The sequence below is a fragment of the Streptomyces sp. AM8-1-1 genome, from assembly GCF_032229325.1.
In the GTDB taxonomy this organism is placed as follows: Bacteria; Actinomycetota; Actinomycetes; order Streptomycetales; family Streptomycetaceae; genus Streptomyces; species Streptomyces achmelvichensis.
This window is the reverse complement of the sequence record NZ_CP135086.1, coordinates 7,916,487-8,147,172: the sequence shown is the minus strand read 5'-3', so window position 1 is coordinate 8,147,172 and position 230,686 is coordinate 7,916,487. Positions and strand designations below refer to the sequence as shown.

Below are 230,686 nucleotides of genomic sequence, written 5' to 3'. Positions count from 1 at the left end.
CAGTCCGGACACCGATCTCTCGCGTCCTTGATGGTCGCCCCTCATCCGCACGTCCTTGGGGACGATGCGCGCGCACCGCCGCGGCGATCACAGCCGCGCCACTGCTCGCCATCGCCGCCTGCAGCGAGTCCACAAGCGATGGAGCAGCCAACGCGCCCCGAGGGACACGGGCTTACCCTGGCCGGCGCAGCGACAGTCCATGGAGAGACGACACCGCCACGTCCGAGCAATCGACGCAAGGTGTGGATTGTTGACGTTCCGCGTGTCAGGGCAGGTGGGACAGCAGCAGCTTGGTGAGACGTTCGGGTGTCCGGAGCGGCAGGTAGTGGTCGGCGTCCGAAATCGTCTCGCCACAGGCGCGGGGGATATCGGCGACGAGTCGCTCGGCGATCACCGCAATCTCCGGGTGATCGTGTTCGCCGTGGACGACCAGCGTCGGCGCGGCGATGTCTGCGAGGTGTGGTTCGGCATCACGGCCTGTGGAGAGGACGCAGTGCTCTTCGCTCACGACTCGCTGCTCGGCGTTCGAGGCGACCATCGTCTCGATGAGCTCTCCTCCGGGAGCCGTACGGCCCATGGCTGCCCAGATCGCCAGTTCCAGTTCGGCCAGGGTGGCCGTCGCGCGCTCGCGCCGGGCCGTGGCGTAGGCCGACAACTCGGGACTCTGTGGCCAGACATGACCGCTGACCGAGGCACCGATCAGAGCCAGTGCGGTGACGCGCTCCGGGTGCGCGAGGGTGAAGTCCAGCGCGGTCTCCCCGCCCATGCTCAGCCCGACGAGCGCGGCGCGACGAAGGCCGAAGTGGTCGAGGACAGCGCGCAGATCTTCGACGTCGCTGAACGGCTTGTCCGGAGGCGTGGAGCGTCCCAGCCCGCGGGCGTCGTAGCGGATCACGTCGTGGTGGCGGGCCAGTTCCGGAACGATGGCATTCCACAGGCGGGAGTCCATGCCGGCGCCGTGCAGCAGCACGACCGGGCTTCCGGTGCCGTTGCGCCCCACCCAGAGCCGACCGCCGTCAGGAGCAGGAATGCGGACTTCACGCGGAGGCACGTCAGATCGTTCGCGGGAGTTGGTTGTCACGCTGCGATCATTTCAGAGCATTCATCCAGGCGGCCACGTTCGAAGCGGACGTTCGAAGCGGACGTTCGAAGCGGACTCCGGCCTGGACGAGCGGGGACCAGGTGTGAGCCGTTGACGGCTCCCCAGCGGGCCTTGGCGGACTCAACGCGCCTGACACCATGGCCGGCCTCGCAGCTCGTGAGCCGGCGCCCTTGGTGACCTTCGTGCGCAGCCGTACGGCGGCAAAGGCCGACTCCACGGGGTTGGTCATCCGAGGAGTTGGTCGTCCGAAGGCGGATCCAGTGGTCGGCCGGATAGTCGAAGAACTCCACCAGCACATCCTGACAGTCGGTGCTCTTCGCGAGGGCCTACCTGGCTCCAGTGCTTTTCTCGACTGCGTCCAGGTACTCATCCACAGTGAGCACGGAGTGGGCGAACAACGGGTACCGCCCGACCATGCTGTCGTACTCCTGCTTACCGCCGTCAGATGCTGTGGCGTCCTTCAGCATCGTTACGTGGTATCCGCGTTCCATTGCGCCACGACCCGTCGATTCAACACACATGGAGCCGATCATGCCGGCAATGGCAAGGTATTCCACGCCTCGCCGTTTCAGCTGCGTGTCCAGGTCCGTTGTCATGAAGACATCGATGTTCTTGTGCGGCGCAAGTGCCACTTCGCCGGGGCCGGGCGTGAAATCGGGGTGAAACTGCACCGCCCATGTCCCCTGCTCGAAAAGCCTGTTCTCGAACATTGCCTGATGTATGCCCGACTTGTGTCGCCAGTTTCTGTACTCATCGTCACTGTAGGACATGCCGGAAAAGAAGATGTGCAGACCGTGCCTTCGCGCCCCCGCCAGAAGGCTTTTCAGATTCTCCACCACCCCGATTCTCTCAAATTCTTCCTTGTACTGCGGGTATCCTTTCCCGTTTTCTGCGAAGACTTCATTGACCGTGTCAATGAGAAGTAGCCCGGTGCATTCAGGGGGGTATTCGTTTTCCTGCATGATCTCCGCCTTACTGCCAGGGTTGCACGAGGAATCGCCAATCGCCCTACCCTCGACCACCCGGACCGGAACGTGCACAGCTATCCGCCCCAGATAAATTCTGTGTCCTGCGCATGCGGGTCGCAAATCGGGGGTGATTCGCTCTCGGTAAATGTGGAGGTCACGCGTGCCTGAAGGTCCACAGCCCGGAATGGCAGCACCCGTCGCTCCGTGCGGGTCCCGCGTTTCAGGGCGAGTTGCATCAGGGGGCGAGACTCTTGGACGGACCAGGGCCGGGGCTCAGCGCACGGGAAAGCCGAAAGAGTAGCCCTGCTCCTTGAGTCGGGGAAGGAGCCGGCGCAGGGCCTCGACCGTCTGCGTGCGGTCACCGCCCGCGTCGTGGAAGAGAAGTGTCGGTCCGCCCGGCAGCTCCCGCTCGACGGTGGCGACGATGACGTCCGTACCCGGACGCTCGAAGTCCTTGGTGTCCACGTTCCAGCCCAGCGGGCGCATGCCCCGGGAAGCGGCGAGCTTGCGGCTGTAAGGCGTGAAAGCCCCACCGGGCGCCCGGTAGTACATCGGCCGTACGCCCCCGGACGCCTTGGTGATCATGCGTTCGGCGTCGAGGATCTGCTGCGACTGGTAGGTCTGGGAATCCTTGTCCATGGCGGTGTTGTGCGACACCGAGTGGTCGCACAGCCGGTGTCCGGCCGCGACCACCTTCTTCACGAGGTCCGGGTGCGCCTGCGCCTGCGTCCCCACCATGCAGAACGTGGCCTTCACTCCGTACTCCCCCAGCACGTCCAGCACTTGAGGGGTCCACACGGGGTCGGGGCCGTCGTCGATGGTGATGTTGACGCCCCGCGCGCCCGCTTCCGAGGCGTGCGCGATGGTCGCTGCGACCTGCTTGATGTCGCTGCCCGGCGCGGCCGGCGCGGCCGTTCTCGATGACGAGTCCACGGCACCGGCCTGCGCGGTCCAGACCGAGGCACCGGTGGCGAGCAGTGTCACCCCGAGCGCCGCCCCCATCGCCTTGCCGTACCAGCCCCGCCCGCCGCCGTGCTGCGCCATGTCCGCCCCTTCGCCGAGTCCTCGCCGATCCCCGGTCACTTTGCGACCGCCCTGCAGGACGAGACAGGCAGGCCCATGGATGCGTCCGTTACCAAGCACGGACAATTCCGGGAGAGACCGCAGACAATCCGCGCACAGGCCGATTGGCCAGGGGCCGGGCAGACGGCTTGCAGGCACGCCACGGGAGGCAAGCGTCATGAGCGAGCCACTCCCCCGCCTGCCGTCGCCCGTCGCTTGTAGCGGTGTTCGATGAGGGCGAGTTCGCTCCCATGTGGGCACAGGTGATGGACGATCCGGTGCGTGAGCGGCTTTCGGCGTCCAATGGCAGACCGCCTCGTCCGGCCGCCGGACACCGAGCCAGGTCGAACCGCCGCCGCATCAGCTCCTGACCGCGCTGGTTCGGTCAGCACCGAATGACGTCAGCCCGTTCCGCCGCATCGGCTTCGAGGGCGGGCGCCCAGAAGGGGCCGACTCTCGCGCGGTACATCGATGTCCACATCGCGGAGACTCGGCGCGCTTCGTTCGCAACCTGTCGCCCAAGCCCAGCCCACCCCAGGGGCAGCGACAGCGACAAGGGCAGCTCGCTGGCTGACGGTAGATCAGGAAGGCGCCAAACCGGCCTGAGGGCGCTCGCCATTCAACCGTGTGGGCCGAGTCACACATTCAGTCCGCGCCTACGTTGTCTACATCACAGCGCAAATGTCCGTTTAGCCCCATGCTCGGAACAGACACGGACGCCCGAAGTGCAGCCCATCTCCACGCTCTTGGGCTCGAAGGACGAAATCGGCCCACGGCACAGCACGTGTGTGTCCATCCCTGCCCCCCTCTCTGTTCCCCCGTTTTCCCTTGGAAGGTGCTCCAGCATGGCCGCATACCTCTGCCCTCCTGCCGTGATACACGGCGAGCACGCCGTCAAGACCAGCCAAATAGTGGCGGAGGTCAGCGACCGGCACGCGCATGCGGCGTGGGCGCCGCGGATCGACGGCATCGCGGCCAGTACGGGCATCGAGACTCGCGGGTGGATGCTGCCCCTGGAGACCACCGTCGCGCCCGGCAACGGCAGCGGCCTGCGGACCATCGGCGTCGAACCGGCCCAACAGGCGCTGACACGCGACGGGTTCACCCAGCAGGACGTGGACCGCGTGGTCGCCGCCCTCGAGACCGTTCCCGCGCCGCAGACCGTCCAGGAGCGCACGGCGCCGGCCTGGGAGGCTGTGCAGTCCTATGGGGAGCGTGCAGCGCGGGGAGCGCTGCAGTCAGCCGGGCTGGATGCCTCGGACGTCGACTGTCTGATCACCAGTCACTCCACCACCCCGGCGCTGCCCGGACTGGACATAGCCCTGGGCAACAAGCTACCGCTCCGCAACGATGTGATGTTGCTGCCGGCCACTCAGTGGGCCTGTATCGCGGGGACCCGCTCCCTGGCGCTCGCGGCGGACCTCGTGGCCGCCGACCCCGATCGGGTCGTCCTGGTCGTCATCGCGGAGGCGCTGAGCACGACCTACCAGCCCGCGGACGACACTCTTGAGTCCCTGATAGTCCGGTTGCTGTTCGCGGACACGGCGGTCGCCGCGGTGGTCACCGGCCGCCCGAGGCTCGAATCGATATTGCGGCTCGACGCCGCCTGGCACCACACCCTGCCCGGCACCCAGGACCTGCACCGCCTGGAGACACGGGCGGACGGCACCCACTTCGTGATGGACCGGCGCGGGCCGCGCGCCGTGCAGGAGACCGTCACGGCAATGTGGGACTGGCTGCGCATCCGTCACCAGGACTCCCCCGGCTCCTGGCACCCTGACGTGCTTCTCGCCCACCCCGGGGGGACCAGGGTCCTGGAGTACATGGAGCAGACGATGCCCGAAACGTGGCCTGCGGGGCTGCTCGACTACAGCCGGGACAGCTACACCAGCGGCAACCGCGGAGGCGCCGCCGTGTTCGACATCCTGCGGCGGGCGCATGACGCCGGGCAGCAGAAGCCCGGCAATCGCGCCGTTCTGTACGCGGCGGCACCGGGCCTGACGGCCACCGCCCTGGAAGGAGAGTGGCTGTAGTACGAGGCTGCGCCACCCACACGGAAAGAAGCCGAAGAAGCCACTCCGCGCTCCCGTACGCCGGCGGCGTCCCCGACGCAGAGCAGCGTCACCTCGCGACTTCCGCCCAGACGACCTTCCCGGTGTCCGTCCACCGCACCCCCCACCGGGTCGTGAGCCTGTGCACGACGCTCAGGCCACGACCGCTGTCGTCGAGAAGGTCGCCCCGCTTCAGGCGTGGCCTGCCGTTGCCGGTGTCGCCCACCTCGCACAGCAGACCGTTGCCGGCCCTGATCAGCCGCACCGTGATGGGACCGGCAGCGAAGCGGACCGCGTTCGTGACCAGCTCGCTGACCAGCAGCACCATCTCGTCCCGGGTGTCGTTCCTGGTGCGCCATTGCCTCAGCAGCGCGAGGACCTGCGCTCGGGCGCGAGCGGGGGCGTCCAGGCGGGCGGGCAGCCGCCAGGTCGCCGTGTCCCCCTCGCGATAGCCGATCATCCGAGCGAGCAGGAGGGTCACATCATCGCGTTGGCGCGCGGGAGCCAGCGTGGAGACGACGTGCCGTGCGGCCTGCTGCAGGGCATCCCAGGGGTGCACCGTGGACACGACGTCCGCCAGCCTGTCGATGCCTTCGTCGATCGACAGGGCGGGATCCTCGACCAGGCCGTCGGTGTAGAGAGCGAGCAGAGAGCCCGGAGGGGCGACGAAGGTGTGCACGTCGAACGGTTCCCGCAGCGCGAACTCTGCGCCCAGGCCGGGGTGAGGGCGTAGCGCGAGCGGTCCCGCGTGCCCGTCCGGCGTGACCAGGACCGGGGGCAGGTGGCCGGCACTGGCCAGCGCCACGTGGTGGCTGACCGGGTCGTAGAGGGCGATGCAGCAGGTCGAGCCGAGGGCGCTGTACCCGGCCGCCAGTCCGGACTCCGCGTCGTCCAGCAGCGTCACCGTCTCGTCCAGGTGCTCCAGTACCTCGTCGGGTGCGAGCCCCGCGGACAGCAGCGCGCGGGCCTCCATACTCAGCTGGCCCATGGTTGCCGCAGCTCCCAGGCCGTGACCGACGACGTCACCGACCACCAGCGCGGTACGGCCGTCCGGCAGCGGAAAGCTGTTCACCCAGTCGCCGCCGACGCCCGCGCTGTCGGGAGTGGCGGGCTGGTAGACGCTGGCGATCGCGATGGTGTCGCCGCCGGTCCGTGGCAGGAGTCGGCGCTGCAGTGCCAGGACCTGCGTGTGCTCTCGCTGGTGCTGACGAGCCAGGTCGACGTGATGGGCGGTCCTGGCCACCAGTTCCTGCAGGTCGAGCAGCTCGCTGTCGCGGAAGGGATTGTCCGCCCGCCGCCAGACCTCCGCCACGCCCAGTACGACGGGCGGCGCACCGTCCAGAACCAGCGGTATGCAGGCCACACCCGCCGACCGGTCGACGGGCACGAGGGCACGCACCACTCGTGGGCTCTGGAGCACCCGCTCGACCGCTTCGCGGTCGGGTATGACGATGGTCTGCGGAGCATCGTTCCGAAGCACCGCCTGCGCCAGCAGGCGACTCGCGTCGCCGGGGAGGTCGTCGCCCGGTGTCACGTAGCCCTCGGGCCATGCCCGGTCCGGCACCAGGGCTGCCCGCCGCAGTCGGATGCGCCTGCGCACCTGGCCGGTGACGCCCTCACCCGTCCACACGGCGAAGTCGAGGTCAACGGCGGCCACGTCTCCCCAGGCCAATAGGGACTCCGCCAGCGACTGGGCGGTCTCGCCGATGTCCAGCGACGTGCCGATCGCGGTCTCGGCGGCGTACAGGTGCAGCCTCTTGGCCATAGCGATGATGGAGACGGTCAGGCCCTCCTCGGGCGCCGCGGCAGGCAGGATGCTCAGCGAGACCACCAGCTCCGACCCGTCGCGGCGGCGCAGGCGCTGGATTCGGGCGACATGCGGCTGACCGGTCTCCACGACCTGCCGCAGCCGCCGTGTGACCGTCGGTACGTCCCAGGGAGGCAGGAGATCGACGAATGGTTTCCCGGCCGCGGCGTCCAGACCCGCGAACACGGGGGCGTCCAGATTGCAGCGGGTGATCATCAAATCCCGGTTCAGGTTGACCGCGCCGAGAATCTGCTCCTGATGGCCGGCTGCCAGGCTGTCGGGTGCGGGATGGCGCGCGGCGCGGTCCCCCTGCGCGTCGGCGGGATCGGCGGCCGGTCCACCGCGCGGGTTGTAGCGTCCCAGGGCTCGGCTGACCTGGTCGAACGCCGACGAGGACGAAGGGAGATGTGTGGAGTCCATACGACTCTCTCAGCAATCCCCGGCGCAGCACCGGGGCTGTAGTCGGACCCGTGCGAGGGGCCCCGAGATCCCTGACGGCACACCTCATTGAACAACAGCAGGCGCCGCTTCGCCCACACCAGCGCATGCGCGGTGACAGTGGACGGTGACGGCGTGCCGCGGCCCTTGGGGGCTGTGCTCACCCTTGCCGGGGCCGCCAAGATGCGACGACGGGCGCGGGAGCACTGGTTGCTGGAGGCAAGCGCCCGGCGGTACTGCTCCGGCCTGCAGCAGCCGGCTCAGGGTCCGCTCATCGGCCCACTTCTCATCTTCTGCTGGCGCTGCGGGCGCGCGCAGACGTCGACTCCTCGAACAGGCTCAAAGAAACCGACCGTCTCGTCTACTTTCCCGCCGGTCGGAAACAGCGGCCTTCCCCGACACGGAGCCGTGCTGGGCTGCCGGTCATCGCGATGCGGAGCGACAGTACGGACCAAGGTGCGGAAGGGTCGACTGCGGACCCCGACTCCGGAGCCGGATCCTGCTCGTAGCGGCTTACTGGCGTACGAACTTGACGCTGCGGCAGCTCGCGCCACTGCTCGGGGTGTCGAAGTCGGTCGCCCATCGCACCGTCGGCCACCTCCTCATGACTGCCGTCTGAAAGGCGACGGCGTTCACACCGCCACCCCAGGCATCGCCCGGCTGCACACCTCGCCCTCACGGGCAGCTCCCGCCCCGTACGAGACCAGAGAGGCCCAGGGAGGAGGCTCCCCGCCTCCCTGGCCTCGGAGAAAGCTCAGTCGATACAGAATTCGTTGCCCTCGATGTCCAGCATCGGAATGCAGGACTCGTTTTCCTCATCGGCATACAGCGTTTGCACGTGGGTGGCGCCGAGCGCGACCAATCGTGCGCACTCGGCTTCGAGCGCGGCGAGGCGCTCGTCCCCCACAAGCCCGGTGCCGACCCGGACGTCGAGATGCACCCGATTCTTGACGACCTTGCCTTCGGGGACGCGCTGGAAGTACAGCCGCGGGCCCACACCCGAGGGATCTGTGCACGCGAACCACGAATCCCGCTGCTCAGGTGGCTGCGAAAGGTTGAAGTCATCCCAAGTGGCAAACCCCTCCGGCGGCGGCGGTGCGACGTACCCCAACACCTCGCACCAGAAGCGAGCGAGTCGCTCAGGTTCTGCGCTGTCAAAGGTGACTTGGAACTTCTTGATCGCTGACATCGGCGCACCATAGCAGGCGGGCTCTGCCGCTCGTTTCCCAGTCGGATCGGCCAGCAGGCTGTGCTCGGAACACACCCGGATCGGCCCGGAACCCGTGACAGGGCGCGGCTTGGGCGGATCGTCGCGGAGGACGCCGTCGGGCATGCCACGCCGCCCGGCACGGGGACCGTAGGGCTGCCTTTGATCTTCCTTCGACCGTGCAGGTTGGTTGGCGATCAGCAGGGTGATACCGGCACCGCACCCGCGTTGGATTCAGGGACCGGCGGAGACAGCAGCACGGTTGCGCAACCATGCTGCCTCTGTGGCTGTCAGATTCGGGTCGGCCAGTTTGATGTTGAGCGCCTGCTGGAGTCGCGATGCGGGGTCAGTTCCGCAACTGCCCTGGACAGCTCGCAGAAGCAAGCCCCGCCCCAGACGTGCGACGACGCCGGGGACATCAGCGCTGCCGACGGTCACGATGGTCATCGCCACATCGGCAGCGGGATCACCAGCGCGCGCGTTGCTCCAGTCGATCACCACAGGGCCGTGGGCTGTCAGAACGACGTTGCCCGGATGCAGGTCCAAGTGCAGCACTCGGTCATTGCCTGCGGTGCCGAACCGTTTGGGCAGCCAGGCCGGTGCCGACAACGCATGGAGCCGATGGTGGAGGCGGCCCAACGCGCGGCCAAGGGAACGTACTTGCCACGGGCGTTGGGCCAATGCCTCCAGCATCGTCGGGCCGGTCAGCCGCTCAAGAACCATGTCGGTATCGGTGACCTCGTACACCTTCGGCACCGGATACCCATTCGCCGCCAGATGAGTCATCAAGCGCGACTCGAGGCAGGTCGACCGCCCCTCGTGCCGGTACCGGCGCAGCACCCTGGACTCATCCAGGGCGAACACGTCAGCGTCCCGCCCCGCGCGATCAACTCCATGCCGGGCATTCTGTCTGAGCGATACATCGCCTGCCAACAGGGCGAATGCTGCCTGATGCGGCACCAGTTACCAGATGCCGTCGATGACTTCTTCGAATGCCGGCCGCCAAGGTGACCAGCGCTGGACATTGCCCTCCAGGGCAGCCCCGGGCTGATGTCCAAGAGAGAGCCGGGCGGACCCACCTCTGTGCATGCGCGCTCTGGTTGACCCGACTGGTCAACCAGAGCGGCGAGAAGACGGTGCAGGCGGCACATTCGCCCTCGGGCGGGTTGCCCCCCGGCGTCAGGTCAGCGGGCGGCGAGGAACTCGAGCGTGTCGATCACGCGGTTCGAGAAGCCCCACTCGTTGTCGTACCACGCGACCACCTTGACGTGGCGGCCGTCGACACGGGTGAGCTCCGAGTCGAAGATCGACGAGGCGGGATTGCCCACGATGTCGGAGGAAACGAGCGCGTCGTCCGAGTACTCGAGGACGCCGGCGAGCGGCCCCTCCGCTGCGGCGCGGTACGCCGCCAGCACGTCGTCGCGCGTCACGTCGCGGGCGACGGTCGTGTTGAGTTCGACGATCGAGCCCACCGGAACCGGTACGCGGATCGAGTCGCCCGACAGCTTGCCCTCGAGGTTCGGCAGCACCAGGCCGATCGCCTTGGCGGCGCCGGTCGTGGTCGGCACGATGTTGACGCCCGCGGCCCGGGCGCGGCGGGGGTCGCGGTGCGGACCGTCCTGCAGGTTCTGCTCCTGCGTGTACGCGTGAACCGTGGTCATGAACCCGTGCTCGATCCCGGCCAGGTCGTCGAGCACCTTGGCCAGCGGGGCGAGCGCGTTGGTGGTGCAGGAGGCGTTGGAGACGATCGTGTGCACGTCGGGGTCGTAGGCGTCGGTGTTGACCCCGAACGCGAGCGTGACGTCGGCGCCGTCCGACGGTGCGCCGACGAGTACCTTCTTCGCGCCCGCGTCGAGGTGGGCGCGGGCGGCCTTGGCCGAAGTGAAGCGGCCGGTGGCTTCCAGGACGATGTCGACGCCGAGTTCGGCCCACGGCAGCTGCGCCGGCTCGCGCTCGGCCAGCACCCTGATCCGGCGGCCGTCGACGACGAGGACGTCCCCGTCGACGGTCACCGGGCGCCCGAGCCGGCCGGCGGTGCTGTCGTAGGCGAGCAGCCGGGCGAGAGCGGCCGGCTCCGTCAGGTCATTGACGGCGACGATCTCGAGGGCGCTGTCGCGCTCCAGCAGGGCGCGGAGCACATTGCGTCCGATGCGGCCGAATCCATTGATGGCGATGCGAGTCATGAGTGATGTCCCTTCCCTTCGCCACCAGGGTCGCCCTCGGCTCGCCCCGCTGACAGTGGCGGGATCGCCATGGTTCAAAAGGATCCCGCCAGGCAGTGCCGGGCGGGTCACTCACCCCGTGTGAAGGTGCTCCGGTACTCGCTCGGCGTGGTGCCGAGGATGCGCTGGAAGTGCAGGCGCAGGTTCGCACCGGTGCCCAGCCCGACGTCGGCGGCGATCTGTTCGACGCTGCGCTGCGAACGCTCGAGCAGTTCGCGGGCCAGGTCGACGCGGGCACGCATCACCCACTGCATCGGCGTGTAGCCGGTCTCCTCGACGAAGCGCCGGGAGAACGTGCGCGGCGAGACCTCGGCCTGCCGGGCCAGTGTGTCGAGGGTGAGGGGGTCACCGAGCCGGTGCAGCGCCCACTCGCGGGTGGCGGCGAACCGCTCACCGAGTGGCTCGGGGACGCTGCGCGGCACGTACTGGGCCTGGCCGCCGCTGCGGTAGGGAGCGGCGACCAGACGCCGGGCCGCATGATTGGACGCGGCCACTCCGAGGTCGCCGCGCAGGATGTGCAGGCACAGGTCGATACCGGAGGCGGCGCCGGCCGAGGTGAGTACGCTGCCCTCGTCGACGAACAGCACGTTCTCGTCGACCTGCACGAGCGGATGCCTGGCCGCGAGTGCTCGTGTGTAGTGCCAGTGCGTCGTGGCACGCCTGCCGTCGAGCAGGCCCGTGGCGGCGAGCGCGAAGGCTCCCGTCGAAATGGCGGCAAGCCGCGCGCCCCGGTCGTGGGCGGCGATCAGTGCGTCGACGACGGCCTGCGGCGGGTCGTCGCGGTCGGGGAACCGGTAGCCGGGGACGAAGACGATGTCGGCCCACGCGAGCGCGTCGAGGCCGTGGGCGACGTGGTACGCGAGGCCGTCGCCACCGGTGACGAGACCGGGTGTCGCCCCGCACACGCGCACCTCGTACGGCATGCTCGCGCGGGTCGTGAAGACCTGCGCGGGAATTCCGACATCGAGCGGCTTCGCACCCTCGAGCACAAGGACGGCGACGCGACGCAGGCGGGAGGCTGGCACAGGATGAGGTTACGTGGGGCGCGACGTCGATACGCCCACCACGCGCACGGGCAGACAACACAACGGCGCGCCGCCTTCCACCGCGCGGACGACGATATCGGCCCTCGGACCGCCCCGTATCGTCAAGGCCGGCCTCCTCAACACCCCCGGCCACCTCCACGCGCCGCCGCCGAACAGCGGGCCCTCGCCACGACTCGACCCAGCAAGGAGCGCGGGCATGGGTTTGCGGGCCATCGTGACGTTCGACGCCGCGACCGGCGGCGGGGCCGGGAACGGACTCGTCTCCTGGTACGACGCGGCTCTGACGGGTCCCCTGAAAGACCTCGTGGAGCAGGAGCCTCGGGGAGGTGCCTACTCGGCAGCGGAGACCCACTCCGATGAGCGCGCGGCGCGGATGGACTTCGGCCTTGTCTCGACAGGGTGGCATGCAATGCGTCAGGAGCTGTTGCGCGAGCCCGAGAGCGCATTCGTGACGCTGTGGAGTGAGTCTCTGGACACGCCCGCCGCCCATGTCAGAAGTTCCAGCATCAACGTGCGCCGCCCGAATATGGGGGGACAACTGACCCTCGGTGATGCGCTGGGCAGTCCGGGCGACCCCGCGTACTGCGACAGCGCTGTGGCGTTCCTCGTCGCCGCGCTGGACGCCGTGAACCCGGCCTTCGCCTGGCTTGGGGACGACGGTCCGGCCACCGACGACACCCATCTCGACTGTGTGCTGGGCCGCAGGGTGCGCGACTCCGTCCGCGAGACCAGAACGATCCTCCGGGGCTACTCCTGGACCACGGTGTTCCCCGAGGAACTCTCGCAGAGGCTGGGCGGCCCCGAGGCCCTGGCAGCGACCGGGGCGTTTCACCGGATCGTCCCGCTCACCGCCGGCGGTGTCGTACTACAGGCGACCAGAACGGTGGCGGACTACACGGACGACGCCGCGCGCCGGGTGTTCGACGCCCTAAGGCCCGTCCTGCCGCCCGGGATAGCGCAGTTCGACCCCTCCCACCGTTTGCGCCCACGGTCTGAGCCCGCGTGGCACACGCCACGTCAAGCCCAGGGGCCCAGGATCGCCTAGCGGCGCGCCAGCAGCACTCCGCCGAGCGTGCGCGCGGCCGACGTGAGCGTGGGGTGGGTCTCGACAATGAAGCCGGCCTCGTCGAGCCAGGCGGCCACTTGACTCGGCCGGCGACGACGGACGTAGGACTCCGGCCAGCTCTCGCCGTCCTCGCGCGGCTTCGGCGGTGACGCGTCGCCGACATGGAAACCGAGCAGCAGCAGACCGCCGGGCCGCAGCACCCGACGGAAGCCGGCCAGGACCGCGCCGATCGCGTCGTCGGGGACGTGGATGATCGAGTACCAGGCGACCAGGGCGGCCAACGTGCCGTCCGCTAGGTCGAGTTGAGTCATCGACCCCACCTCGAATCGCAGACCGGGATGCTCACGCCGCGCCACCTCGATCATCCGGGGCGACAGATCGATACCGAAGGCGTCCACGCCCAGATTCCTCAGGTGGGCGGTGATTCTCCCGGGCCCGCAGCCCACGTCCGCGACGGGCCCGCCGCCGCGCGCCAGCACCCACTCGGCGAACAGCGCCATGGCCTCCCGCTCGGCAGGCAGTTCGGCAAGGAGGTTGCGCACCTCGTCCGCGTAGCTGGTGGCGTCGGCATCGTAGGACGCCCGGGTGTCCGCCAACCACCTCTCGGACTCTGGTCCTTCATGTCCGGTGCTCACACCCGCAGGTTAGCCCAGGAGCCGGTCGCCACATCGAGTTCCCGTAGCTACTGAGGCGAGCCTCGACCGATAGCTGCCCTGACCGCCAAGCACCCTGCGCGGCCCGGTCATGGTGCCCGCTTCTTCATCCACGAGATGTCCTCGCCGCTGTGTCCCAAGGACCCGGTTTGCCAGGCGTCCGCATCGCGGCGGGCATCCCGCACGTCGCGTCCCATCGCCGTTCCGCTGCGCATACGGCTCCTGCGCCCTCGGGCTCTCCAGTCGACCCATGATGCGAGCGCGATGAGCGTGAGGAGAGGCACCAGGAAGAACCACATGATCCGGATGATGCCGTGGTCCGGCAACACCACGCCAGATGCCGAACATCAGAAGGGGTGGGCAACTCGACTGCCCAGACGCGGTCTTGGCACGCCGACGGCGGCCGGCACGGCACCTTCGCCGGTAGCCCGTCCGGTCTTCCGTCGCCAGCTGAAGCACGGCCACCGCGACCGCGATCCGCTCGATCTGCGACGCAGCCCTCCGCTGCTCCACGCCTTGGGCGACCGTGGCAACCACGGTCAGGGCGGGAGCTGCGGCGGCCGCGGCCGCCACCCGGTCCCCGGCAGCCGGCAGGGCTGCCCCGCCGATGCGGCCGGGCAGCCCATGTGATCCGGTTCCTAGGCGGGGTCGCCACCTCGGTTGAGGTACGCGTCGACCGAGCCGTCGCTCCCGACGGCCAAGTAGTCGTCGCGACCGTCACCGTCCACGTCGCCGAATCGGACGTTCTTGGAGCTGGTGACGCCCGAGGCGGTCCGTCCGCGCGGCGCCCAGCCGGGTGTGCCGTCCGGCTTGTCGCCGCCCTTGTTGATCCAGACGTCGACCGCGCCGTTGTCCTGCAGCGCCCAGTAGTCGTCCTTGCCGTCGCAGTCGTGGTTCTGCAGCCGGAACTGGTTGCCGAAGTCGCGGGTCACGCCCTGGGCGATCTTCCCTCGCGGCACCCAGCCCGCCGCGTCACCCCGGTCACCGCCGGTGTTCTCCCAGGCGAACATGACACCCTTGAGGGGGCTGAAGTTGACCACCACGTAGTCGTCCTTGTCGCTACCGGCCACATTGCCGAAGATCACAACGCCGCGAGCAGCCTCGGCCGTGCCCTTGGCGAAGCCCTTGCGCACCGACCATCCCGGGGTGCCGTCCGGCCGGTCGCCGCCCTCGTTGATGTAGGCGTCCACCGCCCCGGTGGCTTTGTCGACTACCAGATAGTCATCCCTGCCGTCACCGGCCACGTCGCCGAACTCGAGTCTCTGCTTGTACGGGTCCAGGCCGACGCCCTTGGCGATCCGTCCGCCGGGCTGCCATCCCGGCTTACCGTCCTTGTCGCCGCCCCGGTTGTACCAGACATCGACCGAACCGCCTTCACCGATCGACAGGTAGTCGTCGCGGCCGTCACCGTCCATGTCGGCGAACCAGACGTTGCGCTCGGGCCGACCGACACCGGCCGCGAACTTCTGCCGCACCTCCCACCGGTCCTGGCCGCCGGTGCAGGACGCCGGAGCGCTGCCGGCCGGGGCGGTGATCAGGTCCTGAAGCAGTGCTGTGGCGATGCCGCCGACGAACGCTTTGCCGATCTTGGCGTAGCCGGCATCGTTGGGATGCAGGTCGTCGTACATGTCGCTCGCCTCCAGGAAGCCGTCCATGTCGGCCAGGACGACCTTCTTGCCGGAGCTTCGCTTCGACTCCACCAGGGAACGGACCCGGTTGTTGTAGTCGTCTATCCGAGCCTGGTCGCCGGCGTCCGACTTCACGCGGACCGCCGTCGCCACCACGACCGTCACGCCCGGTACGTCGCCCAGGATCTGGTCGACCAGAGCACTCAGCCTGGGAGCGGCCACCTCACCCGGCTCGTTGTCGCGCGCCACGTTGTTGGTCCCTGCCATGAGCGTCACGACGTTCGGCCGGAGCCGAGGCAGCGACGTTGCCAGCCGCTCGGCGACCTGCTCGATCCGGTTACCGCTCACGGCCTCGTGCTCAGGGTCGGGCATGTTTCCGTTGCGCCGCGACCCCACCATGTCCAGTGACCGCTTGGGGAAGGAGATCGGCCACCAGGCCGCACTGATCATGTCCAGCAGACCGCGGTGGAGATCGTCCCGAAACCCGTTTCCGTCAAGGCTCCGGAACCCTTCGCTGATGGAGTCGCCGGCCACCGCCAGTTCGAACCCCGGCAGTTTCGCAATATCCGCCGACCCACGGATCGCGCCCATCCACGTCGCATCGTGGTCCGACTGAGTCCGGGGAATGGGTATGCGTGTGACGGCGGGGTTCTGCACCACCGACGACGAGACGAAGTAGTCGTACTCCCGCCGACTCGGCCATCGAGTGGGGAGCCCGGGATGGTACAGGTGGGCGCCGTTCGGGAAGGCCGCCTCATTCGTCAGGTTCGCTGGAATGCGGTTGAAGTCGGCCCCCACGGTAAAGCTGTGCTGACTGTTTCCGCCGGCGTCCACCCCTCCCCAGGTGCGCACGGAGTCACGGATCTGAGTGATCATCGCCGACGAATCATTGGAACTGCCGCCGCGCGAACTTGCGTGCCACGTGAAGTACCAATGGTCGCCGAACCGGACACCGAGCGCAGCCCGCCCGCCCTGGCCCGGAACAACCCGCAGCTCGTCAGGCGTCCCGTTCGTCACGATCAGCGAGTTGACCCGGCCCGCATTCGTCGGGTTCTGATCGGTCTGCAGATAGTAGACGTCGTACGGCCCCTCGGGCCGACTGCTGGTTCCGGGGTTCCATGTTCCCTGGGTGATCCGGTCACCGTCTGCCGTCACATAAGCCGCTTGTGAAATGGCGCTGCCAGGTGGTGTCGATCCCGCTTCCTGAAGAAGCGCGATCTGGGCGCCGCCGTTCATGAACTGCCTGAGCGAAGCCCACTTGCTGCCGTCCCCCTGCCCGTCCATGTTCCAGGTGACGATCGGCGTGGTCGTCAGTGGACGGTCGTCGGCACGGGCGGTGGCAGGTGACACCAGCGACAGGAGACCTGCCGTGATCGCCAGCACGGCGATCAGAGATATCTGTCGGGCATGTCTCAATACATTCAAAACCAATCCCCCTTGCTTCATCCCTGCGTGACGTCACATAAGGCGCCCGATGCTCGGCCTCACCGGCGACGGTGCCTTCGTCACGTGCGGGTCGTGACATCGGTGACGCTGCTCACCGGGACCCGGACCGAGATGCAGGCGATCAGTACGACGCCCGCGCCAACATCTCTGGCACAGACGCGACTTCGCAGGTTGCCCCACCGAGGCGGTGGCGCTGTCCACAGCTTGCGGGGACCGGGTGATCACAGGCCAGCCGCCCGGGACAATAGGGAAGGTGGAACGCTGGAACGTGCTGTGAGCTGGGCAGATGGTCCCTCCCCGGAACGCTCGCCTGGAACGGCGGAGCGAACGGGCGGATCCGAGAAGCGGCAGGAACGGCAAGGCCGACGGGAGTCTGCGCCTGCTCATTTCCAGGTGGTCGCGGTACCGGAGGCCATGCAGCGCTCGCGTCCGCCGGCCGCGAAGCTCAGATCATGCGTCGCAGCGCGGTCTCGACGGCATCGATCAACGGATCGCCTTCGGATCGTGGGTGCCGTGCGAGGCCGAGCTCGACGTCCGGCAGGGTGGGCAGGGCGTCCGTGTCGTGGCATGCCATGGCCGGCTCGAGGTTCGTGGGCATGAGCGCCGCGACGCCGAGCCCTGCCCGCACCGCGGCGAGCACACCGACCAGGCTGTTGCTTTCGAACGTCACTCGCCAGGGCCGATCGCCACGTTCCAGGGTTTCCAGCACGGACGTACGCCACGAGCACGTGTTGGAGAACAGCACCACAGGCAGCGGATCGGCAGTCACGTCCACGCCCTGACCGATCGCCCAGACCAAAGGGCGGCGTACCGTCCAGCGCGGCGGTCCGGGAACGGCCGGCACCTCGTTGAGCACGAGTTGGACGCGGCCTGTGTCATAGGCCTCCCGCATCGCGGCGTTGGACATGCTGAGCACCTCCAGGGTCGCGCCGGGGTGCAGCCGGGCAAGATCGGCGAGGGCCTGCGGAAGCTGGGACGCGGCCAGGTCTTCGAGCAACCCGACACCACAGCGGCCGGTGAGCGTGCGCCCGGTTTCGGCAAGTGCCTGCGCGGAGAGCGAGAGGATGCGTTCGGCGTACGGCAGGAGCTCCTCGCCCGCCCGGGTCAGCGACACACCGGACGGTGATCGGTGAAGCAGTGGACGGCCGATGGCCCTCTCGAGCTTGCGCACCTGCTGGCTGAGCGCGGGCTGAGTATGTCCGAGCGTGGTCGCGGCACGGCTGATGCTGCCTGCCCGCACGATGGCGACGAAGGACCGCAGCAAGGAGATTTCAAGATCCCTGGCCATAACAATTCATTATGTCAGCGCCAGCAAATGAACCACTACCTATGACCTGAGGGAGAATCTAGCGTCAGGCGAGTGACCGGATACCGACAGCTACTCGCTGTGCCTGGGCTGGCATCGCTGTTGGGCGTTTCCTTTGTCGCCCGCACGGCGATCACGGCTGCCGTGATGGCACTGACGATGCATGTCGTCCTGGGCCTGAACATGAGCTACGTGGCAGCCGGCGGTGTCGCGGCGGCTCTGACCACCGGGCTGGCGCTGGGCGGGCCGCTGCTCGGCCGCATGATCGATCGGCGTGGCCTGCGTACGGTGGTGCTGACAACTGTCGTTGCGCAGGCCGTGTTCTGGCTGGGCGTGCCAATCCTGCCGTACGAGGCTCTCCTGGGTGCCGCATTCACGGCGGGGCTGCTGATGGTGCCGGCGCCGCCCGTGACCAGGCAGGCGATCGCCGCGATGACCATGGCGGAACAGCGCCGTGCCGCGTTCGCGCTGGAATCGGTACAGGGCGAACTGTCGTACATGGTGGGCCCGGCGATCGTGATCCTGTGCGCCGCCAAGGTGTCCCCCGGCGTGGTGGTATGGGGGCTCGGCGTCGCGATCGTGGCCGGCGGAACCGGTATCGCCGTGCTCAACCCGCCGCTGCGATCCGGGGACGAGGCGGGTTCCGGCGCGGCCGAACGTCCTCGGCGACGGGAGTGGCTGGGCGTCGGCATGGTCGCCGTACTGACGATGGCGTTCGGTACGACGACGCTGCTCAGCGGCGTCGACCTCGCCATCGTCGCCACGCTCGATGAAGCACGCCAGGTGTCCTGGGCCGCCGCGGTCGTTGCTGTACTCGGCCTGACCTCTGTCGTCGGCGGGCTGATCTACGGCGCGCTGTCCCGGTCGCTGCCCACATGGCTACTGCTCGGTCTGCTCGGGCTCGTGACGATTCCCGCAGGGCTTGCCCACGACTGGCGCTGGTTGTGCGTGGCCGTTGTCGGCACCGGATTTCTCGCGGCACCGACGCTTTCCGCTGTGGCCGACGCGGTGAGCCGACTGGCGCCGGCCGGCGTGCGGGGTGAGGCGACAGGTCTGCAATCCTCCGCGCAGAGTGCGGGTTTCGCGCTCGGATCCCCGATCGTCGGCGTGGCGATCGACGTCTCCGCACCGGCGGGCGGCTTCGCGGCGGCCGGGCTGGCCGGCCTCGCCGCCGCGCTGACTGGATTCCTCCTGTCCCGCCGCTGTCCGTCACCTCGGCCGCCCACCTCGGCTCGTCACGAGTCGAGCGTCTCGACGCACGGCACGTCCCCTAGGTCCCCCTGAGGCAGCGCGCCGTGGGCCACCACGCAGTCGGGCGGAACTCCAACTGACGTGGCCCTCCGGCTGAACCGTGCCTCGAAGCGCCCGGAACCGTTGAACTCATCGGGCACCGACCGGTGTTCACCGCCCGACCGAGCGCAGCAACCCGCCTCCGGAGCAACCGTGAAGAAGTCGTACGTCGCGCTCGCCGCGACCACCCTCCTGGTCTCGGGTTGCGGCACCGCCGCCCCGCAGCCGCAACGCGCCGACCGTGCCGACTGGGGCGAGCCATACGGCGTCATTGCACACATGGACGACCGCCACGGCGGCCCTCACATCACCATCGTGAACACCGCCGGGCAGGCGGTCGAGTTCCTGGCACGCCCGGACGACTACACCCGCTGCTCCGTCGATGAGCGCTACCCCGAATGCGCCGGCCGGACCCCCGGCCCGTAGGCGACTCGCCGGCACCCCTGTCGCTGTCCGGACCGGAAGGCGATCCAGCCGTCCGTCCTTCTTCCGGGCAATTGGCCCCGGGGAGCATGACGTCGGGCCTGGCATGGGCCGGTGTCGCACGATCGCGAGACCGGGTGTGCTGACGACCCGCAAGATCGAGGACGTACGAGAAGGACCTCACAGCGCTGCCCACGTGGCACATCACGTACTTCTTCACCCGGAAGGGCCTGCGCAAGCGCGACGTCGCACTCGCCGCGCTCGGCGGGACCCTGAGCGACATCGCCGGCGGGCACGCCGCGGGCTGGTCCCTGATCGGTCTTGGTGCGGCACGGGAGCAGGCACGTCAGGCGGCATGATGACGGTGTGACAGAGGACCAGGGGTGGGACACGCTGTTCGAGGACGGGCCGCAGCTGCCGTGGCGGGTGCGCGGAGGCTGGCTCGAAGGGCTGAGCCTCAACCGCGGCGCGCCGGACGACGTAGTGATCCGGCTGTTCGACCACGGCGTGGATGCATCCCTGGCGCGCGGGCAGTCGGAGGCGGTCGTTCTGGCGGCCATCGAGCATCCGGACCGGCAGGTGCGCGCATACCTCGCCGAGTGGCAGCCGGGCATGAGTGCCGCGCAGTGGACGGCGCTGATCCTCGCCGAGCCCTCGGCGCCACACCGCGCCGTGCTCGTGCGGCGGGCCGGGCGTCGCGCTGCCGGACTCACCGCGCAGGGGTACGCGCGGCTGGCCGCCGATCCCGCGCCGGATGTCCGCGCCGCGGCCGTCGACCTGCCCGGGCTGCCGGCGGCGCTGCTGACCGCACTCGCCGCCGATCCGGAAGGCGTGGTGCGGGCGGCGGCATGCGGGCCCGCCTGGGCCACCTTGTCGGAGGCCGAACGTGACACGTTGCTGGTCGACGCCCATACCTCTGTCCGCAACGCCGCGCTGCTCCGACACCACCGAGACCTGCCCTTGCCCCGGCCGGTGTTCGAAACGCTGGACCAGAAGGCCGCCGCCGAGAGCTGCCGACTCGACCGCGCGCTCGCCGAGGAGCTGACCCGGCACGAGGACCTGGGGGTGCGGCTTGCCGTCGCAGGCAATCCGCACATGGACGCCGACCTCGTGCTGTCCCTCGCGGCGGACCCTGAATACCGTGTGCGCCTGCGAGCCTCGGTCCACCCTGGTCTGAACGAAAAGCAGCGCGCGGCCGTGATCCCCTCGGACCTCGACCCCACTCACCTGCGATACGACGTACCGTGGGTCCTGGCCCGCCACGAGGACCCCGAGGAGATGCGCCGGCTGGCGTCGTCCGTCCATCCGGCGCTGCGCAGCAGCGTCGCTCGCGCACAGCGGCTGCCGCCGGACGTGGTGGAACGGCTCGCGCGGGACGAGGACCGGGTCGTACGGCTCTTCCTCGCCGAGTCATGCGACGACGCGCCGGGCTGGATGCTGCTGGAGGTCTGGCACTGGTGGACCGGCAGCTTTTCGAAACCCGACAGGCCCCGTGGTCACCCCAACTTCCCGCGCGCCGGGCTGCTCCGGTTCGCGAAGGACCCGAACCCACGGCGGCGCCAACTCGCCCTCGACGATCCGCGATCCACGGCCGAACTGGTCGAGCGGTTCGCGCTCGACCCCGATGACGAGGTGCGGCGCAGGGCGGTGCAGGATCTGCGGCTCTCTCCCCGGTCCGTGGCACAGCTGCTGGACGACGCGAACGACGGGATCCGTCACTGCGCGGCCATGCACCCCGTCTTGCCCGTTCCTGCGCTGATCCGGCTGCTGCGCACACCCGGAGCACCGCCGTTCGGGATGTCTGCGGCTCTGAATCCCGCCATCCCAGGCCCGATCATGCACCGCATGATCGACCTGGCCGCCGCCGGTCCGTGATGGTCACGCACAGCCGGCCGCGACGGTCACGCACAGCCGGCGCGACGGCGCGATCCCACGCTCCGAGCGGCAGTTGTGCCCTGATCTGGCGTCGTGACGGTTGCTGAACGACATGGGCACACCGGGAACCCGACCTCCTCAGGGGGAATGCACGTCTCCTGGGTCTCGCAGGGCCCGCCGGCCGGCTCGGGCCAAGTCACCGTGACAGGTAGCGCGATGACGTCCGTAGTGTCAGGGTCGGAAAGGTACGCTCCCTCGAGTGACGAGCGTCAGCGCATGTGAATCCCGGCTGAACCGGCTGTGGGGAGCCGTTTGCGCCTTCGCCGGAATCTTCTTCCTCCTGTGGGCGCTTTCCTGGCTCCATGCGAGCGTGCTCAATGAGGACCTCCAGAATCACTGCGCCGACGTGCACACCTCCCGCTTCCCGTTCGAGAAGTCGTGCACGCATGAGGACGGCACCGTTGAGGGAGCGAACAGCGTGACCTTCGACGGGATCTTCTTCGGCTCGATGTCTGCCGGAATCGCGTGCCTGGTAGCCGCGTTCATGACCGAGGCGGTCAGGAGGAGGTAGGTCCTTCGAGTAGGTCCATGAACAGCTCAGGGCCAGGGGTGAGTCACTGGAGTCACTGATCACCCATCACGCCCTGTACTGCCGCGTCGCGGGTCTTGGGCGATGCCCCTGGCGGGGATGTCGGTCGGTGCGGAGGCTGCCAAGGTCTGCGAACGGCGCGGGTGTTAGCTTCATCCCCGTGGTGGAACACCAGGATGGGACCAGGGCGGCTTACGACGGGGTCGTCGAACTCTATGCGTCGCTGTTCGCTGATCGGCTGGAAACGCGGCCGTTCACCCGGGCCATGATCGGCACCTTCGCCGAGCTGGTGCGCGGTACGGGCAACCTGCGGACCGCCGACGTCGGGTGCGGGCCGGGACATCTGACGGCGATGCTGCGCGACCTGGGTCTGGACGCCTTCGGCCTCGACCTCTCCCCGGCCATGATCGAGCATGCCCGGCGGGCTCACCCGTCGCTACGGTTCGACGAGGCGCCGATGGAGGCCCTGCCGGTCGAAGACGGCACGCTCGGCGGCGTACTGGCCCACTACTCCATGATCCACACTCCGCCTGAGGAACTGCCCGCGCTGCTCGACGAGCAGGTTCGAGCCCTGGCACCGGGAGGGCTGCTCCTGGTCTCGTTCTTCGCCACCGACGGACCGGAGCCGGTCCGCTTCGACCACAAGGTGACACCCGCCTACAGCTGGCCGGTGGACCGATTCGCCGAGTTGCTGGCCGGGGCCGGGCTCGTCACGTTCGCCCGGCTGCTCCACGACCCGGCCACCGAGCGGGGCTTCCTCGACGCCCACCTGCTGGCCCGCCTCCACTAGGCCTGTATGACGTTGTGGTCGATCACCGTCCCTTGTTGGCCCAGGTGGTCAACGACGATGCGCTGACCTGTCCGGACTGTGCCGGCCGACCGAGGTCATGCGTCGGGTGAACTGACGACCCGCTGGTTGCTGGACTCCCCACCCGAAGGCCGGTACGAGACGGAGTTCACGCTGGTCGACGGCGAACCACAGAGCGGATCGCGGCGGCTCACGCACGGTACTCGGCTCACCGTCGACATCCTGTTGAGGCGTGAGAAACCGGGTCGCCCCGGCCGGCCTCCCGCCGGACCCGAAACCGCGCGTGGACGGCTGCCGACCCAGGTGGAACCGATGGGAGCGCTACGGCCGAGGCGGGCGCGGAGTCGAGCCGGCCTCCGAGCGTGGGCATGACCGGCTGCTCCCCCATGTCCGCCTGGATCAGGCTGCCGTCCTTGATGAAGCGGGCCAAGTCGAGGTCAGGGCACTTCGGGGAGGAGGTGCCCCCGCCCCCACGCCGCGTCGCCGATACGCCCACGTCTCTCCGCAACCATGGAACATCGGCGCCTGACGGCGAACCGGGTGCCATCGCTAAGAACGCCGGGCGCCGCCGGGGAAGAAGGGCACGCTCGGGGCAACATCAGAGACGGTGCGCAGGACGGTCGTGCCGGCGAGCACCAGCATGGACAACGGCGAACCGGCCCACCGCGTCAGGCCCTTCTGCAGGTCCGGGTCGACTTCGATCGTCACGCTGACGTATCTGGTGTGCAGCGTGGTGACCTTCGCGGGCCGCGCAGCGCTGTCCCTTCCGCGCTCCAGTGCCGCGCGGTATCTGTCCTTGCGCTCCGTCATGAAGCTTCCTGACGTTTGATGAGTTCTTCGGCGAGGTCCATGTACGCCGAGCCTTTCGCTCGGACCGGGCTTCCAAATGACTGGGCGTACAGGTCGAGCCGCGCGATCTGGGTGTTCAACACCACGAAGCCCCATTCGGTGAGCGCCTCACGAGCGTCGGAGTCGGGGCCGGTACGTGTGGCATCGGGACGATTGGTGCGATTCAGCACGACCACGGCCCGGGCCGGCTCGGCGCGCAGCGACTGCACCTCTTCCATCTCGGACCGGATAGGTGCCATCCGGTCCAGTTCGATGGGCGCGGGAGTCACCGGAATGATCCACTCGCTCGCATACCTCATGATGCTGCGGGCGATACGAGGGTGGTCCTCCAATTGCGGCGCATCGAGCACCACCGCCTGCCTGTTGCCCAGGAAGTCGTTCACGCGACGGTGCACGTCTCCCACCGGTAGCGCGATGACGGGAAACGGAAAGCCGTCCGCCAGTTCACTCCAGCGCAGCGCGGAGGAGGCTGGGTCGCCGTCGACCAGAAGCGGCGAATAGCCCGACTCGTGAAGGGCGTGCGCCAGCCATACAGCGCTGGTCGTCTTGCCGACTCCGGGCTTGAGGTTCACAAAAGCGCAGCTCAGGGGCACGGGCACACCGTAGCCGTCTGATCCCCGCTTGGGTCCGACGGAGGGTGCGACACTCTGCCGTTCACCCGCACGCCCCGGCACCGACGTGCTGGGGATGGTCGGCTCCACCTTCGACTCGTGGCGAGCCCACTGGCACCTGGCCCGCCTTTCGACATCACCCCAGCGCCTCGGCGATCCGTCACCGACATGCTCCCGCCCTCTGCCGACCGCGGACCGCCCACGCGCGTCCGGCGACTGTGTGGTCGCGCGGCCCACCCCCGGCCGGCGGGACTCGGCTCGGGGGTGGGCCGTCGGCTCAGACCGACGCCGGGAATTGCTCCCGGAGCTGATGCCGCCCGAGGAGCTGGACAATCTGTGCCAAGGCCTCCGTGCCGTCACCGTGAGGCCACACCTGGCGCGTCCCCTCGGCAGAGGTCTTCGACCTCGTGCTCCAGCAGTGCGCTGAACGCTGCGCCGCCCAGTGGGTTGCGGCCGCGCTGCAGTGAGGGATCACGTTGCGCTTGGGCGGGGGGCCTGCTCCGTGCGGCCCATCATCACTGCGCATCAAGCCAGTTGTGAGGTGAGAGACGGGTGCTGCCCTTCGGGCGGCAGGTTTCGGCCGCTCGTGAGAATGGCCTGTTCCGCCGGCGTTGCGGCACGTTGCCATTCTGGGGCGAGTGCGGCGTACGTGGTGACGTCGTGCCAGTAGCCCTGGGTGCGAAACAGTTCCCTCAGGGTCGCTTCGGGGCGAAGTCCAGCGGCGAGCATGACATCGCGCATGCGCGAGTGGTCAGCCCGGTGGCCGGCCCAGATGCGATGCAGCCCGAGCGGACCGAAACCATAGGCCATCAGGAGGCGTCCGGCTTCGTGACCATGGCCGCGCACGGGCGCGTCGGGCAGCAGGACGAGCCCCGTCAGCATGCCGTTGCTTCCGTAGTCCTCGACGAGGAGGCCCATCAGGCCCACCATGGTGTCCGTGCCCGGCGCACACACGGCGAGGGTGTGCCTGCGGCGGGGGTGAGCGACGGGCTGGGCGAGACACTGGGCGAACGCGTCCTGCGCCTGGCGCGCGTCCATGCGGTCCGTTCCGAGGTAGCGCGTGAGGACGCGGTGGGTGTGGATGCGCTCGAAAGGCTCGAGGTCGGTGGCCCGCAGTTCACGCAACCACAGATGCTCACCGTGCAGCTCGGGTACCCGTTTCATGAAGCGGCTCCGACAGCAACTGCGGCCTGCCCGGCGGCGATGAGTGCTTCGAGATCGACGTAGTGGCGTCCCGAGGGCACAGGAGCGCCCAGCAGAATACGCCGGGCCGTGTCGGTGACCAGGGCCCCGCCGAGCGTGACGCCGCTCGCCAGTTGCGGCCAGCTCGACAAGGTGCGACCGATCCGGCCCAGCGCGTCGGTCATGGCCGGGCTGAGGCGGCTCTCGTCCACGATCCGCAGCATCAGGTCGAGGGCACCGGCGGCGTCGAGGCCGCGGACATCACGCGCAGTGGTTGTGCCGATCCGCCCGTGGAAGAGGGGGCGGTCCGGATCCTGGTCGAAGCGTTCCACATCGAGCAGCCCACGATCGTTGGTGTCCATCAGCACCGGGATACGCCGATCGCGGGCGTACTCGCGCGCGGCGACCTTCACCCACGGGGTATCGCATTCCTCGATGAGCAGGTCGAGGCCTAGGTCCGGAGTGCCGCCGAAGAAGTCCTCGATGGTCTCCTCCGTCACTCCCGCCGGGAAGATCTCGATGTCGAGGTAGGGGTCGATCTCGTACATCTGACGGGCGCACAGCACAGCCTTGTCCACGCCGAGGTCATGGATTCCGGCGCGGAGCCGATTGAGGTTGGACAGGCCCAACCGGTCGAAATCCGCCAGACGGAACGATCCGCCGACTCCTTCCATGGCACAGGTGAGCGCCGCGGAGTTCCCCACCGACAAACCGATCACGCCGATGCGAGAGCGGAGCAGTGTCCGCTGCTCCTGGCGGGTGATCTTGTCGCGGTTGCGGTCGGTGCGGACCAGACGGAATTCCTCCGCGGGCAGGACGTGAGCCAACCGCCCTGACCACGGGTACCAGACCCAAGCGCCGTAGTTCCGGCGTGGAACGCCGGCGCACATCTCGTCGACGCCGGCAGTCAGCCTCGCTGCATCCAGGGGTTCTCCTGGACGCCTACAGCGCAGCAGCTCCTCCAACTGGTCGTCGATGCGGTCGTGAACCTCTCGTACGGCGCCCGACTCCCGCAGCGCGGTGAGGGCTGCTTGCCCATCGGGGTCCGCGGGGTACATGACCACGGGCCGATGACTGTCTTCCCGTAATGTGCCTGGCTCGAGAAGAGGCTCTGGGTGCCCGTTGGCTGAAGCATCTGAATGAATCACGAGTCGGGAAGCTAGCAGCCGAACGATCTTGGAAAGCCCTTGTCACACGGGGGCGCACGCTCGAATTCATGCGCGACTCCTGTGCCGGCTTGCACGCCCCTCTCGCCCTCCACACACCCCAACTTCTACTCGGCGACGGCTTGTTCCAGGGCGGCGACGGGGGCGCCGATGAAGGCGGCGTGTACCCCGTCGGTCGCACCGGCGCGTTCACCTCGCCAACCGGCCGCAGCGGCCCCCTCCCTCCCGCCCTCCATCGAGAAGGAGCCAGGAGGAGCAGCTGCCCTCCGAAACTCCAACCGGTCCTCTCCTCGGACACCTGCCGCTTCGCCCACAGCAGTACACCGGCTACGTCGCCGTCGGCGAAGTCCCGGTGACCACACTTGGGATGGTTGCGAACCTCCCGTGCGGATGCCCTGGAATGCCTGTATTTCACATGGCATCTACGGTCCGACGCTATCTGCCCGGATTCGCACCACTTGCCCATCATCCCCCTTGCCGCATCGGACCGTTGCCGACCCCGCGAGCCGGGAGTGACGAGGGTTGGTCTCGGACTCGCAGCCAGAGATGAAACGGAGGAAATGGTTCCGTGACATCCGCCACAGCCATTCCGGCACAAAGGGGGCCGCTGGCAGCGGTCCCGCCTGGTGACATAAGGATATTTGTCCATCTCGGTGCGATCGCGCCTCTTCCCGCGTCGGGCGGCTTTCGGACCTCGTCGCATATGCAACTGCCTGTCGGGCGCACAGGCTCTTTTGATGGGGCGTCAAAGGGCGTGGGGCGTTCCGCATACACGCCCGCACGCTCTTGGCAAGGGCGATCCGAACCTACGATCGTGTGCCGTAGTCGCTGCTCGTTGCCCTCCGCGTTCAGCGGTCCTAACAATGGCTGCCCGCAAAGGCGCCACCACAGGTCACCCACATAACGGACCGGGCCAACCGCTTTCGGTGGCGCTCCGCGATGCCGAGTGAGGTCACACATGAGCAAGCACCGCAGGACGAAGCACTACCGGAAGATCACCATCGCGGCCGTCGCCATGGCGGCCGTGGGTGTGCCCTCTGTCGCCATGGCTTGTATGGATCCTGACGGGACCCAGGACAGCCGGTCCCACGACCGTTGGAAGAATGCACACGCCGAGCAGCGGTGGCAGGGGGACGAGCCCGACCAGCGGTGGGACAGGGACACGTGGGACCGGAAGCCGACCCGCCCCGACGCGCAGACGCCCTCGACGACGCCCGGCACCCCGAAGCCGGCCGCGCCGAAGCCCGCGGCACCCAAGCCCGCAGCGCCGAAGCCGACGGCACCCAAGCCTTCCGCACCTAAGCCTTCCGCACCCAAGCCCGCAGCGCCGAAGCCCGCGGCACCCAAGCCCGCAGCGCCTGTGTCCGGCGACGTCGCCCGCGTCGTGGCCCTCGTCAATAGTGAGCGCAGCAAGGCGGGATGCTCGCCGGTGAAGTCGAACGCGAAGCTGGCCAAGGCCGCGCAGGATCACAGCAAGGACATGGCGGCCCACCGGAACATGTCCCACACGGGCTCCGACGGTTCGGATCCGGGTCAGCGGATCACGCGTGCCGGCTACCAGTGGAGCACCTACGGCGAGAACGTCGCCTATGGCTACAACACCCCCGAGAGCGTCATGGCGGGCTGGATGTCCAGCCCCGGCCACAAGCGCAACATCCTCAACTGCGCATTCAAGGAGATCGGTGTCGGCCATGCGCAGCCCGACGACTACTGGACGCAGGACTTCGGCACCGCGCGCTAGGCAGCACCGCGGAAGGCCGGCGAGGCAGCACCAATACGGACGGATCCGCCCACATCATCACCGGGCTGTCCACCGTCGCTCACCTCGCCGGAAGCCCTGCCCACCACCGCAACGCCGGAGAGACGGCGATCATCTTCGAGGGACGGCGGCCGCCGGACAGCGGCCGCCGTCCGGGGCGAACAGCATGGCGCGTCGGCTGCCGTACCCGCGGAGCACCGCCTGCCTGAACGCGCGATGCGGTGCAGCGACGCGGCGCGGATACCGGCGCAGAAACATACGGACGCAGGGACATACGGACACAGCAGCTGTCCGTGCCGGTCATCTGCGGCGTCGACCCCGCTCCTCGTTGCCCATCGCCGCTTGATCCACATCCGGGACCGAAGGCTGCCGGAGAGAACCACCTGGCCTGCGCACTCCTCCCCCACGCCTGCCCGGCCAGTCCCCGAGAACCTCGCTGTGCGGGTCTCCCCGTCACAAGTCCTCGGTGTCGAACAGGTCGAGCAGTGCCTCGCCGTCCCCGTTCGGCCCCGGCATGGCCTGCTGAGCCCAGATGATCTTTCCCTCGGCTGTGTAACGGGTGCCCCAGCGTTCGGCCATTTTGGCCACGAGGAACAGCCCGCGGCCTCCCTCGTCCATCGTCGCGGCGTACCTCAGATGCGGCGACGTGCTGCTTCCGTCGGCCACCTCGCAGGTCAGACCGTGATCGTTCACCAGCCTGACCCGGATCGCCCCGGAGCCGTAACGGATGGCGTTGGTGACCAGCTCGCTGAGGATGAGCTCGGTGCTGAACGCCAGCTCGGACAGCCCCCACTCGTCCAGCTGCGCTGTGGCCGCCGCCCGCGTCTCCGCCACCGCGCTCGGGTCGCGCGGCACATCCCACTCGGCGACCTGGTCGGGCCCGAACACGCGCGCACGGGCAATCAGGAGCGCCACATCGTCCTTGGGGCGGGCGGGCAGCAGCGCACTCAGCACCGCCTGGCAGCTCTCCTCCGGTGGCCGCCCGGGATGCGCCAGGGCGCGACGCAGTTCCTCGATACCGACGTCGATGTCACGGCCGCGCTCCTCGATCAGCCCGTCCGTGTAGAGAACGAGCTGGGTCCCCTCGGCCAGCTCCAACTCCGCGGCCTCGAAGGGCATACCGCCGAGTCCCAGCGGCGGCCCGGCCGGAAGGTCAGCGAACTCGACGGTGCCGTCCGGGCGTACCAGGGCGGGTGGCAGGTGTCCGGCACGGGCCATGGTGCAGCGCCGTGAGACCGGGTCGTAGATCGCGTAGAGACAGGTCGCACCTGTCATCTCCTGGCCACCATCGCAGTCCGACTCGTCCTGGTCGATGCCTCCGACGAGATCGTCGAGATGGCCGAGGATCTCCTCGGGCGGCAGGTCGAGCGTGGAGAAGTTGTGCACCGCGGTGCGCAGTCGTCCCATCGTCGCTGCGGCGTGCAGACCATGGCCGACGACATCGCCGACCACCAGTGCGACCCGGCTCCCGGGCAGCGGGATGACGTCGAACCAGTCGCCGCCCACCCCTGACTGCGCCGGCAGATAGCGGTGCGCGACCTGCATGGCGCTCTGCTCCGGCAGGGTGCGGGGAAGCAGACTGCGCTGGAGCGTCACGGCCAGTGCGTGCTCGCGCGTGTAGCGGCGCGCATTGTCCACGGACACCGCGGCGCGGGCGACCAGTTCCTCGGCCAGGGAGAGGTCCTCCTCCTCGAAGGCGCCCGGCTTCTGCGAGCGCCAGAAGTTGGCCACGCCGAGGACCACGCCCCGGGCCTGGAGTGGCACCGTGATGAGCGAATGGATGCCGTACTCGACGATCTCCTGCGCCCGCTCCGGGTCCTGGGCCTGCCAGCCCGGCGCCTGGGACAGATCGGTCACCACCTCCGCCCGCCCACTGCCCAGCCCCCGGGCCTGCGGCGTCGAGGGCACGAACATGATCAGTCGGTCCCGGGGATAGAGGGGATGATCGTCACGGATGCCGCTCACGCCGGTGCGGCGCATGGTGCCACTGCCGTTCGGCTCCTCGCCGTGCAGTACGGGGTCGGCGATATCGACGGTGACGAAGTCGGCGAAACGGGGGACCGCGACGTCGGCCAGCTCCTGGGCGGTACGCCGGACGTCGAGTGTGCTGCCGATGCCGACGCCGGCGTCGTACAGCAGCTTGAGCCGTGTGCGGGCGACCTCCGCGCGGCCCGTCAGCGCCTGGAGCTCGGTGGAGTCACGAATCGTGGCCACGGCACCCGTCGGGCCGGCCGAGCCGTGCGTCGGGCGCTGGTTGACGACCAGCAGCCTGTCCGCGGCCGCTTGGACTTCGTCCGTGGCCGCACGTCCGGAGGCCAGCAGATCGGCCGTCGCGGCATCGAGACCGGGCAGATCGGCGACGCGCTGTCCCTCACAGTCGGGATGCAGCTCCAGCAGCCGTCTGGCCTCGTCGTTGGCCAGTACGAGCCGTCCGTCGGCGCCGATGATCACGACACCTTCACGCACGGCGTGCAGCACCGCATCGTGGTGCTCGTACATCCGGGCCAGCTCGGCCGGGCCGAGCAGATGGGTCTGCCGTTTCAGCCGTCTCGCCGCCAGTGCCGTGCCGCCCATCGCCAGCGCGAGGGCCGCGGCGCCCGCGCCGAGGATGACCGGCAGCTGCTCGTACACCGCGCCGGTGACGCTCGCGACGGTCAGACCCGCGGAGACCAGGCCCACGACGGAGCCGTCGGGCGCCCTGACGGGGACGACGGCCTGCACCTCCTGGCCGAGGGGACCGTCGACGCTCTCGACGGTGACCTTTCCCGCCAGCGAGGGCTCGATCGTGCCCACGAAACGCCGCCCGATCCGCTCCGGCTGGGGATGGGTGTAGCGGATCCCCTTGGTGTCCATGACGACGATGAAGTCGACGCCCGCGGCTTTCCGGGTCTCCTCGGTGATCGGCTGGAGTACCCGGGCCGGATCGGGCGACTGCAGAGCAGCCAGCAGACCCGGCGTCTGCGCGAACGTTTCCGCCACGGCGATCGATCGCGTCCTGGCCTCCCGGTTGCCGTCGTACCGGGACTGAAGAAGCAGCGCCACGACCGCCACGAGAACGAGCAGGACCACGACCACGACCTGCAGGAGGAACACCTGCCCGGCGACGCTCCTGGGGCGTTTGTCGATCCGTGGTTGAACCGACACACCACGGAATCGGTCAAAACGCCTGATCACGCCTCCTTTCTAGCATCACTGGAGGTAATCGGGCTATACCTGTCCGGTAGTCGCCGGCCAGGCATCCGCCGGCTCACGGTGCCGTACGTCGCCCGGGATGGCCGGCGACCACGGCCGGGGGCGCGAGAACCGTGCCGAACCGGGAAGGGGAAACCCGCCCTGGCTTTCCCCATCAGGGTCGCAAGCCGGCCTGCCGGAGTGCGACCTCCGACAGGTCGGCGATGACGTGCTGGTCCCCGCGGCGCCAGGCGTCAGCCAGACCGCCGGGAGGGGCTTGCAGCCGGGCAAGATCGCCAGGCGGGCCGGTGAGGGCGCGCAGTGCGAGCAGATCGGCGCCTCCCGGTGCGTCGAGGAGTCGTCGAAGATCGCCGCTGCGCCGCATCCAGCGCAGGCGCGGCGGGAGCCACAGCAACAGGACGAAGACGACGGGAATGACGATCAGAGCCGTTGTCGTCAGAGTGGCGATCTGGCCGACCGTGTCCTGGGCCGACTGTCCGGCGTCGGCGAACCCGGTACTGGCATCGGCTGCCGACTGGAGCGGCTTCTTCAGCAGGTCGCCGACGAGTGGCACGTCAGAGGCCGCGTCGCCGGCGTTGTCGAGTTCGGTGGCGAGGTTGTCGCCCGAACTCTCGACCTTCCGCCCCGGCTCGACCAACAGCATGATCGCTTCGCGGACGACGAGGGCGAACTTCACCGCGGCAGCCATCAGGACCAGGGCGATCAGGTCTCCGAGCACCTGGCGGTTCCGACGAGCTGGGGTCTGGGCGTAGAGGCGCATCGGCGGGCTCCCGTTCGGTCACGGCATCGAGGAGAACCGGCCCCCGCCGGGAGAGGCTCAGCCGGTCGGTCGACCGTACGTCGGACTGGACCTTTCCATCGGTCTCCGTGGGCAAACGTCCGGGACGCGACGCCTGGTCGGCGTACGGCGCGCGGCGCGGTAGGCCGCCGACGGTCAGGAGCGGATCGCCTTTCGTGGGCCGTCGGCGCGGCCTTCGCAGCGTCGGCCGGCGCAGGGCGGTCCCCGCCAGGGATACCGGCGCGGACCGCGCCCGACACAGACCACGAGCCTTCGTCCTCGCCTGGCACCTCGTCACCTTGCCGCGCGCCTGCCCCTACCTGCACGCGGTGGAGCCCGCCGACATGGGGCGAAGCAGGACAACATCGCCCCACAAAGAAGAGTGTGACGGCCGTCACAGTCGCCTAGCGCTTGGAACACGGCCTGCCGAGCACTCGGCTCCCAAGCAGCCGCGGCGCCAAAGCCACGCCTGGCGCGGCGGGTGTCGGTCCGGCTGTGCGACGCGTCATCAGGGGGAACCATGAGGAACCGCGATGTGCAACGACAGGCAGATGTGCAACGACAGGCAGTCGAGTACAAGAGGCGCCTCGCTGTGGTCTGGGCAGCGTTGTTCCTGTGCTGCGGCCTGTCCGTCGCCGTCTCCCTGGCGGCCACGGAAACACTCCTGCGTCCCGATCCACGCTGGTGGCTTTCCGTGTGGTTCGCAGCGTGGGCCGTCACCACTGTCGCACTCTCCTGCTGGGTGGTTCTGCACACGCGCAAGAGGACTGACGCACGGTCGCCTCGGGGCGCCCGCTCCAAGGCCTCGCGCCGAGCGGTCTCATCTTCACTGTGACCCGGCCGGAACGTGGCGTACGTAGAACACGGCAACCTGCCTTGGCTGTGTAAGTGCCCTGCCGGAGGCCTGTATTGCCGACTTCGGATGGCGATTCGCGGGTCGGGAGTCGTGAATGTCGTTGAGATTAGGGTTCTGGCACAGATCTTGAGGAGCCGTCACGGAGCGTCTTCCCGGCGTTCGATTGCGAGGGTCTCATGAGACCGCCGCGTGTCCTGTCCGTCTCCCCGGTACCCGTCCACGAGCCGGGGAGCCAGCGAGAGGCGGCCGGGTCCGGCAGTAATCGATCTTGACGTGCCCGAAGTGTGTGGTGTCGAGTTGACGGTGAGAGTGGCTCCAGCGCATAGGGGATCGACATGTTCATAGCAGAAGAGGGCGTTTTCGATCCTGCGGAGATGCTCAACCTCTACGACTCGGTCGGCTGGGAGGGCTACACCAGTGACGTAGACAAGCTCGGTCGCGGTCTTGTGAACTCTCACCTCGTCATTACGGCACGAGATGGATCGGGATCGCTCCTCGGACTGGCCCGGACCGTCTCCGACGACGAGCACATCTGTTACGTCCAGGACGTCGTGGTCAATCCGGCGAACCACAGACAGGGGGTTGGCCGGGCGTTGGTCGAGCACCTGATGCGGCGCTACTCCCACTGCCGGTTCTTCCTCCTGTCCACGGACCACGAGTCGTCACCAGAGGGCAAGCGCAACCACGCGTTCTACCGGAGCCTGGGATTCCTGTCCTACGAGGAAAAGGAGATGGCAGGCTTCGGACTGCCAAGGAACCGCCCCGACCTGCGCGATACGGCTCCATAGGCAAAAGATCTTGAGGAGTTGCGGAGTGTTACTGGAGCAGGATCATCTTGCGGAGTAGTTCGAATCCGGCTCGGCCGTAGAGTTGCCGCTTGATCTTCTTGATGCGGTTGACGGCGCCCTCGATGCTGCCGGAGCTCCAGTCGAGAGTGAGCCCGGCTGTCACGGCGTCGAGGTCTCGGAGCAGGTGCAGTGCGAAGCCGGTGAGGCCCGGTAGCTGGCTGGCGTCGACTGCGTCGATCCAGGTGGGGAGTGTGCAACCGAGGCGGTCGGTGAGTATCTCGCCGAAGTCGCGGACGTGTGTCCCGCGGCCTTGTCCAGTTCGGGGCAGCGGGCCAAGACCTCCTTCAGGCCGGCCCGGTCTTCCTCGGTCAGGGTTGTGGGGTGCCGTGTGAACCAGCCGGTCACCTGCCGCACCGTCGGCTGCCGTCCCGGCGCGCCAGCCGGAGCCCCGCGCAGGGTGGCGATGTGGGCTCGTCCGGAGGGCCCAGCCGTCGCCTGCAAGCGGGGTCTGCGACGCCACCGCGGGTGAGGCGAAGCCGCGGGTGACCCCAAGTGCGGTTCAAACTCAGGTCAGTTCGTGGTGAGGCGAGTGGCCGGATCGGTATCCACGCACGCTCCGCCACACAGAGAACAGCTCATGCCGCCCGCTCCCGGGCCTCTCCGGTCCTGACGGCGCCGGGCACCGGTCATCAGGCCGGACTGCAACCACCCATACGCCCGCCACCGCCCGCGTCCCGTTCCGTGGGTCACCCCGTCTGCATGCCTCCCGCTCACACGCCGTGAAAAATCTTGGATGTGACCGGATCTCGTCGGTCGTCGGGCAAACGTCGTGCACCGCATTGCCACTGCATCGAAGTAATCCCGACGGCTTTCCAGGTCAGACGGGGTGCAACGGCCACTACGGTTTACCGGGATCCGGACCGAATCCGCATATTCACTGTCTTTTCCCCTTCACCGGCAATGCACAGGCATGCCGGTCGCCGCCCTGACGAAGGAGCCCTCGTCCGATGACCGTTGAGACCAGCCCGGAAGCCGAACTGGAGCCGCCCCCGCAGTCCAGTCTCAGCACGGCGGCCGCCCGCAACCTCGCCACCACGACCAAGTCCGCCCCGCAGATGCAGGAGATCACCTCCCGCTGGCTGCTGCGGATGCTCCCCTGGGTGGAGACCAAGGGTGGTACCTACCGGGTGATCCGCCGGCTCAGCTATACCGTCGGCGACGGCCGTGTCGAATTCGTACAGGACGGCGCACACGTCCGGGTGATCCCGCGCGAGCTGAGGGAACTGGCCCTGCTGCGCGGCTTCGAGGACGACGAGGTTCTCACCGCGCTCGCCGGGCGGTGCGTCCAGCGCGACTTCCGCGCCGGTGAGGTGCTTGCCGAGCGCGGGGCTCCTGCCGACCAGATCCACCTCATCGCCCACGGCAGGATCAGGCAGACCTCCGTGGGCAAGTACGGCGACGACATCGCCGTCGCCGTGCTCGCCGACGGCGACCGGTTCGGTGACCACGCCCTCCTGGCCCCTGAAGCCACATGGGACTTCACCGCCACTGCCGAGACCGCGGGGACCCTGCTCACCCTGTCCCGCGCCGAGTTCAGCGCCGTGCTGTCCGCGGCACCCGGCCTCCAGGCCCACGTACGCGAATTCAGCGCCCTTCCGCAGCAGCGGCAGAACCGGCACGGCGAGGCTGAAATCGCCATGTCGGCCGGCCACACCGGCGAACCCGAACTGCCCGGCACCTACGTCGACTACGAGCCCCACCCGCGCGAGTACGAACTCTCCATCGCGCAAACGGTGCTGCGGGTCCACACCAGGGTCGCCGACCTCTACAACGAGCCGATGAACCAGACCGAGGAGCAGCTGCGGCTCACCATCGAAGCGCTGCGCGAGCGGCAGGAATTCGAGCTCATCAACAACCGCGAGTTCGGTCTGCTCCACAACGCCTCCTTCAAGCAGCGCATCCAGACCCATTCAGGGCCGCCCACTCCGGACGACCTCGACGAGCTGTTGTGCCGCCGCCGGGGCTCCAAGTTCTTCCTCGCCCACCCTCGGACGATTGCCGCCATGGGGCGCGAGTTCAACGCACGCGGGCTCTATCCGGACCACGTCGATCTCGGCGGACAGCAGGTCCCGGCCTGGCGCGGAGTTCCGATTCTGCCGTGCGGCAAGATCCCCATCACCAAGGAGAGCACCAGCTCCATCCTCTGCATGCGAACCGGCGAGGAGAACCAGGGGGTCATCGGCCTCCGCCAGACCGGTCTGCCGGAGGAGTACGAGCCCGGTCTGTCGGTGCGCTTCATGGGCCTCGACGAACGGTCGATCATCTCCTACCTGGTCACCACCTACTACTCCGCCGCCGTCCTGGTGCCTGACGCGCTCGGCGTGCTGGAGAACGTGCAGATCGCCCGTCGGCGCGCCTAGGCCCGGTCCGGACCCCCGGTCGACCGGGCCCACCCGGAACCGGAGACAGTCACCCGCCTCATCAAGGAGCATTGGATGTCCGATCCCGGGCCTTCCACCGTGCAGTCGAGCCTGCCTGCCGCTGCGGCCCGCTTCGGGGCCCCCGTCGTCGACATCGCACGGGCCTCTGCCGCCGAAGTCGCCTGCTCTCCCGTCCCGGCCATCCCACCTGACCCACCCGCGGCGCCTGACCCGTCCGCCCCGTCCGCCCTGGCAAGGGTTCTGCGCGGTCCCAGTGGCCTGGGCACGGCAGGCCTGTATCTGACCCCGCGTGAGGGTCAGCCGAAATCCCCCGAGCCCGACGCGCCTGTGGTGGGCCACCCGATCCCCGGCCTCTACCACCACCCCGTCCCGGAACCCGACCCGGCACGGGTGGAGGAAGTCAGCGCACGGATCAAGGCCTGGGCGCTGGAGGAAGTCGACCTGTACCCGGATGAGTGGGAGGACCAGTTCGACGGCTTCTCGGTAGGCCGCTACATGGTGGCCTGCCATCCGGACGCACCGACCGTCGACCACCTGATGATCGCCACCCGGCTGATGGTCGCCGAGAACGCGGTGGACGACTGCTACTGCGAGGACCACGGTGGTTCGCCCATCGGCCTCGGCGGACGGCTCCTCCTGGCGCACACCGCCCTCGACCACCTCCACACCACGGAGGAGTACGAGCCACAGTGGGCTCAGTCCCTCCACTCGGACGCCCCGCGCCGTGCATACCGCTCGGCCATGGAGTACTTCGTCCAGCAGTCCACCCCCTCCCAGGCCGACCGCTACCGGCACGACATGGCACGCCTGCATCTCGGGTACCTCGCCGAGGCGGCCTGGAGCCAGACCGACCACGTGCCCGAGGTGTGGGAGTACCTGGCGATGCGGCAGTTCAACAACTTCCGCCCCTGCCCCACCATCACGGACACGGTCGGCGGCTACGAGCTGCCGGCGGACCTCCACGCGCAGCCCGCCATGCAGCGCGTGATCGCGCTCGCCGGGAACGCCACCACCATCGTCAACGACCTGTACTCCTACACCAAGGAACTCGCCGCCCCCGGAAAGCACTTGAACCTGCCGGTGGTGATCGCCGAACGCGAAGGCGCGTCGGAACAGGACGCGTACCTCAAGGCGGTGGAGGTCCACAACGACCTGATGCACGCCTTCGAGGACGAGGCCGCCGCTCTCTCCGCGGCCTGCCCCGTCCCAGGTGTCCAGCGCTTCCTGCGGGGAGTCGCCGCATGGGTCGACGGCAACCACTACTGGCACCAGACCAACACCTACCGCTACAGCCTGCCCGACTTCTGGTAAGGATGGATTGACATGACGAACGCCGAACTCACCACCACCGAGGCCCCCACCGGACCCTCCGCGTTCATCCCGGCCCCGACGACTCCCTACCAGGGAGACATCGCCCGCTACTGGGACCATGAGGCCAGGCCGGTGAACCTGCGCCTCGGCGATGTCGACGGTCTCTACCACCACCACTACGGCATCGGTGACGTCGACCACGGTGCCCTCGGCGACGCCGATGACAGTGCGTACGAGAAGAGGCTGATCGCGGAGCTCCACCGGCTGGAATCGGCGCAGGCCGAACTCCTCCTCGACCACCTCGGCGCCATCGGGCGCGACGACACCCTCATGGACGCCGGCTGCGGCCGCGGCGGCTCGATGGTCATGGCCCACCAGCGCTTCGGATGCAAGGTCGAAGGCGTCACCCTGTCCGCGAAGCAGGCTGAATTCGCCAACCGGCGCGCACGAGAACTCGGCATCGAAGACCATGTCCACGCCCGTGTCTGCAACATGCTCAACACGCCGTTCGAGACCGGCCGGGCCGCTGCCTCCTGGAACAACGAGTCCAGCATGTACGTCGACCTGCACGACCTCTTCGCCGAACACTCCCGCGTCCTGGAGGTGGGCGGCCGCTACGTGACCATCACCGGCTGCTGGAACCCCCGATACGGCCAGCCCTCCAAGTGGGTGTCCCAGATCAACGCGCACTTCGAGTGCAACATCCACTCCCGCCGGGAGTACCTGCGCGCGATGGCGGACAACCGCCTCGTACCGCAGGCCGTCATCGATCTGACCCCAGCGACCCTGCCCTACTGGGAACTGCGGGCCACGTCGCGGCTGGTCACCGGCATCGAAGAGGCGTTCATCAACTCCTACAAGGACGGCTCCTTCCAGTACCTCTTGATCGCGGCCGACCGCATCTGACCGAGCGCATCTGACCGAGCGCCGCCGACCGGCGCGGCGCACACCGCGGCTCCGGAGGTAGCGGACCCGTCTGCCGGCGGGCCCGCCCCCTCGGGGTACGCCACCACACATCCAGCGCCGGCTCGGCCGCGTCGGAAGGCTCGCCCCGAACTCGTCATGACCGACAGGAACCGACGTCTCCCCGGCGGGCCCTCCGGGACGCCCCACTCCACGATGTCGGGTGCCTGAGGCCACTGGCCCATGCGCGGCCGCTGCCCTCCCCCACCCTGCTGAGCCAGGCCCGCCTGCGGGTTTCCGCCTCTCACCCACTTGGCGACGCCCGAGTGCAATGGTCCGCTGCCGTGGCGAGTATGGAACGGGCGCTGGTGTGTCCTCGGAGGTCGACGGTGACATCGCGCCCCCTCCGAGGCATCCGAGGCCATCGGATGAAGGAGCGGAGCATGGCCATACGGAGTCGCAGGAGAGCGCTGCACCGGCAAGCCCGGGTGGGCGCGGCAGTGGTGTGCCTCGGTGTGCTCGCGATTGTCCTACCGGGATGCGTCGCCATGGGCAGCGCAAGCGGCAGTCCGTCCGCCGGCCCGTCGCTCGCCCCCGAGCCGCCGAAGCAGCCGCCGCCCCAGTTGACGCAGGCGCAGGTGGAGGCCGCGGTGAGCCGACTCGACGGCCTGGTGGAGAACGCGATGCGGCAGACCGGGGTGCCGGGGGTCGCCGTAGGGGTCGTCTACCGGGACAAGGTCGTGTACGCGAAGGGCTTCGGGGTCCGTCAGCTGGGCAAAAGCGCCACGGTCAATCCCAAGACGGTGTTTCAGTTGGCTTCGTTGTCCAAGCCCCTGTCGTCCACCGTCGTCGCCGGCACCGTGGGGCGAAAAGTCGTCGGCTGGGACGACCCGGTGGTCTCCCATGATCCGGGCTTCGCCCTCAAGAACCCGTACGTGAGCGCGAACGTGACAATCGCGGACCTGTTCTCGCACCGCAGCGGACTGCCCGACCATGCCGGCGACCTGCTGGAAGATCTTGGCTACCAGCGCGACTACATCCTGCGGCATCTGCGGCTGGAGCCGCTGACCCCGTTCCGCGCGAGCTACGCCTACACCAACTACGGCCTGACCGAGGCAGGGGAAGCGGTGGCCGCCGCAGCGAAGACCAGCTGGCCGCAGCTGGCAGCCGATGCGCTGTTCGAGCCCTTGGGGATGGAGAACTCCAGCTACCAGCGTGCCGACTACGACAAGGCCGCCGACAAGGCATCGGCACACGTCGTGGTGAACGGCCGCTGGAAGCCCTCCACCACGGAGAACGCCGACCGACAGGCGCCTGCGGGCGGCGCAAGTTCGACCGTCGACGACCTTGCCAAGTGGATGCGCCTGCAACTGGCCAACGGTCAGTTCGACGGGAAGCGACTGGTCGACTCGGCGGCCCTGGATCAGACCCGTATCCCGCACTCCGTCTCCATGGCCCCGCTTGCCCCGGCAGGTGCACCAGGCCTCTACGGGCTGGGCTGGAATGTCGGCTACGAAGGTGCCGGAGGGCTGCGACTGAGTCATTCCGGCGCCTTCGACCTGGGCGCAGCCACTGAGGTCACCCTGCTGCCCAGCGAACGGCTCGGCATCGTGGTACTGACGAACGGGCAACCCATCGGCGTACCAGAGGCGGTAGCCGCAGCGTTCCTCGACATCGCACGCAATGGGCGGCAGACCGTCGACTGGCTCCCCTTCTACAGGAAAGTGGTGCAGGCCGCCGCCTACACAGGCGCCTCCCCCACGAATTACGCCAAGCCGCCTGCCAACGCCACACCGGCCAAAGCCGAGGACGCCTACACAGGCACCTATGCGAACGACTACTACGGGCCGGCCACCGTCACCGGGGACAACAGCGGCAACCTGACCATGACACTGGGCCCGCAAGAGATGTCGTTCAAGCTGCGGCACTACACGGGTGACACCTTCAGCTACCAGACGCAGGGCGAGAACGCCGTCGGACTGTCCGGCGTCACTTTCCATCTGCGCTCCGGCAAGGCAGAGAGTGTCACCATCGAGCATCTCGACGCCAACGGACTGGGAACCTTCAGCCGCTGACGCCTGGTCACCGGCCCGCGAGCCGCCGGCCCCACTCCGCAGCACTGGTGGCGGTACCTCATGGCCAGCCCGCTACGAGGAGGCAGAACAGCAGACACCGGTACGTGCTCGCAGCGGTTCTACGATCGACCTCATTGCTTGAGCCTCGACATCAGGTCACGCATGTCGCCGATCAAGGCCGACCGGTACTGCGACACATCGGGGACGCCCGGCCCCTCACCGACGACCTCATTGTCGTCATCGGCACTCTGGTACTGCGTGGAGGCAGAGAGGCGCAGCGAGAGGATCGCTCCTCCCTCCATCACCCTCAGCTCTGAACTTCCGGCATCCGGAGTCACCAGATACGCCTTGTCGCCGAGGTCCGGAACTGTCTCCACCAGTTCTTCAGGAACAACGCCCACATCAGTGACTCGTCGCCGCGCTTCGAATTCAACGGCAGGGTCAGCCTTCTTGTGCAGCGCCACTTCGAGTCCGACGGTGTGGCCGATGGACCACCCATCTCCACCCTTTTCCCCGTTCGTCGGCGATCCAAGAGAAATGAGGCACTGGATCTGGTCGAGTGCCGGATCCTTCAACAGGCCCGAGTCGGCCAGGGGCGTGGGCTCTCTCGGAGCGATCGCCCCGCCGATCGCCCGCAGTTGCAGGGAGCGACAGAGGTCTCCATCCAGCTCGTACCCCCGCATGTCCGGCTTCCGGTCAGGTACCCCGAGCAGGGGCAACGCCATCGCCCACAGGACCGATGCCACGACCATCCCTCCCAGCCCCCACACCCACGGCGTCCGCGGTCCACGTCTTCCGATCGCCTCATGGTCGACATCGCCGATCACCTCAGGGGGCTCGGCCCCACCGAAGTCCCCGGCCACCTCCGGCTCAGAAATCATCCCGTTCCCCCTCGCGGCAACGTCTTCCATGGCGGTCAGTATCTACGGGGCGGCACATGGCCGGAGCGGACGTCAGGACGCGAAAGTGGCTCATCCCATCGCCTCGGAAGTGGCCCACCCGGATGGAGTCACTGAAGCATACGGTCGAGATCGCAACACACCACGTGCCCGGCCGACCCGAGCGGGCATCTGTGTGCATGATCGCCGCTGCTCGCTCTTCAGAGGACCTATGCAAGCCATCACCGTCCGCGACCGTGAAGCCGGTGCCCGTGGACTCGCCCTGACGGAACTGCCCTATCCCCACGCTGCCGAGAACGACGTCATCGTGCGCGTGCACGCCGCCGGCTTCACCCGCGGGGAACTCACCTGGCCGGGGACCTGGACCGACCGCGCCGGCCGCGACCGGACTCCGAGTGTGCCCGGTCACGAGCTCTCGGGAGTGGTGGCCGAACTGGGGTACGGCACCACCGGTCTCACTGTCGGCCAGCGCGTCTTCGGACTGGCCGACTGGACCCGTGACGGATCGCTGGCCGAGTACACCGCGGTGGAGGCTCGCAACCTGGCCCCGCTTCCCTCGGACATCGACCACACCGTGGCCGCGGCGCTGCCGATCCCGGGGTTGACCGCATGGCAAGGTCTGTTCGACCACGGGCGTCTCACGGCGGGGCAGACGGTCCTGATCCACGGTGCCGCCGGCAGCGTCGGGTCGATCGCGGTCCAACTCGCACGCGAGGTGGGAGCGCGGGTCATCGCCACCGGACGGTCCGCCGACCGGGACGTCGCTCTCGGTCTGGGCGCCGACGTCTTCGTGGACCTCCAGGCGGACCGGCTGGAGGACACCGGAAAAGTCGACGTTCTCTTCGACGTCATCGGCGGTGAGATCCTCGACCGCTCGGCCGCCCTCGTGCGGGCCGGTGGCACCCTCGTCACCGTTGCCGCCCCGCCCACCGTCAAGCCCGAGGACGGACGGGCCGTCTTCTTCGTCGTCGAACCCGACCGGGCTCGGCTCACCGATCTCGCGCAGCGGCTGCGGGACGGGCGACTCACGCCGATTGTTGGGGAGGTACGTTCGCTCGCCGAGACACCCTCGGCTTTCGAGCCCGGGCGCGGCAGGGCCGGCAGGACCATCATCCGTATCGTGTCGGACAGTTCGACGGAGGCAGGCTCACAGTGACCCGTATGTCGCTCGACACTCTCCCCCTGCCCGACAGCGTGACGGCAGCCGCTGCCCTGGAGGTGGCGGCCGCCTACCACTCCCCCGCACTGCTCAACCACTCACTGCGTGCCTACGTGTGGGCGGCCGCTCGCGGCGCGGCGGAGGACATTGCCTTCGACCCCGAACTCCTCTACGTAGCGGCGCTCTTCCACGACATCGGACTGGTGCCGGCATTCGACAGCCACACCGTCGCGTTCGAGGAGGCAGGCGGCCACGTCGCCCAGGTCTTCGCGGCCGGCGCCGGATGGCCGGCCCAGCGCCGCGAGCACCTGGCGGACGTCATCGGCCGCCATATGTGGCCGCAGGTGGAGGTGTCCACGGACCCCGAGGGACACCTGCTGGCCCGCGCCACCGCCACCGAGGTCGTCGGCAGGGAGGCGGACGACTACCCGGCCGCCTTCCGGGCCGAGGTGCTGGAGCGCTACCCGAGGCTGGACCTCTCGGAGCAGTTCCTGTCGTGCTTCCAGGACCAGGCCGCACGCAAACCCGACAGCTCCGCAGCGGGAGCCGTGCGATCGGGACTCGCCGAGAGAATGGCCGCCAACCCGCTCGACTCCCCCGTCTAGGGTCCATGGCAACAGTGCCGGTCACGGCTGCTCGTTGAGGGCTGTGACCAGCACTGTCGTTTCATGGCCGGCGGCGAGTTCGTCGTCGCCGATGGCAACGGCCTCATGGCGTCGGAGTGGTTGATGCGGCGACGTCCCGCAGTACAGCAGGTCGGGTGGGACTCCGTACAACTGCGTGCCGATGCCGCGCCTTTCGCCGGCACCTTGGACGCGTACACCGTCACCCACCGTCAAGCCGACAGCAGCCATGTCCGCGGCTACGTCGCGCTGCCTCACTCGCTGAGATCTGCGTATTCTCCTGGAGACCTCTCGGCGCGGTGACAGGAAGGACACGGGGATGAGTGGAAGCGGGGGCGGGGCAGGGGCGCCGTGGAATCCCTACGGAGGAGGGCGACCGACGCAACCAGGGCCGCCCGTGCCACCGGCGGGTCCGCTGCCGCCGTTGCCGGCGCGCCGGCTGACCTTCGGGCGTCTCTTCAATCCGATCGCTGTGGGGCGTGCGGTGTTCACGCCGTCCCGGCCGGACCGCGTGCACGACCCGGCGGTGAAGAGGGTGCAGGTCCTGCGGACGATCATCGGTCTGGTCGCCGTCACGTGGATGCTCCTGTCCTACGGGCTGGCGTCGGACGCCGATGCCGTGGTGGACGACCGCTTCGGCCAGATCCGTACGACCCTCATCGTTCTGGCGGTGACCTTCCCGGTCGCCGTCGCCGTCTTCATCGCTGCGGCCCGCCCACCCAACCGGGGCCTATTTCTGCGCCGCGTTGCCAAGCCCGCCGGGGCGCTGCTCGCGCTGTTCGTCACGCTCGCCGTGCCGAGACTCATCACCGGGCTGGGCTACGTGAACGAGGAGACGAACTGGACGGCGTCGGCAGGGCGCGTAGTACTGCTGTTGGCCCTGGGCGCGTTCATGCTGTGGCTCGCCCCTTTCGGTCTCTACGGCATCGCGCAGTCGCTCGTGCACGTCTTTCGGACAGCAGACCTCCACGAGACGGTTCCGCCGCTGCTCGCGACGCTGCTCGTGTGGGAAGTCTCCCTCTTCGACGCATTTCGGGGCGCGTACGACGGTGTGCCGTTCGGAGTGTGGTTGGCCTTCATCCTGGGAGCTCCGCTGTCCGTCACCGCCGTGGCGATGTGGGAGTTGCGGCGGCTGCGCACACGGCACGGCATCACGCTGCGTGGAGCGTTGCTTCGCTGAGCCGTCGCGGCCGAGCGGGGCACCTGGACGTGCGGCTCTTGGCCGTACGTCCGACCCGCTGGTGCACCTGAACCCCCACTCCGAGACCGGGGGTTCAGGGCCGGGGGTGTCAACAACCGGGATCGCCGTCGGTGAATTCGGTGCCGACCGAACCGGCGCGGTCGCGCGGGTCCGATGCCGGCAGAGGCAGAGGAGTCGTTGTGGGTTGGAGTCCGGTGATCTACAAGTTCGTTGGCGGCGGGGAGGCGCCCGTGCCACTGGATATGGCGTTGGTACGGTCGGTTCTGGAGCCGCACGATGTCGGGGATCCGCAGTTCACGGAGGGCGAGAACGGGGCCCTCGCATTCTGGATCCGCGCTTCGGACGGCAGTGAAGCCGAGATTTTCGCCGATGAGCACTGCCTCGCGGTGGAACGCCCGCATGCCGGCGCCGTGTTCGGCATCGTCGCGGAGCTGACCTCCCGGCTGGGTGCGGTCGTCCTCGACCCGAGTACGGCTGAAGTCGTGTGCCGGGCCGAAGAGTACGCCCACCTTCCGGCAGGCATGCGAGACGATGCCATCGTGATCGAGATGACGGGCGAGGCACTCGAGGCGGCACTCACCGGGCCGCGCCGGCCCTGACGAGCAACCCCCACAGACGTGTGAACGCCGTTGCACACGCTCACCCGAGGCGGCCGTCGGCGCGGCCTCGGTGTGCTGAACAGTCCGGAACAGCAGACGGTCGGACAAACGCGGCAGTGCCGGTGCGCTCGGGGCCACGAAGAAACCCCGCCTGACCGCAACCGGGAGGACACACCCCTTCGCACTCGCGAAAGCCGACCCCCCGGCCCCGCGCTTCTCGCACTCCGTCAGGACGAGCTGCGGACGACGAGTTCGGTGGGAAGCATGATCTGCTGACGGGGCGCGTCGGCGTCGGCGATCTCGGCGAGCAGGATGCGGGCGATGGTGGACCCGATCTCCTCGACCGGCTGGCGCACGCTCGTCAGCGGAGGATCGGTGTGGCGGGCGATGAAGGAGTCGTCGAAGCCGACCACGGCCACGTCGTCCGGGATGCGTCGCCCCTGGCTGTGCAGTTCCAGCATCGCCCCCGCAGCCATCACGTCCGAGGCGACGAAGACGGCGTCGAGTTCGGGTGCCCGTTCAAGAAGCGAACGCATGGCCCAACGTCCGCCCTCTTCGGTGAAGTCGGCTGTGGCGACCAGGCGTTCGTCCGCGCCGCGGCCGACTTCCGCCAGGGCCTCTCGCCAGCCCTGGAGCCGCGCGCGGCCGACGTCCATGTCCAGCGGCCCCGCGATGGTCGCGATCGCGGCCCGGCCGCGGGCCAGCAGGTGCCGGACCGCCACCGCGGCGCCGCCGAGGTTGTCGGAGTAGGCGTGGCTCAGGGACTCGGCAGCGGAGCGCCGACCGGCGAGGACGGTGGGCAGCCCGAGGGCTTCGAGGAGGCTCGGCAGCGGGTCGTGCTCGTGCACCGAGACGAGCAGCACTCCGTCCACGCGCCGCTCCGCGACGGAGTCGGTGAGCTGGTCTCGCTCGCCTTTGTCGCGTACGAGCACCAGTTGGAGCTGGGTCCGTGTGTCGGCGAGGCCGGTGCTCACCCCCCGGATGACGGCGGCGAAGTACGGCTCCGAGCCGAGCCGGCTCTCCGACTCGGGAATCACCAGCGCGATGGAGTTGGTCCTGCTGGTCACCAGGCCACGTGCCACCGAGTTGGGTACGTAGCCGAGTTCGGCGATGGCGTCCAGAACGGCGGCCTTGGCCTCGTCGCTGACGAGGGACGAGCCGTTGATGACCCGCGAGACGGTGGTGCGTCCGACCCCGGCACGTGCGGCCACGGTTTTGATGGTCGGTCGCCGCTTTTCCCCCATGGCCCCTCCTCGTGGGTCGGCATCGGCACGCCGTTCACCAGCGCATTGTGCCAGAAGGATCAGCGGCCCCGACGTTTCCACGAAGAGTGGGCCGCGACACCTGCCGGCAACAGAGTCGATTCAAGTTCTTGACACAGCGACCGCAGGGCGGTCAGGCTTCGCGCAACCCGGTGGGAACGTTCCCACCGACCATTGGGAACGTTCCCACTCGATGATCGAGCCGCACAGGCAGGACCGACACGCTGGTGCTCCGACGTCGGTGCCGCCGCTGGGAGGGCGAAATGAGCAGGGCTCAGAAACTGCTGCGTACAAGAGGCGTAGCCGCTGTCGCGGCCGTGGCCGCACTCGGACTGGTCGCTGCCTGCGGAGGCAGCGACACGGGCGGAACCGGCGGAGGCGTCAAGGACGGCAAGGTCACCATCACCATGGGCCTGTTCGGCGTCATGGGCTACAAGGAGACGGGGCTACTCGACCGGTACATGAAGGAGCACCCGAACGTCACCATCAAGGCCGAGGTGGCCGGCGACGAGCAGACGTACTACACCGCCCTACAGACCCATCTCGCGGCGGGCAGCGGCCTCAAAGACATCCAGGGCATAGAGATCGGCCGGGCCAAGGAGCTCGTCGACACCCAGGCCGCCAAGTTCGTCGACCTGGGGGACGTCGCCGGTGTCGACCACTTCCTGCCCTGGAAGCTGAGCCAGGTCACCACCAAGGACGACAAGGTCATCGGGCTCGGCACGGACATCGGCCCGATGGCCGTCTGCTACCGCAAGGACCTGTTCCAGCAGGCGGGCCTGCCCACCGACCGCGAGAAGGTCGCCGAGCTGTGGGAGGGCGACTGGTCGAAGTACGTGGCGGCCGGAAAGACCTTCAAGGCCGGATTCAAGGGCGGCAAGGTCGCCTTCATGGACAGCTCCAGCGGCCTGTTCAACGCCATGATCTACGGCAACTCCCAGCAGTTCTACGACAAGGACGGCAAGCTCGTCTACCAGGACAACCCCGCCGTCACCGATGCGTGGACACTGGCCTCGCAGGCGGCCACCTCGGGACTCACCGCCAAGCTCCGGCAGTTCCAGCCCGGTTGGGATCCGGCCCTCGCCAACAGCACCTTCGCCACCACCGTGTGCCCCGCCTGGATGCTCGGCCACATCAGCGAGAAGGCGGGCCCGAAGAACAAGGGCAAGTGGGACGTCGCGAAAGCCCCGAAGGGCGCCAACTGGGGCGGCTCGTTCCTCGGCGTCATGGACAAGAGCCCGGTGAAGGAAGAGGCGAAGAAGCTGGTCGCCTGGCTCACGGCACCGGAACAGCAGGCCCATGTCTTCGAGAAGATCGGCAACTTCCCCTCCTCGCAACAGGCGCTGTCCGCACCCCAGGTCGCGAACGCGACGTCCGAGTACTTCAGCGAAGCGCCGATCGGCAAGATCTTCGGCGCCGCCGCCGAGGAGATCCCCGACGAGCAGATCCTCGGCCGTAAGGACGGCACTATCAAGGACATCTTCTCGCAGGGCCTGACGCTGATCGAGGCGCAGAACCAGAGCCCCGACAAGGCGTGGAAGACCACCGACGAGCGCATCAAGAAGGCCGCCGGATGACCTGACCCCGCCCCGGCGGCCACACCCCCTGTGGTCGCCGGGCCCCGGTCCGTCCCGTCCCACGTAAGGATCCCCGGTGGCCACTTCCACCCCGACCGCGCCGGCCGACGAGCCCGCCCCCAGCCCTCAGAGTTCGAACAGCATCTCCCCCGACCCTCGAATCCGTCACGATCGCGACCGGCCGCGCCGCAGCATGCTGCTGCACCGGCTCGACCTGCGGGGCGCGCCCTACGCCTTCATCGCACCCTTCTTCGCCGTGTTCGCGGCCTTCAGCTTCTACCCCCTCGTCTACACGGGCTGGATCTCCCTCCACCGGGTCGAACTGGCCTCATTGGACCTGATGGAGTGGGTGGCGTTCGACAACTACGTCGCTCTGTGGGAGGACGAGCGCTTCTGGAACGCGCTGTTCAACACCTTCACCATCGGCGTCATCTCCACGGTGCCCCAGCTCCTGATGGCCCTGGGCCTGGCGCATCTGCTCAACTACCGGCTGCGTGGCTCCACGTTCTTCCGTGTGGCGGCCCTGACGCCCTACGCCACCTCGGTGGGCGCCGCAGCGCTTGTCTTCACCATGCTCTTCGAACGCGACTTCGGCATGATCAACTGGCTGCTGAGCGTGGTGGGGATCGACAACATCGACTGGGAGAACAACAAGTGGGCCGCCCAGACGGCCATCTCCACCATCGTGATCTGGCGCTGGACGGGCTACAACGCACTCCTGTATCTCGCGGCGATGCAGGCCGTGCCGCGCGAGCGTTACGAGGCGGCGGCCATCGACGGCGCCTCCCGCTGGCAGCAGTTCCTCAAGGTGACCATTCCCGGGATCCGCTCCACCGTCATCTTCACCATCGTGCTCTCCACCATCGGCGCCACCCAGCTCTTCGGTGAGCCGCTCATCTTCGGCCAGGGCCCGAACGGCATCACCGGCGGAGCCGACAACCAGTACCAGACCCTCGGCCTGCTCCTCTACGAGGAGGGCTGGAAGAACTACCAGATGGGGCGTGCGGCGACCGTCGCCTGGGCGATGTTCCTGGTGCTGACCCTCATCTTCGTCATCCAGCGCGTCGTCAAGCGCATCGCGTCCCGCAGGGCCTGACCAGGAGCACCCAGCCATGACCACCCAGAGCTTCCGGGCCCACCCGGACGTACGCCCGCACCCCCTCCCCGCCGCTTCACGACCGCGACGGCGCCTGCTCGCACCCAAGGCCGGACGCCAGCACCACGCGGGGCCTGTCACCTACCTCCTGCTCGGCATCGCCGCCCTCGTATCGCTCTTTCCTCTCTACTGGACGATGGTGGCGGCTTCGAGCGACAACACCCGGGTCACCCAGTCCCCGCCGCCGTTCCTGCCAGGACCGCACCTCCTGGAGAACCTCGGCAAGGCGTGGCAGGACGCCGCGCTCGGCAAAGCCATGCTGAACAGCTTCATCGTCGCGGGCGTCATCGCCCTGTCGACAGTCCTGTTCGCGACTCTGGCCGGCTTCGCCTTCGCCAAACTGCGTTTCAAGGGGCGCAACATCCTGCTCATGCTCGTCATCGGGACGATGATGGTGCCGCCCCAACTCGGCGTCGTGCCCCTGTTCATGATGATGAGCGATCTCGGCTGGGGGCAGCGGCTGCCCGCGGTCATCTTCCCCACGCTCGTCAGCGCCGTCGGCGTGTTCTTCATGCGCCAGTACCTCGCCGAAGCACTGCCGGACGAACTCGTCGAGGCGGGCCGGGTGGACGGCGCGCACTCACTCCGGATCTTCTGGAGCATCGTTCTGCCGGTTGCCAGGCCGGCGATGGCGGTGCTCTTCATGATCACGTTCGTGCACGCGTGGAACGACTTCTTCTGGCCGTTCATCGTGCTCGACATGAGCAATCCGACGGTTCCCGTCGCGCTCACCCAGCTCAGCGCGGGTTACGTCCGCGACCAGTCACTCATCATGGCCGGCGCCCTGCTCGGCACGCTCCCCCTGCTGGCGATGTTCATCGTCTTCGGTCGCCAGATCGTCGGCGGCATCATGCAGGGAGCGGTCAAGGGCTGAGTGCGCCCGCCCCTTTCACCGATCCCGCGCACCTGAACGACCGCTCTCCTGGAAGGACCCTTGTGGACACCGCTGCCCGACACCTCTCGCCCACTTCCCGAAGCGACGAGGACCGCATCTTCCCCCAGGGATTCACCTGGGGAACGGCGACCGCCGCGTACCAGATCGAAGGCGCCGCCGGCCTGGACGGCCGCACCCCCTCCATCTGGGACACCTACTCCCGCACCCCTGGCAAGGTCCGCAACGGTGACACCGGCGACATCGCCACCGACCACTACCACCGCTGGCGTGAGGACGTCGCGATCATGGCCGATCTCGGTGTGAACGCCTACCGGTTCTCGCTGGCTTGGCCCCGCATCCAGCCCACCGGACGGGGCCCCGCCGTCCAGAAGGGTCTGGACTTCTACCGACGGCTCACGGACGAACTGCTGAACCATGGCATCGAACCCCTCGCCACCCTCTACCACTGGGATCTGCCCCAGGAACTCGAGGACGCCGGAGGCTGGCCGGAACGCGCCACGGCCGAGCGGTTCGCCGAGTACGCGGCTCTCGCCGCCGAGGCTCTCGGTGACAAGGTGCGTACCTGGACCACCCTCAACGAGCCCTGGTGCAGCGCCTTCCTCGGGTACGCCTCGGGGGTGCACGCCCCCGGCCGCACCGATCCCGTCGCCGCGCTGCGAGCGGCCCATCACCTCAACCTCGGCCACGGCAGGGCCGTCCAGGCGCTGCGCGCGAACCTCCCCGGAGATGCGCGCATCGCCGTCACCCTCAACCTCCACCATGTACGCCCTCTCACCGAGGGTGCCGAGGACGTCGATGCCGCCCGCCGCATCGACACATTGGCCAACGGCGTGTTCACCGGCCCCATGCTCGACGGCAGTTACCCCGCCGAGCTGTTCCGGGACACGGCCCGGCTCACCGACTGGTCCTTCGTACGCGAGGGCGATACGGCGGAGATCCACCAGCCGCTCGACTTCCTGGGCGTCAACTACTACACGCCCACGCTGGTTTCCGGCGGCGCCGCCGACGGGAGCCATCGCTCCGACGGGCACGGCAAGAGCGCGCACAGCCCCTGGCCCGGGGCCGATGATGTGTCCTTCCATCTCCCACCCGGTCCCACCACCGCCATGGGGTGGGCGGTCGACCCGAGTGGCCTGACCGATCTGCTGCTTCGCGTCGGAGCGGAGTTCCCGAGGCTTCCCCTGGTGATCACCGAGAACGGCGCGGCCTTCGACGACTATGTCGACCCCGCCGGAGAGGTCCTCGACCCTGACCGGATCGCCTACCTGCACGGGCACTTGGCCGCCGTGCACAGCGCGATCGAGTCGGGCGTGGACGTCCGCGGCTACTTCCTGTGGTCGCTGCTCGACAACTTCGAGTGGGGCTACGGCTACAGCAAGCGCTTCGGCGCGGTCTACGTCGACTACGCGACGGGCAAGCGCATTCCGAAGGCAAGCGCCCGGTGGTACGCCGATGTCGCCAGGACCGGGACGCTCCCGGGTAGGACGACGGACGAGTGAGGCGCGGCCGGTCCGGTGGCCCTTCCGGCTCGCCGTGCCGGCCGGTAGGTCATCGGACGGTCGGGTGACGACGTTCCTGTCGCGTCGGCTTCTTGGGTGACACGCCCCGCCCGACGGCGGTCGGGCGGGGTCGTGACGGGCGTTGCGAGCCGAAGCAGCGAGTCGGCTCAACCGGAAGGCGTGGCCGGGGACCACACGCCCAACCACTGCTCGGCGCCGTACTCCTCGAACCGCTCGACCTCGGTGAACCCCAGCTTCGCCGCGAGGCGCATCGAACGGTCGTTGACGGTCTGGGTGCAGAGCACCACCGGCTCGCCGGGGAGTACGTCGGCGACCCAGTCGAGCACCGCTGCGCACGCCTCGGCGGCATACCCGCATCCCCACGTCTCCGGCAGGAACATGTACTCGAGCTCGGCCTCCGCGGTGGCCGACCGGATCCTCCTGGCCGCCATGGACGGGCACCGCCCCGAGGGCGACTGGAAGCAGCGCATCACGGCCCTGGCCCTGCGCGTGAGAGAGGCCTTCGGTCAGCAGCCCCAGCTCGCCGCGGTCTGGGGTCGCTACGCGTCGAGCGGCACCGGTTCCCGGCTGGTCATGGAAGAAGTACTGCAGGCCCTGCGAGCATCCGGACTGCCCGACGAGGAAATTCCAGCCCGCTACCACCGGATCGCCGTCCTCATCGCCGCGTTGATCGCCTCCGAGGCCGGGGTCAGCACGATCACCCCGGAGGAGTACGAACAGGGCCAGGAGCTGTTCCGCGTCGCCGTACTCGGCGCCGACCCCGAACGCTTCCCCGCTCTCGCCCACTTCGCCCGCGACGTCCGCCCCCTCGGGGCAGACCGCCAGGCCGCCTTCGAAGAGATCCTCGCCGCCCAACTCGCCCACATCGAGGCAGCAATCCCCCCGAGCCGGCCGTCCGGCTCGGGGAGTGGACGCGATTGACCGTCACCGCGAACTGGTGGACGTACAGGGCGAGAGCCCGCTCCACCGGCACGCGGCGCCCGGCAACGTCAGCACGACAGCCGGCCACTGCGGTTCGGCCGCGATCCGCGCAGCATCCCTGCCGCCGGCGCGGGCCCCACGCACTCCTTGCGCCCGGGAGCGCCGCGGCAGAAATTCACCGTTTCGCAGACGAGGCGGACCCCAAGCCGGGGAGCGTTCCTCGGCTAGCCGTTCCCTGCGCTGGTCAGAATCGCGCCCGCGACGACATCGAAGAGTCGATCAGCACGCGGCTTGAGCGAGGGTTGATCGCCGAGCCAAGCGAGCATGGCCACCAGGGCGAACACGTCCGTGCCATCGATATCGCTCCGCGCCGAGCCCGCAGCCTGGGCGCGGGTGAGGAGCCGCGCACCGGCTGCGCGCAGGGTGACGCACGAAGCGTGGAGCGCGGATTCGGTGTCCTCGATGGCGGCTGCCATCAGCACGGTCACACCCCGGTACTCGGTTGTCCACGCGACGCAGTCGCGCAGCCACGTAACGAGAGCGTCTTCGGGCGAGGCCGACGTCTCGAGCGCACCCGCCTTCGCCGTCAGTTCGTCGAAGCTCGAGCGGAGCAGGGCGTCGAGCAGCGCCTCTCGCGTCGGGAAGTGACGCAGCAGCGTCGCGAGCCCGACATCGGCCCTGCGCGCGATGTCGCGCATGGCCACGTCGACGCCCTGCTCGGTAATGGCGGTACCCGCTACCGCGAGCAGGTGGTCGCGGTTCTTCCTCGCATCGGCCCGCATCTGCCCCCCTTGACTTCCGGATCAGTGGTCCATATATTCGGATCAGTGATCCGGAAAAACGGACCATTGATTCATTTAGTTTACCCCGTGAGAGAAACAGGAGAGCGACCGGTGCCCAAGCGGACCATGAAAGCAATCCGGCTGCACGGGTTCGGCGGCCCTGAGGTGCTGCGTCTCGAGGAGGTGCCGGTTCCCGAGCCGGGTCCGGGTGAGGTGCTCGTGCGCGTGCACGCGGTAGGCCTCAACCCTCCTGACTGGTACGCGCGTGAGGGAATGCCCGACATCCCTCCCGAGCTCAGGCCCTCGTTCCAGCTCCCTCTGATTCCCGGGACCGACGTCTCAGGCGTCGTGGAAGCCGTCGCCGCCGACGTCAGCGGCTTCGCGGTCGGTGACGAGGTGATCGGCCTCCTGCGCTTCCCCACCGTTCTCCAGAGCGGTGCGTACGCCGAGTACGTCACCGCGCCGGCGTCCGACCTCGCCCTCAAGCCGGCCGGAATCGACCACGTGCACGCCGCTGCCCTGGCGATGTCGGGGTTGACCGCGTGGCAGTTCCTGATCGAGCTCGGGCACGATTATCCCTCCCCGTTCCAGGAGGCCCAGCACCGCCCGATGGCACTCGACAGTGGGACCACCGTGCTCGTCAACGGCGCAGCCGGTGGCGTGGGACACCTCGCCCTCCAGCTGGCCAAGTGGCAGGGCGCCCGCGTCATCGCCGTGGCCTCCGGCGCCCACGAGACGTTCCTGCGCGACCTCGGCGCCGACGAGTTCATCGATTACACCAAGGAGCGGCCCGAAAGGTCGTCCGCGACATCGACCTGGTCCTGGACGCCGTCGGCGGCCCCCACAGCCGGCGCTTCCTGCGCACCCTCAAACGCGGCGGGTCCCTCTACCCCGTGTACTTCGGCCAGTTCGACGACGAGGAGAACGCGAAGCTGGGTGTCACCGTCACGGCCGTGACGGTCCGCTCGAGCGGCGCGCAGCTCACCGAACTGGTCAACCTGGTCGACGCGGGAAGGATCCGCGTCGCGATCGACAGCACGTTCCCGCTCGCGGAAGCCCGAGCGGCGCACGAGCGAGCCGCCCAGGGGCATCTCCAGGGCAAGATCGTGCTCACGGTCGCTTAGGCACCGGAGACGCCGACCGCCCTACACGGGTTTCCCGTCGGGGTGGTCAGCGAAGCCGCCTGCGTCAGCTGGTGAGCGAGCAGTTCACGGGCCGCGAGCGTAGGCTGGAGATCACGTTCCGCGAGCATGGCGCCGAGGCTTGCACTCGCGTCCGGGTAGCCGAAGGAACGGGCGCCGCCAGGCGTGATCAACTACCTGCGCATCTCCTGATACTGACAATGCTCCGCCAGTTGCGGGCCTTCAGCGGCCATGCTCCAGCCGGAAGACGGCACAGGAGGTCGTTATGGGCACCGCACAGCAGGACGGTGCAGCGAAAGTCGATGAAGAGCCCACCATGGCCATGAACATCGAGGCCGTCGTGATGCCGGTGGCTGATGTCGATCGTGCCCTGAACTTCTACCAGGGCTTGGGGTGGAGGCTCGATGCGGACTTCGAGGCGGGCCCGGAATTCCGGATCGTACAGCTGACTCCTCCGGGGTCGGGATGCTCGATCCAGTTCGGCCGCGGAGTCACTTCTGTGGCAGCAGGCTCCTCCCAGGGCACATACCTCGTCGTCAAAGACCTCGACCGGGCCCGCGCCCGGCTGATCAGCCAGGGTGCCAACGTCAGCGAGGTCTTCCACCGTGTCTACGAGACCGGCGCCCAGGAACAGGTGAACGGCCCACATCCTCATGGCCTCAGCTACCAGTCGTACGCGACGTTCAGCGACCCGGACGGCAATGGGTGGCTGCTTCAAGAGGTCCGAGAGCGACAGCCGGGACGATGACGGCCGCGACCGAAAAGGTCATGGCTCGGCGATCACCCGCGTGAGATCTGCCGGCGACCGAGGCGGGACGGTTTCACGCTTCATCCCCAGCGGTCGTACGGCATGGTGCACCCCGATATGGGGCTCAGAGGCGACTTCGGGGTTCGGGTCACCGACTCGAGATTGACTGCTCAGCAGGAGGCCAGCACATGATCAGAGTCATACGGCCGCTTCTTCACGGCGCTGTCGCGGGACTCGCTGGTACGACCGCACTCAATATTGCGGGCTATGCCGAAATCGCGTTTCGAGGTCGGCCCGTCAGTGAAACACCCGAGATCACCGTGCGCACCCTTGCCGAGAAGCTCCACATCCGAATCCCCGGGGTCGATGAAGTCCGGGAGAACCGGATCGCCGGCCTCGCGCCCTTGACCGGGTACACCGTGGGGCTGTGCATGGGGGCCGCACTGTCAGTGGTACAGGCTGCTGGCTGGCCTCCGACGAAGGCTTCCCGCTATGCCTTTGCTTCTCTCTTCGCCCTGACTGTCACCAACGCGCCGATCATGCTGCTGGGCATCTCGGATCCACGGACCTGGGCACCCTCGGACTGGGTATCAGACATCATCCCCCACGTGCTCTTCGCTGCGGTCACCGTCCGCGTCCTCGAAAAGCTGGAAGCATCGGACCTCAGGCATGAGTCAGTGAGGGGTCTGTTGCGTACATCCGTCTGCCGTTGACCGCCCACGACTGATACAGCAGGTTGCGCGGGCCGCGAGCCTCGGCCCCAGGCTCTCGCCGACCATGACGTCATGCGAGCGGAACAGGACGTCGAGGCGGCGCATGCTGCGTGTCGGCAATGCCGTATGGCGCCGGGTGCTTCCCGGCTCGAGTCCGACCCATACGAGCTATCGCCTGCCGCGCTCCGCATCCGACTTCATTCCGCACGCGAAGCGTGAACCTCCCCATCGGCGCAGCCTGTTGGAGTTCTTGAGCGGAGTTCGTGAAGCCGCGAACTCTACACTTTCACCCGTTTGAACCCATTAGTCCGGAATGTTACCGTTTCCCTCTGGGGCTTGAGTTCCCGCGCCGCCCGTCGGTCGACCTCGCAGATGCCCTGCGAGGCTCGCACGCGTCAACGGCTGCCACATCGATGGATGCCAGCGCCCGCCTCGTCGGTCCTGGGCGCGCGTATCCGTGTCCAGCTCACGGGAGTTACTCGGTTCAGCCCCTGGCCCGCAGGGGCGGGCCCGGTGCTCGTCAGGGAGAGGACATGTCCGCATCAACCGACACCTCGACAATCCAGCCGTTCACTTTCGACTTCCCCGATGCGGAACTGGATGACCTCCGAGCTCGGATCGCCGCGACGCGCTGGTCCGAGCCGGAGACCGTCAGGGACCAGTCGCAGGGGACACCTCAGAAGACGCTCAAGGAACTGGCTCGCTACTGGGCCGAGGAGTACGACTGGCGCAAGGTCGAAGCCAAGCTGAAGGCGCTGCCGCACTTCACGACCGAGATCGACGGGCTCGACATCCACTTCATCCACCTCAGGTCGAAGCATGAGGATGCCCTGCCGCTCCTCGTGACGCACGGCTGGCCCGGTTCGGTCATCGAGCAGCTGAAGATCATCGAGCCGCTCGCCGATCCCACCGTCCACGGCGGGACTGCCGCCGACGCGTTCCACCTGGTGGTGCCGTCGATGCCCGGCTACGGCTTCTCAGGCAAGCCGACCGAGAGCGGCTGGAACCCCCAGCGGATGGCCAAGGCATGGGGCGAGCTCATGAATCGCCTCGGTTACACCCGCTACGTCGCCTCGGGCGGCGACTGGGGCGCGATCGTCACCGAACAGATGGGACTCCAGGAGCCCGAAGGACTGATCGGCTTCCACACCAACATGGCCAACGCGGTTCCACCGGACATCATGACCGCCATAGAGGGAAGCGCTCCGCTGCCCCCCGACGTCTCCCTCACCCCGGAGGAGAACGAGGCCGTCGAGCAACTCCGATCCGCCTACGCGGACGTGCCCTACGCGTATCAGATGGGGACCGCCCCCCAGACGCTGGCCGCTCTGGTGGACTCGCCTGTCGGTCTCGCGGCGTTCATGCTCGACCACGACTGGCAGAGCCTGGAGATGATCTCCCGGTCCTTCGCAGGAAAGCCCGAAGGACTCACGCCCGACGACGTCCTCGACAACATCACGCTGTTCTGGCTGACGAAGTCGGCCGTGTCCGCGGCACGCCTGTACTGGGAGAACGCTCGGGCCGGGATCTCCTTCTTCGGCGCCAAGGGAGTCAAACTCCCCGTCGCCGTCAGCGTCTTCCCCACCGAGATGTACCGGCCCCCGAAGAGCTGGGCAGAGAAGGCCTACCCGCACCTCATCCACTACAACAAGCTCCCCAAGGGAGGCCACTTCGCCGCATGGGAGCAACCCGACTACTTCATCGAAGACATCCGCACCGGCCTGCGTTCGCTGCGTACGTGACCTGTCGGGCCACGCCCTCGGTCAGCGAGTACCCGGGAGGCTGATTCATTGGCGGGCCCCTCACAGCTTCCCCGGCCGTGAGGGGCTCCGGGCAGAGCAACACCGCTGACGTCCACCGGAGTTCTCCCGTTCAGCGCACGCGAGTGCCCGACGGACTGACACCGGCGCAAAGCACTCGCCGACCGAGCAATCACCGCCGCACTGCTCAGATCACTGACCGCCGCTGGGAAAGGATGGCTGCACCATAGCCAGTTGACATGTCGTCAGCAGAACCTTTGAGTGTCGCTGTCCAGCCAGACCCCCGCGCGATCGGGCGCCGCGGCGTGGTCCGGCAGCGCAGTTGATCAGCAGCCCTCTCCCTCTCGGGCGCCTCGCCCGGCCGTGCCGTGCAGCAGCCACCGGGGGACCACATGCGTCTGGCCGGGCGGACACCTAGGCTAAAAGGATGCATTTGCGACAAACGTAATCGAGGAGGCGCATGTGTGATGGCGAAGATCTTGTTCATCGTGAGTGGGGCGACGTACTGGGTACTCAAGGACGGCACGCGGTACGCAACCGGTTACTGGGCCGAGGAGTTCGCCAACCCCTACAAGGCCGTCACGGATGCCGGCCACGAGGTCGTGGTTGCGACACCGGGCGGAACGACCCCGAACGTCGACATGATGAGCCTGCGCCCATCGATGGCAGGCGGTGAGCAGGGAGCCCTGGACCTGGAAGCCATCATTCGCGACGCCGAGGTGATGCGCCGCCCGATCAAACTGTCGGACGTACGCCTCGAGGACTACGACGCGGTCTACCTGCCGGGCGGTCATGGCCCGATGTCGGACCTCGCCTTCGACGCGGACGCCGGCCGGCTGCTGACAGCCCAACTCGCCTCGGGCAACCCGCTCTTCATCGTGTGCCACGCTCCCGCCGCGCTGCTGTCCACCAGGATCCACGGTGTGTCGCCCTTCAAGGGCTACAAGGCCACGGGCTTCACCAACGAAGAGGAAGAGGGTGTCGGACTGGCTTCCAGGGCGCCTTGGCTGCTGGAGACGGAGCTGAAGGAGAAGGTCGGCGTCGAGTACAGCCGCGGACCGATCTGGGAGCCGTACATGGTCGAAGACCGCAACCTGGTCACCGGGCAGAACCCCCACTCCGCAGCGATTCTGGCGGAGCGAATGCTGAAGATCCTCGCCTGACAGACACGGCTGGATCTGCACAGTTCCGTCCGATCCCCCCGCAAGCGGGTACCGCAGGCCCGGCGTTTCCATTTCCATGATCTCCGGGAGGACTCTGACCGCACCCGCTGAGGCGAAGGCGAAGCGCACCTGACATTTCTGCGGGCGCACCAGGCCGCATCCACCACCCGCGACGACTCGGCGAGAGGATGGCGCACGGCCGTGTGCGGCACCTGGCACACAGCCTGGTCCGCCGATCGAATCATGATCGTCCGTGGTGTCGTGCGCGCGCTCAGGTGAGGCCGCTCGGCGGCGGCATGGCGCGCAGACCCGCTAGAACGTGTAGCGGGTGTGGCTGAATACCTGGCCATCGTGCCCGAAGCTGTACGCCGTGCCGGGTGTCACCGCAAACAGCAGGTCGTTGCCCGTGCGGATGCTGTCGCCGTGGCCGTAGAAGATCCCCTCCGGTGAGGTGATGCGGTCTCCGTACTGCGCCTCGAACGCGGCGATGACCTCGTCCCGCCGCGCCGGCTCCGTGACCCGCTCCGCCGTGCCCTCGATCACGATGTCGAGGCCTTCGGCGAATGAGTTCTGCCCTGTGGTGAGGGCGCAGTGGTCATTGCCGGCCAGGTTCTTCGCCTTCTGCTCGCCGGGCCCGACGCTGAAATACAGCGCCCCGTCGTGCCAGGCGGCGATCAGCGGAGTGACGTGCAACCGGCCGTCCGGCCGGACCGTGGTGAGCCAGAAGATCTCGGCAGCTTGCAGCCGGCGCTGGGCCTCGCTCCAGTCGGTCGCCTTGACGTCCTCCGTACCGGGGCGCGGGTTGAGCGCTGAGCTGTAGCGGGCGTCGAGCTCGGTCTTCGGCTGCTTCGGCGTCATGCGGAACTCCTTCCCTCGTCCTGTGACAAAGGCTACGCAGCCCAGCCGCGCGGCGCTCGGCCCGGCTTCCTGCAGAGATCACCGGGCACGAGGACACTGTGGAGCGGCGCCGCTGTCCGGGCAGTCCGCCCAGGTCAGCTCCGGTCCGCCATGGTCCGGCAAGGGGCCGAACGGACCACACCGGTACATTCCAGCGCTCCGCAGTACACAGGGCGTGGCATCGTGGAAGCCAAGATCTGACAGGTTGGCCGGGCGTGCGGGCAGGTGGATCGTGAACGGACCCGTCATCGACTTCCAGGCCGTTTTCCAGGCCCTGCCGGGCGCGGTCGCACTGCTGACGCCGGACCTGGTGTACGCGGACGTCAACGAGGCGTACCTGTCCATGTCCGGTCGCACCCGTGACCAGCTCATCGGCCGCTACGTCTTCGATGTCTTCCCCGACAACCCCGGCGACCCGGACGCCACGGGTGTGCGCAATCTGCATGCCTCACTGCGGCGCGTGGCTGCCACCGGTGAGCGCGACACCATGGCCCTGCAGCGCTACGACGTGGCGGACTCCGAGCAGCCCGGCGTATGGCAGGAGCGGTACTGGAGTCCCGTCAACGTCCCCGTCCTCGCGCGGGACGGCACCGTGACACTGATCGTGCACCGGGTCGAGGAAGTCACCGAACTCATCAAAGCCCGCGGCAACCGCGGTGGCGGCGACCGCACCCAAGTCCTCGAGGCCGAGCTCTACACCCGCGCCCGGGAGCTGCAGGAACTCAACAAACGCCTGCGCCAGGCCCATGCCCGCGAACGCGAGGTCGCCCTCCACCTCCAGCAGTCGATGCTGCCCGCGCCGCGCCCCCTGGGCCACCACCGAGCAGCCGTCCGCTATCGGCCCGCCACGGGAGCCTTGAACGTGTGCGGCGACTGGTACGACCTCGTGGACCTGCCCGAGACAGGCCGTACGGCCGTCGCCGTCGGAGACGTCGTCGGCCACGGCCTGCGGGCGGCAGGCGTCATGGGCCAGCTCCGCAGCGCCCTGTCCGCTGCCTCCCGCGTCGCCGGTGGCCCGGCCGAAGCCCTGGAGGTCCTCGGCCTGTACGCCCGATACGTCGACGGCGCCGAATCCACTACCGCCGCATCCGTCTTCATCGACTGGGCCGGCCGCACCCTCACCTACAGCAGCGCCGGCCATCCCCCACCGGCGGTGTGCGACCCCCAGGGCACCGTCACCTTCCTCGACCAGGCCACCGATCCCCCGCTCGGAGCCCGGCCCGAACACGTCCCCAGACCCCAGGCCCATGCCGCGTTCGCCGACGGCTCCGCACTCGTCCTCTACACCGACGGCCTCGTCGAACGCCGCCAGGAAGACATCGGCACCGGCCTCGAGCGCCTTGCCGACTCCCTCGCCCGTCACCGCACCGCCGACCCCGACAGGCTCAGCGACGCCCTCTTGGCCGACCTGATCCCTCCGGCCGGCCTCACCGATGACACCGCCTTGATCGTCGTGCGTCTGTGACCGGGAAACTGCGGACCCTAGGACACCCGGCCGGCTCGCCTCGGCACCTGTGACCGCGCCGCGCCCAGGACCGCCCTTGAGCGTGGTGGAGCACATGATCACGCCGCCCAGGCATCGTTCAGTTCCGTGAGGTGCCGTGTGATCGTGTGCCTTTCCTGAAAAGACGTTCCGAGCAGGGAGACGTGTTTCCAGCTGAGGGTGGCGTCGGGCTCGATGAGGAAGACAGAGCGTCGAAGTCCGATCCACGGGGCAGCTATGCCGAACCTCCGGGCCACTGTGCGGTCGCTGTCCGACAGCAGTGGCATCCTCAGGCCGTGTTTCCTGGCGAACTCCTCGTGGCTGTCGACGCTCTGTGGGCTGATCGCCCACACCTGCGCCCCGCAGTCGATGAATTCCTCGAGACCGCTGGAGTAGGAACACAACTGCCTCGTGGACACACCACTGTCGTCTGCGGGGTAGAAGGCCAGGACGAGCGGCTGCTCCCGCCTGCGCGACAGTGAGAAGTCCTGCCGCAGGAATGCGTCTCCGACCAGGACGCCGCCCGGCAGGGTGAAGGTCTCGACAGGATCGCCTATTGCAGGAGACACGATGGTCCACTCCCTCGTACGTCAGTAGCCACTGCTGGAACCACCCCTCGAAGGGGCATTGAATGACGCAGGATCCGAACGACCGGCCAGCAGAGCATGCAAGGTGGCGGGCCCACCTCGGTCGATGGTCGTCCTGGTCGTTCTCACAGGGACCATTCGGAGCCGGACGGCGAACGGATGGGTGCATCACTCGGCCGAATAGAGATCATCAGCGGTGGCCCGCCGATTCGGCACAGGAGCCGCAGGTCGGCCGGCGAGGAGCCGGCAGTCGTACGGCTGCCGGTCGCCCGAAAGGGTGACGTTCGGTCGGATCGCCATCCTCGAACGCAGCTGGATCCGGGTCTTGTGAGGTGGCGGGAGGTGCGAGCGGCGCATCCTGCGGCCGGCCGTGGCGGGTGGAGGCAGCCCCAGGCACGGTGCCAGGTATCTCCAGGGGAAAGGTGCCCGGGCAAGAGGGCGCAGGAAACAGCCGGTTCCCTGCGTGCTTTCCGCGGTCCCCCACTTCCCGTCAGCAGCCTGCTGGTGATCAGCGAAACACCGGTTCGGACACCCTGTTGCCTGGCAGCACAGGTGGTGTCCGAACCGGTGTCGTAAAGCGTTCAGCGCGTACCTGGTACACAGTCCCGCACGGCTGAGGCACGGCTCACGCCAACCGGCTGCGGTCTCCTGGGGAAGTCTGAGTCGACGACCGAGCCCGGGTCTACTCGCGGGTTGGATACCGTCGGGCCCGTGATGCCCGAGTGAGCGTTTGCCGGCCGGCCACCGGTCAGAGATTCCCTCACCGCGTCAGCCGCAGCGAGTGGCACGGTGATCGCATCCCACCGGGGCGGAAGGCGACGTTCGGGATTCCTCCACATAGGTTATTCGGAGCGGACGACCCGCTGGATCGCCCGCGCGGGCCACGACTTCCATGCCCCACCCGTCCGACGTCGATGTCCCGGCGTCGTCGGTCCTCTCCGGTGGGAAGGCCCTCGACGTCGCCGGATATCACGCACCGGGGGCGCGAAAGACGACCTGCCGCCGGGCGGCCTCATCGATCTCGTCGACGGTGAGCAGAGGGACGGCCCGGGTGTGGAGGGCTCCGCTGGCCTTGACGGTGAGGCTGACGGCGGCCATGGAGACCGGGTCGGGGAAGTCGAGGATGAGCACGATGTCGTCCTCCCCGAAGGCGAAGTACATGGCTTCGACCTGCCCGCCGAGTCCGGTGACGACCTGCTCGACGGCGGCGCGACGGCCGCTCGCGCCTTCATCGAGCAGCCCCTTGGCGCCCTCGGGCGTGTACGTGGCCTGGATGAGAAACTTTGGCATCGGGATGCTTCCTGCCCATCGCTTGTCAGGTCTGCATGGCCTTCCCGGTATCGCGTCCGCCGCTATCCGCGGTTCGGCGGATTCACTCGTTGGAACCCCAGCCCCTCGGATGGCCAAGGTGGTCGACCGAGCCCCTCGCGACATCTCTGTCATTGACGGCATGGTCGGCATCGTCGGCGAGCGGACGCTCACCGCGCTGCACGAAGTGCAGCAGTCCGACGCGGGCAAGCAAGGCAACCGTGGGGCGGGGAGCGCAGCAGGCCGAAGTCTCGCGCCCCCACGGCGGGAGCGGGGACCTCGTCCGCTGACTCGCCCCCTGGCAGCGGGGAGGGGCGGGCAGTCTGTGACATGCCGCCGACGAAGCGTCTCTGATGATGGGCGCTGACCGCCCCACAGTCTCAGTCGCCGAGTATCCGCTCCCACAGCAGCCCGTCCCGCCAGCTCCCGTCGAGAAAGATCGAGGAGTGCGCGACGCCGTACGGGCTGAAGCCGTTGCGGCGCAGCACCCGCTGCGACGCAAGATTCTCCAGATTCGTGGACGCCTCGGCGCGGTGCAACCCGAGTTCGTCCGTCATGACCTGGAGCACAAGCCCGACGGCGTGCCTGGCGTGCCCTTGGTTCTGGGCGGGGCCGGCGATCCAGTATCCGACGGAGCCGCGGCGCAGGTGCGGCTGCGGCAGGATGCCTCCGACCGTGACCTGCCCGATCACCTGGTCGTCGGCGAGCACCACGCCCGGCCAGACCGTGCCGGCCCGGTATCCGGCCAGCAGGCTGTCGATCCTCTCCGCCTGGCCCTCCGGCGTGAAGAAGTCTGCCGGCTGGGCCGGTTCCCACGGCCGGAAGGCCTCGAAGTCCCGCACGCGATGCCCTGCGATCGGGGCGGCATCGGCGGGCTCGATCAGGCGGATCCTGGTGCTGCTACGCATGGGCTGATCCTCGTCGCGGTGCGTCGGATGAGCCGGACAGCCTATGCGAGGTCCCCGCTCCCGTGCATCGAACGCCCGCCGGAGGATCGAGTCGATCGCGCAGCTCGTGCTCTTGCGAACCATCCCAGATACCGGATGTCGAGCTGCACCGGTGCGGGCTGACGTGAGAAGAAGTCGAGCACCTCGGACGCGCCCGGTCCTCGACCACCAGCCAGGGCCTGGGCAGGTCGTCGCAGTGAGCGAGCACCTCGCCAAGGTGGCCAGTTCGACGAAGCGCTGAAGTCGGCGGCGGGGGTGGCGGCGTGGCGCTGCGAGGCGAGCAGTTACGGGGAGGGAACTCCGGAACTCCCCTGTGCCAGGGCCCGTTTCCCTGTGTGCCGCCTTGTATCGATGGTTTGACACAAGATGGCGGCCAGGGCATCTTGTACCCACTACTTGATACAAAATGATCTGGGGGGATCTCCATATGCTCGACACCGCCCCGCTCCAGTCCCAATTCCTCGACCACGCCGAGCACTACGCCCGCTGGTCCGGGCTGGCCATCGGCCTCGTGATCGCACAGCAGTTGGTCACGATGGAGAGCGGCGACATCACGATGCCCCTCGTGTTCGCCGTCACCGCTTTCGGCCTGTGTGCGGTGGGCGGTGTCCTGCTCGGCGACGCCCTGACCCTGCGTCCCCAGGAAGCGGTACGTACCGCGAGTCTCGCCCCACGCCTGGTCCGACACCAAGTCCCGCCCCGCATGGCGCCCTTGCTTCTCCTCCAGGCGGCATCCCTCGTCACCCTGCTGGTGATCGGTGCGGTCACGGCCTCCTCCGGCCCCGGCCGAACAGGCAGAGCGGGGCGTGTCCTCACCGTCACCTGCGAAGGGATGCCCGCATCCCTCGGTCCCTGGCCCGGCCTGTACTACAGCGGCCCGATGTTCGCCGCCCTCGCGGTCGGAACCCCCGTCTGCGTCTGGGCCTTGCGCCGTATCGCCCACGGCCCGGGTGACGACCAGCAGCGCCGCGACCGCGCGTGGGCGATCACCGGAGCCTGGGGACTGCTGGTGTCGAGCCAGGTGCTTCTCGTCGTACTGATGATCTTCGTCGCACTTACGGAGAAGGCTTGCGCCGGCCCGCTGGGCGTCGCCACCATCGCAGTGATCTGTCCCCTGGGCATGCTGGGCCTGTTCACCTTCTACTGGTCCCTCGTCACCGTCGTGGCACCCCGGGCGGTCGAAGACGAGACAGCCGACGATGGGACTTTCGAGGATGAGTGACCCCGCCGTCCGCGTCGACACCACCAGCCAGGTACCGCCCTACGAACAAGTACGCGCCCAGCTGGCCGCGCTGATCCGCACCGGCCGGCTGGCCGAGGGCGAACGCCTGCCGACCGTGCGCCAGCTCGCCACCGACCTCGGCCTGGCACCGGGCACCGTGGCCCGCGCCTACCGAGAGCTGGAAGCCGCAAAGCTGATCCGCACCCGCCGTGGTGCGGGCACCCGGGTCGCCGCACTCCCGTCCGCGCCGCACGCACACGACGCCGACCAACTCGTCACCCTTGCCCGGGACTTCAGCTCCGCCGCCCGAGCGCTCGGCGCCGACAACGAGGACATCCTGACCGCCGTCCGCGACGCCCTGGACCCCGAGGCCGCCTCCACTTCAGCCACCGCCGACAACGAAGCGGGCGGCCTCAAAACGGCCAAAGCGTCGGCGCACATGCCACGGACGGGACTTCAACCAGCTCAGCGACGCCAAGGAAACGAGCGTCCATTCCGATCATGATCGCGCATGATCGGCCACATGAGTCCGGCCCCAGACCGGACCGCAGGAGCAGCGCGTCCGTCAGCTCCCGAAGGCGACGCCGGGCAGCCCCCCGCCGGCATCCGGCAGCACCAGTAGCGAACCCGACAGCGGGTGCGGGCGGGCGAGGCCGGTGCGAGCCGTGGTGATGTAGAGGTCGCGCAAGCCCGGGCCGCCGAAGGTGCAGGCCGTGGGGCGGCGGACCGGGAGGGCGATGGTGCGGTCGAGGTCGCCGGCCGGAGTGTAGCGGCGGAGCTGGGCGCCGTCCCACAGGGCGACCCATACACAACCGTCGGCGTCGACGGTCAGGCCGTCCGGGAAGCCGGCCCCTTCCTCGATGGTGGCCAAGGGGCGTCGGTCGACGGGGAGTTGCCCGTCGAGCCGGCAGACGTCGATGCGGCGGGTGGGGCTGTCGATGTAATAGACGAGGCTCCCGTCGGGACTCCAGCCGGTGCCATTGCTGACAGACACCGCGGAGAAGAGCTCGGTGGTGGTGCCGTCGGGGGTGACCCGGAAGAGGTTGCCGCCGCCGGTCCGCTCGTCATAGCGCATGGTGCCGGCCCACAGGGAGCCGTCCGGCGCGACGGCCGCATCGTTGCCCCGGCGACCGGGTACGGGGTCGCGTACGAGCCAGGAGAACGCGCCGTCCGCGCCGTACAGCGCCACGCCGTCGCGGAGGTTGACCACCAGGCCACCGTCTTTGCGCGGCTTGGCCGCGCCGACGTGCTGTTCGGTGGCTTGCACCGTGCGGCAGTTGCTGCCCGGCTCGTACGTGTGGATGCGCGAGCCCAGGATGTCCACCCAGATCAGCCGCCCGGTGGCCGGATCCCAGGTGGGGCCCTCGCCCAGTGCAGCCGATTCCCTGACCGCGACCTCGACAGCCGTCACCGGGGGCCGCCGCGATGGCCGAGGCTCGTGGACAGGTCTCCCGCGCCCTTGACCGCCAGCTCGGCAAGTTCGGCTTCGCGCTCCTCCGACCAGCGGATCATGGGGACCGAGATGGAGAGGGCGGCGACGATGCGGCCAGAGCTGTCGCGCACGGGGGCGGCCACGCAGCTCACGTCCGGATTCGACTCCCGGTGTTCGACGGCGATGCCGCGACGGCGGGTCTCGGCGAGGGCGGCGCGCAGTTCGTCGGGATCGGTGATGCTGTTGTGGGTCATCGCGGCCAGTTCGCCCGCTTCCTCGATCCGGGAATTCAGCTCGTCGGTCGGGAGCGCGGCGAGGAGCATCTTGCCGACCGAGGTGCAGTGCGCCGGGAGCCTTCGTCCCGCGGCCGAGACCATCCGGACCGCGTGAGTCGAGTCGACCTTGGCGATGTAGATGACGTCCAGATTCTCGAGGATCGCAACATGCACCGTCTCGTCGCAGGTGCCGGCGACCTCACGGGCCACCCGCTGGCCTTCGGCGGCGAGGTCGAGCTGTTCCGCGTACCGGCTGCCCAGCTGGTAGCTGCGCACCCCGAGGCGGTAACGGCCCGGCTGCCCGGGGACGACAACCAGATAGGAGCGAGCCACCAGCGTCGTGACCAGCTCGTGCACCGTGGTGCGGGGCAGCTGGAGCTTGCGGGTGATGTCCGGCGAGGTGAGCGTTCCTTCGCCGTCCAGGAACAGTTCGAGCACGTCCAGCGCCCTGGTCACCGCGGGGACAAGACGTCCCATGTCCCTCACCCTTCCCTGCTGTTCGAAATTCCGGTCAATGACCGGTATGCCGAACACAGGTTAGGCACAGCCCCGTTCGCCGGGCAATGGTCATGCCCGTTCGCTTGCCGATGATCCTGCGGGCTTGTCCCTTGCGCAGTCCATTGACACTCCCGGGAGGGCTTGTCTACGGTCACGCCAACATTTCGAACGTGTGACGAAATTTCGAACAACCGAGATCCGGACTCGAGGGGCAACTGCCGTGCGCATCACGGGAATCAGTACTCATGTCGTCGGGACGCCCTGGCGCAATCTCACCTACGTTCTCGTGCACACCGACGAGGGCCTCACCGGGGTCGGCGAGACCCGCATGCTCGGCCGGACGGACGCACTGGTCGGCTACCTCCGCGAGGCGGAGGCGAACCACATCGCCGGTTCGGACCCGTTCGCCGTGGAAGATCTCGTGCGTCGCATGAAGTACGGCGACTACGGCCGCGCCGGCGAGATCGTCATGTCCGGTGTCGCGGTTGTCGAGATGGCGTGCTGGGACATCAAGGGCAAGGCCCTCGGCGTACCGGTCTGGCAGCTGCTCGGCGGTCAGGTGACCGACACGGTGAAGGCGTACGCCAACGGCTGGTACACGACCGAGCGGACCCCGGAGGCCTACCACAAGGCGGCCCAGGAGGTCGTGGCGCGCGGCTATCGTGCACTGAAGATCGACCCGTTCGGGACCGGGCACTTCGAGCTGGACCACGAGCAGAGCCTGTACGCCGTGGCGCTGATCGAGGCGGTACGCGACGCCATCGGGCCCGACACCGAGCTGATGCTGGAGATGCACGGGCGGTTCAGCCCCTCGACGGCGGTGCGGCTCGCCCGCGAGCTGGCGCCGTTCAAGCCGGCCTGGCTCGAGGAGCCGGTCCCGCCGGAGAACCTCAAGGCCCTGGAGAAGGTCGCCGCGAAGGTGGACATCCCGGTCGCGACCGGTGAACGGATCCATGACCGGATCGAGTTCCGGGAGCTCTTCGAGTCCCAGGCCGCCGACATCATCCAGCCGGACCTCGGGCACATCGGCGGCATCCTGGAGACCCGCAAGCTGGCGGCGACCGCAGAGACCCACTACATGCTGGTCGCCCCGCACAACGTCGGCGGCTCGGTGCTCACCGCCGCCTCACTCCAACTGGCCGCCTGCACACCGAACTTCAAGATCCTGGAACACTTCAACGACTTCGCGGACGCGGAGATCAAGAAGGTGGTCAAGGGCGCACCCCAGGTCGACCCGGCGACCGGCTGCTTCGAGGTCTCGCACGCCCCTGGGCTCGGCGTCGAGCTGGATGTGGACGCGGCGGCCGAGTTCCCTCAGCAGAAGGCCCGCTTCGACCTGTGGGCCGAGGGCTGGGAGCAGAGGGCACCCCGGTGAGCCGCGCCACGAGCGAAACGACTCTCCTCCCGGCTGGTGGCGACCGCGGGACCGACCGCTCCCCTGACGGGGTCAACCGTTCCCTGGTCATCGAGCGGCCTGGTGAACACCGCCTGATACACGGCGAGTTGCCGGTACCCGGGCCGGGCGATGTCCTGGTTCGGGTCGCAGCCGCCGGCATCTGTATGAGCGACCGCGAGGTCTACGACGGGCACCGTGACGCCGCCTATGTCACCTATCCCGTGACCCCCGGGCACGAGTGGTCCGGGATCCTCGAGGCGGTCGGCGAGGGCGTCAATCCCACACTCGTCGGCCGCAAGACGGTGGCCGAAGGCTTCCGCGCTTGCGCGGTCTGCGCGCGCTGCCGGTGCGGAGAAACGAGCCTGTGCACCGGCGGGTACGCCGAGACCGGATTCACCGAACCGGGCGCGTTCGCCGACTGGATCACCGTGCCCGCACGCCTGCTGCACCTGCTCGACGACGACGCCGATCTACGGGCCGCAGCCCTCCTCGAGCCCGCAGCGGTGATCGCCGCGGCGGTGCGGGCCGGGCGCCCGACCCCGGGTGAGCGGATCGCCGTGGTCGGCGCGGGTACCCTCGGGCTGCTCGCGGTCCAGCTGCTTGCCGCTTGCTCGCCCGCCGAGTTGACCGTGATCGATCCGCGGACCGAACGCGGGGAACAGGCACGGCAGTTCGGTGCGACCGAGGGTCTGTCGCCGGGCGCAGCCGAGGCCGGGGCGCAGGGCCGCTTCGACCTGGTCGTCGAGACCGCGGGGGCGCCCACCACGGCCGCATCGTCCTGCCTCCTGGCACGCCGGGGCGGCCGGGTGGTGCTCACCGGGATGTTCTCACCGGGAGCCACCGGTATCGACCCGGTACATCTCTCGCTGAGTCAACTGGAGATCCGCAGCGTTTTCGGGGCCCCCTCGTCCGCATGGTCCGATGCGGTACGGGCCTTCGGCCTCGGACTGCTCGATCCCGCACCACTGATCACCCACGAGTTCCCGCTCGAGCGGTTCGACGAGGCCATCGCACTCGTCGGCGGCGCCGACCCGAAGACCGGGAAGGTGCTGCTCCGCCCCTGAGCCCGCGCCCAATGCGCCTCGCGAAGGACCGGCCTCAGACCGTACGGCGGTACGCAGCCGCCTGACAGACCGCATCCCGCCGTACGCCCACCAACTCGAACGTCGTCCGATATTTCGAACATGGGAGTCCCGTGAACGCCCCGTCCTCACCCCGTCGCCCAGGCGCCGACGCCCTGGCCGACATCGGCCACGCCGTGCCCGCCCTGGACCTGGCCGACACCTCCGCGCACTCCTTCCCCGACGGCGGCACCTGGCGCACCGAGATTCCCTCGGTCGAAGGCCCCGAGGCACTGTCCGTCGTCCTCAAGGAAAGTTCACGCCTCGACGTGCCGATCCACCGGATCAGCCAGGGCAGCGGCGTCTGGATGCTGTCCGACAGCGAGATCACCGAGATGGTCGAGGGGGCCGGAGAGCGCAACATCGAGCTCTGCCTGTTCACCGGTCCCCGCGGCACCTGGGACACCGGCGCCTCCGTCCGCACCGACTCACGCGGCGCCGGGCTGCGCGCCCGCGGGCACGACGCACTTGCGGGCTGCGTCGAAGACGCCGTACGCGCAACGGAGTTGGGCGTCACCTGCCTGCTCGTGGCGGACGAGGGCGTGCTCTGGACGCTGCATCGCGCACGCCTCGCGGGCGTCGTACCGAGCGACACCACGCTCAAGGTCTCCGCACTCATCGGACCCGTCAACCCCGCCTCGTACGCCGTGTACGAGCAGCTCGGCGCGGACTCGCTCAACGTCCCCTCCGACCTCACACTCGCTCACCTCACCGAGATCCGCCGAGTCTCCGCCGCACCCATGGACCTGTACGTCGAGGCGCCGGACGACCTGGGCGGCTATGTGCGGATGTACGAGATCGCCGAGCTGATCCGGCGCGGCGCACCGCTGTATCTGAAGTTCGGTCTTTCGAAGACGTCCGGGATCTACCCCTACGGGGCACACCTGCGCGACCTCACACTCGACACTGCCCGCGAGCGCGTCCGCCGTGGCCGCCTTGCCCTCGATCTGCTGGCCCGGCACGGAGCGGACGGTGGCATGTCACCGCTCGGCTCCCGCCTGCCCGGCGCGCTGAACCGCTTCAGCACGACCACCCCCGTCGACACCGCCCCAGGCCACGCGACCGACAAGGACTCCTGATCATGCGCATACGTACCGCGGCAATCACCGCAGCCTGCTTCACCCTCAGCCTCTCGCTCACCGCCTGCGGCCAGGACGGCTCGGGCGGCAGCGAGGAGAAAAGGGACCCCAAGGACGCCACGATCGGCATCGCGATGCCGACCAAGTCGTCCGAGCGCTGGATCTCCGACGGCAACAACGTCGTCAAGGATCTCAAGGCCAAGGGATACAAGACGAAGCTCGTCTTCGGCGAGGACGACCCGGACCAGCAGGTCTCACAGATCGAGAACATGATCACGCAGGGTGTGGACGCCCTGGTCATCGCGGCCATCGACAACAAGTCCCTGGACAACGTGCTCCAGCAAGCTGCCGACGCCAAGATCCCTGTGATCTCCTACGACCGCCTGATTCTCAACTCGGCACACGTCGACTACTACGCGTCCTTCGACAACGAGAAGGTCGGCAGGCTGCAGGGCACATACATCATCGAGCAACTCGGCCTGGACAGGGGAAAGAAGGGCCCGTTCAACATCGAGCTGTTCGCCGGCTCCAACGACGACAACAACACACGGTACTTCTTCAGCGGCGCGATGAAGGTACTGCAGCCGTACATCGACAAGAAGCAGCTCGTCGTCCAGTCCCGGCAGACCAAGCTCAACCAGGTCACCACTCTGCGCTGGGACGGCGGCACGGCCCAGCGGCGCATGGACGACCTGCTGACCTCCTCCTACGGGGGCTCCAAGCGCGTGGACGCGGTGCTCTCGCCGTACGACGGCATCTCCATCGGCATTCTCTCCGCGCTCCGCGGCGACAGCTACGGCACCAAGACCAAGCCGTGGCCGGTCGTCACCGGCCAGGACGCCGAGGTCGCCTCCGTGAAGTCGATCATCGCGGGCGAGCAGCGGCAGACCGTCTACAAGGACCTGCGCCAGCTCGCCAAGGTCGCCACGGGCATGGTCGACGCCGCGCTGAAGGGCGACAAGCCCGAGACCAACGACACCACCTCGTACAACAACGGCGCGAAGGTCGTCCCCGCCTATCTGCTCAACCCGGTCAGCGTGGACAAGAAGAACTACTCCAAGGAGCTGATCGACACCGGCTACTACAAGGAGAGCGACCTCAAGTAGCCGCCGCAGTCGACCTTCCCCGCGCTCCGGGCTTCGCGCCCGAGCCGGGGAGAGCCGCCATCGACACCCCCATCAGCGACAGAGAAAGGCACGACCATGGCGGGACCCGTCCTGGAAATGCGCTCGATCATCAAGACCTTTCCCGGCGTCAGGGCGCTCTCGGACGTCACCCTGACCGTCCGCTCGGGCGAAGTCCATGCCATCTGCGGGGAGAACGGCGCCGGTAAGTCGACCCTCGTGAAAGTCCTCTCCGGCGTCCATCCGCACGGCACCTACGAAGGAGACATTCTCTTTCAGGGCGAGCCGTGCCGGTTCAAGGACATCAGGGCGAGCGAGCAACGCGGCATCGTCATCATCCATCAGGAGCTCGCCCTGGTGCCCTATCTCTCCATCGCGGAGAACATCTTCCTCGGCAACGAACACGCCACCCGCGGCGTGATCAGCTGGGAGGAGACACTGCGGCACGCCTCCGAACTGCTGCGCCGGGTCGGCCTCGACGAGAATCCACAGACCCGGGTCGCCGACATCGGCGTGGGCAAACAGCAGCTCGTGGAGATCGCGAAGGCGCTCTCCAAGAAGGTGAAACTGCTGATCCTCGATGAGCCGACAGCGGCGCTGAACGACGAGGACAGCGGCAAACTCCTCGATCTGATCCTGGAGTTGAAGAACCACGGCATCGCCTCGATCATCATCTCGCACAAGCTGAACGAGATCGCACGGGTTGCCGACTCCGTGACCATCATCCGCGACGGGCGCTCCATCGAGACGCTGGACGTGAAGGCTACGGAGACCACCGAGGAGCGGATCATCAGCGGCATGGTCGGCCGCGACCTCGACCACCGCTTCCCCGAACGTACCCCGCACCAGCCCGAACAGGACGCGTCACCGGCCCTGGAGATCCGAGGCTGGACGGTGCATCACCCGATCGACCGGTACCGCAAGGTCGTCGACAACGTCACGCTGAATGTGCGCCGTGGCGAGATCGTGGGAATCGCCGGACTCATGGGGGCGGGCCGCACCGAACTCGCGATGAGCGTCTTCGGCCGCACGTACGGGCGCTACGGGGGCGGCACGGTCCTCAAGGACGGCAAAGAGATCCGCACCAAGACCGTCTCCGAGGCGGTCCGGCACGGGATCGCCTATGTCACCGAGGACCGCAAGCACTACGGGCTCCACCTCATCGACACGATCGCCCGCAACATCTCGCTCAGCGCGCTCGGCAAGGTCGCGCGGCGCGGCATCGTCGACGAGCACGCGGAGCGGCAGGTCGCCGAGGGCTACCGCAAGAGCATGAACATCAAGGCACCGACGGTCGCCGAGTCGGTCGGAAAGCTGTCGGGCGGCAATCAGCAGAAGGTCGTCCTCAGCAAATGGATCTTCGCAGGCCCGGACGTGCTGATCCTCGACGAGCCGACCCGCGGCATCGACGTGGGTGCCAAATATGAGATCTACACGGTGATCGACAAGCTCGCCGCCCAGGGCAAGGCCGTCGTCTTCATCTCCTCGGAACTCCCCGAACTGCTCGGCATGTGCGACCGCATCTACACGATGTCCGCCGGCCGGCTGACCGGTGAGCTGCCGCGGGCGGAGGCCACGCAGGAATTGCTGATGCGTCGGATGACGAAGGACAAGAGGTAGCAGGATGAGTACGAATCTGACGGCCGAGTCGCCGGCGGACGCCCCGCTCCCGTCCGGTGACGGCAAGAATCGCGGCAAGGCAGAAGGCGGCGGCCTGCTGGGTCTGGTCCTCGAAGGGCTGCGCCGCAATATGCGGCAATACGGCATGCTGATCGCGCTCGGCCTGATCGTGGCACTGTTCACGGTGTGGACGGGCGGCGACCTGCTGCTGCCCCGCAATGTCTCCAACCTGGTGCTGCAGAACAGCTACATCCTGATCCTCGCGATCGGCATGATGCTCGTCATCATCTCGGGCCACATCGACCTGTCGGTCGGCTCGCTCACGGCCTGCGTGGGCGCGGTCGCGGCCGTACTGATGGTGCAGCACCATGTCGCCTGGCCGATCGCGGTCGTCCTGTGCCTGGTCCTCGGCGCGGCCGCGGGCGCGATGCAGGGCTTCTTCATCGCGTATCTGGGGATACCCTCCTTCATCGTCACGTTGGCAGGGATGCTGCTTTTCCGCGGCGTGACCGAGATCGTCCTCAAGGGCCAGACACTCGGCCCCTTCCCCAAGGGACTGCAGACCATCTCCAACGGCTTCCTGCCGGAGTTCGGCCCGGACAGCAACTACCACAATCTCACCCTGCTGCTCGGCTTCGTCCTGATCACGTTCGTCATCATTCAGGAGGTGCGCGACCGAAGGCGGCAACAGGAGTTCGCTCTGGAGGTGCCGCCCGCGAAACTGTTCGCGCTCAAGCTGATCGCACTGGTCGCCGCCGCGCTGACAGTGACCCTGATGCTCGCCAGCTACAAGGGCGCGCCCGTGGTGCTGCTGATCCTGGCCATCCTGGTCGTCGGCTTCGGCTACGTGATGCGCAACGCCGTCGTCGGACGCCATGTCTACGCGATCGGCGGCAACCTGCCCGCGGCCAAGCTCTCCGGCGTCAGGGACAAGAAGGTCACCTTCCTGGTCTTCTTGAACATGGGCATGCTGGCCGCCCTCGCCGGCCTGATCTTCGCGGCTCGCTTCAACGCTGCCTCCCCCAAGGCCGGCACCAACTTCGAGCTCGAGGCGATCGCCGCCGCGTTCATCGGCGGCGCCTCCATGAGCGGCGGCGTCGGCACCGTCCTGGGCGCGATCATCGGCGGCCTGGTCCTCGGTGTGCTCAACAACGGCATGAACCTCGTCGGCGTCGGCACGGACTGGCAGCAGGTCATCAAGGGCCTGGTCCTGCTCGCGGCGGTCGGCTTCGACGTGTGGAACAAGCGCAAGGTCGGTTCGTAGAACTCCCAGGAAGTATCCACCCCTTACCGGAGCCGCAGATGAAGACGAGTAGACGCACTGTGATGGCAGCGGCCGCCGCGGGACTCGCCGCGACCACGACCGGCACCACAACTGCACACGCCCACCCCCACGGTTCGGAGGGGGGACAGCCCGAGAGGGAGCTGTTCGGCAAGCTCGCCGACGGTACGAAGGTCTACCGATGGTTGCTGGCCAACGGCGGCACCCGGCTGAAGGTGCTGTCGTACGGCGGCATCGTGCAGTCCCTGGAGATACCCGACCGGCACGGCCGGTACAAGAACGTCTCGCTGGGCTTCGATTCCCTCGAGGAGTACGTCGCCTCCAGCCCGTACTTCGGCGCACTCATCGGCCGCTACGGCAACCGCATCGCCAGGGGAAAGTTCAGCCTGGACGGCAAGGCGTACCAGGTGTCAGTCAACGACGGCGAGAACAGCCTGCACGGCGGGTCCAAGGGCTTCGACAAGCGGGGATGGGACGTCGAGAGCTTCACCTCCGGCTCCGACATCGGCCTGGTTCTCCACTACACCAGCATCGACGGAGAGATGGGATACCCCGGAACCCTCAGGGTCAAGGTGAGGTACACCCTGACCCGGCGGGGCGATTGGCGCGTCGACTACGCGGCCACCACCGACAAGGCCACGGTCGTCAACCTCACCAGCCACGTCTACTGGAACCTGGCGGGAGAGGACGGCGGATCGGTCTACGACCACGAGCTGAGCATCGGCGCCTCCCGGTACACCCCGGTTGACTCCGGGCTCATCCCCACCGGCGCACTGGCGAAGGTCGCGGGCACGCCCTTCGACTACCGCCGGCCCAAGACCGTAGGCGAGGACATCCGGGTAGCGCACGAGCAGCTGCTGTACGGCCAGGGGTTCGACCACAACTGGGTTCTGGACAAGGGCAACACGAACGTGCCCCAGCAGATCGCCACACTGCGCGACCCGGCTTCGGGCCGCGTCCTGGACATCGCGACGACCGAGCCCGGCCTGCAGTTCTACTCCGGCAACTTCCTGGACGGAACGCTGGTCGGCTCGGGCGGCACCATCCACCGCCAGGGCGACGCCCTGTGTCTGGAGACCCAGCACTTCCCGGACTCCCCCAACCAGCCGTCCTTCCCGTCCACGGTCCTGCGGCCTGGCGACACCTACCGCTCCACGACGGTGCACAGATTCTCTGCGCGCTGACCGTCAGCCACCCCTGTTGGTTCCGCGGTCGCCGCCCTCGCCCGCCACCGGGCGGGGGCGCTCCCCGACAGTTGTTCCGGCCGATCAGGACCCGGCCGCGGAGAGTGTCACGTCGAAGCGGCAGTTCGTGCCGGGGTCTTCGACCCACCGTAAAGTGAACCGCATGACCATGGTGGAAGTGGTTCAGCTCTTGTTGTCACCGACCCATCGCTATATGGGACGGCCGGCCGACGGTCCGGCTGCGGCACACGAAGACGAGCTGGTCGAGGCTGTCACCGTACGACGGAATCTGGGGATCGTCGGCGACCGGTACTTCGGTCATCCGGCGCACCGCCGCGCCGCCATTACGCTCATGGCAGAGGAGAATCTTCCGACAGATATCAATGCGACAGTCGACCTTCGGCAGACGCGTCGGAACGTGCTCCTCCGAGGGGTGGACATCGATGCGTATGTGGGCTCGACGGTCTCCTTGGACAGCGGCAGCGGCCCGGTCCTGCTGGCAGTCAACAGCGCGGCGCGGCCGTGTGCCTGGATGAACACCACCATCGGAGACGGTGCCCAGCGGGCACTGAGAGGTAAGGGCGGCGTGCGCTGCACACCCCTTTCCGATGGCGTTCTCACCCTGGGAGCCGCAGCATTCACGACAGACGCCATGGACTCCCAGGGAACCCCTGGCTGATCACTTTCACCATTCGGTGTACCCGAGCCGCGACACGGCGTGCTCGCCGCGCGTCCCAGCATCTCCGACGACCGGCTCTCTGACATCGGCCCCGGCGACATCAGGGTGGCTCCGAAGATCAGCAGACGCGAGGACGGCGGCGTCTGGCATCGAGGCGCCAGAAATTTTCGGTGGCGGGCGGGGCGCCGGCCCGACATGATCGCGCGCATGCCTTCAACGGTGACGAACCTAGCGATCGACTGTGCGAACGCCTACCGACTGGCGCGGTTCTGGAGCGATGTGACCGGACACCCGCTGGACCCCGAGGACGAACCGGGTGCCGACGAGACGGAGATCATGCTGCCCGGCGGCCCCGCCTTGCACTTCAACGAGGTTCCCGAGCCGAAGTCGACCAAGAACAGGCTCCATCTGTGCCTGCGCCCGGACACGTCACGGGACGCAGAGGTCGAGCGCCTGCTGACGCTGGGCGCCTCACTGGTCGCCGATCACCGCAAGCCCGACGGCTGGGGCTGGGTCGTTCTCGCCGACCCGGAAGGCAACGAGTTCTGCATACTCCTGGCCGAATCGGAGCGGGCGGCATTGGCTACGAGGACAGCGGTCTCCTAAGGGCTGTCCCGTAATCCCCGGCGGGCGCACGACGACATCTACGGCACCTCGCTGCGTTGTCGGATCGCCCGAATACGCCCAGTATGAGGACGACCCTTCGCCTTGCGATGCACCGCATCTGACGCCGCGCGCTGGTCCACCGGGGATTACGGGACAGCCCTTAGCGGGGCGTGAGCCTTTCGAAGCGAGTGCCTCCGAGCTCTGTGACGTCGCGGCCGCTGCAGTGGCGCACGCTCCCGCTCACAGGCACCTTGGAGGGGTGAGGTTCACATTGCGGGTGCGGGGCGCCGCGCCGCCAGAGACCGTATGGCAGCGCTATGTGCAGCCGGCTCTGTGGCCCACCTGGGCCCCGCAGATCCGGTCCGTTGACACCGAACCGGAACTGCGCGCCGGAATGCGGGGCCGGCTGCTTCCCAAGGCGGGGCCGGCAGTGCGGTTCGTGGTAACGGCCGTCGACCACGAAGAACGCACGTGGAGCTGGCGCGTGCAGACGGGACCGGTCCGCATGCAGTTGTGGCACGCGGTGCGCCCATGCAAGGGCTCAGCCACCACAACGGAGCTGCGCATCGAAGGCCCCCTCCTCGTCGTTGCGGCCTACGCGCCGTTGGCCCGACGTGCGCTGCACCATCTGGTGCGGCCCTGATCGGCGATGCGGTGGCGGCATCCACTGCTCGCGCTCGTTCGCATCACTCGCCGTCAGTGCCGGATTGCGGCAGGGCAGGCCGGGCCGCACGACAAGGTGAACAGCTGGGCGATCACGTCCTACTGAGCCCTGCGGTTCGTTGCTGAGGCGAAGCCCAGCCAGGTGTGGCGATTGCCCCACCAGCACCAGCCGACCTTCGGGGCGTTGCGCCGGTCGCCGCCGTCTCGTCCCGTGCCGTTGCTGATCCAGATCGCCGGAGTGCGGGCATCCAGGGCGCCGTTGGCCTTGCGCAGCCGTGAGCCGATGGTCATGAAGCAGCGGTTGCGCTCGAGCGCCGCCGGCTGCTGGAGCACCCAATGGATGCCTTCGGTGAGCAGCAGCGGAGTGCGGTCGTCTTTGGTGAGGGCGGGCAGTGCCTCCTCGGGGCTCCAGTTGGCCATGTGATCGCCGCGGTCGAGGCCTGTGACGAGGTAGAGAGAAGCGCCGGGCAGTTCGACGGTGCAGGGGGTGAAGCGGTCGACGTCGGGCATGTCGGTGACGACGAAGCCGGGCTTGCCGTCGCGGCGGAGCAGCGGCGCAAGGGCGGAGGCAGGCGCATGGTCGGGGTGGACGGCGAGCAGTGCACCGTCGTCTCCGCGGCCGGCGTCGGCGGCGAACATGCGCATCTCGTCGGCGGGTATCCCCGCGAGCTCGTGCACTCCGAGCTCGATCAGCCGTTCTGCCTGGGCGGCAAGCGGCGGGAGAGGGGGCACGGTGACGGTAGACGAGGTATCGGGCAAGACAGTCCCTCGGTTCACGGTTCGCAGCAGGGGGCGTGACGTAAACGAGGCGGCCCACCGGAGTGTTCCCGGCGCCGCGGTGCCACGACGATGAACATCTGACTCGACGATCGGTCTCCGGGTCTACTCGCGGGTTGGCTACCGTCGGGCCGTGCTGCCCGATCGAGCGTTTGCCGGTCATTCGCCTGTCAGAGGTTGCTCATCGTGTGAGCCGAAGCCAGTCACACTCCCGTGATCTTCGAGGCAACGGGTTCATAGCTGGGCAAGGGACTGACGCCTCAGGTGGGTGAAACGTCGTCAGCCGCTCCGTTCGGCGTGGTCCGCGAGGGCCCCACATCAGCTCCGTCGGGCTTCAGACGAAGAGAGATGCTGTTGATGCAGTACCGCTGGTCGGTCGGGGTCGGAAACCCCTCACCCTCGAACACATGCCCAAGGTGAGATCCACAGCGGGCACACCGGACCTCGGTCTGCACCATGCCGTACGACCGGTCCTCGGCCAGCTCGACGGCGTCGGAATCCTTCGGATCGAAGAAGGAGGGCCAGCCGCACCGGGAGTCGAACTTCTCCTTGGAGGTGAAGAGTTCGGCACCGCAGGCGCGGCACGAGTAGACGCCCTCCGTCTTGGTGTCGGTGTACTCGCCCGTGAAGGGCGTCTCGGTGTGCGCGCGGCGCAGGACCCTGTACTCCTCAGGCTTCAACTCCGCTCGCCATTGCTCGTCCGTCTTTTGGATGTCGTACGACATGAATATCAATACCTCACAAAGGCTGGAGTGTTGGTATCCGTGACATGTGCGGCCGAGTAGATCGGATTCGATCTACTCGGCCGCAGTGCAGGCCTTGATCGCATAGGCCGTCAGCTGCGAAGCGACCGGAGCCCGGTGCGCAGCTCATTCACGAACAACTCCGGCTGTTCCCAGGCCGCAAAGTGTCCGCCCTTGGGGAGCCGGTTGTAGTGGATGAGGTTGGGGTAAGCCTGCTCTGCCCAGGTACGAGGGGACTCGTACAGCTCCTCGGGGAAGACGCTCACAGCGACCGGAAGGGTGACACCCTTGGCACCGAAGAAGGGGAACGTGTTCTCCGCGTAGAGACGTCCTGACGAAACCCCGGTGTTCGTCAGCCAGAAGAGCGTGACGTTGTCGAGGAAGTCGTCCCGCGTCAGGCCTTCAGGCTGACCGGCGAATGAACGAGTGATCATCGCCAGGCTGTCTCTGTCGTGGTCGGCCAGGAAGGCAGCCAGGAACGCCGGCGAATCCGCGAGGCCGGTCAGAACCTGGGGACGTGAAGCCATGATGTACGCGTAGAAGACGTGCGCATACACAAAGGTCAGCTGGCCGACTGCGCGCTGCTCCTCCTCCGTGAGCTCCGGGAGGCCGGGCGGCAGCGGCTGGCTGGTGGCGAGCGCCTGGTCAATGGCAGGGGGGACTACGCCCGGCATGTTGGTGTGGATGCCGACCAATCCCTCAGGCGCCTGCAGAGCCATGACGTCGGTGACGACCGCACCCCAGTCGCCACCCTGCGCCACATACCGGGTGTAGCCGAGGCGCTTCATCAGCTCGGCCCAGGCTCGTGCAATACGGTCCGGCCCCCAGCCCTTGGCGGTCGGCTTGCCGGAGAAGCCGTATCCCGGCATCGACGGAATCACCACGTCGAAGGCGTCCGACGCATTGCCACCGTGCGCTGTCGGGTCGGTGAGCGGTTCGATGATCTTCAGCTGTTCGACGACCGATCCGGGCCACCCGTGCGTGACCAGGATCGGCAGAGCACCCTCGTGTGACGAACGCACGTGGATGAAGTGAATGTCCAGGCCGTCGATCTCGGTGACGAAGTTCGGGTAGGCGCCTACCTTCGCCTTGACCCTGCCGAAGTCGTAATCCTCGCCCCAGTAGCGGATGATTTCCTGAACAGTCGCGAGCTGCGGTCCCTGCGACTGATCGGCGACAGTTTCCTTCTCGGGCCAGCGCGTGGCTGCGATGCGCTTTCGAAGGTCAGCGAAGTCCGCATCCGGAAAATCTACCGTGAACGGCCGGATCGCCGCCCTTTCGGAAGTGACAGACATGGGGAATTCCTCCCGTCAGAGGTACCTACTCGATGAGGTCCCGAGTCTCACCCAGGACGTGTGCTCGTCGCCCCCGGGGAGGCACTGGCATCACCCCGGGGTTTGCCCGGGGTGAGTACGGGGCTTGGCGCTGCCTGCCGTGCAAACCGCATGAGCCGTGGGCAGAGAGCCGCTTATCACGGGACGTTGTCCCGGGCTCCGGGTCACGCCCGTCATCAGCAAAACGGGACGAACATGGTAAATTTGATGGTCTTGAGTTGCGCGTTGCGTTATCGCGACTGGAGGCGCCGCAAGTCTCCAGGCGATCAGCGCTCAGAAACGCACCAACCGATCGGGAAGATCGCTTCCTATGACCAAGTTCGCCGCCCGATCACAGGGCGGGCTGTGGGGTCGGTTCGACCAGCTGACCGCGCTGGATCAGGTACTGGATACAGCTCGGACCGGACACAGTGCAGTGTTGGTTCTTCGCGGCGAGGCCGGCATCGGGAAAACCGCCCTGCTGGAGTACGCGGCCGGCCGGGCCGTGGGGTTCCGCACGATCGACGTCGCAGGCATCGAATCGGAGATGGAACTTCCGTTCGCCACTCTCCAACTGGTGTGCGCGCCCATGCTGGGAAGACTGCACGAGCTGCCTGACCCGCAGAGCGAGGCCCTGTCCGTCGCGTTCGGACTGCGGGAGGGCAAAACCCCTAATCGATTCCTGGTCGGACTGGCCGTCCTCGGTCTCCTGGCCAGCATCACTGAGGACCACCCGTTGGTGTGCCTTATCGATGACGCGCAATGGATCGACGAGGGCTCCGTTGAAGTGTTGTCCTTCGTCGCCAGGCGCTTGAAAGCGGAACCCGTAGCTTTGATCTTCGCTCTTCGGACGCCTTCCGACCGCGATTTGGCCGGTCTACCGGAGATGGTGGTCAAGGGTCTGAGCGAACGCGACGCTCGCGCCTTGCTCGCCGCTGCCGTGAGCGTGCGGCTCGACCCCCTGGTACGAGACCGGATCGTTGCCGAGGCTCGCGGCAACCCCATGGCCTTGCTGTACCTACCGCACACTCTGGAGCCGGCTGAGCTGGCGGGAGGCTTCTGGCTTCCGGGCAGCCGCCCGCTGACAAGTTACCTCGAGAACGCGTTTCATCAGCAGTTCCGATCACTTCCGGAGAACAGCCAGCGCCTTCTGCAGACCGCCGCCGCGGAGCCCACCGGAGACGTGTGCCTGTTGTTTCGCGCGATCGCCCTGCAGAACATACCGGTGGACGCAGCAGCGCCGGCGGACGCGGCCGGGCTGGTCGATTTCCGGACCCGGGTGCGTTTCCGCCATCCCTTGGTCCGCTCGGTCATTTACCAAAGGATGTCCGCACCGGATCGCAGGACGGCCCATCGGGCTCTGGCACAGGCCACGGACGCCCATGACCCGGACCGCAGGGCGTGGCATCGCGCGCGTGCCGCTGCGTGGCCGGACGAGAGCATTGCCACCGACTTGGAGGAGTCGGCCGGCCGGGCTCAAGACAGGGGAGGTGCTGCAGCAGCAGCATCGTTCCTGCGGCGATCGACCGAAATGACATCCGACCCCGCACGGCGCGTCACTCGCGCGCTGGCCGCCGCACAGGCCGGGATCGATGCGGGCGGGCCCGACCAGGCTTACGACATGCTGGCGATCGCCGAGGCCGGACCTCTGGACGCCCTGCAGCGCGCTCGTCTCGAGCGGTTGCGAGCGAGTCTGGTGTTCTCGCAGGTCCGGGGCAGTGACGCTCCCCGTCTTCTGCTCGACGCCGCACACCGCCTGGCGCCCCTCGACCCCGACCTCGCTCGTGACACTCTGCTGGAAGCCGCCGGCGCAGCGGTCTTCGCCGGCCGGCTCACCGAGCAGCCCACGCATCATGAAGTTGCTGCGGCGGCCCGCGCCGAACTGATGCCGCAGAAGGTACGGACCGTTGATGTCCTCCTGGACAGCATTGCCTCTCTGATCATCGATGGCTTCTCCGCCAGCGTCGACGCCCTTTGGCATGCCCTGCGCATCGTCCGGCAGGAGCAGAAGGAGGGCGTGTTGGAAGGCAGTCGCTGGCTGTGGCTCGGTTGCCCTTTGACCCCCGAGCCATTCGCACCGGAGCTGTGGGACGACGGCGCGTGGTGCGAGATGGCAGACAGCGCCGTCGAGATCGCCCGCGATGCAGGAGCTCTTTCCGTTCTCCCCATGGCTCTGAACTACCAGGCTTGTTTCCACGTGCATGCCGGAGAATTCAATCTTGCGGAATTCGAGATCGACGAGGCGAAAACAATCTCGGAGGCGACGAACAGCCCACCCATGGTGTACACCTTGCTGGTGCTCGGCGCTTGGAGAGCACAGGAGTCCGCCATGCTGGAGCTGATCAACTCCAGCATACGCGAGGCGCATGACCGAGGTGAGGGCCGCATTCTCGGTCTGGCCAAATACTCGACAGCTTTGCTGTACAACGGCACTGGCAAATATGACACTGCGCTGGAAGCCGCGACAAGCGCATGCCAGTACGAAGACCTCGGATTCTTCGGGTGGGCACTGATCGAACTGATCGAGGCTGCCGCCCGCAGCGGGCAGCCGGGGGCTGCCGCAGAGGCGCTGGAAAAGCTCACCGCACGTACGAACGCCAGCGGCACCGAGTGGGCACTGGGCGCGCAGGCCTGTTCTCGCGCCCTGCTGAGCACCGGCCAGGCTGCGGATGACCTCTATCAGGAAGCGATCCAGCGTCTCGGACGATGCAGGATCGCCGTGCACCTGGATCGTGCTCACTTGCTCTACGGCGAGTGGTTGCGTCGCGAGAACCGTCGCCAGGAAAGCCGCACACACCTCCGCCTCGCCTACGAGAATTTCAGTCGAATAGGAGCAGCCGGTTTCGCCGAACGCGCCCACAGAGAACTCAAGTCGACCGGAGAACACGCACGCAAACGGACGGCTGGCACCGAGGTCAAGCTGACCGGCCAGGAGACCCAGATCGCGCGACTCGTCAAAGCCGGGCACACCAACAGCGAGATCGCCGGTAAACTGTTCATCAGCCCACGCACGGTCGAATGGCATATCGGCAACATATTCACCAAGCTGGGCGTCACTTCGCGCGCACAGCTTTTCTCAGCGGCATCGCCTCTCAGCTAAGTCATACGTATGTGAGCGACCGCACGAAAAGCACGGCACCTTCGCCCCACAACTGTTCGCCATGAGGAAAGTGCTGGCGCAGCTTCGCGTGAGCTGTGCCGCCTCAGGCCCCTCACGCGCATCATGTCCCGGGGCGGACGGCGAGGCCCCCGGTCCGTCACAGCCCGAGGGTCTCTGCACCATTGTCCTGCTGACCTCCTGCTGACCTGCACGGACGGTCGAGGCCTCTCCGAACTGCCGACGATCAGCGTCCCGCACCTGTTCCTCTCAAGATCGAGCAGTGCCTGCGGCCGTCGCCCGAAGGGGACGAAGGCCGGTGCGCACCTCGTCGACGAAGAGTTCCGGCTGCTCCCAGGCGGGAAAGTGCCCGCCTGCGGGGAGCCTGTTGTAGTGGACGAGGTTGGGGTAGGCCTGCTGCGCCCAGCTTTTCGGAGGTGTGTAGAGCTCGTCGGGAAAGACACTCACCGCAGCCGGGAGGTCAACGCCCTTGACGGCAAGGAAGGGGGATGTGTTTTCCGCGTAGAGGCGAGCTGCGGAGATGGCCGTGTTCGTCAGCCAGTAGAACGTGATGTTGTCGAGTACATCGTCCCGCGTCAGGATGTCGGACTCTCCCCCGTACGCCCGAGTGATCAGCTCCACCCCGGGGTCGAGCATGAAGGCCGCAAGCCCCACGGGCGAGTCTGCCAGTGCGGTCAGCGACTGCGGGAGCGTCGCCATGGTGTAGGCGTAGTAAGCATGTGAGTACAGGAAGATCAGCTGATCGATGGCGCGCTGCTCGTCCGCCGTGGGATCCGGGATGCCGATCGGAAGCGGCCTGCCGGCAGCGAGGGCTTGGTCGATGTCGGTAGGGACTGCGCCTGCCATGTTGGTGTGTATGCCGGCCAGTCCGGGAGGGGCCTGCGCACCCATCAGGTCCGTGATGATCGCGCCCCAGTCGCCGCCCTGTGCTGTGTAGTGGGTGTATCCCAGGCGCTTCATCAGTTCTGCCCAGGCGCGCGCGATGCGCTCGGGCCCCCAGCCGGTCGATGTCGGCTTCCCCGAGAATCCGTATCCGGGAATCGACGGAAGTACCAGGTGGAAGGCGTCCGACGCGTCCCCACCGTGGGCCGTGGGATCGGTAAGAGGGCCGATGATGTTCAGCGTCTGGATGATCGAGCCGGGCCATCCGTGGGTGAGGATGAGCGGCAGCGCATTCTCATGCTTCGAGCGGACGTGGATGAAGTGAATGTCCAGACCGTCGATCTCGGTGGTGAAGTGCGGCTGAGCCTTCAGCTTCGCCTCGACGTTGCGCCAGTCGTAGTCGGCGGCCCAGTAGCGCGCGAGTTGCTGAATCGTGGCGAGTTGTGTGCCCTGCGACTGATCGTCCACCGTCTCCCTGTCCGGCCAGCGTGCCGCCCGGATACGTGACCGAAGGTCCTCCAGTGCCGTATCCGGGTAGTCGAACGTGAACGGTTCTATTCCTGCAGGCATGGGAGAACTCCTCGCCGTGATGCGACGCGGTGCGCTGGTTTCATCCCCGCGATGCCCGGCCTGCCGGGGAAGCCTGAGGTGCGCCGCACGGTCGCCGGGCAATCCCTCGGCCGCGGAGCGTGACCAAGCGGCCTGATGCAGCCACATCCTCAGGGGCGCACTCGGGGCTCGGAGATGTGCGGCCGAGATCGGAAGCAGAAACTCGGCAAACTTCTCAATACCACCCCACGACAACAGACTAGTTCCACCCTCGATACCCGTCATGTCGGACCTCGGCCCACCCCTCGGGGAATGGAAATTGCGGTCGAGCAGTCCGCCCGCGGCTGTACCGGCGCGGTCGACCCGTCGGCATGGCCGGCACTCCCCCGCGTGGACGCGTCCTCGGCGATCAGCCCCCGGCCGGTCCCCCTCACCACCGCCGCAGCGCTGGACGAACGCGCCACCGCCCCTCGTGACGTCTTGGCCGCATTGGCGCCAGAACGTCAACCGACCTTGTCGAGGTGACAAGGATGCTTGACATGATGACAAGCTACCTTTACCTTCTTCCCATGGAGAAATCGCCGGAGAACCGCGATAGCCGCAGCGACATGGTCCGCGCCCGCGCCCTGTTCCTTGACTGGTTGCCGGCGGTCGTCGCCCTTGTGCTGCTCAGCCTGATCTCGGAGTTCGAGCTCTTCGGTTCGGCGGGCTCATGGGAAGTGTTCTGGTCCCTGCTGTACCTCGCCCCGGGGTGGTGGATCGTCCGGGCCGTGGTCAGGAGCCTGCGCCGCGCCGACGAGTACCAGCGACGCTGCCAACTGGAAGCCCTGGCGATCGGGTTCGGGGTTCTGACCATGGCGATCTACGCCGTCGGGCTGCTGCAGGCTGTCGGGGTGGGCGACCTGCGGCAGTTGATCCAGATCAGCTTCATCGGAAGCATCCTGATCTGGATCGCGGCCCTGCTGTTCAAGACCCCGCGGACCCGATGAGGAACCGGCTCAGGGAACTGCGGGCAGCGCGCCGTTGGAGCCAGACCGACCTCGCTGACCGCCTCGACGTCTCCCGACAAACGATCTACGCCATCGAAACCGGCCGCTACGACCCGAGCTTGCCACTCGCATTCAAGATCGCCGCCGTATTCGGCGAACCGATCGAGGATCTTTTCCTCCCCGACGAAACCACGGACGCCGCATCGTGACCGCCGGTTGCCGCAGAGGGCGGCTCCGACTCTCGACATAGGCGACGGCTGCACGTGGTCCCACCGGGCCCCGCACCGACGACGGCCGACCGGCCGTGGCCGACGCGGGGCTCATCGGTCACCCTTGGACGCGGTGACGGCGTCGGGCGCTGCGAGCGCGTGCAACCGGGCGCGCATGGCCGCCAGGTGGATGCGCAACCGCTGCGGCGGCGTGGGCGGCAGGGCGCGGGAAGTGCCGCGCGCGTAGTACCGCTCCACGTAGTACTGGCCCGCACTCAGCACGGTGGTGACGGTGACGTACCAGAGCGTGGCCACCATCAACAACGGAATGACCTGGTACGTCTGGTTGTAGATCAACTGCGCCGAGTAGAGCAGGTCATGTACCGCCAGCACGCTCACGATGCTGGTGCCCTTGAGCGTGCCGATCAGCATGTTCCCGGCGGTCGGCACGATGGAGCGCATCGCCTGCGGGATGACGATCCGCCGCAGCGTGCGACCTCGGCTCAGGCCGAGCGCCTGCGCGGCCTCGGTCTGGCCCGACTCCACGGAGAGAATGCCGCCGCGTACCACCTCGGCGGCGTAGGCAGCCTCGTGCAGCGTCAGTCCGATGACGGCGGTGAGGACAGGGCCGAGCAGGTTCACCGTCTCAATGGTGACGAGTTGTGGTCCGTACGGAATACCGAGGCCGAGCGTCGGATACAGAGCGCCGATGTTGAACCAGAACAGCAACTGCACCAGCAGAGGGGTGGACCGGAAGATCCACACATAGCCCCAACTCAGCGTACGCAGCACCGGGTTGGCCGAGAGCCGCATCACGGCCAGCGTGGTGCCGAGCACAAAGCCGAGCACCATCACCGCGGCGGTCAGCCACAGTGTCAGCAGCAGGCCGTCGAGAACGGCGGACGTGGTGAAGTACCGCAGGACGACGTCCCATTGGAAGGCGTCGTTGCGGATGACGGAACTCAGCACCGTCAGGAAGGCCAGCAGCGCCGCGGCAGCGGCGAGCAGACGGCCCACGTGCCGGCGCGGCACGATCGGCGGCAGCTCCGGACCGCCACCCGTGCCCGGATCGGGCCCGGGTGGGCCGGGCGTCTCCCGACTCCTCTCCGCAGAGGCGGAACCGGTGTCGGGTGCCGAGGCAGGGTCGGTGACATCGAAGGACGTGACCATCAGGAGGCTCTCCTGGAAAGGGATCGCGGGCGTGGATGTGTCCACCCGGTGGCACGCGCAAGGCAGCGCCGCAGACGCTGCCCTGGTCCGGTGCGGCCGGGGCCGGGTGTCGTCACGCTCGCCGCGTCCCTCAACGCGGCCGGAGCGGCTACCGCGCACGGCAGGGCCGATCCGCCTTCGATCGTATGTGCCGGTGGTGCGGCTGTGTCAACCGCGTGTGAAACCAATGGCCGAGGGCGTCCGGCATCCGGTCCGCTCCTTGACGGGGAGCATCCCGTACTGCTCAATTGGTCGCATGAACGCCCAGCAGCGCTTGGTCTCGCGCGACCACATCGACTTCGGTCGGGTGTGGTCCGCAGCGTGTTGCGGCTGACTCGGCAGCGGGCTGTCTGACCGGCCCTTCCCTCCCTCGGTGATCCCCGTCGCGGGCCGAGTTGCTCCCTCGCTTCACCGCTCCGCGCGGACGTCGGTCCGCTTCCGGACATGGTGCCGCGAATCCGGACACGCGCTGCCTTCCCTCCTGCACCTGCCGACGCCGGCGTCGTCACGCCCGTAGCTGTCGGCGGCAGTTCCCCTGACACGTCTCACGCGCCCATCTGACGATCCTTCATGCACGGTGGCGCCTCGCACCGTTCGGCTTCGGGTTCGTCCCCGCGCGAACGCCGCCCTTCGAAAGGCCACTTCCATGCCCGTGGAATTCCTCGGCATAGCCGCCACCAACGACGGCTCCGAAACCACCGCGCGCTCCGGCGCCGCCTTCGACAAGGAGTACACGCTCCGGCTGGCCCGCGCTCACGAGGACCACGGCTGGGACCGGGTGCTGTTCGCCTACGGCTCCGGGTCCCCGGACCCCGCCCCCGCAGCCGCGTACATCGCCGGCAGACTGGACCGCCTCCAGATCCTGCTCGCCCACCGGCCCAACGTCTCGTACCCCACCTTCGCCGCCAAGACCTTCGCCACCCTCGACCGGATCAGCGAGGGCAGGCTGGCGGTCCACTTCATCACCGGCGGCAACGACCACGAGCAGGGCCGCGAGGGCGACACACTCACCAAGAACGAGCGTTACGCCCGCACCCGCGAGTACATCCAGATCGTCAAGAAGATCTGGACCACACACGAACCCTTCGACCACGAGGGCGAGCACTACCGCTTCCATGACTTCGTCAGCGATGTCTTCCCCGTCCAGCAGCCGCGCCCGAACGTCTCGTTCGGCGGGTCCTCGCCCGCCGCTTACGCGGCCGGAGGCGCCGAGGCCGACATCTACTGCCTGTGGGGTGAGCCGCTGGAGAAGACCGCCGAGCAGATCGAGGCGGTGAAGGCGGCCGCGAAGGCAGCGGGCCGCACCGAAGTGCCGCGCATCCAGGTCGCGTTCCGCCCGATCATCGCCCCGACCGAGGAGCTGGCCTGGGAGAAGGCCCATCGCACCGTCACCGCGATCAGGCAGCGACGCGAGAGCGGCCTCGTACGCCACCATCGCAGCCAAGCCCCGGAGAACGCCGGCTCTCAGCGGCTGATCGCCATCGCCGAGGCGGGTGAACGCTACGACCGAGCACTGTGGACCCCCACCGCCGCGGCGACCGGCGGCGCGGGCAACTCCAACGCTCTGGTCGGCACTCCGGAAACCGTCGCCCAGGCACTCCTCGACTACTACGACCTCGGCGTCGACATCCTCTCCGCCCGCGGCTACGACCTGCTGGGCGATGCCATCGACTTCGGCCGGCACGTGATCCCCCTCGTCCGCGAAGAGGTCGCCAAACGTGACGCCCAGCGTGCGGCACGCGGCCCGCAAACTCTCGCGGCGGTGGGTGAATGACCTCCACCGCACACACGCCCCTCCCCGGGTTCACTGTCATCCGCGTCCCGGTCTCCGACCCGCGTGTCAAACCCCTGCTGCGCGAACTCGGCGACGAGTACAGCGCCCGCTACGGCCGAGACGCCCACACCGAACTCGCCCGCTACCCCGATGAGGAGTTCACCCCTGCGCACGGCGGCGTGTTTCTCCTGCTCCTGGAAGAGGGGGAGCCCGTCGCGGGCGGTGCCTTCCGGCGCTACGACGGGACGACGGCCGAGCTGAAGCGGATGTGGACACACTCGGCCCACCGCCGACGGGGTCTGGCCCGCAGAGTCGTCGCCGCGTTGGAGCGCGAGGCGGGCGACCGCGAGTACCGGCGGATCTATCTCACCACCGGGCCACGCCAGCCCGAGGCCCGCGGCCTCTACCTGGCCGCCGGCTACACACCGCTGTTCGACACGCAGGCCGACCCGGAGACCATCGGCCCGCTCCCCTTCGAAAAGCACCTCGCCGTCTCCCGGGCGCGCCTCAGCGCGGACGAGCAGTCCGTCACAGGTGTCCGCAACTCCCCCACTGCCGACGGGAAGTCCCTCACCGCCGAGCGGCGCACCGGAAAGGCCTCCGAGCTGTGAATCTCCCCCGGACCACCCGCCCGCGAAGCACGGCCCTGGCCCTGGCGTTGCTGCCGCTCCTCGGGCTGACCGCCTGCGGCTCCGGCGACGGCGCGCCTTCCCCCGCGGGTGCCCGTGCCCCGGCCGCGCCGTCCGATGACCCGGTCGCCGGCGTACGCGCCGTGGACTCCGTCGCCGCCCTCCTCCCCGCCGACGTGCGCAAGGGCGGCACCATCAGGATCGGCAGCTCCATCGGAAGCCCGCCCGGGGCGTACTACCCGAACGGTCAGGACAAGCCGCCCGCCGGCCAGGACATCGACGTCGCCGACGCGGTCGCCAAGGTCCTCGGCGTGAAGGCGAATCGTCAGGACGCCTCCTTCGAGACGATCCTGCCCGCACTCGGCAGCGGCAAGTACGACGTCGGCACCGGCAACTTCGGCGTCACCGCCGAACGCCTCAAGACCATCGACTTCGTCACCTACATCAACGACGGGCAGGGCTTCGCCGTCCGGACGGGCAGCACCGTGCTGAAGAAGCGCGTCGGCGACCTCACCCAGCTGTGCGGACTGACCATCGGCACCGGCGCGGGCACGACGTTCGAGAGGACCCTCACCGCGCAGAAGGGCGTGTGCGCGAAGGCCGGCAAGAAGCCCTACGACGTCAAGGTCTACTCGGAGAACGGAGCCGTCACCACCGCCCTCCAGCAGGGCCGGATCGACGTCGTCATGTCCACCATCAACGGCCTGCGCCACCAGGCCGCTCAGCCCGAGGCGCGGACCACCTTCCTCGGCGAGTACCACCGCCTCGACGTCGGCTTCGCCTTCAAGAAGGGCTCACCGCTCACCCCAGCCTTCCAGGCCGCGGTCAATCAGTTGATCAAGGACGGCACCTACGCCCGGATCCTGCAGAAGTGGGGCACCAAAGCCTCCGCGATCGACGCATCGCGGATCAATCCGCCCGAGCACCGCTGAGAGTTGAGCAGGAAACCACGATGGGACTCACCACCGACCCCGCGCCCCCCGGCGCGACCGTCACCGGCCCAGGCGCCGGCCACCAAGCCCCGCCCGCCTCCCACGACCCGGCCACGCTGAAGGTCGTCTCCGCCCGCCACTACGCCCGCTGGGCCGCGGCCGCCGCCGTGACCGTACTGATCGCCCAGTTCGTGCACGGCCTGGTCACCAACCCGGTCTGGGAGTGGGGCGTCTTCAGCGACTACGTCCTGTCCGAGACCATCGTCCAGGCAGTGCTGGTGACCCTCCAGCTCACCGCCTACGCCACGGTGCTCGGCTTCGTCCTCGGCACCGTGCTGGCCTTCATGCGACTGTCGCGCAGTCCGGTACTGCAGACCGTGGCCTGGACCTACGTCTGGATCTTCCGGTCCATCCCGATGATCGTCCAGCTGGTGTTCTGGTTCAACCTGGGCGCCCTCTACAAGGAGCTGGGCGTCGGCATCCCTTTCGGCCCGGTCTTCTGGTCCGTGGACAGCAACAGCCTGATCGGGACGATCGGCGCCGCCCTGATCGGACTGTCGCTCCATCAGGCCGCGTACGCCGCCGAGATCGTCCGCGGAGGCGTCATCTCGGTCGACCACGGACAGCTGGAAGCCGCCGCCTCGCTCGGCATTCCCCGGCTGCGTCAGATCCGGCGGATCGTCCTGCCGCAGGCCATGCGCGCCATCCTGCCCACCGCGGGCAACGAGATCATCGGCCTGCTCAAGGGCACTTCGGTGGTGTACGTCATGGCCATCGGCGAGCTCTTCTACCAGGTGCAGGTGGTCTACGGCCGCAACGGACGGGTGATCCCCCTGCTGATGGTCGCCACGGCCTGGTACGTGGTCCTCACCTCGGTGCTCTCCGTCGCCCAGTACTACGTGGAGCGCCGCTACGCCCGCGGCGCCAACCGCACCCCGCCGCCCACCCCGTTGCAGCGCGCCCGGCGCTTCGTACGGAACCTGCGCGCCGCTGCCGCGCAACGCGGCGGACGCGTACCCGTGGGCCGGGCGGGTCTCGCCGGGCTCCGTACCACGAAGGAGAACCCATGAGCGACGTGATGGTCGACGTCCGCGGCGTCCACAAGAGCTTCGGGCCGCTGGAAGTGCTGCGTGGCGTCGACCTGCTCGTCCGCACCGGCGAGGTCACCGTGATCCTCGGGCCCTCCGGCTCGGGGAAGTCCACCCTGCTGCGCACCATCAACCACCTGGAGAAGGTCAACCGCGGCTGGATCAGCATCGACGGTGAGCTCATCGGCTACCGCCGCTCGGGCGGCAAGCTGCACGAACTCAAGGAGAAGGACGTTCTGAAGCAGCGCACCCACATCGGGTTCGTCTTCCAGAACTTCCATCTGTTCCCCCACCTCACCGTGCTGGACAACATCGTCGAGGCCCCGGTCTCCGCGTTGCGCCGCCCACGCAGGGAAGCGGAGAAGACGGCCCGCCGGCTGCTGGAACGGGTCGGGCTGTCCGACAAGGCCGAGACCTATCCGCGGCAGCTGTCCGGAGGGCAGCAGCAGCGCGTGGCCATCGCCCGTGCGCTCGCCCTCGAACCCAAGGTGCTCCTCTTCGACGAGCCCACTTCGGCGCTCGACCCGGAGCTGGTCGGCGAAGTCCTCGACGTCATCAAGGACCTGGCCCGCACCGGTACCACCATGATCGTCGTGACCCATGAGATCGGCTTCGCCCGCGAGGTCGCCGACACCGTGGTGTTCATGGACGCCGGAGTCGTCGTGGAGCAGGGGCCTCCCGCGACCGTCCTGGACGACCCGCAGCACGCGCGCACCCGCGCCTTCCTCTCCAAGGTCCTCTGACCGACCGCCATCCCGTCCCGCTTTCCCGAAGGAGAACACCCGTGCCCACTCGCCGCTCCGCCGCAGCCGTCATCGGACTCGCCGCCGCACTCGTCCTCAGCGCCTGCGCCAACCCCACCGACGGCGGTACGACCGACGTCGCGAACCCCGGCGACGCGTCTGGCGGCACCACCACGAAGATCAACAACAGCCCGGACCAGAAACGCGTCACCACGGACAAGGTCGGCGCCATAGCCGCACAGGTGCCCGGGGAGATCCGCAAGAGAGGCACGCTGAGGATCGTCGGATCCGCCGACAGTTCGCCACCACTGGGCTTCTACGCGACCGATGACAAGACCCGCATCGGCGCTGAGCTCGACATCGCCCACCTGGTCTCGAACGTCCTCGGTCTCAAGCCCGACTACACCCCGGTCTCCTGGGAGAACATCTTCGTCGGCCTGGACAGCGCCAAGTACGACGTGGCCTTCAGCAACGTCACCGTCACCGAGGAGCGCAAGGAGAAGTACGACTTCGCCACCTACCGCAAGGACGATCTCGCCTTCCAGGCGAAGAAGGGCAGCGGACTCAAGATCGCCGGCTACAAGGACGTCGCGGGCAGGACGGTCGCCGTGGACAGCGGCACCAACCAGGAGAAGATTCTGGTGGATTGGAGCAAGCAGGCCGAGCGGGCGGGCCTCGAACCGGTGGACATCAAGTACTACAAGGCACCGTCCGACACCTACCTCGCCCTCGAGTCCGGGCGCATCGAGCTGTTCCTCGGGCCCAACCCGACCGCGGCCTACCATGTCGCGTCGGCCGGCAAGACCGAGATCGCCGGCACCCACTCCGGCGCCGGCGCCACGCTCCAGGGCCTGATCGCGGCCACCGCCAAGAAGGACAGGGGCCTGGCAGAGCCACTGGCCGCCGCGCTCAACGAGGTCATCGGCAACGGCACATACGCCGCGGTGCTGAAGCGCTGGGGCCTGTCGAGCGAAGCCGTGACGAAGTCGGAGATCAACCCGCCCGGCCTGCCGAGGACCGGCCAGTAGAGGACGGGGTGCGGAGGCCATGAGGGCCTCCGCACCCTGGGCCGGTAGGACGGCCCGGACGACATGGACCGGCTCGGACCGCAGCTCAGGCTGTCGGTGCCCGGCTCCTGACGTCGACAGCGCCACGTCGAGGCCCGTACGGCTCAACGGCGTTGCCACTCCTCCGCGAGGAGTCGGTAGGAGCGCACCCGGTCGGCGTGGTCGTGGGTGATGGTGGTGATGATCAGCTCGTCGGCGCCGGTGGCTTCCTGCAGTTGCTCGAGCTGGTCGGCGACGCGCCCCGGGGAGCCGACGAACTGGGTGTCGACACGGTCGGCGACGAGTGCCCGGTCCGCTTCGCTCCAAGCCTGAGCGCGGGCCTGCTCCGGGGTCGGATAGGGAATGGCGCCCTCGGCCGTGCGGATGCTGCGAACCCACGGCCCGTAGCCGGTGGCCAGTTCCCGAGCTGTGTGGTCGTCCTCGGCGACGACAACGTCGGCGGAGACGCTGACAAAGGGCTTGTCCAGATGGTCCGATGGCAGGAAAGCGGCACGATAGCCCTCGGCGGCCTCCAGCACGGTGGCCGGGCTGACGTGGTAATTGGCCGCGAAACGCAAGCCGTTGCGCCCTGCGACGCCGGCACTCTCTCCGCCACTGCTGCCGAGGATCCACACCTGCACCTCAGCGCCCTCGCCGGGGATCGCATGCGCTTCGATCCCGTCCGCGGAACGGTACTCGCCGCGCAGGAGCGCGAGTATGTCGTCGACCTGCTCACCGTAGTCCTGGGGTCGGGCGCCGGGCTGGTGCAGGAGCTGCTGTTGGAGCAGGAAACGGGGTGAACCGATCAGGTGCTCGAAGGAGAAACGTGGCGGAATCCTCAGCCCGTTGGGCGCGCGGCCGTCGAGGACGGGGATCGTGGTCGTACGAGGGCCTGCGGTCTGCCCGGAGGGACGTCCTCCCGAACGGCCGAGGCCCAGGTCGAGTCGCCCGGGGTGCAGGGCGTCGATCAGTCCGAACTCCTCGACCGTGGAAAGTGCGGTGCGATGACCGAGCTGTACGGCCCCGGAGCCGATCCTGATCGTGGAGGTCGCCGAGGCGGTCAGGGCCAGGACGACGGCGGGCGATGTCCCGGCAACGCCAGGGTTGAGGTGGTGCTCGGCGAACCAGTAGCGGGTGTAGTCGAACCGCTCGGCCTGCTGGGCGAGGTCGATGGTGTTGCGCAGCGCTTCCGCGGCGGTGGAGCCGGACGGGATCGGGACGAGGTCGAGAACTGCGAGAGGGATGCCGGCCATGGTCGGGTGTTGCTCCTCAGCGGTCGGTGGGCGCGTGTGCCGATGCGGGCACGGATACCGGCCCAGGGCCGAGTTCGGGACCGGCGATGACCGGAGCCCAAGGAAACGGCGGGTCGGGGATGTCCCGTCGGAGGACGGGGGCGATGTCGGACTGGAAGAGCTCGAGTGACGCACGGTGCTGGGCGTGGGTGAGACCGCCCGCGTCGGCGTGCAGGTGGAGGACGCTGTGTCCGAACTGCTCGTGGTAGCGGTGCACCTTGTCGATCACCTGCTGGGGGCTGCCGATCAGGGCCGAGCTCCGTTCGACGAAGTCCTCCAGGGTGGCGAACACCGGCTCGGCGCCCAGCCGCTTCTGGAGGGCGAGATGGCCGTCGAACACCGGCCGGTACGCGGCGACGGCCTCCTGTGAGGTACGGGCCGCGTAGTAGCCGGCCGTTCCCGCGCCCACCACGGCCCGAACCGGGTCGTGGCCGTAGTGCTCCCACCGCTGTCGGTAGTGGCGGATCAGTTCGGCGTAGGGCTCGATCGGGTGCGTGACGTTGGCCGAGAAGAGCGGATCGCCGTATCGGGCCGCGAGATCGACCGACTCCCTGCTGGTCGCACTGCCGTGCCAGACCCGGATGGGCTGCTGGAGCGGTCTCGGCCACACCTCGGCGTCGGTCAGCTCGGGGCGGAAGCGTGGGGAGGCGTTCACCTTGTCCTGCCGCCAGATGCGGCGGAACAGCTCATAGCTCTCGGCGTTGCGGTCCCACTGGTCTACGGGAGTGACATGGAACAGCTCGCGCTGGGCCGCGCCGTTGCCCTTGCCGATGATCAGGTCGAGCCGGCCCGCGCTCACGTGGTCCAGGGTCGCGTAGTCCTCGTACGCGCGTACCGGGTCGAGCAGGCTGAGCGTGGTGACGGCGGTGAACAGGCGGATGCGGGAGGTGAGCGCGGCGATATGGCTCAGCACGACCGGTGGTGAGGAGGAGATGAAGGGCCGCTCGTGGCGCTCGCCGACGCCGAAGCCGTCGAATCCGAGTTCCTCGGCCAGGAGCGCGTTGTCGATCACTTCGCGGAAGCGCTCGTTGGTGGACTTCTGGATGCCGGTCACCGGATCGGGCGCGTGCACGATGAGCGTGATGGCCAGGAACTTCATGACGCGGCCCGCCGCCTCCGCGCCTCCGCGCCGGCATCGGGGTGTGCCAGGCCGAGGTGGTCTCGCAGCGTGGTGCCCGTGTAGTCGTCGCGGAACACACCGCGCTCCTGGAGCAGCGGGACGACGGTGTCGGCGAAGTCGTCCAGGCCGCCCGGGGTGATGTGCGGAACCAGGATGAAGCCGTCGGCGGCGTCCGCCTGGACGAAGGCGTCGATCGTCTCGGCGACGGTGGCCGGGGAGCCGATGAACGACTGACGGCCGGTGGTCTCGATGACCAGTTCACGGATCGACAGATTCTCCGCCGCCGCCCGCTCGCGCCACTGCTTGGCGACGGCGAGCGGGTCACGGAACATCCGCACGCTTGCCCGGCCGAGGGCGACGGTGTTCTCGCCGGGCTCCGGGTCGATGTCGGGCAGCGGGCCGTCCGGGTCGTAGCCGGACAGGTCCCGGTTCCAGACATGTTCGAGGTATGCGATCGCGGTCCGGCCGCTGACCTGCTGAAGGCGCACTTCGTGGGCCAGTTCTCGCGCCTGGGCATCCGTGTCGCCGAGCACGAAGGTCGCCGCGGGCAGGATCAGCAGTTGATCGTGGGTTCGGCCGTGGCGGGCGAGACGTCCCTTGACGTCCGCGTAGAACTCACGGCCGGCATCCAGGGTGCTGTGCCGGCTGAAGATGGCGTCGGCGCTGGAGGCGGCGAACTCGCGGCCTTCGTCGGAGTCGCCGGCCTGGAAGATCACCGGGCGGCCCTGAGGGCTGCGCGGGACGTTGAACCGGCCGGCGATGTCGAAGTGGTCTCCTCGGTGGACGAAAGCTCCGGCCGCCGCGTCCTTCAGGAAGGTGCCGGATTCCTGGTCGGCGACGATGTCGCCGCCGTGCCAGGAGTCGAACAGTTCCGTGGCGGTGGCCAGGAACTCTTCGGCCCTGGCATAGCGCTGGTCCTGCGGGAGGAAGCCTCCGCGCCGGAAGTTCTCGCCGGTGAAGGCGTCCCAGGAGGTGACGACGTTCCAGGCGGCGCGTCCGCCCGACAGGTGGTCCAGGCCGGCGAACTGACGGGCCACCTCGTAGGGCTCGTTGAAGGTGGAGTTGATGGTGCCGGTCAGGCCGATGCGTTCGGTGACGGCTGCGAGTGCGGCAAGGACGGTGAACGTGTCGGGGCGCCCGACCACGTCCAAGTCGTGTATGTGGCCGCCCTGTTCTCGCAGTCGTAGCCCTTCGGCGAGGAAGAGGAAGTCGAACTTGGCGCGTTCGGCGGTCCGTGCGAAGTGCGCGAACGAACTGAACTCGATGTGGCTGCCTGCCCGCGGGTCGCTCCACACCGTGGTGTTGTTCACGCCGGGGAAGTGGGCCGCGAGGTGGATCTGTTTCAAGGGCTTGCCCGTGGCCGCCTTGCTCGTGGCCGGGCTGCCCGCGAGGGGATTGCTCATGGTCGTACGACTCCTCCGGCTTCAGGCAGTGGCGTAGCGGTTGGCGGGGCGTACGAGTCCGAGGAGCCCGCGCAGGGTGTCCGCCTCGTAGGTGCGCCGGAAGGCGCCTCGGCGTTGGAGTTCGGGCACAAGGCGCCGGGTGATCTGCTGGAGGTCGTGGCCGATCACCCCGGGCCGCAGCCGGAAGCCGCTCAGGCCGGCCCGGCGCCGTTCCAGCAGCAGGTCCGCCAGTTGCCCGGGTGTCCCCGTGAATATCTCGGCGTCGCTCGTGTACGGATAGCCGGCCAGGCCGTCCAGACGGGCTCTGCGGTCCCGCGCCGCTGCCGGATCGTCGTCCAGGAACACGACCAGGTCACCGAATATGTGCAGCGGCTCGCCGGCCCGCCCTGCCTCGGCCTGGGCGGCGCGGATCTCGGCGACCTGGGCGCGGGCCTGGCCGGTGTCGTGCGGGGTGATGTAGCCGATGTCCGCCGAGCGGCCCACCAGTTGATAGGGCACGCTCTGGTGCGCGAGGGCGCTCACGACGGGCTGTCCCTGCGGCGGCCGGGGAGTGATCGAGGGGCCTCTGACACGGAAGTGCCTGCCCTCGAAGTCGATGTAGTGCAGCTCGTCGCGGTCGATGAAGCGACCTGTGGCGACGTCGCGGATCTCCGCGTCGTCCTCCCAGCTGTCCCACAGGCGGCGCACCACCTCGACGTAGTCGGCGGCCTCCTCGAAGAGATCGGCGATCACCTCGCGGCCCTCGGGAGTGCCCCTGTCGTCGAAACGGAGACGTGGGACGGTACGGCGGCCGAAGTGCGCGGCCTCGTTCTGCCGTGCCGACACCTGGACGCGCAGGCCCGCGCGACCGGCGCTGACGTAGTCCAGAGTGGCGATGGCCTTGGAGATGTGGAACGGCTCGGTGTGGGTGGCGACCACAGTAGGCACCAGCCCGATGTGACGCGTCAGCGGTGCCACCCGGGCGGCGACGAGCACCGCGTCCAGCCGGCCCCGCACCTGGTCGGTGCGTCCGTCCGGCTCGGTGAGGTGCGAGGACTGCAGCCCGAGCGAGTCCTCCAACGTCACGAAGTCGAGCAACCCGCGTTCGGCCTCGGTCACGAGGTCGACCCAGTAGCCGGCGGTGAACAGACGCTGAGGCCGGGCGCCCGGCTCACGCCATGCGGCCGGGTGCCAGCCGGTGCCGTCCAACGCCACGGCAAGGTGAAGAGGTGCGGACACGAGAACGGTGCCTTCCTGGTCGGCCGTATGTGATCACCAGCCCTCCCGGGGAGGGCTCAGGGGCGGGAGACAGGTCAGCGGCAACAGAGGGCGCCGGCCACCCGTTGCAGATCGATGTGGGGCCGGGAGTACAGGCGGACACAGCCGCGCGCGACAAGGACCCCGGCAGCCGGGACGAGCATGCGGGGAACGGGGAACAACACCCGTCACCTCCGCTCTTTCGGCCGCTTGGCCTGCTCGTTCCGGCACTGCCGTGCGGGCGTGGGAGCCCATGTCATCGCAGGCTAGGCGGAGCCGGACGGCCGAAGGTGGAGAGCGTATTGCGGTTCCATGAAACCGTTCGGACTCCCGTGGGAGGGCTGAGTCGAACCCTCCGCGATGTGTACCGCCCAGTCCAGGATCTGCACGGCCGCCCCTGCGGCCTCCAGTCCTCGGCAGCGGGCATGGTGCCTGCGGGCGATGCCGTCCAGGTCGAGGTGCCGGCCGAAAGCGGGGTGGGCCGCCAGGCGTCGTGCGTAGGCCCACAGGTGCGGATGGTCGGCGATGCGCTGCACGGCGGCGGCATCCAGGTGATGCCGGTGCACGGTGTCCAACTGCACCAGGGCCACCCACAGATGCACGTCGCCGGCGGTCAGGTGGTCGCCCAGGATGAAGTCCTGGTGGGCCAGCCGCCACTCGAGTGACCCCAGGAAGCGCAGCAGGGATCCCAGGGCGGTCCGACGCGCGGTGGCGTCGGCTTCGACCTGCCCGGCACGCTGGGCGGCTTCGTCGATGCGGTCCTCACAGAGGCTTTCGAGGGCATCGATCTCCGCCTCGGTGCCGTGCGGGTACAGGGCGGGCCGGCCGGGCTCATCACCGCCGAAGCGCCGAGCCAGGTCGCGCAGGATGTCCGGGGTGTGCGTGCTGACGATCCGTCCGGTCCAGGTGTCGCTCAGCACCGGTGCGACCGCGGGACCGGGGTGCCCGTGCGAACTGGCCTCGTACAAGGGGTGCAGAGCGGAGTGTCCGCCGTGGGGCCGGTCGGGAACGGCCGGCAACAGCACCACGGGGACGGTCTCCTCCAGACCGAGGAGGCTGTGCGCGACAGCGATCCGCAGACAGTGGGAGCAGGACAGCGAGAGGTGGAGGCGGTAGCGGCGTTCGGCAGCGTAGTAGCCGCTGCCGGCGTCACAGCCGATCCGGCCTCGGAACGACGGCGGGGAGGCGAGGGAAGGCACGGCGGTGCGGGGTGCGGCAGACATGATTCTCCCTGGGGCCAGGTCCGGCGGCTGATTCTCAGAGGTGCGACGGGCGGCGCGTACGGGGGGCATGGGCGCGCGACGTCGGCGCGTACCCGTACGAGGCGGAGTTGCGGTACCGGATGGGCACCGCCGGTTCAGCGCAGAGCGCTCGCCGCGCTGCAGACACGCAGGAGATCGATGTGGCGGCGGGAGGTCAGGAGGAAAGCCGTCCGGCCGGCGCGCATCGCGCGGTTGGCGGGCGACCCCGGACGCTCCATCTTTTCCCACCCATTCACTAGGGAACTCTGCTCTGGAGTGTCAGGCAGCCTGCGGGCCACGTCAATAGGGCGTTTCTCGGTCTCAGCCGATGTCTCACATGATGGACGTGGTGGCTACGTCGCCCCGGTCGACGCGGCCGGGCTGACGCCCGCGCGGGCCACGGCCCTGGCCCGCGTCGGGCTCGCGAACCACCGCACCGGGCCCCTGTCCGGCGGAGATTCGGGCAGCGACCTGCCGTGGGTGAGGGCGTTGCGGCCTTGAGGCCGGTTGAGCGTGAGAGGGGCCGCGCGGCCCTCGCTGCGCGGGACGCCGAGAACGAGAGCGCCGCACATCGCCGGTGGAACAAGCTCAGACCGGCCCTGACCGTCCGGTATATAGGCTGGCCACGTGGCAGCGACACGGAAGAAGGCGGCGCCGGCCGACGAGCAGGGCGTCCAGGGTTTCGAGCTTCAGGCATTCGCGGTGCAACTGCGGCGCCTGACGGGCGAAATCAACAGGTTCGCCCACGAGTTCGCCGCGCATCAAGGCCTGCACGCCACGGACGTCCAGGCTCTCGGCGCGATCATGGACGCGCCGTCTCCGCTGACCCCCGGCCGCCTGGGCGAGCATCTCGGCCTCACCTCCGGCGCGGTGACCGCTTGCCTCGACCGGCTCGAGCGGGCCGGCCACATTCGCCGGGTCCGGGAGAGTCCGGACCGGCGCGTCGTGCACCTGCACTACCTGCCTGAAGCCCGAACGACGGCGCGGGCGCACTTCCTCCCCCTGGCCCAGGCGACCGCGCGGGCCCAGGAAGGCTTCACCCCCGACGAACTGCTCAGCACCCTGCGCCTCCTCCGCGCCGTGAGCGACGAGCTCGAAAGCCTGAACAAGAGGCACTGACCCCACTCCCCCTCGGCGCTGCCGGGCAGTCGGAGCTTCCAGCCGAAATAGCCCACCGGCACCCGCATCCGGATCGGCCCGGCCGACGGAAGTCTGTGGCGAGCCCTTCCCTGCCAAGGGTTCACCTCAAATATACCTTGATGATTGAGATACATTACGGTTGAAGGATCTTCGCCGTCCGAATCTGGGAGTGCCATGCTCAGCTCCACCCGGCTCGCGCGCTGGCTCGTGCCTGTCGTCCTGCTCGTCGCCTGGCTCGGCGTGGGCGGAGGGCTGGGTCCGTACGCGGGAAAGCTCGGCGACGTCGCGACCAACGACCGGGCCGCCTTCCTCCCGCAGAACGCGGAATCCACCAAGGTCATCGAGGCCCAGAAGGCGTTCCGGGAGGACGAGACACTCCCCGCCATCGTCGTCTGGACGTCACAGGGCGGTGGGCGGGTGAACGCAGAGCAGCAGGCCGCCGCCACCGAGGCCCTCGCGGACCTCGACGGTGCGTCCGGCACCGCAGGACGCTCCTCCCCCGCCCTGCTGTCGAAGGACGGGCAAGCCCTCCAGGGCATCGTCCAGTTGAAGCCCGACCTCGGCGAGGAACTGCCTGTCGTACTCGACAAGGTGAGAGAGGCAGTGTCCACCGTGCCCGGCACGACGGCGCAGTTGGCCGGGCCCGCGGCAAGCCAGGCCGATCTGTCCGACGCGTTCGCCGGGATCGATGGCCTGCTGCTCGGCGTCGCCCTGGTCACCGTGCTGATCATTCTGCTGCTCGTCTACCGCAGCGTGCTCCTGCCACTCGTGATCATCATCAGCGCGGTCCTCGCTCTCGCCCTGGCGTGCGCAGTGGTGTACGCGCTCGCCGACCGCGACGTCGTCCGCGTCGACGGCCAGGTCCAGGGCATCCTCTCCATCCTCGTCATCGGAGCGGCCACCGACTACGCCCTGCTGCTCACGGCCCGCTTTCGCGAAGAACTCGCCCGGCACGGCGACCGGATGACGTCGATGCGTGCCGCACTGCGGCAGTCGGCCGGGCCGGTCGTCGCCAGCGCCGCCACCGTCGCCCTCGGTCTGATCGCGCTGCTCCTGAGCGATCTCACGAACAACCGCGCCCTCGGGCCGGTCGGCGCCATCGGCATCGTCTGCGCCGTACTGAGCTCCCTGACCTTCCTCCCCGCCGTACTCGTTCTCCTCGGCCGCAGCGCCTACTGGCCGGCGCGCCCCAGGCCCGCGGACACGGACAACGACACCCAGGGAAGCAAGGGAATCTGGCACAGGATCGCGGCACTCGTCGACAGAGCACCACGCAAGGTCTGGGCCGTCACGCTCGCCGGCCTGCTCGCCTGCGCCGCGTTCGCGCCCACGCTGAGTGCCAAGGGCGTCCCCCTCGACGAAATCTTCGTCAACGACGCGCCCTCGGTGGCCGCTCAGAACACGCTGAGCAAGCATTTCCCCGGCGGGTCGGGCAACCCCGCCGTCATCATCACCGACGCCGACCGGCTGGGTGGGACCCTCCAGGCAGCGCAGCGGACCGAAGGCATCGCCTCCGTCGTGCCGGTCACCGCATCCGGACGTCCCGGCCGAGGAGAGCCGCTGGTCGTGGACGGCAAGGTGCTCGTCAACGCGACGCTCGAAGAGGCAGCCGACAGCGACGCCGCAAAGGACGCCGTGTCCCGGCTGCGCGAAGCCGTGCACGCCGTACCCGGATCCGATGCGCTCGTCGGCGGTTACACCGCCCAGCAGTACGACACACAGAAGACGTCGGAACGGGACCGGATGGTGATCGTGCCCGTCGTGCTCGCGATCATCCTGCTGATCCTCGTCGGCCTGCTGCGATCGCTGCTCATGCCAGTACTCCTGGTGGCCACCGTGGCGCTCAACTTCCTTGCCACACTGGGCGTTTCGGCGCTCGTCTTCCAGGGGCTGCTCGGCTTCTCGGGAACCGACGCCTCAGTGCCGCTCTACGGCTTCGTCTTCCTCGTCGCGCTCGGCGTGGACTACAACATCTTCCTGATGTCACGGGTGCGCGAGGAGTCCCTCCGTCACGGCACCCGGGAAGGCGTGCTGCGCGGACTGACGGCCACCGGAGGGGTCATCACATCGGCAGGAGTCGTCCTCGCGGCCACGTTCGCGGCCCTCGGCGTCATCCCGCTCGCCTTCCTCGTCCAGATCGCGTTCATCGTGGCCTTCGGCGTTCTGCTCGACACCCTCGTCGTGAGATCCCTCCTGGTCCCCGCCCTGGTCCGGGACATCGGACCGACGGCCTGGTGGCCCGGTGTCCTCAGCCGGCGCAAGGACGAACCGGAACCGCCCGTCGCAGCGGAAGCCGCCTCATCCGCAAGGTGAGTCTGATGACCCGTGCCGGGCGCCGGAACAGCCTCGCGTTCCGACGCCCGAGAGCTGGATCCCGGAGCGCCGGTACGCCGTCCCGGCCCTGGCGCCAGGACGACGCTCTCTTCAGGGCGCCGGCCGTATCGCCCTCTAGTCGTCGAGGGAGGCCTTGGCCACGGCGTAGGTGTCCTCGTAGAGGTGGTAGCGGGTGATCCGCCCGTCCTGGACCGTGGTGTGCAGCGCGAACGCCGTGTCGATGTCCCGGCCCGTCGCCTTGACCTCGGAGACCATGTGCCCGATGAGCACCACGTCGTCGCCCTCCGCGATGACATGGCGCAGCTCGAACTCCTTCGCTTCCACGTGGGTTTGCAGCAGGTCGAAGAACGTCCGCATGCCCTCCCGCGAGTCGACCTCAGGTAGCCACGGAATGCCCGGCGGGTGCGGGATGGAGAACGACACGGAGTCGGCGAACAGCGCCGCCGCCTCCGCACTCTTCCCCTCGGCGAGCAGCGGGAACAAACGTTGCACGGTCTGCGCCGGTGACTCTGCTGTCATGCATGCAGACATTACCGTCGAATACGGGCCTCATGCCCGTCACCTCGTCGAACGGCGGCGACGTGCTCAGTTGGTCGCCCAACGGGGCCGAGGTGCCGAGATCTGCGAGAACACCGTTCGACAGGGGCGAGGGACCTCCGTCAGCCGTGCGGCACGACCGCCACAGGGCAGGAGGCGTGGTGGATGACGGCGTGGGTGACCGATCCGATATGGGAGCCCTTGGCCGCCCGGCGCCTGCCGACGACCACCAGACGCGCGTCCGAGGCAGCCGCTACCAGGTGCTCGGCTGCTCGCCCGGAAGCGGACACCTCGGATACCTCCACCGCCGGGAACGTGTCCCGGAACGGGCTCACCGCGCTCGTGAGCGCCAACGCCATGTCCGCCTCGTCAGCTGCTCTGCGGTGGTGGAGGAACGGGAGGTGCCATGTGTGGACGATCTCCAGTGGAACACTGTGCCGCCCGGCGAAGTCGAAAGCGAACTCCAGGAGTTCACTCTTCACCTCACTCACATCGAGGCCGAGAACCACCTTCTGGTGATTACTGCCGTCAGCGGCCCCGGACGCGCCCTCTCCGTACCCCGGGCGCACCAGCACCACGGGGCGCTTCGCCTCCGCGACGACCTCCTGCCCCACCGAACCGACGATGAAGCCGCGGACGCCGCCGAGCCCGTGGGACCCCACGACCAGCCATTCCGCCTCCGAGGCGGCAGCCAGAAGCACCTGGGTGGGGGCGTCCTCGATCTTCTGCGCGGTCATGGCGAGGTCCGGCTTCCGGGCCCGGATACGCTGCTCGGTCGCGGCGAGAACCCCTTCCGCCTCGGTGCGACGGTCCTCGTGCGACACCTTCATCGCCCCCAACTGGTGCTGCGCCCAGCGCGTGCCGTACACCAGCCGCAGGGCGGTCCCGCGCAGCGCCGCCTCGTCAGCGGCCCAGTCCACCGCCGCGACACTTCCTTCGGAGCCGTCCACTCCAACGGTGATGGGTCGGGACATGCCGCTCTCCTCGCCTCGGGTCGCGCTTCAGGGCCGTCACGATGGCTGCCCATGGGCATCCGGCCGACAGGCACCTGATCGGGAACCTACCGAGCCGCCGCACCGCTGCCGCCCACTGTGTCCGACCACGCTGCCGAAGTGCCCCGTCTGGCGCATCGACTCGACGGCGGCGTGCGGTCCGGATCGGCGGAGGGGGCGTTGGCGGTACACACCGTGCAGGGGCCTGAGCAGGTGGCGAGGCCGCCGACAACGTCCCGTGAGCGATGGCCGCGTCACCCCGAGATCCCGTTTTTAAGTTAATTAGCAATTAATATTGACAGGCTTCAGGGGCCTGGGCACAGTTTCCGCCTGGCACCGACCCTCGGTACGACCCGAGCGGGGTGCCCCATACCCCCAACTCTCGGGAGACTTCAGTGGCTTCGCATCGTGCAGAGATGGCGCGCGTGCGGCGGACCGTGGCGGTGCTCGGCGCCGTGGTACTGGTCGGATCGGCCGTTCCCACGGCACACGCCGCGGACGACCAGGGCGCGCCGCAGTACTACGACAGCGGCCTCGCCCCCACGCCGTACATGGGCTGGAACACCTACTACGGGCTCGGCGCCCCGACGGAGGACGAGGTCAGGAAGGTCGCCGACCACCTCGTCAGCAGCGGGTTGCGCGACAGCGGCTACAACATCGTCTGGCTGGACGGCGGTTGGCAGGCCGACCAGCCGCGCGACCCGGAGACGGGGCGGCTCGTCGCCCACCCCGCACGCTTCCCCTCCGGAATCCCGGCGCTCGTGACGTACCTTCACAAGCGCGGCCTCAAGGCCGGCATCTACACCGACGCGGGCGAGTACGACGGCGGCAAGTGGTGCGGGCTCGGCAGCCGCGGCCACTACGCGCAGGACGCACGCCAGTTCGCCGGCTGGAAGGTGGACGCCATCAAGGTGGACTTCCTCTGCGGCATCGGCGCCGGACTCGACCCGGGCCCGGCCTTCAAGGAGTTCAGCGACGCCGTCGCCAAGTCCGGCCGGAAGATGCTGCTCAACCTGTGCAACCCGCTCACCGACGACTGGGGCATGCCCCACACGCCCGAGCAGGACGCGCACAACACCTACGTCTACGGTCCGACGACCGGAGACTCCTGGCGCACCGGCACCGACATCGCCTGGGGCACCCCGACGGCGGGCGAGTGGCCCAACATCCTGCGCAACATGGATGCCAACGCCTGGCACCCCGAGGCCCAGGGCCCCGGCCACTGGAACGACCCGGACTATCTCATCCCGATGCGCAAACTCGCCGACGGCGGCTACGAGCTCAACCAGGAGGAGTCCACCACCCAGTTCGTGATGTGGGCCGAGATGGCCTCGCCGCTGGTGCTCGGCAGTGACCCGCGCACCCTGTCGCGGTCCATGCTCGACACCCTGCGCAACCCCGAGATCATCGCCGTCAACCAGGACCCGCTGGGCATCCAGGGTGCCCGGGTTGCCACCGACTCCGCGGGCGACGTCTACAGCAAGGTCCTCCAGGGCGCGGGCAAGCGGGCGGTCGTCCTGCTCAACCGCTCCGATGAGACACAGGACCGCACCGTGACCTTCGCGGACGCCGGCCTGGCGGGCAAGGTCGCCGTCCGTGACCTGCGGGCCCGCACATCGCGCGGCACCTTCACCGGTTCGTACACCGTACGTGTCCCCGCCCATGGCACCGCGTTCCTCAAGCTGACCGGCACCGACGACGCCCCGGGCACGCAGGTGCCCGGCCGTTCCTCGGCGAGCCCGGCCCTGACGCGCGACGGCGACACCCTGACCGCGTTCACCCGCGGCACGGACGGCAGCCTGCGCGCCCAGACCGCCAAGGCCGGCGACTGGTCCAAGGCCCGGACCACCGATCTGGGCGGCCCGACGCACGGACGCATCCTCGGCCAGCCCGCCGCGTACGCCTCCGCGGGCGGACGGATCGACGTGTTCGTACGGGGCACCGACAACAGCGCCTACCGTCGCGTCTTCACGAACGGGCACTGGGGCCGCTGGCAGAGCCTGGGCGGCACGTTGACGGACGCGCCGACCGTGGCCTTCGCGGGTCCGGACGACTGGACGCTCTTCGCCCGCGGCGCGGACGGCAAGCTGGCGTCGCGCGGCCCGGCCGCCGGCTGGTCCCAGCTGGGTGCACCGCAGGACAAGGCCTTCTACGGCCGTCCGTCGGGTGTCGTCGACGACGAGGGCAGGCTGCACGTGGCCGTCCGCACCCCCGACGACGCCGCCTGGACGCGGGCCCGCGACGCCTCCGGCACCTGGTCGGACTGGACGGCCCTCGGCGGCACGCTCAGTGGCAGCCCGACGCTGGTGGCCTCCGGCGGCACCGTGCACCTGTACGCCCGCGCCGGTGACTACACGCTCTGGACCCGCAGTTGGACCGCGGCCGGCGGCTGGGCCGGCTGGAGCAAGGACAACGACTTCGTCAGCGGTGCCTTCGACGGTGCGCTCGGTGCCGTGGCCGGGCCCGATGGCGCGGTGCTGGCCGCCTTCCGTGGTGTGGACGGGCGCGTCCACCAGACCGGGCTCTGAGCCCCGCACCGATCCGCTCCACCCGGTACCACCTGCGTCGATCCGTACCGGGACACCACGCTCGGCCCGGCATCGCCGTGCAGTGACAGCTGTGCCCCGGGGCCTTGCCCGGCCCTGGGGCACAGCCCCTGAAGAATAAATTAGTAATTAATCTTGACGGTCCTTCCGGCTCTGCGCCAAGCTGTGCCTGCCGCGCCCGGAGCCGGGCCGTCAGGGGGCCTCAAGTTCCGTTCCGTGGGCACCAAGGGAGTGCACAGATGACCGCCTTCAACGCCACCCGCCGCCGATTCCTCGTAGGAACGGGCGCAGTCGGCGCCGGCGCACTGCTCAGCAGCTGCGTCACCCAGAGCCCGTCCGCCTCCGGAGGAAAGTCCGGCGGCCCGGTGACCCTGCAGTCCAACCTCTCCTCCCCGCAGGCCAAGAGCGCGATACAGGCGACGGTCGCCGCCTTCGGCAAGCGCGGGGACACCAGGGCGCAGCTCAACACCGTGGCGTCGGAGACCTTCCGCACCCAGCTGCCGACCTACCTCACCTCGGCCAACCCGCCGGACGCCTACACCTGGTACCCGGGCTCCGTCGCCGAGTCGTACGCGAAGAAGGACCTGCTCCTCGACCTCACCGACATCTGGGAGAAGCCCGAACTCGCCGGCTACTCCGAGGCGCTGAAGAAGCTGTGCACCTCCGCGTCCAGCGGCAAGAAGGTCTTCGTGCCCACCAGCTACTACTGGTGGGGCATGTTCTACCGGAAGTCCAACTTCGCCAAGTGGGGTGTACAGGAGCCCAAGACCTGGGACGAGTTCCTCGATCTGTGCGACAAGCTCAAGAGCAAGGGCGTCGCCCCGATCGGCCTCGGCGCCGGCGGCGACACCCCGTGGGTCGCCTCCTCCTGGTTCGACTACCTCAACATCCGCGTCAACGGCGCCACTTACCACCGCGAACTCCTCGCCGGCAAGCACCGCTTCGACGATCCGGAGGTCCGCAGGGTCTTCGACCGCTGGGACGAGGCGCGCCCGTTCTTCGACCCGAACGGCACGGCGATCCCCTTCCAGGACGCCACCACCGCCCTGCTCCAGGGCCGTACGGGCATGATGCTCATCGGCACCTTCTTCGCCGACGCGGCCCCCAAGGACGCCCTGGACGACCTGGACTTCTTCCAGTTCCCCATCATCGACACGAAGATCCCGGTCGCCGAAGAGGCGCCCACCGACGGCTTCTTCGCCAGCGCCCGCACGAAGCGCGCCGACGGCGTCAAGGAACTGCTGCGCTACCTGGCCACCGCCGAGTCGCAGGAGCTCTACCTCAAGAGCGGCTCGGGCACCACGCTGCCCACCCACCCCGACGCCAAGGACTCGGGCACACCGCTGGTGCTCAAGGGCCGCAAGCTCATCGAGGGCGCCACCGACCTCACCCAGTTCTTCAACCGTGACTCCAGCGACGCCCTCCAGCCGTCCGCGGACACCGCGCTCGTGCACTACCTGGCCAAGCCCAAGCAGGTCGGCTCCATCCTCACCACATGGCAGCGCAGCGCACAGAAGATCTGGAACCAGTGACCATGGCGCTGATCGGCTCCACACGACGGTCCAGGGCCACGCGCGTGCCCCCGGTGGTCCTGGCCTTCGTCCTCCTCCCGCTGCTCGTCGAGGCCTTCTGGGTCTTCTGGCCCGCCATCCAGGGCTTCTACCTGTCGCTGACCTCGTGGGACGGCCTGTCGGCCCCCGCGTTCGTCGGCCTCGGCAACTTCAGCGAGATGGCGCACGACGCGGTCTTCCGCACCGCCGCGATCAACACGGTGCTGTGGCTGCTGCTCTTCGGCGGACTCTCCGCCGCCCTCGGCCTCGGTGCCGCGCTGCTGCTCCAGCAGGAGCGGCGCGGCATCGGGTTCTACCGGGCGGCGCTCTTCCTGCCGGTGGTCTTCTCACTGGTCGCCACCGCGCTGGTGTGGCAGGCCATGTACCAGCCGGACGGCCTGATCAACAACGTGCTGTCGGCGGTCGGCCTCGACAGCTGGCGGCACGCCTGGCTCGCCGACCAGGACACCGCCTTCTTCGCGGTGATCGTGCCCGCCCTGTGGCGCCAGGTCGGCTACGTGATGGTGCTCTATCTCGCCGGCCTCAAGGGAATCGATCCCGTGCTGTACGAGGCGGCCAAGGTCGACGGCGCGAGCCGTATTCAGCAGTTCCGTCACATCACCCTGCCGCAGCTGCGCAGCGTCAACGCGGTCGTCCTGTCGGTCATCGTCATCGACTCGCTGCGTTCGTTCGACGTCGTCTGGGCGCTCACCCGCGGCGGTCCGTACCACTCCTCCGAACTGCTGAGCACCTACATGTACTCCACCGCGTTCCAGTCCCTGCGCCTGGGATACGGCTCCGCGCTCGCCGTCGTCATCTTCGTGCTCGCTTTCGGTGTCATCGCGAGCTACCTCGTGCGCGCTTTCCGGGAGGCCGACTGATGACCGCCACCCACGCCTCCGCACCCGTCGGCAAGGACCCGGGCCACGACCCCGGCACGGCGCACACGGCTCCGCAGTCGGCTCCCCGCCGGCCTGTTGTCCGCGGCCGAGCCCTGCGCACCACCGGCTTCCACCTCACGGCGGGCCTGCTGTCCGCGCTGTGGCTGCTGCCGATCGTTCTCGTCCTGGTCACGAGCACCCGCACCTTCGACGACATCGCCGCCCACGGGGTCGGCAGTTGGCCGCACTCCTTCACTCTCGACGGCTTCCGTCAGGCATGGGTGGACGGCGGCCAGCAGCAGGCCCTCATCAACAGCATGATCGTCTCGATTCCCACCGTGCTGCTCTCGCTCGGCCTCGCCTCCATGGCGGCCTTCGCGCTCAGCCGCTACGACCTGCCGTTCCGGCGCGTCCTGCTGCTGCTGATGCTCGGCGGCAACCTGCTGCCCCCGCAGATCCTGCTGATCCCGGTCTCCAAGCTCAGCGAAGTGCTCGGCATCTACGACCAGTTGTATGCGCTGATCGGGGTTCAGGTCGGCTTCGGCGTCGGCTTCTACGTCTTCGTGCTGCACGGATTCATGCGGGCGATCCCCGGTGAGATCCAGCAGGCCGCCGTCATCGACGGCGCGAGCCCCTGGCAGATCTACTGGCGGATCATCCTGCCACTGGCCCGCCCGGCACTGGCCGCACTGACCGCCCTGTCGTTCACGTGGATCTTCAACGATCTGCTCTGGGCCATCACGGTGCTGCGCACCGACAGCCAGATGCCGATCACCGCCTCGCTGATCGGACTGCAGGGCCAGTACGTGTCCATGTGGAACGTCATCGCCGCCGGTTCGGTGATCGCCGCCGCCCCGACGGTGGCCGTCTTCCTCCGCTTCCAGCGCCACTTCGTGGCCGGACTGAACCTCGGAGCCGTGAAGTGACCACGCCCGACCGGTGGCTGCTGCGCACCGACACCACCACCTACGCCGTCACCCTCGGCGGCGACGGACGCTGGGCCGAACTCGCCGCCTGGGGGCCGCACGGTGCCGAGGCCGGGCCGTCACCCATGGACGGATCGCGTCGCACCCACTTCATCACCCCCGCCGACGCCGCCCCGGCCGAGTACATCCCGTACGGGCTGCGGCCGTTCACCGGAGCCGATCTGATCGCCTCCCGTCCCGGTGGCGACCGCGGCAGCTGGTGGCAGTTCGACGGTGCCACCCAGGACGGCGACCGTACGCTGCGCCTGGAGTTCGCCGACGACCTGCTCGGGCTGCGCACCGCGCTGTGCTACGAGACGGTGCCCGGTACCGATGTCGTCCTGCGCTGGACGGAGCTCACCTGTACCGGTGAGGACGAGGTGCGGCTGGAGCGCTTCGACTCCGCCGCGGTCAATGTGCCTGTCCAGGGTGGCGCGCGACTGACCTACCTGGCCGGCCAGTGGTCGCAGGAGTTCCAGCTCCAGGAACTGGTTCTGGAGCGCGGGCGCTTCGAGATGGAAAGCACCCAGGGTTCGGCGGGCCACGCCTACCACCCCTGGCTCGCGATCCAGTCCGCCGACGCTCCCGCCGAGGGAACCACCCCCACCTACGGCGTCGCCCTGGAGTGGTCCGGCAACTGGCGCATCACCGCCGACGCCGAACCCGGCGGTGCGCTGCGCGTACGCGCCGGCCGCGTGCCGCACGAGGGCGCCGTCCGCCTCACCCCCGGCACCACCCTCGTCACACCGCGCCTGGCCTGCGCCTTCAGCCCGGACGGCCTCGACGGACTGGCTCGCGTCTGGCACCGCTACGAGCGGCACCTGAGCGGCGAGCGCATCGACCGTCCCCGCAAGGTCCTCTACAACTCGTGGGAGGCCACCGGCTTCGACGTCGACGCCCCCGGCCAGCTGGAACTCGCCGAGGTCGCCGCCGAGCTGGGTGCCGAACTCTTCGTCGTCGACGACGGCTGGTTCACCGGGCGTCACGACGACACCGGGGGCCTCGGCGACTGGGACCCCGACCCGGCCGCGTTTCCCGATGGATTCCACCGCTTCATCGGCCAGGTCCGGTCCCTCGGCATGGACTTCGGCCTGTGGGTCGAACCCGAGGGCATCAGCCCTTGCTCCAAGCTGTACGCAGAACACCCCGAGTGGGTGTACCGGATCGACGGCCGCCCGGCCACACTCGTGCGCAACCAACTCCTGCTCGACCTCGGCCGTGAGGACGTCCAGGACTTCGTCATCGGTACCCTCGACCGGCTGCTCGGCTCGCACGCCATCAGCTATCTGAAGTGGGACATGAACCGGCCGCCCACCGAACGCGGCCGCCCCGGGCAGCCGGCGGGTCCCGACCCGGAGCGGCAGGACCTCGATGCCGGGCACGTCGCCGGCTACCTCCGCGTCCTGGACCATCTGCGCACCGCCCACCCGCACGTCACGATCGAGGGCTGCGCCGGCGGCGGCGCTCGCGTCGAGCACGCCACCATCGCCCGCACCGACGTGGTGTGGCCCAGCGACAACACCGCGCCCATGGACCGACTGCGCATCCAGTACGGCTATCTCCACGCGCATGCCCCGCACACCATGAGTTCCTGGGTCACCGACGCCCCGGGCATCTTCGATCCCCGGCCGCGCTCGCTCGCCTTCCGCTTCGTCAACTCGATGGCGGGCGTTCTCGGTGTCGGCGCCGACATCCGCCACTGGGCTCCGGAGCAGCGTGCCGAGGCGGCGAGGTGGATCGCCCGCTACAAGGAGATCCGGGACGTCGTCCACCACGGGGAGGTCCACCTGCTGGGCACCCCGGCCGACCCGACGTGCGGTGTCCAGTTCGAGGAACGCAGCGGTGCCCGTGTGGTGGTGACGGCATGGAACACCGGACCGCTGGACGGCGCGCCCCTGCTGTCCGGACGGCCCGCCCGGCTCCGCCTGCGGGGCCTGAACCCGGAATCCGTATACACCGACACCGACACCGACACCGGAACCCGCTACAGCGGGGCGTATCTGCTGCACTCGGGGCTGCCGTTCACCTGGAGCCGCGAACACGACGCGGAGCTGACGGTTCTCGCCCGTCAGTGACGACATCGGAAAATCTGCGCCCCACCGGCCTCTCGATCAGGAGAAGATCCCCCACATGAATCCAGCCGCCCGTTTCACCAATCGCGTCGCCGTCGTCACGGGTGCCGCGTCGGGCATCGGCGCGGCCGCCGCGGCTCGCCTCGCCGCGGAGGGCGCGGCCGTCGTCCTCGTCGACATCGCCGCCGACCGCGGCGAGGAGACCGCCGAACGGCTGCGCAAGGACGGGGCCCGGGCCGTCTTCGTCGACGCCGACGTCGCGAGCGAGGACGACTGGCCGCGGGTGATCACCGCCGCGCACGGCTTCGGTCCCGTGGGCGTCCTGGTCAGCAACGCGTACACGGTGGCCGTCGCACCGGCTCACGAGACCAGTCTCGCCTCCTGGGAGCGGCAGCTCTCGGTCAACCTCACCGGTGCCTTCCTCGGTGTCCGGGCGGCGCTGCCGGATCTGCGCGCGAAGTCCGGGGCCGTGGTGCTCGTGTCCTCCGTGCACGCGCACCGGGGCATCCCCGGCCATCCGGCGTACGCGGCAAGCAAGGGCGCCCTGCTGTCGCTGTGCGGTCAACTCGCCGTCGAGTACGGCCCGGACGTCCGGGTCAATGCGGTACTGCCGGGGCCCATCCTGACCGCCGCGTGGGACCGGGTGCCGCAGGCCGACCGCGAGCTCAGCGTCGCGGGCACCGCGGCCCGCCGCTTCGGCACGCCCGAGGAGGTCGCCGCCGCCGTCGCCTTCCTCGCCGCCGACGAGGCCTCCTACATCACCGGATCGAGCCTGCTCGTGGACGGCGGCTGGAGCATCTCGAAGGCCTCGGCCTGACGGAACGACCGCCCCGGCCACCGATCGAACAGCAAGAAGGGCATAGACATGACGCCATACGCGCGCCGCGGAGTGCACGGCCAGACGGTGGAGACCCTCGCCCGCCGAGTGCTCACCGGCGAGATCCCCGAAGGAGCGACGCTCGACATGGCGGCGCTGCAGAGCGAGCTGGACGTCAGCCTGACGGCGCTGCGCGAGTCCCTGAAGGTGCTCGCGGCCAAGGGCATGGTCGACGCCCGGCAGAAGCGCGGCACCTTCGTCAGGCCCCGCTCCGACTGGAACCTTCTCGACGCCGACGTGCTGCGCTGGCAGTTCTCCGAGAGCAGCGGCACCGGCGCCGACCCCGCACTGCTGCGCAGCCTCGGTGAGGTCCGCGGGATCATCGAACCCGCGGCCGTGCGCCTCGCGGCGGACCGGCGCACCGACACCGACCTCGAGGCGCTGGAGACGGCCCTGACCGCGATGGGGCAGGAGGGCGGCGCGAGTCACGCCGTCGAGGCCGACCTCGCCTTCCACCGGGCGCTGCTCGCCGCCACCCACAACGAGCTGCTGGAACGCATGGAGATGGTCATCGAGTCGGGCCTCGCCCAACGCGACCAGCTCGTGCACAGCGCTCCGCACAGCGAGGACCCGGTACCCAGCCACCGTGCCGTCCTCGACGCCGTGCGCGACCGGGACCCCGACGCCGCGGAACACGCCATGCGCGCCCTGCTCGACCAGGCGACGCGCGATCTCGACAAGGTCAGCGGCCCGCTCGCGTCCGACGGCGCGGACGGTTCCTCCGAGAAGAAGGACGGCCAGGGACAGTGAAGATCGCGCGCGTCGAGACCTTTCTCGTCCCGCCCCGGTGGCTGTTCTGCCGGATCGAGACGGATGACGGCGTCGTCGGCTGGGGCGAGCCGGTGGTGGAGGGCAGGGCCGAGGTGGTCCGGTCGGCCGTGGAGGTGCTGGCCGAATACCTGGTGGGCCAGGACCCGTTGCGCATCCAGGACCACTGGCAGGTGCTGAGCAAGGGCGGTTTCTACCGCGGCGGCCCGGTGCTCTCCAGTGCCGTCGCCGGCATCGACCAGGCCCTGTGGGACATCGCCGGCCGCACACTCGGGGTGCCGGTGCACACGCTGCTCGGCGGGCCGGTCCGCGACGCGGTACGGGTGTACGCCTGGGTCGGCGGCGACGAGCCCGACCGGCTCAAGGAGGAGGTGACCGCCCAGGTGGAAGCCGGCTTCACCGCCGTCAAGATGAACGCCGCCGGACGCACCCCGCCGATCGGAAGCCCCGCCGAGACCGCAGCCGTCGTCGAGCGCGTGGCGGCGGCACGCGAGGCCCTGGGTCCGCACCGGGACGTCGCCGTCGATTTCCACGGCCGCTTCGGCGCCGCCAACGCGCGGCGCGTGCTCCAGGAGATAGCCCCCCTGCACCCGCTGTTCGTGGAGGAGCCCGTCCTGCCCGAGCAGGCGCACCTGCTGCCGGGCCTGGTCGGCGCCTCGTCGGTGCCGCTCGCCACCGGTGAACGGCTCTACGGGCGAGCCGACTTCCTTGCGCCGCTGACCGCGGGAGTCGCCGTGGCCCAGCCGGACCTGTCGCACGCCGGCGGGATCTCGGAGGTCACCCGGATCGCGTCGCTCGCCGAGACCTTCGGGGCTCATCTGGCGCCGCACTGCCCGCTCGGCCCCATCGCACTGGCCGCAAGCCTTCAGGTCGCCTTCGCCACGCCCAACTTCCTGATCCAGGAGCAGAGCCGGGGCATCCACTACAACAAGGACGCCGACCTGCTCTCCTACCTCGTCGACACCGAGCCCTTCCGTTTCGTCGACGGTCAGGCGCGTCGCAGCGGACTGCCCGGACTCGGCATCGCTGTCGACGAGGACGCGGTGCGCGCCGCCGACCGGTCCGGGCACGCCTGGCGCAACCCCGTCTGGCGGCACGCCGACGGCTCCTTCGCCGAATGGTGACCGGGAACCGGCTGCCGGTGTCCGTGGTCACCGACCCGGAATGGGGCGGCCGTTGGACCTCACTGACCGCCGGCGGCCGCGAATGGCTCTGGCACCGCGACGAGCCGCGCCGCGCGCACGTCTCCCCCGGTGACGCTTTCGCCGACGCCGGGGGCCTGGAGGAGTGCGCGCCGACCGTTCGCGGGCTGCCCGATCACGGGGACGCCTGGTCGCGGCGGTGGCGGCGGGACGGGGACGTGGACCTCGTGGAGTGCCCGGACTTCCGCCTGGCGCGCCGTATCCGCGACGAGGCGGGGGCGGCCGTCGCCGACTACACGCTCACCGCCGAACCCGGCTACCGCTTCGTATGGGCCGCCCACGCCCTGCTCGACCTGTCTCCGTCCGCCCGGATCGGTATCGACGGGCCCGCGGTCACGCGGCTCTACCCGGACGAGGGAGACCGCTGGGTCACCGGCGCCTGGCCCACCGTCGACGGCATCCCGCTGGACCGGCTCGGCCCGGACGACGGGAGCGCCGTCGGAGCAGTCGTCCTCACCTCACAGGTGTCCGTGCACGACGGCCCGGACTCCCTCCACCTGTCCGTCGAGGCCGACGGACCGCAGCCGCACTCCGTCGCCCTGTGGCGCAACCTCCGCGGCTTCCCCCAGGACGCGCCGTACCGGTCGATCGGCGTCGAGCCGATGCTCGGCCGGGTCTTCGACCGGGCGACGGGGGGTCACGGCGACACCGCCGTCGTGCCCGCGAGCGGTGAGGTCACCTGGCGGCTCACCGTCACCGCCACCCGTCGCGCCTGACACCCACCACCAGAAGGGATCCCCGATGGACCTGCTCGCCGCGCTGCGCTCCCACCGGCTGCTCGCCATCGTCCGCGGCAGCGATCCGGACGCCGCGCTGACGACCGTGCTCGCCCTCGTCGAGGAAGGCATCTCCCTCGTCGAGGTCTCCCTCAGCGGACGCGACGCGCTCGACGTCATAGCCCGGGCCCGTGCCGCACTGGGCCCTGACGCAACCCTCGGCGCCGGCACCGTCCTGACCTCCGACGAGGCCCGTGCCGCTCAGAAATCCGGAGCCGGCTTCCTCGTCACCCCGGCGGTCAGCGACGGCATAGCCACCGGCCTGGAGCTCGGACTCCCGGTGCTCGCGGGCGTGATGACCCCCACCGACGTCCTCCAGGCGCACCGCCTGGGTGCCACGGCCTTCAAACTCTTCCCTGCCGGCAGCGCCGGAGGTCCGGGCTATCTTCGGGACCTGCGCGGCCCCTTCCCCGACCTGCCGTTCGTACCCGTCGGCGGGGTGGACGCCCAGGCAGCCGCCGACTATCTGCGCAGCGGTGCCACAGCCGTCGGTGTCGGCTCACCACTGGTCGGCGACGCGGCCTCGGGCGGCGGTCTCACCGCCCTGCGCGAGCGGGCCCGCACGTTCCTGGACGTCGTGCGCACGGTGGTCCGGCCGTGACCCGGCCCACGGTCATCGGGACCGACCGCCTCGAACTCGGCGAGGGCATCCGGTGGACGGACGGCCGCGCGGTGCTGACGGACATCCTCTCCGGCCGTCTTCTGTCCGCCCCCGGCCATCCCGCCGCACCGCTCGCCCCCATCACCCAACTCCCCTGCCCGTTGGGTGCGGTGGCCCCGGTCGAGAACCGGCCCGGTCACTGGATCGCGGCGGCGGGCACCGGCATCTGCCGCATCGACCCCGCAGGCCGGATCGACTGGATCGCACGCCCCGAAGACGACGCACCCGTGCCGATGCGGATGAACGACGGCGTCGCCGACCCGCAGGGCCGTTTCTGGGCGGGCAGCATGGCGTACGAGGCGACCGAGGACGCGGGCTCTCTCTACCGCGTGGACCGCGACGGACGTGTCACCCGCGTCCTGCGGGACATCACCGTGCCCAACGGCCCGGCCTTCAGCGCGGACGGCACCGTCATGTACCTCGCCGACAGCGCCCGAGGGCTCGTCCGGCGCTACCCCGTCGACCCGGTCACCGGCGACGTGGGCGAGCCCGACGCCCACATCACCTTCGCCACAGGCAGTCCCGACGGTATGACGACCGACACCGAGGGTGGCCTCTGGACCGCGGTCTGGGGCGCCGGCCAGGCCCACCGCTATCACCCCGACGGCGCCCTCGACCGGATCGTCGAACTGCCCGCCACTCAGCCCGCCGGGCTCTGCCTCGGCGGTCCCGACGGCCGCACCCTTCTTGTCACCAGCGCCCGCATCGGCCTGTCCCGGCCGGGTCCGCTGGACGGCGCCGTCTTCGCGTTCCGGGTCGACGTACCCGGGACGCCGGCCGCGTCCTACCGCGCGGAGCGCACCCAGGGCCCGACCTCCACGGACTCCGAAGCCGCCCGCGAACCCGCAGTCCGTACCGACACACCGTAGGACCGACCATGAGTACCCCCCGGACCCTGCGCCCCGGCCCCGTCGTCTGCGTCGGCGAGACCATGGCAGCCCTCGCACCCGAGCCCCTCGGGCCGCTCGACCACGCCGACCTGCTGCGTATCGACATCGCGGGCGCCGAGTCGAACGTCGCCCTCTACCTGGCCGACCACGGCATCCCCGCCCGCTGGCTCTCCGCCGTCGGCGACGACCCCTTCGGCAGGCGCGTCCGCGACCGGATCGCCGCGGGCGGAGTCGACGTCGACGGCGTCCGCACCGACCCGGACCGACCCACCGGACTGCTCCTGAAGGACCCCGGCGCGCACGGCACGCACGTCCACTACCACCGCCGTGGATCCGCCGCCTCGGCCCTCACTCCCGAACTCCTCGACGACCCGGCCATGGCGGGCGCCGCACTCCTCCATCTCAGCGGCATCACCCCGGCCCTCTCCCCCGGCTGCCATGCCCTCGTCGAGCGGGCACTGCGCCCCGATCGTCCCTGGCCGGTCAGCTTCGACGTCAACCACCGCCCCGCCCTGTGGACCGGCCGCCCCGCCGGCGACATCCTGCGGCCGCTCGCCGACCGGGCCGACATCGTCCTCGTCGGCCTCGACGAGGCCCAGGCCCTGTGGGGTGACGGGATCACCGACGCCGAAGGGGTTCGTGAACTCCTGTCCGGTCCGCAGGTCCTCGTGGTGAAGGACGGCGACCGCGAGGCCACCGCCTTCGTAGGAGCCGCCGCGTACAGCGTGCCCGCCTTGACGGTGCGCGTCGCCGAACCCGTGGGCGCGGGCGATGCCTTCGCCGCCGGGTTCCTCAGCGGCCTGCTGCGACAGCTACCTGTGTACCGCGCCCTGCGGCTCGGCCATCTGACCGCGGCCTCGGCGCTGAGAGTCGCCGCTGACCACGGCCCCCTGCCGGAGCCCGACCTCGTCGGGGCGCTCCTGGACGCCGACGAGGAGACCTGGCGGGCCGCCGTGATCGACTGATCCTGGCGGGCCGCCGTGATCGACTGATCCTCCGGAGGTGCCGTCCGGCCGCTTCCTCCCGGCGGCGCCCCTACCGCAAGCCGTGCACGGTGCCGCTCGGGCCCAGCGGGGCAGCGCGGCTCAGACCAGTTCGGGCTGCGCTTCGCGTCGAGGATGCGGCAGCTGCACCGGCTCCGGTTTCCGGTCCCACAGCCTGGTGGTCCGTACGTAGCCGTAGATCACCGAGGCCATCGCCGCAATGATCAGCGGCCCGAACACCCATGGCCATTCGGCCATTTCCATCGACAGATAGCGGTACGACGCCAGGAGTGCAATGAATACCGCCGCGCCGTAGACGACGAGTTGTATTCCACGTCGGTCCCAGCCCCGGTCGAGCGAGCGCAGCGCCGCCTCGATGGTGAGGGTGAACACCACACCGGCGACGATGTCCGCGCCGTAGTGGTACCCGAAGCCCAGCGTTGCGCCGAGAGTGGCGATCAGCCAGAAGCCGCCCGCGAAGCGCAGGATCGGGGGGCCCTTGAGGGAATGGATGAAGATCGCGGTGGCCCACGCCGTGTGCAGACTGGGCATGCAGTTCCGGGGGGTGACCTCGTCGAAGGGTATCGGCCCCGGGGTACCGACCGGCGGCGGTATGTCCGGCCACAGGTTGGCGACCGCCCAGGCGCCCCCGTCGGCACCGTAGGCGAAGACGGGTCCGACCACCGGGTAGATCATGTAGATGCCCGGCCCGAGCAAGCCGATGACGAGAAAGGTGCGCACCAGATGGTGACCCGGGAAGCGTCCCTCGGCCGCCACGTTGCGCAGCTGGTACAGCGCGATGAGGACCGCGGCGACCGCGAGCTGGATATAGACGAAGTCGAGGACGTGTTCGCCCACGGTGCCGGTGGCCGCGACGATGCGGCCCGCCAGCCATGAGGGGTTGCCCAGCGCGTGATCGGCGGCTGCCACGTAGGGGTCGAGCACCATCGGGCGGGTCTTCGACGTGATCAGCAGCCAGGTGTAGCCGGTCTTGCGGCCGGCCACCAGCAGCAGGGCGAGTCCGACACCTTTCAGGAGCAGGACGCGGTCCTGGCCGGTGCGGCGCGTGATGGCGATGACCCCGCAGGCCAACGTCACCCACAGTGCTCCGTTGCCGTACATCATCTCGGCACCGACAGCCCACCGCACGAGCCAGAAGACGATGTCGATACCGATCGCGGCGCCGACCGCGATGAGTCGCTGTCGCCAGGTGAGGACCACCATCATCAACGCCATGCTGACGTATAGCACTGTGCCCGATTTGGGGGCGAATATGACCTCGCGCGCCTGATCGGTGATCGGCCCCGGCTCGCCGTACCGGCGCGCGGCGATCTCCAGCGCCACGAGGAATCCGAGGCCCACCACACTCACTGCGGCCCAGAGCACGATGGTCGGCCGGCGCCATGCCGCCAACCGAGAGCTGCCGCCTGCGCGCGAAAGCCCTCGCGTTAGGTTAGTTATCAATTTTTCAGCCGATTTGTCTTATTTCCCAATGATCGATACGAGCTCGAACATGCTAGCGGATTATGTGCGTTGTTCGGATCATGGATACCTGGAATCCAGCGATCGGTCTCTTGCCCGCCACGACGGCGAACAGGAAAGGCCGCGCCGCCCGGATTTGGTACAGCTCGGTCCGCTCGCCCGTCAGGAACATCTCGCCGCCTCCGGTATCGGAATGCCCGCCCGAAATCCCCCCACAAGGGCCGTGAGCTTTCACGGCCGCCGGTGCCACGTCGTGCTGATGCGGGGTGGTGGCGCGGCGGACGATCTCGTGACCGTCTGTGCGATCAAGACGGCGACCGAGACGAACCGGACGGGGCGCCCGCGTCGAGCGCTCAACTCCTGTGCAACCTGGCCCCCGTTTCGCGCGTACAGCAACTGACCGCTCCGAGCGGCACCGGAAGGGGACGCCGCTGAGGAAGAGGTCGTCGCAGGAGCAACGGTTCCGCCTACACGCCAACGGGAGAGACGCATGAATCCACTGAAGCTGCTGAGTTCGCTGAGCACGCGCCGCACCTCACTCGCACTCGCACTGGTCGCCACATCCGTGCTCACAACGGCTCTGGCCACCCCGTCGGCCGCCGCGCCGGCAGAGCCCGCCTCGTCGGCCAAGGCCGCGCACACCGGGCTGGAGCGGCAGATCGAGGGGCTGCTGGAGCACAACGAGGGCGCCGAGCGCGTCGGGAAGGACCGGGTGCGGCTGGCGCCGGGCGTGGAGATGACCGTCGTACCGTCCACCCGCGGGGCAGCCGACGGCACGGGCGACTGCCGGACCGGCTACGCCTGTGTGTGGCAGCACCGCGACGCGACCGGCTACCGCCTGGACTTCTACTACTACGGCTCCTACACGCTGTCGAACTACACGATGCCTGACGGCTCCAGCTGGCAGGACAAGGTCAGTTCCTACTACAACGCGCAGACCGACGGCGCCTGGATCGTCGGCAGGAACTGGGATCCGGTGGCAGGCGGCCTGGAGTGGATCTTCGGCGGGCCGGGCGGGAGGTACGAGGCCCTGGTGTCCGCCAACGACCAGGCCGATGTGATCGAGCTGTACGCATAGCCGAGGACCGGGTGCGGGGGACGACGGACACGTCCTCCCCCGCCTCACGGCAGGCGGACGGCTGGCTGGACGACGGTCGACCGCACATCAGGTGGGAGCGGCCGGTAACACCTCGACCTCGGTGGCGGTGCCCTCCGCCTTGTCATGCTTGGCGTAGGACTTCCACCGCCCGTCATCCGACGTACCATCGGGCGTGACCGCCAACGCCCCCGCCGCGTCGCCGCTGAGCGCCCCTGACTGGCCCTGTTGCGGGCAGGGTTCCGATCCGTCAGCCGACGCCGTGGGCTGCCGCGGCCGCCGGGTCGACCCGTATGCCGAGTGCCTGGCCCACCTGAGCACCACCGACCGCGCCGCCTACCTGGCCGGTCTGCTGCCCGGTGCCGACCTCGATCACCGTGGCACTCGGGTGAGCGGTGAGCTGCTGACCGAGCTTCTCGCCCGGCTCCACGACCCCGCGACGAATCAGTCCCGCCCCGGCAAAGTTTCCTTCAGCGGGGCGGAGTTCACCGGTGAGGTGAGGTTCGACGGGGTGGAGTTCGGCGACGAAGCCCGGTTCATCGGGGCAAAGTTCACCGCTGACGCCGGATTCGACGGGGCACGGTTCGAGGGCACCGCATGGTTCGGCGGGGCGGAGTTCGCCGGCGACGCAGGCTTCCCCAGGGCAACGTTCGGCCGCGACGCGTGGTTCGACGGGGCGACATTCGATGAGCAGGCCAGGTTCCGTTGGGTGGAGTTCGGCGGTGACGCGGAGTTCGACCACGCGAAGTTCGGCCTCGACGCCCGGTTCAACGGGGCGAGCTTCGGCGGTGACGCACGGTTCTTCGGGGCACAGTTCCACCGCAACGCACACTTCAACAGGGCGGCTTTCGCACGCGCTTCCCTCATGGGCCCCTTCGTGTGCGAGGGAGAACTGGTCCTGTCCGAGGCTGTGTTCGACGTCGCCGTAACCATCGAGGCAGCGACCGCGGGCCTGGTCTGCCGCCGGACTCGGTGGGCCTCCACCGCGGCGCTGCGCCTGCGGTACGCGGGCGTGGACCTCAGCGATGCGGTCCTGGAGTACCCGGTGAGTGTCGCTGCTCAGTCCTGGCCCTTCGCCGTGATCCGCGAGGAAGTGGCCGGACATGGTCTGACGGACCCCCGCGTGCGCGTCCACTCGTTGCGCGGCGTGGACGCCGCGCATCTGGTACTCACCGATGTCGACCTCACCGATTGCCGCTTCGCCGGGGCCGTCCACCTCGACCAGTTGCAGATGGAAGGTCGGTGCGTCCTGGCCACTGCCCCTTCCGGGATACGGAGGCGCGGCCCGTGGCCGGTGCGCTGGACGCCGCGCAAGACGCTGGCCGAAGAACATCACTGGCGTGCCGCTCACGACACCGCCGCGGACGGCTGGACACCCGCGGACGGGGGGAGCGCACTGGAGCCGAGTGCACTCGCTGCGGTGTACCGGCAACTGCGCAAAGCGTTCGAGGACGGCAAGAACGAGCCCGGCGCCGCCGACTTCTACTACGGCGAGATGGAAATGCGCCGCCACGACCCGGCCACTCCCCGTGCCGAGCGGGGCCTGCTTGCTCTGTACTGGGCGGTGTCGGGGTACGGTCTGCGTGCCTCGCGCGCCCTCGGATGGCTCCTGCTGGCCATGATCGCCACCATGTCCGTGATGATGCTGTGGGGCCTGCCGAAGGACGACCCGAAGCCAGAAAGTACCGGCACCGTCACCGGCCGAAGCATCACCTTGAGGACCGATACGCCGGATCCGGCGAATCCCGACGGGCCGTACCGGAAGCGGCTGACGACCGAGCGGTTCGACAAGTCGCTGCGCGTGGTCATCAACTCGGTGGTGTTCCGCAGCAGCGGCCAGGGTCTGACCACCACCGGTACGTACACCGAGATGGCCTCGCGGCTCTCGGAACCGGTACTGCTCGGTCTCGCCCTCCTCGCCGTCCGCGGCCGCGTCAAGCGTTGACTTCCGCTCCCCTCCCTAAATGGAGGGGATTCCTACCACGGTCGGCTGACCGTCTCGGTGGGTTCCTGCTTCTTCGCGCTGCGCCGGGACAGGTCCCGGTCTTACTCGCGCTCGACAGGCTGACACTGCCAGTCCGGCAGCCTTGGCGACGTTGACCGCCGCGTTGATGTCCCGGTCGAGGACCGCCCCGCACTCCCGGCATTCCCACACGCGGATGTTCAGGGGCTTGGGGCCGTCCTTGATGCCGCACTGGGAGCAGACCTGTGAGGTCGGCTCGAAGCGTCCGATGCGGTGGAAGCCGCGCCCGTACCGGGCTGCCTTGTACTCCAGCATCGTGAGGAACGACGACCATCCGGCGTCGTGGATGGACTTGGCCATGCGTGTGCGGGCGAGTCCCTTGACCGCCAGGTCTTCCACTGCGACCGCTTGGTTTTCGCGGATCAGCTTGGTGGAGAGTTGGTGGTGGAACTCGCGCCGTGCGTCGGCGACCTGCGCGTGGGCGCGGGCGACCTTGATGCGGGCCTTGGTCCGGTTGTTGCTGCCCTTGGCTTTTCGGGACAGGCGGCGCTGTTCCCGCTTGAGCTTCTTCTCGGCTCGGCGCAGGAAGCGAGGGCTGTCGATCTTCGTGCCGTCCGAGAGGATCACGAAGTGCGTCAAGCCCAGGTCGATGCCGACCTGACCGGCCACCTCGGGCAGCGGATCATCCGTGCCGGTCTCGACCACGAACGAGCAGAAGTACCTTCCGGCCGCGTCTTTGACCACGGTCACCGTGGACGGCGTGGAGGGCAGCGTGCGGGACCACTTCACCCGGACATCGCCGATCTTCGGCAACGACAGATCCCCGCCGGTCGTGATCTTCCACCGGGCGTTGGCGGTGAAGCGGACGGCCTGCCGGTTGTCCTTGCGGCTCTTGAAGCGGGGCGTGCCCATGCGCGGGCGCTTGCCCTTGCGGCTGTCGAAGAAGTTCCGGTAGGCGGTGTCCAGGTCCCGAAGGGACTGCTGGAGTACGACGGCGGAGACCTCGCCCAACCAAGCTCGTTCCTCGGTCTTCTTCGCCGCCGTGACCTGCTTCGACAACTCGGCCGACGTCACGAACGGCAGCCCTGCCGTGCGGGCGGACTCACGAGCGCGGAGCGCATCGTTGTAGACCACCCGCGAGCACCCGAAAGCCCTGGCCAGCGCCGAGCGCTGAGGGCCGTTCGGGTACATCCGGAAGGAGTACCTGAGCTGCATGTCGATCACCGTACTCCCATTGACTTATGACTGAGTATCAGAACATCCGCACTGGTCGGCCACTGCACTTTCGTCCTGCACGCCCACTTGGTTTTCGTGACGAAGTTCCGGCACAAGGTCTTCACCGACGCCCACCTTCGCCGGATGGAGGAGATCATGCGGGACGTCGCGAGGGACTTCGAGTGCGAGATCGTCGAGTTCAACGGCGAGAGCAACCACGTCCACCTGCTCGTGAACTTCCCGCCGAAGGCCGCCCTGTCCAAGCTGGTCAACAGCTCGAAGGGCGTCAGTTCGCGCAGGCTCCGCCAGGAGTATCCGGAACCGGTCCGGCACTACTGACGGGCGCAACGGCTGTGGTCCGGCTCATACTTCGCCGGATCGGTCGGCGGAGCCCCCCTGTCGGCCGTCCGTCAGTACATCGAGCAGCAGAATCGTCCACTGTAACCTGCGGGTCACAGCAGCCCTGAGAATCGCTTCACCACCGGGCTAAAGCCCGGTGCACTGCGATTAGTCCCGGTAGCCGAACGGAACGCCTGGAACCGAGCACGGGATGGGGCGGACGCTCCGGTAGCCGACCCCGTACGCTTCCCCAGGGCAGCGACAAGCCGCCTTCTCAGCCGGTGTGAAGGATCCGAAAGCGATCGGGTTCCGCCGGGTCGCGATCGACGACCTGGATCGGCGTACCGGTCCATTGCCAAACGCTGATGCCCGGCGTGCGGGAGAACGTGATCTGCCCGCGAGTGCCTTCGACTGCAACATGCGGCCAGGAAGTGGCAGTGCTCGCCCGATCGGCGCCGCAGGAGCGCAGCATTTCGGCGAGGACGGTGACCGTGTCGTAGCCCTCGAAGGCGACGAAGGAGGGCGCTTCGGCCAGCCGCTCACGAAGGTCGGTCTCAACGCGTGAACCGAGTGTGCTGAGGCGCTCGGGCAGGTAGCGCAAGAACGGGATCGCGGCGCTGTCGTCGCCCAGCAACGTCGCCCACTCGGCGAACTCCGGCTGACCAGCCGGAGCACCCATCATGATCCCGGCGAGGCGTGGGTCGCGGCGGACGGACTTGACGATCGACACTGCCGGCTCGGGGTGACCGACCAGAAGAAGGAGGGCAGTCGTGCGGTTGTCGACGAGTTCGTCGCACACGGCCGCCGGGGTGAGCGCACGCATGTCGAGTTCGACGACGCTGCCGCCGCGTGGAGCGAGGTGGTTCCGCAGAATGCGGGCCCCGGATGCCCAGTAGACACTCGGCTCGGCCGCCACGGCGATGGCGCTGTGGCCCGCACCGAGAAGAAAGTCCGCGTAGATCCGCCAGCCGTGGGACTGCGCCGGGGCGAGGCGCGCGACCCGATCCGTCGGATGCTCGGTGAGCGCGTCGAGCACCGCTGACGAGCAGAGGAACGGCACACCGAGCGCGTCGGCGCTGGTGGCCGCGGCGCGAGCGACGACGCTGTGATACTCCCCCGCCACGGCAGCCACGCCCAGACGAGCCAACTCCTCCACGGCCGCCGCGGCCCTCCGTGGATCGGCTGCGGTATCTCGCACCACCAGCTCGAGTGGTCTTCCCACGATCCCGTCGGCGCCGTTGACATCGTGAGCGGCCAACTCGAGCCCGGCGAGCAGGTGTCGGCCTGCCTCGACCCAGCCAGGCCGAGTCAGCGGAACGAGAGCGCCGATCTTGACGGACGATCCCTCCGTCCGTCCCGCCCCGGGTGGTGATGGTGGCGAATCCATGCGTCGGTGTCTCCCGTCTGACGAACAGTCTGCGGTCTGCCGGATCTCGTCATGGCGAGGGCCGGAGGTACGAGTTCATTCCATGTCGCCGCGGCAGGCAACCTGGTGACCATGCCGGATCATGCCACCACCACGGCTGCCACCAGCCGCGGCTTCACCTGCGGCCTGGTGGAACTGCTGGCCGGCCTCGTACGAACCACTGGGCCATCCCTGGCGCCGGCATGCCCGCACGACTCGTTCCGACGGACGTGAACGTCGCCGCAGCTGCCGTCGCCGCGGCAGTGAACGCGACAACGAGCCAGAGCCCACCGACAGGAGTGTTCGTCTGCGGCGCGGCGAAACCTCCAGGCACCGCGTACACAACAAGGCGGTCTCCAGCCTTCGCGCCCTCGGGGCACGCTTTCCCCAGCGGGACGAAGTCCGACTCTCCGAGGCTCCGTTCGAGCCCGGTACCGTCGAGCCGCTCCAGCGAGCACTCCCACCAGGATCCGGTGACCTTCCCCGTCGGCGCGTTCCTCTCATGCCGAGTGGCCTTCGTGACCACGGTCTCGAGCGGCTTGCCCCAGACATCGAGAACGGCCTTATCCAGAAACGTCAACAGGACGAGCGATCAGGGTGCCTGGCCGCTCGTTTCGGCGCGTAGCGGACCCAGGCGGTGCAGCCCCTTGCGGTCGTAGTAGAGCGTCATGGCGAACCCGAAGGCCAGGGCCAGAGCGACGCCGATCGCGATCATGCCCCACCCTCGCATCAGCCCGGCATCGGCCCGGGCGTCGAAATAAAGGATGGCCCGCACTCCGTCGCTCAGTTGCCGCATCGGCTCGAACAGCGCCAGGAAGCGGTAGAAGTCGGGAACGGCTTGGAGGGGAATCGTCGCCCCTGAGGACGGCAGAGCCAGGGCGATGAACACAAACATGGAGACCACTTGGCCGATCCCGCCGAAGGCGGCGTTGATGGCCTGTACTCCCAGGCCCACGGCCAGGCTCGCGCAGAAGGAGAAGATCCACAGCAGCGGCAGGTGCGACGCGTCCATGCCCAGGATCGCGATCGCGGCGATCATCAGCAGGCTGGTGGTGAGCACAGTGATTCCCGCAGTCATGACCATCTTGAGCAGCAGCGTCTGCGTGCGGCTGATCGGCACCGTCGGGTGCCGGGTGTGCCACGGCCCGATTTCGTTGTCGGTGTAGCCCAGGCCCGCATCGACGCCGCTGTTGATGATGTTGCCGCCGACGAACGCGATGAGCACCAGGAGCAGGGTGTAGTAGAAGGCAGTCAGGCCGAGGCCACTGTGCCTGCCGATGGGGTGGCCCACCTGAGTGGTGATGGTGATGGGGTCGCCCAGGAGCGCCCGGGTCGTGGTGGCGGAGCCCTGGGCGGGAGCCTGGGCGGTCAGCTGTCGGCCGATCTCCAGGGATGCCTGGTGAGCCGCGTTCTGAGCGATGCGGGTGGCCAGGGCAGAGCCGAGGCTGCCCAGCCCGGGGTTGGTCAGGACGGTGAGCGTGGGCCGTGCCGTGGCACGCGGGGTCGTCAGCGCCGTCACCGAGGTGGTGAAGTCGGCGGGGATGACCAGGGCGCCGTAGATCTTGCCCGACGCCATTTGGTCCTGCATCTGAGCTCGGCTGAGGTGGCGCCACCTCACGGTGTCCGGTGGGGTCTTGGCGACAACCAACCGGCTCACCTGGGTGCCCACGGTCTGGTGCTGTCCTGGCTGCGCCGGGCCCTCATCCGTGTTGACCAGGGCGATCGGCAATCGGCGCAGATTCCCGTTCGGGTCGAGGATGCCGCCCATGTAGAGCAGCGTCAGGCACACGGCCACCAGCGCACACAGGATGGTCGGCACCAGCCAGAGCTTTCCGTGGCGCGCTACAGCGGAGGCGCGTACGAGCGATGTCTGCTGCTCCCCGGAACCGGCTGAGGTCATGACACTCCATCAGGGACACGGTCCTGCGCTGTCCGGACCTGGCTGCGGCGGTGTTGGCGTGACACAGGGGCCGCATACGCGGTGTCTCGGCAGTCCACGCTCGGGGAGTACGCGAGCACCGGCCGACCCTCAAGGGACGATAAGGCCTGTGGTCACGGCATTCCTCCACGACACGACAGCGGGCCACGAGGAGGTGTGTGATCGCCGCGGCAGGCCGGTCGATGTCGAGCGAAGCGACATCGACCGGCCTGCCGCAGCGACCACCGGAGACTCGCAGCCAGGGCTCCGCGCAATCGCCACGTCCAGTCAGGCGCGCTGTGCCGGGACACCGTCGCACAACGCGCCACCGGGGCGGCCGGACGACGCCACGGAACGTAGCCCACGGGTCAGAACGCGACCACCCCGCAGGCGCAGAGACGTTGCCTCATGCGTCAGCACCTCCCAACAAGGTGGCGCGGAAGAACGCGGTCGTGATCCCGCGATAACCGGTGTGCCCGGAGGCCCCTGCGTGCCGCAGACACCAGAGCTCGGGCTCGTCCTTGGTCTCAGCCGCTTCGGAGGATGCGCCGCACGTCGTGCACTCGGCCTCATAGACCGGACCGCTGCCTTGCCTGTCCGTACTCAGGGTCCAGTCGGCGTGCCGCGTTACCGAACGAGGTCTCACTGACTGATCGGGTAACGCGACATCGTCCAAGGGTTCTTGGCTACCGTCCATCGGCTGACGCCGACCTGTGGCGGTAAGCGATGAGAGCCCACACGGACTTTCCAACCCCGTCGCGTTCGCTGATGCCCCACTGGTCTGCCAGCGCGCTGACCAGTGACAGCCCTCGGCCGCGTTCCGATTCGCTGCTCGGGTCCTGGCTGCGAGGCCTTACATCAGAGCTGTCATGCACTTCAATGCGGAGGTCAGCACCAGCCAGCTGAAAGCGGGTCTCGATTTCGCGCCCGGGTGAAACGCGCGCATGGATCACCGCGTTGGTGACGAGTTCCGAGAGCACGACGAGTGCCGCGTCCTCGACTTCGGCCATACCCCATGCGGCGAGCGTCTTGGCCAGCTCTTCCCGGGCCAGGCCCACGCAGCGCGGATGGCGTGTCCATCGGCGCACCACCGGGCCGTTCAGCGCATCCTGTCGCTTCTGCATGACTCAGAGGATGGCCGCCTCAACGCCTCGCCGGTTCCCGGCGATAGGGGTACCCATGATGGGTAAGCTCCGCGCGGAGAAGCGCTGGTATTCCTGGATCCCAGGCAGATTTGGGGAAGTGCATGTCGGGAGACGTCTCACCACCATCGGCTTTACCGGCGCAGGTCCTCGGCCGAGCCGATGTGCAGGCTGCGCTGCGGAGGCACGACTTCGGTCAGGTCTTCAAGCTGGCCCGGCAATGGGGTGGGATCAGCTTTCTCAGGATCGCCGATGCGTGCGACATCAAACCGGAGCGTGTAGGGAAGCTGGCGCGAGGCGACGGCGCGATCACCACGTACGAGAAGATCGGGTACATCGCAGATGCCTTGCGCATCCCGGGCCACCTCGTCGGGATGGCCCCGCGCCCCTGGGAGGGGGCGTCGCAGCCCTCGCCCGCAAGTCCTCCGGAGCTGAGCTCTCCGCTGGCGACTGTCACCCCAAGAATTGCGGGCTTTCCCAGTTCCGATGATCTGGGAACCGTGGATCTCGAAGGAGACGAAGTGCAGCGCAGGAGGTTTCTCGCAGCTTCCATAGGCATCGCCACTGGTACAGCCGCGACGACGGCAACACCATCAGGACGCCGTATCGGACAGCGTGAGCTACGGCACCTGCAGCGACGTACCACCCGTCTCCGCAGCCTCGATGACGTGCTGGGCGGAGCCGATACACGGCACATCTACCGCGCGGAACTCGGTTCCACCATGAACCTGTTGCGCAATGCGTCGTACACCGAGGCGACGGGACGACAGCTCCTGAGCCTGGTGGCCGAGCAAGCCCAGCAGGCCGGCTGGGCCGCGTTCGACGCAGGTCGGCAGACCGAGGCGTCTGCTCTCTACGACAAGGCCTATCAGGCGGCGACCGCCGCCCAGGATCCCGCGCTGGCCGGGAACTCGCTGGCCTTCCTCGCCTACCAGCAGGTCAGCGCCGGTACCTCGGGGGTGGCGACGGCCGCCGCATCCTGCGAGACAGCCAGGGCCGACGCCCCCGCGACTGTCCGGGCCCTTCTCCTCGAACGGCGCGCCTGGGCCCATGCGAAAGCCGGCCAGGCCAACGAGACGGAGCAGGCACTCGGCCTCGCTGAGGAAGCTCTGACCGGGACAGCCGGCGACCGCCCCGGGCCCGACTGGTCATCCTGGGTCAACACCCGCGAGCTCCAGATCATGAAGGGCCGCTGCTGGACCGAGTTGCACCGCCCTCTGCGAGCCGTGCCCGCCCTCGAAGCAGCCTTGGCCGACTTCGACGACACTCACGCTCGCGACAAGGCGCTGTACCTCACCTGGCTGGCACACGCGTACCTTGACGCCGGCGAGGTCGAGCAGTCGGCAATTGTGATCGCGAAAGCCATGGACCTCTCCGCCGGCGTCGGGTCAGTGCGACCCCAGCAGCGCGCCCACGAGTTCCTGCTCAGGCTTCATCCCTTCCGGGCGGTCGCTCCGGTCGCAGAGGTCTTGGACCGCACGGCAATGTGATCATTCGGCGACGCTGCGAGCGATCCATTCCAGGCCCGCCGCGGAACCCGCCACGATCGGCACCGCGTTGATCTCCGGATTCTTCCAGGGGTGGCGCTCCAGCAGGTGCGCTTCGAGTGCGGAATAGCGGGCCGTCGTCGTCTTGAAGATCACCTGCCACTCCTCCCCCTCGCCGAACTCCCCGAGGTGCCAGAACACCGACGTGACCGGGCCGACCACCTGCGCACCGGCAGCGAGCCGGGCCTCCGTCGCTCCCTTGGCCAGCTTCACCGCCGCCTCGCGGCTCTCAGTTGCTGTGTACACCTGCACGCACTCAGTCATGCGCCGAGCCTAGGGCGGACGATGACCCGCCATCCAGAGCCCACCGGCTGCACCGACCCGGGCGGGTCGGCTGACCGCGTACGTCGGAGACCGGCTCAGGTGGACGCTGAGGACGCGGCGTGGATGCATGGCACGTCGAGGAAGCGTGCCCGCCTCGCCCCTCGCGGCCTGAGTGGTGACGGCCTGGCGCGAGGTCGGTCGGTCGTCCGGCGGCGAGAGCGACGCGCCTCCCATATCGCCGCATCGCACTGATGGCCCCTCGAACCCGTGCGCCACCTCGCTCGGCGGGACCGCGGCAGCTCACCTTCACCCCCCCCCCAGCGGCGTCGGCCGCCCCCTCTTTCGCGCACCCCGCCACCCTGACTTGCAAAATTAAATTTAGGGTCTAATGTGGATGACACGACCGAATCGGACAGCACTCGCAGATCCGCACATCGGTCGCAGGCCACCGAAACGATCAACCGGTCGCCGTCGACATCCCTGCGCCGGCCTTTGTACGGCGACACCCGAACAACCTTTGGAGATTCACCATGTCTGAAGTCCTTCCGCCGCACTCTCGACGGACTTTCCTTTCCACCTCGGCCGCTGCGACGGCGGCAGCAGTGGTCGCGGGATCCTTCAGCCTGTTCCCCGCCCAGTCGGCCGCCGCGGCCGAAACGGGAGCCGGCAAGGGTGCGGCAGTGGGCGGGGGCATCCGTCCCTTCCGTGTCCATTTCCCTGAGAGGGACCTTGTCGACCTCCGGCGACGCATCGTGTCCACCCGCTGGCCCGAGCACGAGAGCGTCGCGGATCACTCACAGGGTGTGCCGCGCGCGACGATGCAGGAGCTCGCGCGCTACTGGGCGTCGGAATACGACTGGCGGAAGGTCGAGAAGAGGCTCAATGCCCTGCCGCAGTTCATCACCGAGATCGACGGGCTGGACATCCACTTCATCCACGTCCGCTCCAAGCACAGGAACGCTCTGCCGCTCATCGTCACCCACGGATGGCCCGGCTCGGTCATCGAGCAGTTGAAGATCATCGAACCGCTCACCAACCCCACCGCCCACGGCGGGAAGGCATCGGACGCCTTCGACGTGGTGATCCCGTCGCTGCCCGGCTACGGGTTCTCCGGCAAGCCGGCCGCAACCGGCTGGGGACCCGACCGCATCGCCCGTGCCTGGACAGAGCTGATGAAGCGCCTGGGATACACGAAGTACGCGGCGCAGGGCGGCGACTGGGGCGCGCTCATCGTCGATCGCATGGCTGTGCTGAAACCCGCGGGCCTGGTCGGCATCCACACCAACCTGCCCGGTGTGGTTCCGCCCGACATCTCCAAGGCGCTCGCGACCGGTAGCCCGGTGCCCCCCGGTCTCTCGGCCGACGAGAAGCACGCGTACGAGCAGCTGCAGTTCACCTACAAGCACCTCGCCTACGCCCGCTTCATGGGGTCGCGCCCGCAGACGCTGACCGGGCTGACCGATTCACCCATCGGTCTGGCGGCCTTCCTGCTCGACCACGACGGGCGCAGTCTGGAGCTGATCTCCCGGGTCTTCGACGGACACCGAGAAGGCCTGACACGGGACGACGTCCTGGACAACATCACGCTCTACTGGCTGACGAACACGGCGGTCTCTGCCGCTCGCCTGTACTGGGAGAACAAGTACACCCTCATCCCCAACGGTGTCACCATCCCGGCTGCCGTGAGCGCCTTCCCGGACGAGAACTTCCAAGCCCCCAGGAGCTGGGCGCAGAAGGCTTACCCCAACCTCATTCACTACAACAAGCTCGACGAGGGCGGGCACTTCGCGGCCTGGGAGCAGCCGAAGGTCTTCACAGAAGAGCTTCGTACGGGGTTCCGGCCCCTTCGCTAGCCACCCGTGCGGGCGGGGGCGGACACATGCCCTCGCCCGCACCATCTCCCACGCACATGGACGGCGAAACGATCGCCGCTCCCATCCACGAAAGGCACAACCATCATGTTCGGCAAGATCGGTGCCCCCGAAATCCTGATCATCCTCGTCGTCTTCCTCCTGATCTTCGGCGCCAGGCGCCTGCCCGACATGGCGCGCTCGCTCGGGCAGTCCATGCGCATCCTCAAGAGCGAGACCAAGGCCATGCGCACCAGCGAGGGCGAGACCACTGTCCACGGCGCCGCTCCGGCACACGCCGGCTCCGCGGTCCGGGTCGAATCCGCAGGCCAGGACGGTCCCCCGCACGAGCCCCACGCCATGCCCGAGCCGCCGGAGGCCCCTGCAACAGCACACATCCAGGAAACCGTCAGCACGCGCTGACTCCCGACGCGTCCGCGGGAGGAACGAGGTCTGCTCATGCTTTCAACCACATCCCGGGCCCCCGAGGGGCACATGCCCCTTGCGGCCCACCTCCGCGAACTGCGGAACCGTCTGGTGAAGGCGACCGGCGCGGTCATCGTCACTACCGTTGTCGCGGGGCTGTTCTACAAGCAACTGATCGACGTCGTCATCGCGCCCCTGCCGGGCTGCAACCCGCTGGAGGGGAGCAGCCCGGCGGGATCCGGACGCTGCGGGATCATCGCCACCAACGGTCTGCTCTCGCCCGTCACTCTGGCCTTGAAGGTGTCACTGACCGCCGGCCTCATCGGCGCGAGCCCCGTCTGGCTCTACCAGCTCTGGGCCTTTCTCGCCCCGGGCCTGCGCAGCGGCGAGAAGAAGTACACCCTCATCTTCCTCGCCACCGGCATCCCCCTCTTCCTGGCCGGAGCGGCATTCGCCTACGCCGTCCTTCCCACGACGGCACAGTTGCTGATCTCCCTCACCCCCGACCAGGCCACCAACATCCTGCCGATCGACGACTTCCTCGACCTCGCCACCCGCCTGGTCGTGGTCTTCGGAGTGTCCTTCGAACTCCCCCTGCTCCTCGTCATGCTCAACCTGGCCGGCGTTCTCAGTGCCCACCGCATGGCCGGGTGGTGGCGGCACATGATTATCGGCGTCACCGCATTCGCCGCCATCGCCACACCCAGCGGCGACCCTCTGACCCTGCTCGCGCTCGCCGGCCCCATCACCGTGCTGTACCTGGTCGCCTGCGGCATCGCCTGGCTCAACGACCGCCGCCGAGGCCGCAGGACCACGGCAGGCACAGACCTCGACCCCGACGAGCCCTCGCCCCTTCCCGCCCTCGACGAGTCGCACCACAGCAACTGACAACCACTACTCGTGAACCGCACTGCCCAGGAAGCCACATGTTCTTCGACATAGGCCCGCTCGAATTGCTCACCATGTTCGTGATCGCCGTCGTCGTCCTCGGCCCGGACAAACTCCCCAAGGCAATCTCCGACGCATCCGCTCTCCTACGCAAGTTCAGAGCCTTCTCCGACAACGCACAGAACGAGATCCGCCAGGAGCTCGGTCCCGACTTCACCGATCTCCAACTCCGCGACCTGCACCCGCGAGCACTGGCGCACCGTGCACTCATCGCGGCCGAGGACGAGACGAGCCCGCGCGAACGCACGACATCACCCCCTCACAACGAGTCGGCCGGTGACGGGGACCGTCCCGAACCCGCCCGCGCCCATGGCACACCAACACTGACCGAACAGTCGCGCGCCTGATCCGGGCTACCCGATCCGGCAGTGCTGTCGGCGGCCTCCTCCGCCAACGGCCCGCGCAAGAGGCGCGGGCGAAGTCGCCCCCGCCCCGGGCAGGTGGCATCACTCCCACCGGCCCTGCCCGACCACAGAACCCTCACAGCAAAGGAAGAAGAACGATGGACATCAAGGGATCAGTCGCCCTGGTCACGGGGGCCAACCGTGGCATCGGCCGTGCATTCGCCCGAGCACTGATGGAGCACGGTGCGACCAAGGTCTACGCAGGCGTCCGTGACCCGGCAACCGTCGTCGATGACGATCTCACTCCCCTGCGCCTGGATGTGACCAAGTCCGAGGAGGTCGCCGAGGCCGCCGCTGCCGCGGGCGACGTCAGCATCGTGATCAACAACGCGGGTATCGGAGGCACCGGCACCAGCCTCTTGGAGGGCAGCTTCGACGACGCGCGCCGGGCGATGGAGGTCAATTACTTCGGAACCTGGGCTGTTTCCCGGGCGTTCGCCCCCATCCTCGCCCGCAACGGCGGCGGTGCACTGGTGAACATGCTGTCGCTGGCCTCCTGGGCCGGACGGCCTCTGTTCACCGGCTATGCCGCCTCCAAAGCAGCCCAATGGTCCCTGACGGACGCATTGCGGCAGGGCCTGCGCGATCAGGGTACGGCGGTGATCGGGGTCCATTCCGGCTTCGTGGACACGGCCCTCAGCGCTTGGACGGACGAACCGAAGATCAGTGCGGCCGACGTGGCCGAGCAGACCGTCCAAGCCCTGTCCCATGGCTGGATCGAAGTCCTCGCCGACGAAGAGACCCGGCGGGTCAAAGCCGCCCTCTCTCAGCCTCTCGATTCCGCACCCCGCACCTGAGGCGTCGCCCGGACGGCACAGGCGTGCCCGAAGACGGCAGGGCTCGCTACGGGTCCGTCGCACGGAAGGAAGAAGGACCCATGGACAGTTCTGCACACACGATGGTCACCGATGCGCCCGCGGCCGCCCGGATGGACGGCGCGGCGGTCGCTTTGCTCGATGCGAAGGGGACAGTGGTCGGCTGGACGCAAGCCGCCCAGCGGCTGGTCGGCCATGCGCCCGCGGACGTGGTGGGCCGCTCCGCCGCCTTCCTGCTGGCTGACGCCGAGGACCTGGCGAAGGCATCGTCGTTCTCCCAGCAGAGCGGTGCCTCCTCCGGCTGGTCCGGCTTCACCACGATCCGTCACCGCGACGGTCACAGCATCGACGTACGCCTGTGGATGCAGCCACTGTCCGGGAAGGACGGCCGGGCACGGTGGGTGGTGTCCGCGGCCGAGGCGGCCGCGCTGTCCTCATGGGCGACCGGCGGATCGGGGGTGGTGTCGCTCCCGGGTGCGCTGCATCTGCCGAGCCGCCCGCCGGTCGGCGTCGTGATCCGCGACACCGAACTGCTCTGTACGTGGGCGAACGACGCCCAGGGCGCCCGAGACCGCATCCCGCTCGAGCAGCGGCTGGGGCGCACGCCGACCCAGGCCGCGCCGGGCCGACGGGCCGAAACACTCGAAGCACTGATGCGTCAGGTGCTGGACAGCGGCGTGCCGACGATCAATGTGGAGTTCCGTACCTTCGCTCCGGCGCATGTGCGCCAGGAGTCCACGCTCCTGGCCTCCTTCTTCCGCCTCGACGATGCGCAGGGCCGTGCGCTGGGCGTGTGCGTCGTGATCGTGGATGTCACCGACACCCGGCGGGCGCGCGAGCGTCTGGCGCTCCTGGGCGAGGCCGGCAAGCGGATCGGGAACACCCTGGATGTCGTGCGGACGGGGCAGGAACTGGCCGACGTCGCCGTGCCGCTGCTGGCGGACTACGCCTCCGTCGACCTCGTGGAGTCCGTCTCGCTCGGTGAGGAGCCGCCGGTACACCTGGGCCCGCACGACGGACCGGTCCCCGCATTCCGCCGGGCGGGTCTTGCCTCGATCCATGCGGGTGTTCCCGAGGCCCTGTTCGCACGGGGCGAGCCGGTGCTCGTCCCTCCGGCGTCACCCTTGACCGGTGTCCTGCGCGCCGGAGAGTCCCCCTTCGTGAAGGACACCTCCCTGGGCACCTGGCTGGGCCGGGACGACACGGCGCGGGCGGAAAAGGCCCGCGACCACGGGATGCACTCGTTGATGATCGTCCCCATCCGGGCGCGAGGCGCCGTGCTGGGAGTAGCCGTGTTCGTGCGGGCGGACGCTCGTGTGCCGTTCGACCAGGATGATCTCCTGCTGGCCGAGGAACTCGTCGGCTGGGCCGCGCTGTCCATGGACAATGCCCGCCGGTACGCCCGTGAGCGCTCCGCGGCGCTGGCCCTGCAGCGTCATCTGCTCCCCCATCGCCCGACCGGGGGCTCTGCCGCCGACGTGGCCTGGCGCTACCTGCCGGCCGACAGTCACCACGGTGTCGGAGGCGACTGGTTCGACGTCATCCCCCTGTCCGGCGCCCGCATCGGCCTGGTCGTCGGCGACGTGGCCGGGCACGGCATCAACGCGGCGGCGACCATGGGCCAACTCCGTGCCGCCGTGCGCACCCTGGCCGACATGGACCTGCCTCCCGACGAACTGCTCTCCCGCCTCGACGACCAGGTCATACGCCTCGCCGAGGCCGATGCCGACCCCTTCGACCCGGCCGCCGCGACGATCGCCGCCACCTGTCTGTACGCCGTGTACGACCCGGTCACCCGGCAATGCACCCTCGCCCGAGCCGGCCACCCGCCACCCGCGGTCATCGACCCGGACGGAGAAGTATCTTTCCCCGACCTGCCCCCGGGAGCCCCACTCGGCGTCGGCCTGGTCCCGTTCGAGTCCGTCACCCTGGAACTGCCCGAGGGCAGCGTGCTGGCCCTCTACACGGACGGCCTGATCGAGGCCCGCGACCACGACATCGACGCCGGCATGAACCACCTTGCCGACGCACTGGCCGGGGCCACCGGACTGCCCCTGGACGCCGTCACCTCGTCCGCGGTGGAGCGTCTGTCTGCCCACGGTGACGACATCACCCTGCTTCTCGCACGCACCCGCGCGCTCGACCCGGACCAGGTCGCCTCCTGGGAGTTCCCCGCCGACCCCTCCATGGTCAGCTGCGTCAGGGCCCTGGCCCGCGTCCAGCTGACGCACTGGGGTCTCGAGCACCTGACCGCGTCCACCGAACTGATCGTCAGCGAACTCGTCACGAACGCCGTCCGGCACGCTTCCGGGCCGATCCGGCTGCGCCTCATCCGGCACCAGGCCCTGACCTGCGAAGTGCACGACACCAGCGGCAGTTCCCCGCGCCTGCATCGCGCCCCCGCCACCGGCGAGAGCGGCCGCGGCCTGCTCCTCGTCGACCAACTGTCCCGCCGATGGGGGACCCGTCACACACCCGACGGGAAACTCATCTGGGCCGAACAAACCCTCACCCACGGCCTCTGAAACCGACCATGCCGCCCTGCGGAACAGATCGATCTGCACGGGCGGCGCCCCGGTCGACACAGCGATCGGTAAGCCCATGCGCCGGGATCCATCCTGTGCGCGCCCACCGAGTCCCCGGCATCCAAGCGAAAGGAAGCTGCGCGTGCCGAACACCGAGAAGGCCCAGAAGCGAGACAGGGCCGAAGACGCCGTCGCTTCGGCGCGGCACGCCCGGTTCGGGTCCCTGCCCGAACGCGTCCGGCCGGAGGACACGACAGAAGTGGTCCCCCTCCCGACGTGGTCCCCGTCGTAGGACCGCTCAGACCACAAAAGGGTGCTCAGCTCTGCCCGTACGGGCATGTGTTCCGTCAGGCTGACAGGGCGCGGAAAGCACTTCCGATCAGACCGTGTCAGCCATCTCCTCGAGCATGACCACGTCCGCCGCGGGCACTTCGTGGCCGTCGTCATCGAGGAACCCGACATGTGCGGGCCCGTTCGTGGAGCGCACCCGCCGGAGCGCGGAGGGGCCCGAAGGGCGCGGTCGGTGAACGTCGCCCCACTGCTGGAGCGCGGCAAGCACCACCCGGAGGTCGTTCCCTGCCGCCGTCAGGTGGTAGCTCTGCCGCGGCCGACTGCCCGGTTCCTGGTAGGTCTGGGTGTCCAGCACGCCCGTCTCGACCAGCAGCTTGAGCCGAGCGCTGAGCAGGTTGGAGGCGATGCCAAGGGACGACTGGATCTCGGCGAACTTGTGTTTGCCCGCGAAGACCTCTCGGAGTACGAGCAACGACCAGCGCTCGCCGAGAATCTGCAGGCTCCGCTCGATGGAGCAGGCCGGCTCGTCAACCGCGAGATCGGACAACTGCTTTCCGGTTGACACTCCCCACCTCCATGTCGTGCGGGGTTCCGCGAATCCCCAGCTGCCGGACTGTCGTATCCGACAGTGTACCGGCTGAGTTTTCTCTTGCAAGTCAGAGTCACAACGGGACCGCCACCCGCGGCACCCCCGGAACGGATGCGCAGCAGGACTCCTGGCTTGCATTTTTAAATTCAGCATCTAACATGGACAGCATGACCGAATCAGCAGCGACCGTGCGCATCATCGAGGAAACGCCCGCGTACTGGCGGGTCCTGTTCGACAACCCGCCCCTCAACGTGGTCGACCACACCGTGTTCGAGGGACTCCAGTACCTGCTCGCACGGATGGACAACAACCCGACTCTTCGCGTCGTCGTGTTCGAGAGCGCGAACCCGGACTTCTACCTCGCCCACTTCGACATGTCCGGCAAATCGGCGAGCATCGCCAAGGCCGCCGGGCCCTCCGGCGTAGCCATCCCGACGGACACTTTCGTCCGCCTGACCGAGTCCCCTGTGGTGAGCATCGCGAAAATCCGCGGCCGTGTCCGGGGCGTGGGGAGCGAATTCATCCTCGCCTGCGACATGCGCTTCGCCTCCCGCGAGAACACCGTTCTGGGTCAACCCGAGGTCGGCGCGGGGGTAATACCCGGAGGCGGGGCCACGGAGCGCCTTCCCCTGCTCACCGGCCGCGGTCGTGCGCTGGAGATCATCCTCGGCGCCGACGACTTCGACGGCGACACCGCCGAACGCTACGGCTGGGTCAACCGGTCCCTTCCGGACGGCGACCTGGACGGATTCGTCGATACGCTCGCACGGCGCCTCGCCTCCTTCGACCGTCGCCCGATCGAAAGCGCGAAGAACCTCGTGAATCAGGTCTCCCTACCCCCGGTCGACAGGCTTCTGGCCGGCCGCAACGCCTTCGCGGAAGCCCTCACCTGGCCCGAAACCCGGCAGCGCGTCGCCGCCCTGTTCGCACGCGGGTTGCAGAGGGAAGGCGACCTGGAGAACCGATTCGGCGCTCACCTCACCGATCTGCTCGACGACCGGGCAACTGTCGACACCGACATGATGTGACCGGCGCACGGACGAAGGCGCCGGAACCGCGCGAGATCCGTCAAAGAGCCTTCGCCGCGAGGATTGCCTCGACCCGGGCGCGGATCTGGTCCGTCGCGAGGCCGCGGATGGTGAGGGTGGTACGGCGGCGCAACACGTCGTCGGCCGTCTCGGCCCATTCGTGATCGCGGGCGTAGACAACCTGCGCCCAGATCTCGGGGGCGTCGGGGTGAATGCGTTCGGCGAGGGCGGGATCCCGATGAGCGAGACAGGCAATCTCGTAGGCCAGGGTTCCGTAGTGGGTCGCCAGGTGCCGGGCCGTGTCGGCGGCCATCTGCGGGCCTTGTGCCGTGTTGTCGGTGAGCAGCCCACGGGTGACAGCCCGCGGGTTGGCGATACCCGGCAGCGGCAGTCCCTTCGGGAGCCGGGAGACCGGCTCGTACCCCTCTCCCAGCGGGTGGCCGGGCAGTGACTCCAGCTTCTGCAACACCGTGCGGCCGATGTGGCGGAAGGTCGTCCACTTGCCGCCAGCAACCGAGAGCATGCCGCCGCTTCCCTCGGTGACCACCGTCTCGCGCTTCGCTGTCGAGGTGTCGCCGGGGCCGCCGGGGAGGACCCGCAGACCGGCGAAGGAATAGGTGATCAGATCGCGGGACAGCTGCTGGTCGCGGATCGAGTACGCGGCCTCCTCCAGGATCTGGGCGATGTCGTTCTCATTGACCCCGACGTCCGCCGGGTCGCCCACGTACTCCTCGTCGGTCGTACCGAGCAGCAGCATGTCCTCCCACGGGAGGGCGAAGGTGATCCGGTACTTGTCGATCGGGGTCGCCAGCGCCGCCCTCCACAGCGAGGTGCGCTTCAGCACCAGATGGGCGCCCTTGGAGAGCCGGATGGAGGGGGCCGCGTTCGGGTTCTCCATCCTGCGCAGGTGGTCCACCCACGGACCGGTCGCGTTGAGCACCAGACGCGCATCGACACCGAACTCGGTGCCGTCGATACGGTCCTTGAGCTCCGCGCCGGTGACCCGGCCTCCGGTGAAGCGCAGCCCTTGCAGTTCGGCGTGGTTGAGAACGGTGGCACCCGACTCGACAGCGGCGCGGACCGTCATCAGTGCCATGCGCGAGTCGTTCATCTGGTCGTCGCCGTAGACCGCAACGGTCTGGAGGTTGTCGGTGCGCAGCTCCGGCACTGAGTGGACCGCCTTCTCCGGGCTCAGCAGGTGGCCGACGCCGTCACCGAAGGCGGAGAGCGCGGAGTACGCGAACACTCCCGCTCCCAGCTTCGCCGCGCTGTGCGGTCCGCCCTTGTAGATGGGCAGATAGAAGGTGAGCGGGTTGGCCAGGTGGGGGGCCACCTGGCGGGAGACCGCACGGCGCTCGAAGTGGTTCTCCGCCACCAGCTTCACCGCGCCGGTCTGCAGATAGCGCAGACCGCCGTGGAGCAACTTGGAGGAGGCGGAGGAGGTGGCGCCGGCGAAGTCGCCGGCGTCCACCAGAGCCACCCGCAGCCCGGATTGCGCGGCATGCCAGGCGGTGGAGATGCCCAGAATGCCGCCGCCGATCACCAACAGGTCGTACGTCGCCATGGACAGCCGCTCCCGCGTCTCGACGCGGCTCAGCCGTGTGCTGGTCATGAGGGTCGTCATGAGGTCTGCACCTTGCCTTGATGGGTCGGCCTGATCAGGCAGCCGCAGGGAGAGCGCACGTTGTGCGCACGGTCACCGGCGCACACACCTGCGGCCCCTGGTCCCCTGTCCGTCCCGATGTGGGCGGGGAGAGGGGACCGCAGGTGTGTGCGTCGGTCACCGGAGTGCTCCCGCGAGGTCGAAGGACGGCTCAGGTGAACGCGAGCTGGTAGATACCCGCCGCCAGGGCCCCACCCGCCAGCGGGCCGACGACGGGGATCCAGGCGTAGCTCCAGTCCGAGCCGCCCTTGTTGGGCAGCGGCAGCAGGGCGTGCACGATGCGCGGGCCCAGGTCACGGGCCGGGTTGATGGCGTAGCCGGTCGGGCCACCGAGCGAGAGGCCGATACTGACCACGACGAAGGCGACGATCAGCCCGCCGAGGATGCTCAGGCCTTTGCCGCTGTCGTTGAGGCCCTGTGTCAGGACGGCGAGCACCAGCACGGTGGTGCCGATGATCTCGGTCGCCAGGTTCTGCCACACCACACGGATCTCAGGACCGGTGGAGAAGATTCCCAGAACCGGGCCGGCCTTGGGCGCGGCCTTCTGGTCGACCAGCCCTTCCACCTCTGGCTGGGCCGCGAGAATCTCGCGATCCGTGAGGTGGGCGTGGAACTGTCCGTAGTAGGCGATCCAGACGAGTGCGGCACCGATCATGGCGCCCACTATCTGCCCCGCGAAGTAGACCCAGATGTTGCTCCAGTCATCGTTCGCGATCGCGATACCGAGCGTGACCGCCGGATTGAGGTGGGCGCCGGAGAGCGCGCCGACCATGTAGACCGCGGTCATGACCGCGAATCCCCACCCGAAGGTGATCGCCACCCAGCCGGCGTTCTGTGCCTTCGAGCGCTTGAGTACGACAGCGGCGACCACGCCGCCACCGAGCAGGATGAGTACGGCGGTACCTATGAGTTCGCCGATGAAAATGTCGGAGCTGGACACACTTGGCTCCCTCTCGCCCCACCCCCGGCCGACCGGGAGTCAGGGCATCTCATTGACCGGATGGCACACACACAGCCGACCCGCAAGGCGCCGTGTGTGCACGGTCGGGGCTGCATCCGCCCGGTCTGGCGGCGGTAGCACGTGCGGGCCCGCTGCCGCCGGGCTCGTTCCTACCTCCATGGGACGCCCCACCGGCGGCGGCGGCAACCTGCGGATGCACATGACAGTGCCGCAGCGGTGACCTGCCCGTACGGTCGGCGACACAGCCCGGCGTGGTGCCTGCGTGATCAAGCCCCCCCTGCCTGCGGATTTGCCCAGCAGACACCTTGATCATTTCCACCCTCCGGCCCATCGAGGCATCGACATGCCGATGACGATGACGATGAACGACCAGGCGCCGCGGCGGGCGATCGGGAGGCGGAGTGGTCGAGCAGGCCAGGGCGTTTCGCAGGCCGCCGGCTCAGGGGGTGTGGCGGCGGACCGCGTCGAGGAGCTGGTCGATGTCGTCGGTGCTGTGCGAGAAGGCGGTGACGAACCGGACGATCCCCGCCTCCCAGCGGTCGTGGTAGAAGGCGTAGCCCTCCGCGAGGAGCCCTTCGGTGACCTGCTGGGGCAGGCGGCAGAAGAGAATGTTGGACTGCGGCGTGGCCAGAAGACCGGTGCCGGGGATGGCCTTGAGGCCGTCGCCGAGCCGGGTGGCCATCGCGTTGGCCTGGCGGGCGTTGCGCAGCCACAGTCCGTCGGTGAGATACGCGTCGATCTGGGCCGTGTGGAAGCGCATCTTGGAGGCGAGCTGGCCGGCGCGCTTGGCGCGAAAGGCGAGCTCGGTGGCGAGTGCGGGGTCGAAGGACACGATGGCGTCTGCGGTCATCGCACCGTTTTTGGTGGCGCCGAAGGACAGGACGTCGACACCGGCCTTCCAGGTCATCTCGGCGGGGGTGGCGCCGAGGTGGTCCAGGGCGTTGGCGAAGCGCGCACCGTCCATGTGGACGCGCAGTCCCGCGTCCTTGGCGATGGCGGACAGGCGGCGGATCTCGTCCAGGGTGTAGACGCTGCCGCTCTCGGTGGCCTGGCTGAGGCTCACCGCGGACGGTTGCACGGTGTGCACGTCACCGGCCCGGCGGCGCACCGCCACCTCCAGCAGCTCGGGGTCGATCTTGCTGTCCGGCCCGGGGACACCGACGAGCTTGGCACCGTCGGTGAAGAACTCCGGAGCACCGCATTCGTCGTGGTTGATGTGGCTGTCGGGGTGAGAGAGCACGCTGCCCCATGGCGGGGTGAGGGCGGCCAGGCTCAGGCCGTTGGCGGCTGACCCGGTGGAGACCGGGAAGACATCGACATCCCGCTCGAAGATCTCGCTCAGCTTGCGGCGGGCACTGTCGGTGAAGGGGTCGTTGCCGTAGGGAAGGACCTGCCCGGCGGCCGCGTCGGCTACGGCGCGGGCTATCTGCGGGGATGCTCCGGCCATGTTGTCGCTGATGAAGGCACGACCGGAGGGAGTGGTGGCGAGGGTGGTGCTCATGAGGGTCTTCCTTGATCTCAGGTGCTGATGGGCGAGGCGAAGACGACGGTGATGTCCACTTCCTCGACCCCGGTGCGGTAGAAGTGCGGAGCGTCGCCGGCGAAAGCGAGCATGTCCCCGGGGGCCAGCTCCTGCGGGGCGTCGACGGGGCCGGCGGTGACGCGTCCGGCGGCGATCAGCAGATGCTCGATCGTGCCGGTGGCGTGCGGGACGCCCGGCAGCTCCGTCTCCGGAGGAATGCGCAGGCGCCAGATCTCCAGGCTGTTGCCGCTGCTGATGCGGCGCAGCAGTTCCCGGGAGACCTCGCCGGGCTCCCTGTCCGTGGCCGGCCGGAAAACAGGCCCGGTGTCGGCGTCACGCGCCAACAGGTCGGCGATCGGGATGCGCAGGGCGATCGCGATCGCGTCCAGAGTGTCGATCGTCGGATTGCCGTTGCCGGCCTCCAGCTGCGACAGCGTGGCCTTGCTCAGCCCGGCGCGCCGGGCCATCTCCGCCGCGCTCATGCCGCGCTGTTGGCGGCGCAGGCGGATCTTCGCGCCGACCGCGGCTGCGGTGCTGCTCACGGGCAGGCGGCCGGTAGGCGGGGGCGTCATCAATGGCTCCTGTGCGTTGCGGTGCAGGACACGCGGATGCGGTGCTCCTTGATCTTCAGCGTCGGCAGCGCCGCATCGGCGCGATTGCCGAGGCTGCGAATGCGCCTGTGGAGGCGCGGCGCAGCGTGCGACTGCTCCCGAACCAGGATGATCTCCGCGCCCTCCAGCGTCCCCCTGACGGCGAGCCGGCCCCCGCCCTGCCGAAGGAACCGGCAGGGCCGGACTGCCACTCGTGGCGTCCCGCCTCTCTCACCGACGGTGCTCACGCGCACAGAGACCCGCCCCGGACGGGGGTCATCGAGGTGGGCGCTGACCCGTCCACGCCCGCCCAGAACTCTCACAGGATGAACCATGCGTTCACTATACCGAACGCACTGGGGTGGTGAACCCTGCGTTCGTTTTAGTGAACGGTTTCGTCGACGAGGGACCATGGAGCGCCAACGACTGCCGAAGGGCGTCGGCAGCCGACGCCACCGAAACTGAAGGAAGCCAGGTGTGCCCGCCCAGCGAGGCGGCACCGGAGTCGGCGTGCGTCAACCTCTCGAACGAGGGAGGACACGATGTCCTTGTCCATCGATGTGTTCAACAGTGGCTACAAGCCGGTTCCGAACCCGCCCGGCTGGACCGCACCGCAACAGGCCACATGGCCGGCCACCACGGCGAGCCTCATCTCCGGCAGCACCGACGCGCTCCTGGTCGACGCCCTGATCACCACGGCCGAGGGTGAGCGACTGGCCTCCTGGGTGCGGGAGTCGGGCAAGAACCTGACGACGGTCTACATCACCCACGGACACCTGGACCACTTCTTCGGCGCCGGGCCCACGCTGGCGGCATTTCCGCAGGCACAACTGGCGTCCCTCCCCGAGGTGGTGAGCCAAGCCCAGACGTCGGCCCGGTCGCTGGAGAGCTGGAGGGGATGGCTCGGGGGGCAGTTCGATGAGAAGGCAGCCATTCCCACGGCCCTGACGTCCGACGAACTCGAGATCGACGGCCACGTCGTGCGCCCGCTTGTCCTCGGACGGAGCGACGGTGTCATCAACAGCGTGGTCCACGTGCCCGATCTGGCCACCGTCGTCTCCGGCGACGTCGCCTACAACAACATCCATATGTGGCTGTGGCGCTCCACGCCGGACACCCGGACCGAGTGGCTCGCCACGCTGGACGCCTTGGCGGCTCTGCGACCGGAAAGGATCATCACCGGCCACAAGGACCCGGACGCACCCGACGACGACGCTCGACGCGTTCTCGACCAGAGCCGGCGCTACATCGAGGACTTCGACAGGGCCGTGGCCGGCAGCACTTCCGTCCCCGACCTCGTCGGCCGGATGATGGAGAAGTATGCGGCGTACGGAAACCTCTACACCCTGATCGCAGCCGCTGCCAGCCAGTTCGACGACTGAAGCCCCATCCGATCCGAAGGGAACCTCTGCGGGCATCAGTGCCCGGCGCACGGCGCGGCGTGCACGATCCCGAGGGCCCTGGTTCTACTCTCACCGCATGGCTGACATGTTCGATCACTCGCCGCACGTGTGGACCGTCGGGCGCCTGCGTGAGGTGCTCGCGGATGTTCCCGACGAGACACCGATCCACATCGGCGTAGCCGACACGCCGGGTGACTTCGAGGACTACGGCGACTACGTCCTGGTCAACGCGGAGCCCGTGGAGCTCGACGCCGCCAACGCCGAGCCGCAGGTACAGTTCACGCTCTTCGCGGACGCCCAGGCCGGCGTCTACTACCCCGCCCCCGACTGACCGGCACGTGGCCCGCGGGTGGGTCCCTGCTTCAGGGCGGCCTGCGGGTACAGCCCCAGCCGCCGCGGGTCATCTCCGATCAGACGGACGGTCGGGCATGATCTCCCGGACCTCTTGCGCACAGCGGCACGCGGCAGCGATCTTGGCGGCCCACTCCAGCGCGTCCTCACGTGAGGGCACATCGATGATCGAGAACCCGCCGAGCACCGCCTTGGTCTCCGGGTACGGGCCATGCGCAACGGTCCCGTCGGTCGACACGATGTTCGCCCGCTGCCTTTCCAGTCCACCGCCGAAGACCCACACACCGGCCTCCTGAGCCTGGCGCACCACCTCGTGCGAGGCCTCGGCAACCTCGGGCAACTCCTCCTCGGGGAAGGTCATCGCGCCGTCATCGAACGAGATCAGGTACCGCGTCATACATGGCTCCCTTGACCGGTGGCCTCACTCGGCCGCCTCTCACCCTACGACGAACGCCTCCCTTCACAACCGACAATCGCCCCGACTTCCGGAACACGCCCCACAGCCTGGCGGCGTGCTGAACACGCACGTGTACCACCGTTGACGTCCCCGGTGTTCACCCCTCCGGCGCCGAAGAAACCCGACGTAGCGAGTAGTCCCGCTGGTGTCACGGGGCGTCAGGCACGGTGCGACGCAGGGGGGAATGAGCGCGGTGGCCGGCCGGCCGAGTATGCGTCGGCCCGTCCTGAAGGTCGTCCGGGCGTTCAGTCATCGGCGATCTGCAGGGCCAGTGCGAAGTACTCACCATCGGTGCCTGCGAGCAGACTGTCGAACAATGGGATGAGTCTATTCACCGCACCACCCTCGACATCGTGGTTGGTCCACCAACTGCCCTCCGGCCCGAGGGTGGCCACCACCCGGGCCGCAGCGCGCTCGGCGGTCTCGAGGGGCAGGTGCCTGTGGCTCGGCCAGACCAGGTCGACCGCCGCAACCTGAGCCAGGAACGAGGCGGCCTCGTGCGTCTCCACCGGCTCCAGAGAGGCGCAGATCTGAGGCACGAAAGGCGCGGTGTACCCGGGCAGGAAGCGCTGCCAGGCCTCGTCCGCCGCGACCGCCGACAGCAGCGTGCGGATCCGGGCCGCCAGCTCCGGCAGGTCGGGATCCGGCTCGGTGAACCGCCCGGCCGCCACGAACACCCTCGTGGGCACGGACAGCTCTGCCATGCCGGCCCGCAACTCGGCCAGGACCCCGATGGACATCACGGCGTGATTCTGCCGTACGGGTGACTGAGCCGCCTCATCCGACCCCGCCGCAGAGGGCGCGGTCCACCAGCCCGCGGACGGCTCGTTCGGCCGCGAGCCGCTGCTCGTCGCCGCCGGTGCCGTTGGCGACGACGACCACAGAGCGGCGCCGGTCCGCGGTGAAGCCGGTGCGCACCGTGAACCCCTCCAGGTCCCCTCCGTGGCCCCAGGTGTCACCGCCGCAGGTCAGCGGCTGCTGCATCAGCCCCAGGCCGTACCGCAGGCCGGGGAACCCCACCTCGAAGTCCTCGCCGACGGACACGGTCCTGCGCATCTCCGCGAGCTGGGCGGTAGGCAGCAGGCGCCCGCCGAGCAGTGCGGTGAAGAAGCGGTCCACGTCTCGTTCGGTGCTGACGAGGGCAGCGCCCGCGCCCGCCGAGGAGACGTTCCTGGCCGTGGTGTCGGTCCAGGTGACCGAGCCCGGGAACCGGTGGTAGGTGTGTGCGTGAGGGGGCTTCAGATACGGGTCGTCGCCGGGGGCATAGGTGCCGGTGAGGCCGAGTGGAAGGATGATGCGGTCGCGCACCTCCACGGCCCAGGGCCGCCCGGTGACCCTTTCGATGATCATCCCGGCGAGCAGGTAGCCGGGATTGGAGTAGTTCCAGTCGGGCTCGGGGTCATCGGCCGGTGCGGGCGGGAAATCGGGCCGGTGGCGCACCGCGCCGGCGACCAGCTGCTCGGGGTCCCAGTGGTCGAATCGTGTCCGCTCGAAGTCGGCCGCCGTGTTGCCGGTGTCCTCCTCGGGGCCGTAGTTGTGCAGGCCACTGGTGTGCTGCAGGAGATTCCTGACGGTGATACGGCTGCCGTCGTTGCCATTGCCGCTCACCACACCCGGCAGCCGGCGTTCGACGGTGTCGTCCAACGACAGGCGCCCCTCGGCGACGAGTTGCAGCACCACGGTGGCCACGAACGTCTTGGTCACGCTGCCGATCCTGAACGCCACACCACGCGGCACGGGGCGGCCGGTGTGCAGCTCGGCCTCACCCGCTCGGGCCCGTACAGTACGGGCGCCGTCGCGCACCCGCACCGTGATGCCGACGAACCGGCCCTCCGCAAGGACACGCGCCGTCTCGCGTTGCAGCTGCCGTAAGGTCAGGCGGTCTTCCGTGGACGCCGGGTGGGAGGCGGACGCGGCACCCGGCACGAGAGTGGTCGACGCAACTGCGGTAACGAGCACAACGGCGGTGGTGAGCCGGGCCCGCGAGGTCTTCACTGGTGCCTTCATGCCCTCACACTCTGCCGGGGCGGGCGGGCCTCGCCCATGGCGGCAGCCTCCGGAACGGCGGTGGGATACCTCCAGGGCGCGGGTAGGGCCGGCCTGCAAGGGAGTTCGGGACGGGCGAACCCCGCGTCGACCCCGGACACGGTCCGTCCGGCCGGCTCGACCGGGCCGGGTACCGCATCCGTCGGTGTCACCACGTCAGCCTCGAGCACACCCGGCTCGGCAACTGCCCTGCCCCCCGGGACCGCGCCGACGCCGCGTCGCAACCCCCGAGACTTCCAACCCACGCTGTGACAGGGGTCACGACGATGAGAAAACCTGCGGTGCGTGCCGGGCGTCTAGCAGGTGTGAGATCAGTCAGGAAGGTATCGGGCGAGTTGGACGAGGAGCGTCTCGTCCGGCTGGTGGCCAAGGGCGACCGTGCCGCGTTCGAAGAGCTGTACCGGCGCACCGCGCCGTGGATGGCGGTGCGACTGCGCCGCCGTTGCGCGGATGAGCAGATCGTCGCCGAGGTGATGCAGGAGACGTATCTCGCGGTGTGGCGGGCGGCGGACGCGTTCGCCGGGACGGTGGCCGGCGGGACGGCGGTCGGATGGCTGTGGACGATCGCGGCACGCCGCCTCGTCGACGCGTTCCGGCGCAGGGCCCACCACGCGGAGCCGCCGCCCGCGGCGGCCTCACAGCCACTGGCGCCCGCCGCGGAGGAGGAGGCGCTCGCAGCGACCGTCGGAGGTGACGTCGGAGACGCATTGCGACGCCTCGCGCCGGAGCTCAGACAAGTACTGCAGGCCATGGTGCTCGACGGACTGTCCGTCCGGGAGACCGCGGTCCTGCTCGGACTGCCCGAGGGGACGGTCAAGACCCGTGCCCGCCGGGCCCGGATCGCGATGCGGGAGGCGCTGTCATGAGTGGGGAACACGCGTCGAAGCGGATCATCGACCGTTATGCGCGCGGCGACACGGACATCGCCGCCGACGAGTTGTGGGCCCTGGAGGCCCATCTGGAAGCGTGCGGACTGTGCCGTGACCGGCTGTCCTCCGCTGTCACGGCCGAGGGTCCCGCCGTCGCGGCGCTGGTCGACACCGTATGGTCCGGCCTCGAACCCCACCTGGCTGCCGCGGCGCCGCAACAACGACGCAGGCCGGCGTGGCTGTCGAGGTGGGTGACACCCGCGATGATGCCGTGGCTGGCCATGGCTGTCAGCGTGACGCTCATCGCGCTCCTGCTCGACGTGGCCGGCTCCGGCCCCGGCGACGTGTCGTTCGTGCTGCTCCTCGCCCCGGTCCTGCCCGTACTCGGCGTCGCGGCGTCGTGGTCGCACGGCCTCGACCCGGCGTACGAACTGACGGCGTCCGTCCCCAGGGCCGGGCTCTATCTCGTCCTGCGCCGCACCGCGTCCGTGCTCGCCGTCGTCGTCCCCGCCCTGTGGGTGAGTGGATGGTTCACGGGAGTGACGGCCGCTCAGTGGCTGCTTCCCTGCCTGGCCTTCACCTCCGCGACCCTGGCACTCGGCGGCATCGTCGGCGTGACCCGGGCCGCCGTCGCACTGGTCGGTGCGTGGGCCGCCGTGATCGTGGCGCCGACGCTGGCCGCCGGCCGAACCCCGGTCGTCCTGCAGACAGCCGGGCTGCCCGTATGGGCACTGATCCTCGGGCTCGGCATCGGAATCGTTGTCGCCCGCCGGGGCGCCTACTCGGTACTGGGAGCGCATCGTTGACCACCGGAAAGGAACACCACATGATGCGCGCGGTGAGCGCGGCCGAGATCGCACCGACTGCCTACGCCTGGGAGATCCGGGCCACTGGGCTGAAGGTCCGAGTCGGCAGGAAGCGGATGGCCGTCGACGGGCTCGACCTGTCGCTGGGAACCGGCGTACACGGCCTCCTCGGACCCAACGGGGCGGGCAAGACCACCCTCATCCGGGCACTGGCCACAGTCCTGCGCCCCACCGAGGGCACGCTGGAAATGCTCGGCGAGACCGTGGGCGGCGTGGGCGAGCATCGTTCGCTGCGCCGCCGGATCGGCTACCTGCCGCAGGAGTTCGGCTACTACAAGCGTTTCACCGTGCGCGAGTTCGTCGAGTACATGGCCTGGCTGAAGGAGGTGCCCAAGGCCGACATCCCCGCCGCGGTGCAGCGTGCCGTGGAACGCGTCGGGATGGCGGACCGCGCCGACGACCGGATGAAGGCCCTGTCGGGCGGCATGGTGCGACGGGTCGGCATCGCCCAGGCCATCGTCAACGACCCGACGATCCTGCTCCTGGACGAACCGACCGTCGGCCTGGACCCGACGCAGCGGTTGCGCTTCCGCGAGCTGCTGCAGGAGTTGGGCAAGGACACCTGCGTCGTGGTCTCCACCCACTTGGTGGAGGATGTCGCCGCCGCCTGCACCGGCGTGGTGCTGTTCGCCGAGGGACGGCTGGTCTTCCAGGGTCCACCGGACGAACTGGCCTCGGTCGGCGGCCCCGAGCATGTGGGCGACAGTCCGCTGGAACGCGGCTACTCGGCGATGCTGCTCAACCCCGCGCAGGGAAGGAACGCCTGGTGAACACCCGTGTCCTGCGCATCGAGTTGAGGCGTTCGGTCGCCCCGTGGGCCGGTGTGGTGCTCCTGACTGCCACGCTCGCGTTCCTGTACTTGCTTCCCGGCCTGTGGTGGAGCGGCACCGTTCGGTGGACGGCCCAGTGGACGTCCATGGCCATGTGGACCCGTTCACTGCTCGTCCTGCTGTGGCCGCTCGTCGTCGGACTGGGGGCACTTCAGGGGCTGCGTGAGAACCGGTCCAGGATGTCCGAACTGCTGGCCAGCACGCCGCGGCCCGCCCGGCACCGCGCCGCCACCCTGGCGGGCGCGATGTCACTCGCCACCGTCTCGGCCTTCGCGTTCGTCGTGCTCCTGGGTGCGGCCCAGGTGCTGGCCGACGCCGAGTACGCGCACCTCGGATGGCTGCCGATCTCGCTGGTGGGAGTGTTCTCCCTCGCCGCGGGGGCCCTGCTGGGCATGGGGGTCGGGCGCGCCCTGCCGTCCGCGCTCACCCCGCCGGTGATGGCTGTGGGTGCCTTTGTCTTCACCAACGTCCTGCGCGCGGCGAACGAACCGGCAGTGCCGGAGCCCGCCGTGCCGAACCGCCTCTCGCTGCTGTCACCTTCCGTGGCGCAGGTGCGCGAAGTGCTCCTCACTCTCTCCCCCTCCGTACACGTCGGGCAGACGGTGTGGCTGCTCGGCGTGGCCGCAACGGGCTTCGCACTGCTGGTCGCCTCGACCGCCCGCACCCGGCTGCTCGCCCCGTCCCCCGTCCTGGCGGGCGCCGCGATCGCCCTGCTCGTCCTCCCTTCCGATCCTCGCCGGACGTACGTCGTCGACGAAGCGGCAGCGGCGATGGTGTGCGAAGGCCCGGTTTGCGTGACGAGACTGCACCAGGCACGACTCGCCGACCTCGCAGGTCCCGGACGGAAGACACTGCGCCTGCTCCGAGACACCTTGGGCAGCCAGGCGCCGGACTCCATCCGTGAGAGCACCGCCCCACGGGAGCAGGGCGGCATGCCGGAACGGTCTCGCACGGCGGTGCTCGTCGACTTCGACGACAAGATGATCGCCTCCGCGACGGGAGAGGACCTGACCCGGGCCCTGCTTGCCCAGGGCATGGCACCGATTTGCAACGCGCGCAGCGACAGGGAGAGTGGCCAGATGTACGAGATCGCCACACAGAGCATCGCTGCGGGCTGGGTCCTCGGAGGCCTCAAGCCGCTCGGCGGTACGGTCCATCCCGTTTCGGACCAGCTCGAACTCGCCGAACCCGTGTGGAAGAAGCTCACTGCGCTGCCGCGTGCCGAACAGCTCTCGCGGATCAACGCGATGCACGCGGCTGCGCTCTCCTGCAAGGGTGATGCGTTCTCCGAACTGTCCGGCGGTGTGTCCCAGTGAGGTGGCTGACGCTGTACGCGCGCTCGCGCCAGGTGCCTGCGTCGCTCGCCGTGGTGGTGATCAGCGCGCTGACGGTGGTGGCCCTCGCACAGGGCGGCCACGGGGGCCCCGGTGATCCGCAGTTGTCGGTGCTCGGCCTCACCGCGGGCGCGACGGCCGCCTCGATGGGACTCGGAGGACAGGACCCTGCGCTCGACCGGACGGCAGCCATCCGATGGGTGCCCCGCAGGGCAGCGCACGTCCTGCTGATCGGCACGGTCGTCTGCGCGGCGCTGTTGGCGGTGCAGAGTATGGGCGACGACGTGGCCACTACCGCGTTCATCGTCCGCGACAGCGCAGGGATGATGGGCCTTGTCGCCCTCGGAGCGGCAATATGCGGGGCGCAGTTGGCGTGGACGCTGCCGATCGGCTGGATGGCGTTCTCGCTCTTCGCCCCCTCCCCCACGAGTCCTCCGTTGGAAGTGGCGAGCTGGATGCTGCTGCCGCCCGGTACGGCGACGGGCACCTGGACGGCCGTGGTTCTCGCGGTCGCCGGCACCGCGGCCTACGCGATCGCCGGACCGAGACGGTAGCCGGGCGCCCCGCTGAGCGAACCTCGCAGTCTTCCACGACCTGCCCGTTCCGCGGTCGTGCCACCCGGTGTACCCAGGGGCCCGGTTGGGGCATTCGGCGCCAGTTCAAGCGTTCGCCGGAGAGACCCGAAGAGGGTTCAACCCCTGAGCCGGCGTCCCGTTGATCCGAGTGCCTCACCGAGGAGGCGCACGGCCTTCGGGCCGACTCCGTGCATCGCGAGCAATTCGGCCTCGGTTCGCTCCGCGACCTGGTCGAGACTGGTGATACCGGCGCTGAGGAGTGCGCTCGTGGCCGGTCTTCCGATGCTCTTGGGCAGGTCACCGACACCACCGGCGGTCGCGGCGTCCGCGGCGGCCATCTGCGCCGCGAGCCGCTTCGGCGCGCGCCACAGCCAGGCACGACGCACCCAGTGGTTGAGCTGCTGACCGTCCATGTCCTCGAGTGCCACACGTACGCCGACGGAGCTGGCGCCGCGGGTCGCCCGCACAGCTGCCGGGTGCGCGGCGAGGACTTCGTCCGCCTCCTCCGAGGGGAGGTGCAGCTGCACGCGTTTGTCCTTGTCCACCGAGGCAAAGGGTTTGTCGCGCACGGAGAAGGAGACCGAGCCCGAGCGGGTGGCTTGCTCGGCAGTCTCGGGGAGGGACAGCGCAGTCCTGCGGAGCTGGGCACGAGTCGTCACGACTCCACCTTCGCATGGAGCGGGACCGGTGGCCGGGGTCGCTTCCGTGATCGGAAACGGCTCGACGCGTTCCCCCCACCGGACCGCGCAGTCCGGCAGGGGCTCGCCGACGAGTCTCCGGCGGGCCCCCTTCGGCCATGCAGTGGGAGTGCTCGGTCAGGGACGGTGGCTGACGTAATAGCCCGCGAGCTGCTCCCGGTAGCGCGGGTCGGTGAGGTGCCTGTCCTTGTCGAACTCGGGGGCGTTCTTGATCTGGTCCTTGCTTCGGTCGATGTGGACCGTCTCGGTGTCCGGGTCGATGCGCGAGATGGTGCCGGCCGGAAGCAGGACGTCCTTGCCGAAGATCCAGATGCCGGTGTCCACGACGAGGCAGGCGGAACCGACATCGTCGGAATGCTTGTCCACCTTGCCGATGCTGCCATCGGTCGCTTCGACCTTGTAGCCGACCAGACTGACCCCTTCAGCATGACCGGCGGTTGTCGAATAGCCCCACATGTTGCTCATGGAAATACGACTCCTTGATCGGGCCTGAACTCGGTAACAGCACCGGGGATGGGCTGCCGTCCCGTGGTTCGCCTGCCCGCATTCGCGCGGCGGAACCACGGTGGCGCGGGCCCCGGCCTGCGCCACCGGCGCCGCCCCACCGCCTGCACCGTCCTGATCGGCTCGCACGGCCTGATGCGAGCCGGGTGGGCAGGCACCGAGCGATCGCCGGCACTGCGGCAGCAGGAATGAGGCCCATGCCGTCCGGACGATGAACCTGGCCCGCCCGTTGGCCGACGTCAGTCCAGGCGTGCGGCCAGGAGAGCGATGTCGTCGTCCTTGTCCTGGCCGAAGTTCTCCAGGAGTGCGTCACACAGGGCGTCCAGGTCGGCGGGTCCGGTGCCGGCGGCGACACGGAACGCCTCGAGACTGTTGTCGAGGTCCTCACTGCGCACCTCGACAAGACCGTCGGTGATGAGCACGATCCGGGTGCCCTGCGGGGTGCTGACGGTGGTGGCCGGCGGGTGGGGAAGCCCCAGGCCCAGGAGCGGGCCGTGCTGCTGGAGGTACCGGGTGTGGCCGTCGTCGCCGAGCAACAGGGGAGGCATGTGCCCCGCGTTGGCCACATGAGCGTGGCGCCGGTCGTTGTCGATGAGGACGAGGCAGACCGTGACGGTCAGACCGGGGCGGGTGTGCGCAAGGAGTGCTTCGAGTCGTTCGAGAATGCGGTGCGGGGGGTGGGCTTCCAGTGCGTATGCGCGCAGCGCGTGGCGGATTTCCCCCATGACGGTCGCTGCGACCAGTGAATGTCCGACCACGTCTCCGATGGCGAGGAGCAGGCCTTGCGGCGAGCTGAGGGCCTCGTAGAAGTCACCGCCGATCTCCGCGTGGGCGGAGGCGGGAAGGTAGCGGACAGCGAGTTTCGTACCCGCGACCTGCGGCAACCGGTCGGGCAGGAACGTCTTCTGGAGGGCGAGGTTGAGACTGTGCTCCTCGTTGTAACTGCGCAGCGCTTCGAGGGAGAGGGCGCAGGCGCCGGCCAGCTGGCGGAGCAGTTCGCGGTCGTCGTCGCCACCGGCGGTGTGATCGGGGACGGCGATGCAGATCGGGGGTCTGCCGCGTTTGGTGCGGGCCACGGCCATGACGATGTCGCTCTTGATGTGGTCGCGGGGCAGGAGTGCCTGCCACTGTGCCCGCGGCACCAGGGTGACTTCGGCTCCCGTTCCGGTGCCCAGTGCGTGCGAGGCCAGCTGGTCCAGCAGTTCGGCGCGTACGGGCAGCGAGCGGGGAATGCTCTTGGGGCCGCCGGTCATGGTGTGGACCGCCTGGCCTTCGGGGCTGAGGAACAGCGCCGTGGCGGGTGCGGCCATGAGGTCGGCCGCCCCGTTGGCGGCCGCGGCGGCGAACGAATGGAAGCCGATGGCCCGGTAGACCTCCAGTGTTGCCCGGTTGAGGGTGGTCAGCTGCCGTGCGAGGTGTTCGGCACGGCGGCGGGCGCGCGTGTAGCGCAGGGCCGCAGTGACGGTCGCCAGTAGTTCGTCGGGGTCGACGGGCTGATCGAGGTAGGCGTCCGCGCCACGTTGCAGGCCCTCGGTGTGGTCGTCCGGGGTGATGAACGAGGCCGAGATGTGGATGACCGGCATCCCGGCGGTCCTCGGGTTGCGTTTGATCCGTTCGCAGGCCTCGAAGCCGCTCATGTCCGGCAGGCGCACATCGATGATGGCCGCTTCCGGCAGAGCCCCGGCGGTGGCCAGCACGGCCAGGCCTTCGGCTCCGTCGCTCGCCTCCAGGACGGTGTGGCCGGCGCGGGTGAGCCAGGAGGAGAGGATGTAGCGGTTGGTCGCGTCGTCGTCGATCACCAGGATGAGGGCGGGGACGCTGTCCCGCAGCAGGGCCTCGGTCACGAGTCGGCCTCCTGTTTCTCACTGGCCGGGGTCGAGGGGGTGGGCGTCGGTCCGGGCGGCAGTGTCACCCGGATCCGGGTACCGGTGCCCGGAAGGCTCGTGAGGGTGAGCGAACCGCCCAGGAGTTCCGTGAGGGTGCGTGCGTAGGGCAGTCCGAGACCCGATCCCCGGTGTTCTCGTTGGTGGGGTCCGGGGACCTGGTAGAACTCCTCGAAAACACGGCTGAGTTCGTGTTCGGGTATTCCCACGCCGGTGTCACTGACGGTGAAGGTGGTCCGGGCGTCCACGCCCATGCCGTCCTGGGTGACGGTCAGGCGCACTTCGCCCTTCTCCGTGAACTTCAGTGCGTTGGACAGCAGGTTGCGCAGGATCCGGGTCAGGAGGACTTCATCGGTGATGACACGGGGCAGCGTGAGAGGGTCGGGCGTCAGAAGACTCACGTCCGGTGACAGGTAGGTACTGCGCAGCACACCGGTGAGCTGCGCGATGAGCATACGGAGATCGACGTCTGTCCAGCTGATGCCGAGCTGCCCCGACTCGGCCTGCGCGACGTCGAGAAGGTCGTTGACCAGGGCCAGGAGAGTGTGACCCGAGGAGGCGATGAGGGAGATCTGCCGGCGCTGTTCGATGTCGAGCGGTGCGGATCCGGGGGCGGTCAGCAGCCGCGAAAGAGCGACGACGGCGTTGACGGGAGACCGCAGTTCGTGGCTGACGGTGTTCCACAGACGGACCTTGGCCTCGCTGCTCTCGCGCAGCTGACGGGATTTTTCATCGAGTTCCGTGTGCAGAGCGACGACACCGCTGTTGGTCTGCTCGAGCTCCCTCGACAGCTCGGTGTAGAGCGCGAGCACGCCCTGGTTGGTCTCTTCCAGTTCCTCGTTGAGGCGGCGCAGTTCCTCGCGCTGGGCGCGGGTCTCCTCCAAAGTGGCGATCAGGTCGCGGGTCTGGGAGCGCAGGTCGTCGGTGAGGGTGGCGGAGGTGTGGCGGCGCAGCGCGTCGCGCACCGTGCGGTACGCGGCAGGATCAACGGCACCATCCATCGGTACGGGCTGCTCGACGGTGATGGTGTTCCGCAGGCCGTCGTGCTCGTAGCGCGCACGGTGCACCAGTCGGGAAGCCAGAGCCAGCGATTCAGCGGTGGGCGCCGTGTCCCCGGTCCATTCGAAGGTGACGACGAGCGCGTGGTGCGGCTCGGTGCGCAGGGTGAACGTCGCGGTGAGCCGGTCGCATCCGATGCGGTCGCGGCCCAGCTCGCTGAGAGCTGTCGCCAGGCGTACCTGGTCCTGACGCTCCAGGCCCAGCGCCTCGGCGGCACTCCGGGCACTGCGGCGCAGGGCGAAGACGTCCTGCTCTGTCGCGAGATCCAGCACCGTCAGGGGCTGGTTCGCGGGTTCCGGCGACGTCACCATGCCCCCTTGACGACCACGATCCCGGCGTCGTCGCGTCGTACGGCCGCTTCGCGCAGCAACTGCCCGGCCATCACCGCGGGTGTGTGCTGGAGCAGACCCGGCATGTCCGACGGACTCCAGCGTTCGCTGAGCCCGTCGGAGTGCATGACCAGTGCACCGTCTTCCGGGAGCGGGTATTCGAAGGTGCGCAGGCTGCGCATCTGGTGGCCCACGATGCCCGGGGCGGACAGCAGGCCGGTACGCCTGTCGGGTCCGACGAGGAAGCCGCTGACGTTGCCGATTCCGCAGTACAGCAGACGGCGCTCCGCCGGCTCCACACGGGCGATGGCCACAGCGCCGCCGCGGGTACCGCGCAGCGCCTTGTGCACATCGCCGAGCAGCTCTTCGGGCCGGCGGGCCCGGGACTGCCTGAATGCCTTGACGGCCGCTTCGCCGGCCAGTGCGGCGAGTGGGCCGTGGCCCAGCCCGTCGCACAGCATGACGAGCAGCGCGGGGCTCGTCGACGCGGAGGTGATCTTCTCCCTGGCCGAGCCGCGATGTCCGTCGCCGAGGTCGGCGTGGTGCGGCCCCGGTTCGACACGCACCGACCAGGCGTCGCCGCAGATCGTCTCGCCGCTGATCGGCCGGGTGATCCCGGAGGCAACCGTGGCGCCGCGGGCCGGAAGCGCTGTCGGCGACGCCAGGATGCTGCCTCTCCCCCGGGCCCAGAACTGCGCGGAGACGACGGTGCCCTTGCCGGGCAGGGAGTGGATGTCGAAACGGTCGGCGAGCCGGGCGACGGCGCCGAGCCCGATACCGAGGGTTCCGGCGGTGGAGGCCCCGTCCTTGAGCGCCGCGGTCACGTCGGCCATGCCGGGGCCGGTGTCCACGGTCAGGAATTCCACACCGGCCTCGGCTCCGGCGCGCAGGACACGCAGGAGCAAGGCACCGTCACTGGTGTGCTGGTGCAGATTCGTCGCTGCTTCGGTCACCGCGAGGGCGACTTCCGATGCCCGCTGCGGGTCGAGTCCCACCCTGCGGGCCAGCGTCGCCGCCGCTCCCCGGGCCGCGGAGGGCAGGGTGGGATCGTGGCGGAACCAGGCGATGTCCTCGCAGTCGACCAGTGCGAGGTCCGTCATCGCGCCCACTTGATGATCGTGACGGTGGTGCCGCGTCCTGCCTCGGTGTCGAGGTAGAACTCGTCGACGAGCCTGCGGGCCCCGCTCAGACCGAGGCCGAGGCCCCCTCCGGAGGTCCAGCCGTCGGTGAGCGCGAGGTCGACGTCCGCGATGCCGGGACCGGAGTCCTGGAAGACGGCCGCGACCCCGATGCGATCGTCCCGTTGCACCAGCCCCGCCTGCAGTTCGCCGCCGCCCCCGTAAACCATGGTGTTGCGGGCCAGTTCACTTGCGGCGGTGATGAGCTTCGTCTGATCGACGAGAGACAACTTGGACTGTTGGGCGAGTGTGCGGACCAGCTGACGGGTCCGGACCACATCACCGTTCTGGGCTATCGGATGACTCTGCTGCCCGCCGCTGGCTGCCCACGGCGGGAGGGGGGTCATCGCAGATCCGTGCGGCTGATGGACCGCTGCAGCAGGGCAAGGCCCTTCTCGAGATCGAGCGCGGTCCGCACTCCACCCAGGGACAGTCCGAGTTCCACGAGCGTGATGGCCACGGCCGGGCGCATCCCGACGACAACGGTATCCGCGTCGAGGAGGCGTGAGATCGACGCGATCGTGGCAAGCATCCGGCCGACGAAGGAGTCGACGATCTCGACGGCCGTGATGTCGATGACGACGCCGCGCGCGGACCGCGCGACGATCTGCTCGGCCAGGTCCTCCTGCAGGTTCATGACCGTCTCGTCCTCGAGGTCCACCTGGATGGACACGAGGAGGATGTCGCCGATCCGCAGGACCGGTACGCGTTCGGTCATCGCCGTACGCCCTGGTGAGCAACCAGGTCTACGCCGGACTTCCGCAGCGCGAGCTGGAGGGCGTCCGAGAGCGTGGCCTTGGTGACGATGTCACCGAACTCGATGCCCAGCGCGACGATGGTCTGGGCTATCTGCGGCCGCACACCGGAGACGGTGCACTCGGCTCCCATGAGACGGGCCGCGACGATGGTCTTCAGGAGGTGCTGGGCGACCTGTGTGTCGACGGCCGGGACTCCGGTGATGTCGATGATGGCCTGCTCCGAGCCGGTGTCGACCAGCGCCTGCAGCAGCTTCTCCATCACCACCTGGGTACGGGCGGAGTCCAGCGTCCCGACGAGCGGAACCGCGATGACGCCGTCCCACAGTTTGACGACCGGAGTGGACAGCTCCATCAGCTGATCCGCCTGCGCGCTGATGATGTCCTCGCGCGTGCGGGTGTAGGTCTCGATGGTGAACAGCGAGAGGTCGTCCAGCACTCGGCTCAGCTGAAGGTACGCCTGGGTCCGCTCGGCGCCGCCTTCCTTCAGTGCCGGCTCCAGGACGCGCTTCAGCGCCAGCACGCTGATCGCCGTCTCGCTCGGCGTGGAACCCTGCCGCGCGCGGTTGCGGGACAACTCGGTGAGCAGAGCGCGCACTTCCGACATGCCCTCGGCTGATGCGTCGTGGGCGCCGGACCGGATGGCTTCCAGGAGCGCCGAGTAGAGCTCCCTCAGTTCGCGCGCGATCTCGGCACGGCTGATGCGGCCGGCCAGCGAGGCGACGACGATGCCGATCCACTCTTCCGCGAGCGCCTCGCCATCAGCCTCCAGCAGGCCGACCAGCTCGTTTCTGCTCTCCTGCTGTGCCATTCCGGCAACCCCTTGCAAGCTAAAAAATTGCTATCTGACAAATCTTCTCGAAGAGTACGGCATATCTGGACCTGTCCGGACCCGCAGCCCAGACCTTGACCATGGCCTTGCTCCACGCCGGCCGCCGCCCCGGGCCGACGCCCGGGCGCCGGGGTGTGCCCCTGGCGGGAGTTGGAGCTGGTCACCCGGCAGGGGGCGGAGTGGAGATGCACGGGAATCCGGTGACCAGGGGACCCCGGTCTCAAGGTGAATCGGTGACAGATTCCCCGCAACTGACCCGGGTATCCGCGCGGACCGCCGGCGGTGTCGAGGCGCCCGCGCAGCGCATGACAGCTCAACTGCCGTGGATCGAGGCTGCCGGAAAGGCCACCCCCTCCACCTGGACGGGCTGCTCTGGCGCATGCTCCCGAGGTGACGAGAGGACAACCGCATGAGGAAGGCCACCCACGGGGCGGCCATGGTGCAGAACCCTGCGGCCGCTCAGCGAGCCGGGCGGCGCTCCCCGGCGAGCGCACCCGCGACGGGCAGGGCCTGCAGCACCAGCACCGAGAGGTCGTCCTCGACAGGACCGGGACCGAAACCGTGCACCGTCCGGCGGATGTGCTCGGCCACGGCCTTCGCGCCCAGCCCGGTGCATTCGCGGAGCACCGCCGACAGGCCGTCCCGGTCGTCCAGCTGCCGCTGACCGCTTCGCCGCTCCGTGACACCGTCGGTCACGCACAACAGCGTCTCTCCGGGGGCGAGGCTGAAGGAGCGGGCTTCGAAGTCCGCGCCGGTGTCGATACCGAGCAGCATCTGAGGTTCCGCCGCTGCCACCACCGAGCCGTCGGTCAGCAGGCGCAGGGGCAACGGATGCCCGGCGCTCGCGATCGTGCAGCGGGGCCCGGCGGTGCCGACGCCGAGCTGCAGCTCTCCGTACAGCATGCTGAAGAACCGCGGTCGGGCACGTTCGCCGCCGTTCGCCACGGCATCTTCGCTCTCTTCCGCCAAGGCGGCGTTCAGCCTTCGCAGCACCGACTCGACGCCGTGGCCCTCGCGCGCCAGCAGTCTGACCAGGTAACGGGCGAGGCCGGTGACCGACATCGCCTCCGGGTCCTTGCCCTGCACGTCGCCGAGCAGGAAGCCCCAACAGCGCTCCCTCAGCGGGAACAGGTCGTAGAAGTCGCCGCCGACGGTCTGCCCCTCACCGTGCGGCTCGTAGACGATCGCCGTGTCGACGCCCGGGATGGTGGCCAGGAATTCCGGCAGCTGATTGCGCTGGAGAGCCCGGCTGATCGTCTTCTGCCGGGTGTACCGGCGGGCGGTGATCAATGACTGCGCGATCCGCCGCACCACGTCCTGCACCACGTTCTCCAGGCTGTCGGTCATACGGAGCTGCCCGGACCTGCCCAGGAGGAGCACGCCCTGGCAGTCGCCGCCGGCAACCAGGGGGAACGCCAGTGCCGAGCCCCGGCTGCCGGCGTCCCCGGCGGCCTGCGGCCATGGCCAGGGGATGCTGGCCGTACTGAGAATGCCGGGCGGCGCTTCTCTCGCCAGCTCCTGCCGCAGCGCGTCGATGCGCCATTCCTCGGCGTGCCAGACCTGGGACAGCCGCATACCGCCGCCGTCCTCGGCCAGCCATACTCCGCACCAGTCGGCAAGCCGGGGCACCAGCAGTTGTCCCGCGAGTGCGGCGACGAGATCCTCGTCGAGCTGGCCCGCGAGAAGCTCGCTGCCCTCGGCGAGGAAGGTCGGACCCGCCTGGCCGGGCCACTCCGCGATGAGGCCGTCACCGGCGCCGGGCGCTGTCGACGACGCCACGGAGGCCCGCGGGACACCCCGCGGCGATGCCGCGGGCTCGGGGGGCCGCCGCTCGGGTCCTGAGACGTCCAGGCGGAACCACACCGACTTCTGGTCGTGGTCGTAGGTCACCCCCCATGACGTGGCCAGAGCGCCCACGATCCGCAGCCCGAGGCACTGGCGACCGGGCATGTCCTCGTGGACGCGCAGCGCCCGGGTGGGGTGGTGGTCGGCAACCTCGATGATCACGGCGACGGGTGCGTCCGCATCCTCCGCGAGTGCCGCGGGACCGGACTCCGCCTGTGTGCGCGAACGACTCCGGCCCCGTTCCGACGAGCAGGTGATGTGGATGTCCGTACCGGCGTGCATGACGGCATTGGTCGTCAGCTCGCTGACCAGGAGCTCGGCATTCCCGCTGATCTCTTCGAACTCCTCTGTGGTCACCTTCGACCCGGCCACGATCGCCCCGGCCTGCTCGGCGAGGGTCGCGCGCACGAACGCGCGCGCCTCGGAGGCCGCCCGCTGGTTGGCCTGGAGCGTCGTCCGCGACAGGTACCTGTCAGGGGGCGAGATCAGAACCGAGCCAGGGGGAAGAGCCGACCGACGAGACAGAGTGGCCATTCAGGTCCTCAGAGATCTTGCTTCAGGTTCTCCACCAAACACTTATAGTGTGACGTATATCCCCATATAGGCGATAGGGGTGGACTGCCATGGCGCTCGACCCGGATTCTGCCGACCCCTCGTCCGCGGCCACTGACCCGAGCGCGTCTGCGGGCCCCTCACGTCCGGCCGAGCCCACGCAACACGCACCGTCCCCCGCATCGCCGGACCCCGCATGGGTCCGCAGCAGCGACTTGCGCCCGCTGCTCACCGCTCTGCAATCACTGCGCGACGGAGACTTCACCGCCCGCGTGGACAGAGCGGAGGAGGGGATCCTGACGGAGATCGCCGGCATGTTCAATCAGATCGCCGTACGCAACGAGCATCTGATCGGCGAACTGCAACGGGTCCGCCGCGAGGTCGTACGGCACGGCAGGCTGGACGAACGGCTCTCGGCGAGCCCCGGGCAGGGTTCGTGGGTGACCGGCGTGGACTCGGCGAACACGCTGCTCGAAGCCCTGGTGGCTCCGATGTCGAACGCCACCCGCGTACTGGACGCGGTGGCGGACGGGGAGCTGACGCAGCGCATCGACCTGCACGACGGCAGCCGGCAGCTCCGGGGCGATCTACGGCGACTGGCGCTCTGCGTGAACCGCACAGTCGACCAGCTGTCGCTGTTCACCGGCGAAGTGACACGGGTGGCCCGCGAGGTCGGCACCGAGGGGCGGCTGGGCGGGCGCGCCCACGTCCGGGGCCTGACCGGCGACTGGCGCCTGGTGATCGAGGCGGTCAACACGATGGCGTCCCGTCTGACGTCGCAGGTCCGGGACATCGCCGTCGTCACGACAGCGGTCGCACGAGGCGACCTCACCCAGCATGTGACGGTGGAGGCCACCGGTGAGGTGCTGGAACTCAAGCTCACGGTGAACACGATGGTCGACCAGCTGCGGGCGTTCGCCGACGAAGTGACACGGGTGGCCCGCGAGGTCGGCACCGAGGGACAACTCGGCGGCCAGGCACACGTCGGGGATGTCTCCGGTGTCTGGCGGGACCTCACCGACAACGTCAACTTCATGGCGTCCAACCTCACCAGCCAGGTCCGCAACATCGCCCAGGTCACCACCGCCGTCGCCACCGGCGACCTGAGCCAGAAGATCACCGTGAACGCGAAGGGCGAAATCCTCGAACTGAAGTCGACGATCAACACGATGGTCGACCAGCTGTCCGCGTTCGCCGACGAAGTGACGCGCGTGGCCCGCGAAGTCGGCACCGAAGGTCAACTCGGCGGACGCGCCCAGGTCCGCGGCGTCTCCGGCGTCTGGAAGGACCTCACCGACAACGTCAACTTCATGGCCGACAACCTCACCTCCCAGGTCCGCAACATCGCCCAGGTCGCCACCGCCGTCGCCACCGGCGATCTCGGCAAGACGATCACCGTGGAGGCGAAGGGCGAAATCCTCGAACTGAAGTCGACGATCAACACGATGGTCGACCAGCTGTCCGCGTTCGCCGACGAGGTGACACGCGTGGCCCGCGAGGTCGGCACCGAGGGACAACTCGGCGGCCAGGCACACGTCCGGGACGTCTCCGGCGTCTGGAAGGACCTCACGGACAACGTCAACTTCATGGCGTCCAACCTCACCAGCCAGGTCCGCAACATCGCCCAGGTCACCACTGCCGTGGCCGACGGGGATCTCTCGAAGAAGATCACCGTGGACGCACGTGGCGAGATCCTCGAACTCAAGGACACCGTCAACACGATGGTCGACCAGCTGCGGGCGTTCGCCGACGAGGTGACGCGCGTGGCCCGCGAAGTCGGCACGGACGGACAACTCGGCGGACGCGCCCAGGTGGGTGGCGTCTCCGGCGTCTGGAAGGACCTCACCGACAACGTCAACTTCATGGCCGACAACCTCACCTCCCAGGTCCGCAATATCGCCCAGGTCGCCACCGCCGTCGCCCAGGGCGACCTGTCGAAGAAGATCGACGTCGACGCACGCGGTGAGATCCTCGAACTCAAGACGACCATCAACACCATGGTCGACACGCTGTCCTCGTTCTCCGCCGAGGTCACGCGCGTGGCCCGCGAAGTCGGCAGTGAGGGGCAACTGGGCGGCCAGGCACGGGTCGAGGGCGTTTACGGCACCTGGAAGCGGCTGACCACGAGCGTCAACGAACTCGCCCTCAACCTGACCACCCAGGTGCGCGCGATCGCCGAAGTCGCGAGCTCCGTGGCCCAGGGCGACCTGACCGGCTCTATCGCCGTCGAGGCCAGAGGCGAGGTCAACGAGCTGAAGAACAACGTCAATCTCATGGTCTCCACCCTCCGCGAGACCACCCGGGCCAAGGACTGGCTCGAGTCGAACCTCACCCGTATCGCCGGCCTGATGCAAGGCCACCGCGACCTGATGGAGGTCGCCGACCTGATCCTGCGTGAGCTCACCCCGCTGGTCAACGCGCAGTTCGGAGCGTTCTTCATGGCGGAGGCCGGTGCCGAACCCGGCCGGGGCCTGCAATTCATCGCCGGCTACGGCTGCGCCGAGGGCCCGGACGACAGCCCGCTCAACAACACCAGCAAGCCGGTTCGAGGGCTGATCGCCCAGGCTGCGCTGGAGAAGAAGCGCATTCTCGTCGATGCGGTTCCGGCCGGGTACATCAGCATCGAGTCCGGGCTCGGCTCGGCACCGCCGACCAGCATCGTCATCCTCCCCATCCTGTTCGAGGACAAGGTGCTCGGTGTCATCGAACTCGCCTCGTTCAGCAGGTTCAACGAGGTCCACCTGGCCTTCATCGACCAGTTCGTGAACACCATCGGCGTCTCGATCAACACGATTCTCTCCAACGCACGCACCGAGGCCCTGCTCTCCGAGTCCCAGCGGCTCACCGCGGAACTGCGGCGCTCCAACGCGGAACTGGAGGACAAGGCCGCCCTGCTGGCCAGCTCGTCCCAGTACAAGTCCGAGTTCCTGGCCAACATGTCGCACGAACTGCGCACGCCGCTCAACTCGCTGCTGATACTGGCCCGGCTGCTTGCCGACAATCCGGACGGGAACCTCGCCGAACAGGAGGTGGACTTCGCGGCGACCATTCACCGGTCGGGATCGGACCTGCTCCAGCTCATCAACGACATCCTGGATCTGTCGAAGATCGAAGCGGGCCGGATGGACGTCCATCCGAGGAAGCTGCCACTGTCCAAGCTGCTCAACTACATGCATGCCATGTTCCGGCCCCTCGCGAGTGAGCGCGGACTGTCCTTCGACGTCACGGTCGGGGAGGGCGTGCCCAGCGAGCTGTACTCCGACGAGCAGCGGCTCCAGCAGATCCTTCGGAACCTGCTGTCGAACGCGGTGAAGTTCACCTCGTCGGGCAGCGTGGTGCTACGGGTCGAGCGCGCGGCGGACCAGGAGATCGAGCGGCCGGTGACGCCGGCGAGCGAGCCGATCCTCGCGTTCTCGGTCGAGGACACCGGCATCGGAATCCCGGAGGAGAAGCTGGGCGTCATCTTCGAGGCGTTCCAGCAGACCGACGGCACCACCAGCCGCAAGTACGGCGGCACCGGACTGGGGCTCTCCATCAGCCGGGAGATCGCCAGCATGCTGGGAGGCCGGATCGTCGCCGACAGCGAACCCGGCGTCGGCTCCCGGTTCACGCTCTACGTGCCCGCGCACCACACCCAGGCGGCTGAGCCCATCACCGAAACCCCGTCGATCCCAGCGGGCCCGAAGGCGGAGACCACACCGTCGCCGGTCCCCCTGCTGCCGGCGGGTCCGCTTGCCGCTCCCCCGGCGCCCCGGCCGACGAGCGCCCCTGAACTCCCCGCCGACGTGGCGGCAGCGGCTACCGGCAGGGACACCTCGGGCTGGCCGGAGACAACGCGGCTCAAGGAGTGGATCACCGGTCGGCCGAGCAGGGTGCTGGGCGGGCGCACGATTCTCATGGTGGACGACGACATCCGTGCGGTCTTCGCGCTCATGCATGTGCTGGGCCGCGTGGGCATCACCGTCAAGTACGCCGAGAACGGACGCGAAGGTCTCGAGATGCTGGACCGTGTTCCTGCCATCTCGCTGGTCCTGATGGACATCATGATGCCCGAGATGGACGGGTACGAGACGATCGCTGCTGTGCGGGATTCGCCCCACCTCGCCGACCTGCCGATCATCGCACTGACCGCGAAGGCCATGCCGGGCGACCGGGAGAAGGCGCTCGAAGCGGGCGCCTCGGAGTACATTCCGAAACCCGTGGACGTGGACCACCTGCTGTCCGTGGCCTGCGATCTGCTCGACCCGCAGGGCCGCCCGGCCGGGCCGCGGCCCGTGCAGGCGCCGGACGTCGCCGACGAGGACACGTCGAGGCAGAGGCCATGACCACACACACGCCCGAGAAGTGCAGCATCCTCATCGTCGACGACATCGAGGCGAACCTGGTCGCGCTCGAAGCCCTGCTCGGGCCGCTCCATCAGGAGCTGGTGCGCGCACACTCCGGCGAGGAAGCCCTCAAGGCCATGCTGCGGCAGGAGTTCGCCGTGGTGCTGCTCGACGTCCTGATGCCCGGCATGGACGGCTTCGAGACCGCCGCGAACATCAAGCGCCTGGACCAGACCAAAGATGTGCCGATCATCCTCCTGACCGGAACCGAGGTCGAGACGGACTACGCCTACCGCGGGTACTCGGTCGGCGCGGCGGACTTCCTCACGAAGCCTTTCGACCCGTGGCTGCTGCGTACCAAGATCTGCGTTTTCCTCGACCTGTTTCGGAAGAACCGCCAATTGGCCGCCCAGGCGGAGCAGTTGCGGCATCTCTTCGCCGAGGCCAAAACCGTCACTGCCCTCAGGGGCCGTACGGAGCCGGCCGAACGCACCGCCGAACGCCGGGAACAGAACATGCCACCACCGCCTGCCGCAACTGCACGGACGGAGGACAGGCTGGCGGACATCGGCGAACAACTGACGCAGATCGAGCTCCTGTTGCGCGAAGCCGGCGACATGGATGCCAGCGCCCTCGCTGATCGCGTCGCGGAACTCGAACGAGCCGTCGGCGGGCTGCGTCTGGGACCGGAGTGATCTCCGTTCCTCGGGCCTCACCTGATCCGTGCGCCCCGAGAGGTTCGCTGTCACAGGGGTGTGCCAGAGTCTGCGCATGCTCGAGGTCGTGGTGAAGTCGGAGGACGGGGATCGGCGCGTTCGTGTGTCGGCCGAGGAGTTGGCCGGTCTGGTCCGGCGCATCGGCGGTGACGGCGACCGGTTTCTGGTGGTGCATCGAGTACCCGACCTGCCCGACGTCTTCGCCCAGGTCTGGCACGAGACGGGCGGGGACTACACGCTGGAGCACCGCGACGGTGCCGCGGACCGGCAATTCCAGGTGATGGTCGACGACTCCGAGGCCGTGATCGCGGCGATGACCGGCTGGGCCCGGCGGGAGTCCGGTTGGGGCACGGATCTGGCCTGGTCGCTGCTGGACATGGGCCCCACCCGTGAGGCGCCACCCCTCGACCTGAACCAGCGCGAGCGCGCGGAGTTGGAGAAGCGCATCCACGAGGTGCTGGTCGGCGGTTACGCCGACCGTGCCGAACTGGCGGAGCTCGCCGAGGAGTACCTCGTCACCGCTGACCGGCGCCCGGTGTCGCGCCAGCAGGCGGAGGCGCTGGCTGACCGGATGTGGCTGGAGCGCGTCGCGGAGCAGGCCGAATGGCAGGGCGAGACGGACCCGGAACGGCTCACCCGCGCGTTCACGGCCCTACAGGAAGCCGGTATCACCGCCCGCGAGAACTTCACCTGCTGCCGCAGTTGCGGCCAGTCCGAGATCGGCGACGAAGGCGGACCCGACGCCCGCGGGTTCGTCTATTTCCACGCCCAGTGCACCGACTCCGCGGCTGCCGGCCACGGACTGACGCTCCTCTACGGAGGCTTCGACGGCTCGGCCGAAACCACCGCCACCATCGGCCACGAGGTCGTGGCCGCCCTGGAAGCGGCCGGTCTCCAAGCCGAGTGGGACCGTGACCCCGGCCGGGCCATCACCGTCACGCCCCTGGAGTGGCGCCGCCGCCTGGTCGGCTGAGGAGAGGCTGAGCAACAACGCTTCGACCGCCTGTCGTTACGCTCATGGTGACCCACCCGTCGGCGGCGCCCGCCGTCCTCGGTGCGGCGCTCCGCGATCAGTCCGAGCCTTCCTCGAAGAGCATCGATCCGCCCTCCACGACCTCCTTCACGAGCAGGTCCTCAGCGACCAACAGCCTTCTGCACGGCGGTTTCCACCGGGCCACGGACGCCAGGCCGCTGACTCGTGAATGGCGGCCACGGCTCGATGCTCCGACTCAACGGCCGCCGGCTCCGCGCCCTGGTCCCGGCGGCCTCGGGGGCGGGCGGATGCGGTGGAGAATGCGCGGATACGATCCCCGGATGCCTGTGCATCAGTACGTCTGCTTCGTCATCACCAGCACGCGCACCACCGCGCAGGAGATGACGGCGGCGCTGGGAATCGAACCCGATGAGACGGCCGTGCGTGCAAGCCGCTCGACCGTGCCGCCCCTGCCGGCCCACCATCGCTGGAAGATCGTGTGCCGTCGGACAGGCCTGAGGGTCGACGAGCAGGTCGCCTGCGTCCTGGACCGATTGCGGCCTCACACCGGCCGACTCGCCGCGCTCGCGGGGCAGTTGGACCGGCAGGAGGGTCCGGGTTCCGCTGTCCTGCAGGTCGTGCGCCGCTTCCACAGCGACAACCACGAGCCCGGAGCGGACCTGCCCGAAGAGCCGGAGGGCCCGAACCTGTTCGGATGGCACCTGGACAGCGACGTACTGGAGTTCCTGACCACCACCGGCGCGGAGGTGGACATCGACGAGTACGACATGACCGGCGACCCCCACGGCGACTGACCTCGGCACACCCGGCGGGGCCTGCGTGACCTCGTGGTGTTCGCCCGTCTCGCCACGGCGGCCGGCGCACATGTCACCCGCACCCCACAGGGCCTGGCATCCGGTGCCGGGAAGGGGGGCTGACCGGCACCGGATGCCAATGTCCGGCGTGGGGCGGTCACTGGTCCTTCACTACTGGACAAATCACTTCTGGCCCGGTTTGTATGGATGCCACGTCGGAATGTCGAGCGGTCGTCCGACAAGGGCCACGGCCTGGGGCGACGGCTGTCACGCGCCACACCACGGCGCACATGCGGGAGGCAGTCACATGGACATCACGACGACTGCCGGGCCTGGCCCGGGACACGCCGTAATGAAACTGGCCGGAGAGCTGGACATCTCCACCGTCGGTGACATCCGCGCGGCACTCGCCGCAGCAGTCACCGCGTACCGGCAGGTGGTCATCGACCTCGGAGACCTCGCATTCTGCGACTGCTCCGGCATCGGCGCACTCGTCGCCGCGAAAAACTCCGCCGCCCGCCGCGGCACCCACCTCACCGTCCGCAACATCCCCGACCACCTCGCCCGACTCCTCCACATCACCGGCACCCCACTGCCCGCCACACCCGGCACAAGCCTGACCATCGGCGGCGCAGCCCACAACTTCCCCCAAGGCACCGCCGCCTGAGGGCCTGCCCGTAATCCCCGGTGGATCAGCGCGCGGCGTCAGATGCGGTGCATCGCAAGGCGAAGGGTCGCCCTCGTACTGGACGTACTCGGGCGATCCGACAACGCAGCGTGGGGGTCCCCCCTGCTCGAAGAGCTTGGGGGAGTGCCGTAGCTGTCGTTGTGCGCCCGCCGGGGATTGCGGGAGAGAGCCCGCGGGGCTGTCCGGCGGATCAGGTCAGACGTAGGTCGATCCAGTGCACGGTGTCGCCCTCGCGCAGCAGACAGCGTTCGATCTCGACGAAGCCGTGCTGCTCGGCGAAGCGCAGCCATCCTGATTGGACGCCGGCACTACCGTCTCGATCACCTGAGCGTCCAGCGCGCGGGCCTGCTCCCAGGCGCGCTCGTAGAGTCGTGTGCCGAGTCCTCGGCGGCGGTGCTCCGGCAGCACACGGGCGATGACCCTCGAGGTGGCGCCGTTGTCCTCAGTGGGCGGGCGCACGCGATGGGCAGTACGCCCACAACCTGATCGTCCCCGGCTACGTGCCGGCGCTCGACGACGTCCGGGCCCGTGCTGACCGCAACCATATGGAGGTCGCCTACCTCGGTGACGTCCTGATCGGCTGCACCGGGCGGATCATGGGCGGAGCCGGGGTCGGCTGGAGGCGACGGTGACGATGCCGTGGAAAACGTAGGCGGCGCCGTGAGTGCCCCCTCTCCCCCAACCCTGCGCCGTACCGGATTCAGCCAAAAGGCAAGTCGATGCCACAACGGCACCACGATGCGCTTGTTGTGACGCCACAATGATGTCACTATGGCGCTATGGACCTCACGCCCTATGTCGACCACCTCCGCCACGAGCTCGCGGTCGCTGTCGAGGCCGGCGGCGACGACGTCGGGGACGTGGTCGAGCGACTCACCGCCCCGCTGGAGTCGGCCACCCGACTCACCTTTCTGAACGCGCTGTCCGCCGCCATGGCCGAGGTCACCCGTGACCTGGCGCCGGGCTCGGTCGACGTACGGCTGCGGGGGCTCGATCCCGAGTTCGTGGTGACCGCGCCACCCGCTCACGAGATACGCCGGGACCCGCATCAGCACGAGCCCGGAGCGCGCACCGGGCTGCCGCTCGCCCCCGCGGACGCGGAGGACGGGGGGACGGCGCGGATCAACTTCCGTCTGCCCGCCCAGTTGAAGAACCGGACAGAGGACGCGGCGGGGCAGGAAGGCCTCTCCGTCAACGCGTGGCTGGTGCGGGCCGTCGCCCTCGCTCTGGAGGGCCAGGAGTCCGGTCGGCCCGCCGGACCCGACCGGCACCTGGGGCGGCAGGACTGCACGAGCCGGGTCCACTAGGGCCGCTGTCGATCAGGCGGGCCGCCGAGGCCGGCGCCGCCTCGGCCCCTTCCTGTCGCCACCCACCCCACCTGCGACAACACCCGCCCCCGCCAGGGGACGGGACAGCCATGCCTCTCACCGGCCCGGCCCGACCGCACTGTTCCGACCGCGGTGCACCGCACGGTGCACCGTCACCTCACGCTGCACCGGAGGACACCATGCGACACCTGCCGAACTCCCGGGAAACGGAGGCGGCACCGGCCGCCGAGCCGGTCCAACTGCCCCTGGACCGCCCGGCGGGCTGCCCCTTCGACCCACCCGGCGAACTGGCGCGGCTTCGCGAACAGGACCCGCTGCGCCCGATGCGCTACCCCGACGGACACATCGGCTGGCTGGCCACCGGCCACTCAGCGGTCCGCGCGTTAGCCGCCGACCCCCGCTTCAGCTCCCGTTACGAACTGATGCACTACCCCTTCCCCGGGGCGGGCGTCAGCGAGCTGCCGCCCGCCCCGGTCGGAGACCTGACCGGGATCGACCCGCCCGAGCACACCCGCTACCGCCGGCTGCTCGCCGGCCGGTTCACCGTCCGGCGGATGCGCGAACTCACCGCACGCGTCGAGGAGATCACCACCGACCACCTGGATGCGATGGAACGCCACGGCGGGCCGGTGGACCTGGTGCGTGCCTACGCACATCCCGTCCCGGCCCTGATGATCTGTGAACTGCTCGGCGTGCCGGACGCGGACCGTGCGGCGTTCCAGGCCCTGGCCGCCGCGGTGAGCGGCCTGGAGGTGACCGAGGAGGAGCAGTTCGCCGCCTGCACCGCGCTGCAGGACACGATGCGCGAGCTGGTGGCGGCCAAGCGGGCCCGCCCCACTGACGACCTGCTCGGGGATCTGACGACCAGCGACCTCAGTGACGCCGAACTCGCCGGCATCGGCGGCTTCCTGCTCGCCGCCGGCCTGGACACCACCGCGAACATGATCGGGCTCGGCACCTTCGCGTTGCTGAGCCACCCCGCGCAGGCCGACGCGCTGCGCGCCGACCCCGCCCTGGCCGATACGGCGGTCGAGGAACTGCTGCGCTATCTGAGCATCGCCCACACCGGCGTGCGGGCGGCGCTGGAGGACGTCGAGCTGGAGGGCCGGCTGATCAAGGCCGGTGACTCGGTCACCGTCTCGGTGCAGGCCGCCAACCGTGACCCGGCGAAGTTCGCCGACCCCGACACCCTCGACCTGCGCCGCAAAGCCACCGGCCATCTCGCCTTCGGGCACGGCATCCATCAGTGTCTGGGCCAGCAACTGGCCCGCGTGGAGCTGCGGGTGGCCCTGCCGGCCCTGTTCACTCGCTTCCCCTCACTGCGGCTCGCCGTCCCGCCGCAGGACGTGCCGCTGCGCACCGGCATGAACATCCATGGGGTGCACCGGCTGCCCGTCGCCTGGGACGGGCAGTGAGCGCGATGCGGATCGGCATCGACCGCGAACGCTGCCAGAGCGCCGGAATGTGCGTACTGAGTGCACCGGAAGTATTCGACCAGGACCCCGGGGACGGCCGGGTCGTCCTGCTGACCGCCGGCGTTCCGGCCGGGCAGCGGCCCGCGGCGCGCCTGGCAGCCGATGTCTGCCCTGCCGGCGCCCTCACCCTCCTCGACGACAGCGATGCGGGCGATATGGATCGAGCAGGCGCTGCGGCACGGGAGCACGAGCGGGCCGGTGCGCCGACGGGGGACGGCAGCGCACCGGCCTGACGAACAGCGTACGCACCCTCGTACGATGTGCGCAATAGCGCACGCTGTTCGACATGAAAGGGTGTCCGGGCATGTCTGCGGCCCGGCGGCTCACCGGCCGCCGGGCCGCAGACAGTGGGGGGTGCAGGGGTCTAGTCGACGAGTTCGCGTTCACGGCGCGGGAAGGCCACGCGCCGGACCCGCGGGGTGCGACTCAGCTTCGCCCCCTCGACGTCCACGTTCGGCAGCAGCCAGTCCAGCCAACGGGGAAGCCACCAGGCGGCCTTGCCGAGCAGAGCGAACAGGGCGGGCACGATCGCCATCCGCACGATGAAAGCGTCGAAGAGGACGGCGATCGCCAGACCGAAGCCGATCATCTTGATCAGGTCGTTCTCCTCCATGATGAAGCCGGAGAAGACGCTCGCCATGATGATCGCGGCGGCGGACACCACGCGCCCGCCGTACCGGAATCCGGTCACGACCGCCTCGTCGGGACTCGCCCCGTGGACGTACGCCTCGCGCATCCGGGTCACCAGGAAGACCTCGTAGTCCATCGCCAGGCCGAACACCACACCGATCATGAAGATCGGCATCGTGCTCATCACCGGGCCGGGCTGGTCGACACCGAAGACGTCGGCGAGCCAGCCCCACTGGAAGACGGCGACGACAGCGCCCAGTGCGGCGCTCACCGACAGCAGGAAGCCGAGCGCCGCCTTCAGCGGTACGAGGACGGAGCGAAAGACCACCATCAGCAGCAGGAACGCCAGGCCCACCACCAGGGCGAGGTAGGGCAGCAGGGCGTCGTCGAGGGTCTGGGAGAAGTCGATGAACATCGCGGTCTGGCCGGTCACCAGGATCTCAGCACCGGTTTCGGTCTCCAGGCCGCCCGCGGCGTCGCGGATCGAGCGGACCAGGTCCTCGGTGCGGCCGTCGCCCGGCCCGGTGTCGGGAATGACGTTGAGGATGGCGGTGTCGCCCGCCTCGTTGACCGTGGCCGGGGAGATCGAGGCAACCCCCTCCTCACCGGAGAGCTTCTTGCTCACGTCCTCGGCCGCGGGGGCGGCGTCCTTCGCGGTGACGGTGAGCGTGAGCGGGCCGTTGAAGCCGGCGCCGAAGGACTCCGAGAGGATGTCGTAGGCCTTGCGCTGCGTGGTGTCGGGAGCCATCGTGCCCTCGCCGGGCAGTCCGAGCTCCAGGCTCGCGGCCGGCACCGCGGCGGCGCCGAGTCCCACCACCCCGACGAGCAGCACCGCCACCGGGTGGCGCAGCACGTAACCCGCCCAGCGGGCACCGAGGTTGGGCCTGGCCTTCGCGGCCCTCTTGGCGGCCTTGCGCTGCTTGCGGGCCGAGAGCGGCTTACCGTAGTGCTGTCGGCGGTCACGGCGTCGCAGCACCTTGACCGGGGCGAAGCCGAGCAGGGCGGGTACGAGGGTGACGGCGATGAGGACGGCGACGGCGACCGTGCCGGCCGCGGCCAGTCCCATCTTGGTGAGCATCGGGATGTTAACGACGGTCAGGCCGGCGAGCGCGACGATGACCGTGAGCCCGGCGAAGACGACGGCCGAGCCGGCGGTGCCGGTGGCGCGGCCCGCGGCCTCCTGGCGCTCGTGCCCCTCGGCGATCTCGGCGCGGTAGCGGGAGACGATGAACAGTGCGTAGTCGATGCCGACCGCGAGTCCCAGCATCAGCGCCAGGGTGGAGGTCGTGCTGGACAGGCCCAGGGTGGTGCCGAGGGCGGTGATGCCGGAGATGCCGACGCCGACGCCGATCAGGGCGGTGAGCAGCGGCATGCCGGCGGCGATCATGGAGCCGAAGGTGATGAGCAGGACGACGGCGGAGACGGCGATGCCGATCTTCTCCCCGGTGCCGCTCATCGTGGCGTCCACGACGACCGCGTCACCGCCTGCTTCGACACTCAGGCCGGCGGTGCGGGCCGTGCCGGTCGCCCGGGTGAGCGCGTCGTGCGCCGCGTCGGTCAGTTCCGGGGCCGCGACCTTGTAGGTGACGACGGTGTAGGCGGTGGTGCCGTCCTTGCTGACGGCGTTCGCCGTGAACGGGTCGCTCACCCGGGCCACTTGCGGGCTCTTGGACAGGTCGGCGACAAGTGCGGTGACGCGGGCCTTGTGCTCGGGGGCGGAGATCTTCCCGCCGTCCGGTGCGCGGACGACGACCCGGGCGGATGCGCCGTCGGCGGAAGCGGCCGGGAAGGAGTCCTCCAACAGGTCGAAGGCCTTCTGGGACTCGGTGCCCGGCATCGAGAACGTGTCGGCGGGAGGCGGTGGCGCGGTGGAGGCCGCGAAGCCCGCCCCGCCGAAGACCAGCACCCACAGCAGCGCGGTCAGGCCGCGCCGCCGGAAGGCGAAGCGGCCCAGTTTGTACAGGAAGGTAGCCACGGCGAAAGGACTCCCATGGGGATCGGCGGGGACGCACGGAGACGGAACGCGGCGCGGCACACGACTCCACGGACACACGTCACGCGGCACACGAACGAAGACGGGACGCGAGCGGGACGGAAACGCGGGCAGGGGCACACGCACGAACAAACCGCGTAAGCGGTTTCAGTCAGGGTAGGGCGGGAGTGCCGGGCACTTCAAGCGCCGAGAGCCTGGCTCCAGGCGGCCTCCAGCGAGTCTCGAGCGCGCCTCCGGGATCCGTTCCCGGAGGGCGCCGGCCGGCCGCCGGCCCGGCTCCGCGGGAGGCGGAACCGGGCTGGGAGACAGGCTCGATGACGGTGCGTCACGCCCGTCGGGACAGGTGCGAGCGGCCGCGGTCAGCGGCCGGCCGTGCTGTCCGCTGCCTCCTTCTGCGTGCTCTCCTCTCCCGTACCGGCCGGCTGCGCGGTGGTCCCGGTGTCCGCGGCGGCCGCCTTGCCTCCCCTGATGAGGAACAGGGCGAGTACGGCGGCGCCGACGACGCCGGCCGCGCCGGACAGGAAGCTGGCGGACATGGCATCGGAGAAGGCATCGCGGGTCTGGTCGAGCAGGGTGGCGTTGCCGTCGCGGGCGGCGATGGCGAGCGCGTCGACGATCGAGTCCTTGGCGGGCCCGGGCGCCGAGCCCGGCATCGCGGCGGTGTAGGTGCCCGACAGGACGGCACCCAGCACCGCCACACCGAGCGCGGCACCGGCCTGCTGGATGGTGTCGTTGAGGGCGGATCCGACGCCTGCGTGCTCCTCCGGCACCGCGCCCATCAGGGCGGCGATGACGGCGGGCATCGCCAGGCCGCTGCCCGCGCCCATCAGCACCATGGCGGTGATCAGCGGCCCCCAGCCGTCACCGACCGCGAGCGTGGACAGCACGCCGAACCCGGCCGCGATCAGGAGCAGTCCGGCCACCGCGACGGGGCGGTTGCCGGTCTTGGGGATCAGACCGGCTCCGACGCCGTTGAAGGCCAGGGTCGCCACCGCCAGCGGGGTGAAGGCCAGGCCGGTCTCGGTGGGCGTGTATTCGAGGACGTACTGCAGATACTGAGTGAGCACCAGCATCAGTCCGCCGTTGGCGAAGGTCAGCAGGACCAGGGAGAAGCTGGCGCCGGTGAAGATCCGGTTGCGGAACAGGCTCAGCGGCACCATCGGCGAGTCGACGCGGCTCTCCCAGATCGCGAACGCCCCGAGGCCCAGGACGGCCAGCGCGAGCGAGGCCTGCGTACTGGTGTGGCCGAGGCCGTCCTTGGGCAGTTCGTTGATCGTCCAGACCAGCGCGGCCATGCCGACCATGGAGAGCACCATGCCGACCGGGTCGGCCTTGCGCCAGGGCCCCTTGGACTCCTCCATCAGGATCAGGGCGGCGATGATGGCGAGTACCGCGATCGGGATGTTGATCAGGAAGACGGCACCCCACCAGAAGTGGGCGATCAGCACACCGCCGAGGACCGGGCCGCCGACCAGGCCGACCATGGCCACCGCGCTCCAGGCGGCGATCGCCTTCGGCCGCTCCTCGTCGTCGAAGACGGTGATGAGGATGGACAGGGTGCTCGGCATCACCAGCGCACCGCCCACACCCATCAACACCCGGGCGAGGATGAGCTGTTCGGGACTGTCGGCCCAGGTGGCCAGCACCGATGCGGCGCCGAAGGCCGCCAGACCGATGATCATGATCTTCCGGCGGCCGTATCGGTCGGACAGGCTGCCGGCGGACAGCAGCAGGCCGGCGAAGACGAGCATGTAGGACTCGATGATCCACTGAATGTCCTGGGCACTCGCCGACAGGTCCTCCGCCAGGGGCGGAACCGCCACCGTGAGCACCATGTTGTCGATGACCAGCACCAGCGTGCTGAGGCAGAGCACGATCAGGATGAGCCAGCGTCGCGGATGACGTTCCATCAGGAAACCTCTCGAACAGTGTGGCCGTGCGGCCGAAGAGCCGCGCGCAGTGGGGAACTTGAGACATATAAAACCAGCGTCGCGGTTTTTTAGCTAGCCGCCAGTCCCCTTTCGGCCATCCGCCGTGGCACTCCGAACACTGTGCGAACTACCGCACAGTGGAGGGCTGTTGTGGGGCTGGAGCCCTGAGTGCGGGGTGACCCGAGCGAGCCGGAACGGCATGCAGCCGTCGCCGGGCCCGGTCCTGCGGGCCGGGCCCGGCGACGGCTACTGCGGCGGTGGCGGACGACCCGGCCGGTGGTGCGATCCGGATGCCGGCCTGCCACACGTGCGGCACACCGTGGGTGGGGTGCCGTCCTGCGGCGCCCCGGCTTGTGGCCGGGCACCTTGGTACTGCGCCGCGGATGACGGCGCGTTGTGGAGGGACGCACGCGGCGGCGTCCGGGCCGAGCCGCCCCGGGCCGGGGCACCGTGGAGGCTCGGAAGCTGTGGAGAGGCGCCCGCAGGGGGCGGAGGTCAGGACGCCACTTCGGTCAGGGCGCCACGCCGGTGAGGGGCAGGCCGGTCTCCTCGGGCAGCCCGAGGGCGATGTTCATCGACTGCACCGCACCGCCGGCGGTGCCCTTGGTGAGATTGTCGATGGCGCTGACCGTGGTGATCCGCCGCGCGTTCTCGTCGTAGGCGACCTGCACCTGCACGGAGTTGGAGCCGTACACGGCCGCGGTCGCCGGCCACTGCCCCTCGGGCAGCAGATGCACGAACGGCTCGTCCGCGTACGCCTTTTCGTAGGCAGCCCGTACGGTCTCCTGCGTCACGCCCGCCTTCGCCCGCACCGAGCAGGTGGCCAGGATGCCGCGGGGCATCGGCGCCAGGGTGGGGGTGAAGGAGACGGTGACCTTCTCACCCGCCGCGGCGCTGAGGTTCTGGGACATCTCCGGGGTGTGCCGGTGGCCGCCACCGACGCCGTACGGGCTCATCGAGCCCATCACCTCGGAACCCAGCAGATGCGCCTTGGCGGCCTTGCCCGCCCCGGAGGTCCCGGACGCGGCGACGACCACCGCATCGGCCTCGGCGAGCCGGCCGACGTAGGCCGGGAACAGGGCGAGCGAGACGGCGGTCGGATAGCAGCCGGGGGCCGCGACGCGCCGGGTGCCGGCCAGTCGGGCGCGGGCGCCGGGGAGTTCGGGCAAGCCGTAGGGCCAGGTCCCGGCGTGCGGTGTGCCGTAGAACGCCTCCCAGTCGGCGGCGCTGTCCAGCCGGAAGTCGGCGCCCATGTCGACGACCAGGACGCCGGGGTCCAACTGCCGGGCGATGGCGGCGGACTGGCCGTGCGGCAGGGCCAGGAACACCACGTCGTGTCCCGCCAGAACCTCTGGAGTGGTCTCCTGCAGGACACGGCCGGCCAGCGGCGACAGGTGCGGCTGCAGCGCACCCAGGTCCTGGCCGGCGTTGGCGTTGCCGGTCAGGGCACCGATCTCGACCTCGGGATGTGCCAGGAGCAGACGCAGCACCTCTCCCCCGGCGTATCCGCTTGCTCCGGCCACTGCTGCTCGTACGGTCATGACGTCTCCCCCGTTGCGTGACTGGTGTTGTGCCCGTCCGGGACGGCCACCTTGCGTGGTGCTGTGCACGGCTCTCACCGGTGAGCGAGCTGCCCGGCGCCCGGCGCCGCTGCCCCGGTCGTCTCCTGCCACCGGGCGTGGACCTGGTCCAGGGCCCGGGGCAGGATGTGCAGGAACGCGGCGATCTCCTGGTCGGTGACGGTCAGCGGCGGGGCGAGGCGGATCACCTGTGGGGCGACGGCGTTCACCAGCAGGCCCGCGGCCTCGGCCGCCTGCTGCACCGCCACGGCGAGCGGCTCGGTGAGCACGATCGCGCGCAGCAGTCCCGCTCCGCGGACGCCGGCGACCAAGGGGTGCGCGAGGGCTTGGATGCCGCGGCGCAGTGTCTCGCCCTGTCGTGTGACGTGCGGCAGGAGGTTGTCGTCGGCGATGGTGTCCAGGACCGCGAGGGCGGCGGCGCAGGCGACCGGATTGCCGCCGAAGGTGGTGCCGTGCGAACCGGGCCCCAGCAGGTCGGCGGCGGGCCCGAAGGCGAGGGTGGCGCCGATGGGCAGTCCGCCGCCGAGGCCCTTGGCGAGGGTGACGATGTCCGGTTCGACACCCTCATGGGCCTGGTGTTCGAACCAGTGGCCGGTGCGGCCGATGCCGGTCTGGACCTCGTCGAGAACGAGGAGCGTGCCGGTGGCCCGGGTGATGTCCCGGGCGGCGGCGAGGTAGCCGGGCGGTGGGACGACCACGCCGTTCTCGCCCTGGATCGGTTCGATGACCAGCAGGGCGGTGTCCTTGGTGACGGCCCGTCGCAGCGCGTCGGTGTCGCCGTAGGGGACGAAGGTGACGTCGGCCGGATAGGGACCGAAGGGGGTCCGCTTGGCAGGCTGGCCGGTCACCGACAGGGCGCCCAGGGTACGGCCGTGGAAGCCGCCGGCGGCGGCGACCGTGTGCGGACGGCCCGTCAGGCGCCCGACCTTGATGGCGGCTTCGTTGGCCTCGGTGCCGGAGTTGCAGAAGAAGACCCTGCCCTCCCGACCGGTCAGGGCGAGGAGCCGTTCCGCGAGCAGGACGGGCTCACGGGCGATGAACAGGTTGGAGACGTGGCCGAGGCGGCCGATCTGGTCGCGGACGGCGCCGACGACGGCCGGGTGCGCGTGTCCGAGCGCGTTGACGGCGATGCCGCCGACGAAGTCGAGGTACTTCTTCCCGTCCGCGTCCCACACGGCGGTGCCCTCGCCCCGGACGAGCGCCAGGCGCGGGGTTCCGTAGTTGCCCATCAGCGATGTCTGCCAGCGCTGGATGAGCTCCGTACTGCCGGGCTCGCTCATGGGGTTCCCTCTTCCTCGTCCGGCACGACGACCGTGCCGAATCCCTCGTCGGTGAACATCTCCAGCAGCACCGCGTGCTGGATGCGGCCGTCGATGACGCGGGCGTCATCGACGCCGTTGCGGACCGCGTGCAGGCAGCCGGCCATTTTGGGCACCATGCCGCCGGCCAGGCCGGGCAGCATCTTCTCCAGCTGGCCGGCGGTGAGTTGGCCGATGACCTCACGGCTGTTGGGCCAGTCGGCATAGAGCCCTTCGACGTCGGTGAGGACCATCAGGGTCTGGGCACCCAGCGCCGCAGCGAGTGCCGCAGCCGCCGTATCAGCATTGACGTTGTAGACATGTCCGTCGTCCTGGGAGTGGGCGATCGAGGAAATGACCGGGATACGGCCGTCGGCGAGGAGCGCCTCGATGGCGCCGGTGTCGACGCCGGTGATCTCGCCGACGCGGCCGATGTCGACCAGCTCGCCGTCGATCTCGGGCCAGTGCCGGGAGGCGGTGATGGTGTGGGCGTCCTCGCCGGTGAGGCCGACGGCGAGCGGACCGTGCTGGTTGAGCAGGCCGACGAGTTCGCGCTGGACCTGGCCGGCGAGGACCATGCGCACGACGTCCATCGCCTCGGGGGTGGTCACCCGCAGGCCGGCCCGGAATTCGCTGACCAGGCCGCGCCGGTCGAGTTCGGCGCTGATCTGCGGGCCGCCGCCGTGGACGACGACGGGCTTGAGGCCGGCGTGGTGGAGGAAGACGATGTCGTGGGCGAAGGCGGCCTTGAGCTCGTCGTCGACCATGGCGTTGCCGCCGAACTTGATGACGGCGATCTGGCCGCGGTGGCGGATGAGCCAGGGCAGCATCTCCAGGACGGACTCGGCCTTGGCGAGGGCGGGGTGCTGGAAAGTCTTCATGACGAGTACGCGCTGTTCTCGTGGACGTACTCGGCGGTCAGGTCGTTCGCCCAGACGACCGCCGAGGCGGGACCGGTGGCGAGGTCGGCGGTGATGCGGACCTCCCGGCCGCGCAGGTCGACCGCCGCGCGGTCGGCGCCGATGGCGCCGTCCTTGCACAGCCACACGCCGTTGAAGGCGACGTTCAGGCGGTCCGGCTCGAACGCGGCGCGGGTGGTACCGATCGCCGCGAGCACACGGCCCCAGTTGGGGTCCTCGCCGTGCAGTGCGCACTTGAGCAGGTTGTTGCGGGCGATGGTGCGTGCCACCTCGACGGCGTCGTCCTCGGTGGCGGCACCGACGACCTCGATACGGATGTCCTTGGAGGCGCCCTCGGCGTCACCGATGAGCTGACGGGCGAGGTCGTCGCAGACCGTGCGGACCGCGTCGGCGAACACGCCGGCCGCGGGCACGACGGTGGAGGCGCCGGAGGCCAGCAGCAGCACGGTGTCGTTCGTGGACATACAGCCGTCGGAGTCGATCCGGTCGAAGGTGAGCCGGGTCGCCTCCCGCAGCGCCGCATCCAGGGCGGGGCTGTCGAGGTCGGCGTCGGTGGTGAGCACCACGAGCATCGTGGCGAGCCCCGGCGCGAGCATGCCCGCACCCTTCGCCATCCCGCCGACGCTCCAGCCCTCCCCCTCGTACACGGCCGTCTTGTGCACGGTGTCGGTCGTCTTGATGGCGACGGCGGCCTGTTCGCCGCCGTCGGCGGCGAGCGCGGCGGCGGCCGTCTCGACGCCGGGCAGCAGCTTGTCCATCGGCAGTCTCACACCGATGAGACCGGTGGAGGCGACCGCGATCTCGTCGGCGCGGTGACCGAGGACGCGGGCGGTGTGCGCGGCGGTGGCGTGGGTGTCGTCGAGGCCTTCGGGGCCGGTGCAGGCGTTGGCACCACCGGAGTTGAGGACGACGGCGCTCACCGCCCCGCGGCTGAGAACCTGTTTGCTCCACTGCACGGGCGCGGCCTGCACCCGGTTGGACGTGAAGACGCCCGCGGCGGCCGTGCGCGGACCGTTGTTGACCACCAGGGCCAGGTCCGGATTGCCGCTGTGTTTGATTCCGGCTGCGACGCCTGCGGCCGAGAAGCCCTGCGCTGCCGTGACGCTCATGGCGAATCTCCTATGGTGGAAAAGATGTTGGTGACATGAGGGGGGCGAGAGCGGCTCCCCCGGAAAGAGAAGGGATTGCCGACCGCGTCGGATACGCGGCGGCTGTTCCCCGAAAGGGGGAGCCGGGGGGTCCTCTCGGCGCGGTCCGCCGTACAACGGCGGGCTCATCTTTCTGCCGCCTGGATGAGCTTTCCGAATTTCTCTCATCGGCTGCCGGCGGGCCGCCTTTCGGCCGCTCTCAGCCGGAACTCGACCGTCCGTCAAGCGGCCGGAGGCACACGTCGTGCCATTCTGGTCCTTCGGTGCCGGCCGTCCTGTCCGCAGGACAGCGGGCGGGTCCGGTCCGGGGAACGGATGCCCTTCGACCTCCGGCGGACCGGTGACGAGGATGGACGGACCGACCGGCCCTGGAGGAGTCCACGGTATCTCAACCAAGGCTCCGACAGGCCGAAATACCCTTGGAATGCGGGCTGGTGAGACTGTCCATCCCGCAGCGTGCTCGGATCATGGGGCGGCTCCCACCGGGAAGCCGCTCGTGAACGGCTTGAATTGGAGTGGACGATGAGCAGCAATCTGTTCGACGACGCGGACGGCCGGTTCTTTGTTCTCGTGAACGAGGAGGAACAGCATTCCCTGTGGCCGTCGTTCATCGAGGTTCCCGCCGGCTGGCGGGTGGTGTTCGGTGAGGACGGTCACGCGCAGTGCCTGGAGTTCATCGAGCAGAACTGGACCGATCTGCGGCCCAGGAGCCTGCGGGAGGCGATGGCCGGGTAAGGGGCTGCCCGCGGCGGCCCGGCTTCGGCCACAGGACCGGCGAACGGCTCGTCAGCGCTGCTGGCGGGCCGTTCGTGTGTCTGCGGCCCCTCATCCTGCGACCGCGGCGTGCTCGGGGCGGGGCACGGGCTCCGGGGCGGGGCGCGTGGCGAGGACGGAGTCGGCGATCTCGCCGCTGCGCACGGCGATGTTCGACAGCAGCGCGGAGGACAGTCCGTGGGTGTGCTCGGTGCCGCCCTGGATGTAGATGCCGAAGGGCAGTTCAGGGGCGAGAAGGCGGTTGTCGCGTTCGACGCGGTGGCGGCCGGCCGCATCCCGTAGGCAGTAGCGGTCGAGGTCGCCCAGGAGGCGGCTGGGCTCCATGGAGTCGTAGCCGGTGGCGAAGACGATCGCGTCGACGTCGAGTTCCTGGGTGTGGCCGTCGAGCAGGGTGTCCAGCAGGACGCGTGTCTCGTCGCCGGCCCGCTTGACCTCCCTGACCCGGGTCATGTTGAGGAAGTGCAGACGCTTCGTGCCGTCGACGTCCTCGGCGTAGGAGCGCCGGTACAGGTCGCGGATGACGTCGGCGTCGACCACGGAGTAGTTGGTGTTCTTGTGGTAGCGCCAGAACGACTCCCGTGCCTGGTCGGTGCCGTAGTAGTAGTCGTCGACGGCGGCCGGGTCGAATATCTGGTTCGCGAACGGGGTGTCGTCGGCGATGGAGTATCCGTACGACGGGAAGATCGCCGACACCTGGGCGTGCGGGAGGCTGTCGTAGAGGAAGCGGGTGATCTCGGCCGCGCTCTGTCCGGCGCCGACGACCGCGACGCTGGTGAGGTCGCGGGGATTCATGCGGCGGTACTTCTCCAGGAACTCCGAGCTGTGCCAGACGCGTTCGTCGCGTTCCATGCCTTCGGGCATGCGCGGGACGAGTCCGGTGGAAATGGCGACGTTGCGGGTGAGGACCTGGCGCCTGGCGCCGGTGGTGGTGTCGCGGGCCTCGACCACGAGGTGGCCGGGCCGGCCGTCGGCTCCGTCCGGCGCGAGCCGCACCGAGGTGACGTCGTGGCCGTAGTGGACTCGGTCGGTGAAGTTGGCCGCCGCCCACTCCAGGTACTGGTGGAACTCCAGCCGGGTCGGGAAGAAGTCCATGTTGTTGACGAACCGGGCCAGCCGGCCCGACTCGTGCAGATACGACACGTAGCCGAAACGGGACACCGGATTGCGGAAGGTGGCCAGGTCCTTCAGGAACGAGATCTGCATGGTCGCCGACGGCAGCAGCATGTTGCGGTGCCAGCCGAACGCGGGCTGCCGCTCGAAGAAGACGGCGGTGGCCGGGTGCGCCGGCACATTCTCCCGGTGTTCGTCCAGGGAGATGGCGAGCGACAGATTCGACGGGCCGAAACCGATGCCGACCACGTCGTATACCTCGTGTGCACGAGTACTCATAGAGAATTCTCCCGCTTGTGTAGCTGTGACTGGGCCCCGCCGTTCTGCGGCGGGTTGATTGTTGTACCCACAAGGCCCCTGATCAGGAAAGGCGTCGACTGTCGTCGAGTTCACGGTCGGTGGTCTCGGAATCTCAACCGGTGGATCCGGGAGTTCGTGGTGGGGCAGGAGAACACCGTGAATCCAACGTAGAGCGGCCGGACTTGGTGTGCAAGAGTTCCGGCCGTCGCGCCAGATTCTTCTGTCCTGTCGACAGTACATCGGTGTCCCGGCCGCTGATTCAATTGACAGTTCCGCTCAATGCACCGGTAGCGTCGGTGACTTGACCCCTCCTCGCGATGAATCCGCGACGAATCACCGAAAGGGTGGATGTCAGATGTTCGTTCCCCGCCAATACCGAGAACCGCACCGGTCGTGGATGACCGACGTGATCCGCAACAATCCGATGGCATTGATGACGAGCAACGGTGTGGCCGACGGGGATTCACCCGGTGCGCCGTTCGCAACGCATCTGCCGGTCATTCCGAATCCGGAGACCGGTGGGGAATGGCCGGAGGACCTGTCGGGTACGACGCTGCTGGGCCATATGAACCGGGCGAATCCGCACTGGGCGGCACTGGGCACGGGAAGTCCGGTGCTGCTGGTGTTCACCGGTCCGCACGCCTATGTCTCGCCGACCGTGTACGGGACGACGCCGGCCGCACCGACGTGGAACTTCACCTCGGTGCATGTGCACGGTGTGATGGAGAAGCTGGAGTCACGGGAGGAGACGCTCGAGGTGGTGCAGTCCACCGTGCGGGCCTTCGAGGGCGACTTCGGCAACGGCTGGGACATGTCGGAGTCGATCGGCTACTTCCACAAACTGGCGCCCGCGGTAGGCGCGTTCCGGGTCCGGGTGGTGCGCGCGGACGGCATGTTCAAGCTCAGCCAGGAGCAGGCGGGTGAGGTGCGGGAGCGGGTGCAGCGCTCATTCGCGGACCGGGAGTGCGGCCGGCACCAGGCGACGGCGAAGCTGATGAGCGAGCTGCCGTGTGCACGGACCTGAGCCGGTCCCGCCGCCGTGGCGGCGGGGGGCGGAGATAGCGGCAGGGCCCGCACCCGGGGACGGGGGCGGGCCCTGCGGCCGGGTGAGGAGGGGTCAGGCGCTGAGGCCGGCTTCCCGGGCCAGCCGGCCCCGGTCCTCGGGTTCTTCCAGGGCGCGCCCGGCGGCACTGTCGAGGGTTTGCAGGACCCACTGTTCCAGGCCCAGTCCGGACTGTTCGGCCGCCTTGTGCCACCACTGCATGCGGCTGCCGGGCAGAGCGAGACGCCGGGTCGTCTCGAGCGGCACACTCCGGGGCTGGTCGCCACCGCGGGCGATGCGCAGCGCGGTGCGGAGCTGTTTGGTGGTCCAGGTGTTCTGCTCGGCGCGGTCGAGCCATGTCTCCTGCTCGTCGACGGGCAGGGACGCGATCTCGGCGTGGTGCTGGAACGTCAGGGCGGCCCGGCGCCGGCCGGTGGGGAACCGGCGGGCCACCCAGGCGTAATTGCGCAGGGTCTGGTACTGCAGCCCGGCGGCGCGGATGCCGCGCTGGTAGCGGTCGGTGTAGTGGTCCTTGCCGTAGACCAGCCAGTCACCGAGCCACCAGGAGGAGGAGTCGACGATGCCGGAGAGCTGGCGGCCCGCCTGCTCCCAGTCCTCGTAGGTCATGGCGCCCGGTATCTGCAGAGCCACCTTGGTGGTGAGGACCTGAACGCGGCGCGGCTCCTCGCCGCTGCGGCGCTGCGAGGACAGTGCCTGGGGGCGGCGGCGGAACGGGGCGACGTTCGCGCCGTCGAGGCCCGGGGTGCTGGGGGTGGTCATCGTGCCTCCTGGTGGAGCGTGAACGCGTGCGGGCGTCGCCGTCCGTTCCCGGACGGGCGGTGTTGTTCAGGGGTGCGGCAGCGGTGGTCGGATGCGGCTCGGTGCCGGTCACCGTCGCGTCGTGCGGTGCCTGGCTGTCCTGTCCACACCCGTCGACCACTCCCCCCGTTCGCCTCGACCACAAAACCTCCCACGTGCTGGCGGCCACCGGCCGGCTGGAAGGGCCGCCCCCGGCCGGGCGCGTTGCTCGCGCGGGGACATCCCTCACTGACGTAAGGAATCGAACACCGAGCCGCGCAAGGGGGGCGCAACACGGCGGTGGGGGCGCCGTGTTGCGCACGTGTTGCGGGTGGAGGGGTTTCCTCGTCGGTGACGGTTCGCCGCACTCGCCGGCGCCGCGGGCATCCGCCGGGTGCGTGCGGCAGACCGTCGGGCACCGTGCCGGCCGGCCCTTGCGGGGGCGGCGGTGCAAGGTGCCGCTCCCCCGCCATCGAGAACCCCGCCATCGAGAAGAGGCCCGAAGATGACCATCACCCATGCGCAGGCGTCCACCGAGAGGACCGGCGCCCGCACCGAGCAGGCGGCATCGCTCATCGGCGGTGCCCGCGAGCGGATCGACGCGCTCGACAACCGCATCATCGGTCTGATCCGTGAGCGGATCGCCTACTCGGCCATGATCCAGGACGCGCGGATCGCGTCGGGCGGCCGCCGGGTGAACCTCTCGCGCGAGACGCAGATCCTGTCCCGCTACAACGAGGCCCTGGGCAAGCCCGGCACCACGCTGGCGTTGACGCTGCTGGAGCTGGGGCGGGGCCGTATCTGATCCGCCGCAGGGCGACGTGTCAGGGCCCGGCCGCAACTGCGGCCGGGCCCTGACACGTCGCCCTGCGCTGTGGGGACGTGGCAGTGCCCTGCGGCCCGCCGGGAGGTCCGGCGGGCCGCAGGGCTCTTCTGTGGGTGTGAGGGCTAGGACCCGGTGACGGCGGCGGCGAGTTCGGCGATCGTCTGACGCCGGAAGACGTCCTTGGCGGAGATCGTCAGTCCGGCCTTGCGTGCCTGCGCGACCACCGTGATGCCCAGGATCGAGTCACCGCCCAGTTCATAGAAGTTCTCGGCGATGCCGACCTGCTCGACGCCCAGGACGTCGGCCCAGATGGCGGCGAGGACCCGTTCAGTGTCGGTGCGCGGTGCGGGGCCGCTGTCGGGGTCCGCGGTGTGCACGGGGGCCGGCAGCGCCTTGCGGTCGATCTTGCCGTTGGGGGTGAGGGGGAAGGCGTCGAGGGCGACAACAGCGGACGGCACCATGAACTCCGGCAGCCGGCCGGCGACGAACTCGCGCAGCTCGGTGGTCTCCACCCGGCGGCCCGCGGCGGGCCGTACATAGCCGACGAGGCGCTTGTGGTCGCCGTCCTGGAGGGCGATGACGAACGCGGCCTCGATGTCCGGGTGCTGGACCAGGACCAGTTCGATCTCGCTGGGTTCGATGCGGTAGCCGCGGACCTTGACCTGGTGGTCCACCCGGCCGACGTATTCGATGGTGCCCTGCGCCGTCCAGCGCACCAGGTCCCCTGAGCGGTACATGCGGTCGCCCGGGACGGCGGCGAACGGGTTGTCCAGGAAGCGTTCGGCGGTCAGCTCGGGACGGCCCAGATAGCCGCGGGCGACGCCGGGGCCGGCGATGTACAGCTCGCCGACGACACCGATGGGCACCGGGTTCAGCCGTTCGTCCAGGACGTGGACGGCCGTGTTGGCGAGAGGGCCGCCGATCGGCACGGGGGTGGTGCCGTCGGCCTCGCGGACCTCGTGCCAGGTGGCGAACGTGGTGGTCTCGGTGGGGCCGTAGACGTGCAGCAGGCGCTGCGGCGGGCGGGCCGCCAGGACCTGCGCGACCCGGGCGGAGTTGACGGCCTCACCGCCGAACAGGACGTGCCGCAGGGTGGCGAAGGCGCTCGGATCGGCGGCGACGACCTGGTTGAAGACGGCGGTCGTCAGGAACAAGGTGGTGATCTCGTGGCGGGTCAGGGCGAGCATCAGAGCGGCCGGGTCGAGCAGGGTGTGCTTGTCGATGACGACCAGACGGGCGCCGGTGACCAGCGGTGCCCAGATCTCGAAGGTCGCCGCGTCGAAGGTGGCGTCCGCGCCCTGAGCGACGACGTCGTCCTCGCGCAGCGCGACGTAGTCGGCGTTGCACACCAGGCGGGTGATCGAGCGGTGTTCGACCACCGTGCCCTTGGGGGTGCCGGTGGATCCGGAGGTGTAGATGACGTAGGCGGCATCCCGCGGCGAGACGCTGACGTGCGGCGCGTGCACGGGCTGCGCGGCCAGTGCCTCGCGCTGTTCGTCCAGGCAGATGGTAGTGACGGCGGTGTCGGGGAGCTTGCCGGTCAGGTGCCGCTCGGTCAGGCACACCGCCGCCCGGGCGTCGTCGAGCATGAAGCTCAGCCGGTCGCCGGGGTAGTCCGGATCGAGTGGCAGGTAGGCGCAGCCGGCACGCAGGACGCCGAGGAGGGCGGCGAACAGTTCGGGGCCGCGTGGCAGGCACACGGCGACGAAGGACCCCGGCCGCACCCCGCTGTCGAGCAACAGGTGAGCCAGCCGGTTGGCCCGTTCGTCGAGTTCGGCGTAGGTGGTGGTGACGGTGCCGTGGACGACGGCGACCGCGTCGGGCCGGGCGCGTACCTGGTCACCGACGAGGTCGTGCACGCCGCGGTGGGCGGGGAAGTCCCGCTCGTTGACCGCCCAGTCGGTGTTCACCAGGCGGTGCTCGTCGGCGTCCAGCAGGGGCAGGTCGCCGACGGGCCGTGCGGGGTCGGCGACCGCGGCGCCGAGCAGCACCCCCAGGTGCCCGGCCCAGCGTTCGACGGTGGCGGCGTCGAACAGGGCGGTGTCGTACTCCAGGACACCCGTCAGGTCGCCGGCGGAGGTGGTGGTGAACTCGACGGTGATGTCGTGGGCGGGGGCGGGCCAGGAAAGGTGGAACTCGCTGACGCGCGCGCCGGGCAGGGTGTACGCGGGGGGCGTCTCGCGCAGCAGCACCATGGCCTGCACCAGCGGACGACCCGCCGTCCCGGAGCCTTCGGCGAGTTCGGAGACGAGTCGGCCGTAGGGCACGTCCTGGTGCGAGAGGGCGTCCTGGACGGTGCGGACGCTGTCGGCGACCAGGTCGGCGAAGGGGGTGTCCGGGTGCACCGTCTGCCGCAGGACCAGGGGGTTGGCGAAGTGGCCGACCACGTCGTGCTGATGAGGGTGGCGACGGCCGGGGGCCAGGGTGCCGACCGCCAGGTCCTGCTGCTGGCTGTAGCGGGAGAAGAGGACCTGGCAGGCGGCGAGGAGGCCGTCGAACAGGGTGCCGCCCTGCTCGCGGGCAAGTCCGCCCAAGGCGTGGGCGACAGAGGCGGGCACACGGAAGTCGTGCCGGGCGCCGGGCGTGGTGCGTGCGGCCGGCCGCGGCCGGTCGGTGGGCAGGCGCAGTGTGGGCAGGTCGGCGAGCCTCTCACGCCAGCAGTCGAGCCGGGCGGCGATCTTGGCGTCGGTGAAGCGTTTGCGCTGCCAGGCCGCGTGCTCGCGGTAGTGGCCGGTGGGTGCGGGCCGGGCGGGCCGGCCGGTCAGCGCCGCCGTGTACAGCTCGGCCAGGTCGGCGCCGAGGAGGTCCTTCGACGCGCGGTCCACGGCCAGGGGGTGCAGGCACAGCACGAGGACATGCTCGCCGGCGGCGACATGAGCGTGCAGGACCCGCAGCACCGGGCCGGCCGCGAGGTCGAACGGTGCCGTGGCCAGCTGCCGTACCCGCTCCTCCAGCCCCGTCGCGTCGGAGCCGGTGAGATCGGCGAACTCCGGCTCGACGGGCCCGAAGAGGCCGGCGGGCCACACCCGCATGCCGGGTGCGCCGTCCACCATGTGGTACGTGGTGCGCAGCGGTTCGTGCCGGTCCACCAGCTGCCGCACCGCCTGGGCGAGCGCGGGGCGGTGGACCTCGCCGTGCAGACGCCAGCCGAGGACCACGGGCGGCTCGGCCGCCTGCGGTGGCCGCCGGTACAGCTCCTCCTGGCCCAGCGACATCGGCAGCACGGCCGGCGCGGCCTCGGGCGGGACGGGGCGGGGGTGCGGCTGGTCGTCGAGCAGGGTGGCGGAGCCCGTCGTCAGGTCGGTCATCTCGTCGTTCCCTTCGCGTGGTTCGGGTGGCTCTCGTCGATGGCTGGGGGTCGTTCCGGGGGCGAGGGACGTTATGCGGCCACCTGGTCCGCCATGAGGTCGAGGAGTTCGGGGGTGAGGAACTCGTCGAGCGGGCAGACGCCCGACATCGTGGAGAAGTAGCGGGCGCTGAGTTCCGGGCTGGTCGATATCGCGCGCAGCAGGGCGATCTGGTGGTCGGGGGCGGCGAGTCGGCCGGTCTTGAGGGTGCTGCGGTAGTGCGGCATCAGTTCTTCGAGGCGCTCGGTCGCGAAGTGGTCGAGGGCGGCCTGCAGTTGGGCGGGGTCCTGGAGCCCGTCGCCGATGCAGTCGGCGAGCAGCTGGGCCTGGTAGAAGCCGTCGGTGATACCGCGGGCGGTGATCGAGTCCTTGTGGTGGCCCGCGTCGCCGATGAGGACCCAGCCGGGTCCGGTGGCCTGCCGGAAGAAGTTGCGCTGGTCGCCGGTGCCGTGGACGCGCTCCAGGCGCTCGCCGGCGGCCATCTGCTCACGGACCTCGGGGGCGGTCGACTCCACGCAGGCCAGCAGGGCGTTGAGTGCGTCGCCGCGGACGTCGTGGAACCGGTCCTGGGGGAAGTACCCGGCGACCAGGGTGGCGCCGTCGTTGGTGGGGACGGTGCCGACCCAGCTGCCCGGTGCCTCGTAGAGGCGGAACTGCTCCGGGAGGCCGGACCAGTAGCTGTAGTAGGCGCAGGTGAGGGCCGGGTTCTCGATCAGGAGCGGGGCGCCGAGTCGGTCGGCGACGGTGGAGCGCATTCCGTCGGCACCTATGACGAGGCGGGCGCGTTCGACGGTGCTGTTGCCGCTGCGGACGGAGCCGATCCGCACGCCCACCACCCGGTCGTCCTCGAAGACGAGGTCGCTGACCGAGCAGTTGTCACGGAACTCGGCGCCCGCTTGCACGGCGGCCTCGGCGAGGATCGCGTCGAGGAGGATACGGCGGGGCGCGTAGGCGGCGTGGTGGCCGTCCGCGGGCCAGGAGCAGCCCTCCATGCGGACATCGCCGATGGTGTACTGGACGGAGTCCAGGGCGGGGGCGCCGGTGCCGGCGACGGCGGGCAGGACGCCCCAGTCGGCGAGCCGGGCGACGCCGGGCTGGTGGATGTAGAGGGTGGACAGGGTGTCCTTGGGGAACCGGGCACGCTCGAGGATGAGCACCCGGTATCCGGCGCGTGCGAGCAGCATGGCGGCCGGTGCTCCGGCGGCGCGTGCTCCCACCACTATGACGTCATACAAGAGATGCTCCCGAGAGGTTGCTGCCGTGGTCGTCGAGGTGCCGGTTGATGGCCCGGGATATCTCGGCCGCGGGCCCGGGCATGTTCATCCCGAGGTGGGTGGAGTGGATGTCCCACTCCTGGACGGCGCCGGTGATGTGAGGCCGCCAGTGGGCGAGATAGGAGTCGTCCGGGTTCAGCGTCGCGTTGAAGAACAGGGCGTCGCCGTCGAAGACGGGTGAGGTGAAGTCCTTCATCAGGCTCAGGTGGTGGAGCATGATGGCGGACGCGTTGTCGATGAGGGATTCCCGGTCGCCCTCGGCGCCGTCGGCCAGCGCGGGAAGGCGTTCGCCGAAGAACTCCCGTACCTCGGAAGCGTCGACGCTGTCGTGGTGGGTGAACCAGGAGGCGGGGACGCAGTCCAGCAGGGCGAGCGTGGCCACCTGGTGTCCCTGGCGCTGCAGTTCGGCGGCCATGGCCTGGGCGAGGGTGCCGCCCAGGGACAGGCCCGCCAGGTGGTAGGGGCCGTCGGGCTGGACCTTGAGGATCTGCTGGACGTAGTCGGAGATCATCTCCTCGACGGACTGCGGCAGCGGGCTGCCGTCGAAGCCGCGGGCCTGGATGGCGTAGCCGGGCCGGTCCTCGTCCAGGTGGCCGGCGAAGCCCATGTAGGCCCAGGACAGGCCCACTCCGGGGTGGATGAACCACAGGGGGGCCGCCGTTCCGCTGGTCTTCAGCGGCAGGACGACACCGAACGGGTCGGTGTGTTCGGACGACTCGGTACCGGAGGTCAGGTAGGTGTCGAGCTGGGCGACGGTGGGCGACTGGAACATGACCCGGATGGGGATGGCGACGCCGAGCAGGGTGCGGATCCGGTTGAGGAGCCGGCTGGCGAGCAGGGAGTGGCCGCCCAGGGTGAAGAAGTCGTCGTCGATGCCGACGCGCGGAAGGCCGAGCACTTCGGCGAACAGGCCGCACAGGACCTCTTCCCGGGGGGTGCGCGGGGCGCGTCGGGCGGCGGCGGTGAACTCCGGGTCGGGCAGGGCACGGTGGTCGAGTTTGCCGTTGGGGGCCAGCGGAAGGCGCTCGAGCGTCACGAACGCCGCAGGCACCATGTACGGCGGCAGCTGCGCCGTCAGGTGGTCGCGCAGCTCGTCGGCGGTGGGGCCGTCGGCGTGCCGGGGCACCACGTAGGCGACGAGCTGCTTGCCGCCGCGGAGCTCGTGGACGGTCACCACCGCCTGGGCGAGGTCGGGGTGCGCGGTCAAGGCCGCTTCGATCTCGCCGGGTTCGACACGGAAGCCGCGGATCTTGACCTGGGCGTCGTCGCGGCCCACGTACTCCAGCTGCCCGTCGTCGTTCCAGCGGGCCAGGTCACCGGTGCGGTACATCCGCGAGCCGGGCGGCCCGAACGGGTCGGCGACGAAGCGTCCGGCGGTCAGGGCGGGACGCCGGTGGTAGCCGCGGGCGAGGTGCCCCGCGACGTACAGCTCGCCGACCACTCCGGGGGCGACGGGCTGCAGGGCGGGGCCGAGGACGTGGGTGCGCATGTTGCCGATCGGGGCGCCGATCGGCGTGCTGCCGGTGTCCGGGGCCGGGGCATCGCCGGTGAGGGTGTGGGTGGTGGCGTAGAACGATTCGCTCTGCCCGTAGGCGTTGACGATGCGGACGCCCGGGAAGGTCTCGCGGGCCTGCTGGAGGACGGCGGTGGGCAGGGCCTCGCCCGCGAAGACGAGGGTGTCGGGGTGGGTCGTGTGGTGGGCGAGCCGGCCGGCGAGTTCGGCGAACGCGGAGGGCACGGTGCTGATCACGTCGCCGGGCGGGGCGTCCCGCTCGCCGAGGACCAGGACGTCGCGGACCACGTCCAGGGTGCCGCCGGTGGTGAGGGTGGTGAACATCTCGAACACCGACACGTCGAAGTTGACGGAGGTGCCGGCGGGCATCCGCCGGCCCGGCCCCATGTCCACCTGGGGCGCCAGCCGCAGAACGCCGTTGACGACCGTGCGGTGGGTGAGGGCCACGCCCTTGGGGGTGCCGGTGGAGCCGGAGGTGTACATCACGTAGGCGAGGTGGTCGGGGTGCAGCGGGGCGGTGCGCTCGCGGTCGGTGAGGTCGGTGCCGGGCCGCTCGGTGAGGGTGAGGGTGTCCAGGTGGAGGCGGGGGCTGTCGGTGGCCGGCAGCACCGCTTCGGTGGCCGTGTCGGTGAGGATCAGGGCCGGGCCGGCCTCGGCGAGGACGGCCGCGAGACGGTGGCCGGGGTAGGCGGGGTCGACGGGCAGGTAGGCGCCACCGGCCTTCAGGACCGCGAGGAGGGCGACGACCAGATCCGCGGAACGCGGCAGGCAGACGGCGACCAGTGACTCGGGGCCCACGCCGCGGCCGGCGAGTTCCCTCGCCAGGCGGTTGGCGTCCGCGTTGAGCTGCCGATAGGTCAGTGAGCGGCCGTCGTGTTCCACCGCGATCGCGTCCGGGGTGCGGGCGCTCCGGCTCTCCACCAGGGCGGCAAGATGCACGTCGGGGGTGGCGGTGTCGGTGTCGTTCACCTCGCGCAGCCGGTCGTGTTCGCTCGTGTGCAGGATGTCGACGCGCCCGGCCGGGACGGTCGGGTCGGCCGCGATCTGCCGCAGGATGCGGCCGAGGCGGGCCGCGATCCCTTCCGCCGCCCCGCGGTCGAAGGCCCCCTTCTGGTACTGCAGGACCATCATCAGGTGCGGTTCGGCGCCGGCCATCAGCGCCAGCGGGTAGTGCGTGCCGGAGTAGGGCCGGATACCGGTGAAGGCGATCCCCGCCGCGGTGTTGGCGTCGCTGAGGCCTTCCTTGTCGACGGGGAAGGACTCGAAGACGACCAGCGTGTCGAACAGGCTGGGGTGCCCGGCGGCCTGCTGGATGTCGCTCAGCCCGTAGTAGTGGTGGTCCAGCAGGGCCGCCTGCCGCTTCTGCAGGCCGGTCACCAGGTCGGCGAGCGAGTCCTGGGGACGGTGGGTGACACGGACCGGCAGGGTGTTGATGAACAGGCCGATGATCGAGTCGACGCCGCCCAGGGCGGGCGGACGGCCGGAGACGGTGGCCCCGAAGACCACGTCGGAGCGGCCGGTGAGTTCGCCGAGCAGAACGCCCCAGGCGCCCTGCAGCAGGGTGTTGACGGTGACGCCGAGTTCGGAGGCGCGCCGGTTCAGCGCCCGGGCCTCGTCCAGCGGCAGCGGGATGTCGATCTGACCGACACCCTCGCCGTCATCGGCGCCGGGGGTGGCGGGAGCCAGCAGGGTGGGCTCGGCTCCGGCGACCTCGGCGGCCCAGGCGCGGGCGGTCTCCTCGTGGTCCTGCTGGTCCAGCCAGACCAGGAAGTCGCGGAAGCCGCGGACCCGCGGCAGGGCGGAGGCATCGCCCGCCGCGCCGTACAGACGCAGCAGGTCCTGCATCAGCAGCGGGAACGACCAGCCGTCGAACAGCATGTGATGGGCGGTCAGCACCAGTTCGGCGCGGTCCTCCCCCATCGTGACCAGGGTCAGACGGAGCAGTGGCGCCGTGGCCGGGTCGAAATGCTCGTGGTGGTCCTGTTCGAGGAGTTGCTCGAAGGCCTCCTCGCGGGCCTGCTCGCCGAGATTGCTGAGATCGATGTGGCGCCAGGGCACCTCGACGTCGTCCAGGACGAGCTGGACCTGGTGGCCGTCCGTGTCGGTGACGACCGCTGTACGCAAGCCGGCGTGGCGCTCGAGGAGGGCCTGTCCGGCGGCGTGCATCCGGTCCGCGTCCGCGTGGCCGGCGATGTGGAAGACGATCTGCATCTGGTAGGCGTCGTACGCGGTGTCGTCGAGGAAGGTGGACTGGAACAGCAGCCCGGACTGGAGCGGGGTCAGCGGCCAGACGTCCGCCAGTCGGGGGTAGCGCTGTTCCCAGGCTTCGATGTCGCTCTGGGTGACGCGGACCAGCGGCAGATCACTGGGGGTCAGACCGCCGGCGCCGGGGGTGGTGGCGTAGCCGGCCAGCGCGGTGAGCGCCGTGGTCCACAGGTCGGCCAGTTCCTGGACCTCGGAGCTGGTGAGTACGCCGGCCGGGAAGCCGATCACCGCACCGAGGCGGGCGCCGTCGCCGGTGTCGAGGACGGCGGCGTTGATCTCCACGGTCGACATGGCGGGCATGTCGGCGTCCAGGGCCGCGTCCAGGGCGGGCAGTTGGGTGAAGCCGAGGCCGCGCAGTTCGTCGGGCATGTCCGCGGAGGAGAACTGGCCGAGGTAGTTGAAGCCGATCTGGCCGGTGGGGTACTGGCCCAGTTCGGCGGCGGTGTCGGGGTTGAGGTAGCGCAGCAGGCCGTAGCCGATGCCCTTGTCGGGGACGGCCCGCAGCTGTTCCTTGACCGCTTTCAGGAGCCGGCCGGCGGCCGGGCCGCCGGCGAGTGCGTCGTCCAGGTCGCAGCCGGCGGTGTCCAGGCGGACGGGGAACATGCTGGTGAACCAGCCCATGGTGCGGGACAGGTCGGCGCCGGGGACGACGTCCTGTTCGCGGCCGTGGCCCTCCAGGCGGATCAGCGCGGAGGGTTCGGCGACGCCCCGGGAGCGGCGCCATGCGGCGAGCGCGAGGGCGAGGGCGGCCAGCAGGCCGTCGTTGACGCCGCCGTGGATGGCGGCGGGCAGCGAGGTCAGCAGTGCCTCGGTCACCTCCGCGGGCAACTGGAGCTCCAGGTGCTCGACCGTGGAGAGCACATCGACGGCCGGGTCGAGCGGCCGTGACCCCAACAGGGGGTCCGGGCCTTGCAGCGTGGTGCGCCACAGGTCCGCCTCGGCGACGCGGGCGGGGCTGATGGCCTCCTCGGCCAGGGCATGCGTCCAGCGCCGCAGAGAGGTGGCGACCTCGGGCAGTTGAGGGGCGCGGCCGTCGCGGATCCGCTGCCAGGCGGCGGCCAGGTCCGGGAGCAGGATGCGCCAGGACACGCCGTCGACGGCCAGATGGTGCAGGGCGATCAGCAGCCGGCCCGGGGCGGTGGTGCCGGCGTCGAACCAGACGAACTGGGCCATCGTTCCGGCCGCCGGGTCCAGGCGGCCGGTGGCGGCGTCCAGTTCGGCCGCGGCGCGCTCCTGCCAGTCGCTCCACGTGCCGTCGCAGACCACGCGGTGCACCAGGGACGCGGCGTCGAGGGTGCCGGGCGCCTCGATGTGCAGGGCGCCACCGTCCTCCTCACGCAGCAGCCGCGAGCGCAGGATGTCGTGCCGGTCCAGGACAGCGGTGAGGGTCGCGGTCAGTTGCTGCGCGTCGATGTGCTCGGGCAGTTCCAGCGCCATGGACATGGAGAACCGGTCGAAGCTGTCGCCGAGTTCGAGCATGTAGCGGCCGATCGGCAGCAGCGGCATGACGCCCACCCCGCCGCCCTCGAACTCCTCGAGGACCGGGCGGTCGCCGATGCCGCTGGTGGCGACGGTGGCGAGTTCGGCGACGGTGCGCTGCTCGAAGATCTGCCGCGGGCTCACCTCGATGCCCTGGGCGCGGGCGCGGGTGACGACCTGGATGGAGCGGATGCTGTCGCCGCCGACGGCGAAGAAGTCGTCGTCGAGCCCGACCCGTTCCAGACCCAGCACGTCGGCGTAGACGGCCGCGAGGGTCTCCTCCACGGCGGTGCGCGGGGCCCGGTAGGTGGTGGCGGTGAACTCCGGGTCGGGCAGCGCCTTGTGGTCGAGCTTGCCGTTGGGCGCCAGCGGGAGGCGGTCCAGGACGACGAACGCGGAGGGCACCATGAACTCCGGCAGCCGGCTCGCGACGAAGCGGCGCAGGTCCCGCGCGGACAGGCCGGCGGTCATGTCCACCTCGAGGTCGCCGAGGCCGTCCACGCTGAGCTCGGACGCGGCGCCGGCCGGCACGACGTAGCCGACGAGCTGCTTGCCGCCGCCCGGCCCGTCACGGACGACCGCGACGGCCTGCACCACCTCGGGGTGCGCGGTCAGCGCGGCCTCGATCTCGCCGGGTTCGATACGGAACCCGCGGATCTTGACCTGGGCGTCGCCGCGGCCCACGTACTCCAGCTCCCCGGCGCTGTTCCAGCGCGCCAGGTCGCCCGTGCGGTACATCCGCGAGCCGGGCGGCCCGTAGGGGTCGGCGACGAAGCGCTCGGCGGTCAGGGCGGCACGCCGGTGGTAGCCGCGGGCGAGCCGGCCCGCGACATACAGTTCGCCCACCACGCCCGGCGGCAGCGGCTGGAGGCCGGGGCCCAGGACGTAGGCGCGCATGTTGCCGATCGGGCTGCCGATCGGGGCGCTGCCTGGAGTGTCGGAGCCGGTGGAGGTGGTGGCGTAGAACGATTCCGTCTGCCCGTAGGCGTTGACCACCCGCACGCCGGGGATGGTGTCGCGGACCCGCCGCACCAGGGCGGCGGGCAGCGCCTCACCGGCGAACACGACCGTCTCGGCGTGGATGGTGCCGGGTGTCTGGTCGAGGAGTTCGGCGAACACCGACGGGACGGTGCTGATCACGCCGCCGCTCCAGCCGCCGCGTTCACCGATGACCAGGACGTCGCGGGCGATTTCGACGGTGCCGCCGGCGGACAGTGTGGTGAACAGTTCGAACACCGACACGTCGAAGTTGACGGAGGTGCCGGCGAGCGTGCGGGTGGCGCGGGTGATGGCCGCCGCGGACGCCAGGCTCGCCACCCCGTTGACGACGGTGCGGTGACTGATCACGACACCCTTGGGGGTGCCGGTGGAGCCGGAGGTGTACATCACGTACGCCGCCTGGTCGGGCCGCGGCCCGCTCGGCGGACCGCCATCGGCAGGGGTGTGGGCCGGGTCGTCGAGGAGCAGGGTCGGTGTGTCGCCGGCGGGCAGGATGCCGACGGTCGCGGTGTCGGCGAGGAGCAGGGTGGGGCGGGCGTCGGCGAGGATGAAGTCCAGGCGGGCGCTGGGGTATTTGGGGTCGATGGGCAGGTAGGCGGCGCCGGCTTTCAGGACCGCGAGGAGGGCGACGACGAGGTCCGCGGAGCGCGGCAGGCAGACGGCGACCAGCGACTCGGGTCCGGCCCCGTGGGCCACCAGATCGCGGGCGAGGCGGTTCGCGCGGGCGTCGAGTTCGCCGTAGGTCAGCGAGGTGTCGTCGAAGACGACGGCGACGGCGTCGGGCCTCCGCGCGGCCTGCTGCTCCACCAGGGCGGGGACGGTGAGGTCGGTGATGGGGCGGGTGGTGTCGTTGAAGTGGTGCAGGACCCGCTCCCGCTCGGCCGGGCGGATCAGTTCGACCGTGCTGACGCGGGTCTGCGGGTCGGCGGCCAGCTGCCCGACCAGGCGGGTGAAGCGGTCGGCGACGGCCTCCGCTGTCTGCCGGTCGAACAGGTCGGTAGCGTACTCGAGATGGCCCACGACGCCCATGCCGGGCAGGTCGGCCATGTTGAAGAACAGGTCGAACTTGGCGGACTCGTTGCGTACCCGTTCAAACTCCACCCGCAGGCCGGGCAGGGCGAAGTCCTTGCGGGCGAAGTTCTGCCAGGCGAACATCACCTGGAACAACGGTGAGTAGGCGGTGGAGCGCTCCGGGTTGAGCTCCTCCACCAGGCGCTCGAACGGCACGTCCTGGTTGTCATAGGCAGCCAGGGACTTGTTCCGGACCTGGTCGAGCAGGGTGTCGAAGGCCGGGTTGCCGGACAGGTCCGCGCGCAGCACCCAGGTGTTGACGAAGAAGCCGATCAGGTCGGCGAGGCACTCGTCGGTGCGGTTGGCGATCGGCGATCCGATGGTCACGTCGTCGCCTCCGCCGAGGCCGTGCAGGAGCACCGCGAGGGCCGACTGCAGCACCATCGACACGGTGACGCCGTGGGCGCGGGCGACGTCTTCGACGGCGGCGGCCACCTCAGGGGCGAGGGCGAACTCCACCGTGTCGCCGCGGTGGCTGGCCGCCGGCGGGCGGGGCCGGTCGGTGGGGAGCTGCAGCGGCTGCGGCACCCCCGTGAGCTCCTCGCGCCAGTAGCGCACCTGTGCGGACAGGGCACTGTCCGGGTCGTCCTCGTCACCGAGGACCTCGCGCTGCCACAGCGTGTAGTCGACGTACTGGACGGCCAGTTCGTCCCACCGCGGACCCTGGCCTTCGAGACGGGCGGTGTAGGCGGCGCCGAGGTCGCGGGCGAGGGGAGCCATCGACTCGCCGTCGCTGGCGATGTGGTGGATCAGCAGCACCAGGACGTGGTCCTGCTCGCCGGTCCGCAGCAGCGTCGCCCGCACCGGCAGGTCGGTGGCCAGCGTGAAGGGGTGCGCCACGGCGTCGGCGAGGGCGTCGGGCAGACCCGCTTCGTCGGTGGTGACGACCGGCAGGTCCAGCATGGCGGCTGCTCGGCCGGCGGCGAGGACGTGCTGGTGAGGTACGCCGTCGCTGTCCTCGACGATCAGGGTGCGCAGGCTCTCGTGCCGGGCGACGACGTCGCCGACGGCCGCCTCGAGCGCGGGGATGTCCAGGGTGCCGGTCAGCCGCAGCGGGAAGGGGGCGTTGTAGGTGGCGGAGGGGCCTTCGAAGCGGTCGATGAACCAGAGCCGGCGCTGGGCGAACGACAGCGGTATCCGCTCCGGCCGTTGGGCCGCCCTGGTCAGCTGCGGGCGCACCCGTGTTCCCGGGGACAGCCGGCCGGTGAGTTCCACCACGGTCGGCGAGTCGAACACCGCCCGGATGGGGACCTCGATGTCCAGCCCGGTACGGATCCGGCTGACCAGCCGGGTCGCGAGCAGGGAGTGGCCGCCGAGCGTGAAGAAGTTGTCGTCGATGCCGACCCGCTCCAGGCCCAGGACCTCCGCGAACAGGGTGCACAGGAAGTCCTCCTGCGCGGTACGCGGTGCCCGGTAGGTCTGGCCGGCGAACTCCGGGGCGGGCAGGGCCTGCCGGTCCAGTTTGCCGTTCGGGGACAGCGGGAGACGCTCGAGGACCATGAACGCCGCGGGGACCATGAATTCGGGCAGCTGGGCGGCGACGAACTTGCGCAGTTCGTCGATGTCGAGCCCGCCGGCCGCGGTGTCGGCGGGAACGGCATAGCCCACCAGATGCCGGCCGGTGGTGGCACCGGCCTCGCGGGCGACGACCGCCGCCTGGGCGACTCCGGGGTGCGCGGTCAGGGCCGCTTCGATCTCGCCGGGTTCGATGCGGAAGCCGCGGATCTTGACCTGGGTGTCCCCGCGGCCGGCGTACTCCAGCTGCCCGTCGTCGTTCCAGCGGGCGAGGTCGCCGGTGCGGTACATCCGCGCACCCGGCGGGCCGAACGGGTCGGCGACGAAGCGTCCGGCGGTCAGGGCGGGCTGGTCGTGGTAGCCGCGGGCGAGGTGGCCCGCGACATACAGTTCGCCCACCACGCCCGGCGGCAGCGGCTGGAGGCCGGGGCCCAGGACGTAGGCGCGCATGTTGCCGATCGGGCTGCCGATCGGCGTGCTGCCCGGGGTGTCGGAGCCGGTGGAGGTGGTGGCGTAGAACGATTCCGTCTGCCCGTAGGCGTTGACCACGCGCACGCCCGGCAGCGCCTGGCGGATGCGGTGCACCAGGGCGGCGGGCAGCGCCTCACCGGCGAAGACCAGGGTGTCGGCGTGGATGGTGTCGCCGAGCTGGTCGACGAGTTCGGCGAAGACCGACGGGACGGTACTGATCACGCCGCCCGACCAGGTGGCACGTTCGCCGAGGACCAGGGCGTCGCGGACCATGTCGATGCTGCCGCCGCAGGTCAGCGCGGTGAAGATCTCGAACACCGACACATCGAAGTTGACCGAGGTGCCGGCCAGCATCCGGGAACCCTCGCCGGCGCCGACGCGGGCGGCGAGCTGGGTGATCCCGTTGACGACGGTGGCGTGGCTGAGCACGACACCCTTGGGGGTGCCGGTGGAGCCGGAGGTGTACATCACGTACGCCAGGTTCTGCGGGTGCGGCGCCGGCCGGCCGGCGCCGTCGGGCCCCGAGTCGTGGTCGAGATCGAGGTCGTCGAGGTACAGGTGCGGGACGTCGCCGGCCGGCAGGACGCCGGCCGTCGCGGCGTCGGTGACGATGAGCTGCGGTCGGGCCTGGGAGAGGATGAACTGGAGGCGGTGGCTGGGGTACTTGGGGTCGATGGGCAGGTAGCCGGCACCGGACTTGAGAATGCCGAGCATGGCCACGACCAGGTCGGCGGTGCGGGGCAGCGCCAGGCCGATGACGGATTCGGGGCGGGCGCCGCGCAGCGTGAGCTCACGGGCCAGGCGCTCGGCGCGGGCGTCGAGCGCGCGGTAGGTCAGGTCCTGTCCGTCGCAGTGGACGGCGACGGCGTCCGGGGTACGGGCTGCCTGCTGGGCGAACAGAGCGGGCAGCGTCAGGTCGGGCGCCGGGGCGGTGGTGTCGTTGAGTTCGGTGAGCAGGTGGTGGCGTTCGGCCGGGGTGAGGACGTCGACCTGGGCGACGCGGGTCTGCGGGTCGTCGGCGAGGTGCCGGAGGATCCGCTCGAAGCGGGCGGCGATGGTTTCGACGGTGGGGGCGTCGAAGAGGTGGTGCTGGTACTCCAGGGCCACCCGCAGCCGCGGTTCGGCGGTGGCGGTCACGATCATCGGGTAGTGGGTGCCGCTCATCGGGCTGATGCCGGTGACGGCGATGCCCGCTGCCGCGTAGGCGTCGGTGATGCCGGCCCGGTCGACCGGGTAGGAGTCGAAGACGACGATGGTGTCGAAGAGGGCCTTCAGGCCGGTGGCGTGGTGGATCTCCGCCAGGCCGTAGTGCTGGTGGTCCAGCAGGGCGCCCTGCCGGTTCTGCAGGCCGGTGAGGACCTCCTGCAGGGTGTCGGCGGGGGTGCAGTCGACCCGGACGGGCAGGGTGTTGATGAACAGTCCGACCATGGCGTCGACGCCCGGTACCTGCGGCGGCCGGCCGGAGACGGTGGTGCCGAACACCACGTCACGGCGGCCGGTCAGGCTGCCCAGCGCCAGTCCCCAGGCCGCCTGGACGACGGTGTTGAGGGTGACGCCCAGTTCGGCGGCCCGGCGTGCGAGGTCGGCGGCCGTCTCGGCGGTCAGGGGGACGTCGATCTGGCCGATGCCGGTCGGGGCCGCCCCGGCCTGGGGGTGCGGCACGATCAGGGTGGGTTCGTCGATGCCCGCCAGTTCGGCGGCCCAGGTGCGGGCCGCCTCCTCGCGGTCCTGCTGGTCCAGCCAGACCAGGAAGTCGCGGTAGCCGCGGACCCGGGGCAGGGTGGAGGCGTCGCCGGCGGAGGCGTACAGCCGCAGCAGATCCTCCAGCAGCAGCGGTACCGACCAGCCGTCGAACAGGACGTGGTTGGCGGTGAACACCAGCTCGGCCCGGTCACCGCCCATGGTGACCAGCGTCATCCGCAGCATGGGGGGTGTGCGGGGGTCGAAGTGGGTGGCGTGGTCCTCGGCCAGCAGTGACTTGAGGGCCGCCATGCGTGCGTCGTCGTCCAGACGGCTGAAGTCGACGTGCCGGAAGGGCAGATCGACGTGGTCCAGCACGATCTGCACGGAGTCGCCGGCGGTGTCCGTGACGAACGCGGTCCGCAGGCCGGCGTGACGGTCCAGGAGCGCCTGTCCGGCGGTGCGCATACGGGCGGCATCGACACGGCCGGAGAGATGGAAGACCATCTGCATCTGGTAGGCGTCGAACGCGGTGTCCACGAGGAGGGTGTGGAAGAGCAGTCCGGACTGGGTCGCGGTCAGCGGCCATACGTCGGCCAGGGCGGGGTAGTGCCGCTCCCACTGGTCGATCTCGTGCTGGGTGACCTTCACCAGCGGCACGTCGGAGGGCGTCAGGCCACCGGCGCCGGGACGGGTGACGTGGTGGGCCAGGGCTTCGAGGGCGTCCTGCCAGTGCTCGGCGATGGCGCGGGCGTCGTCCTCGTCGAGGACGCCGGTTGCGTAGCCGAGGCGGGCGTTGAGCCGGGGCCCGTCGGGGCCGTCGGTGACCAGGGCGTTCAGGTCCAGGGTGGACAGGGCGGGCATGTCCGCGTCCGGGTCGGCGACCAGTTCCGTGGTGCCCTCGGCCTGGGTGAAGCCCAGGCCGTGCAGGTGGTCGGGCATATCGGTGGCGGAGTAGCGGCCCAGGTAGTTGAAGCCGATCTGGCCGGTGGCGTACGGGGCGAGTTCGGCCGCGGTGTCGGGGTTGAGGTAGCGCAGCAGGCCGTAGCCGATGCCCTTGTCGGGGACGGCGAGGAGCTGTTCCTTGACGGCCTTCAGTGCGGCGCCGGCGGCGGGTCCGCCGGCGAACGCGTCGTCGATGTCGATGCCGGTCAGGTCGAGCCGGACGGGGAACATGGTGGTGAACCAGCCCACGGTGTCCGACAGGTCGGCGCCGGGGACGGCGTCCTCCTCGCGGCCGTGTCCCTCCAGGCGGATCAGGGTGGAGGGCTCGTCGGTGCCACGGGCGGCGCGCCAGCGGGTGACGGCCAGGGCCAGCGCGGTGAGCAGGCCGTCGTTGACGCCGGCGCGGAAGGCGGCGGGCAGGGTGTTGAGGAGAGTTTCGGTGACCGTCTCCGGCAGCCGTACCCACAGGTGTCCGGAGCGGGAGACGACGTCGGTGCGGGGGTCCAGCGGGCGGCTGCCGAGGAGGGGGTCGCCGGCGGCCACGGTGCTGCGCCACAGGTCGAGTTCGGCCGTCCGCTCGGGTGAGGAGGCCGCCTCGGTGAGGGCATGTGCCCAGCGCCGTGCGGAGGTGGTGGAGGGGGGCAGCTGCGGGGTGCGGCCTGCCTTGACCTGTTCGAAGGCGGCGGCGAGGTCAGGGAGCAGGATGCGCCAGGAGACGCCGTCGATGACGAAGTGGTGCAGGACCAGCAGCAGCCGTCCCTGCGTGGTGGGGCCGGCATCGAACCAGACGAACTGGGCCATCGTTCCGGCCGCCGGGTCCAGGCGGCCGGTGGCCGCGTCCAGTTCGGCGGCGGCCAGCTGCTGCCACTGCTCGCCGAAGGAGCCGTCGAAGGCGACGCGGTGGATGAGTCCCGGCACATCCAGCGTGCCCGGTTCGGCGACGTGCAGCCCGGTTTCGTCGCCGGTCACCAGGCGGGAGCGCAGGATGTCGTGCCGGTCCCAGACCGCGCCGATGGTCGCGGCCAGCTGGGATGCGTCGATGCCTGTCGGCAGGTCGGCCACCAGGGACATGGAGAACCGGTTGATGCCACCGCCGAGTTCCCTCAGCCAGTGGCCGACCGGCAGCAGGGGCATGAAGCCGACGCCGCCGCCGTCGAGTTCGTCCAGCACCACCGGGGCACTCGCCGGGCCGCCGCGAGCGAGCTCGGCCAGCTCGGCGACGGTGCGGCTTTCGAAAATCTGACGGGCACTCACGTCGATGCCCTGCGCCTTGGCGCGGGAGACGACCTGGATGGAGCGGATGCTGTCGCCGCCGATGGCGAAGAAGTCGTCGTCGATGCCGACCTGGTCCAGGCCCAGGACCTCGGCGTAGACGGCGGCGAGGGCACGTTCGAGGTCGGTGCGCGGGGCGCGGTAGGCGCCGCCGGTGAACTCCGGCTCGGGCAGAGCCTTGCGGTCGAGCTTGCCGTTGGGGGTCAGCGGCAGCTTGTCGAGCATGACGAACACCGAGGGAACCATGAACTCCGGCAGCCGGCCGGCGACGAACTTGCGCAGGTCGCGGGAGGAGACGCCGGCGGTGATGTCGATGTCGAGGTCGCCGAGGCTCTCCACGCTGACCGGGCCGCTGTCCCCGTCCGGGACGGGGACGATGTAGCCGATGAGCTGTTTGCCGCCGCCGCGGCCCTCGTGGATGGTCACCACTGCCTGGGTGACCTTGGGGTGCGCGGTGAGAGCCGCTTCGATCTCGCCGGGTTCGATACGGAAGCCGCGGATCTTGACCTGGGCGTCGTCACGGCCGGCGTACTCCAGCTGCCCGTCGCTGTTCCAGCGTGCCAGGTCGCCGGTGCGGTACATGCGGGCGCCGGGCGGGCCGTAGGGGTCGGCGACGAAGCGCTCGGCGGTCAGGCCGGGACGGTGGTGGTAACCGCGGGCGACAAGTCCCGCGACATACAGTTCACCCACCACACCGGGGGCGAGAGGCTTGAGGCCGGGGCCCAGGACGTAGGTGCGCATGTTGCCCAGCGGGCTGCCGATCGGGGCGCTACCGGTGTGCGGCCAGGGCGCCTCGCCGGGCAGGGCGTAGGTGGTGGCGTAGAACGACTCGGTCTGTCCGTAGGCGTTGACGACGCGGATGCCGGGGATGGTGTCGCGGACCCGCTGCACCAGGGCCGCGGGCAGCGCCTCGCCGGCGAACACGACCGTCTCGGCGTGGATCTCGCTGCCGACCTGGTCCAGGAGCTCGACGAACACCGACGGGACGGTGCTGATCACACCGCCGCTCCAGCCGCCGCGTTCGCCGATGACCAGGACGTCGCGGGCTACTTCGAGGGTGCCGCCGGTGGACAGGGCCGTGAACAGCTCGAACACCGACACGTCGAAGTTGATGGAGGTGCCGGCCAGCAGCCAGGTCTGGGAGGTGACGCCCACGGCGGACGCCAGCCGCATCACGCCGTTGACGACGGTGTGGTGGGTGATGGCCACCCCCTTGGGGGTGCCGGTGGAGCCGGAGGTGTACATCACGTAGGCGAGGTGGTCGGGGCGCAGCGGGGCGATCCGGTCGCGGTCGGTCAGCGGCGCACCGTTCCCGCCGGTGTCGGGTGCGGTGAGGTCGAGGTCGTCGAGGAACAGGGTGGGTGTGTCGCCGGCGGGCAGGATGGCGACAGTGGCGTGGTCGGTGAGCAGCAGGGTGGGGCGGGCGTCGGAGAAGATGAAGTCCAGGCGGCTGCTGGGGTACTTGGGGTCGATGGGAAGGTAGGCGCCGCCGGCTTTGAGGACCGCGAGGAGGGCGATGACGAGGTCGGCCGAGCGCGGCAGCGACAGGGCGACCACCGTCTCCGGTCCGACGCCGCGGGCCACCAGGTCGCGGGCGAGCCGGTTGGCGCGGGCGTCGAGTTCGCGGTAGGTCAGCGAGGTGTTGTCGAAGACGACGGCGACGGCGTCGGGGGTCTGCGCCGTCTGCTGCTCTACCAGGCCGGGGATCGTCACGTCGGGGGTGGGGCGGGTGGTGTCGTTGACGTGGTGCAGCACCTGGTGCCGTTCGGCCGGCTCCAGCACATCGACCTGGGCGACCGGCATGGCCGGGTCGGCGACCAGCTGCTCGACGACACGCAGGTATCGGGCGGCGATGGCCTCGACGGTGGCGTGGTCGAACAGGTCGGTGGCGTACTCGATGTAGACGAGCATGCCGGGCTTGGTGGGGTCGGCGAAGTAGTTGAACTCCAGGTCGAACTTGGCGGACGAGGTGGCCTCCACCTCCAGGCGGGCGTGCAGGCCGCCGGGCAGGTCGAGGTCGATCCAGCGCTCGTTCTCCCAGGTGAACATGACCTGGAACAGGGAGTGGTAGGCGGTGGAGCGTTCCGGGTTGAGCTCCTCCACCAGCCGGTCGAAGGGGGCGTCCTGGTTGTCGTACGCGGCCAGCGCCTTGTGCTGCACCTGCCGGATGACGTCGTCGAAGGTGGGGTTGCCGGACAGGTCGGTGCGCAGCACCCAGGTGTTGACGAAGAAGCCGATCAGGTCCTGGAGTTCGTCGTCGGTGCGGCCGGCGATCGTGTTGCCCATCGGGATGTCGTCGCCGGCGCCGAGCTGCTGGAGCAGGACGGCCAGCGCGGTCTGCATCACCATCGGCACCGACACGTCCCGCTCCAGGGCGAGGTGTTCGACGGCGGCGAGCAGGTCGGGGGTGATGGGGAATTCGACGATGTCGCCGCGGTGGCCGGCGACGGGCGGGCGCGGCCGGTCGGTGGGCAGCCGCAGCGGCTGCGGGGTGCCGGCCAGCTCCTGGCTCCAGTAGCGGATCTGCTTCGACAGGACGCTGTCGGGGTCGTCCTCGTCGCCGAGGACCTCGCGCTGCCACAGGGTGTAGTCGATGTACTGGACCGGGAGTTCGTCGTAGTCGGGGGCGCGTCCGGCGATCCGGGCCCGGTAGGCGAGGTCGAGGTCGCGGGCGAGGGGCACGACGGACTCGCCGTCGCTGGCGATGTGGTGGATCAGCAGGACCAGCACGTGGTCCTGTTCGCCGGAGCGGAAGAGGGTGGCGCGGACCGGGATCCGGGTGGCGAGGTCGATGGGGTCGCGGCCGGCCCGGTCCACGGCGTCGTGGAGCTCGCCGGGGTCGACATCGACGAGCGCGATGTCCAGGGCCAGGTCGTCGGCGGGAACCACCTGCTGGGCGGGTACGCCGTCGGCGTCCGCGACGATCAGGGTGCGCAGGCTCTCGTGTCGCACCACGATGTCCCGTACTGCCGCTTGCAGGGCGGGCACGTCCAGCGGGCCGGTCAGGCGGACCAGGAACGGCACGTTGTAGGTGGCCGAGGGGCCCTCGAACTGCTCGATGAACCACAGTCGGCGCTGCGCGAAAGACAACGGGATCATTTACTGTCCACTCCTGTTCATCTTGCGCAGACGGGGGCGACTCGAGGTGTTCGCGTCCTTCACCGTGCGCGACAGTTCCGCGATGGTGCGGTGTTCGAAAATGGCCCGGATGGTCACGCTGACCCCGAGCGTCTTACGGATGCGGCTGGTCAGCCGGGTCGCCGAGAGGGAGTTGCCGCCCAGTTCGAAGAAGTCGTCGGTGATGCCGACCCGTTCGACGCCCAGGACGTCGGCGAACAGCTCGCACAGACTCTCTTCCTGCGGGTCGCGGGGAGCCTGGTAGGCGGGGCCGTCCTGACCTGGTTCCGGCAGGGCGGCGATGTCGAGACGGCCGCCGGGTGTCAGTGGCAGGTCGTCGAGGACGACGAACGCGGCGGGCACCAGCTCGGCGGGCAGCCGGCCGGCGGCGAAGTCGGCCAGGTCGCCGGTGTCGGCGCCGCCGCTCCCGGCGGGCACGACATAGCCCACCAACTGCCGGCCGCCGCCGTCGGTATCGGTGTCGCGAGCGAGGACCACCACCTGGCCGACGGCGGGGTGTTCGGCCAGTGCGGCCGCGGCGTCGACGGGTTGGATGCGCTGCCCGCCGATGGTGACCTGGGTGTCGGCGCGTCCGGCGTACTCGAGCCGGCCGTCGACGCCGATGCGGGCGAGATCGCCGGTGCGGTACATCCGTGCGCCGGGCGGGCCGAACGGGTCGGCGACGAAGTGGGCGGCGGTCAGGCTGGGGCGGCGATGGTAGCCGCGGGCCGGTGCGCTGCCGGCGACGTACAGTTCGCCGACCGCGCCGGGCGGCACCGGGGTCAGTCCGCTGCCCAGGACGTAGGTGCGTACGTTCGCCAGCGGCCGGCCGAGAACCGGGCCGGTGCCGGTGCCGGGTGCCTCGGGTGCCGCGGAGGCGATGGCGTAGCCGGTCTCGGCGGGACGGTAGGTGCTCACGACCCGCACGCCGGGGATCGTCTTGTGGACCCGCTGCAGCAGGGCGGCGGGCAGCGGTTCGCCGTCGAAGAGCACCGTCTCGGCGTGGAGGTCGCCTTCCAACTGGTCGAGGAGGGCGGCGAAGTGGGACGGGACGGTGCTGATGACACCGGCGCCTGGGGTGGCGGGCGCGGTGAGGTCCTGCGGCTGCGGCAGGAGTTCGGCGGTGCCTCCGGTGCACAGCACGGTCAGCAGCACCGGGACCGGCAGGGTGCCGGCCACGGGGATGCGCACCGGTGTGCCCGGCGTACCGGTCAGGTGCGCGGCCAGTGCGGGGATCCGGTCTGCGAGACCGCGGTGGGTGAGGCTCACGCCCCGTGGCCCGCCCGGATATCCGCCGGTGTAGGTCAGCCAGGCCAGGTGGTCGGGGTGCAGCGGCCGTGTCCGGTCCCCGTCGCCCGGATCGCCCGGGCCTGCGGTGTCGTCCGGGCCGGGCGGGCCGGTGAGATGAGCGGTGGCGTCGAGGCGGGCGACAGCGCTGTCCGGCACGACTGTGCCGGTGCCGGTGTCGGTGAGCAGGAGGTGCGGGGCGGCGTCGGCGATCAGGGCGCTGTGATGCGCGGCCGGTGCGGAGGGGTCCAGCGGCAGGTGTCCGCCGCCGGCCTTCAGGACCGCGAGGAGCGCGGTCACCTGGTCCGCCGGGTGCGTCAGAGCGGCTGCCACCACCGTCTCGGGGCCGACGTGGCGGCGGATCAGCTCGGCCGCGAGCCGGTTCGCCCGGCTGTTCAGGTCCCGGTAGGTGAGAGTGACGTCGCCGGTGACGAGGGCCGGCCGGCCAGGGGTGGTGACGGCCTGGTGTTCGAACAGATCGGTCAGGGTGGCTTCCGGGACGGCTGCGGCGGTGTCGTTGAATTCGACGAGCAGCCGGTGGCGTTCGGCGTCGTCCAGGACATCGACGGTGCCGACCCGCCGGCCGGGATCGGCCGCCAGTCGGCGCACGATGCGCCCGTAGCGGGTGGCGATCGCCCGGGCGCTGCTCTCCTCGAGGGCGTGCCGCTGGTACTGCACGGTCAGCCGCAGGCCGTCGGACTCGATGAAGACCAGCAGGGTCACCGGGTAGTGGCTGGCGGTGAAGGAGCGGATGCCGGTGACGGAGATGCCGGCCGCCTCGCAGGCCTCGGCGATGCCGGCCCGGTCCAGGGGGAACGACTCGAATCCGATGATGGTGTCGAACAGGGCGTCCAGGCCGGTCGCTTCGTAGATCTCGGTGAGCCCGTAGTGGTGGTGGTCCATCAGCGCGGCCTGCCGGTCCTGCACGGTGGTCAGGAGGTCGGCGAGGGTGTGGCCGGGGGCGGTGGTCACACGCACGGGCAGGGTGTTGAGGAACATGCCGACGATCGAGTCGACGCCCGGTACGGCCGGCGGGCGGCCCGACACGGTGGACGCGAAGACGACGTCGGTACGGCCGGTCAGCTGGTTCAGCAGGATCGCCCAGGCGCTCTGGACGACGGTGTTCAGGGTGACGCCGAGGTCGGCGGCGCGGCGGGCCAGTTCGCGTGCCTCACCGGCGCTGAGGGTGACGTCGATCTGCCCGATCCCGCTGCCCCCTTCGGGGCCGGGGCTGTCGTGGCCGGCGGGGGCGAGGAGGGTTCGCTCGTCGACACCGTCGAGTTCGGCGGACCACACCCGGGCGGAGGCGTCGGCGTCCTGGTGGGACAGCCACTGGACGAAGTCGCGGTAGCTGGGTGCCGGCGGCAGGACGGAGGGGTCGCCGGCGGAGCCGTAGAGCTTGAGGAGGTCCTGCATCAGCACCGGCACCGACCAGCCGTCGAACAGGACGTGATGGGCGGTCAGGACGAGTTCGTACCTCTGCGGGCCCATGGTGACCAGGGTCAGACGCAGCATGGGCGAGGCAGTGGCGTCGAAGTGGGCGCGCAGGTCGCCGGCGAGGAAGTCCTCGAACGCCTGGTCGCGTTCCTCCTCCCCCAGGGTGCTGAGGTCGAGGTGCTGCCAGGGCAGCGTGATGCCGTCCACGATGAGCTGGGTCAGGGTGCCGTCGGAGTCGGGCACGAACGCGGCCCGCAGGCTGGGGTGCCGCTCCAGCAGGGCCTGGCCGGCGGCGCGCATCCGGTCCGCGTCCACGGGGCCGGACAGGTGCAGCGCGTACTGCACCTGGTAGGCGTCGAAGGCGGAGTCGTTGAGCTGGGAGTGGAAGAGCAGGCCGGACTGCAGGGGGGTGGCCGGCCAGATGTCCGCCAGGCCCTCGTAGCGCTGCTCCCAGGTGTCGATGTCGGTCTGGGTGACGCGGACCAGCGGCACGTCGGAGGGGGTCAGGCCGCCGGCGCCGTGGCGGGTGGCGTGGGTGGCGAGTCCGGTCAGGGCGGCGGCCCACAGGTCGGCGAGTTCCTGCACCTCGTCGGGGGTCAGGATTCCGGCGGGGGCGGCGAACGCGGCGTTCAGCCGGGGCCCGTGGGGGGTGTCGGTGACGGTGGCGTTGATGTCGAGGGCTGCCGGGGCGGGCATCCGCGGGTCCTGTCCGGCGTCGAGTTCGGCGAGCTCGGCCACCGGTGCCTGGGTGAAGCCGAGGCCGCGCAGGTGCTCGGGCATGTCGGCGGCCGCGGAGAAGCGGCCCAGGTAGTTGAAGCCGACCTGCCCCGGCCCGTGGTGGCGCAGGATCTCGGCGGTGTCCGGGTTCAGATGCCGCAGCAGGCCGTAACCGATGCCCTTGTCGGGCACGGCGAGGAGCTGTTCCTTGACGGCCTTGAGTACGGCGCCGGCGGCCGGGCCGCCTGCGAACGCGTCGTCGAGGTCGGCGCCGGCGACGTCGAGACGGACCGGGAAGACGCTGGTGAACCAGCCCACGGTGGCCGACAGATCGGCGCCGGGTGCGGCGCTCTCCTCCCGGCCGTGTCCTTCGAGACGGATCAGGGCGGAGGATTCCGCGACGCCGCGGCGCTCACGCCAGCGGGCCAGGGCGAGGGCGAGGCCGGCGAGCAGTCCGTCGTTGACGCCGCCGCGGAAGGCTGCAGGCACCGCGGTCAGCAGAGCCTCGGTGACCGGGACGGGCAGCTCCAGGTGAGTGGTGTGGACGGTGGCGACCACGTCGAGCGCCGGGTCGAGGTGCCGTACGCCGAGGACGGGGTCGGGGCCCTCCACGATCGAGCGCCACAAGGCCAGTTCGGCCACCCGGGCGGGTGCCGCGGCCTCCTCGGCCAGGGCGTGTGCCCAGCGCCGCACCGAGGTGCCGACCGCGGGCAGCTGCGGTGTGTCCCCATTGCGGACCTGCTGCCACGCGGCGGCGAGGTCGGGCATCAGGATCCGCCACGACACGCCGTCGACGACGAGGTGGTGCAGGGCCACCAGGAGGCGCCCCGGGCGGGTGGTGCCCGCGTCGAACCACACGAACTGGGCCACCACTCCGGCCGCCGGGTCGAGCCGTGCGGCGGCGGTGTCCAGTTCGGTCAACAGGGCGCTGCGCCAGGCGTCCTGGTCGATGTCGTCGTCCTGGACCACGCGGTGGATCAGTGCGGAGATGTCCACCGAGCCCGGCTCGGCGACGTGCAGGCCCGGCTGCGCCCCGTCGGTGAGGCGGCAGCGCAGCAGATCGTGACGGTCGACGACGGCGGCCAGCGTCGCGGCCAGGCCGTCGTGATCGATGCCGGCGGGCAGGTCGAGCACCATCGCCTGAAGGAACCGGTCGAAGCCCGGCCCCCAGTCGCGGATCCACTGTGCCACCGGCAGCAGGGGCATCCAGCCGACGCCGCCGCCGTCGAGTTCCTCCAGGACGGCCGGTGCGGTGCCGGCCTGCTCCTTGGCGGCGGCGGCCGCGGCCAGTTCGGCGACCGTGCGCCGCTCGAAGATCTCCCGGGAGCTGAGTTCCAGGCCGTGTGCCCGGGCGCGGGTGACCACCTGGATCGACTGGATGCTGTCCCCGCCGATGGCGAAGAAGTCGTCGTCGATGCCGACACGGTCCAGACCCAGGAGTTCGGCGAACAGGGCCGCGAGGATCTCTTCGGGCCCGGTGCGCGGCGCCCGGTAGACGGCGCCGCGGAACTCCGGCTCCGGCAGCGCCTTCTTGTCGAGTTTGCCGTTGGGGGTCAGCGGCAGGGCGTCCAGGACGGTGAACGTCGCGGGGATCATGTGGTCCGGCAGACGCTGCGCGAGGAAGGGGCGCAGCTCCCCCACCGAGAACCCGGCACTCAGCGCGATGGCCCCGTAGGCGCCCTTGTCGCCGCCGGTGTCGGTGTGGGCGCCGGTGGAGGTGACGGGGACGACGTAGCCGACGAGTTGCTTCTGGCCGCCGCGTCCGGTGTGGGGCAGGACCGCGGCGTGCGCGACGCCGGGGTGCATCTCCAGCGCGGCCTCGATCTCGTGGGGTTCGATGCGGAAGCCGCGGATCTTGACCTGGGTGTCGGCCCGCCCGTGGAAGATCAGGTCGCCGCCCGGGGTCCACTCGGCGAGGTCGCCCGTGCGGTACATGCGCTCGCCGGCGCCGCCGAACGGGCAGGCCACGAACCGCACCGCGGTCAGGTCCGGGCGGCCCAGATAGCCACGCGCCAGCGCGGCGCCCGACACATACAGTTCGCCTGTCACCCCGGTCTCCACCGGCCGCAGCGCGTTGTCCAGGACATGCACGCGGGCGCCGTCGATGGCGGTGCCGATCGGCGGGACGTGCCCGTCGCCGGGCAGCGGACCGCTCATGGTGGCGCAGACGGTGGTCTCGGTGGGCCCGTACGCATTGATCATGCGGCGGCCGGGTGACCAGGTGGCCGCCAGCTCGGGCGAGGTGGCGTCACCGGCGACGACGAGGGTCTCGACGCTCGTCAGGGAGCCGGGCCGTATCGCCGTGAGGACCGGCGGCGGCAGCGTCGCATGGGTGACGCCGTACGCGGCGATCGTCTCGGCCACCGGGCTGCCCGGGGAGAGGCGGTCCTTGTCGGCGATGACCAGCGTGGCGCCCGACAGCAGCGCCATGCACAGCTCCCACACCGAGGCGTCGAAGCTGGGCGATGCGAACTGCAGCACCCGGCTGCCGGCGGTGACCTTCAGGCGCTCGGTCTGCGTGGCGAGCAGGGAGGCGAACCCGGTGTGGGTGACCGCCACCCCCTTGGGCCGGCCGGTGGAGCCCGAGGTGTAGATGACGTAGGCGGTGTTGAGGGGCGAAACCGGGAGCGCCGGCCCGGCGGCCGGGGCGTCCGGGCCGGTGGGCAGGTCCTCCGGACGCAGCACGGGGGCCGGCAGGTCGGGCAGTCGGTCCGCCGTCGCCGGGTCGGCGAGCACCAGGGCCGCGGCGGAGTCCTGCACCATGTAGGCGAGCCGCTCGGCCGGGTAGGCCGCGTCCATCGGCAGGTACGCGCCGCCCGCCTTCAGCACCGCCAGCACCGTCACGCACCACGCGGACGAGCGGCGAAGCGCGACGCCCACCACCGACTCGGGGCCCACACCGAACGCCGTGAGCGAGGCCGCCAGCGCGTCGGCGCGGGCGTCCAGCTCCCGGTAGGTCAGCTGCTCGTCGCCGTACACGACCGCGACTGCGTCCGGGGCGGCGGCGACCTGCCGCCCGAACAATGCGGTAAACGTCTCAACCGTCACCGGAACCTCCGTGTCATTGAGCTCACCCGGCCACAACATCTGCCCAAAAGAACACAAGGCACTTCCCCCAGAATGGTGAGACGTCAGCGAAAAGGGCATGGATCATTCAGCGGAGCCATGCTGTCGAGAACACGCGGCGAAACCGCTCGGACGAAGGGCCGGACAAAGGGCCCTCTCCCCGAAATTCGTAAGCCTGACCGAAGCCTAAACCAGCCCGGGAGGTGGCTGATACAAAACCTCTGGAGGCTCCCTGGAGCCTGCCGCGGAAGGCGGGGTGGGAGATTTCCGGGGCGGCCGGAAATGACGGAGCCCGCGGGTCGGCGGCGGGCGGGTGCGGCGGGGCGGCGAAGGAGCGCCTGCGGGCGGGTGCGGCGGGGCGGCGAAGGAGCGCCGGCGCGCGGGTGGGGCGGGGCGGCGGAGGAGCCGGCGCGCGGCGCGGACGGCGCAGGTGCGGCCGGGCGCGGCGGCTGAGCTGCGACGGATACGGCGGCGCCCGCCGCGGGTGCGACGGGCGGGCCGGACGGGAGGGGTACGGGCCGGGCGACTACCGGCCCAGTACCGCATCGGCGAGGAACGCGAAGACCTCCGCGTCCGTGCCGGCGTCGAAGAGATAGAAGTGCCCGCCGGGGAAGATGCGCTGCTCGAACCCGGCGGCGGTGTGGTCGCCCCAGCCTTCGATGGTCTCCAGCGGAGCGCGGACGTCCGTCTCGCCGACCATCACGGTGATGGGGCTCTGCAGCAGCGGGCCCACCGTCATGGCGTGCTGCTCCCACAGGGCGAAGTCGGCGAGCACGGTCGGGATGAGGGCGTCCATGGCGTCCTCGTCCACGGCCACCTCCTCGTCGAAGCCGCCGAGGCGCATGACCTCGGCACGGAACTTCTCCTCCGACAGGTTGTGGATCTTGGGGCGGAGCGCGGCCGCGGCGGGTGAGGGCTGCGCGGACAGGAACAGGCGGTCCGGGCGGGGGCCGCCCCGGGCCTGGAGGAGCTGGGCCACCTCGTACGCCAGCAGGGCACCGCAGGAGTGGCCGAAGAAGGAGAACGAGCCGGTCAGGAGCGGGCCGAGAGCCTCCGTCACGTCCCGGACCAGCGGGCCGACCTCGGTGGCCGGGTCCTCCAGAATGCGGTTCTGACGGCCGGGCAGCTGCACGGCCACCACCTCGATGTCGGCGGGCAGGGCGGGCACCCAGTCGGCGAACGCGCTCGCGCCGCCGCCGGCGTGCGGGAAGCAGAACAGCCGGTGCCGGCTGCCGGGGCGGCGCGCGCGCCAGATGAACGGGCTCTCGAGAACCAGGCCGGAGCGCTGGCGTATGTGTGTCGTCATGACCCCTCGACAGAATCGGGAAAACGTCCGGCGAAATGCACGGACGGGAAAGCGGAATTCGCCGTTCAAACGATTTCCGTGGTGCCGTGCGTGCCGCAGGGGCACGGTGCACAGGAATGGCTTCCCGATGTTATGTGTGAGAGTCCGGAGAGGCAAGGAACATCCCCACGCCGGCACGGGGCCGCTTTCGCGCCTACCCCGTTTCCTGACCTGTGGGAATGCAGCATGTGTCCGATTCCCGGAGAATTTCGGTAGTGGTCGCCGATGCTTTTCCGAGTCCGGTCCGAGTTGTTTTCGAGTGTCTTTCGAGCCGCTTTCGAGCGGAGGCGGTCGTATGGGGGACACACGGGGCGGGAACGGCGCGAGGGCCGTCCGGGCGGGTGCCCGGACGGCCCCAGCGGTCGCCCTGTGGTGGCCGTCCGCAGCCGCGATGTGCGGCGGCCGCTCGGACCGTTCTTCCGGTCCGGATGACGACCGGTCAGAGGCCGGGCCGGGCGAGGGGGGCGCGCTCGGCGCGATGGACCACGATGTCACCGCTGCTGGTGCGGACACGGACGTCGACGCTCGCGCCGCTCTCCCCCGTCCCGTCGGCGGTGTCCAGCATCCGGTGGATCGTGCCGGCCTGCGCGTCGGCGTCGAGCCAGGCGGCGGTGCCCTCGGGGATGCCCACCTGGATGTTGCCGACCCGGGTGCGCAGGTCGACCCGGCCGTGGGCCTCGTCGATGCAGATGTCCCCGGTCGCGCAGGTGGCGGTGACGGCGGCGCGGGCGATGCCGATGGAAACGGTGCCCTCGCCGGTCTTCAGCTGCGCCTCGCCGGTGATCTCGTCCAGCTGGGTGAGACCGTCGGAGTTCTTGATCACGGCGGTACCGACGACGGCACCGATCCGCAGTTCGCCGGTGCCGGTGGCGATCTCGGCGTCCCCGGTGCGGACCACAGTGATGTCGCCGTTGTGGGTGCGCAGTTGCACCGCGCCGGCCTGCTCGATGCGGATGTCGCCGTCCTGGACCGTCACACCGCACTCCCCCATCGCCCCCGCGCTGGTGACGGAGCCACGCGCGGCGGTCGCGTTGAGCCGGGAGCCCTGCGGGAGTGCGATCTCCACCCGCACCCCGCCCGGAGCGCCGTTCAGCACCCGCCCCTTGGGCGTCTTGACCAGCAGCTTGCCGCCCGTGCAGCCCACCCGGGTCTGCTGCGCCGCCTGCACATCGGCCTCGGCGGCAGAGGCCGGGTGGACCTCCACCACCGTGTCGGTGCGCTGCGAGGCGATGATCCGGACGGTGCCGGACTCCAGGTGGACGGTGGCGGTGATCGGCTTCGGGGTCTCGAAGGTAGGCATGCTTTCCCATCCTCAGTCTGATTTCTCGCCCCCGCCGTTGGGACGGGTGCGCTGGGCCGGTCGGTGTGTGTCGGCAGGTGGGCAGCGGGGGGTGACCGGCTGTCAGGTGGTCGACAACCGTGGCCGCTGATGGGTGGTGGGGGTCAGAAGGCGCCGAGCCCGCCACAGACGTTGAGCGCCTGGGCGGTGATCGACGCGGCGCTGTCCGTGGTCAGATAGCCGACCAGCCCCGCGACTTCCTGCGGGGTGGCGTAACGGCCGAGCGGGATACGGGCCTCGAACTGCTGCTGGACGAACTCCTCCGTCGTCTCCCACGCCGCGGCGTAGCCCTGGCGGACCCGCTCGGCCATCGGGGTCTCGACGTAGCCGGGGCAGACCGCGTTGACGGTGATGCCGTGCGGGGCGAGCTCCTTGCCCAAGGCCTTGGTGAAGCCGACGACGCCGTGTTTGGAGGCGGAGTACGGGGCGCCGAGCAGGACGCCCTGTTTGCCGGCGGTGGAGGCGATGTTGATGATCCGCCCGTGCCCCGTGCCCGTCATGCCGCCGTTCCTGAGGACTTCACTGGTCACCAGGAAGACACCGTTGAGGTTGGTGTCGACGACGTCGTACCAGAGTTCGTCGGCGAGGTCGGCCGTCGGGCCGCCGCCGCTGCGGCCGGCATTGTTGACGAGGATCCCGAGCGGGCCGAACGCGGCCGCGGCGGCCACCAGTTCGGAGACCGACTGTCGCGAGCGGACGTCGGCGCCGGTGCCGTGGGCGTCGATGCCTTCGCCGCGCAGGTCCTCGACCGCCCGGTCGACCTGCTCTCCGGTGCGCGCGCAGATGAAGACGCGGTGGCCGCGGCGGCCCAGGTCGCGGGCGACGCTCAGGCCGATGCCGCCCGTCGCGCCGGTGATCAGGGCGGTGGTCCGCGCCGTTGCCGTCATGGGGTGAGCCTCCACGAGCCCGTCGGAGTGGGGGTCGGTGCTCCGGCAACGTAGCTGGCGGAGCAGGACCGTTCGCGATTCCTGAGGCAGGCGTGGGCCGGTCCTCGACCACCTCTCGAGCCGGGCACCTCCGGGGGTGCGGCCGCAGGGCGGTGCGACACCGTCAGTACGCCCGGCGGGCGGTGCGAGGCCCGCGGTACGGGCGTCCTCAAGGCGTGCGGGCACGGGGCTGGTGCCCGGGGAGGGGGCGGTGCGGGCGCCTCATCCGGTTCTCGAGTCGCGTCCGAGCCGTCGTCATTTCAATGACAAGGGACGCAAGAGCGCGTCCCGGGACTGCGGTGGGGGCGGATCCCCTCGCCGCGGCTGACAGGGGGAGTCGGAGTTGCTGATCAGACTCATAGGTCTCGTCACCATCGAGCACGAGGGTCTTGCCCCGCTGCACGTGTCCGGCGGCCAGGCGCAGACGGTACTGGCGCGGCTGGTTCTGGAACGGGAGTCGGGCACCGTGCGCGAGAATCTCGCCGACACCCTGTGGCCCGAGGGCCTGCCCGACACCTGGGCCTCGGCGCTGCGGGGCGTGGTCAGCCGGGTGCGTGCGCATCTGGCGAACCCGCTGCAGCGTCCGGGCGAAACGCCACTGGTGTCGCAGAGCGGCCGCTACCTGCTGCGGCTGCCTGAGGGTGCGGCCGTCGACGTGGAGGCCGCCGAACGGGCGGTCGTACAGGCGGAGGCGGCGCTGGCGGACGGCGGGCATGCGACGGCGCAGCAGCTCTCGGCGGGCGCCGTCGCCCAGTTGCGCGGCTCGTTCCTGCCCGCCCAGGAGGGCGAATGGGCGGGCGGAGTGCGCGAGCGACTGGAGGATCTGCGGCTGCGCGCACTGGAGTTGGCGAGCCTGTCGGCCGCAGGGCTGGGCGAGGAGCATCCCGCGCTGCGTTACGCCGAGGAGGCGGTGCGCCATGCGCCGCTGCGGGAGAGCGCCCACCGCTGCCGGATGACGGCACACGCCGCCGCCGGCAACCGGGCTGACGCCCTGCGCGCCTACCACCGGCTGCGAGAGGTCCTGGCCGAAGAACTGGGCATAGACCCGGCGGCCGAAACGCAGGCCGCCTACCTGGAGTTACTGCGCTCCGGCCGGCCCGCCGTGCCGCGGCGACGGCCCGCGGCCTGCCGGACAGGCGGCACGGTGCTGGACCCGGTCCTGCTGGGCGCGTTCGAGGCACTGCCCCGCCCGTCGGGCAGCCCGCCCCGGCGGGTGGGCTGACACCCCCGCCCGTCCGCGCGGAGGGACGGGCGCACTCGTCGCGGGCACATCCGCGCCGTGCGGCCGGCGGCCACGGACCAGCTGCGCCCGTCCGGCGCCTCCTCACCCCGTCCGCCGGGGGGCAGGGCGGTCGCCGGTGGCCGGGGAGCGTGTTGCGCCGCTGTTGCGCGCCGCACGGTTTCGTTGACTCCCGACAGCCGGCTACGGGAGTGGGGGACGGACATGACGACGGTGCCCGGCAGGCCGGTGCGCCGCGGCCACACCGCGGAGCACCCTCCCGGGGCCGGTGACACCTTCCACCGGTTGCTCCTGGGCGAGACGATGGTGAGCTCGGGCGGCTACTGGGAGGACGGCGAGGACCTGGTCGAGACGCTGGACGAGGCACAGGAACGCAAGCTCGACCGGCTCGTCGAACTCGCCGGCGCCACCGGAGCCCGCCGGGTTCTCGACCTCGGCTGCGGCTGGGGCACCCTGCTCAACAGGCTCACCGTCGTGCACGGTGTCGAACACGCCGTGGGCCTGACGCACAGCCGTATCCAGCAGCGGTTCGTCACCGGCTTCGGCAACCCTCGTATCTCGGCCCGCGTCGAGGACTGGCAGGACCACGTCCCGGGCGGCCCCTACGACGCGGCGTTCGGCATCAACACTCTCGAACAGGTGGTTCCGGCCGGGTCGGCACGAGACGAACGCGCGGCCCACTACCGGGCGTTCTTCACTTCGGTGGGCACGGCGCTGCGGCCCGGGGCGCGGCTGGTCCTGCACATCCTCACCGCACACGTGCCACGGGCGCACGGCCGCCGGCCGGTGGTGGATCTCGCGTTCCTGCGCCGTGCCGGATCCCCCTTTCCCACCGGCCACATCCCCCGCCTTCACGAGGTGGTGCGGGGCGCCGCCGGATCGTTCGACGTCCTCGAGGTCGTGGACGAGCACGCGTCGTACGCGCGGGCCTGCCGGGCCTGGCTCCAGCGTCTGGCCCGCTGCCGGGACGTGGCCGTGGTCCTGGGGGGCGAGGACGCGGTGGCCCGCTACGAACGGGGGCTGGGCATCCTCGCGAATGCGCTGGAGGACCGGATCCTCAGCAACGTCCGCATCACCGCGGCCCGCCGCTGACACCCGGGCGCCCGATGCCGGAGAGGGACGGGGGCGGTCCGCGGGGGCGGCCGCTCAGCAGCGGGGTGGGACGCCGAGCGTGTGCTGCTGGAGGGGGTGCGGTCAGCGTAGGGGCGGTGCGCTGCCGCGGCGGACGGGCCCGACCGGTCGCCGAGCGCGGCTCGGCCTCTCCCGACCGGTGGCGGGTCATCGGCCCCAGGAGTCGTCCGCCGTCAGGTCGTCACCGCGGGGCGGAGGTGTGCACAGGCGACAGGCCCTCCTCCACCCGGACGGTCCCGCTCGGCGCGGTGTGCCGGTCCGGTGCGGCCGCCCGTTGGCCGGCGGCGGCGTACACGGCCAGGAAGGTGGCCAGGCCCCGCGTCCCGGGGCGGGCGGACAGGGCGGACAGGGCAGTGAGGGGCACGCTGTGGCGCAGCCGTGCGCACAGGGCAGCGTGTGTACGCAGGGCAGCGGCGGTCACCGCTCCCGCGTCGCGGTCCGCCGGGCCGGTGCCGGACATCCGCAGGGCCTCCGTCCGGGCCAGGGCGAGGAGTCGGGCCGTGCGTTGCTGCGTCGTCGCCTCGGGCATACCCCCAGGGTCGCGCCCGGCACTCGAGGCCTTCTCGACTCCCGGTCGTGCGCCCGCCCGCCAAAGACCCCCGGGCGGACGGGTGGTGGCGGGTCAGGTGCGGTCGCGAGTGGCGGTGTGGAGGCTGCGGGCGAGCCGGACGGTGTCGCCGGTGTCGCCGGTCAGGACCACGACCCGGGGCCGTGCCCCGTGCCTGGTGGCCAGCCGGGCGGTCTCGCAGGCGATGGTTCCCTGCCCGGACAGGGCGCCCAGGACGAGGGGGCCGCCGGCCCGGGTCCGTGCGGCGAGCGCGGGCGCCCAGGCGGCCGGTCCGCCGGACGCGGTGGCCAGCAGGACGAGTTCCTCGGGTCCGGGGTAGGCGTGCGCGAGCCGGTCGTGGAACACCTCCGGCCTGCCCGGCGCCTGTAGCAGGGCAACGGTGCCCGCACCGGGGTGCCGGGCGCGCCGGAGCACCGTCAGCGCCGGCCCGGCGGCGGGGATGTGCGTACTGCTGCCGGTTCCCACCGGCAGAGCGCCGGATGGAGGGCCGACGGCGGGAAGCAGCTGGAGGACCTGGGCGACGGTGGTGGACTCCCCCGCCCGGTGCGGGAGTTCGCGGAGCAGCAAGCGGGTGTTCCGGGCGAGGGCCTCGGCGGCGAGTGGTGCCCGGCTGTAGGAGGCGGTCATCACCAGGCGCCGTGCTGTGTCGTGGTGTGCGGTCAGCGCGAGCGGGAAACCGCGGTGGCCGGCCGGCGGCGGTACGGGCTCCACCCGGATTCCCAGGGCGGCGAGTTCGCTCTCCAGCGTGGCCCCGAGCGGCGGGTGGGTCTCGAACGCGAGGAGGCTCCCGGGCGCCGGCGGCTGCCCGGTCCATGCGTGGATCTGGCCCGCCGACACCCATTCGTACCCGGCCATGTCCAGTGCGCGGTCGCGCAGTTCGGCCAGCAGCGCGGGCACGGTGGCCCGCGGGTCGACCCGCACCGACAGCGGCTGCGGGCCGCTCAGCGCGCCGGGCAGGCGATCCACCCCCTCCAGGCCGATGCCGCGGCCCGAGACGGTGGTGCTGAACCGTACCGGCGCCGCGCCCGCCTCTCCGCCCGACCGGTACAGCAGCAGCGCCCACACGGCCTGCAGCACCGTGCTCTCGGTGACTCCCCAGAGGCCGGCCCAGGCAGCCAGCGCCCTGCTTTCACTCGGGGTGAGCCCGAAGCGAACACAGCCGCAGGCGTCCCACGCCTCCCCTCCGACCGCGCTCACCTCCCCGGCGGGCACGTCCGCTTCCGCCGCCTGCGTGTTCAGCCCGACGGAGGGTGACTGCGTCCTCAGCCCGACGGCAGGCCGACCGGTGGACCCCTCGGCCTCGGCCGCCGGTTCGATGGCATCGCCGGTGAACCTGCTTGCACCGGCCGCAGGTTGTGGGGCGTAGGTGATGAACTCCTGCCCGCCCACGGGACCATCGTCGCCGGGCAGGCTGCGGGTGAAGAAGTCGTTCGCGGGAGTGGTGTCCTGACCGGTGAGCCAGCGCAGGTAGTCCCCCATGTCGGGGCGGCGCTGCCCGCCCGGCAGGCGGCCGTCGGCGAGGTAGGCCCGGCAGATCTCGCGCAGCAGCAGGCGCACACTGAACGCGTCGAGCAGGGCGTCATGGTACGTGAGGAGCAGCCGGCTGGGTCCGACGGCGGGCGGACTCGCCTGCGCGTCCAGGACGGTGATGCGCAGTGGTCCGGGACGACGCGGATCCAGGCCGCGGCGGCGGTCGCGTTCGAGGAGTGCGGGCCAGGCGGCGGGGGTGCAGGGCAGACGCTGCACCTCGGTATCGACATGGTCGTGGATCAGGGTGGCGGGGTCGGGGCCGTCGTCGAAGGCGGTGCGCAGCACGCTCTCGCGGGCCACGACGGACTGCCAGGCGGACGTGAACCGTTCGGGATCCAGCGGCCCGTGCCAGTCCCAGGCGAGCTGCCCCACCTGACGTCCGGTGCCGGGGTGGGCATCGGCGTCGGCGAGCAGTTCCCGCTGGAGCGGCGTCGAGGCGACACTGCGGGCCGGCCGCACGCCGACCGTGCCGGGGCGGGTGAGCAGATCGGCCAGCAGACCGAGCGGGAAGTCACCGGGTGCGGCGCCCGCACCGGCGGTGAAACGCAGGCTGTGGTGCTCCGGGCCGTGGGCGGTGAGTACCGGGCACCAGACCGCGGCGGCCGGATCGCGCAGCGCGATGCCGTCCAGGGCGTCCTGGACACGGGCGCCGTCCATCGCGCCGTACAGCTCCAGGGCGGGCAGCCCGGGGGCGGGGGCCGGGCCGAAGTCCACGACGACGGCCGTCGGTTCGTTCCGCGTTCCGCGTGCGAAGGGGCTGCTGCTCATCGTCTCTTCGGGGACGCGCCGGAGAAGACCCCGCCCTCCTCCCTGGGCGACAGCGCTGAACGAGTATGTGCGGACCCGCCGACACAGCCCTGACACCGGGCCGACACGGCACTCGTGCCCCGGACCGACCCGATCGGCAGAAGCGGACGCGAACGGGTGAGGTGCACGAGGGGCTGTGTCCGGACGCGGCGCGGGCCGGGTCCGTCGGGAGCGCTTTCCGCCGGCCGAGTCGGCCGGCAGGCCGGGCGTTCCGACAAACCGGGGGGCTCGGGAGGGCCGGGGAGGGCCGACAGGCCGGACGGGCCGACGTCCTGAAGGGAGCGGGCGATTCCGGCCAGGAAGCCCCTGCCTTCCGGCCAGGTGGGAGGGTGTTTGAGCCAGGTGAGCGACCGTTCAGGCCAGGTGGCGCGGGCTCGAGGGTGTCATCAGGCCCCTTGGAGGTCCCGTCCACGGCGGGTGGAGGGAGCGGGGCCGATGCCCTGTGTCTGCGTAGCGTGCCAAGAGGCAGAAGTGGACACGAGCACGAGGAGCTCGCCATGGAAGTACCCAGATTGGGGAAGCAGGCCGACGCCGCTTCCGTCGACGACGCCTTCCATGTCTTCGACACCACGCTGCGCGACGGCGCACAGCGTGAGGGCATCAACCTCACCGTCGCGGACAAGGTGGCCATCGCCCGGCACCTGGATGCGTTCGGTGTGGGCTTCATCGAGGGCGGCTGGCCGGGTGCCAACCCGCGCGACACCGAGTTCTTCGCCCGCGCCCCGCAGGAGATCACCTTCCGGCACGCGCAGCTGGTCGCGTTCGGTGCCACGCGCCGCCCCGGCGCGCAAGCGGCAACCGACTTGCAGGTCAAAGCACTTGTCGAATCCGGCGCGCCGGTGATCTGTCTGGTGGCCAAGTCGCACGACCGGCATGTGGAACTGGCCCTGCGCACCACCCTGGACGAGAACCTCGAGATGGTTCGCGACACCGTCGCCTTCCTGCGCGAGCAGGGCCGGCGGGTGTTCGTGGACTGCGAGCACTTCTTCGACGGCTACCGCGCCAACCCCGCCTACGCGAAGTCCGTCGTGCGCACGGCGTCCGAGGCGGGCGCCGATGTGGTGGTCCTGTGCGACACGAACGGCGGCATGCTGCCCGCCCAGATCCAGGCCGTCGTCTCCACCGTCATCGCCGACACCGGCGCCCGGCTCGGTATCCACGCCCAGGACGACACCGGCTGCGCCGTGGCGAACACCCTCGCGGCCGTCGACGCGGGCGCGACCCACGTCCAGTGCACCGCCAATGGTTACGGCGAGCGGGTCGGCAACGCCAACCTGTTCCCCGTCGTCGCCGCGCTGGAGCTCAAGTACGGCAAGAGCGTGCTGCCCGAAGGCGCGCTGACGGACATGACCCGCATCTCGCACGCCATCGCCGAGGTCGTCAACCTCACCCCCTCCACCCACCAGCCCTACGTCGGAGTGTCGGCCTTCGCGCACAAGGCCGGTCTGCACGCCTCCGCGATCAAGGTCGATCCGGACCTCTACCAGCACATCGCCCCGGAGCAGGTCGGCAACACCATGCGGATGCTCGTCTCCGACATGGCCGGACGCGCGTCCATCGAGCTGAAGGGCAAAGAACTCGGCATCGAGCTCGGCGGTGACCGCGCACTGATCGGCCGGGTCGTGCAGCGGGTCAAGGAACGCGAACTCGCCGGCTACACCTACGAAGCCGCCGACGCATCCTTCGAACTGCTGCTGCGCGCCGAAACCGAGGGCCGACCCCGCCGCTACTTCCGCATCGAGTCCTGGCGGGCCATCACCGAGGACCGCCCCGACGGCACCCACGCCAACGAGACGACGGTGAAACTGTGGGCCAAGGGCGAGCGGATCGTCGCCACCGCCGACGGCAACGGCCCCGTCAACGCCCTGGACCGGGCCCTGCGCCGGGCGCTGGAAGGCCCGTACCCCGAACTCGCCAAGATGGAGCTGGTCGACTACACGGTCCGCATCCTGGCCGGGGAGCACACCACCGAATCCCGGACCCGCGTCCTGATCTCCACTGCCGACAGCACCAGCGCCTGGACCACCGTCGGCGTCGCCGACAACATCATCACCGCCTCTCTGCAGGCACTTCAGGACGCCTACGGCTACGGCCTGTTGCGCGCCGGAATCGAAGCCGAAACCGGACCCGCGTACTAGCCCTGGTCCCGGTTCTCCGCCGGCCCGCCCGGGGCGCACCTACCGGGCCGGGCCGGCGCACCCGGAGCTGGGGGGTCTGCGGCCTGGGACGGTCACAGCATGCGGACTGCGGACTCCGCGTGCTGTTTGGCGAGTTGCAGGGTGGCGGTGGACCGGCGGCCGACTGCTTCGCGGACGCGGCGGCGGGCGAGGGCGATACACGCGGCCGGGCCGTCGCCCGGCAGGTCGCGTACGGCCTGTTCGCAGAGCAGCATCCGCTGTTCGGCAACGACCGTGACCCCCCGCTCGTCGGGCAGGACCGACCACTCCCCCGTGTGGGCGGCGACCAGGGCCGCCGGGGCGGTCTGTTTGTGCACGATCCGCCCGGCGTGCGGGAAGCACATCCGTACCGACTCGGTGGTGTGCACCGTCCCGCCCGCGGCGCGGGTGTCCATCGACATCACCTGTACGCCCGGCGCCTGTTCCACCCACTCCAGTCGTTCCACATGGGGCACCAGACGGGGCCAGTCGCCGACCCGGTACAGGAAGTCGTACACCAGCTCCGGGGGGCCGTTGACGCGCAACGAGTCCGCGAAGGTCAGCTGCAGCGCACTGCGGGTGCCGGCGTGTTCGGCGAGGTGTTTCAGGCGGGCCAGCGCGGTGCGGGTGGCCTCACCGGTGGCGCGGGCGATGCGGGCGGCGTCGTCCGGCCGGTCGCCGGGGAGGGTGAACTCGTGCAGCAGGGTCAGCAGGCTGCCGCCGCCGTCGCGTTCCTGCACGCCCCAGATCCCGGTCATGCTGTCGGCCGGGGCGGGCGGGTCGAGGCGGCGGAAGGTGATCCGGCGCCGGTGGGGGTCCAGCACCCGGTGGGACAGTCGGCAGGCGACGCGGCCATCGGCCCGTTCCCACATGCGCAGCCGCTGGGAACGTCCGTCGGCGTCCAGCGGCTCGACGTGGACGGTGGCCGGGAACAGCAGCGGCCACTGCACCGCGTCGGCGATCAGCTCGTAGACGGCTTCGGCCGGTGACGCCACCTCGACCGAATGCCCTGCACGGTGCACGCGCTCACCTGACATCACGTTCTCCTCAAGGCTGTTGGGCCGGCGACCGTGGTCCCGCCCGGCGCCTTTCACCGTCGACCGGTGCGCTCGAGGAGTCCTCGAAGAGTGCTCGACCCGCGCGCCGCACACTCGCCCTGTCCCCGTGAACACCCCGGGAGGGGAAGAGGAAAGGCAGGCACCATGCCCACCGAGATCCGCACCCGACCCGCCGCGCGGACGGCGGAGTTCGGCCTGCTGTACGCGCAGGTCCAGCAGTTCTACGCGCACCAGTTGCAGCTCGCCGACGCCCAGGACGGCGAACGCTGGGCGCAGACGTTCACCGAGGACGCCGTCCTGGTGGCCCCGCTGCCCGGCCGGCCGGTACGCGGCCGATCCCGCCTCGCCGCCCGGGCTTCGGGTCCGGCGGGCCGGGACACGGCCGGTGCCCGCACCCGGCGCTGGATCGGCATGCTCGAGGTCCATCCGCAGCCCGACGGGACCCTGTCCACCCGCTGCAGCGCGCTCGCCTACAGGGCGGGCAGACTGCACGTGTGCGCGATGCAGGACGTCCTGGTCCGCTCCGGCAACACGTGGCGCATCCGGCACCGGCTCCTGACCCGCGACGACGACCACACCTGCCCCTGACCCGCCCCGCCTCGGTCCCCCTGGCCTCCCGGCGCCGGCCGGGCACTCCGGCAGGCGGGCGGGCAGCCGGTCCGTGTCGGGCGTGCCGGTCCGTGTCCGGCAGGGCGGGCGGCCGGCGGGATCAGGCGGCGTAGAGGCCGTAGGTGGAGGTGCGCCGCGGTGAACTGACCTGGTCGAGTGCCGGGTCGACAGTGAGCATCGCCTGGTGCAGCCGCTGGAGCTGCGGAGAGGGCTCGACGCCCAGTTCCTCGATCAAGCGGGCGCGGAGGCTGCGGTACACGTCCAGCGCGGTGGCCTGTCGGCCCGACCGGTACAGCGCCACCATGGCCTGGGAGTGCAGTCCCTCGTGACGTGGGTGCCGGGTGATCAGGTCACGTAGTTCGGCGATGAGTTCACCGTGCCGGCCCAGGCGCAGGTCGGCGTCGATCCGCCGCTCGACGGTGACCAGCCGGCTCTCCTCCAGCCGCATGACCTCGATCGCGAGGACCGAACCGGCCCGCACATCCACCAGAGCCGGGCCCTGCCACAGGTCGAGCGCGGCGCGCAGGAGGCTCGCCGCACGGTCGTCCTCACCCTGTTCGAAGGCCTGTTGGCCGCCGGTCACCAGATGCTCGTAGCGGTGCACGTCGACCGCCTGCGGCGGGATCTGCAGCAGATAGCCGCCGTGCCGGGTGGCCAGGACCTCCTTGGCCGCCCCGGGGGCATCGGGCCCCATCGCGGTGCCCAGTCGGCGGCGCAGTTGCAGGACATAGGTCTGCAGGGTGGTCAGGGCACTCTGGGGCAATTCCGTTCTCCAGAGCTCTTCCATCAGCGTGTGCACGGGCACGATCCGGCCCGGATTGAAGGCGAACAGGGCGAGCAGCTGGCGCGGCTTGCCCGCGGTCGGAACGATCGAGACCCCGTTGACGTCGACACGCAACGGACCCAGAACCTTAATCTCCACGGTTTCCTCCCCTACCGGTCGAGTTCCTCGGTGGCTCGAATCCTTCGGCCGATACGACGCTAGCGGGCAGCGGGCCCTGTCCCCCGGTCTCTGGACCCGCATTCGAGCGGCCCTCCAGAGACCGCGGAGATCACCACAGCCGGGTTCCGCCGCCTCCCGCGGAAGGCGAGAGCGGGGGCCTCGTGGAGGCCTGGCGTGGCGAGCTGGAGGATGGGTTCACGGCCCCTCGAAGACGACTCGCGCAGGTCGGCATTGCATGCGGGCGGCAGCTATCGTCCAACTGTCCTGACCCACAGCGTCGACGGAGTGAGACATGCGCCTGCGCCTGTTCGTGTTCCACCACGCGGGTGGTTCGCATCTGATGTACCGCGACTGGCCGGCCCACTTCCCGGCCGGCTGGCAGGTCCGCACCCCCGACGCACCCGGCCGCGGGCCACTCGACGCGCGGCCGCCGGTCGCGGACACCGCGGCGCTGGTGGAACACTTCCTGCACGAGCTGGGGCCCGAACTCACCGGCCCCTTCGCCCTGTTCGGGCACAGCATGGGCGGCGTCGTCGCCTATGAGCTGACCCGCCGGCTGCTCGCCGAGGGCCGCACCCTGCCCCGTTGGGTGGGCCTGTCGGCGCGCACCGCCCCCCGCCCCGGCGGCGAGGCGGCCGGCCGACACCTCCTCGACGACGCGGCACTGCGCCG

176 protein-coding genes and 7 pseudogenes (1 of these 183 running past the window's edge) are annotated in these 230,686 nt (G+C 69.6%); 99 read left to right on the top strand and 84 right to left on the bottom strand.

From position 1 onward, the window contains the following. Nucleotides 1–265: 265 nt before the first annotated feature. From RPQ07_RS36250 to RPQ07_RS36235, 3 genes are all read right to left on the bottom strand, one after another. Nucleotides 266–1,081 carry an alpha/beta fold hydrolase gene (locus RPQ07_RS36250; protein ID WP_313948514.1) on the bottom strand — a complete coding sequence of 272 codons (816 nt, stop codon included), beginning with the start codon at nt 1,079–1,081 and terminating at the stop codon, nt 266–268. A 347-nt stretch (nt 1,082–1,428) separates the two neighbouring features. Then, nucleotides 1,429–2,064, bottom strand: coding sequence for a cysteine hydrolase family protein (locus tag RPQ07_RS36240; protein ID WP_413777810.1), 636 nt, complete (start codon nt 2,062–2,064; stop codon nt 1,429–1,431). Between the two features lie 279 nt (nt 2,065–2,343). Next, a complete protein-coding gene (locus RPQ07_RS36235; RefSeq protein ID WP_313948513.1) occupies nt 2,344–3,114 on the bottom strand; it encodes a polysaccharide deacetylase family protein in 771 nt (256 codons plus the stop codon). An 863-nt stretch (nt 3,115–3,977) separates the two neighbouring features. Between RPQ07_RS36235 and RPQ07_RS36230 the strand changes: the two genes are divergently transcribed. Next, nucleotides 3,978–5,165, top strand: coding sequence for a type III polyketide synthase (locus tag RPQ07_RS36230; protein WP_313948512.1), 1,188 nt, complete (start codon nt 3,978–3,980; stop codon nt 5,163–5,165). Between the two features lie 88 nt (nt 5,166–5,253). On the opposite strand, the gene RPQ07_RS36225 is transcribed toward RPQ07_RS36230, so the two are convergent. Continuing rightward, complete coding sequence (locus RPQ07_RS36225) at nt 5,254–7,410, bottom strand: SpoIIE family protein phosphatase (protein ID WP_313948511.1); 2,157 nt, start codon at nt 7,408–7,410, stop codon at nt 5,254–5,256. A gap of 502 nt (nt 7,411–7,912) precedes the next feature. Here RPQ07_RS36225 and RPQ07_RS36220 point away from each other — a divergent pair. After that, nucleotides 7,913–8,029 (top strand): annotated as a pseudogene (locus RPQ07_RS36220) (transposase family protein); the annotation flags it as partial. Between the two features lie 153 nt (nt 8,030–8,182). On the opposite strand, the gene RPQ07_RS36215 reads toward RPQ07_RS36220, so the two are convergent. From RPQ07_RS36215 to RPQ07_RS36200, 4 genes are all read right to left on the bottom strand, one after another. Then, nucleotides 8,183–8,617: a VOC family protein gene (locus tag RPQ07_RS36215; protein ID WP_313948509.1), complete on the bottom strand. Its 435-nt coding sequence runs from the start codon at nt 8,615–8,617 to the stop codon at nt 8,183–8,185. A gap of 252 nt (nt 8,618–8,869) precedes the next feature. Then, entirely contained in the window at nt 8,870–9,568 is a 699-nt protein-coding gene (locus RPQ07_RS36210) for an aminoglycoside phosphotransferase family protein (protein ID WP_313948508.1), read from the bottom strand. A 251-nt stretch (nt 9,569–9,819) separates the two neighbouring features. Then, the gene (gap, locus tag RPQ07_RS36205) at nt 9,820–10,818 is read right to left on the bottom strand and encodes a type I glyceraldehyde-3-phosphate dehydrogenase (protein ID WP_313948507.1); all 999 of its coding nucleotides are present in this window, start codon (nt 10,816–10,818) and stop codon (nt 9,820–9,822) included. Nucleotides 10,819–10,925: 107 nt separating this feature from the next. Then, the gene (locus RPQ07_RS36200; RefSeq protein ID WP_313948506.1) at nt 10,926–11,882 is read right to left on the bottom strand and encodes a GlxA family transcriptional regulator; all 957 of its coding nucleotides are present in this window, start codon (nt 11,880–11,882) and stop codon (nt 10,926–10,928) included. Nucleotides 11,883–12,099: 217 nt separating this feature from the next. On the opposite strand from RPQ07_RS36200, the gene RPQ07_RS36195 reads away from it, so the two are divergent. Then, nucleotides 12,100–12,948 (top strand): hypothetical protein, encoded by an 849-nt coding sequence (locus RPQ07_RS36195; protein WP_313948505.1) that lies wholly within the window; start codon nt 12,100–12,102, stop codon nt 12,946–12,948. Here RPQ07_RS36195 and RPQ07_RS36190 read toward each other — a convergent pair. The 3 genes from RPQ07_RS36190 to RPQ07_RS36180 form a co-directional block, all read right to left on the bottom strand. Next, nucleotides 12,945–13,604, bottom strand: coding sequence for a class I SAM-dependent methyltransferase (locus tag RPQ07_RS36190; protein WP_313948504.1), 660 nt, complete (start codon nt 13,602–13,604; stop codon nt 12,945–12,947). The genes RPQ07_RS36195 and RPQ07_RS36190 overlap by 4 nt on opposite strands. Before the next feature lie 656 nt (nt 13,605–14,260). Next, nucleotides 14,261–16,675 carry a GDSL-type esterase/lipase family protein gene (locus RPQ07_RS36185; protein ID WP_313948503.1) on the bottom strand — a complete coding sequence of 805 codons (2,415 nt, stop codon included), beginning with the start codon at nt 16,673–16,675 and terminating at the stop codon, nt 14,261–14,263. Nucleotides 16,676–17,141: 466 nt separating this feature from the next. Further along, on the bottom strand, nt 17,142–17,984 hold the full coding sequence (locus RPQ07_RS36180; RefSeq protein WP_313948502.1) for a LysR family transcriptional regulator: 843 nt from the start codon (nt 17,982–17,984) through the stop codon (nt 17,142–17,144). Between the two features lie 72 nt (nt 17,985–18,056). On the opposite strand from RPQ07_RS36180, the gene RPQ07_RS36175 reads away from it, so the two are divergent. The 5 genes from RPQ07_RS36175 (at nt 18,057) to RPQ07_RS36155 (ending at nt 22,969) form a co-directional block, all read left to right on the top strand. After that, nucleotides 18,057–19,286 carry an MFS transporter gene (locus tag RPQ07_RS36175; RefSeq protein WP_313948501.1) on the top strand — a complete coding sequence of 410 codons (1,230 nt, stop codon included), beginning with the start codon at nt 18,057–18,059 and terminating at the stop codon, nt 19,284–19,286. Between the two features lie 159 nt (nt 19,287–19,445). Beyond that, on the top strand, nt 19,446–19,718 hold the full coding sequence (locus RPQ07_RS36170; protein WP_313948500.1) for a hypothetical protein: 273 nt from the start codon (nt 19,446–19,448) through the stop codon (nt 19,716–19,718). Between the two features lie 363 nt (nt 19,719–20,081). Next, on the top strand, nt 20,082–21,590 hold the full coding sequence (locus tag RPQ07_RS36165; protein ID WP_313948499.1) for a PE-PGRS family protein: 1,509 nt from the start codon (nt 20,082–20,084) through the stop codon (nt 21,588–21,590). Nucleotides 21,591–21,849: 259 nt separating this feature from the next. After that, nucleotides 21,850–22,161 carry a hypothetical protein gene (locus RPQ07_RS36160; RefSeq protein WP_313948498.1) on the top strand — a complete coding sequence of 104 codons (312 nt, stop codon included), beginning with the start codon at nt 21,850–21,852 and terminating at the stop codon, nt 22,159–22,161. Between the two features lie 178 nt (nt 22,162–22,339). Next, nucleotides 22,340–22,969: a class I SAM-dependent methyltransferase gene (locus RPQ07_RS36155; protein WP_313948497.1), complete on the top strand. Its 630-nt coding sequence runs from the start codon at nt 22,340–22,342 to the stop codon at nt 22,967–22,969. 567 nt (nt 22,970–23,536) lie between these two features. Here the strand turns inward: RPQ07_RS36155 and RPQ07_RS36150 are convergent. The 4 genes from RPQ07_RS36150 to RPQ07_RS36135 all read right to left on the bottom strand — a co-directional run bounded on the left by RPQ07_RS36150 (nt 23,537) and on the right by RPQ07_RS36135 (nt 26,594). Further along, nucleotides 23,537–23,797, bottom strand: a complete 261-nt coding sequence (locus RPQ07_RS36150) for a hypothetical protein (RefSeq protein ID WP_313948496.1) — start codon at nt 23,795–23,797, stop codon at nt 23,537–23,539. Then, the gene (locus RPQ07_RS36145) at nt 23,794–24,429 is read right to left on the bottom strand and encodes a ParA family protein (RefSeq protein WP_313948495.1); all 636 of its coding nucleotides are present in this window, start codon (nt 24,427–24,429) and stop codon (nt 23,794–23,796) included. Before RPQ07_RS36145 ends, RPQ07_RS36150 begins: the two co-directional genes overlap by 4 nt. A gap of 543 nt (nt 24,430–24,972) precedes the next feature. Next, nucleotides 24,973–25,611, bottom strand: a complete 639-nt coding sequence (locus tag RPQ07_RS36140; protein WP_313948494.1) for a GNAT family protein — start codon at nt 25,609–25,611, stop codon at nt 24,973–24,975. Further along, nucleotides 25,608–26,594 carry a ThiF family adenylyltransferase gene (locus RPQ07_RS36135; RefSeq protein ID WP_313948493.1) on the bottom strand — a complete coding sequence of 329 codons (987 nt, stop codon included), beginning with the start codon at nt 26,592–26,594 and terminating at the stop codon, nt 25,608–25,610. Before RPQ07_RS36135 ends, RPQ07_RS36140 begins: the two co-directional genes overlap by 4 nt. A 1,159-nt stretch (nt 26,595–27,753) precedes the next feature. Here RPQ07_RS36135 and RPQ07_RS36130 point away from each other — a divergent pair. Then, nucleotides 27,754–28,536 (top strand): CAP domain-containing protein, encoded by a 783-nt coding sequence (locus tag RPQ07_RS36130; RefSeq protein ID WP_313948492.1) that lies wholly within the window; start codon nt 27,754–27,756, stop codon nt 28,534–28,536. A 471-nt stretch (nt 28,537–29,007) separates the two neighbouring features. Here the strand turns inward: RPQ07_RS36130 and RPQ07_RS36125 are convergent, their stop codons facing one another. Then, on the bottom strand, nt 29,008–31,698 hold the full coding sequence (locus tag RPQ07_RS36125; protein ID WP_313948491.1) for a SpoIIE family protein phosphatase: 2,691 nt from the start codon (nt 31,696–31,698) through the stop codon (nt 29,008–29,010). A gap of 202 nt (nt 31,699–31,900) precedes the next feature. Continuing rightward, nucleotides 31,901–32,506 (bottom strand): hypothetical protein, encoded by a 606-nt coding sequence (locus RPQ07_RS36120; protein WP_313948490.1) that lies wholly within the window; start codon nt 32,504–32,506, stop codon nt 31,901–31,903. Between the two features lie 1,209 nt (nt 32,507–33,715). On the opposite strand from RPQ07_RS36120, the gene RPQ07_RS36115 reads away from it, so the two are divergent. Then, the gene (locus RPQ07_RS36115; protein ID WP_313948489.1) at nt 33,716–34,168 is read left to right on the top strand and encodes a GNAT family N-acetyltransferase; all 453 of its coding nucleotides are present in this window, start codon (nt 33,716–33,718) and stop codon (nt 34,166–34,168) included. Between the two features lie 28 nt (nt 34,169–34,196). Here the strand turns inward: RPQ07_RS36115 and RPQ07_RS36110 are convergent, their stop codons facing one another. Continuing rightward, nucleotides 34,197–34,688: a transposase gene (locus tag RPQ07_RS36110; protein ID WP_313948488.1), complete on the bottom strand. Its 492-nt coding sequence runs from the start codon at nt 34,686–34,688 to the stop codon at nt 34,197–34,199. A 487-nt stretch (nt 34,689–35,175) separates the two neighbouring features. Between RPQ07_RS36110 and RPQ07_RS36105 the strand changes: the two genes are divergently transcribed. From RPQ07_RS36105 to RPQ07_RS36090, 4 genes are all read left to right on the top strand, one after another. Continuing rightward, on the top strand, nt 35,176–36,588 hold the full coding sequence (locus RPQ07_RS36105) for a family 2B encapsulin nanocompartment shell protein (RefSeq protein WP_313948487.1): 1,413 nt from the start codon (nt 35,176–35,178) through the stop codon (nt 36,586–36,588). Between the two features lie 75 nt (nt 36,589–36,663). Next, nucleotides 36,664–37,920, top strand: coding sequence for a family 2 encapsulin nanocompartment cargo protein terpene cyclase (locus RPQ07_RS36100; RefSeq protein WP_313948486.1), 1,257 nt, complete (start codon nt 36,664–36,666; stop codon nt 37,918–37,920). 12 nt (nt 37,921–37,932) lie between these two features. After that, complete coding sequence (locus tag RPQ07_RS36095) at nt 37,933–38,826, top strand: geranyl diphosphate 2-C-methyltransferase (RefSeq protein ID WP_313948485.1); 894 nt, start codon at nt 37,933–37,935, stop codon at nt 38,824–38,826. A 440-nt stretch (nt 38,827–39,266) separates the two neighbouring features. Continuing rightward, a complete protein-coding gene (locus RPQ07_RS36090) occupies nt 39,267–40,898 on the top strand; it encodes a serine hydrolase (RefSeq protein ID WP_313948484.1) in 1,632 nt (543 codons plus the stop codon). A gap of 131 nt (nt 40,899–41,029) precedes the next feature. Here the strand turns inward: RPQ07_RS36090 and RPQ07_RS36085 are convergent, their stop codons facing one another. Further along, complete coding sequence (locus RPQ07_RS36085) at nt 41,030–41,809, bottom strand: hypothetical protein (RefSeq protein ID WP_313948483.1); 780 nt, start codon at nt 41,807–41,809, stop codon at nt 41,030–41,032. A gap of 199 nt (nt 41,810–42,008) precedes the next feature. Here RPQ07_RS36085 and RPQ07_RS36080 point away from each other — a divergent pair, with 199 nt between their 5' ends. The 5 genes from RPQ07_RS36080 to RPQ07_RS36060 all read left to right on the top strand — a co-directional run bounded on the left by RPQ07_RS36080 (nt 42,009) and on the right by RPQ07_RS36060 (nt 45,379). Further along, nucleotides 42,009–42,953 (top strand): NADP-dependent oxidoreductase, encoded by a 945-nt coding sequence (locus RPQ07_RS36080; RefSeq protein WP_313948482.1) that lies wholly within the window; start codon nt 42,009–42,011, stop codon nt 42,951–42,953. A gap of 5 nt (nt 42,954–42,958) precedes the next feature. Further along, on the top strand, nt 42,959–43,561 hold the full coding sequence (locus RPQ07_RS36075; RefSeq protein WP_313948481.1) for an HD domain-containing protein: 603 nt from the start codon (nt 42,959–42,961) through the stop codon (nt 43,559–43,561). A 63-nt stretch (nt 43,562–43,624) separates the two neighbouring features. Then, nucleotides 43,625–43,882, top strand: a complete 258-nt coding sequence (locus RPQ07_RS36070) for a hypothetical protein (RefSeq protein ID WP_313948480.1) — start codon at nt 43,625–43,627, stop codon at nt 43,880–43,882. 181 nt (nt 43,883–44,063) lie between these two features. Continuing rightward, nucleotides 44,064–44,759 carry a hypothetical protein gene (locus RPQ07_RS36065; protein ID WP_313948479.1) on the top strand — a complete coding sequence of 232 codons (696 nt, stop codon included), beginning with the start codon at nt 44,064–44,066 and terminating at the stop codon, nt 44,757–44,759. Between the two features lie 215 nt (nt 44,760–44,974). Then, nucleotides 44,975–45,379 (top strand): hypothetical protein, encoded by a 405-nt coding sequence (locus tag RPQ07_RS36060; protein WP_313948478.1) that lies wholly within the window; start codon nt 44,975–44,977, stop codon nt 45,377–45,379. Nucleotides 45,380–45,606: 227 nt separating this feature from the next. Here the strand turns inward: RPQ07_RS36060 and RPQ07_RS36055 are convergent, their stop codons facing one another. Further along, nucleotides 45,607–46,623 carry a LacI family DNA-binding transcriptional regulator gene (locus RPQ07_RS36055; RefSeq protein WP_313948477.1) on the bottom strand — a complete coding sequence of 339 codons (1,017 nt, stop codon included), beginning with the start codon at nt 46,621–46,623 and terminating at the stop codon, nt 45,607–45,609. A gap of 281 nt (nt 46,624–46,904) precedes the next feature. On the opposite strand from RPQ07_RS36055, the gene RPQ07_RS36050 reads away from it, so the two are divergent. From RPQ07_RS36050 to RPQ07_RS36035, 4 genes are all read left to right on the top strand, one after another. After that, nucleotides 46,905–48,218, top strand: a complete 1,314-nt coding sequence (locus tag RPQ07_RS36050) for an ABC transporter substrate-binding protein (protein ID WP_313948476.1) — start codon at nt 46,905–46,907, stop codon at nt 48,216–48,218. Nucleotides 48,219–48,360: 142 nt separating this feature from the next. Beyond that, the gene (locus RPQ07_RS36045) at nt 48,361–49,314 is read left to right on the top strand and encodes a sugar ABC transporter permease (protein WP_313949135.1); all 954 of its coding nucleotides are present in this window, start codon (nt 48,361–48,363) and stop codon (nt 49,312–49,314) included. Between the two features lie 16 nt (nt 49,315–49,330). Beyond that, nucleotides 49,331–50,248: a carbohydrate ABC transporter permease gene (locus RPQ07_RS36040; RefSeq protein ID WP_313948475.1), complete on the top strand. Its 918-nt coding sequence runs from the start codon at nt 49,331–49,333 to the stop codon at nt 50,246–50,248. Nucleotides 50,249–50,310: 62 nt separating this feature from the next. Continuing rightward, nucleotides 50,311–51,768: a GH1 family beta-glucosidase gene (locus RPQ07_RS36035; protein WP_313948474.1), complete on the top strand. Its 1,458-nt coding sequence runs from the start codon at nt 50,311–50,313 to the stop codon at nt 51,766–51,768. Between the two features lie 167 nt (nt 51,769–51,935). Here the strand turns inward: RPQ07_RS36035 and RPQ07_RS36030 are convergent. Beyond that, nucleotides 51,936–52,187 (bottom strand): annotated as a pseudogene (locus RPQ07_RS36030) (GNAT family N-acetyltransferase); the annotation flags it as partial. A 1-nt stretch (nt 52,188) separates the two neighbouring features. On the opposite strand from RPQ07_RS36030, the pseudogene RPQ07_RS36025 reads away from it, so the two are divergent. After that, nucleotides 52,189–52,710: pseudogene (locus RPQ07_RS36025) on the top strand (TetR/AcrR family transcriptional regulator C-terminal domain-containing protein); the annotation flags it as partial. A gap of 224 nt (nt 52,711–52,934) precedes the next feature. Here the strand turns inward: RPQ07_RS36025 and RPQ07_RS36020 are convergent. Continuing rightward, on the bottom strand, nt 52,935–53,492 hold the full coding sequence (locus tag RPQ07_RS36020) for a TetR/AcrR family transcriptional regulator (RefSeq protein WP_313948473.1): 558 nt from the start codon (nt 53,490–53,492) through the stop codon (nt 52,935–52,937). A gap of 126 nt (nt 53,493–53,618) precedes the next feature. Between RPQ07_RS36020 and RPQ07_RS36015 the strand changes: the two are divergent. The 5 genes and pseudogenes from RPQ07_RS36015 (at nt 53,619) to RPQ07_RS35995 (ending at nt 59,018) form a co-directional block, all read left to right on the top strand. After that, nucleotides 53,619–54,616, top strand: a pseudogene (locus RPQ07_RS36015) (NADP-dependent oxidoreductase). Between the two features lie 283 nt (nt 54,617–54,899). Beyond that, on the top strand, nt 54,900–55,382 hold the full coding sequence (locus RPQ07_RS36010) for a VOC family protein (RefSeq protein ID WP_313948472.1): 483 nt from the start codon (nt 54,900–54,902) through the stop codon (nt 55,380–55,382). Between the two features lie 188 nt (nt 55,383–55,570). Beyond that, nucleotides 55,571–56,095, top strand: coding sequence for a hypothetical protein (locus tag RPQ07_RS36005; RefSeq protein ID WP_313948471.1), 525 nt, complete (start codon nt 55,571–55,573; stop codon nt 56,093–56,095). A 533-nt stretch (nt 56,096–56,628) separates the two neighbouring features. Continuing rightward, nucleotides 56,629–57,837, top strand: coding sequence for an epoxide hydrolase (locus RPQ07_RS36000; RefSeq protein ID WP_313948470.1), 1,209 nt, complete (start codon nt 56,629–56,631; stop codon nt 57,835–57,837). A gap of 485 nt (nt 57,838–58,322) precedes the next feature. Then, nucleotides 58,323–59,018: a type 1 glutamine amidotransferase domain-containing protein gene (locus tag RPQ07_RS35995; protein ID WP_313948469.1), complete on the top strand. Its 696-nt coding sequence runs from the start codon at nt 58,323–58,325 to the stop codon at nt 59,016–59,018. Nucleotides 59,019–59,330: 312 nt separating this feature from the next. Here the strand turns inward: RPQ07_RS35995 and RPQ07_RS35990 are convergent, their stop codons facing one another. Next, nucleotides 59,331–59,876 carry a pyridoxamine 5'-phosphate oxidase family protein gene (locus RPQ07_RS35990; RefSeq protein WP_313948468.1) on the bottom strand — a complete coding sequence of 182 codons (546 nt, stop codon included), beginning with the start codon at nt 59,874–59,876 and terminating at the stop codon, nt 59,331–59,333. Between the two features lie 271 nt (nt 59,877–60,147). Between RPQ07_RS35990 and RPQ07_RS35985 the strand changes: the two genes are divergently transcribed. After that, complete coding sequence (locus tag RPQ07_RS35985) at nt 60,148–61,380, top strand: PP2C family protein-serine/threonine phosphatase (RefSeq protein ID WP_313948467.1); 1,233 nt, start codon at nt 60,148–60,150, stop codon at nt 61,378–61,380. Nucleotides 61,381–61,478: 98 nt separating this feature from the next. Here RPQ07_RS35985 and RPQ07_RS35980 read toward each other — a convergent pair whose 3' ends face one another. The 3 genes from RPQ07_RS35980 to RPQ07_RS35970 form a co-directional block, all read right to left on the bottom strand. Beyond that, nucleotides 61,479–61,967, bottom strand: a complete 489-nt coding sequence (locus RPQ07_RS35980) for a peroxiredoxin (protein WP_313948466.1) — start codon at nt 61,965–61,967, stop codon at nt 61,479–61,481. A gap of 987 nt (nt 61,968–62,954) precedes the next feature. Beyond that, nucleotides 62,955–63,275, bottom strand: coding sequence for a GYD domain-containing protein (locus RPQ07_RS35975; protein WP_313948465.1), 321 nt, complete (start codon nt 63,273–63,275; stop codon nt 62,955–62,957). A 398-nt stretch (nt 63,276–63,673) separates the two neighbouring features. Further along, entirely contained in the window at nt 63,674–64,201 is a 528-nt protein-coding gene (locus RPQ07_RS35970; RefSeq protein ID WP_313948464.1) for a GNAT family protein, read from the bottom strand. 466 nt (nt 64,202–64,667) lie between these two features. On the opposite strand from RPQ07_RS35970, the gene RPQ07_RS35965 reads away from it, so the two are divergent. Both RPQ07_RS35965 and RPQ07_RS35960 read left to right on the top strand, forming a co-directional pair. Continuing rightward, nucleotides 64,668–65,462, top strand: coding sequence for a hypothetical protein (locus tag RPQ07_RS35965; protein ID WP_313948463.1), 795 nt, complete (start codon nt 64,668–64,670; stop codon nt 65,460–65,462). Next, nucleotides 65,455–65,832, top strand: a pseudogene (locus RPQ07_RS35960) (GntR family transcriptional regulator); the annotation flags it as partial. The gene RPQ07_RS35965 and the pseudogene RPQ07_RS35960, both read left to right, overlap by 8 nt. 195 nt (nt 65,833–66,027) lie before the next feature. Here the strand turns inward: RPQ07_RS35960 and RPQ07_RS35955 are convergent. Further along, on the bottom strand, nt 66,028–66,873 hold the full coding sequence (locus RPQ07_RS35955; protein ID WP_313948461.1) for an SMP-30/gluconolactonase/LRE family protein: 846 nt from the start codon (nt 66,871–66,873) through the stop codon (nt 66,028–66,030). Continuing rightward, nucleotides 66,870–67,646 (bottom strand): IclR family transcriptional regulator, encoded by a 777-nt coding sequence (locus tag RPQ07_RS35950; RefSeq protein WP_313948460.1) that lies wholly within the window; start codon nt 67,644–67,646, stop codon nt 66,870–66,872. The genes RPQ07_RS35955 and RPQ07_RS35950 overlap by 4 nt, the downstream gene beginning before the upstream one ends. A 241-nt stretch (nt 67,647–67,887) precedes the next feature. Between RPQ07_RS35950 and RPQ07_RS35945 the strand changes: the two genes are divergently transcribed. The 10 genes from RPQ07_RS35945 to RPQ07_RS35900 all read left to right on the top strand — a co-directional run bounded on the left by RPQ07_RS35945 (nt 67,888) and on the right by RPQ07_RS35900 (nt 78,401). After that, nucleotides 67,888–69,042 (top strand): mandelate racemase/muconate lactonizing enzyme family protein, encoded by a 1,155-nt coding sequence (locus tag RPQ07_RS35945; protein ID WP_313948459.1) that lies wholly within the window; start codon nt 67,888–67,890, stop codon nt 69,040–69,042. Between the two features lie 185 nt (nt 69,043–69,227). Next, a complete protein-coding gene (locus tag RPQ07_RS35940) occupies nt 69,228–70,127 on the top strand; it encodes a zinc-dependent alcohol dehydrogenase (RefSeq protein ID WP_413777809.1) in 900 nt (299 codons plus the stop codon). A 131-nt stretch (nt 70,128–70,258) separates the two neighbouring features. Beyond that, complete coding sequence (locus tag RPQ07_RS35935) at nt 70,259–71,263, top strand: hypothetical protein (protein WP_313948458.1); 1,005 nt, start codon at nt 70,259–70,261, stop codon at nt 71,261–71,263. Nucleotides 71,264–71,265: 2 nt separating this feature from the next. After that, nucleotides 71,266–72,369: a multiple monosaccharide ABC transporter substrate-binding protein gene (chvE, locus tag RPQ07_RS35930; RefSeq protein ID WP_313948457.1), complete on the top strand. Its 1,104-nt coding sequence runs from the start codon at nt 71,266–71,268 to the stop codon at nt 72,367–72,369. 96 nt (nt 72,370–72,465) lie between these two features. Then, nucleotides 72,466–74,007: a multiple monosaccharide ABC transporter ATP-binding protein gene (gene mmsA / locus RPQ07_RS35925; RefSeq protein WP_313948456.1), complete on the top strand. Its 1,542-nt coding sequence runs from the start codon at nt 72,466–72,468 to the stop codon at nt 74,005–74,007. A 4-nt stretch (nt 74,008–74,011) separates the two neighbouring features. Then, nucleotides 74,012–75,271 carry a multiple monosaccharide ABC transporter permease gene (gene mmsB, locus RPQ07_RS35920; protein WP_313948455.1) on the top strand — a complete coding sequence of 420 codons (1,260 nt, stop codon included), beginning with the start codon at nt 74,012–74,014 and terminating at the stop codon, nt 75,269–75,271. Nucleotides 75,272–75,309: 38 nt separating this feature from the next. Then, a complete protein-coding gene (locus RPQ07_RS35915; protein WP_313948454.1) occupies nt 75,310–76,473 on the top strand; it encodes an aldose epimerase family protein in 1,164 nt (387 codons plus the stop codon). A gap of 163 nt (nt 76,474–76,636) precedes the next feature. Beyond that, nucleotides 76,637–77,152 (top strand): molybdenum cofactor biosysynthesis protein, encoded by a 516-nt coding sequence (locus RPQ07_RS35910; RefSeq protein ID WP_313948452.1) that lies wholly within the window; start codon nt 76,637–76,639, stop codon nt 77,150–77,152. Nucleotides 77,153–77,359: 207 nt separating this feature from the next. Beyond that, a complete protein-coding gene (locus RPQ07_RS35905) occupies nt 77,360–77,758 on the top strand; it encodes a VOC family protein (protein WP_313948451.1) in 399 nt (132 codons plus the stop codon). A gap of 259 nt (nt 77,759–78,017) precedes the next feature. Beyond that, entirely contained in the window at nt 78,018–78,401 is a 384-nt protein-coding gene (locus RPQ07_RS35900) for an SRPBCC family protein (RefSeq protein ID WP_313948450.1), read from the top strand. Between the two features lie 119 nt (nt 78,402–78,520). Here the strand turns inward: RPQ07_RS35900 and RPQ07_RS35895 are convergent, their stop codons facing one another. The 3 genes from RPQ07_RS35895 to RPQ07_RS35885 all read right to left on the bottom strand — a co-directional run bounded on the left by RPQ07_RS35895 (nt 78,521) and on the right by RPQ07_RS35885 (nt 81,236). After that, nucleotides 78,521–79,180 carry a DUF5701 family protein gene (locus tag RPQ07_RS35895; protein WP_313948449.1) on the bottom strand — a complete coding sequence of 220 codons (660 nt, stop codon included), beginning with the start codon at nt 79,178–79,180 and terminating at the stop codon, nt 78,521–78,523. 278 nt (nt 79,181–79,458) lie between these two features. Beyond that, on the bottom strand, nt 79,459–79,923 hold the full coding sequence (msrB, locus tag RPQ07_RS35890) for a peptide-methionine (R)-S-oxide reductase MsrB (protein ID WP_313948448.1): 465 nt from the start codon (nt 79,921–79,923) through the stop codon (nt 79,459–79,461). Between the two features lie 110 nt (nt 79,924–80,033). Beyond that, on the bottom strand, nt 80,034–81,236 hold the full coding sequence (locus tag RPQ07_RS35885; protein WP_313948447.1) for an epoxide hydrolase: 1,203 nt from the start codon (nt 81,234–81,236) through the stop codon (nt 80,034–80,036). Nucleotides 81,237–81,585: 349 nt separating this feature from the next. On the opposite strand from RPQ07_RS35885, the gene RPQ07_RS35880 reads away from it, so the two are divergent. Further along, nucleotides 81,586–84,354, top strand: coding sequence for a helix-turn-helix transcriptional regulator (locus RPQ07_RS35880; protein ID WP_313948446.1), 2,769 nt, complete (start codon nt 81,586–81,588; stop codon nt 84,352–84,354). Between the two features lie 267 nt (nt 84,355–84,621). On the opposite strand, the gene RPQ07_RS35875 is transcribed toward RPQ07_RS35880, so the two are convergent. Then, on the bottom strand, nt 84,622–85,824 hold the full coding sequence (locus tag RPQ07_RS35875) for an epoxide hydrolase (RefSeq protein WP_313948445.1): 1,203 nt from the start codon (nt 85,822–85,824) through the stop codon (nt 84,622–84,624). 548 nt (nt 85,825–86,372) lie between these two features. On the opposite strand from RPQ07_RS35875, the gene RPQ07_RS35870 reads away from it, so the two are divergent. Beyond that, nucleotides 86,373–86,792, top strand: coding sequence for a hypothetical protein (locus RPQ07_RS35870; RefSeq protein WP_313948444.1), 420 nt, complete (start codon nt 86,373–86,375; stop codon nt 86,790–86,792). Further along, complete coding sequence (locus tag RPQ07_RS35865) at nt 86,789–87,001, top strand: helix-turn-helix transcriptional regulator (RefSeq protein WP_313948443.1); 213 nt, start codon at nt 86,789–86,791, stop codon at nt 86,999–87,001. The genes RPQ07_RS35870 and RPQ07_RS35865 overlap by 4 nt, the downstream gene beginning before the upstream one ends. Nucleotides 87,002–87,112: 111 nt before the next feature. Here the strand turns inward: RPQ07_RS35865 and RPQ07_RS35860 are convergent, their stop codons facing one another. After that, nucleotides 87,113–88,171: an amino acid ABC transporter permease gene (locus RPQ07_RS35860; protein ID WP_313948442.1), complete on the bottom strand. Its 1,059-nt coding sequence runs from the start codon at nt 88,169–88,171 to the stop codon at nt 87,113–87,115. A gap of 685 nt (nt 88,172–88,856) precedes the next feature. On the opposite strand from RPQ07_RS35860, the gene RPQ07_RS35855 reads away from it, so the two are divergent. The 6 genes from RPQ07_RS35855 to RPQ07_RS35830 are packed head-to-tail and all read left to right on the top strand — an operon-like array spanning nt 88,857 to nt 94,404. Next, complete coding sequence (locus tag RPQ07_RS35855; protein WP_313948441.1) at nt 88,857–89,984, top strand: LLM class flavin-dependent oxidoreductase; 1,128 nt, start codon at nt 88,857–88,859, stop codon at nt 89,982–89,984. Next, nucleotides 89,981–90,595: a GNAT family N-acetyltransferase gene (locus RPQ07_RS35850; protein WP_313948440.1), complete on the top strand. Its 615-nt coding sequence runs from the start codon at nt 89,981–89,983 to the stop codon at nt 90,593–90,595. The genes RPQ07_RS35855 and RPQ07_RS35850 overlap by 4 nt, the downstream gene beginning before the upstream one ends. Next, entirely contained in the window at nt 90,592–91,545 is a 954-nt protein-coding gene (locus RPQ07_RS35845) for an ABC transporter substrate-binding protein (RefSeq protein WP_313948439.1), read from the top strand. Before RPQ07_RS35850 ends, RPQ07_RS35845 begins: the two co-directional genes overlap by 4 nt. Nucleotides 91,546–91,565: 20 nt before the next feature. Continuing rightward, complete coding sequence (locus tag RPQ07_RS35840; RefSeq protein ID WP_313948438.1) at nt 91,566–92,615, top strand: amino acid ABC transporter permease; 1,050 nt, start codon at nt 91,566–91,568, stop codon at nt 92,613–92,615. Then, nucleotides 92,612–93,376 carry an amino acid ABC transporter ATP-binding protein gene (locus tag RPQ07_RS35835; RefSeq protein WP_313948437.1) on the top strand — a complete coding sequence of 255 codons (765 nt, stop codon included), beginning with the start codon at nt 92,612–92,614 and terminating at the stop codon, nt 93,374–93,376. Before RPQ07_RS35840 ends, RPQ07_RS35835 begins: the two co-directional genes overlap by 4 nt. Before the next feature lie 41 nt (nt 93,377–93,417). Beyond that, nucleotides 93,418–94,404, top strand: coding sequence for an ABC transporter substrate-binding protein (locus tag RPQ07_RS35830; protein WP_313948436.1), 987 nt, complete (start codon nt 93,418–93,420; stop codon nt 94,402–94,404). A 143-nt stretch (nt 94,405–94,547) separates the two neighbouring features. On the opposite strand, the gene RPQ07_RS35825 is transcribed toward RPQ07_RS35830, so the two are convergent. The 6 genes from RPQ07_RS35825 to RPQ07_RS35805 all read right to left on the bottom strand — a co-directional run bounded on the left by RPQ07_RS35825 (nt 94,548) and on the right by RPQ07_RS35805 (nt 100,696). Beyond that, the gene (locus RPQ07_RS35825; protein WP_313948435.1) at nt 94,548–95,675 is read right to left on the bottom strand and encodes an LLM class flavin-dependent oxidoreductase; all 1,128 of its coding nucleotides are present in this window, start codon (nt 95,673–95,675) and stop codon (nt 94,548–94,550) included. A 16-nt stretch (nt 95,676–95,691) separates the two neighbouring features. Beyond that, nucleotides 95,692–96,813, bottom strand: coding sequence for an LLM class flavin-dependent oxidoreductase (locus RPQ07_RS35820; RefSeq protein ID WP_313948434.1), 1,122 nt, complete (start codon nt 96,811–96,813; stop codon nt 95,692–95,694). Continuing rightward, a complete protein-coding gene (locus tag RPQ07_RS35815) occupies nt 96,810–98,237 on the bottom strand; it encodes an NtaA/DmoA family FMN-dependent monooxygenase (RefSeq protein ID WP_313948433.1) in 1,428 nt (475 codons plus the stop codon). The genes RPQ07_RS35820 and RPQ07_RS35815 overlap by 4 nt, the downstream gene beginning before the upstream one ends. 21 nt (nt 98,238–98,258) lie before the next feature. Then, nucleotides 98,259–99,455: an LLM class flavin-dependent oxidoreductase gene (locus RPQ07_RS35810; protein ID WP_313948432.1), complete on the bottom strand. Its 1,197-nt coding sequence runs from the start codon at nt 99,453–99,455 to the stop codon at nt 98,259–98,261. Nucleotides 99,456–99,529: 74 nt separating this feature from the next. Beyond that, nucleotides 99,530–99,637: a putative leader peptide gene (locus RPQ07_RS37865; RefSeq protein WP_413777866.1), complete on the bottom strand. Its 108-nt coding sequence runs from the start codon at nt 99,635–99,637 to the stop codon at nt 99,530–99,532. A gap of 102 nt (nt 99,638–99,739) precedes the next feature. Further along, a complete protein-coding gene (locus RPQ07_RS35805) occupies nt 99,740–100,696 on the bottom strand; it encodes a glutathione S-transferase C-terminal domain-containing protein (RefSeq protein ID WP_313948431.1) in 957 nt (318 codons plus the stop codon). A 645-nt stretch (nt 100,697–101,341) separates the two neighbouring features. Between RPQ07_RS35805 and RPQ07_RS35800 the strand changes: the two genes are divergently transcribed. Together RPQ07_RS35800 and RPQ07_RS35795 are read left to right on the top strand one after the other, a co-directional pair. Beyond that, nucleotides 101,342–101,833 (top strand): MarR family winged helix-turn-helix transcriptional regulator, encoded by a 492-nt coding sequence (locus RPQ07_RS35800; RefSeq protein ID WP_313948430.1) that lies wholly within the window; start codon nt 101,342–101,344, stop codon nt 101,831–101,833. 195 nt (nt 101,834–102,028) lie between these two features. Then, a complete protein-coding gene (locus tag RPQ07_RS35795) occupies nt 102,029–104,167 on the top strand; it encodes an MMPL family transporter (RefSeq protein ID WP_313948429.1) in 2,139 nt (712 codons plus the stop codon). Between the two features lie 135 nt (nt 104,168–104,302). Here RPQ07_RS35795 and RPQ07_RS35790 read toward each other — a convergent pair whose 3' ends face one another. Continuing rightward, nucleotides 104,303–104,707: a nuclear transport factor 2 family protein gene (locus RPQ07_RS35790; RefSeq protein WP_313948428.1), complete on the bottom strand. Its 405-nt coding sequence runs from the start codon at nt 104,705–104,707 to the stop codon at nt 104,303–104,305. A gap of 140 nt (nt 104,708–104,847) precedes the next feature. Beyond that, nucleotides 104,848–105,699, bottom strand: a complete 852-nt coding sequence (locus RPQ07_RS35785; RefSeq protein ID WP_313948427.1) for a universal stress protein — start codon at nt 105,697–105,699, stop codon at nt 104,848–104,850. Nucleotides 105,700–106,133: 434 nt separating this feature from the next. On the opposite strand from RPQ07_RS35785, the gene RPQ07_RS35780 reads away from it, so the two are divergent. The 12 genes from RPQ07_RS35780 (at nt 106,134) to RPQ07_RS35725 (ending at nt 119,870) form a co-directional block, all read left to right on the top strand. Beyond that, nucleotides 106,134–108,245, top strand: coding sequence for a glycoside hydrolase family 27 protein (locus RPQ07_RS35780; RefSeq protein WP_313948426.1), 2,112 nt, complete (start codon nt 106,134–106,136; stop codon nt 108,243–108,245). Nucleotides 108,246–108,502: 257 nt separating this feature from the next. Beyond that, on the top strand, nt 108,503–109,795 hold the full coding sequence (locus tag RPQ07_RS35775; RefSeq protein WP_313948425.1) for an ABC transporter substrate-binding protein: 1,293 nt from the start codon (nt 108,503–108,505) through the stop codon (nt 109,793–109,795). 2 nt (nt 109,796–109,797) lie between these two features. Continuing rightward, nucleotides 109,798–110,694: a sugar ABC transporter permease gene (locus tag RPQ07_RS35770; protein ID WP_313949133.1), complete on the top strand. Its 897-nt coding sequence runs from the start codon at nt 109,798–109,800 to the stop codon at nt 110,692–110,694. Beyond that, the gene (locus RPQ07_RS35765; protein ID WP_313948424.1) at nt 110,694–111,620 is read left to right on the top strand and encodes a carbohydrate ABC transporter permease; all 927 of its coding nucleotides are present in this window, start codon (nt 110,694–110,696) and stop codon (nt 111,618–111,620) included. The genes RPQ07_RS35770 and RPQ07_RS35765 overlap by 1 nt, the downstream gene beginning before the upstream one ends. Then, nucleotides 111,617–113,734: an alpha-galactosidase gene (locus RPQ07_RS35760; protein WP_313948423.1), complete on the top strand. Its 2,118-nt coding sequence runs from the start codon at nt 111,617–111,619 to the stop codon at nt 113,732–113,734. The genes RPQ07_RS35765 and RPQ07_RS35760 overlap by 4 nt, the downstream gene beginning before the upstream one ends. A gap of 55 nt (nt 113,735–113,789) precedes the next feature. Beyond that, nucleotides 113,790–114,548 carry an SDR family oxidoreductase gene (locus RPQ07_RS35755; protein WP_313948422.1) on the top strand — a complete coding sequence of 253 codons (759 nt, stop codon included), beginning with the start codon at nt 113,790–113,792 and terminating at the stop codon, nt 114,546–114,548. A 48-nt stretch (nt 114,549–114,596) separates the two neighbouring features. Then, complete coding sequence (locus RPQ07_RS35750) at nt 114,597–115,358, top strand: FadR/GntR family transcriptional regulator (protein ID WP_313948421.1); 762 nt, start codon at nt 114,597–114,599, stop codon at nt 115,356–115,358. After that, a complete protein-coding gene (gene dgoD / locus RPQ07_RS35745; RefSeq protein ID WP_313948420.1) occupies nt 115,355–116,500 on the top strand; it encodes a galactonate dehydratase in 1,146 nt (381 codons plus the stop codon). The genes RPQ07_RS35750 and dgoD overlap by 4 nt, the downstream gene beginning before the upstream one ends. Further along, a complete protein-coding gene (locus RPQ07_RS35740; protein ID WP_313948419.1) occupies nt 116,494–117,294 on the top strand; it encodes a hypothetical protein in 801 nt (266 codons plus the stop codon). Before dgoD ends, RPQ07_RS35740 begins: the two co-directional genes overlap by 7 nt. A 25-nt stretch (nt 117,295–117,319) precedes the next feature. Continuing rightward, on the top strand, nt 117,320–117,955 hold the full coding sequence (locus RPQ07_RS35735; protein WP_313948418.1) for a bifunctional 4-hydroxy-2-oxoglutarate aldolase/2-dehydro-3-deoxy-phosphogluconate aldolase: 636 nt from the start codon (nt 117,320–117,322) through the stop codon (nt 117,953–117,955). Further along, nucleotides 117,952–118,884 carry an SMP-30/gluconolactonase/LRE family protein gene (locus RPQ07_RS35730; protein ID WP_313948417.1) on the top strand — a complete coding sequence of 311 codons (933 nt, stop codon included), beginning with the start codon at nt 117,952–117,954 and terminating at the stop codon, nt 118,882–118,884. The genes RPQ07_RS35735 and RPQ07_RS35730 overlap by 4 nt, the downstream gene beginning before the upstream one ends. Before the next feature lie 8 nt (nt 118,885–118,892). Then, entirely contained in the window at nt 118,893–119,870 is a 978-nt protein-coding gene (locus tag RPQ07_RS35725; protein ID WP_313948416.1) for a sugar kinase, read from the top strand. Between the two features lie 120 nt (nt 119,871–119,990). On the opposite strand, the gene RPQ07_RS35720 is transcribed toward RPQ07_RS35725, so the two are convergent. After that, nucleotides 119,991–121,274 (bottom strand): phosphatase PAP2 family protein, encoded by a 1,284-nt coding sequence (locus tag RPQ07_RS35720; protein ID WP_313949132.1) that lies wholly within the window; start codon nt 121,272–121,274, stop codon nt 119,991–119,993. A 586-nt stretch (nt 121,275–121,860) separates the two neighbouring features. Between RPQ07_RS35720 and RPQ07_RS35715 the strand changes: the two genes are divergently transcribed. Both RPQ07_RS35715 and RPQ07_RS35710 read left to right on the top strand, forming a co-directional pair. Further along, nucleotides 121,861–122,448, top strand: coding sequence for a peptidase inhibitor family I36 protein (locus tag RPQ07_RS35715; protein ID WP_313948415.1), 588 nt, complete (start codon nt 121,861–121,863; stop codon nt 122,446–122,448). Nucleotides 122,449–122,641: 193 nt separating this feature from the next. Then, entirely contained in the window at nt 122,642–124,411 is a 1,770-nt protein-coding gene (locus tag RPQ07_RS35710) for a pentapeptide repeat-containing protein (RefSeq protein ID WP_313948414.1), read from the top strand. 15 nt (nt 124,412–124,426) lie between these two features. Here the strand turns inward: RPQ07_RS35710 and RPQ07_RS35705 are convergent, their stop codons facing one another. Beyond that, nucleotides 124,427–125,644 carry an RNA-guided endonuclease TnpB family protein gene (locus tag RPQ07_RS35705; RefSeq protein ID WP_313948413.1) on the bottom strand — a complete coding sequence of 406 codons (1,218 nt, stop codon included), beginning with the start codon at nt 125,642–125,644 and terminating at the stop codon, nt 124,427–124,429. 26 nt (nt 125,645–125,670) lie between these two features. Between RPQ07_RS35705 and tnpA the strand changes: the two are divergent. After that, nucleotides 125,671–126,088 (top strand): annotated as a pseudogene (tnpA, locus tag RPQ07_RS35700) (IS200/IS605 family transposase). A gap of 169 nt (nt 126,089–126,257) precedes the next feature. On the opposite strand, the gene RPQ07_RS35695 reads toward tnpA, so the two are convergent. From RPQ07_RS35695 to RPQ07_RS35685, 3 genes are all read right to left on the bottom strand, one after another. Then, nucleotides 126,258–127,370: an ABC transporter substrate-binding protein gene (locus tag RPQ07_RS35695; protein ID WP_313948412.1), complete on the bottom strand. Its 1,113-nt coding sequence runs from the start codon at nt 127,368–127,370 to the stop codon at nt 126,258–126,260. 610 nt (nt 127,371–127,980) lie between these two features. Further along, the gene (locus tag RPQ07_RS35690) at nt 127,981–129,288 is read right to left on the bottom strand and encodes a DUF3533 domain-containing protein (RefSeq protein WP_313948411.1); all 1,308 of its coding nucleotides are present in this window, start codon (nt 129,286–129,288) and stop codon (nt 127,981–127,983) included. A 704-nt stretch (nt 129,289–129,992) separates the two neighbouring features. Further along, the gene (locus RPQ07_RS35685; protein ID WP_313948410.1) at nt 129,993–130,430 is read right to left on the bottom strand and encodes an ATP-binding protein; all 438 of its coding nucleotides are present in this window, start codon (nt 130,428–130,430) and stop codon (nt 129,993–129,995) included. A gap of 122 nt (nt 130,431–130,552) precedes the next feature. Between RPQ07_RS35685 and RPQ07_RS35680 the strand changes: the two genes are divergently transcribed. Then, complete coding sequence (locus tag RPQ07_RS35680) at nt 130,553–131,938, top strand: XRE family transcriptional regulator (RefSeq protein ID WP_313948409.1); 1,386 nt, start codon at nt 130,553–130,555, stop codon at nt 131,936–131,938. Here the strand turns inward: RPQ07_RS35680 and cutA are convergent, their stop codons facing one another. Continuing rightward, nucleotides 131,939–132,259, bottom strand: a complete 321-nt coding sequence (cutA, locus tag RPQ07_RS35675) for a divalent-cation tolerance protein CutA (RefSeq protein WP_313948408.1) — start codon at nt 132,257–132,259, stop codon at nt 131,939–131,941. A 530-nt stretch (nt 132,260–132,789) separates the two neighbouring features. On the opposite strand from cutA, the gene RPQ07_RS35670 reads away from it, so the two are divergent. The 6 genes from RPQ07_RS35670 (at nt 132,790) to RPQ07_RS35645 (ending at nt 139,227) form a co-directional block, all read left to right on the top strand. Beyond that, entirely contained in the window at nt 132,790–134,112 is a 1,323-nt protein-coding gene (locus tag RPQ07_RS35670; RefSeq protein WP_313948407.1) for an epoxide hydrolase family protein, read from the top strand. Nucleotides 134,113–134,217: 105 nt separating this feature from the next. Then, complete coding sequence (gene tatA, locus RPQ07_RS35665; RefSeq protein ID WP_313948406.1) at nt 134,218–134,532, top strand: Sec-independent protein translocase subunit TatA; 315 nt, start codon at nt 134,218–134,220, stop codon at nt 134,530–134,532. Nucleotides 134,533–134,568: 36 nt separating this feature from the next. Beyond that, nucleotides 134,569–135,423 (top strand): twin-arginine translocase subunit TatC, encoded by an 855-nt coding sequence (tatC, locus tag RPQ07_RS35660; RefSeq protein WP_313948405.1) that lies wholly within the window; start codon nt 134,569–134,571, stop codon nt 135,421–135,423. 38 nt (nt 135,424–135,461) lie between these two features. Beyond that, nucleotides 135,462–135,830: a sec-independent translocase gene (locus RPQ07_RS35655; protein WP_313948404.1), complete on the top strand. Its 369-nt coding sequence runs from the start codon at nt 135,462–135,464 to the stop codon at nt 135,828–135,830. Between the two features lie 155 nt (nt 135,831–135,985). Further along, nucleotides 135,986–136,684, top strand: a complete 699-nt coding sequence (locus RPQ07_RS35650) for an SDR family oxidoreductase (protein ID WP_313948403.1) — start codon at nt 135,986–135,988, stop codon at nt 136,682–136,684. Nucleotides 136,685–136,764: 80 nt separating this feature from the next. Further along, nucleotides 136,765–139,227, top strand: coding sequence for a SpoIIE family protein phosphatase (locus tag RPQ07_RS35645; RefSeq protein WP_313948402.1), 2,463 nt, complete (start codon nt 136,765–136,767; stop codon nt 139,225–139,227). A 379-nt stretch (nt 139,228–139,606) separates the two neighbouring features. Here RPQ07_RS35645 and RPQ07_RS35640 read toward each other — a convergent pair whose 3' ends face one another. Continuing rightward, a complete protein-coding gene (locus RPQ07_RS35640) occupies nt 139,607–140,083 on the bottom strand; it encodes a helix-turn-helix domain-containing protein (RefSeq protein WP_313948401.1) in 477 nt (158 codons plus the stop codon). Between the two features lie 191 nt (nt 140,084–140,274). Between RPQ07_RS35640 and RPQ07_RS35635 the strand changes: the two genes are divergently transcribed. Beyond that, entirely contained in the window at nt 140,275–141,135 is an 861-nt protein-coding gene (locus tag RPQ07_RS35635; RefSeq protein ID WP_313948400.1) for an enoyl-CoA hydratase/isomerase family protein, read from the top strand. 40 nt (nt 141,136–141,175) lie between these two features. On the opposite strand, the gene RPQ07_RS35630 is transcribed toward RPQ07_RS35635, so the two are convergent. The 4 genes from RPQ07_RS35630 to RPQ07_RS35615 form a co-directional block, all read right to left on the bottom strand. Then, a complete protein-coding gene (locus RPQ07_RS35630; protein WP_313948399.1) occupies nt 141,176–142,759 on the bottom strand; it encodes a glycerol-3-phosphate dehydrogenase/oxidase in 1,584 nt (527 codons plus the stop codon). A 190-nt stretch (nt 142,760–142,949) separates the two neighbouring features. Continuing rightward, entirely contained in the window at nt 142,950–143,738 is a 789-nt protein-coding gene (locus tag RPQ07_RS35625) for an MIP/aquaporin family protein (RefSeq protein WP_313948398.1), read from the bottom strand. 460 nt (nt 143,739–144,198) lie between these two features. Continuing rightward, a complete protein-coding gene (locus RPQ07_RS35620; RefSeq protein ID WP_313948397.1) occupies nt 144,199–145,260 on the bottom strand; it encodes a low specificity L-threonine aldolase in 1,062 nt (353 codons plus the stop codon). A gap of 17 nt (nt 145,261–145,277) precedes the next feature. After that, nucleotides 145,278–145,853 carry an XRE family transcriptional regulator gene (locus RPQ07_RS35615; RefSeq protein WP_313948396.1) on the bottom strand — a complete coding sequence of 192 codons (576 nt, stop codon included), beginning with the start codon at nt 145,851–145,853 and terminating at the stop codon, nt 145,278–145,280. A gap of 560 nt (nt 145,854–146,413) precedes the next feature. Between RPQ07_RS35615 and RPQ07_RS35610 the strand changes: the two genes are divergently transcribed. Beyond that, on the top strand, nt 146,414–147,253 hold the full coding sequence (locus tag RPQ07_RS35610) for an MBL fold metallo-hydrolase (RefSeq protein WP_313948395.1): 840 nt from the start codon (nt 146,414–146,416) through the stop codon (nt 147,251–147,253). A gap of 97 nt (nt 147,254–147,350) precedes the next feature. Further along, nucleotides 147,351–147,605: a DUF6225 family protein gene (locus tag RPQ07_RS35605; protein WP_313948394.1), complete on the top strand. Its 255-nt coding sequence runs from the start codon at nt 147,351–147,353 to the stop codon at nt 147,603–147,605. Between the two features lie 69 nt (nt 147,606–147,674). On the opposite strand, the gene RPQ07_RS35600 is transcribed toward RPQ07_RS35605, so the two are convergent. From RPQ07_RS35600 to RPQ07_RS35590, 3 genes are all read right to left on the bottom strand, one after another. Continuing rightward, complete coding sequence (locus RPQ07_RS35600; protein ID WP_313948393.1) at nt 147,675–148,022, bottom strand: YciI family protein; 348 nt, start codon at nt 148,020–148,022, stop codon at nt 147,675–147,677. A 305-nt stretch (nt 148,023–148,327) separates the two neighbouring features. Next, nucleotides 148,328–148,822 (bottom strand): hypothetical protein, encoded by a 495-nt coding sequence (locus tag RPQ07_RS35595; RefSeq protein WP_313949131.1) that lies wholly within the window; start codon nt 148,820–148,822, stop codon nt 148,328–148,330. Nucleotides 148,823–148,859: 37 nt separating this feature from the next. Further along, nucleotides 148,860–150,089 (bottom strand): serine hydrolase domain-containing protein, encoded by a 1,230-nt coding sequence (locus RPQ07_RS35590; RefSeq protein WP_313948392.1) that lies wholly within the window; start codon nt 150,087–150,089, stop codon nt 148,860–148,862. Nucleotides 150,090–150,490: 401 nt separating this feature from the next. Between RPQ07_RS35590 and RPQ07_RS35585 the strand changes: the two genes are divergently transcribed. From RPQ07_RS35585 to RPQ07_RS35565, 5 genes are read left to right on the top strand one after another with little or no spacing between them, the layout of a single operon-like run. Next, complete coding sequence (locus RPQ07_RS35585) at nt 150,491–150,994, top strand: RNA polymerase sigma factor (RefSeq protein WP_313949130.1); 504 nt, start codon at nt 150,491–150,493, stop codon at nt 150,992–150,994. Beyond that, nucleotides 150,991–151,803 carry a zf-HC2 domain-containing protein gene (locus RPQ07_RS35580; protein WP_313948391.1) on the top strand — a complete coding sequence of 271 codons (813 nt, stop codon included), beginning with the start codon at nt 150,991–150,993 and terminating at the stop codon, nt 151,801–151,803. The genes RPQ07_RS35585 and RPQ07_RS35580 overlap by 4 nt, the downstream gene beginning before the upstream one ends. A gap of 20 nt (nt 151,804–151,823) precedes the next feature. Further along, nucleotides 151,824–152,633: an ABC transporter ATP-binding protein gene (locus RPQ07_RS35575; protein WP_313948390.1), complete on the top strand. Its 810-nt coding sequence runs from the start codon at nt 151,824–151,826 to the stop codon at nt 152,631–152,633. Continuing rightward, nucleotides 152,630–154,009 (top strand): hypothetical protein, encoded by a 1,380-nt coding sequence (locus RPQ07_RS35570; RefSeq protein WP_313948389.1) that lies wholly within the window; start codon nt 152,630–152,632, stop codon nt 154,007–154,009. The genes RPQ07_RS35575 and RPQ07_RS35570 overlap by 4 nt, the downstream gene beginning before the upstream one ends. Further along, a complete protein-coding gene (locus RPQ07_RS35565) occupies nt 154,006–154,581 on the top strand; it encodes a hypothetical protein (RefSeq protein ID WP_313948388.1) in 576 nt (191 codons plus the stop codon). The genes RPQ07_RS35570 and RPQ07_RS35565 overlap by 4 nt, the downstream gene beginning before the upstream one ends. Nucleotides 154,582–154,718: 137 nt before the next feature. On the opposite strand, the gene RPQ07_RS35560 is transcribed toward RPQ07_RS35565, so the two are convergent. The 9 genes from RPQ07_RS35560 to RPQ07_RS35520 form a co-directional block, all read right to left on the bottom strand. Continuing rightward, the gene (locus RPQ07_RS35560; protein WP_313948387.1) at nt 154,719–155,261 is read right to left on the bottom strand and encodes an MmcQ/YjbR family DNA-binding protein; all 543 of its coding nucleotides are present in this window, start codon (nt 155,259–155,261) and stop codon (nt 154,719–154,721) included. A 156-nt stretch (nt 155,262–155,417) separates the two neighbouring features. Then, on the bottom strand, nt 155,418–155,765 hold the full coding sequence (locus RPQ07_RS35555) for a PRC-barrel domain-containing protein (protein ID WP_313948386.1): 348 nt from the start codon (nt 155,763–155,765) through the stop codon (nt 155,418–155,420). A gap of 278 nt (nt 155,766–156,043) precedes the next feature. After that, complete coding sequence (locus tag RPQ07_RS35550) at nt 156,044–157,648, bottom strand: SpoIIE family protein phosphatase (RefSeq protein WP_313948385.1); 1,605 nt, start codon at nt 157,646–157,648, stop codon at nt 156,044–156,046. Then, nucleotides 157,645–159,057 carry a sensor histidine kinase gene (locus RPQ07_RS35545; protein WP_313948384.1) on the bottom strand — a complete coding sequence of 471 codons (1,413 nt, stop codon included), beginning with the start codon at nt 159,055–159,057 and terminating at the stop codon, nt 157,645–157,647. Before RPQ07_RS35545 ends, RPQ07_RS35550 begins: the two co-directional genes overlap by 4 nt. Then, nucleotides 159,051–160,175, bottom strand: coding sequence for an ATP-binding SpoIIE family protein phosphatase (locus RPQ07_RS35540; protein ID WP_313948383.1), 1,125 nt, complete (start codon nt 160,173–160,175; stop codon nt 159,051–159,053). Before RPQ07_RS35540 ends, RPQ07_RS35545 begins: the two co-directional genes overlap by 7 nt. Beyond that, complete coding sequence (locus RPQ07_RS35535) at nt 160,172–160,600, bottom strand: ATP-binding protein (RefSeq protein WP_313948382.1); 429 nt, start codon at nt 160,598–160,600, stop codon at nt 160,172–160,174. The genes RPQ07_RS35540 and RPQ07_RS35535 overlap by 4 nt, the downstream gene beginning before the upstream one ends. Continuing rightward, nucleotides 160,597–160,971 carry an STAS domain-containing protein gene (locus RPQ07_RS35530; RefSeq protein WP_313948381.1) on the bottom strand — a complete coding sequence of 125 codons (375 nt, stop codon included), beginning with the start codon at nt 160,969–160,971 and terminating at the stop codon, nt 160,597–160,599. Before RPQ07_RS35530 ends, RPQ07_RS35535 begins: the two co-directional genes overlap by 4 nt. Beyond that, entirely contained in the window at nt 160,968–161,819 is an 852-nt protein-coding gene (locus RPQ07_RS35525) for an STAS domain-containing protein (RefSeq protein WP_313948380.1), read from the bottom strand. Before RPQ07_RS35525 ends, RPQ07_RS35530 begins: the two co-directional genes overlap by 4 nt. 480 nt (nt 161,820–162,299) lie before the next feature. Continuing rightward, nucleotides 162,300–164,219 carry a SpoIIE family protein phosphatase gene (locus RPQ07_RS35520; RefSeq protein WP_313948379.1) on the bottom strand — a complete coding sequence of 640 codons (1,920 nt, stop codon included), beginning with the start codon at nt 164,217–164,219 and terminating at the stop codon, nt 162,300–162,302. Nucleotides 164,220–164,308: 89 nt separating this feature from the next. Between RPQ07_RS35520 and RPQ07_RS35515 the strand changes: the two genes are divergently transcribed. The 5 genes from RPQ07_RS35515 to RPQ07_RS35495 all read left to right on the top strand — a co-directional run bounded on the left by RPQ07_RS35515 (nt 164,309) and on the right by RPQ07_RS35495 (nt 171,733). Further along, nucleotides 164,309–168,562 carry a HAMP domain-containing protein gene (locus RPQ07_RS35515; RefSeq protein WP_313948378.1) on the top strand — a complete coding sequence of 1,418 codons (4,254 nt, stop codon included), beginning with the start codon at nt 164,309–164,311 and terminating at the stop codon, nt 168,560–168,562. Further along, nucleotides 168,559–169,257, top strand: coding sequence for a two-component system response regulator (locus RPQ07_RS35510; RefSeq protein WP_313948377.1), 699 nt, complete (start codon nt 168,559–168,561; stop codon nt 169,255–169,257). Before RPQ07_RS35515 ends, RPQ07_RS35510 begins: the two co-directional genes overlap by 4 nt. A 76-nt stretch (nt 169,258–169,333) precedes the next feature. After that, on the top strand, nt 169,334–170,251 hold the full coding sequence (locus RPQ07_RS35505; protein WP_313948376.1) for a DUF6891 domain-containing protein: 918 nt from the start codon (nt 169,334–169,336) through the stop codon (nt 170,249–170,251). A 341-nt stretch (nt 170,252–170,592) separates the two neighbouring features. Further along, nucleotides 170,593–171,066 carry a DUF4279 domain-containing protein gene (locus tag RPQ07_RS35500; RefSeq protein ID WP_313948375.1) on the top strand — a complete coding sequence of 158 codons (474 nt, stop codon included), beginning with the start codon at nt 170,593–170,595 and terminating at the stop codon, nt 171,064–171,066. A 70-nt stretch (nt 171,067–171,136) separates the two neighbouring features. Then, entirely contained in the window at nt 171,137–171,733 is a 597-nt protein-coding gene (locus tag RPQ07_RS35495) for an STAS domain-containing protein (RefSeq protein ID WP_313948374.1), read from the top strand. Nucleotides 171,734–171,944: 211 nt separating this feature from the next. On the opposite strand, the pseudogene RPQ07_RS35490 reads toward RPQ07_RS35495, so the two are convergent. Then, nucleotides 171,945–172,213 (bottom strand): annotated as a pseudogene (locus RPQ07_RS35490) (N-acetyltransferase family protein); the annotation flags it as partial. Nucleotides 172,214–172,533: 320 nt separating this feature from the next. Here RPQ07_RS35490 and RPQ07_RS35485 point away from each other — a divergent pair. From RPQ07_RS35485 to RPQ07_RS35475, 3 genes are all read left to right on the top strand, one after another. Then, on the top strand, nt 172,534–173,061 hold the full coding sequence (locus tag RPQ07_RS35485) for a hypothetical protein (RefSeq protein ID WP_313948373.1): 528 nt from the start codon (nt 172,534–172,536) through the stop codon (nt 173,059–173,061). Between the two features lie 200 nt (nt 173,062–173,261). Then, a complete protein-coding gene (locus RPQ07_RS35480) occupies nt 173,262–174,497 on the top strand; it encodes a cytochrome P450 (RefSeq protein ID WP_313948372.1) in 1,236 nt (411 codons plus the stop codon). Nucleotides 174,498–174,502: 5 nt separating this feature from the next. Beyond that, nucleotides 174,503–174,790 (top strand): ferredoxin, encoded by a 288-nt coding sequence (locus RPQ07_RS35475; RefSeq protein ID WP_313949128.1) that lies wholly within the window; start codon nt 174,503–174,505, stop codon nt 174,788–174,790. 131 nt (nt 174,791–174,921) lie between these two features. Here RPQ07_RS35475 and RPQ07_RS35470 read toward each other — a convergent pair whose 3' ends face one another. The 6 genes from RPQ07_RS35470 to argJ form a co-directional block, all read right to left on the bottom strand. Next, nucleotides 174,922–177,162 carry an MMPL family transporter gene (locus RPQ07_RS35470; protein WP_313948371.1) on the bottom strand — a complete coding sequence of 747 codons (2,241 nt, stop codon included), beginning with the start codon at nt 177,160–177,162 and terminating at the stop codon, nt 174,922–174,924. Nucleotides 177,163–177,539: 377 nt separating this feature from the next. After that, nucleotides 177,540–179,090 (bottom strand): MFS transporter, encoded by a 1,551-nt coding sequence (locus tag RPQ07_RS35465; RefSeq protein WP_313948370.1) that lies wholly within the window; start codon nt 179,088–179,090, stop codon nt 177,540–177,542. A 533-nt stretch (nt 179,091–179,623) separates the two neighbouring features. After that, entirely contained in the window at nt 179,624–180,652 is a 1,029-nt protein-coding gene (gene argC / locus RPQ07_RS35460) for an N-acetyl-gamma-glutamyl-phosphate reductase (protein ID WP_313948369.1), read from the bottom strand. Nucleotides 180,653–180,726: 74 nt separating this feature from the next. Then, nucleotides 180,727–181,971: an acetylornithine transaminase gene (locus tag RPQ07_RS35455; protein WP_313948368.1), complete on the bottom strand. Its 1,245-nt coding sequence runs from the start codon at nt 181,969–181,971 to the stop codon at nt 180,727–180,729. Then, nucleotides 181,968–182,870 (bottom strand): acetylglutamate kinase, encoded by a 903-nt coding sequence (argB, locus tag RPQ07_RS35450; protein ID WP_313948367.1) that lies wholly within the window; start codon nt 182,868–182,870, stop codon nt 181,968–181,970. The genes RPQ07_RS35455 and argB overlap by 4 nt, the downstream gene beginning before the upstream one ends. Then, nucleotides 182,867–184,018, bottom strand: coding sequence for a bifunctional glutamate N-acetyltransferase/amino-acid acetyltransferase ArgJ (gene argJ / locus RPQ07_RS35445; protein ID WP_313948366.1), 1,152 nt, complete (start codon nt 184,016–184,018; stop codon nt 182,867–182,869). The genes argB and argJ overlap by 4 nt, the downstream gene beginning before the upstream one ends. A gap of 561 nt (nt 184,019–184,579) precedes the next feature. On the opposite strand from argJ, the gene RPQ07_RS35440 reads away from it, so the two are divergent. Next, nucleotides 184,580–184,792, top strand: coding sequence for an MbtH family protein (locus RPQ07_RS35440; protein WP_313948365.1), 213 nt, complete (start codon nt 184,580–184,582; stop codon nt 184,790–184,792). A 90-nt stretch (nt 184,793–184,882) separates the two neighbouring features. Here the strand turns inward: RPQ07_RS35440 and RPQ07_RS35435 are convergent, their stop codons facing one another. Next, on the bottom strand, nt 184,883–186,220 hold the full coding sequence (locus RPQ07_RS35435) for a lysine N(6)-hydroxylase/L-ornithine N(5)-oxygenase family protein (RefSeq protein WP_313948364.1): 1,338 nt from the start codon (nt 186,218–186,220) through the stop codon (nt 184,883–184,885). 376 nt (nt 186,221–186,596) lie between these two features. On the opposite strand from RPQ07_RS35435, the gene RPQ07_RS35430 reads away from it, so the two are divergent. Beyond that, on the top strand, nt 186,597–187,265 hold the full coding sequence (locus RPQ07_RS35430) for an FMN-binding negative transcriptional regulator (RefSeq protein WP_313948363.1): 669 nt from the start codon (nt 186,597–186,599) through the stop codon (nt 187,263–187,265). 93 nt (nt 187,266–187,358) lie between these two features. On the opposite strand, the gene RPQ07_RS35425 is transcribed toward RPQ07_RS35430, so the two are convergent. After that, nucleotides 187,359–188,063, bottom strand: coding sequence for an LmbU family transcriptional regulator (locus RPQ07_RS35425; protein WP_313948362.1), 705 nt, complete (start codon nt 188,061–188,063; stop codon nt 187,359–187,361). Between the two features lie 523 nt (nt 188,064–188,586). On the opposite strand from RPQ07_RS35425, the gene RPQ07_RS35420 reads away from it, so the two are divergent. Then, on the top strand, nt 188,587–188,886 hold the full coding sequence (locus RPQ07_RS35420) for a chorismate mutase (protein ID WP_313948361.1): 300 nt from the start codon (nt 188,587–188,589) through the stop codon (nt 188,884–188,886). A 143-nt stretch (nt 188,887–189,029) separates the two neighbouring features. Here the strand turns inward: RPQ07_RS35420 and RPQ07_RS35415 are convergent, their stop codons facing one another. From RPQ07_RS35415 to RPQ07_RS35385, 7 genes are all read right to left on the bottom strand, one after another. Beyond that, complete coding sequence (locus tag RPQ07_RS35415) at nt 189,030–192,215, bottom strand: amino acid adenylation domain-containing protein (RefSeq protein WP_313948360.1); 3,186 nt, start codon at nt 192,213–192,215, stop codon at nt 189,030–189,032. A gap of 71 nt (nt 192,216–192,286) precedes the next feature. Further along, complete coding sequence (locus RPQ07_RS35410) at nt 192,287–193,489, bottom strand: NAD(P)/FAD-dependent oxidoreductase (protein ID WP_313948359.1); 1,203 nt, start codon at nt 193,487–193,489, stop codon at nt 192,287–192,289. Continuing rightward, on the bottom strand, nt 193,482–209,837 hold the full coding sequence (locus RPQ07_RS35405) for a non-ribosomal peptide synthetase (RefSeq protein WP_313948358.1): 16,356 nt from the start codon (nt 209,835–209,837) through the stop codon (nt 193,482–193,484). Before RPQ07_RS35405 ends, RPQ07_RS35410 begins: the two co-directional genes overlap by 8 nt. Beyond that, complete coding sequence (locus tag RPQ07_RS35400; RefSeq protein ID WP_313948357.1) at nt 209,838–216,344, bottom strand: non-ribosomal peptide synthetase; 6,507 nt, start codon at nt 216,342–216,344, stop codon at nt 209,838–209,840. 544 nt (nt 216,345–216,888) lie between these two features. Further along, nucleotides 216,889–217,668, bottom strand: coding sequence for a thioesterase II family protein (locus tag RPQ07_RS35395; protein ID WP_313948356.1), 780 nt, complete (start codon nt 217,666–217,668; stop codon nt 216,889–216,891). Between the two features lie 478 nt (nt 217,669–218,146). Further along, nucleotides 218,147–219,007 carry a DUF4097 family beta strand repeat-containing protein gene (locus RPQ07_RS35390; RefSeq protein WP_313948355.1) on the bottom strand — a complete coding sequence of 287 codons (861 nt, stop codon included), beginning with the start codon at nt 219,005–219,007 and terminating at the stop codon, nt 218,147–218,149. Nucleotides 219,008–219,150: 143 nt separating this feature from the next. Beyond that, nucleotides 219,151–219,933, bottom strand: coding sequence for an SDR family NAD(P)-dependent oxidoreductase (locus RPQ07_RS35385; RefSeq protein ID WP_313948354.1), 783 nt, complete (start codon nt 219,931–219,933; stop codon nt 219,151–219,153). 382 nt (nt 219,934–220,315) lie between these two features. On the opposite strand from RPQ07_RS35385, the gene RPQ07_RS35380 reads away from it, so the two are divergent. Continuing rightward, entirely contained in the window at nt 220,316–221,194 is an 879-nt protein-coding gene (locus tag RPQ07_RS35380; protein ID WP_313948353.1) for an AfsR/SARP family transcriptional regulator, read from the top strand. 222 nt (nt 221,195–221,416) lie between these two features. Next, nucleotides 221,417–222,304, top strand: coding sequence for an SAM-dependent methyltransferase (locus RPQ07_RS35375; RefSeq protein WP_313948352.1), 888 nt, complete (start codon nt 221,417–221,419; stop codon nt 222,302–222,304). Nucleotides 222,305–222,524: 220 nt separating this feature from the next. Here the strand turns inward: RPQ07_RS35375 and RPQ07_RS35370 are convergent, their stop codons facing one another. Continuing rightward, nucleotides 222,525–222,872, bottom strand: coding sequence for a hypothetical protein (locus RPQ07_RS35370; RefSeq protein WP_313948351.1), 348 nt, complete (start codon nt 222,870–222,872; stop codon nt 222,525–222,527). A gap of 93 nt (nt 222,873–222,965) precedes the next feature. After that, on the bottom strand, nt 222,966–225,209 hold the full coding sequence (locus RPQ07_RS35365) for a condensation domain-containing protein (protein ID WP_313948350.1): 2,244 nt from the start codon (nt 225,207–225,209) through the stop codon (nt 222,966–222,968). A gap of 536 nt (nt 225,210–225,745) precedes the next feature. On the opposite strand from RPQ07_RS35365, the gene cimA reads away from it, so the two are divergent. Beyond that, nucleotides 225,746–227,386: a citramalate synthase gene (cimA, locus tag RPQ07_RS35360; RefSeq protein WP_313948349.1), complete on the top strand. Its 1,641-nt coding sequence runs from the start codon at nt 225,746–225,748 to the stop codon at nt 227,384–227,386. 92 nt (nt 227,387–227,478) lie between these two features. On the opposite strand, the gene RPQ07_RS35355 is transcribed toward cimA, so the two are convergent. After that, nucleotides 227,479–228,441, bottom strand: a complete 963-nt coding sequence (locus tag RPQ07_RS35355; protein WP_313948348.1) for an aromatase/cyclase — start codon at nt 228,439–228,441, stop codon at nt 227,479–227,481. Nucleotides 228,442–228,606: 165 nt separating this feature from the next. Between RPQ07_RS35355 and RPQ07_RS35350 the strand changes: the two genes are divergently transcribed. Further along, nucleotides 228,607–229,050, top strand: coding sequence for a nuclear transport factor 2 family protein (locus tag RPQ07_RS35350; RefSeq protein ID WP_313948347.1), 444 nt, complete (start codon nt 228,607–228,609; stop codon nt 229,048–229,050). A 121-nt stretch (nt 229,051–229,171) separates the two neighbouring features. Here the strand turns inward: RPQ07_RS35350 and RPQ07_RS35345 are convergent, their stop codons facing one another. Beyond that, nucleotides 229,172–229,993 (bottom strand): AfsR/SARP family transcriptional regulator, encoded by an 822-nt coding sequence (locus RPQ07_RS35345; RefSeq protein WP_313948346.1) that lies wholly within the window; start codon nt 229,991–229,993, stop codon nt 229,172–229,174. Between the two features lie 313 nt (nt 229,994–230,306). On the opposite strand from RPQ07_RS35345, the gene RPQ07_RS35340 reads away from it, so the two are divergent. Beyond that, a protein-coding gene (locus tag RPQ07_RS35340; RefSeq protein WP_313948345.1) for a thioesterase II family protein crosses the window boundary here: on the top strand, nt 230,307–230,686 show its 5' portion. The gene runs 361 nt beyond the window's last position; the window shows 380 of its 741 coding nt (coding positions 1–380); it begins with the start codon at nt 230,307–230,309; its stop codon lies off the right edge, out of view.

What these genes read in the sequence shown, in the direction of transcription:
- RPQ07_RS36195 (WP_313948505.1), top strand. Translation starts at nt 12,100, where the DNA reads ATGGGTTTGCGGGCCATCGTGACGTTCGACGCCGCGACCGGCGGCGGG.
- RPQ07_RS35875 (WP_313948445.1), bottom strand. Translation starts at nt 85,824, where the DNA reads ATGCCTGCAGGAATAGAACCGTTCACGTTCGACTACCCGGATACGGCA.
- RPQ07_RS35435 (WP_313948364.1), bottom strand. Translation starts at nt 186,220, where the DNA reads ATGAGTACTCGTGCACACGAGGTATACGACGTGGTCGGCATCGGTTTC.
- RPQ07_RS35415 (WP_313948360.1), bottom strand. Translation starts at nt 192,215, where the DNA reads ATGACCGACCTGACGACGGGCTCCGCCACCCTGCTCGACGACCAGCCG.
- RPQ07_RS35765 (WP_313948424.1), top strand. Translation starts at nt 110,694, where the DNA reads ATGACCGCCACCCACGCCTCCGCACCCGTCGGCAAGGACCCGGGCCAC.
- RPQ07_RS35635 (WP_313948400.1), top strand. Translation starts at nt 140,275, where the DNA reads ATGACCGAATCAGCAGCGACCGTGCGCATCATCGAGGAAACGCCCGCG.
- RPQ07_RS35785 (WP_313948427.1), bottom strand. Translation starts at nt 105,699, where the DNA reads ATGTCCCGACCCATCACCGTTGGAGTGGACGGCTCCGAAGGAAGTGTC.
- RPQ07_RS35650 (WP_313948403.1), top strand. Translation starts at nt 135,986, where the DNA reads ATGGACATCAAGGGATCAGTCGCCCTGGTCACGGGGGCCAACCGTGGC.
- RPQ07_RS35865 (WP_313948443.1), top strand. Translation starts at nt 86,789, where the DNA reads ATGAGGAACCGGCTCAGGGAACTGCGGGCAGCGCGCCGTTGGAGCCAG.
- RPQ07_RS36000 (WP_313948470.1), top strand. Translation starts at nt 56,629, where the DNA reads ATGTCCGCATCAACCGACACCTCGACAATCCAGCCGTTCACTTTCGAC.
- msrB (WP_313948448.1), bottom strand. Translation starts at nt 79,923, where the DNA reads ATGTCGTACGACATCCAAAAGACGGACGAGCAATGGCGAGCGGAGTTG.
- chvE (WP_313948457.1), top strand. Translation starts at nt 71,266, where the DNA reads ATGCGCATACGTACCGCGGCAATCACCGCAGCCTGCTTCACCCTCAGC.
- RPQ07_RS35670 (WP_313948407.1), top strand. Translation starts at nt 132,790, where the DNA reads ATGTCTGAAGTCCTTCCGCCGCACTCTCGACGGACTTTCCTTTCCACC.
- RPQ07_RS36115 (WP_313948489.1), top strand. Translation starts at nt 33,716, where the DNA reads ATGTTCATAGCAGAAGAGGGCGTTTTCGATCCTGCGGAGATGCTCAAC.
- RPQ07_RS35455 (WP_313948368.1), bottom strand. Translation starts at nt 181,971, where the DNA reads ATGAGCGAGCCCGGCAGTACGGAGCTCATCCAGCGCTGGCAGACATCG.
- argB (WP_313948367.1), bottom strand. Translation starts at nt 182,870, where the DNA reads ATGAAGACTTTCCAGCACCCCGCCCTCGCCAAGGCCGAGTCCGTCCTG.
- RPQ07_RS35535 (WP_313948382.1), bottom strand. Translation starts at nt 160,600, where the DNA reads ATGACCCCCCTCCCGCCGTGGGCAGCCAGCGGCGGGCAGCAGAGTCAT.
- RPQ07_RS35905 (WP_313948451.1), top strand. Translation starts at nt 77,360, where the DNA reads ATGCCTTCAACGGTGACGAACCTAGCGATCGACTGTGCGAACGCCTAC.
- RPQ07_RS35485 (WP_313948373.1), top strand. Translation starts at nt 172,534, where the DNA reads ATGGACCTCACGCCCTATGTCGACCACCTCCGCCACGAGCTCGCGGTC.
- RPQ07_RS35375 (WP_313948352.1), top strand. Translation starts at nt 221,417, where the DNA reads ATGACGACGGTGCCCGGCAGGCCGGTGCGCCGCGGCCACACCGCGGAG.
- RPQ07_RS35350 (WP_313948347.1), top strand. Translation starts at nt 228,607, where the DNA reads ATGCCCACCGAGATCCGCACCCGACCCGCCGCGCGGACGGCGGAGTTC.
- RPQ07_RS36095 (WP_313948485.1), top strand. Translation starts at nt 37,933, where the DNA reads ATGACGAACGCCGAACTCACCACCACCGAGGCCCCCACCGGACCCTCC.
- RPQ07_RS35750 (WP_313948421.1), top strand. Translation starts at nt 114,597, where the DNA reads ATGACGCCATACGCGCGCCGCGGAGTGCACGGCCAGACGGTGGAGACC.
- RPQ07_RS36075 (WP_313948481.1), top strand. Translation starts at nt 42,959, where the DNA reads ATGTCGCTCGACACTCTCCCCCTGCCCGACAGCGTGACGGCAGCCGCT.
- RPQ07_RS35505 (WP_313948376.1), top strand. Translation starts at nt 169,334, where the DNA reads ATGCTCGAGGTCGTGGTGAAGTCGGAGGACGGGGATCGGCGCGTTCGT.
- RPQ07_RS35850 (WP_313948440.1), top strand. Translation starts at nt 89,981, where the DNA reads ATGACCTCCACCGCACACACGCCCCTCCCCGGGTTCACTGTCATCCGC.
- RPQ07_RS36180 (WP_313948502.1), bottom strand. Translation starts at nt 17,984, where the DNA reads ATGGCCAGGGATCTTGAAATCTCCTTGCTGCGGTCCTTCGTCGCCATC.
- RPQ07_RS35540 (WP_313948383.1), bottom strand. Translation starts at nt 160,175, where the DNA reads ATGACGGACCTCGCACTGGTCGACTGCGAGGACATCGCCTGGTTCCGC.
- RPQ07_RS35815 (WP_313948433.1), bottom strand. Translation starts at nt 98,237, where the DNA reads ATGAGCAATCCCCTCGCGGGCAGCCCGGCCACGAGCAAGGCGGCCACG.
- RPQ07_RS36080 (WP_313948482.1), top strand. Translation starts at nt 42,009, where the DNA reads ATGCAAGCCATCACCGTCCGCGACCGTGAAGCCGGTGCCCGTGGACTC.
- RPQ07_RS35680 (WP_313948409.1), top strand. Translation starts at nt 130,553, where the DNA reads ATGTCGGGAGACGTCTCACCACCATCGGCTTTACCGGCGCAGGTCCTC.
- RPQ07_RS37865 (WP_413777866.1), bottom strand. Translation starts at nt 99,637, where the DNA reads ATGCTCGTCCCGGCTGCCGGGGTCCTTGTCGCGCGCGGCTGTGTCCGC.
- RPQ07_RS35355 (WP_313948348.1), bottom strand. Translation starts at nt 228,441, where the DNA reads ATGTCAGGTGAGCGCGTGCACCGTGCAGGGCATTCGGTCGAGGTGGCG.
- RPQ07_RS35645 (WP_313948402.1), top strand. Translation starts at nt 136,765, where the DNA reads ATGGACAGTTCTGCACACACGATGGTCACCGATGCGCCCGCGGCCGCC.
- RPQ07_RS35795 (WP_313948429.1), top strand. Translation starts at nt 102,029, where the DNA reads ATGCTCAGCTCCACCCGGCTCGCGCGCTGGCTCGTGCCTGTCGTCCTG.
- tatC (WP_313948405.1), top strand. Translation starts at nt 134,569, where the DNA reads ATGCTTTCAACCACATCCCGGGCCCCCGAGGGGCACATGCCCCTTGCG.
- RPQ07_RS35990 (WP_313948468.1), bottom strand. Translation starts at nt 59,876, where the DNA reads ATGACGCCGAAGCAGCCGAAGACCGAGCTCGACGCCCGCTACAGCTCA.
- RPQ07_RS35695 (WP_313948412.1), bottom strand. Translation starts at nt 127,370, where the DNA reads ATGGATTCGCCACCATCACCACCCGGGGCGGGACGGACGGAGGGATCG.
- RPQ07_RS36100 (WP_313948486.1), top strand. Translation starts at nt 36,664, where the DNA reads ATGTCCGATCCCGGGCCTTCCACCGTGCAGTCGAGCCTGCCTGCCGCT.
- RPQ07_RS35655 (WP_313948404.1), top strand. Translation starts at nt 135,462, where the DNA reads ATGTTCTTCGACATAGGCCCGCTCGAATTGCTCACCATGTTCGTGATC.
- RPQ07_RS36050 (WP_313948476.1), top strand. Translation starts at nt 46,905, where the DNA reads ATGAGCAGGGCTCAGAAACTGCTGCGTACAAGAGGCGTAGCCGCTGTC.
- RPQ07_RS35605 (WP_313948394.1), top strand. Translation starts at nt 147,351, where the DNA reads ATGGCTGACATGTTCGATCACTCGCCGCACGTGTGGACCGTCGGGCGC.
- RPQ07_RS35825 (WP_313948435.1), bottom strand. Translation starts at nt 95,675, where the DNA reads ATGGCCGGCATCCCTCTCGCAGTTCTCGACCTCGTCCCGATCCCGTCC.
- RPQ07_RS35805 (WP_313948431.1), bottom strand. Translation starts at nt 100,696, where the DNA reads ATGTCTGCCGCACCCCGCACCGCCGTGCCTTCCCTCGCCTCCCCGCCG.
- RPQ07_RS35860 (WP_313948442.1), bottom strand. Translation starts at nt 88,171, where the DNA reads ATGGTCACGTCCTTCGATGTCACCGACCCTGCCTCGGCACCCGACACC.
- RPQ07_RS35735 (WP_313948418.1), top strand. Translation starts at nt 117,320, where the DNA reads ATGGACCTGCTCGCCGCGCTGCGCTCCCACCGGCTGCTCGCCATCGTC.
- RPQ07_RS35425 (WP_313948362.1), bottom strand. Translation starts at nt 188,063, where the DNA reads ATGACCACCCCCAGCACCCCGGGCCTCGACGGCGCGAACGTCGCCCCG.
- RPQ07_RS35725 (WP_313948416.1), top strand. Translation starts at nt 118,893, where the DNA reads ATGAGTACCCCCCGGACCCTGCGCCCCGGCCCCGTCGTCTGCGTCGGC.
- RPQ07_RS35555 (WP_313948386.1), bottom strand. Translation starts at nt 155,765, where the DNA reads ATGAGCAACATGTGGGGCTATTCGACAACCGCCGGTCATGCTGAAGGG.
- RPQ07_RS36055 (WP_313948477.1), bottom strand. Translation starts at nt 46,623, where the DNA reads ATGGGGGAAAAGCGGCGACCGACCATCAAAACCGTGGCCGCACGTGCC.
- RPQ07_RS35500 (WP_313948375.1), top strand. Translation starts at nt 170,593, where the DNA reads ATGCCTGTGCATCAGTACGTCTGCTTCGTCATCACCAGCACGCGCACC.
- RPQ07_RS35610 (WP_313948395.1), top strand. Translation starts at nt 146,414, where the DNA reads ATGTCCTTGTCCATCGATGTGTTCAACAGTGGCTACAAGCCGGTTCCG.
- RPQ07_RS36240 (WP_413777810.1), bottom strand. Translation starts at nt 2,064, where the DNA reads ATGCAGGAAAACGAATACCCCCCTGAATGCACCGGGCTACTTCTCATT.
- RPQ07_RS36040 (WP_313948475.1), top strand. Translation starts at nt 49,331, where the DNA reads ATGACCACCCAGAGCTTCCGGGCCCACCCGGACGTACGCCCGCACCCC.
- RPQ07_RS35790 (WP_313948428.1), bottom strand. Translation starts at nt 104,707, where the DNA reads ATGACAGCAGAGTCACCGGCGCAGACCGTGCAACGTTTGTTCCCGCTG.
- RPQ07_RS35840 (WP_313948438.1), top strand. Translation starts at nt 91,566, where the DNA reads ATGGGACTCACCACCGACCCCGCGCCCCCCGGCGCGACCGTCACCGGC.
- RPQ07_RS35475 (WP_313949128.1), top strand. Translation starts at nt 174,503, where the DNA reads ATGCGGATCGGCATCGACCGCGAACGCTGCCAGAGCGCCGGAATGTGC.
- RPQ07_RS35520 (WP_313948379.1), bottom strand. Translation starts at nt 164,219, where the DNA reads ATGGCCACTCTGTCTCGTCGGTCGGCTCTTCCCCCTGGCTCGGTTCTG.
- RPQ07_RS35880 (WP_313948446.1), top strand. Translation starts at nt 81,586, where the DNA reads ATGACCAAGTTCGCCGCCCGATCACAGGGCGGGCTGTGGGGTCGGTTC.
- RPQ07_RS35965 (WP_313948463.1), top strand. Translation starts at nt 64,668, where the DNA reads ATGCTCGACACCGCCCCGCTCCAGTCCCAATTCCTCGACCACGCCGAG.
- cimA (WP_313948349.1), top strand. Translation starts at nt 225,746, where the DNA reads ATGGAAGTACCCAGATTGGGGAAGCAGGCCGACGCCGCTTCCGTCGAC.
- RPQ07_RS36090 (WP_313948484.1), top strand. Translation starts at nt 39,267, where the DNA reads ATGGCCATACGGAGTCGCAGGAGAGCGCTGCACCGGCAAGCCCGGGTG.
- RPQ07_RS35420 (WP_313948361.1), top strand. Translation starts at nt 188,587, where the DNA reads ATGACCATCACCCATGCGCAGGCGTCCACCGAGAGGACCGGCGCCCGC.
- RPQ07_RS35820 (WP_313948434.1), bottom strand. Translation starts at nt 96,813, where the DNA reads ATGAAGTTCCTGGCCATCACGCTCATCGTGCACGCGCCCGATCCGGTG.
- RPQ07_RS35775 (WP_313948425.1), top strand. Translation starts at nt 108,503, where the DNA reads ATGACCGCCTTCAACGCCACCCGCCGCCGATTCCTCGTAGGAACGGGC.
- RPQ07_RS35975 (WP_313948465.1), bottom strand. Translation starts at nt 63,275, where the DNA reads ATGCCAAAGTTTCTCATCCAGGCCACGTACACGCCCGAGGGCGCCAAG.
- RPQ07_RS35630 (WP_313948399.1), bottom strand. Translation starts at nt 142,759, where the DNA reads ATGACGACCCTCATGACCAGCACACGGCTGAGCCGCGTCGAGACGCGG.
- RPQ07_RS35495 (WP_313948374.1), top strand. Translation starts at nt 171,137, where the DNA reads ATGTCACCCGCACCCCACAGGGCCTGGCATCCGGTGCCGGGAAGGGGG.
- RPQ07_RS35390 (WP_313948355.1), bottom strand. Translation starts at nt 219,007, where the DNA reads ATGCCTACCTTCGAGACCCCGAAGCCGATCACCGCCACCGTCCACCTG.
- RPQ07_RS35580 (WP_313948391.1), top strand. Translation starts at nt 150,991, where the DNA reads ATGAGTGGGGAACACGCGTCGAAGCGGATCATCGACCGTTATGCGCGC.
- RPQ07_RS35870 (WP_313948444.1), top strand. Translation starts at nt 86,373, where the DNA reads ATGGAGAAATCGCCGGAGAACCGCGATAGCCGCAGCGACATGGTCCGC.
- mmsA (WP_313948456.1), top strand. Translation starts at nt 72,466, where the DNA reads ATGGCGGGACCCGTCCTGGAAATGCGCTCGATCATCAAGACCTTTCCC.
- RPQ07_RS35590 (WP_313948392.1), bottom strand. Translation starts at nt 150,089, where the DNA reads ATGAAGGCACCAGTGAAGACCTCGCGGGCCCGGCTCACCACCGCCGTT.
- RPQ07_RS35405 (WP_313948358.1), bottom strand. Translation starts at nt 209,837, where the DNA reads ATGATCCCGTTGTCTTTCGCGCAGCGCCGACTGTGGTTCATCGAGCAG.
- RPQ07_RS35770 (WP_313949133.1), top strand. Translation starts at nt 109,798, where the DNA reads ATGGCGCTGATCGGCTCCACACGACGGTCCAGGGCCACGCGCGTGCCC.
- RPQ07_RS35615 (WP_313948396.1), bottom strand. Translation starts at nt 145,853, where the DNA reads ATGACGCCCCCGCCTACCGGCCGCCTGCCCGTGAGCAGCACCGCAGCC.
- RPQ07_RS35385 (WP_313948354.1), bottom strand. Translation starts at nt 219,933, where the DNA reads ATGACGGCAACGGCGCGGACCACCGCCCTGATCACCGGCGCGACGGGC.
- argC (WP_313948369.1), bottom strand. Translation starts at nt 180,652, where the DNA reads ATGACCGTACGAGCAGCAGTGGCCGGAGCAAGCGGATACGCCGGGGGA.
- RPQ07_RS35835 (WP_313948437.1), top strand. Translation starts at nt 92,612, where the DNA reads ATGAGCGACGTGATGGTCGACGTCCGCGGCGTCCACAAGAGCTTCGGG.
- RPQ07_RS35780 (WP_313948426.1), top strand. Translation starts at nt 106,134, where the DNA reads ATGGCGCGCGTGCGGCGGACCGTGGCGGTGCTCGGCGCCGTGGTACTG.
- RPQ07_RS35430 (WP_313948363.1), top strand. Translation starts at nt 186,597, where the DNA reads ATGTTCGTTCCCCGCCAATACCGAGAACCGCACCGGTCGTGGATGACC.
- RPQ07_RS35575 (WP_313948390.1), top strand. Translation starts at nt 151,824, where the DNA reads ATGATGCGCGCGGTGAGCGCGGCCGAGATCGCACCGACTGCCTACGCC.
- RPQ07_RS35740 (WP_313948419.1), top strand. Translation starts at nt 116,494, where the DNA reads ATGGTGACCGGGAACCGGCTGCCGGTGTCCGTGGTCACCGACCCGGAA.
- RPQ07_RS36215 (WP_313948509.1), bottom strand. Translation starts at nt 8,617, where the DNA reads ATGTCAGCGATCAAGAAGTTCCAAGTCACCTTTGACAGCGCAGAACCT.
- RPQ07_RS35600 (WP_313948393.1), bottom strand. Translation starts at nt 148,022, where the DNA reads ATGACGCGGTACCTGATCTCGTTCGATGACGGCGCGATGACCTTCCCC.
- RPQ07_RS35970 (WP_313948464.1), bottom strand. Translation starts at nt 64,201, where the DNA reads ATGCGTAGCAGCACCAGGATCCGCCTGATCGAGCCCGCCGATGCCGCC.
- RPQ07_RS36070 (WP_313948480.1), top strand. Translation starts at nt 43,625, where the DNA reads ATGGCCGGCGGCGAGTTCGTCGTCGCCGATGGCAACGGCCTCATGGCG.
- RPQ07_RS35365 (WP_313948350.1), bottom strand. Translation starts at nt 225,209, where the DNA reads ATGAGCAGCAGCCCCTTCGCACGCGGAACGCGGAACGAACCGACGGCC.
- RPQ07_RS35755 (WP_313948422.1), top strand. Translation starts at nt 113,790, where the DNA reads ATGAATCCAGCCGCCCGTTTCACCAATCGCGTCGCCGTCGTCACGGGT.
- RPQ07_RS35395 (WP_313948356.1), bottom strand. Translation starts at nt 217,668, where the DNA reads ATGACGACACACATACGCCAGCGCTCCGGCCTGGTTCTCGAGAGCCCG.
- mmsB (WP_313948455.1), top strand. Translation starts at nt 74,012, where the DNA reads ATGAGTACGAATCTGACGGCCGAGTCGCCGGCGGACGCCCCGCTCCCG.
- RPQ07_RS35950 (WP_313948460.1), bottom strand. Translation starts at nt 67,646, where the DNA reads ATGGGACGTCTTGTCCCCGCGGTGACCAGGGCGCTGGACGTGCTCGAA.
- gap (WP_313948507.1), bottom strand. Translation starts at nt 10,818, where the DNA reads ATGACTCGCATCGCCATCAATGGATTCGGCCGCATCGGACGCAATGTG.
- RPQ07_RS35690 (WP_313948411.1), bottom strand. Translation starts at nt 129,288, where the DNA reads ATGACCTCAGCCGGTTCCGGGGAGCAGCAGACATCGCTCGTACGCGCC.
- RPQ07_RS35370 (WP_313948351.1), bottom strand. Translation starts at nt 222,872, where the DNA reads ATGCCCGAGGCGACGACGCAGCAACGCACGGCCCGACTCCTCGCCCTG.
- RPQ07_RS35855 (WP_313948441.1), top strand. Translation starts at nt 88,857, where the DNA reads ATGCCCGTGGAATTCCTCGGCATAGCCGCCACCAACGACGGCTCCGAA.
- RPQ07_RS35620 (WP_313948397.1), bottom strand. Translation starts at nt 145,260, where the DNA reads ATGAGCACCACCCTCGCCACCACTCCCTCCGGTCGTGCCTTCATCAGC.
- RPQ07_RS36085 (WP_313948483.1), bottom strand. Translation starts at nt 41,809, where the DNA reads ATGGAAGACGTTGCCGCGAGGGGGAACGGGATGATTTCTGAGCCGGAG.
- RPQ07_RS35705 (WP_313948413.1), bottom strand. Translation starts at nt 125,644, where the DNA reads ATGCAGCTCAGGTACTCCTTCCGGATGTACCCGAACGGCCCTCAGCGC.
- RPQ07_RS36120 (WP_313948490.1), bottom strand. Translation starts at nt 32,506, where the DNA reads ATGCGCCTCTACGCCCAGACCCCAGCTCGTCGGAACCGCCAGGTGCTC.
- RPQ07_RS35910 (WP_313948452.1), top strand. Translation starts at nt 76,637, where the DNA reads ATGACCATGGTGGAAGTGGTTCAGCTCTTGTTGTCACCGACCCATCGC.
- RPQ07_RS35715 (WP_313948415.1), top strand. Translation starts at nt 121,861, where the DNA reads ATGAATCCACTGAAGCTGCTGAGTTCGCTGAGCACGCGCCGCACCTCA.
- RPQ07_RS35545 (WP_313948384.1), bottom strand. Translation starts at nt 159,057, where the DNA reads ATGGTGACGTCGCCGGAACCCGCGAACCAGCCCCTGACGGTGCTGGAT.
- RPQ07_RS36130 (WP_313948492.1), top strand. Translation starts at nt 27,754, where the DNA reads ATGAGCAAGCACCGCAGGACGAAGCACTACCGGAAGATCACCATCGCG.
- RPQ07_RS35595 (WP_313949131.1), bottom strand. Translation starts at nt 148,822, where the DNA reads ATGTCCATCGGGGTCCTGGCCGAGTTGCGGGCCGGCATGGCAGAGCTG.
- RPQ07_RS35480 (WP_313948372.1), top strand. Translation starts at nt 173,262, where the DNA reads ATGCGACACCTGCCGAACTCCCGGGAAACGGAGGCGGCACCGGCCGCC.
- RPQ07_RS36140 (WP_313948494.1), bottom strand. Translation starts at nt 25,611, where the DNA reads ATGAAACGGGTACCCGAGCTGCACGGTGAGCATCTGTGGTTGCGTGAA.
- RPQ07_RS36150 (WP_313948496.1), bottom strand. Translation starts at nt 23,797, where the DNA reads ATGACGGAGCGCAAGGACAGATACCGCGCGGCACTGGAGCGCGGAAGG.
- RPQ07_RS35685 (WP_313948410.1), bottom strand. Translation starts at nt 130,430, where the DNA reads ATGCAGAAGCGACAGGATGCGCTGAACGGCCCGGTGGTGCGCCGATGG.
- RPQ07_RS36010 (WP_313948472.1), top strand. Translation starts at nt 54,900, where the DNA reads ATGGGCACCGCACAGCAGGACGGTGCAGCGAAAGTCGATGAAGAGCCC.
- RPQ07_RS36005 (WP_313948471.1), top strand. Translation starts at nt 55,571, where the DNA reads ATGATCAGAGTCATACGGCCGCTTCTTCACGGCGCTGTCGCGGGACTC.
- RPQ07_RS36105 (WP_313948487.1), top strand. Translation starts at nt 35,176, where the DNA reads ATGACCGTTGAGACCAGCCCGGAAGCCGAACTGGAGCCGCCCCCGCAG.
- RPQ07_RS35465 (WP_313948370.1), bottom strand. Translation starts at nt 179,090, where the DNA reads ATGGAACGTCATCCGCGACGCTGGCTCATCCTGATCGTGCTCTGCCTC.
- RPQ07_RS36235 (WP_313948513.1), bottom strand. Translation starts at nt 3,114, where the DNA reads ATGGCGCAGCACGGCGGCGGGCGGGGCTGGTACGGCAAGGCGATGGGG.
- RPQ07_RS35530 (WP_313948381.1), bottom strand. Translation starts at nt 160,971, where the DNA reads ATGACCGAACGCGTACCGGTCCTGCGGATCGGCGACATCCTCCTCGTG.
- RPQ07_RS36230 (WP_313948512.1), top strand. Translation starts at nt 3,978, where the DNA reads ATGGCCGCATACCTCTGCCCTCCTGCCGTGATACACGGCGAGCACGCC.
- RPQ07_RS35510 (WP_313948377.1), top strand. Translation starts at nt 168,559, where the DNA reads ATGACCACACACACGCCCGAGAAGTGCAGCATCCTCATCGTCGACGAC.
- RPQ07_RS35940 (WP_413777809.1), top strand. Translation starts at nt 69,228, where the DNA reads ATGAGCGACCGCGAGGTCTACGACGGGCACCGTGACGCCGCCTATGTC.
- RPQ07_RS35885 (WP_313948447.1), bottom strand. Translation starts at nt 81,236, where the DNA reads ATGTCTGTCACTTCCGAAAGGGCGGCGATCCGGCCGTTCACGGTAGAT.
- RPQ07_RS35915 (WP_313948454.1), top strand. Translation starts at nt 75,310, where the DNA reads ATGAAGACGAGTAGACGCACTGTGATGGCAGCGGCCGCCGCGGGACTC.
- RPQ07_RS36020 (WP_313948473.1), bottom strand. Translation starts at nt 53,492, where the DNA reads ATGCGGGCCGATGCGAGGAAGAACCGCGACCACCTGCTCGCGGTAGCG.
- argJ (WP_313948366.1), bottom strand. Translation starts at nt 184,018, where the DNA reads ATGAGCGTCACGGCAGCGCAGGGCTTCTCGGCCGCAGGCGTCGCAGCC.
- RPQ07_RS35515 (WP_313948378.1), top strand. Translation starts at nt 164,309, where the DNA reads ATGGCGCTCGACCCGGATTCTGCCGACCCCTCGTCCGCGGCCACTGAC.
- tatA (WP_313948406.1), top strand. Translation starts at nt 134,218, where the DNA reads ATGTTCGGCAAGATCGGTGCCCCCGAAATCCTGATCATCCTCGTCGTC.
- RPQ07_RS35440 (WP_313948365.1), top strand. Translation starts at nt 184,580, where the DNA reads ATGAGCAGCAATCTGTTCGACGACGCGGACGGCCGGTTCTTTGTTCTC.
- cutA (WP_313948408.1), bottom strand. Translation starts at nt 132,259, where the DNA reads ATGACTGAGTGCGTGCAGGTGTACACAGCAACTGAGAGCCGCGAGGCG.
- RPQ07_RS36225 (WP_313948511.1), bottom strand. Translation starts at nt 7,410, where the DNA reads ATGGACTCCACACATCTCCCTTCGTCCTCGTCGGCGTTCGACCAGGTC.
- RPQ07_RS35525 (WP_313948380.1), bottom strand. Translation starts at nt 161,819, where the DNA reads ATGGCACAGCAGGAGAGCAGAAACGAGCTGGTCGGCCTGCTGGAGGCT.
- RPQ07_RS35995 (WP_313948469.1), top strand. Translation starts at nt 58,323, where the DNA reads ATGGCGAAGATCTTGTTCATCGTGAGTGGGGCGACGTACTGGGTACTC.